This is a genomic window from Cuneatibacter sp. NSJ-177, assembly GCF_022867805.1.
Classification (GTDB): domain Bacteria; phylum Bacillota; class Clostridia; order Lachnospirales; family Lachnospiraceae; genus Pseudolachnospira.
The window spans coordinates 1-230,686 of sequence record NZ_JALIFO010000006.1; the positions used below are offsets into that span (position 1 = coordinate 1).

Sequence of the window (230,686 nt, forward strand, 5' to 3'; positions counted from 1 at the left end):
TGGCTTTAACTGTACCATGTAGGTAAAATATTATCCGAGGAAATCTTCTTGAAAGCCTTTACGGATGGTGCTTTTTAAGAATTTCCTCGGATAATTGAATATCTGGGATAATGCGCCCTATCCCAGAACTCGGATAGGGCGCACTTCTATACATAGTCCATAGACCATGTATCGTGCGTCCTGCGGAGCCGCCCCCTGACCGCCGATAGAATCCGCTGTCCGGGAGCCTGCGTCGCTTTGCTCCGTACAAGGGGGCTACACCCCCTTGCGCCGCTTAAGCGGCTATCCCCTGTGTCCTTTGTGTCTGCGACAACCCGTTACCGGCCTGTCACATCCGCAAAGGCTGATAGATGAATACCGACACTTGACCGTTATCCATACGGTCTTTTCTTATCCCATAGCAAAGGAGGGATTGTCACATGAATAAATCACTGGAAGAATTACAAAAGGAATACGAGGAAAACACCGCCAAGCTGGAACAGGAACGTCGTAAGCTGCGCCGTCTGGAAAACCGAAAATCTTACTTTGAAAGCGGCTCCCGCAAGCAGCGCAGCCACCGGCTCATTACCCGTGGGGCGGCGATAGAGAGCGTCATGCCGGAAGTGAAGATACTGACCGAGCAGGAATTTTATTCCCTGATGGAACGCATATCCCAATGGCAGCCAGTTCAGAACATGGTGCGGTTGACCGTTGAGAAGTACAATCAGCCGCCAGTCAGCCCAAAGGACGGTGACTGACAATGGCGCTGTATCATTTGACGGTCAATCAGATCAAACGCAGCGCCGGACAGAGCGCCATTGCCGCCGCAGCCTACCGAGCCGGGGAACGGCTTTACAGTGATTACTACGGCGAGTACAGCGACTACACCCACAAGGGCGGCGTGATCTGTTCCGAGATTATTTTGCCGCCCCATGCCCCGCCGGAGTACCAAGATCGGGCAACCTTGTGGAATACGGTGGAACAGGTGGAGAAGCACCCAAAAGCGCAGCTTGCATATAGCTTTGATGTTGCTTTGCAGAATGAGCTGTCAATGGAGGAAAATATCGGGCTGGCGAGGGAGTTTGTACGGCGCTGTTTGGTAGATCGAGGCATGATTGCCGATCTTGCCATTCACGCCCCAGACAAGGAGGACGGCGGCATCCCCAACCCACATTTCCATGTCATGACGATCATGCGCCCCCTCAATCCAGACGGTACATGGGGACAGAAGCAGCGCCGGGAATATGTCCTTGACAATGCGGGCAACAGGGTACTGGATGAAGCCGGAAAACCAATATTCAACGCCGTACCTACCACCGACTGGGGCAGCCCGGAAACATTGGAAGAATGGCGGGAAACATGGTGCCGGATGGTGAATGAGAAGTTTGCGGAAAAGGGGCTGGACGTCCGCATCGACCACCGCTCCTATGTGCGGCAAGGGCTTGACCTGATCCCCACCGTCCATGAGGGGCCGACGGTTCGGCAGATGGAAGCAAAGGGCATCCGCACTGACAAAGGCGAGCTGAACCGCTGGATCAAAGCAACTAACCGGCTCATGCTGGATGTAAAGAGGAAAATCAAATCCCTGTTCGGCTGGATTGCGGAGGTCAAAGAGGAACTTTCCAAGCCTAAGACGCCGAGCCTTGCCGACCTGCTGATCTTCTATTATGAGGACAGGAACGCCGGGGCATGGAGCCAGAGAGCTAAGGGGAAGAACCTGAAAGAGTTTTCGGAAGCGGTCAATTACCTGATGGAAAATAAACTGCTGTCACTGGAAGCATTGGAAGCCCGTCTTTCGTCCGTCAGCACAGAGTTTGACGCATTGAGCGGCGCTATGAAGTCTAAATCAGCCCGGATGAAAGAATTGCAGGAGCTGATACGGCAGGGCGAGAACTACAAACGGTTGAAGCCGATATATGACGAGCTGAACGGCATCAAGTGGAAAAAGCAGCGGGAGAAATTTGAAACAGCCCACGATGCAGACCTGCGGCTGTTCTACACCGCCCGCCGCATTTTGAAAGAGAAGCTGGACGGCAAGCTGGTGACGTTACCCGCATGGAAGCTGGAATATAACCGGCTGCAAGCGGAGTACGCCGAGCTGTCCCCGCAGTATAAGCTTCTCCGGGAGGATTTGCTGAAAATGCGCCGGGTACAGCATTGTATTGACCGGGCATTGGAGCAGCGGCAGACACAGGAGCCGTCGAGAAAGAAACACGATATGGAACTTTGACACAACCGGCAGTTTTCAGGCTACCGGCATTTTTATGGGAGGAAGCATTTGAATGTATTTGAAGCGGTGAAGCAGTCCGTCACCACCCGGCAGGCTGCTTCTTTCTATGGAATACGGGTGGGCAGAAACGGTATGGCCTGCTGTCCGTTCCACAATGACCGGACGCCGAGCATGAAAGTGGACAGCCGCTATTACTGCTTCGGCTGCGGCGCTTCCGGGGATGTGATCGACTTTGCCGCTTCGCTGCATGGTTTGGGAAAGCGGGAAGCCGCCGTCAGACTTGCGGAGGATTTTTCAATTCCCTATGACGATATAAAACTCACCGACAGGAAGCGGCGCAGACCACCGCCCCGCCAAAAGACAGCCGATCAAAGATTTAGGGAAGCTGAACAGCATTGTTTCCGGGTATTGTGCGATTATCTGCACCTGTTGGAACGCTGGAAAACCGAATACGCCCCACAGCCGCAGGATGCCGTCTGGCATCCTCTTTTTGTGGAAGCATTGCAGAGAATTGATTATGTAGAATATCTGCTGGATATTTTGCTGTTTGGAGAATTGGAAGAAAAAGCGGCGCTGCTCGCCGAACAGGGAAAGAGGGTGATTGAGATTGAACGACGAATTTCAGAGCTTGCCGCCGGCGGCGCAGGAAGCGGTCAGGCGGACAATGGATTTAATGGAATCGGCGCAGACTACGGAGGAAATCAAAGAAATGCTGGAGGGAACGCAGAAAGGCGGCGTGAAGAACAGCATCAAAAACTGTCTGACGGTGTTCCAGCGTGACCCGCTGCTGCGTGGGGCCATCAGCTATAATATTCTCTCCGAGCGGGTAGATATTGTGAAACCGTTGGGATGGGAGCGAACCGGTTCCGCGCTGACCGATATGGATATGAAATATCTGCTTCTGTATCTGGAAGAACACTACGGGCTTACCAGTGAGAAGAAAGTGGAAAACGCTATCCAGATCGTAGCCAACGAGAACCGCTACCATCCTGTCAGGGATTATCTGAACGGCCTGCAATGGGATGGAACAGAGCGCATCCGTTATGCCCTGCTCCACTTTCTGGGAGCCGATACAGACGATTATACCTTTGAAGCCCTGAAGCTGTTTATGATGGGAGCAATCCGGCGGGTATTTCAGCCGGGGAGCAAGTTTGAGGTCATGCTCTGTCTGGTAGGTGGTCAGGGAGCCGGGAAATCCACCTTTTTCCGACTGCTGGCAGTCAAGGACGATTGGTTTTCCGATGATTTGAAGAAGCTGGACGATGAAAACGTATATCGGAAGTTGCAAGGGCATTGGATCATGGAAATGTCGGAGATGATTGCCACCGCCAACGCCAGAAGCATTGAGGAAATCAAGTCGTTTCTAAGCCGCCAGAAAGAAACCTACAAAGTGCCGTATGAAACCCACCCGGCAGACCGGCTCCGTCAATGCGTGTTTGGAGGAACCACCAACCGGCAGGACTTTCTGCCCCGTGACCGTGTACCCGGAACGGGCGGAGGTTCACATACTGGACGATGAAGCAACTTCAAGAGCGTATATCGACCAGATGTGGGCGGAAGCCATGACGATCTATCGCGGCGGCAGATACAAGCTGTCTTTCAGTGCGGAGATGAACGCTTACCTGAAAGCTCACCAGCAGGATTTTATGCAGGAGGACACGCAGGCCGGTATGATCTACGCCTATTTGGAGGACAACACCGGCGAGCGGGTATGCTCCAAGCAGCTTTATGAGGAAGCGTTAGGGAACTGCAATCCCCCGGCAGAATGGGAAACACGGGCGATCTGCGAGATCATGAACACCGGCATTGCAAACGGCAGCATACGGGGCTGGACGGCTTACAAAAGCCCCAAGCGGTATAAGAAGTACGGTTCCCAAAAAGGTTGGGAGCGTGTCAACCAGCCCCCAGCGGACGAGGATGGTTTTCGGGAGATCACGGAGGAAGAAGCCCGGCAGATGGAGCTTCCCTTTTGAAAAAGCTCCCGGTTGACAGTTTGGTTGACGCTTCGGTTGACTGCCGGTTGACAGGAAAAAGCCTGATATTTGGGGCATTTCTCTCCTTTGTCAACCATGTCAACCAAGAAATCAAAGAAAAGTTAAAATAGAAAAATAGAGAGCCTGCGGATTGTTTTCAAAGTCTTTTATGCCGGTTGACACGGTTTGGTTGACATTGGGATATTCCGCATCACACCAGCCTGACATTTCCTTGTCGGGCATATTTCATTTGCGTGGGCAACGAGCCAAGCGGATATGCTTGCATATCCATTTGGCGACTGCCGCGACAACGTCAGTTTATGGAGGTAAATGCCTATGAAAGAAATCCCTATTTGGGAAAAGAGTAATCTTAGTCTGGAAGAAGCGGCAGCCTATTCCGGGATTGGAGTAAATAAACTGCGGGACATAACTAACGATGAAAATTGTCGGTTTGTTTTGTGGGTAGGAAATAAGCGATTGATAAAGCGACGCCTGTTTGACCAGTATATCGAACAGGCGTATTCCATCTAACACTATCTTTTGCAAATAAGTGATGTAAAATGCGGCTTTGATATGATACAATGAATGTGTCATATCAAGGCTCTTTCCATCACGGAAAGGAGTTTGACAATGTCCGAGAAACGCAAAGACCATAAAGGAAGAATCCTGCGGACAGGAGAGAGCCAGAGAAAAGACCTGATTTATCAATATCGGTACACAGATATTCGCGGAAAGCGGCAGACCGTTTATTCCTCTGATTTGAAAGAACTGCGGGAAAAGGAAAAAGCAATTCAGAAGCAGCTTGATGAGGGGATTGACTATGCCGCCGGAGCAATTACCGTGATTGCCCTTTTGGAGCGGTATATCAGTTTGAAACAGGGCGTGCGCTACAACACGAAAGTCGGTTACAATTTTGTGCTGAATCTGATTAAGAAAGAAGATTTCGGCTATCGGCAGATAAGGGATATTAAGGTATCAGACGCACAGCAATGGATTATGAAGCTGCACAATGACGGCAAGGGATATAGCACAATTACCAGTGTCCGGGGCGTTGTCAAGCCAGCCTTTCAAATGGCATACAATGAGGACATTATCCACAGAAATCCCTTTGACTTCAAATTGGTAGACGTTGTACCCAACGATTCGCAGAAACGGATTGCCATGACAGAGGAACAGCAGAAAATCTGGATGAGCTATATCCGGGAGGATAAGACCTATGCCAAGTATTATGACGAATTTGTCGTATTGTTGGGAACGGGTATGCGTGTCAGCGAGTTTTGCGGCTTGACTAAAAGCGATTTGGATTTTGAAAATCGGAAAATCCGGGTAGACCACCAGCTTGTCCGGGAACGGGGCGGAAAATATTACGTTGAGAAAACCAAGACGGAATGTGGCTGCCGTTTTATCCCCATGACAGAGGAAGTCTATCAAAGTCTGAAAAATATTCTTGCCAATCGCCGGAAAATGAAAACGGAGATCATCGTGGACGGATATAGCGGCTTTATTCTGATTGATAAAGACTGTCACCCGAAAGTAGCCTTGCATATCGAGAATGAAATGCGGTGGGCTATGAAAAAGTACAGAAAGCTGTACCCGGATAAGCCATTGCCAAACATCACGCCCCATGTGTTCCGGCATACGTTCTGCACGAATATGGCAAACAAAGGCATGGATATTAAAACCTTGCAGTATGTCATGGGACATTCTGATGTGGGAGTGACGCTGAATGTTTATACCCATGCAAGCTATGACCGGGCAGCGGAGCAGATGACAAAAATCATCGACTTGAGCGAACAACGAGGAAAACACCTTGCTTGCAAGTGTGTTTGACGACTGCCGGACAACGCAGGCAAAGCCTGCGTGTAAGGGAAGCGGTACGCAAGCTAAGCAGAGAAAATCAGGCTGAAATTGAACAGAGTTACTACACCATTTACTACACCATTTGCCCGTGAATTTGCGTAGAATTACATAGAAAAGCGTAGGTTTGGGGCAAAAAGCAAAATTGAAGAAAAGTGCCAAAAAGCTTGAAATATCAAGGTTTGTAGGCTTATGAAAGGATATATTCAAGATGATAAAAATACTTTTTATCTGCCACGGCAACATCTGCCGCTCCCCCATGGCAGAGTTCGTATTCCTCAATCTAGTAAAAAAGGCCGGTTGCGAATCCGAGTTTGAAATCGATTCCGCCGCCACCAGCCGGGAGGAGATCGGAAATCCCGTACACCCCGGAACCCTCCGGAAGCTGGCAGAGCAGGGTGTCCCGGTCCGGGAACACCGCGCCCGCCAGATGACACGCCAGGATTATCAGAAATACGATTATCTGATCGGCATGGACGCTCAGAATCTTCGCAATATGCTGCGAATTTTGGGCGGAGATCCGGAGGGAAAGGTGAAGCTCTTGCTGGATTTCACCGGGAATCCCAGGGACATTGCGGATCCTTGGTATACCGGGAATTTTGACGCGACCTATGAGGATATCCGGGAGGGATGCGAAGCGCTTTTGAGGAAAATGGAAAAAAGTTTTTTGACGGAACATTGACAGGAAACGGGAAAACCGATACTATGAAAGAGAGTAAAAAATTAACAAAAGGACATACAGGAGGATACGATGAAACAAGACATGATTGTGATCTTGGACTTGGGAAGTACGGAAAATACAGTCCTTGCACGGGCGATCCGGGCATTGGGCGTGTACAGTGAAATTTATCCCCATGATATCACAGCGAAAGAATTGGCGGCCCTGCCCAATGTAAAGGGAATCGTGATCAACGGCGGCCCCAACCATATAGTAGACGGCGTTCGGATCGACGTTTGGCCGGAAATTTATGAAATGGGAATCCCGGTTATGGCCGCTGCCCATGAGCTGGCCAAGTGTGAGCGACAGATTGCCGCATGGCCCGAATCGGAGGAGGCGTGTAAGGAGGCTCTGAGGCCTTTTGTCTTCGATGTATGCAAAGCTGAGGCAAATTGGAACATGAAAAATTTTGTTGCCGATCAGGTGGAGTTGGTCCGGCAGCAGGTTGGGGATAAAAAGGTTCTGCTGGCTCTGTCCGGCGGCGTGGACAGCTCCGTGGTGGCCGCCCTCTTGGTCAAAGCCATCGGCAAACAGCTGACCTGCGTCCATGTCAATCATGGTCTGATGCGGAAAGGTGAGTCGGAGAGCGTTGTCAATGTCTTCCGGAATCAGTTGGACGCGAATCTCGTTTATGTGGACGCTGTGGAGCGGTTTTTAGGAAAACTCGAAGGAGTGGCCGATCCGGAGCAGAAGCGGAAGATTATCGGCGCGGAGTTTATCCGTGTGTTTGAGGAAGAAGCCAGAAAGCTGGACGGCATCGATTTCCTGGCTCAGGGGACGATTTATCCGGATATCGTAGAGAGCGGCACCAAGACGGCAAAGACCGTAAAATCCCACCACAACGTCGGTGGACTGCCCGAAGATCTGGATTTCCAGCTGGTGGAGCCTTTGCGCCAGCTGTTCAAGGATGAAGTGCGGGCTTGCGGCGTGGAGCTGGGCCTGCCCTACGAGATGGTATACCGCCAGCCTTTCCCCGGACCGGGTTTAGGCGTGCGCTGCCTGGGAGCGATTACGAGAGAGCGGCTGGAGGCGGTTCGGGAGTCCGACGCGATTCTCCGTGAGGAGTTTGCCAAAGCCGGACTGGACAAAAAGGTATGGCAGTATTTCACCATTGTACCGGATTTTAAATCCGTGGGTGTGAAGGACAATGCCAGATCCTTTGAGTACCCGGTCATCCTGCGGGCGGTCAACACCATCGATGCCATGACAGCCAGCATTGAGGAAGTGCCGTGGCCAATCCTCCAGACGATTACGAAGAGGATTCTCAGTGAAGTGAAGAACGTGAACCGTGTCTGCTATGACCTGTCGCCGAAGCCCTGCGCTACGATCGAGTGGGAATGAAGCAATAAGGAAATCTGCCGGGAGCCGGCCGGTTCCCCACCGGGGATGATTCCAGCTGCAATTCCGAACCTGGAAATAGCAATGGGAAAAAGTTTTCACAGCAATAATCAATACGGCCCTGCTGGTATTTTGAATCAGCAGGGCTGATTCGTTTTGAAATGCCTGGACGGAACAGAATAGCTAACCACCGCAAAAACTTATTATAGGAGGAGGCCAAAAGTTGCAGATCACAATGTTGGGAACCGGACATGCCATGGTAACGGAATGCTACAATACATGTTTTGCTCTGGAAGAAAGCAACCATTATTTTTTAGTGGACGGCGGAGGGGGAAGCACGATTTTAAGGCAGTTGAAGCATGCAGGAATCAACGGGAAAGACATCAAGCATATTTTTGTCACGCACAAACATATCGATCACCTGACGGGAATCATCTGGATGATCCGCACGATCTGCCAATCGATGAACCAAGGCGAATACGAGGGGGAGGTTCTGATCTATGCGCATGCAGAGCTGACTGAGATGATATATGAGATTTCAAACATGCTGCTGCAAAAAAAGGAAACCCGCTTATTGGGGGAAAGGGTCCATCTGATCCCTGTCTCGGACGGCGATGAGGTTGAGATTCTGGGGCGCAGAACCACTTTTTTTGACATCCAATCGACCAAAGCAAAACAATACGGGTTTTGTATGTACTTGGAAAACGATGAAAAGCTGACCTGCTGCGGAGACGAGCCTTACAAGGAGTGTGAACGCAAGTATGTCCAGGGCAGTAAATGGCTGATGCACGAAGCATTTTGTCTGTATCGAGAGGCAGATTTATTCCGGCCATATGAGAAGCAGCATTCGACGGTCCGGGAAGCATGCCAGACGGCGGAGCGGCTTGGCGTAAAAAATCTCTTGCTCTATCATACGGAGGACCATCATATAAAGGAACGCAAGAAGCTATACCATGCGGAAGGGTCCCAATATTTTCACGGCCGCTTATACATCCCCGATGATTTGGAACGCCTCGTCCTTTAAATTCCCGCCGGAAACGATTTTGTCCCAACCGTGTTAATTTCCTGAAAAACCGGGCATGCTGGTAGAAAAAGAAGCCGCAGCCTATTCGATCCGGCTGTGGAAGGGAAAGAAGCATGATGGCGCAAGGGACATTGACGATGGAATGGGTCGCGCTGACCCTCTTGGTAATTATAATATTCTTTTATTGGGGGAGCATCCGCACGCTTACGCATCCGGTTAAGATGTACTGGGCGTGCCTTTTTCTTTCCGCTATGGCTATTCTAGGGAGGATCCTTCTCATTGCTCTGCCGGAGGCAGGGCTGAGATTTTCTTCACCCTGGAATCAGGCGCTTCCCAGTCTGTATTATCTCTTTGCTTTTCTGGCAGTCACGGCGATTGCCCTGGACCTTTCAAATCACGTTTTAAGACACGCGGAGAATCGGAACTGCCGGGCCGGTTCACGGCGTCTGATAAAAGTCTTGTTCCTCTTTTTTGTTCTCCTTTTGCTGCTAAATTTTCGGTCCGGAATCATTTTTAACGTGGATGCAAACGGGGTGCCGGGTCCTCTGCAAAATATCGTGATCATCTATTTGCTGGCCCAATGCCTGCTGGTGTACCTGATCTCTCTGTGTTGTTCTTCCTGGGACGGCAGAAGGCAGCGCGGTATCATTTTTGCTTTTCTTTTGGCGTTGCTGGGCCTGATCGTAGGAAAAGCGCTGAATCCTCTGAGTTCTTTGGACGGATTCGGGCTGGCGTTTGCCAATTTGATTTTGTTTCTCCGCGTGCAAAGTCAGAGGCTTGAGCTGGACCCTGTGACCGGACTTCGCAATCGCAGCGGTTTCTTCTTTGAAATGCAGAACCGGATCTCGGAAAAGAGAGATTTTTGCGCCGCGGTCGTTGCCCTCGAAAATTTCAATCAAGTCTATGAGCGGTACGGTCAGGGATCTGCCGACGAGTTTTTGTATCAGATGGGGAATTGGATGGCGAAAACTTTAAAGGGCGGAGAATCGGAGGTATTCCGCTACGTGGGCGCTTCCTTTGCCCTGTTGATGTCCGGAGATTGGCGCGAGTCCGAAGAAAAATTGGGAGCGGTGGAGGAGCGGTTCCGAAAAAAATGGTATCTGGGGGAAGCGCCGTCGGAGCTGCTTTCTGTTACGGTCTGCGATTTTTTATACGAGGGCGGAAATCAGACCGCGGAACAGATCGCCTCGGATCTGGATGAGATGCTGTTTCTGGCAAGGAGGAGCGGAAAAGACCGGATATCATTGAACCTGGAAACGGCACAGCTCCTCCATCGCCGGAAGAAATATACGCTGTGGCTGAAAAAGGCGCTGCGGGAAAAACGGTTTCAGGTCTGGTATCAGCCGGTTTACCGCCGGGACAGCGGGAAATTTGTGTCGGCCGAGGCTTTGATCCGTTTGCAGGATGAGGCGGGAACTTTTCTCTCTCCCGCGGAGTTTATGAAGCTGGCCGAGGAAACCGGGCTGGAGAATGATGTCTTTTGGCAGGTTTTAGAGCAGGTCTGCTCTTTTTTGCAGAAGAATCCGGAGCTTCCCTTGGAGTCGATTTCCGTCAATCTGTCCGCGGCTCAGATGGAGATTCCCCATTTCGCGGAGCGGGTTTTGGTCTTGCTGGAGCGGTACGAAATTACGCCCGAACGGATTTGCTTTGAAATTACGGAACGCATAGAAGGAAAACAGGGCGGTATGGCGTGGGATACGGCCGCGCGGATGGGAGAAAAAAAGTTTCGGTTTTACCTGGATGATTTCGGGACCGGGTATTCCAATCTGAACCTGCTGCTTCGCGCACCGTTTTCCTGCGTCAAGCTGGATAAAAGCCTGTTGGAGGAAAGCGCGGGATCGGAAAAAGGGGAGCAGCTTCTTCAAAATTTAGTGCAGCTTCTCCATGGGCTGGGCTTGGAAGTCATCGCCGAAGGGGCGGAGGAGGAGAGTCAGGCAGAATATTTATGGGAGGCGGGAGCCGACCGGATTCAGGGATATTTTTACGCCAGGCCCATGCCGGAGGAGATACTATGTCCTTTTCTGGAACCGGAGGCCGGCAGCATTATAAAAAAAGAGGAGGGATAAAATCGGCTCCCATTCACGGCCGCTAAAATTCATTTCACACCGTTTCCGCACTATTGACAATCTGGATTATTGCGCATACAATAGTTGTATATGCAATGAAACAAATCAAGGCAGAGAAAGGGAACGTCTGATGCTGAAACGAATCTTCTCTTATTTTCACAGCTATAAAAAGTATGGCTTTCTCACCGTATTCTGTGTGGTTTCCGAGTCCGTATTTGAATTGATCATCCCGCTTTTGATGGCGGATATCGTGGACATCGGTGTGGCGGGCGGTGATAAAGCCTATATTTTTCGAAAGGGATTGCAGATGGTGTTTTGTGCTCTGCTCGCCCTGATCTTGGGAATCGGGAGCGCGCGGTTTGCCGCTGTCTGCGGACAGGGCCTTGGGGCGGAGCTGAGGAAGGCGGAATACGAAAAGCTCCAGTCTTTTTCTTTCTCTAATATTGACCACTTCCGCGTCTCCTCCCTGGTGACGCGTCTGACCAGCGATGTGACCAACATTCAAAATACGGTTTCCTCCGGAATCCGTCCGGTGTGCCGGTCGCCGGTCATGCTGCTGGTGGCCACGGGAATGGCTTTTTCTATCAATAAAAATCTGGCGCTGGTGTTTTTTGTCGCCTTGCCGGTGCTGGGCTTTCTCTTGTTCCAGATTATTTTACATGTGCGCCCGCTCTACACAAAAATGCAGGTGGCGATTGACGCGGTAAACCGGATCGTCCAGGAAAATTTAACCGCGGTCCGGGTGGTAAAATCCTATGTCCGGGGAGATTATGAGATTGAAAAATTTGATAAGGTGAATGCAGACCTGAAAAATACGTCGGAACGAGCGTTCCGCCTGACGGCCATGAATATGCCGGCTATGCAGTTCGTCATGTATGGCACGATCCTCAGTATCCTCAGGTTTGGCGGAAACATGGTACATGTGGGGACCATGAAAGTCGGAGAGCTGACCGGCTTTTTGAGCTATGTCATGCAGATATTAAATTCTTTGATGATGATGTCTGCGGTTTTCATGATGCTGACCCGTTCCCTGGCATCGGCCAAACGGATCACCGAGGTTTTGGTCGAAGTTCCGGAAATTACCGATGCGGACTCAGAAGAGATCGCGGTAGAGCGGGGGGAAATTGAATTCGACCACGTCTATTTTAAATATAAAAAAGAGGCGCCGGAGTATGTTTTATCCGATATCAGTTTTCATATCGAAAGCGGACAGACCATCGGCATCGTCGGGCAGACCGGATCCGCAAAGTCAACGCTGGTACAGCTGATCCCCCGTCTCTATGAAGCCACGGAGGGCTGTATCCGCGTGGACGGCCGTCCGGTCCGGCAGTATCCCGTGGAGCATCTCCGGGACGCCATTGCGATGGTGCTGCAAAAGAATACGCTGTTTTCCGGCACGCTCCGGGAAAACCTGCGCTGGGGAAAGGCGGACGCCACGGATGCGGAGCTGGAGGAAGCCTGCCGGATTGCCTGCGCCGATGAATTCATCGACCGGCTGGAGAGCGGTTTTGACACGGAGATGGGACAGGGCGGCGTCAATGTGTCCGGCGGCCAGAAACAGCGGCTCTGTATTGCCCGCGCACTTTTAAAAAATCCCAAAGTCCTGATTTTGGATGACTCCACCAGTGCTGTGGATACGGCCACCGAGGCCAAAATCCGGAGCCAGCTGGCGGAAAAGCTTCCGAACATGACTAAGATTATCATCGCGCAGCGGATCTCCTCGGTACGCCACGCAGACCAGATCCTGATCTTAGAGGACGGCAGGCTCTGCGGCATGGGCACCCATGAGGAACTCCTTGCATCCAATGGGATCTATCAGGAGATCTACGAGTCTCAAAAGGAAGGAGCGGAGCTGTAATGCCGAGATATGTGGGATATAAGAGACCGAAAAACACGAAAAAGACGTTAAAAAGCCTGCTTCATTATTTTGGCTATTACAAATGGATGCTGGCATTGGTGGCCCTGCTGGTTTTGATCAGTACGTCGGCCAACCTGCTGGGAACCTACCTTTTGAAGCCGGTGATCAACCAGTATATTCTTCCGGGGGATATAGGGGGCCTGATTGCCGCGCTCTTTGGAATGGGAGTGATGTATCTGTGCGGCGCTGCGGCCACCTTTGGCTATAACCAACTGATGGTAAAGACCGCCCAGAAGGTAATTAAAAAAATCCGGGAGGATCTTTTCGCCCACGTACAGAAATTGCCGCTTCCTTATTTTGACGCCCATACCCATGGCGACTTGATGAGCCGGTTTACCAACGATGTGGATACGGTTCAAGAAGCGCTGAACAACAGCTTTACTTTGCTGATTCAAAGTTTTTTGATGCTGTCCGGAACCATTACCATGCTGTTGGTGCTGAGCGTCCGGCTGTCTCTGATCGTCATCGTTTTTCTCATGGTCATGTTCGCTTCCATTAAATTCAATGGAAAGCGCAGCCGCCGCTATTTCCAGAGACAGCAGGCGGAGCTTGCCAGAATCAATGGGTTTGTGGAGGAGATGGTGGCGGGCCAAAAGGTGGAGAAGGTGTTTAACCACGAAAAGGCCGATCTGGAGGAATTCTGCCGCCGCAATGAAAATCTGCGGAAGGCATCCACCGGCGCCTTGTCCTATTCCGGTATGATGATCCCGACGATTGTCTGCCTCTCTTATGTCAACTATGCAGTCTCTGCCTGCGTCGGCGGTCTCTTTACCCTGGCCGGCCTCTTTGACCTGGGCAGCCTGGCTTCCTATTTGGTCTATGTTAGACAGAGCGCCCAGCCGTTAAACCAGTTTACCCAGCAGGTTAATTTCATTTTGGCAGCCCTCTCCGGCGCAGAGCGGATTTTTGAGATGATGGAAGAAGAGCCGGAAGTTGACGAGGGGGACGTTACGATCAGCCGGGTCCGGAAAAGGGAGGATGGAAGCATCCAGGAGTGTCCGGAGTATACCGGGCAGTTTGCCTGGAAGAAGCCGGACGGAACCCTCGTCCCTCTGCAAGGGCAGGTGCAGTTTGAGGACGTCGTCTTCGGCTATGTGCCGGAAAAGCCGGTGCTCAATCGAATCAGTTTGGAAGCGGAGCCTGGGCAGAAATTGGCTTTTGTCGGCTCCACCGGCGCGGGAAAGACGACGATCATCAACCTGATCAACCGCTTCTACGAGATTTCCGGGGGGCGGATTACCTATGACGGCATTGACATCCGGGACATCCGGAAACGGGACCTGCGCCTTTCTCTGTCAATGGTAATCCAGGACACCCACCTGTTTACGGGAACCATCGCGGAAAATATCCGCTACGGAAAGCTGGATGCCACCGAAGAGGAGATCCGCCGTGCGGCAAAGATCGCCAATGCGGATTCTTTTATCCGCCGTCTTCCCCAGGGCTATGATACCATGCTCTACGGCGACGGCAGCAACCTGTCCCAGGGGCAGCGGCAGCTTTTGGCCATTGCCAGGGCCGCGGTTTCCCGGCCGCCGGTGCTGATTTTGGATGAAGCGACCAGCTCCATCGATACCCGGACGGAACGCTTGATTGAAAAAGGAATGGATGCTATTATGGAGGGGTGTACGGTGTTTGTGATTGCGCACCGGCTGTCCACAGTACGGAATTCGGAGAAGATCCTGGTGCTGGAAAAGGGCGTCGTCATTGAGCAGGGAAATCACGAGGAGCTGGTGTCTAAGAAAGGCAGATATTATCAGCTTTATACCGGCCAGTTTGAAATGGAGTAGACCATGCAGAAAAGCGAAGTAAGAGAAATTCTTTGGGAGCTGGATTCGGCGAGACGCCGTCTGCTGCGACCGTATTTTTTGGAGATTGGATTGACATTGGGGGAGGGGCAGCCCCGGATTTTGAGATGGCTGGCGGAGCACGGCCCCATGAGCCAGCGGGAATTGGCGGATGCCTGCCGGCTGGATGTGACTACGATGTCCAGAACCCTGGACCGACTGGCGGAAGCCGGGTACCTGGAACGGGAGAGAAACCCGGAGTGCCGCCGTTCCCACCTGATTTCTTTAACGCCCGCCGGCCGGGAAAAAGCACAGCAGGTCATAGACGGTTTTCGGATCGTGGATGAACGGCTTTTGGCTGGCTTCCGGGAAAACGAGGCGAAAGAGATCTTGGCGGGACTGAGACGGATGTTAAAAAATTTGGAGAGCGCTCCCGCAATAGAGGCGGACAGCGGAAGCGGTACCGACGGGAAAGATTTTGCTCTGTAAAAAAATAACGAGTAAAAGAACCGGGGCCGGAACTTGACAAAAGGCCCCGGTCCGTGATATTCTGTATAACAGTCTAAAATATATCTTGGGGAGGTGTCTGTTTGGAGTCGGTTCGATAGGGAACACAGACTGCATAGCGATAAGGAAGAGGAACGGCGGTCATAGGATCGCTTGATTTGCTGTGCAAGAAGGGTTTCATATGGAGCTGTGACCGGCAGACATGCTCATTCTGTCTTGTTGGACATGGTCTTGTGCTATGTCTTTTTTTGGTTCCTCCGCGCACACACCTTGTTCTGTCTGATCTGTGTTTCCACTTTCAAAAAGGTTATGTAAGCTGATAAAATCAGCAGGGATCGAGCAATATAAAATTTTAGAGGTCTTCCGGATTTTTTTGCTTCTTCTACGGAGGAGCAAAGGGAGAGACCTGGGCCGCCCGGCCGCCGGCTGGGCTGGTTTGCTGTGGAAACCGTCCGGATGGATCAAGAAAGAGAGAAAATTAAATGAATACCCATTGGAGAGCATTAGAATTTGACAAAATCATAGAGCAATTACAGGAAGTATCGGTATCGGAACAAGTCAAAGAACGTTTTCAGGATTTAGCGCCCTATCCCAAGGAGGATACCTGCATACGGGCCATGACGGAGACCACCCAGGCCCGCCGGATTTTGGACGCCTGCGGCACGCCGCCGCTGCCCTTGATGAAAGGGATGGAAGAATTGCTGATTCAAAGCGAAGCTGGAGGGATGCTGTTGCCGGAGCAGCTGACGGAGACCGCGTGTTTTGCCTCTTCCTGCAGACGGATGGCCGCTTATCTGGCCCGCGGGGAATCGATGAACCAGGCGGTTGCCGCTTACGGCCGCGGGCTGGGGGACCTGACAGCCTTGCAGGAGGAGATTGTCCGCTGCACCGGAGAGGACCGGGTTTATGATGAGGCAAGCCCGTATCTCCGGGAGATCCGCCGTCAGAGGGAACATCTGGAGGAACAGGTAAAGGAGAAGCTGGCCCAAGTGCTCCGCAGTCAAAAACAGATTTTGGCGGACGGCTATATTTCAAAGCGGGGCGGCCGCTATGTATTGCCAGTTCAGCGCCGCTTTCAGCATCAGTTTTCCGGTTCCGTGGTTGAGGTGTCGGGCAGAGGCTCCACCGTATTTATGGAACCGGCCGCCGTCTCAAAGCTTCAAGCGGAGATGGACCGTCTGGCCGTGGAGGAAGACGGGGAAGTGCGAAGGATCCTGTACCTCCTGACCGGTATGGTGGCGGAGGCTGCGCAGGTGATCCGGCGGAATATGGAAATCATGCAAGAGCTGGACTTTTTATTTGCCAAAGCCAAGCTGAGCGCGGCCATGAAAGCGCGGGCCGTGGAGATCGGCGGTGAACGCCGCCTTGCCATTTGCCAGGGGCGCCATCCGCTGCTGAAGCCGGAAAGCTGCGTTCCGCTGGATTTTTATATGGAGGAGGGAACCTTCGGCGTGGTCATCACCGGCCCTAATACCGGAGGGAAAACCGTTGCGGTGAAGACGGTTGGGCTCCTGTCTATGATGGCCCAGTGCGGACTGCATATTCCCTGCGGGGAAGGCACCTATATCGCGATGCAGGATGGATACTGGTGTGACATCGGGGACAGCCAGAACATCGCCCAGAACCTCTCCACTTTTTCCGGCCATATCACCAATGTGGTCCGGATCCTGGAATCGGCCAGCCGCGACAGCCTTGTGCTCTTGGACGAACTGGGAAGCGGGACAGACCCCGCGGAAGGAATGGGGATCGCTGTGGCGGTTCTGGAAGAGCTCCGAAGGCGGGGATGCCAGTTCCTGGTGACGACCCATTATGCCCAGGTAAAGACCTATGCCTGTGAGACCGAAGGGATTTTAAGCGCCCGGATGGCTTTTGACCAGGAAACCCTGCGCCCCCTCTACCGCCTGGAGCTCGGAAAGACCGGGGAAAGCTGCGCCCTCCAGATTGCGGAGCGCCTGGGGATGGCCCCGCAGCTTCTGGACCGCGCCTACCGGGAAGTTTACGGAGAATCGAGGACAAAAGCCAAAGTTCCAGAACCCATGCCTGTACCGGAAAGCCGTCTGATCCGCATTGCGCCGAAAAAAGAAGTCCACGATCCTGGGAATAAGTTTCAGATGGGCGACAGCGTAGCGGTCCTGCCGGAGGAAGAACTGGGGATCGTATACCGGCCGGCCGATAAAAACGGCGATGTGATCGTCCAGGTAAAGGGCCGGAAACGAAAAATACGCCACACCAGGCTGCAGTTAAAGGTGCCGGCCAGCGAGCTGTATCCGCCGGACTATGATTTTTCCATCATTTTTGACACGGTGGAAGATCGAAAGGCCCGCAAACAGATGAGCAAACATCACCGGCCGGATCTGATGATAACCCACGAGAAGGAAGAGTGGGAGCAGCCATAAGAACAGGGGGCGCTTATCCGAAATAGAAAGTTGGAAAAAGTCTTGACAACCCAAACATTCCGGCATATGATGGATACAACTTCATTCCCCAAAACAGCGATGACGGAACGAGTACCCATTCCTCCATTGGACAGAGAGAGGAGACGTTTGCTGAAAGCCTCCTTGCAATGAAATGGCGAAAACCACTCCCGAGCTGCGGCAGGACGAACTGCCGCCGTATGCCTGCGTTAAAGGATCCGGTTTGTCAGAACCAAAGTGAAAAATCAAGGTGGGACCGTGCTGCGAGAGGAGCACCCTTGGATGGCGAGAGCTGTCCGAGGGTGTTTTTGCGTGAAGAGTTTTTTCGCTACTCTGCCCTTTTTCGGCCGGAGTAGCGGAAATCGTGATAAAACAGATTGGAGCAATATAGATAGAACAGGAGGAAAACAAAATGAAAGTTACGCTAAAGAACGGAGAAATCCGGGAATTTGACTGCCCGATGACCGTGATCTCGATTGCCGGGGCGATCAGCGAAGGGCTGGCGCGCAATGTCTGCGCCGGTCTGCAAAACGGCGAGGTGGTGGATCTTCGCACAGTGATTGCAGAAGACTGTGAGCTGACGCTATTAACCTTTGACGATGAGGAGGGCCGCAGCGCATTCCGCCATACGGCGGCTCATATTCTGGCGCAGGCGGTGAAACGCCTGTATCCGGAGACCAAGCTTGCCATCGGCCCGTCCATCGCAGACGGCTTTTACTACGATTTCGACCGGCCGGAGCCTTTTACCCCGGAGGATCTGGAAGCCCTGGAAGCGGAGATGAAAAAGATTGTCAAAGAGAATTTAAAGCTGGAGCGCTTTACCCTGCCCAGGGCTGAAGCGATTGCTCTGATGAAAGAGAAGGATGAACCTTATAAGGTGGAACTGATCGAAGATCTTCCGGAGGATTCGGAGCTGAGCTTTTACCGCCAGGGCGAGTATGTAGATCTGTGCGCGGGACCGCATCTGATGACCACAAAGATGGTCAAGGCCTTTAAACTGACTTCCATCGCCGGGGCGTACTGGCGCGGAAATGAAAAGAATAAGATGCTGACCCGGATTTACGGCACCGCGTTCACCAAGGCTGCGGATCTGGAAGCTTATCTGACCCGGATGGAAGAAGCGAAAAAGAGGGATCACCGAAAATTGGGGAAAGAACTGGGGCTCTTTACTCTGATGGAGGAAGGGCCGGGATTTCCGTTCTTTCTGCCGAAGGGCATGGTTTTAAAAAATACGCTGATCGATTACTGGCGAGAAATTCACACGCGGGAGAACTATGTGGAGATTTCAACGCCCATCATGTTGAACCGGACGCTCTGGGAGACCTCCGGCCACTGGGATCATTATAAGGAGAATATGTACACGACGGTGATTGATGAGACTGACTTTGCCATCAAGCCGATGAACTGCCCCGGCGGGGTGCTGGTATATAAGTCTCAGCCTCACTCCTACCGGGATCTGCCGCTCCGGATGGGGGAACTGGGCCTGGTGCACCGCCACGAGAAATCCGGCGCGCTCCACGGACTGATGCGGGTGCGCTGCTTCACGCAGGATGACGCTCATATTTTTATGACCCAGGAGCAGATCACGGATGAGATCAAGGGAATTGTCCGGCTGATCGATGAAGTCTACAGCCTGTTTGGGTTTAAGTATCATGTGGAGCTTTCCACCCGCCCGGAGAACAGCATGGGAAGCGATGAGGACTGGGAGATGGCCACCGACGGACTGCGGAAAGCCTTGGATGAGCTGAATCTGGACTATGCGGTCAACGAAGGGGACGGCGCGTTCTACGGTCCGAAGATTGACTTCCATCTGGAAGATTCCATCGGGAGAACCTGGCAGTGCGGCACGATCCAGCTGGATTTCCAGCTGCCGCTGCGGTTTGAGGTGGAATATACCGGGGCCGACGGGGAGAAGCACCGCCCGATCATGATTCACCGGGTGGTCTTCGGTTCGATCGAACGGTTTATCGGGATTCTGATCGAGCACTATGCCGGAAAATTCCCGGTATGGCTGTCTCCGGTACAGGCCAAGGTGCTGCCGATCTCAGAAAAATGCAGCGAGTACGCGAAGTCGGTCTACCAGACGATGCGAGGGCATGGCATCCGCTGCGAATATGACGACCGCCCGGAAAAGATCGGTTATAAAATCCGCGAGGCACAGATGGAAAAGGTGCCTTATATGGTGATTACCGGCGCAAAGGAGGCTGAGGAAGGCACCGTTGCGATCCGCTACCGCGATTCCGGCGAAAATGTGACCATGTCCCTGGACGCCTTCATTGCCAAGGTGCAGAAAGAGACGAGGAACAGGGAGTAAAGAAACCGCGAGGAATACGTTCCAGCCAGCCGGGCCGGTTCGCCGCCGGCTCCGGAAACTTGGCGGGACGCAGGAAAAAGAGGATAGATTTGGAAAAACCGGAAACACTAGGGACAAATCCAACGTCCGAAATCCGCCGCGATTTTGGATAACGGCGAAATCTATATCAATGATGAGGGAGATTGTATGAACAGCAAAACATTTTTTCATATGTCCTACGGCGTCTATGTGGTGACGGCCATGGATGGGGAGCGGCCCGCCGGCTGCGTGGCCAACAGCATTATGCAGATTACATCCTCACCGGCGACGGTGGCTGTCAGCATGAATCACGACAACTATACGAATTCTTGCATTGCCGGGAGCGGCAAATTTGCCTTCTCGATCCTGGCGGAAAATACGGACCCGGCCGTGATCGGAACATTCGGGTTTCATTCCGGCAAAGATATGGATAAGTTCGCCGGAAAAGAGTATGAGATCGTGGAGGGGGTTCCGGTGCTGAAAGAAGGCTGCGGCTATGTGGTGTGCCGGGTTATCGACCGGATGGAAACGGAAACCCATACCGTATTTTTGGGCCAGGTCGAGGCGGCCGAGAATCTGCCCTGTGATTCGCCGGCGATGACGTATTCCTACTACCACAATGTGGTGAAGGGAAAGAGCCCGAAGAATGCCCCGACCTATGTGGCGGAGGAACCGGAAAAAAAGACCAAGAGCCGCTGGGTCTGCCAGGTCTGCGGCTATGTGTACGAAGGGGATGAGCTGCCGGAAGGCTACCAGTGCCCGGTATGCGGAGTGGGCCCGGAGCACTTTGAAAAAGAAGGGGCAGTCCCGGAGAAGAACCCGGCCAAATGGGTCTGCCAGGTCTGCGGCTATGTGTACGAAGGGGACGAGCTGCCGGAAGGCTACCAATGCCCGGTATGCGGGGTAGGCCCGGAGCACTTTGAGAAGCAGTAGATTTCGGGAATCCGGACGTTGAGGCTGCAAAATCTTTGCCCATCCGACAAATATCGCAAATCCGGCCGGGAAATATCGAAAAAGGACTGGCGGAAACGAGAGAAATAGGTTAGAATAAGGAACAGGTGGTTTCTCAAGGGAATCCGCCTGTTTTTACTGTCCAAACGACTCTGAGTGGCATCGTTTTTCCTTCGGAAGACCGAACAATCCGGCGATACTGATGCCGGACCCGGATAAAACACTGTAATTCGCTGTCGCCTGGCGGCTCAGCTTCGCTGGGTTTTTCGTAAAAGCAAGGGGGAGAGATTGTTTTGGCAAAGAAAAGTTATGAAATTGACATGTGCAGCGGACCACTGTTTGGGAAGATTCTGCGGTTTACCCTGCCTTTGATGCTGTCCGGCGTGCTCCAGCTTTTATTTAACGCGGCGGATATCGTGGTGGTGGGACAGTATGCAGGCAAACAGGCGCTGGCGGCGGTGGGTTCCACCAGTTCTCTGATCAATCTGCTGATCAACATTTTTATTGGTCTCTCGGTGGGGGCCTGCGTGCAGGTCGCGCGGTATTACGGGGCGAAATCAGACCGGGATATCAGCGAAACCGTGCACACGGCGATTACTTTGAGCCTGATATGCGGCGTGTTCCTGGTGTTTTTCGGCTTCTTCCTGTCAAAGCCCCTGCTTTCCCTGATGGGAACGCCCGATGATGTGCTGGACATGGCCACACTTTATATGCGGATTTATTTTGCCGGAATGCCGGTCATCATGCTTTACAATTTCGGCAGCGCGGTGCTCCGGGCGGTCGGCGACACCAAGCGGCCCCTGTATTTCCTGATGACCGCCGGTGTGGTCAACGTGGTATTGAATCTGTTTTTTGTAATCGTCTGCAAGATGGATGTGGACGGCGTGGCGCTGGCGACGGTTCTGGCGCAGTGCATCTCCGCCGGTTTGATTTTGCACAGCCTGATTCACACGGACAGCAGTTATCAGCTTCATCTGAAGGAGCTTAGGATCCATAAGACAAAATTTCTGGGAATCCTGCGCACCGGGCTTCCGGCAGGCGTCCAGGGAGCTTTGTTTGCCATCTCGAACGTGCTGATTCAGTCCTCGATCAATTCCTTTGGCTCTGTGGTGATGGCGGGGAATACCGCGGCTTCCAATATTGAAAGCTTTGTCTACACGGCAATGAATTCTTATCACCATGCGGCCCTAAGTTTTACCAGCCAGAATATGGGCGCAAAAAAGTATGACCGGATGGGCCGGTCGCTTCTCATCTGCCTGGCCTCGGTGACAGTATTGGGTTTTGTGGCCGGAAATCTGGTTCTTTTAGGCGGAAATTTTCTGGTGGGAATCTATTCGCCTGATCCGGAGGTAATCTCTTACGGCGTCCTCCGGCTCCATGCTCTGATCCGCGTTTATTTTATCTGCGGACTGATGGACACGATGGTCGGGTCGATCCGAGGCATGGGATTTTCCGTAATGCCCATGATTGTATCCACAATCGGAGCCTGCGGCCTGCGGATCCTGTGGATTTATACGATCTTTGCGGCATATCCGACGCTGGAGATTTTGTATCTGTCGTACCCGGTATCCTGGATCGCGACAACATTGGTACACATGCTCTGCTATTTCTATGTGAGAAAAAAAGTGCTGCCGGCAAAAGCAGCATTGGGAGAGTGACAAGATGAAACGAAGGCTTAATCGAGAATTTCGGCAGGGACTCCGGGACGGCCTGCCGATCTGCCTGGGGTATCTATCGGTATCCTTTGCCTATGGAATGAAAGCAGTTCTGGCCGGGCTTCCGGTCTGGATCGTGACGGTAATCTCGCTGTCCAATTTGACCAGCGCCGGGCAGTTTGCCGGAACCAATTTGATTTTATCCGGGGGCTCGTATTTAGAAATCGGCCTGACGACCCTGATCATCAACCTGCGCTACCTTTTGATGTCTTTGTCCATGTCGCAGAAAGTGGAAGAAAAAATGACCTTTCGGCAGCGTCTGGCCGTCTCCTATGGGGTGACGGATGAGATCTTTGCCGTCTCCATGCAGCGGCCGCGGGAGCTCTCTGCCTGGTATATGGCGGGGCTGATCCTGACGCCGGTCATCGGCTGGACCAGCGGCACTTTCCTGGGAGGCGTTGCAACGTCGCTGCTTCCGGACACGCTTTCCAGCGCTCTTGGCATTGCGCTCTATGGGATGTTCATCGCGGTGATCGTGCCGCCGGCCAAAAAGAGCAAACCCGTGCTGTTTACGGTGCTTTTGGCTGTGTTTTTCAGCGTTTTGTTCCACTATGTGCCGTTTTTTGAAGTCCTGTCCGGGGGATGGGGGATCATTGTGATCACAATCGTGGTCAGCGGAATTGCGGCGTTTTTGTTCCCGATTCAAGACGAGAAGAAGGAGGAAGCGTGATGGAAGGCGAGATGCTTCGGGTGATTGCAAGCGTCGGTGTGATGGCTGGGGTTACCTATCTGATCCGGATGCTTCCGATGGCAATCTTCCGGAAACGGATCGATAATGTGTATGTCAAATCCTTTTTAGCGTATGTTCCCTATGCGGTATTGGCGGCGATGACCTTCCCGGAAATTTTTGGCTCAACCGCATCCGCGGCCTCTGCAGTGGTCGGGACAGCGGCGGCCGTACTTTTGGCTTATTTTGGAAGAGGTCTGCTGACCGTGGCGCTGGGAGCCTCGGCAGCGGTTTTTCTTGTGCAAATCTTGGGTTTTTGACAAAAATTGCTTGATTTTCCCCACAAATTCGGATATAGTATGGATGGCGTTTTTTGCAGTTTCATGCAAACTGTGTAGGGAAATCGTAAGATTGGAGGATTATAAATGGTAAGAGCGATTGTAGGTGCCAACTGGGGCGACGAAGGAAAGGGAAAAATTACGGATATGCTGGCGAAGGAATCCGATATCGTAATTCGTTTCCAAGGTGGAAGCAATGCCGGGCATACGATTATCAATGATTATGGACGATTTGCTCTTCACCTGCTGCCCTCCGGCGTTTTTTATGGACATATCACCAATGTGATTGGAAATGGCGTGGCGTTGAATATCCCGTACTTTGTCAATGAGATCTCCGAGCTGACCGCAAAAGGGGTTCCGGAGCCGAAGATTCTGGTTTCGGACCGGGCGCAGATCTTAATGCCCTACCATGTGCTGCTGGACCAGTACGAGGAGGAGCGTCTGGGGGGAAGATCCTTTGGCTCCACCAAGTCGGGGATTGCGCCGTTTTATTCTGATAAATATGCAAAGATCGGCATCCAGGTCAGCGAGCTTTTCAACACGAAGACGCTGCGGGAACGGGTGGAAAAGGTGTGTGAGCTGAAAAACGTGCTGTTTGAGCACCTGTATCACAAGCCGCCGATGGAATCGGACGCCCTGATGCAGACTCTTTTGGAATACCGGGATATGATTGCTCCGTATGTGTGCGACACCTCCGCGTATCTGCACCAGGCGTTAAAAGAAGGGAAGAATATCCTGCTGGAAGGACAGCTGGGATCTTTAAAGGATCCGGACCATGGAATCTATCCGATGGTGACATCCTCCTCCACTCTGGCGGCGTACGGCGCCATCGGAGCCGGGATTCCTCCCTATGAGATCACGAATATCACAACAGTTGTCAAAGCGTATTCCAGCGCGGTGGGCGGCGGCGCTTTTGTCAGCGAAATCTTCGGCGATGAGGCGGAGGAGCTGAGACGGCGCGGCGGCGACAAGGGAGAGTACGGCGCAACCACCGGAAGACCCCGCCGGGTTGGCTGGTTTGACTGTGTGGCGAGCCGCTATGGCTGCCGGATCCAGGGCACCACGGAAGCGGTTTTGACCATCGTGGATGCACTGGGATATCTGGATGAAATTCCAATCTGCGTCGGCTATGAGATCGACGGCCAGAGCGTGCAGGATTTCCCGGCCAGCGAGAAGCTGGACCGCGCGAAACCGGTCTGGAGAAAGCTTCCCGGCTGGAAAACGGATATCCGCGGGATCCGGAAATACGAAGATCTTCCGGAAGCCTGCCGGAACTATGTGGAGACCATCGAAAAAGAAATCGGCGTTCGGATCAGTATGGTATCCAACGGTCCGGGACGGGATGATATTATTATGCGCTAAGGCATTTGGGTCAACCGGCGCGGCAGGTTTTTCTGCTGCGCCGGTTTTTTGCTGTCAAATTTCGATCACAGCAATTTCATTTTTTGTTTCGACTTTGTTTCGGATTTCACCTCAGCTTATTGACAAATGCCTGGTAGGATAGAGCCAAGTTTAAGTTTGAAATGGAGGCGGAACAATGGGAATTCCAGGAAGGAAGAAAACAGACGGTACCGTGCAAAAGCAGGCGTGCCCGGCGGGAAAAAGAAAGAGAAAAAGAAAAGCAGCGGCGGTTACGGCCGGGTTGGCGGTTTTAGTGGCGGCAGGCATTTATATTTTAGGCCGGACGGACTCAAAACCGGCGATGGCGTCGTCCGCCTTGACGATGTCGGCGAATGTGGAGACCGGGTCAATCTCCACCACGATCGAGGGCTCCGGCTCGCTTTCCAATCTGGAAAGTACGGACATTAAAATCCCGGCCGGGCTTAAAGTGGATCAGGTTTTGGTCTCAGAGGGAGACCAGGTGAAGGCAGGAGACATCCTGGCCACGCTGAATGAAAATTCCGTGAAAGCACAGCTTTATGCAGCAAAGGAAGCCATTGAGGACGTGGAGGATGATCTGGAGGATGCCGATGACGACACGGCGGAATATTATGAATTGCTCCAGGAAAAAGAAGAGCTAGAAGAGAAATATGAACGTTTGTCCCAGCTGTCCGAGACCAATACCATTCCGGCAGATTCCGATGGGATCATCACCGGCGTCCATGTATCGGACGGCAGTTCTTTATCCGCGTCGTCGGCTGCCGGCGTCGGGACGGCATCCGCAGGCGGGGCAGGCCTCACCCTTCTGACAAGTATGGGCGGAAACGCACAGGGGGCGGTTTTTTTGACCGCATCTCTGGAAGGGCAGCCGGAATCCGGCGCTTCACAGGAAGGGGAGGGAAAGGATCCGTCCGTTCCCCAGGATGGCGGAGAGAGTTCGGAAGAGTCACCGGCGGCCGTGCAGGTCTTAACGGAGCTGGAACCGATTCCGATTGCCAGCCCGGTCACCGGCGCTGTGCCGGAAACCCTTCTGGCCGAGACGGAAACTTATCGGGCCGAGATCGTCTGGGCTCCTGCTCAGGAACAGTTCCAGGCGGATATCGCTTATTCGGCCGTGGTTCGCCTGACGGCAAAAGAGGGATACGCCTTTGACCCGGCGATAGTTCCGGTGGTCGAGAATGCGGTGGTTTCCGGATGTATTGTGACTGGGGAGGGGCAAGGAAACCAGCTGACCTTTACCGCCACGTTCCCGAAGACAGAGGCAGCGCCTGTCGGGGAGGTTCCTCAAAATGGAGAATCCCAGAGCGATTTACAAAACCAGGAATCCAGTGTATCCGCCGGTTCGGTTTTAACCGCCGGGAACGGGAGCAGCGGAACCTCTGTCACGGCGGGAAGCGGAGTGACCACGTCCGGAGGAACTGCACAGTCTTCCGAGAGTACGGATCAGGTGGCGGCATTTAGCATTGCGTCTCAGGATCAAATGAAAGTTTCTGTCAACGTGGATGAACTGGATATTCTTTCCGTAGCCGAGGGTCAGAAGGTGAGCCTGACCTTGGACGCCATCCCGGAGGAGACCTTTGAGGGAGAGATCACCGGAATCGGAACGACAGGGACCTCAAGCGGCGGTGTGACCAAGTACCAGGTGGAAATCACCCTGCCGAAAAGCGAATCCATGATGGCGGGTATGAATGCCTCGGCGTCCATCATCTTGGAAGAAAAGAACGATATTTTATTGATTCCTTCGGCGGCGGTACAAGAACAGGGGGGAAGAACTTTTGTCTATACTGAAAAAGATGAGGAGACCGGGGCGCTCGGCGGCGAAGTGGAGGTGGAAACCGGCCTCTCCGACGGCGCTAACACGGAAATCACATCTGGGCTCTCGAACGGTGATACCGTGTATTACAGCTCGATTTCCAGCGGTGGATCCAGCGAAGAATTCTCTTTCGGCGGCATAGATATGGGAGGCATGCAGATGGATATCCCTGGCGGAGGCGGCCGGGAGGGGGGAGCCCCAAGCGGTGATTTCTCCGGAGGCCCGATGGGAGGTGGAACCCCATGATCTGTCTGAAAGATGTATGTAAAACCTACTGGATGGGGGCGGAGGCCGTCCACGCCTTGGACCACGCCAGTATGGAGATCAGCCAGGGCGAATATGTCAGTATCGTGGGCCCTTCCGGCAGCGGGAAATCGACGATGATGAATATCATCGGTTGTCTGGATTTACCGGATGAGGGGGAATATCTGTTGGATGGCCAGCCGATTCAAGGCTACACGGAAAAGGAACTGGCCCGGATCCGGAATCAAAAAATCGGATTTGTTTTTCAAAGCTTTTTTCTGATCCCCAAAATGACCGCGGAGGAGAACGTGGAGCTTCCATTAATTTACCGGAGACTTCCCGCCTCTGAGCGGAAACGATTGGTAAAAGAAGCCATGGAGCAGGTCGGGCTGGACGGCAGAATGCAGCATAAGCCAAATGAATTGTCGGGCGGCCAGCAGCAGCGGGTGGCGATCGCCAGGGCGCTGGTGACTTCCCCCTCCTTGTTCCTGGCCGATGAGCCCACAGGAGCGCTGGATTCCCACACCAGCGAGGAAATCATGGATTTATTTCACGAGCTCCACGAGAGAGGGAATACGATCGTGGTGATCACCCATGACGAATCGGTGGCCAATCTGGCGGAACGAAAAATCCGGATCAAGGACGGGCAGGTGAGTGAGGTGGCGATATGATTTTTCAGTCGTTCAAGATGGCTTGGAAATCCATTGCCTCCAGTAAAATGCGTTCATTTCTCACGATGCTGGGCATTATCATCGGCGTGTTTTCCCTTGTGGTTCTGGTGTCCCTGGTGAACGGCGCGACCAGCTCCATCACGGACACGATTTCCAGCATCGGCACGAATCTGCTGACCGTGACGATCAGCGACGATAAGGACCGCCCTTTCCGCTGGGATGAAGTGACGGCCCTGGCCGATTCCGAGGAGTTTGCCGAAGCGGCTCCCTCGGCAAACGCCAATGTAACGGCAAAGAATAAAACGGCCAGCGGAAGCCTCAGCGTCACGGGCACGACGCCCGGCTATGCCTCGATTCAAGGACTGGAGCTGGGAAGCGGGCGATTCCTAAAAAAAGCGGATGTGGAAAATCACACGTATGTTGCGGTCATCAATGCCTATACGGCGGAAGAACTGTTCGGGACCGCCAATGTAACCGGAGAAACGATATCACTGAATGGGATCCGCTTCCAGATCGTAGGGGTTTTGGCTGAGGAGGAGAGCACCTCCGGATTCAATATGGAACGGATGGAGGCGTACATCCCATATACGACCTTGATGCGTCTCTCCGACAGTGTCAAGGACGTGACCAGCTTTTTTGTCTCCTCCGAAGATGAGAACAGCATGGACACAGCGGAGAACCGCCTGACCCAGCTTCTCCTGGAACGGCTGGACAGCGATTCCGACGCGTTCAGCATCCAGAACCAATCGGAGATTATGGAAACCATGACCAGCGTAACGGATACTTTGTCCATCCTTTTGGGAGGAATCGCCGCGATCTCACTGATTGTCGGCGGAATTGGAATTATGAATATCATGCTAGTTTCAGTGACGGAGAGAACCAGGGAGATTGGGATCCGAAAAGCGATCGGGGCGTCCTATGGGACGATTTTGACGCAGTTTTTAATCGAGGCGTTGGTGATCAGCCTGATCGGCTGTCTAATCGGCATCGGGATCTCCTGGCTCGCGATCCTGGTGGTGGCCCAGTTGCTGCCGGACTACTCGTTTTCCCTCTCCATGGGAGCAGTGTGGGTGGCAGTTGGATTCTCGGCTTTGATCGGGGTCGGCTTTGGAAGCTATCCCGCAAGCAAGGCGGCGAGAAAGAAACCCATCGATGCACTGCAATTTACCTGACCGGCAATTCATTTGGTTGCGGAAAGGAGGGAGGGTATGGTACAATAGCAACACAGAAATGAAATCGTTAGGCCCGCCGCAGAAAAATGCGGCGGGTTCCTTGGATTTTGAGGAGGACGGCCGGTGAAACTAAAACAAAAGATACTATTATCCGTCAGCCTGTTGGTTTTTATTTCCCTGATCACCCTGTTTCTGACCGGAAACCTGGTCATCCGTCTGTTTTCCAGTCAGTTTGATCCCAAAGAACTGGTAGTGGCGGAGCCCTATGTATTTGAGGCGGGAGAGATTTTAAAAGAGGCTTTAAACGGGGAGAAAAACTGGGAGGCTGCAGGCCGTAAGCTGGAAGCCCTTGGCTACCGGATGGCGGTTGGCACCGATGACACCATCATCTGGACATCAGGAGAGACAAAGACAAATGTCTTTTCGTCTGCCCTGCCCTTTTCTTGGAAGGAAGAGGAACTCTTGCTGTATCGCCAGAAGGGGTGGTCTATTTTGGGGATTCGAAACGGCGAGTATACGCTATTGGCGGCCGGTATGCCGGAAGGACCGGGAACTCTTCTGGAGGATCAGTCGGAGCCTTTTACTTCCATGCGATTGACTTATTTTGTCGTAGGAATTTTGTCGATCTTGATTATTCTGCTGGTCAGCATGATCTATACCAGGTTTCAGGCAAAAGCTATTCTAAAGCCGGTCAAAGCCCTGGAGGAAGGTGCCCGCAGAGTAGAGCAGGGGGATCTTCTCGTTCCCGTCCTCTATGAAGGGAAAGATGAATTCTCCACGGTCTGCGGCGCATTCAACCGGATGCAGGATGCCCTACGCAGGGAACAGGAAAAAAATAGGGCCTACGAAAAGGCGAGATTCGATATGGTAAATGGCATTTCCCATGATCTGCGAACCCCGCTGACTTTTATCAAAGGATCAATCAAGGGGATTCTGGACGGTGTCGCCGCCACGCCGCAGAAGCAGGAGCAGTACCTGACCATTGCGTACCGGAAGACCTGCGAGATGGACGGGCTGCTGCAAAAGCTGCTTTCTGTATCCCGCATGGAAGCCGGGAGCATTCCCCTTCTTATAAAAGAAAGAGATCTGGGAGAATTCGTCCGGAATTTTGCAGAAGAATCGGAGGCGGAGTGGAAAAACAGCGGGATTATAAGCCGGATTCAAGTGGCTGCAGGTCCTCATCCCGTAAATATGGATGAGGAACAACTGCGCCGGGTTTTGTGGAACCTCTCCGACAATGCGGTGAAATATGCCGCCTCCGATCCGCTTACTTTTACGATTCAGGTTTATTCCGGGACGGAGGGGGAGCATCTGGTCTTTTCCGACAATGGAGCGGGGGTGCGGGAGGAAGATTTGCCCCAGCTGTTTGAGCAGTTTTGGAGAGGGGACGTTTCGCGGAGCCCAAAAAACGGAGAGGGAAACGGCCTGGGCCTTGCGATTGCAAAGCAGATCGTAGAGGCGCATGGCGGACAGATTACGGCGTACAACCGCGAAGGCCTTGCGGTCGAAATGATTTTTCCCTCCGGAAAGGAGAGCCATGCGTAAAATACTGATTGTGGAGGATGACGCCGAGATCGCCATGTTGGAAAAAGACTACCTGAATATGAGCGGTTACAGCTCAGAGGTGATCGGTGACGGACTCGAAGCCCTTGAGGCCCTGCGCAACGGCGAATATGAGCTGGTCTTGCTGGATTTGATGCTGCCGGGCTGCGATGGTTATGAGATCTGCCGTTTGATTCGGGATGAGATCGATATTCCGATCCTGATGGTGACGGCCAGAGTGGAACTGCCAGACCGCCTCCATGGGCTGCAGCTTGGCGCGGACGATTACATTCTGAAACCATTTGATCCTGCGGAACTGGTGGCCCGTGTCATTTCTCACCTGAGACGGTATGAGCGGCTGACTGAGTGGAAGGCGGAAGAAGAATCGGAAGAACCGCTGACGGCCGGGGATATTCGGATCGATCCCCGGCAAAGGTCCGTCTATGTCGGGGACCGGGAGGTCCGTTTTCCCAAACGGGAATTTGACCTGTTAAAATATTTCGTCTCGAATCCCAATGTAGTCCATTCAAAAAAGCAGCTTTTTGAGACGATCTGGGGGTATGATTCAAGCGGGGATCTCGCAACCGTGACCGTACATGTCAACCGCATCCGTGATAAGATAGAGAAAGATCCCTCCAACCCCAAGAGAATTGAAACGGTCTGGGGAATTGGATACCGTTTCCATTGTCCTTAAGTTAATAGAAAAGATTTTGTAAATTCCTGGAAAGAGAAACCAGTTTTTTGCTTTTCCGGGGATTTTTACGTAGAAAAAAACACGGTTGTGCGTTATAATGATAAAAATGGCTCCGGAACCAAAGAACGATTGGTTTTTCGCTCATAGGAAGCGATGGGGAGTGAGGACTGCCCGGCTGGTTGCTCAGTGCGGCGCAGAAAACAGAGGATAGGGGAGGAGCATTCCATGGATCTTTTTGAAGAGAGAAGAAGTATTCGGAAATATACCAGCCAGCCGGTAACGGACGAGGTGCTGCATCAACTGATCGAGGCCGCCCGTGTGGCTCCGTCGGGGAATCACACGCAGCCTTGGTATTTTATTGCAGTCCGGTCCGAAGAGACAAAGCGCAAGATCGTAAAGGCGGACCATGACCAGGAGTGGATGATGGGGGCGCCGCTCTTTCTGGTCTGCGTGGCGGACGGCTATGTGCGTTTAAAGGACGAGACCATCGAGCTCAACGAGGAGACACCTTATAAAGGGCAGAAGCTGGTTCTGCGGGATACGGCCATCGCCACCGAGCATATTGCCCTGAAGGCCGTGGAACTGGGACTTGGCACCTGCTGGACCGGTTATTTTGTCCAGAAGGAGATGAAGGAGATCCTCGGCATCCCGAAGGACAAGCATGTGGTCGCTGTCTTGACGGTGGGATATCCGGCGGAGGAGCCGAAACCCAAGGAACGAAAAACTGTGGAAGAAATTTTGATGTATGAGCGCTGGGGATAAAAAAGAGAAGGCGCCGGGAGGCAATATGCAGGAGAATGATTGGAGATCCCTGGGACGGGATATCCGCGATATTGTGCAGGACGCAGTGGACACCAAAAATTTTCATACCTTGAATCAGACATTGCGGACCGTACTGGAACAGACGGCCGGGGCCGTGGGCGACGGGATCCGGAACGCCGGAGAGGCGATTGAAAAAAATGTCAATCAGCGCAGGAGTACGGGCCCTGCCAATCCGAAGCGGATGGGCGGAAACCAAACGTTTCAGACTTCCCGCGAGAATGCGCAGCCCCCATCGCGGCTATTCGCCAGTACCTACGGATACCGGGCCGGGGGAATGGCCATGAAGGTCATCGGAATTATTTTCGGCCTGACATGCGGCATCGCGGTTGCGGTGCTTTTACTGATCGCCTTGGCGAGCGGCGTGTTTTCCTTTGGACTCCGCCTGGCGGTTTACATTTTGGCGCCGTGTCTGCTGGCCTTTCTTGTTCTGGGCGGAAAAGGAAGCTCCATGCGAAGGATGGCGATGCGGTTTCAAGAGTATGTCCGCTGCCTGCACGGCAGAACCTATTGCCAGCTGGAAGAGCTGGCTGCCGCGGTGGATCAATCCGTCCGTTTTGTCCGGAAGGATTTGAAAAAGATGATTGAAAAGCGCTGGTTCCCTCAAGGGCACCTGGACCGTCAGGAAACCTGTCTGATTGTGGATGAGCCTACGTACCGACAGTATTTGACGATGATGAAGGAGCAGGAGCGGAAAGCGAAACAAAAACCGGAGATCACGGTGGAAAAACAAGAACCGGATTCCAAACTTCCGCCTGAGGTCCGGGAAATCATGGAGGAGGGCCGGGCTTACCTGGCGGAGATCCGCCGCTGTAACCAGGCGATTCCCGGAGAGATTATATCCGCGAAGATTTCCCGTATGGAGGTTTTGGTGGAGCGGATTCTGGTTCAGGTGGAAAAAAATCCGGAGGATGTGGCGGATATCCGCAAACTGATGGAATACTATCTTCCGACCACGGTCAAGCTGCTGCAGGCTTATGAGGAGTTGAGCGCTCAGCCGGTGCAGGGGGAGAACATTCTTTCCTCGAAAAAGGAAATTGAAGGTACGCTGGACACTTTGAATGCTGCCTTTTTAAAGCTGCTGGACAGCCTGTTTCAGGATACGGCCTGGGATGTGTCCACAGATATCACGGTGTTGAAGACGATGTTGGCGCAGGAGGGATTGACAGAAGACGTGTTCTCGAAAAAGACAGCGCCGGAGGAGAAAGGAACAACGACATGAGCGACAATCAGATGTTTGATGGATTGGGAGCGTCACCGACGCTGACTTTGGATCCCTTTGCCAAGGAAGAAAGCAAGCCCGCTCCGGCGAAAGAGCAGCCCCTCTGGGATGACAGTGTTTTAAGCCCGGAGGAACAGCAGATGGTAGAGGCGTTTTCCCGTCAGATCAACCTGGAGGATTCCACCATGATTCTCCAATATGGAGCGGGAGCCCAGAAAAAGATGGCGGATTTCACGGAGACTGCTCTGGACAACGCCAGAACCAAGGATTTGGGGGAGATCGGGAGCCTGCTGACGGATGTGGTCGGAGAGCTGAAAGGGTTCGATGAGGAGGAGGAAAAAGGTTTCCTCGGATTTTTTAAGAAGTCTTCCAACAAGCTGACGGCCATGAAAGCCCGCTATGCCAAGGCGGAGTCCAATGTCAATCAGATTTGCAGAGCGCTGGAGTCCCATCAGGTACAGTTGATCAAAGACATCGCTGTACTGGACAAGATGTATGAGGTCAACCTTAACTATTTCAAAGAGCTGACCATGTATATTCTGGCAGGAAAGAAAAAACTGGCCGAAGTGCGGAACGCGCAGCTGAACGAGCTGATTGCAAAAGCGGAGCGGACCGGCCAGCCGGAGGACGCTCAGGCAGCCAGAGACTTGGACGCCCAATGCCTTCGTTTTGAGAAAAAACTCCATGATTTGGAGCTGACCCGGATGGTTTGCCTGCAAACAGCGCCTCAGATCCGGCTGATCCAGGGAAACGATACGCTGATGACAGAGAAAATCCAGTCCACCTTGGTGAACACCATTCCTCTTTGGAAAAGCCAGATGGTGCTGGCCCTCGGCGTCACCCACTCGGCCCAGGCGGCGGAAGCACAGAAAACCGTGACGGACATGACGAATCAGCTTCTGAGAAAGAATGCCGAGACCTTAAAAATGGCTACGGTGGAGGCGGCCAAAGAATCGGAGCGCGGCATTGTGGAGCTGGATACGCTGAAAGCCACTAATGAGTCCTTGATTTCCACTTTGGATGAGGTACTCCAGATCCAGCAGGAAGGCCGGCAGAAACGCAGGGAGGCGGAAGTGGAAATGCAGCGCCTGGAAGGGGAGCTGAAAGCGAAGCTGTTAGAAATCAGAAGATAGTGTTTTTCGGAAAATACCGGGATTGATCCGGTGAGTTGGGAAACCGTTCTGTCTTTCCGAGGATTTTTTTGGAGAGTAGAACGGTTTTTTGGTTTATTCTTTCTTTTGTTTTCCAAAATTTACATAATCTTTATTGACATTGGGGGATAAACGCGGTATAATCACCGAAACTAATACATATCAGGGACAAAGGGAGTAGTTGAAAGTTCTGCTGTCAACAGCACGGTGGAGACACCTGGCGGCAGGCGCCGGTAAACGGTAACGAGACTTTTAGAAAGTTCTTTTTAGGGGAAAGATATCCTAAAGGGCTTTCTAATGGCCTCGTTCTTTTTTTACCAAACCGCTGGACGAGGCCGGTTCCCTGGGAAAGGAGTCAAGCATGACGGAAAAGAAGTATTATCAGCAGACAGTGGAGGAAACCTTTCGAGAACAGGAGACGGAGGCTTCGGGATTGACGTCCCAGGCTGCCGCAGACCGGCTGAAACAGACCGGTCCCAATGCACTGGCCGAAGGCAAGAAAAAACCGGTATTCCTGGTATTTTTGGAACAATTTAAGGATTTGCTGGTTGTGATATTGCTGCTGGCGGCCGGGATTTCCTTTGCATCCGGCCAGAAAGAAAGCACCATTGTGATTACCGCGGTTTTAATCTTGAATGCAGTGCTGGGGACTGTGCAGCATGTCAAGGCGGAAAAGTCGCTGGAAAGTTTGAAGGCCATGTCCTCCCCGACAGCGAAAGTGCGGCGGGACGGACAGGTTGTGGAGATTCCTTCAGCGGAAGTGGTGCCGGGAGATATCATCAGCCTGGAGACCGGAGATTTGATCGTGGCAGACGGCCGGCTTTGTGAAAATTTTTCTCTGAAAGTCAATGAAAGCTCGCTGACCGGCGAGTCGGAGAGTGTAGAGAAAACGACAGAGGCGCTGGGAGACCAGGAAGTGTCTCTGGGAGATCAGAAAAACATGGTATTTTCCGGATCCTTGGTGACCTACGGCCGCGGGACCATGGTCGTGACCGGAACGGGCATGAGTACGGAGATCGGCAAGATCGCTTCCCTGATGAACCAGACCGAGCAGAGAAAAACGCCCTTGCAGGTCAGCATGGATCAATTCAGCCGGAAGCTGGCCGTTGCAGTTCTCGCTATCTGCGCGCTGGTGTTTGCCCTCTCCGTATACCGGAAAATGCCGACGCTGGATGCCATGATGTTTGCGGTTGCCTTGGCGGTTGCTGCGATTCCGGAGGCGTTGAGCTCGATCGTGACGATTGTGCTTGCCATGGGAACCCAAAAGATGGCAAAGCAAAATGCAATCATGAAAGAATTAAAAGCGGTGGAAAGCTTGGGCGCGGTATCGGTGATCTGTTCGGATAAAACCGGCACACTGACCCAAAACCGGATGACAGTACAGGAAGTGTACACCGCCGGGGCAGTTTTACCCGGCACAAAGATGGATCTGCAAAACCCGGTACATCAAGAGCTGCTCACCGCCGCTGTCCTTGACAATGATGCAACGGAGAATGATGGAACCGGTGTCGGAGATCCCACGGAGATCGCCCTCGTAGTATTGGGGGAGAAGCTTGGAGTGGAGGAAACGATCTACCGGAACGATTATCCCCGGTCTGGCGAGCTGGCTTTTGACTCGGAGCGGAAACTGATGAGCACGCTGCATGTGATGGATCAGACACCGGTCATGTTCACCAAAGGCGCGGTGGATGAAATGCTGGAGCGCACGGTTTCCCTTTTGACGCCGGAGGGGGAAAAGCCGATTACAGAGGAGGAAAAGCAGGAGATTCTTAGGGTAAACCAAGAGTTTTCCGAACAAGGCCTTCGAGTGCTGGCTTTTGCGAAGAAAGACCTGGATCAGAGCAGAGAATTGGTTTTTGAGGACGAGAGCGGCCTTACTTTCCTCGGATTGATCTCCATGATTGATCCGCCGAGGGAGGAGGCCATCCAAGCGGTTGCCGATGCGAAAAAGGGTGGGATCCGCACGGTGATGATTACCGGAGACCATAAAGTGACGGCGGCGGCCATCGCTAAGAAGATCGGGATTTTCCAGGAAGGCGACATCTGCCTGAATGGCCGGGAGCTGGATGCGATCAGCGACGAGGAGCTGGATCAGAAGCTATCGCAGATTTCCGTGTACGCCAGAGTTTCCCCGGAACACAAGATCCGTATTGTTTCCGCCTGGCAGCGGCGGGGCGCGATTGTTTCTATGACAGGAGACGGAGTCAATGATGCTCCGGCGCTGAAAGCCGCGGATATTGGCGTGGCCATGGGAATCACCGGAACCGAGGTCAGCAAGGATGCCGCGGATATGATCCTGGCCGACGACAATTTCGCGACAATCGTGAAAGCCGTAGTCAATGGCCGGAATGTTTACGGCAATATCCTGAATGCCATCAATTTCTTGCTATCCGGAAATATGGCCGGTATCCTCTGCGTGCTGTTCGCCTCCCTGGCCGGGCTGCCGGTGCCGTTTGCGGCTGTGCATCTGCTGTTTATCAACCTTTTGACCGACAGCCTGCCGGCGATCGCCATCGGCATGGAGCCTGCGCGGGCGGACCTGCTGAATCAAAAGCCGCGGAATCCGAAAGAAGGGATTTTGAACAAAGCATTGGCAATGAAGATTTTTGGCCAAGGCGCTTTGATTGCGGCTGCTACGATGGGAGCATTCTTTATCGGGCTGTCCAGGGGCGGAGCAGGACTTGCCAGCACCATGGCCTTTGCAACCTTGACCCTGTCCCGGCTGTTTCATGGGTTTAACTGCCGCGGAAAGGCTTCCATCTTCCGGCTAGGCCTGGGATCCAATCCCTATTCCCTAGGAGCATTCGGCCTGGGTGTGCTGCTGCTGGCGGCGGTGCTGTTTGTGCCGGGCGTGAAGAGTTTGTTCCTGGTACAGAATCTGAGTTTGAGCCTGATCGGTTGGATTGCGCTTTTGGCGGTGGCTCCTACGGTGGTGATACAGGGGGTGAAGATGGCACGAGGGAAGCAGTGACAGCGATAATTGGTGGAATCGAGTGATTTGAGGGAGAGGAACCGGCCGGACCGGGTGGTGAACGGCGGGCGGGGAATGAGACCCGGAAGGATTTTCTAATGAAGATTCTTCCGGGTTTTATATTTGTACCGTGGGAAATGTGACGGTTGAGATGTATGGATCTGGCGGTCTTCCTTTGCCCTCTTACTGCTAAAGAAAATATAAAAAAAGTTGAAACAAACAGCGGTAGTTTTCCGGAACTGTTTTACAATGTGTGACATAATGTTGTGAAAAAATGATATATGTTGAGAAAAATGTCGAAATGGTGTATAATTCAAGAAAAATAAAAAAAAGAAGAGGAATTCAGATAAATGTATTACATCAAAGACGGAGACCGATATTTAGCTCATATCAGTGAAGACGGGCGGGAACAGACGGTGGCGGAACACCAATGGGGGGTGGCGAAGAGAGCGGCAGAGTTTGCTGCGGCTTTTCAATCAAAGGAAATGGGATGGCGATGCGGAAGTATCCACGATTTGGGAAAATTTACCTTGGAATTTCTGGACAGGCTGCACGGCGGCAAAAAAATTGATCATTCTACGGCTGGTGCTCAGGAAGCTTTCCGCGCCAAGGATATTTTTTCTGCCATGTGCATCGCAGGTCATCACGGTGGCTTACCGGACAGCGGAACTCGTTTTGATGACTGCAGCGGAAATACCCTTTATGCAAAACTAAAGCGAGAACCTGGAAAACAAATTCCAGATTACAAAAAAGTAGTAGGAGAGATCTCGATTCCTGAAGCAACTCCCCCGGACTTTTGCCGGAAAGAAAAGTTTTCCTTCGCATTTTATACGCGGATGCTCTTTTCCTGTCTGGTTGATGCGGATTTTTTGGACACGGAATGCTTCATGAACGGAGAGCAGCCTCGCGGCAGGTATGAGGATATTTCAACTCTTTTAGAGCGCCTGAAAGATAAAGTTGAACCTTGGTGGGAGGCAAAGAACGACCTGAATGCGAAACGATGTGAAATTCTCCGCAGATGCTTTGATTTTGGAAATCAGATCAGGGATCTCTATTCCTTAACTGTCCCGACCGGAGGCGGCAAAACAGTTGCCACCCTTGCGTTTGCCCTGACCCATGCAGCATTCCATCAAATGCCCCGGATCATCTATGTAGTTCCCTACGTCAGCATCATCGAGCAGACCGCCGGAGTCTTCCGGGGGATTCTTGGAAAAGAGAATGTGGTAGAGCATCATTCCAACGTATCATTTCAAAGAGAAGGAAAGACTGACGATTTTGATCATGAGGAAGGAGAATGGGCACGGCGGCAGGCGCTGGCTACGGAAAATTGGGACGCACCTGTCATTGTAACCACTGCTGTCCAGTTTTTTGAATCCCTCTATTCCAATAAAGTGTCAAAATGCCGAAAACTCCATAATATTGCCAACAGTGTGATCATTTTCGATGAAGCTCAGATGATTCCCTTGACCAGCTTGAAACCCTGTGTTTCTGCGATTGCCGAATTGGTAAAGAATTATAATTGTACGGCAGTTCTTTGTACCGCTACACAGCCATCGCTTCAGGAATATTTTGCGCCGATGCCGATTCGAGAGATCTGTCCGGATGTAGGTGGTTTATTTGATTTTTTTCAGCGTGTCACTTATCAGAATTTAGGAAAAATCAACAATTCCGAGTTGTCAGACCGGTTAAAAAAACAAAAACAAGTTTTGTGTGTGGTGAACACGAAAGCTCAGGCACAGAAATTGTACCGCGAATTTGCCGGAGAAGGAGGGTTCCATTTATCCACACTGATGACACCCAATCATCGGAGAGACAAACTTAAGTTAATACGGTTAAGATTGAAAGATGGCTCGGACTGCCGTGTGGTATCGACCAGTCTAATTGAGGCTGGGGTTGATCTGGATTTTCCCACAGTCTATCGGGAACTGGCTGGATTGGACTCTATTTTACAGGCGGGCGGCCGGTGTAATCGGGAGGGGATCCGGACTAGAAGCGAAAGTCTGGTCTATGTGTTTCAGGCGGAGGGGAAAATCCCCCCGATGTTTATGCCGAATGTAAAAGCCACGGAATATGTGATGGAAAAGTACGAAGAGATTTATTTGCCGGATGCAATTCAGACCTATTTTAACTTTTTACATAAAATCCGAGAGACAGAACTGGACTCAGCGCATATCTTAGACATGCTGGAAAACGGCGCGAATGGAAGCGTACTGCCTCTTCGTACTGTCGCCGAACGATTTCGGATGATTGATTCTGAGACAAAGACCGTCTACATTCCAAATGAAGAAAATAAGGAAGAGATCGAAAAACTAAGGCTGGGGCTTTGGTCCAAGGATCTTTTGCGTGAAATCGGTCAGGATTCGGTCAATGTCTATCCCAATCATTGGAAAAGGCTTGATCAGATGGGAGCCTTGGAAATGTTAAATGAAAATGCAGCAATTTTATGCCGGTCAGATTTGTATCGGGAAGATATAGGGTTGGATATGGAAGGCGAAGAAGGAATCGGATGGTTTTTGTAGATAACAAAATAAAATAATATTGTTGATAAGATATTTAAATTGTAGTAAGATTTAAATAAAGAAAAATAGTGACATCTACAAATTGTTGATTTTATCTATCTTTCATATAACAGGCGAAAGTATAAATTGCGGAGACAAAAGAAAGGGAGTGAAACGATGAGCGTAAGGGTAGAGGTATGGGGGGATTATGCCTGTTACTCGAGACCAGAAATGAAGGCGGAACGGGTCAGTTATGACTGCATGACGCCGAGCGCGGCCAGAGGGATTTTGGAAGCAGTCTACTGGCACCCGGGAATGGTGTGGAGAATAGACAAAATCTATGTCCTCAGCCCGATTCAGTTCACTAACATACGACGGAATGAGGTAAAGTCTAAAATATCCGCCCGGAATGTTCAAACTGTGATGAACAGAGGGACCGGCCCACTGTATTTAGTGACTTCGGATGATATCCAGCAGAGGGCATCGTTGGTGTTAAAAGATGTCCGCTACGTGATTGAGGCACATTTTGATATGACAGACAAGGCCAATGCCAGTGACAATCCAGGAAAGTTTCAGGATATTATCAAACGGCGTTTGGCCCGCGGACAATGTTATCACACCCCCTATTTTGGCTGCAGGGAATTCCCGGTCCATTTCCGTTTATACGAGGAAGAAGAAATTTCTACAGCCTACCCGGACACGGATCGAGAATTAGGCTATATGTTGTATGATCTTGACTACAGTAATCCAGAGGATATCCGGCCGATGTTTTTCCGGGCAACTTTGATAAAGGGAGTTTTGGATTTGCGGGATTGTGAGGTGGTTCGATGATTCTGCAAGCATTGGTCAGTTACTACGAGTCTTTAGTGGAAAAAGGAAAATTGGCGCGTCCGGGATGGAATTTAGTCAAGGTTTCTTACGCTCTTCGAATCGGTGAGGATGGCTCCTTACTTCAGGTCGTACCTTTAAAGCAGGAGGTGACTCGTGGAAAGAAGCAGGTTTTTATTCCAAGAGAGATGAATCTTCCGGCGCCCTTTAAACGGTCGGTAGGGATCAATCCCAATTTTCTTTGTGATAATTCCAGTTATATTTTGGGAATTGATAAAAAGGGAAAACCAGAGCGGACAAGGGAATGTTTTGAAGCATGCAGGGCCTTTCACGAAAAACTTTTGTCAGGAACCGACAGTCCGTTTGCTAAAGGAATTCTGGCGTTCTTCCAGAACTGGAATCCTGACCAGGCAGCGGAGCATCCGGAGTTGTCAGAAGTTTGGGAGGATATTCAGGACAATGCCAATCTGACTTTTCAGATGGATCTGACTTTGGCCAGTGAAGATCAGGAGATCCGAGATGCCTGGCAAACGTATTACGATAAAGCAGAAGAGGATTCGCAGCAAATGCCATGCCTGGTCACCGGAAGAAAAGCTCCTGCCGCCAGATTGCACCCAAACCTGAAAGGCGTACGCGGAGCTCAGTCTTCGGGGGCATCCTTGGTCTCCTTCAATGCAGCATCCTATGAGTCCTATGGCAAGGAACAGGGATTGAACGCGCCTGTCAGCGAATACGCCGCATTTGCCTATGGGGCTGCCTTAAATTATTTGCTTTCCCATCCAGGACGGGTCCAGATGATTGGAGACACCACAGTGGTGTCCTGGGCGGAAGATGGGGATGAAGTAAAACAAGATTTATTTATGGATTTCTTTGCGGGCGCTGGAGAAGATACTCCGATGACGGAAAATGAATTGACGAGTCTTTTGTCAAAATTAGCAGAGGGAAAACCAATTGACTGGAAGGGAATCGAGGTGGAACCGTTCAATCGATACTATATTCTGGGGCTGGCTCCAAATGCAGCACGCGTATCCGTGCGTTTCTTCCTGCAAAAAGATTTTCAGACTTTGGCTAAAAACTTGAAAGAACATTACGAACGGATCAGAATCGTACGTCCCGCTTGGGACCGGTGGGACGATATTCCTTTGGATCGTCTGCTTTTTGAAACAGTAAATCCAAATGCCAGAGACAAGACGCCCTCCCCGGAGATGTCGGGCGAGGTGCTGCGGGCAATTCTGAATGGTTCCAATTATCCGGCCACATTTTATTCGAGCACGATGCTGCGGATCCGCGCAGAACGCCAGATTACCCGTGGAAAAGCCGCGATAATAAAAGCTTATCTGTTGAAAAACTATGAGGAAAAATATCGGGAGGTGAACATGGTGGGATTAAATCCAGATAGGATGGATGTAGCGTATGTACTGGGAAGACTGTTTTCTGTGCTGGAAGCGTTGCAGCAGAATGCGAATCCAACCATCAATGCAACAATTCGGGACAAATATTTTAGCTCAGCCTGTGAAACTCCGGCAATGATTTATCCGGTGTTGATAAAATTATCCGAAAACCATCTGAAAAAGATTCGGGGGAATGTAAGTGCAAATGTATATTTCGAAAAACAGATAACGGATTTGATGGGGAGAATCGGAACTTTTCCGACGCATTTGAACTTAGAAGATCAAGGGAATTTTCTTTTAGGCTATTATCATCAGACACAGGATCGGTATACGAAAAAGGAGGATAAGTAAAATGGCAGAAGCGATTAAAAACCGGTATGAGTTTGTAATTCTTTTCGATGTGGAGAACGGGAATCCAAATGGTGATCCGGATGCGGGAAATATGCCTCGATTTGACCCGGCGACAGGCGTTGGATTGATTACAGATGTATGCTTGAAAAGAAAAATCCGCAATTATGTGGAAACGGTAAAAGAAGATGCAAGGGGTTACCGGATTTATATTAAGGACGGTGTTCCGTTAAACCGGAGTGATGCGGAAGCATATCAGGCTCTTGATGTGGATGATAAAACAATCAAAGATCGAAAAAAGAAAGATCCGGATGTGGACCAGAAAATTCGGGACTTCATGTGCAGCAATTTTTACGACATTCGGACCTTCGGAGCAGTGATGACTACTTTTGTAAAAGCAGCCTTAAATTGCGGACAAGTTCGCGGCCCTGTCCAATTGGGTTTTGCTCATTCCGTAGAGCCGGTGATGCCACAGGAAATAACCATAACTCGTGTGGCAATTACGACGGAAGCGGATGCAGAGAAAAAAGGAACTGAGATGGGACGAAAATATATTATTCCTTATGGCCTGTACCGGGCAGAGGGATATGTGTCGGCAAATTTGGCAAGAAAAGTCACTGGCTTTTCGGAAGAAGATCTGGAACTTTTATGGGAAGCTATTTTAAATATGTTTGAGCATGACCATTCAGCAGCCCGCGGAAAAATGGCGGTTCGGGAACTGATCATCTTTAAGCATGACAGTGAGATGGGGAATGCCCCGGCCTATAAGTTGTTTGAGACGGTCACTGTAGAGCGGAAAAACCCGGAAACACCGGCGCGTAGCTATGGAGATTATCGAGTGGAGGTAAAGGCGGAATTAATTCCGGAAGGAGTTACTTGTCTCCGCAGATCGTAAAGAAATGGAGATGCCAGGATGGAGGAAGAGGACTATTTAATGATTTCGGGGCTGCAGCATTTCTCCTTTTGCCGGCGTCAGTGGGCACTGATCCATGTTGAAAACCAATGGGAAGAAAATCTACGAACTGTGGAGGGGGAGCTGTTCCACAAACGCGCTCATGAGGAAGAACTGACAGAAAAGCGGGGGGACCTTTTAGTCACTCATGGTATGAAGGTTGCCTCTCGGACAATGGGAGTTACGGGCGTTTGTGATGTGGTGGAATTTCATCAAGATCCGGATGGTATTGCTTTGCGTGGCTGGGATGGGTTTTGGAAGCCCTATCCGGTAGAGTATAAAAAAGGCCTTCCCAAAGCCGTGGATGCCGACCGCCTGCAGCTTTGTGCTCAAGCGATGTGTCTGGAAGAAATGTTGGTGTGTTCGATTCCGGAAGGAAGCCTGTTTTACGGAGAAAGCCGCCGTCGGGAAGAGGTAGAGTTTTCCACGTGTTTAAGAAGTCAGGTGGAGGAAATGTTCCGGGAAATGCACGATTATTTTCAAAGAGGGTATACCCCTAAGAGCAAAAGGACCAAAAGCTGCAACGCCTGTTCTTTGAAGGAAGTCTGTTTACCGCAGCTTGGTAAAACATTATCGGTCCAGGAATATCTGAACAACGCCATGAAGGAGGAGTGAAAATGAAAACTTTACTGAATACGTTGTTCGTGATGACCGAAGATGCGTACCTTACTTTGGACGGAGAAAATGTGGTTGTCCGTAAAGGGGAAGATGTGATGGGACGTTTCCCGTTACATACACTGCAGGGAATCTATTCTTTTTCCTATGCGGGAGCAAGCCCTGCCTTCATGGGAGCATGTGGGAAGCGGGGGATTAACCTCTGCTTCCTGAGTCCCGGCGGACGTTTTTGGGCGAGAGTCAACGGGCCAAGCCAAGGCAATGTTCTGCTGCGCCGCAAACAGTACCGTTTGGCAGATCAGGAAGATGAATGCTGTAAAATTGCGCGTTTCTTTATTTTTGGAAAGGTGTATAATTGTCGGTGGAGTATTGAACGGACTCTTCGGGATCACGCGCTGCGAGTGGAGGAAGAACGGCTGCGGCAGGTATCCGGTCAGTTGGCAGAATCTCTTCCTGAGATTTTAGCGGCTAAAAACTTGGAAAGTCTCCGCGGGATAGAAGGGAAGACGGCGGAACAATATTTTAGCGTATTTGACGAAATGATTTTGAATCAGAAAAAAGATTTCTATTTCCAGAACAGAAACCGTCGGCCGCCGAGGGATCCGATCAATGCAATGCTGTCGTTTGCCTACACCTTATTGGCATCCGATTGCGCGTCGGCCTTGGAAGCGGTGGGATTGGACTCTTATGTTGGTTTCCTACACTGTGACAGGCCAGGGCGAACTTCTTTGGCACTGGACCTGATGGAAGAACTCAGAGGCGCTTTTGCTGATCGTTTTGTTTTGACACAGGTGAATAACCGCGCGGTTAAGAAGGCACATTTTACATGGCAGGAAAACGGAAGTGTTCTTTTAAATGAGGAGGGCCGGAAGCTGTTCCTAGGAGCTTGGCAAGAACGTAAGCGAGAAACAATTACGCACCCTTATCTAAAGGAAAAAATTCCCTGGGGATTAGTCCCCTATGTACAGGCCCTGTTGTTGGCACGTTATTTAAGAGAGGATTTGGACGGATACCCCCCGTTCTTGTGGAAATAAGATGCTGGTATTGATTACGTATGATGTGAATACAGAAGATGCAGCCGGAAAGAGCCGCCTGAGGAAGATTGCAAAGCAGTGTGTTAATTATGGACAGCGGGTTCAAAATTCTGTTTTCGAATGTCTCGTCGATGCGGCCCAGTGCAAGGTATTGCAGAGTAAGTTGCTGGATATTATGGATAAAGATAAGGACAGCTTGAGGTTTTACTATCTTGGAAAACAGTATGAGACAAAGATAGAGCATTTTGGGACGAAAGAGGGTTATAAACCAGAAGGAACATTGATGATTTGAATTGATTGATAATAGAAATAATGGCTGGTGCGAAGGGGAAGCTATCATAAAATCCTGGGAGGTTCGCACCGGAAATAGAGAGAAATGCGAAAGGAAAGGTCTGAAAATTGCTGGGGATATGGTGAAGAATTAGTTTGGATGTAATTGGATGTATTGTTTTATGGCTTGTTGTTTGTATTTTTGCGGTCGCTCCCGCTTGGGAGCGTGGATTGAAACAAATGAGTAGTGACCGATGGCAATGACTATTTACGGTCGCTCCCGCTTGGGAGCGTGGATTGAAACCTTGTTTCTCATTTCTGCGAACGATGCCCTCATCGTCGCTCCCGCTTGGGAGCGTGGATTGAAACATACTTGTACTCGTTTTCCTGCCGGATTTGATGGTCGCTCCCGCTTGGGAGCGTGGATTGAAACCCGTGGCCGTGACTTCTTCCTCCGGCGCTGCAACGGTCGCTCCCGCTTGGGAGCGTGGATTGAAACTTTTATTGCTTCTGACCTTGTGGGAGCAAAAGGCGTCGCTCCCGCTTGGGAGCGTGGATTGAAACTGCATCAGTAGGGAGAGAGGCAAAGACCTCGTCCATGTCGCTCCCGCTTGGGAGCGTGGATTGAAACTGGCTGTCCGATGCGCCCGTAGTGGTCGGGTCCGGTCGCTCCCGCTTGGGAGCGTGGATTGAAACATACGGCAAATGTGGTTAATATTGCGTTCCAGTTGTCGCTCCCGCTTGGGAGCGTGGATTGAAACCGGATATCGAGGCAAGTGGGATCTGGGGGATATCGTCGCTCCCGCTTGGGAGCGTGGATTGAAACGTAGCTGTCGTGACCCCTACAATTCCTGTAGCCACGTCGCTCCCGCTTGGGAGCGTGGATTGAAACCTTTATGGCTGAAATCGCAGATGAAAGCACCTCGGTCGCTCCCGCTTGGGAGCGTGGATTGAAACGGAGGATTTTATGAGCCTTGGAATAAAGGGAGAAAGTCGCTCCCGCTTGGGAGCGTGGATTGAAACGGATCGGATGTTGCACGAGGATGGACGTCTGATGGTCGCTCCCGCTTGGGAGCGTGGATTGAAACATAACTACCTGGAAGCAATCAATAGGTATTCGAGTCGCTCCCGCTTGGGAGCGTGGATTGAAACCAGATTGACACAAAGAAATTCGAGGAGTGGCGGGAGTCGCTCCCGCTTGGGAGCGTGGATTGAAACTCCGTTAAAAACTTAATTATCCAAATATCTGCATCGTCGCTCCCGCTTGGGAGCGTGGATTGAAACGTTTATTGTCACGTGATCACCTCCTAAAGGATAGTCGCTCCCGCTTGGGAGCGTGGATTGAAACGTAAGGTATGACAAAAGAAACCGAGGTCAAATCGTCGCTCCCGCTTGGGAGCGTGGATTGAAACCCTTGATTTTCTGATTAATACGCGATTTGGTAATTGTCGCTCCCGCTTGGGAGCGTGGATTGAAACTGCAAAAACATTACGCCGACGTGACCACCAACGAGTCGCTCCCGCTTGGGAGCGTGGATTGAAACGCAATGGTGACAAAATGTCTCAATAAACCGGATGTCGCTCCCGCTTGGGAGCGTGGATTGAAACGGCCCAATAGACATGCTGCACGGTATCCGTTGTCGTCGCTCCCGCTTGGGAGCGTGGATTGAAACTTGCGGAAAAATAACGATGAATCCGTATGAGTGCGTCGCTCCCGCTTGGGAGCGTGGATTGAAACGTTTTACCATGTTCCTTGTTGTGGCACTCGTGACGTCGCTCCCGCTTGGGAGCGTGGATTGAAACCCCAGCTGCCTCAAAGTGATACACCTTATCTGTAAGTCGCTCCCGCTTGGGAGCGTGGATTGAAACGCGCCGACGCCTGGTTGATTATCGCTTCGGCCTGTCGCTCCCGCTTGGGAGCGTGGATTGAAACTCGTACCACTTCCACTCCAGTTGCGGTTTTATAAGTCGCTCCCGCTTGGGAGCGTGGATTGAAACATCGATGTCCGCTTGTTTCATCCGACCAGAAACGTCGCTCCCGCTTGGGAGCGTGGATTGAAACCGCGCGATAAAAATCACTGTCATAACATGAATTAGTCGCTCCCGCTTGGGAGCGTGGATTGAAACCCCGAAGCGACTCAATTAGCTCCAGGAAAGCCTCGTCGCTCCCGCTTGGGAGCGTGGATTGAAACCTGCGGCGCGTGCTGATAATAATGAAAACGCACTTGTCGCTCCCGCTTGGGAGCGTGGATTGAAACGCCAGTCGGCGGCGCTCGATTGCATCCACCCCCGGTCGCTCCCGCTTGGGAGCGTGGATTGAAACTTTTCCGGATTAAGATCATCATAAATAATTTCTGGTCGCTCCCGCTTGGGAGCGTGGATTGAAACCATTGCCCGATGGCGCTCTTGGTTCAGGTACTTCTGTCGCTCCCGCTTGGGAGCGTGGATTGAAACTGTCATTTTGATCTCTGTTCTATCATCTTTTCGTCGCTCCCGCTTGGGAGCGTGGATTGAAACCAGGTTATCCCAGGATAGAGTCACCGCTGGATTGGTCGCTCCCGCTTGGGAGCGTGGATTGAAACCGTAGACCACACACCGGCCCTGGCGGATGTCCAGGTCGCTCCCGCTTGGGAGCGTGGATTGAAACACGGCTCCGGATGCTGCCGGGGCTTTTTTTGTCGTCGCTCCCGCTTGGGAGCGTGGATTGAAACACCGCTTCTTTCTACATAATCCATTTCTTTACCGTCGCTCCCGCTTGGGAGCGTGGATTGAAACGTGGTCATACTGCATGATCACATCGGTCATATCGCGTCGCTCCCGCTTGGGAGCGTGGATTGAAACGTTTTACCCGATATACATCCGGCACCTTTGTAAGGTCGCTCCCGCTTGGGAGCGTGGATTGAAACAGCTCCCTTCCACTAAAACAAGCCCCCAGGATCAGTCGCTCCCGCTTGGGAGCGTGGATTGAAACAGTTAATTGATAATTTTATTCAGGGTCTTACCGAGTCGCTCCCGCTTGGGAGCGTGGATTGAAACTGTAGCGGCTGTCCAAGTTACGGGATAGTAACTCGTCGCTCCCGCTTGGGAGCGTGGATTGAAACGAAGCGGGTCTTGTAAACGAAATAGCCAGACGTGTCGCTCCCGCTTGGGAGCGTGGATTGAAACATCATTTCGGTGTTTTCGTGCATGACATAGGCTTGTCGCTCCCGCTTGGGAGCGTGGATTGAAACATCATACAACCTCCCTTCTTTTTTGTATATCAAGTATCGCTCCTGCCTAGGAGCAATATTAAAACATAACCCCATACCAAAGTTTATAAGCTTTTGCCAAATTCCCCAAAACTCAAAGTACATACAACCTCCGCCCCTTATTTCCCCACATTTTTCCTGCCCCCTCTTGACAAAATCCTTCAACTCCACTATATTAGATAAGAAATCCCCCATCTACGGGGGCATAATAGTTTGAACAGCTAAGACGAAGAGGAGTACGTTCGCAGCGCTGACAGAGAGGATGGCTCACCGGCTGAAAGGCTATCCAAGTATGCGCGAATGGAAGGTAGCTTCCGAGCTGGACCGCTGAACGAGCGAAAGCAGTAGGCGGCCCCGTCTTGCCGGCGTTAAAGGCCCAGAGAACCAAAAAAGGTGGTACCGCGGTTATCATCGCCCTTTGCATAAGCAAGGGGCTTTTTTCTTTCCACTGACCAGTAAATCCAAACCACCGAAAAGAAACAAATATCATCGCTGGTTTCACTGAACCGCTGTTCGTTGCCGTCCCTGATGCCTACCCGGAATTTTGATTCAGTGAAACAGAACGAAACTTAACAGCAGTACCAGGAAAATACCCGCAAAAGGAGAAAAACCATGTCCAAGGAACTCAGCAAAACTTATAATCCAGGGGAGATCGAATCCCGTCTCTATGAGAAGTGGCTGAACAAAAAATATTTTGCAGCCAAAGTCAATAAAGCGAAAAAGCCGTTCACGATTGTGATGCCTCCGCCCAACATCACAGGACAGCTTCACATGGGTCATGCTCTGGACAACACACTCCAGGACATCCTGATCCGCTATAAGCGTATGCAGGGATATGAGGCTCTCTGGCAGCCGGGCACAGACCACGCCAGCATTGCCACCGAAGTGAAAATCATTGACAAGCTGAAATCGGAAGGCATTGATAAAAATGATTTGGGCCGGGATGGATTCTTGAAAAAAGCTTGGGAATGGAGAGAAGAGTACGGCGGCCGTATCGTTTCCCAGCTAAAAAAAATGGGCTCTTCCGCCGACTGGGACAGAGAGCGCTTTACCATGGATGAGGGATGTTCCAAGGCTGTTCAGGAAGTGTTCATTAAACTCTATGAAAAGGGTTATATTTATAAAGGATCCCGGATTATTAACTGGTGTCCGATCTGCCAGACCTCGATCTCAGATGCTGAGGTGGAACACGTGGAACAGGCTGGTCATTTCTGGCACATCAAATATCCGATTGTCGGAGAAGATGGCTATGTCGAAATCGCGACGACCCGTCCGGAGACTCTGCTTGGCGATACGGCCGTGGCGGTAAATCCTGATGACGAGCGTTACACCCATCTGGTCGGTAAAATGCTGAAACTGCCGTTGACTGACCGGGAAATTCCAGTGATTGCCGACCCTTATGTAGATAAGGAATTTGGAACCGGTTGCGTGAAGATTACGCCGGCCCACGACCCCAACGATTTTGAGGTGGGAAAACGTCATAACCTGCCGGAGATCAATATTTTAAACGACGACGCCACGATCAATGAAAACGGCGGAAAATATGCCGGCCTGGATCGTTATGAAGCCAGAAAGCAGATGGTGGAGGAACTGGAGCAGCAGGGCCTGCTGGTCAAGGTGGTGGATCATGTCCACAACGTCGGCACCCACGATCGCTGTAAGACAACGGTGGAGCCGATGATCAAGCAGCAATGGTTCGTCCGCATGGAAGAATTGGCAAAGCCCGCCATTGGGGCCCTGAAAACCGGAGAATTAAAATTTGTACCGGAGCGTTTTGATAAAATTTATCTGCACTGGCTGGAGAATATCCGCGATTGGTGTATTTCCCGTCAGCTGTGGTGGGGTCACCGGATCCCGGCGTATTACTGCGACGAATGCGGGGAGGTGGTCGTCTCCCGTGAGGCGCCGGAGGTCTGCCCGAAGTGCGGATGCCGCCATCTGACGCAGGATCCGGATACCTTGGATACCTGGTTCAGCTCGGCTCTGTGGCCGTTTTCCACGCTGGGGTGGCCGGACAAAACCGAGGATCTGGAGTATTTTTACCCCACAGATGTGCTGGTGACCGGCTATGATATCATCTTTTTCTGGGTAATCCGGATGGTCTTCTCCGGTTATGAGCAGACAGGAAAGAGCCCATTCCATACCGTCCTGATTCACGGCCTGATCCGCGATTCCCAGGGACGCAAGATGAGCAAATCCCTCGGGAACGGAATTGATCCTCTGGAGGTGATTGATAAATACGGCGCCGACGCATTGCGCATGACGCTGGTGACCGGCAATGCGCCCGGCAATGATATGCGCTTTTACTGGGAGCGTGTGGAATCCAGCCGGAACTTTGCGAACAAGGTCTGGAATGCGTCCCGCTTTATCATGATGAACATGGACGGCGTGGATACGTCGAAAGTTGCCTTGAGCGACCTGGAAGACGCCGACAAGTGGATCCTCTCCAAGGTAAATCGTCTGACCGGCGAAGTGACCGAGAACATGGATAAATATGAGCTTGGAATCGCCATGCAGAAAGTTTATGACTTTATCTGGGAGGAATTCTGTGATTGGTATATCGAGATGGTGAAGCCTCGTTTTTACAGCGAGGGCGGGGACAGCAGTAAAGCGGCGGCCTGCTGGACGCTTAAAACCGTTCTGATCACGGCCTTGAAGCTGCTGCATCCGTATATGCCGTTCATCACAGAAGAAGTTTTCTGTAATTTGCAGGACGAAGAAGAGACCATCATGCTGTCGGCCTGGCCGGCTCCCAAGGAGGAGTGGAATTTTGCCGAGACCGAGGAACGGGTGGGGATGGTGAAGGAGGCCGTCCGCGCGATCCGAAACGTTCGAATTTCGATGAACGTACCGCCGAGCAAAAAGGCTGCCGTTTACGTTGTTTCAGAAAAAGAACATGTCCGGGAAAGTTTTGAGAGCAGCAAGGCCTTCTTTGCGGCCCTGGGTTCGGCCAGCGAGGTGACGATTCAGGCCGATAAGGAAGGGATCGCCGACGATGCGGTTTCGGCCGTGACTCCTGACGCTGTGATCTATCTGCCTCTGGAAGATCTGGTGGACATTGCCAAGGAGATCGAGCGCCTGGAGAAGGAAGAAAAGCGCCTGACCGGCGAACTGGCCCGCGTGAATGGGATGCTTTCCAATGAAAAGTTCTTAAGCAAAGCCCCGGAATCCAAGATTCAGGAAGAGAAGGAAAAACTGGCGAAATATGCCCAGATGATGGATCAGGTGAAAGCCCGTCTTTCCCAGCTGAAATAAGGAGAGATGAGAAGCAGGGGAGCGGAGACATTCGTTAATTCCGCTCCCTGCACCGATTTGAAACCAGAAGTCCGAGCCCCGGAGGGAGCAATATGAAAAAATTTATATCCTGGAATGTCAATGGCCTGCGGGCCTGCGTAACCAAAGGCTTTTTGGACTATTTTAAGGAAGCAGATGCAGATGCGTTCTGCATTCAGGAAAGTAAGCTGCAGGAGGGACAGTTATCGCTGGATATACCCGGCTATCATCAGTATTGGAATTATGCCCAGAAAAAGGGGTATTCCGGAACCGCGATTTTCACTAAGGAAGAGCCACTGTCGGTCTCATATGGAATCGGGATTCCGGAGCATGATCAGGAAGGCCGTGTGATTACCCTGGAGTTTCCGGGATATTTTCTAGTGACTTGCTACACACCGAATTCCCAGGAAGGCCTGGCCCGTCTTTCTTACCGGATGGAATGGGAGGATGCCTTCCGCAGCTATCTGAAGAATCTGGAGGAGACAAAACCGGTGGTTTTCTGCGGCGATCTGAACGTGGCTCACAAGGAGATCGACCTGAAAAATCCCAAGACCAACCGAAAAAACGCAGGCTTTACCGATGAAGAGCGGGGGAAATTCACCAAGCTCCTGGACAGCGGTTTTCTCGATACGTTCCGGTATTTTTATCCGGACGCAGAGGGAATTTATTCCTGGTGGTCTTACCGGTTTAAAGCGCGGGAAAAGAACGCCGGATGGCGGATCGACTATTTTTGCGTTTCTCAGTGCCTGAAAGAGAATCTGATCTCTGCCTCCATCCACACGGATGTGTTTGGTTCCGACCATTGTCCGGTGGAGCTTTGTTTTGAGGAGTCCAAATGACTTTTGCCGAATGGAAGCAAAAATATGGCCTCAACGGCTTCTGCCTAAAAGTAATTGCAATGGTGACGATGCTGATCGATCACGCGGCGATTGTGTTTTTGATACCGGGAGAAACCTATATTAATCTGCGGATTATCGGAAGGATCGCCTTTCCGATTTTCTGCTTTTTATTGGCGGAAGGCGCAATTTATACTCATAGTTTAAAAAAATATACCGCACGGCTGGCTGTGTTTGCCTTGCTTTCCGAGATTCCGTTCAATGTGGCAATCTACGGCTCCATCTGGTATCCGGATTCCCAAAATGTGTTTTTTACTTTAGCACTGTCGGTTCTGGTGCTTTGGTTTTATCAGTGGGCGTATCAGAGGCAGCAGGTTGTCCTGGCGGTTCCGGTGGCAGCGGCAGCTATGGCGCTGGCGGAGTGGATCCACAGCGATTACGGCGCCATGGGAATCTGTATGGTTCTCTTGTTTTATTTTCTTCGGGATCTTCCCTGGTGGAAGTATCTGCTGATCGGCGGATTCTTTGGCCTGACTTGGTGGGGGTCTCTGCAAATCTACGCATTGCTGGCTTTTCCCTTGTTTTTTCTTTATAACCGTGACCGGGGACCAGCCTTTAACAAATATGTATTTTATGGATTTTATCCGGTCCATCTGTTGCTTTTATGGGGAATTTCCTGTATTCTGTAAGGGAGAAGATTTTGCGGGCAATATTCCCGCACGGAGGATTCCGTAATTTCGGGAGGAAGATTTATGTTAGACGGAAAAAAGTCGCTGTTCAGCGGAATGCAGGCGACGGGAAACATTACAATTGGAAACTACATGGGAGCTTTAAGAAACTGGGTTTCCTTAAACGAAGAATATGAATGCTTTTTCTGCGTGGTGGATGAGCACTCGATCACGATCCGTCAGGATCCGGCAGAGCTTCGGAAACGCGCTAGAAATTTGCTGATGCTTTACATTGCGGCCGGTTTGGACCCGAAGAAAAACTGTATTTATTATCAGTCCCATGTGTCGGCTCATGCGGAACTGGCTTGGATTTTAAACTGTTTTACCTACATGGGTGAGCTGAGCCGTATGACCCAATTCAAGGATAAATCGCAGAAACATGCGGATAATATCAATGCAGGTTTGTTCGATTACCCAGTATTGATGGCGGCCGATATTCTGTTATTCCAGAGCGATGTGGTGCCGGTCGGCGTGGATCAGATGCAGCATCTGGAACTGACCAGAGATGTGGCTCAGCGCTTTAACGGAATCTACGGCGACGTATTCACGATCCCGGAAGCTTATATCGGCAAGGTTGGCGCCAAGATCATGAGTCTTCAGGATCCTGGTAAGAAGATGAGCAAATCTGATGAGAATCCCAATGCCAGCATATATCTGATGGATGATCCGGATGCGGTGATGCGGAAATGCAAACGGGCGGTTACAGATTCCGAGGGAATCATTCTTTACCGCGACGAGCAGCCTGGAGTGAAAAACTTGATCGATATCTATTCGGCCTGTACCGGCAAGAAGCCGGAGGAAGTTGTAAAGGAATTTGACGGAAGAGGCTATGGCGATTTTAAGATTGCGGTAGGGGAAGCATTGATTTCTATCATGAAACCGATTCAGGAAGAGCATGCCCGCTTGTCGAAAGATAAAGCCTATGTGGACGGTATCATCAAGGAAAACGCGGAGAAGGCTGCCTATTATGCCAACAAAACCCTGCGTAAAGTGCAGAAAAAGGTTGGTTTCCCGGAGCGGATCCGCTAACTTTTCGGAACATTTCCAAAAGAGAAGGCAGGTCGCCGCAGGGCGGGGTGCCTTAGAGGAGGTACAATATGGATAATTACAACAGCCGTGCGCGGGAACTCCGCCGCAGAAGGCGCCGGAGGCGTGTAATCCGGAACCGTATTATTTTTGCCTGTGTGGTGATTTTGCTGGTAGTCGGAATCGTTTTTCTGGTGAAATGGCTGAGCAGCGGCTCTTCTGAGACGCCAAAGGATACCAGCGCTCCGGCGGCAAATGCGACGGAAGCGACAGGGACAAGCGCCGAGGCGGGAACTACACAAGCGGCTGCCGGTGCTGACTGGCAGGCGGTGCTGGCCGAAGCGGATATTCATTGTAAGCAGTATAACTATGATAAAGCGATTGAATTGGTGAAGGGAGTTAACGGCTACGAGGGCATTCCGGAGCTGTCTGATGCGATCTCCCGCTATGAGGCGGAGAAAGCAAAAGCAGTGCCTTATGATAAAATGTCCGAGATCACCCATGTCTTTTATCATACGCTGGTCATTGACGGAAGCGTGACTTTCCATCTCAGCGACGCTAAAAAAGTCAAAGATTACAACCAGGTCATGACCACGATTGACGAATTTAATAAGATTACCCAAGAAATGTACGACCGGGGTTATGTATTGGTCGATATTCACGATATCGCTCACCTGGAGACCCAGCCGGACGGCACCCAGAAAATGGTCTGGGGAACGATATATCTTCCGGAGGGAAAGACTCCCTTTGTCCTGTCCCAGGACGATGTCAGCTACTATGAGTATATGGAGGGCGACGGCTTTGCCAATCGTCTGGTGATCGATGAGAACGGCAGTATCACCAACGAGATCGATCAGGCGGACGGCAGTGTGGTGACTGGCTCCTATGACATGGTGCCTCTGGTGGAAGACTTTATTCGGGAGCATCCAGACTTCTCCTATCGGGGGGCCAGAGGAATCATTGCGCTGACCGGGTATAACGGAATTCTTGGCTATCGGACCGCGCCGAAATACGGGGATCCCAGCGATTCCAGCTATAAACCGGAATATGCCAAGTACAATGTAGACGAGGAGCGCCAGAAAGCGACGGCGGTTGCAGCCCGGATGCAGGAACTGGGGTGGCGTTTTGCCAGCCATAGCTGGGGGCATAAAGACTACGGTGCACTGAGCTTTGAGAAACTCCAGACTGACGCTCAGAAATGGGAGGATCAGGTGGAGCCCCTGCTGGGCGGGAATATCGACACGATTATTTTCCCATTTGGAGCGGATTTGGGCGAAGGAAGCTGGAGAGGATACGACCATTCGGATTCGATTCAGCAGAAATACAAGTACCTGGACGGCTTGGGCTTTGACTACTATTGCCCGGTGGATGGTTCCCAGTATTGGACCCAGATGAAGGACGGGTATTTCCGTCAGGGCCGGAGAAACTTGGACGGCATTCGGATGTGGTGGGCTGTTTCCGGCTATAAGGATACGCTCTCAGATCTGTTTGATGCAAACAAAGTGTTTGACAAGACACGGCCGACGCCGGTAGAAAATTTGTAACGGAATCGGCTTGACAAAAAGACTGCGCTTGAGAGGCTGGTAGAACAGACCGGCATTTCAGGCGCAGTATTTTTTATATCACGGAAATTTCCTGTGATATAAAAAACACTTCGCAAAGGATCCTCTCTCTTCACGTGTGGTGAACCTAGGGGACGCAAATGCAATGGAACATGTCGCTGACGAGACGCATTTGCGGTCCAGAATTTCGCAGAAAGCCGTAAATTTGTTTTTTTGCCCGAACATAGGAAAAGGAAGAAGATTCCGTGGATTATCTAAAGTTAGGAATTTGAATTAAAAAGAATGCGCTTCATAGGTACCAAAGGAAAAGAGAGAAATGCTTAAGACCAGCAGAAATGCGGAACGTCAATATAAGGCGAAGCGGCGTTACATTTATAAATGTGAAAAAATATCATAAATAAAAGATATAATATGAATAAAATCGATTGATAGCAAGAAAAACTTCTATTGGAATTTTGTCTCTCTCTATAGTATGATGAACCTAGAAAGAGAAGAAACGAAATCGACAACCGAAAATATAAAATAAAGGAGTAGACGAGCATGAACCAGAATGTGAAGCCTGTAGTGATTGGCACGGTGGGAGCGGGGTATGCCGCTTATCTGCATGGAAATGGATACGAGAAAGTCTGTGGTGTCCCGGTCCGTCTGAAGACGATCTGCGATGTCAAGCTGGAGCTGGCCGAAAAGGTCAAAGAGCGCTATGGCTATGAGCAGGCCATGACCGACTATGCCGAGATGCTGAAGGATCCGGAGATCGATGTGATCGATATTGTGACGCCTCCTTTTCTGCACTGCCAGATGGCAATCCAGGCCCTGAAAGCGGGAAAGCATGTCATCTGTGAGAAACCTCTGACCGGATATTTTGGAAAGAGAGGGGAAGAGAACGTCGGAAAGACCACCCCTAAGTCCAAGATGTTTGAGGAAGTCATGCGGACCATGGACGAGCTGAAAGAAGCGGTGGACACCTGCGGAAAGAAATTCCTCTATGCCGAGAATTTTGTCTATGCGACTCCCGTACAGAAAGCAGCGGAAATCATCCGTGCAAAGAAGAGTAAGATTTTGTTCCTGAAAGGCGAGGAGAGCCTGAAGGGTTCCAGCTCCCCGCTGGCTGGCAAGTGGAACGGCACCGGCGGCGGTACGCTGATCCGGACCGGCTGCCATCCTTTGTCCGGTATGCTTTGGCTGAAACAGCAGGAAGCTAAGGCGCGCGGCGAGGAGATCACGGTGAAGAGCGTGATTGCGGACACCGGCGTGGCGACGGCCTGCCTGAATGAGTACGAGCACCGTCATATCAAGGCGCGTCCGGAGGATGTGGAAGATTTCGGCACGATCACAGTTACCTTCTCGGATGGAACCAAGTGCATGACGATTGCCACCGACACGGTGCTGGGCGGAACCAAGAACTACATCGAAGTTTACAGCAATGATAATGCGCTGATGTGCAACATTACTCCCACGGATATCCTGAATACGTATTTCCTGGACGAAGATGGTCTGGAAAACGTAGAGATTTCTGAAATGCTTCCGGCAAAGCTGGGTTGGAACAAGGCTTTCGTGTCGGATGAGATTATCCGCGGCTACATGGGAGAACTCCAGGATTTTGTGGAAACGATTGCTTTTGATAAAACACCGTCTTCCGATTTTGCGCTGGCCTATGAGAGTATGAAAGTGATGTATGCGGCTTATCAGTCCGCCGAAGAGGGACGCAGAATCGATTTTTGATTGTTTCTTGTTTGAAATCTGATCTTTTTATTCCATCGATTGCTACTCCTGGATTGGGGGCTATTTTGGGAAACCGAAATGGCTCCCATCTTTTTAATTTCCTTGCTTGTAATTTTGTCTGGGATTTTGATCTATTTTGAATCAGAAGGCGAAAAGAAAATAGATTCTGAACTATTGCATTTTAAAAAGAAGTGTGCTATGATGCAGTTGTGGTCAACATTGGTTGACCAGAAAGGAGGATGGTTTAGTGGAATATGACGTGAAGAAGCTGAGAGAGGATCTTGTAATCACAAGATCCTGGGAACCAATGGAGTACACCGGGTGGCAGGATGAGAATTTGTCCTGGAAAGAAGACTGCTATATCGGTGACTGGAGCCAAATGGTGGAGTTTCACGTGACTGGACCGGATGCTCTCCGGTTGTTTTCCGATTATGCCGGGAACAGTTTGGAAAAGTTTGAGCTGCGCCAGGCAAAGCATGTGATCTTTTGCAATCAGGAAGGAAAGATCATCGGAGAGGGGATACTGATCCGTTATGGGGAGGAAGAATTTGAGTTTCAGTCGGGCGGTCCGGTCTGGAGCTGGCTGGAATATCATTGCCGGAATGGAAAATACCGCCTGACCGCAGAAAAAAGAGACTGCAAATTTAAATATCAGGTATCCGGGCCCAAATCCATTTTCCTGATGGAAAAGCTGACGGGAAAAAGCCTGAGAGATATCCGGTTCATGCACTTGGGCGAAGGCGAGATCAAAGGAGTAAAAGTTGATTTGCTCCGCCAGGGCATGGCGGGTGAGATCGGTTTTGAAATTCAGGGGCCCAAGGAATACGGAAAAATGATTTATGATGCGGTCTATCAGGCCGGAAAGGAATTTAAGATTCGGCGGATCGGGGCGCGGACGGCAATGGTAAACCATATGGAGGCCTGCTTTCCGACAGTGGTCCATGATTATCTTCCTGCCCTGACCGGTGATGCGGAAGCCGATTATTGGAAAAGCTACCAGGAGCAGTTCGGCGGTTTCTCCCGGTTCCTGAAAGTATCCGGCAGCTTTGAAGCGGACCGTATCTCCGGGTGGTTCCGAAGTCCTTATGAACTCGGCTGGGGAAACCGGATTAAGTTTAATCATGAATTTTACGGCCGCGAAGCACTGGAGCGGGAAGCGGCCGCGCCGAAACGGAAAATCATGTCGCTGGTTTGGAATCTGGAAGATGTGATGGATGTGGTTTCCTCCATGTTCCGGGACGAAGTTCCTTATGATTTCATGGAACTGCCCAGAACGCAGTGGTATTGCTGTCATGCAGACCGGGTCATGGATCAGGACCGGCTGATCGGCGTTGCAACCAACCGCTGCTTTAGCTACTATTTCCGGCAGATGATTCCCCATTGTGTGATGGATCAGGAGTATGCTGAAATTGGCCGGGAAGTGACCGTGATCTGGGGAAATCCGGGATCCAGACAAAAGACAATCCGTGCCGTTGTGGCGCCTTCTCCTTTTAAAGAAGATCATCGGTACACGGATTTACATGCTCTTCCCAAGTAAATGAAGGGAATTGGCAACAGAACTTGACAAAGGCAGCTGAATTTGCTGCCTATTTTCTCAAATAAACTGGTTGATGTTGGTCGACCAATAACAAGGAGGAAAACATGAAACTGGGTTTTATTGGTTTAGGAACCATGGGAAAGTATATGGCGCTTAATCTGTCCCGCAGCGGGGAACTGGCTATTGTAAATGATGTCAGAGAAAACGCTTTTCCGAAATTTACCGAAAAAGGCATCCAGGCGACCACCTGTCTGGCGGAAGTAGCGTCTGCGGATGTAATCTTTTTGAGCCTGCCCAATACAGAGATTGTGGAACAGGTGATCCTGGGTGAGCATGGTCTGATGCCTCATTTACACGAAGGGCAGACCGTCGTGGATTTAAGCACCATTAAATATCGAAACACAGTGGAACTTGCGAAAGCTTTGGCGGAAAAATCCGTCCGGTTTTTAGAGGCGCCGGTATCCGGAATGGAGTCCAGGGCAAAAGATGGGACTTTGACCGTGATGTGCGGGGGCGAGGAAGCGGTGTTTCAGGAGATTGCTCCCTATTTTGAATGGATTGGCAATAAGATTCTTTTCATGGGGCCTCACGGAAGCGGCCAGCTGACTAAGCTGATCAACCAATTACTCTTTGATATCAATGCGGCCGGATTGGCGGAGATTTTACCGATGGCAGTGAAGATGGGCTTGGACTGCGAAAAAATCGGCCAGGTGGTGAACAGCGGGACCGGACGCAGCTATGCCTCGGAATTTTTTATTCCGCGGATTCAAAAAGGTGTGTTTCATGAGGGCTATCTCATGAAAAATGCCTATAAGGATTTGGTCAGCGCCGCGGAACTGGGAGCTGAGCTTGAAATTCCGATGCCGGTTTTGGCAAGCGCCACGGTGACGTATCAGATGGCCCTGCGCCGGGGGTACCGGGACTATGATAAGGGAGGAATGATCCGGGTGTATGAGGAGCTGCTCGGCGTCGAATTCCGCACAAAGGAGTGAACCATGTATCGAAGAGGAAATGAAACAGACATGACGGAAGCCTATTTCACCGGGCTGATGGGCTCCGTCGGATATCGAAGAAAAGATATTGCCAGGAAGCCGGTCATTGGGATTGTAAATTCCTGGAACGATGTTAATCCCGGCCACCGTCCCCTAAAGGAGCTGGCCGAACATGTAAAAGCCGGCGTCTGGGCCGGCGGCGGGACTCCGGCGGAATTTACCGTGCCCGCGCCCTGTGACGGGATGGCCCAGGGGGAGGGGATGCACTATGTTCTGCCTCAGCGGGACCTGATCGCGGCGTCGATCGAAACAATGGTGGAAGCCCATGGTTTCGACGGAGTGGTATTTCTTTGTTCCTGCGATAAAATCGTGCCTGGGATGCTGATGGCGGCGGCCCATCTGAATCTGCCGTCTTTGTTTTTGACGGCGGGGTCTATGCTGACCTATGAAGAGGGCGGAAAGACATATTGTACTTCGGATTTAAAAGAAGCCATTGGAAAATTCAGAGACGGATTGATTGACCGGAAAACCTTTGACCGCTGGCAGGACAATATGTGTGCATCCGGTGGAACCTGCTCGATGTACGGCACAGCCAACACAATGGGAGCATTTTTAGAAGCAATCGGGATGGCGCCGTTCGGCTCCTCCACCATGCTTTTTTGTGAAGGAGGAAAGATCCGGCAGGCCAGAGACGTGGGCGAACGGATCGTAGCCCTGACGAAAGAAGGACGGAGATTCCGGGATTTTGTAACTTTCGAAATGCTGGTGAATGGGATTCGCTATGTTTCGGCGACCGGGGGATCCACCAATGCGGTGCTTCATCTGCCTGCCCTGGCCAAGGTCCTCGAAATTCCCATGACACTGAAGGATTTTGATGCAATCCAATCGGCGGTTCCGGTGGTTACAAAGTTTAAGCCATCTTCCCCGTATACGATCTATGACTTCCACCGCGCGGGGGGCGTTCCCGCGGTATTGTACAGCATCCGGAACTATTTGGATCCCGATGTAATCCTCGCTTCGGAGGGGTGCAGCCTATCTGAATATTGGAACCGATTTGACGGAATCGTTGACCGCGAGGTTATCAAAACCGCGGAAGAACCTTTGGCCCCGGATGGCTGCTATGGAATTCTGACCGGAAATCTGGCGCCCTTGGGAGCAGTTGTAAAGAAGACGGGCGTAGAGCCATCCATGTATTATCACAAAGGACGAGCGGTGGTTTTTGACTCAGAGGAGGAAGTGCGGGATTATTTTGTCCATAGTACCATTGAACCGGGTTCTGTCCTGGTGGTCCGCTATGAAGGACCGAAGGGCGGGCCAGGAATGCGGGAGCTTTCGATTCCTGCGGCCATGCTGGTTGGAATGGGGCTCCACACGTCGGTGGCTATGGTGACGGACGGCCGTTTTTCCGGAGCAACCAGAGGACCGTGTATCGGCCATGTATCACCGGAAGCCTGGGAGGGAGGGCCTCTGGCATTGGTAGAAAATGGGGACTGGATTGAAATTGATATCAATCAGAAATCCATTCGGTTGTGTGTGGACGACGAAGAGCTGAAACGGCGTCAGGCATGTGTCAAACGGCCGAACCGCCCGTTAAAAGGTGTGATGGCTGCCTACCGAAAAGGTGTGGCAGGCGCAGAAGAAGGCGCAGTCTGGCTTTATCGGGACGATTTAGAAGAGCAGAAATAGGAGAGGACGAATACATGGACAGCAGAAAGAAAGCAAAAGAGATGGTAACCGGCAGTATTGATTTTCATATTCATTCCGGCCCGGATATTTTTCCTCGCCTGCTCAATGATATGGAGGTAGCCGCCCAGGCGAAGGAGGCAGGCATGGCGGCGGTTCTGTTAAAGAGCCACTCGGAGTGCACGGCGGCCCGCGCAGCCATGGCCGGATATGTCAATGATTTTCCGGTTTTTGGTGGAATGGCATTGAATTACAGTGTGGGAGGGCTGAATCCGGAGGCTGTGAAAACGGCAGTTCGGATGGGAGCAAAAGAGATTTGGATGCCGACGATCCACGCGGCCCATTATCTGAAAGAGGTGGACAGTGTTCCGATGTTTGCAGCTTTGCTGAAAAGCGGTATGAAGGGAATCTACCTTTTGGATGATTCCGGCAGACTGAAAGAATCTGTGATCGAGATCATCGAGATCATTGCGGAAGCGGATATTGTTCTGGCCACCGGCCATATCTCGTCGAAAGAGGCAATGGTATTGGTGGAGGAAGCGAACAAGCGGGGCGTGAAAAAAATTGTGGTGACACACCCAACCTCGCCGATGGAGGCTTACACCGTGGAGGAAATGCAGGAGATTGTTGAAAGAGGGGCTACGATGCTGGAGCATGTGGTCAACGACACCACTCATCAGATGAAAAATCCGATTGCTCCGTCCGTAATAGCGGAAGCGATCCGGGCAGTCGGCGCAGAGCATACGATGATGAGCACCGACAGCGGACAGGTTATTAACCCCGCGCCAACTATTTCCATGGAGAACTTCATTTATCTGATGCTGGAAGAAGGAATTCCGGAGGAGGAAATCCGAGTGATGACCAGGGATAATCCGGCCAGGATGCTGGGGCTTTCCCTTTGATTTTCGCGGGGACGGAGTAAAATTTATTTTAAGAGGGTCTTCTTTGAGTTTGAATAGAGAAGGGAACTGGGAGAAAATTTGCCTTGGCTGCCGGCCTGAGTGCAGGAATTGCATTCGGGCCGGTTTGCGTAGAGGCACAGGTGAAATGGAGTGGATTTCTTCCCATTCAATCTAGGAAGGAGCAGGCGGGAAGGTTGGATGGAGCAAATCGGACAAAAAACGGAAAAGTAGGACAAAGCGACTTCCAGCTTGACAAATACTATTTTTGTAAGATACAATAAGTAAAAATGTGGTTAGAAAACCAGGGAATCAGCGGAATGTGGCTGGAAATTTGAAGGGAGCCGCCGGTCTGTTTCTGAATGAAAACAAACTATGATATGGACCGTGATTGGCCAGGGGATCATAGAAGAAGGCCGGCAGCCGAATGGCTGTGGATGTCATGGGAAGATAGGAGAAACGTATGAACAGGCAGAGGACAGAGCTGATCAAGGAAATTTATGACAGTCTGAAAAAGGGAGAGATTGTCCGGGACGACCAGATCTTTTCGGAGCGGGAACTGTGTGAAAAATTTAATGTGAAGCGCAGTGTGCTCCGGGAAGCGCTGATTTCCTTGGAAACGCTGGGGATCATTGAGATCCGGGAGCGCCAGGGGATGTTTGTCGGAGAGGGAACTTCCAAAGGGCTGGACAGCGGTCTGGATTTTCTGTCCGGATATTCTCCGATGATCATTCACAATCAATCCATGGAAGTTCGTTTGATGGTGGAGCCCAAGGCGGCCGGGCTGGCTGCGCTGCACCGGACAGAGCGACATTGCACCGCACTCCGGGAAGAGCTGGACTTTGTGGATCAACTGCAGTCGAGAGAGGACAGCGAGGCAAAATACAGTCTGGATTACCAGCACAATATTATTATTCACAATATCATCGTGGACGCAGCTGACAATATGGTCTTGACGGAAATTTATAAATATCTGTCCACTCTGTCCAGAAATGTATTTTCCGTTTTGGGGAACGGGACCTTGAATTTTCACCCATATGCCCTCTGGCCGGATACGCTGCACAGCGAGCACCGGGAGATCATCCAGGCAATTTTGGGCCAGGACAGCGCGAAAGCCGAAGAGCAGATGCGGATTCATCTGGAGAATTCTTTGGAGAGAAACAAAGGCATGATGGAGTGGAAAACCAGCGGTTCCCGATTTGTTTGACAATTCATGGAAAAATCCGCAGTGACCGGTGCGAAGGGGAAGCAAACATGAAAACAGGGGAGGTTCGCACTGGAATATGAGGCGGGGATGTCGCGGATGGAGGAATATTGTGTGGTAACTTGGGGTGATTCCTGGGAGTTGAGAGGGAATTTACTGGGATATGAGGGTAATGTGGGGATTTGTATTTATATTTGCGGTGTCGCCCCTTTGTGGGGCGTGGATTGAAACGCGCGTAAAGCATATGAGCGGATATACCGCAGATGTGTCGCCCCTTTGTGGGGCGTGGATTGAAACAAATGCAGCCTGATATGCCTGAAATGTGGATTTTGTGTCGCCCCTTTGTGGGGCGTGGATTGAAACGTAATCTGCTCCATCCCTGCATAATGTTGGGTCAGTGTCGCCCCTTTGTGGGGCGTGGATTGAAACCGCGTCCGCCTTGTCAGTAATGGTCGAGGCGCGTTGTGTCGCCCCTTTGTGGGGCGTGGATTGAAACGGGAACGAGTGTCGGCAGAGAAAAAGGTAGCCGAGTGTCGCCCCTTTGTGGGGCGTGGATTGAAACGGAAATACAGTGCCCTACAGATCGCCGGAGCTTTCGGTGTCGCCCCTTTGTGGGGCGTGGATTGAAACGACTATTGAGTGGAACGATATCTCCGGGAATATGGCCGCCCCTGTGTGGGGCGTAGATTGAAACGCCTTATTTAGCTTTGCAGCCAATACCTTAGTAGGTCGCCCCTGTGTGAAACGTGGGTCGAAACAATACATAGTCATATTCAACCAATACATTCTCTGGCTCCACCCCTATGCGAGGGATGGATCGAAAATATCAGCGCTTATACAGATCTCGCTGGTTATTTTTCGTACTTCAAAAGAGTGTCCCCAAATACTAATATCAAATTTTTATAATAAAATCAAAAATATTTTTTAAAATATTCGATAAGATTCTGTTTGAAGATATATAAGGATGTAAGAGCCTAAATAATAAAAAACCATCAACGAAATTATAAAAATACAATAAGGCATAATCTTGACATCTTCTTTCAGACATGATACAATTTTTATATCTGGTTGACCATGGTAGACCAGCGTAAGGAGGTAACTTTGGACTACAGAAGTACAGCAGCTCATTTGCTTCAGGGGGCCTATGACCTGCATGTTCATGCTTCCCCTTCCCATGATGCAAGGAGTGTGACCGACTGGGATGTCTTGATGGATGCGGAAAAGGCCGGAATGGCGGGGGTACTGATCAAAAATCACTATGAGCCAACCGGAGGCCGCGCAGAAAGCGTGAATCATATTTTTAACGGAACGGCGCGTCTTTACGGCGGAATTGCTCTCAATCTTCCTGTCGGCGGAATCAATCCTTATGCTGTGGAAAGCGCAGTCCGTCTGGGGGCAAGGATGATTTGGATGCCGACGTGGGATGCAAAAAACAGCATAGAACGAGCTGGGCGAGGCGTTTTCCGTCCTCATCCGGGAATTTCTGTTTTGGATGAATCAGGAAATTTGATTCCTTCGGTATATGAAGTCCTGGAGATTGCGAAGCAGTACCAGGTCTGCGTCTCCACCGGACACCTGTCCTTTCGTGAATCTTGGAAGGTTTGCCGGGCGGGAAAAGAGGTTGGAGCTCAGATGATTCTGACACATCCCGAATATGATCACACAAGGATATCGGTGGAAGATCAACTGCTTTTTGTCAGAGAGGGCGTGATGATTGAAAAGGATTGGGTGGACATCGCCCTTCGCATGGCGTCTGTGGAGGATGTTGCCGGAAGTATTCGGAAGATTGGCGCCACTCATATCTATTTGGCGACTGACCGGGGCCAGGCGTCGGGTGAAAAGCCGGTGGAGGGAATGCTTCTCTTTCTGGAAGGTCTACTGAGATGCGGTGTCACGGAAGAAGAACTCGTCGTAATGATTCAGGAAAATCCTCGAAACGTGCTGCAAGGCGGCTGTATGAAGCGATAGGAAGATAGGAGAACCAAAGTTATGCTAAGGCGAAATAGAATTGAGTGTTAGCGATAGGATTTTGCAGTCTTTTGACTTTTGGAATCACTGGTAGTTCAGCGGAGACAGGATCCATTGCGGCGGGATCCGAACACCGGACAGCGATCTCCATAGAAACGGAAACTCCGGAATCTCAAAAAGAGGGGCGAAGAGCTGTATCGGCGTGGCGGCTGCGATGGCCAGTGTTCCCTGACCAACTGCATCACGGCAACGGGCCTTGCCAATTGCCTGGCCGGCATGATTTCAAGCTTGGGGCGGAACAGGCAGGTATTCAGCTTAATTATCACAATGTTTTGGACGCTGCTGTTTGGAATGGGAGCGCCAAGATTTCAAATCTGACGTGGCCGGTGGCGCCTGCAACGATTATTGCCGGGAAGATGACAAACGTCAATTACGTGAAGGTTTGCGGGCACACAATGAAAATGTCGCTTAGTGCTCTTATTCTGCCATATCTTTTTGTATTTCTGCCTGCGCTTTTGATAAACGGATCCCCTCTGGAAAATTTGAACGTGGTGGGAACTACTATAGCTGGTTTGATTCTGCCTTCTTTCTTTGCGGAGCAGTTTCTGTTGACAAAACCGACTTGGATTCAGCAGCGTTTTCTTCTGGCTTCCAGTATATCGCTGATCTTGCAGTTTCCCTTCTCCAGCCGATAGCAGGGGTACTTTGTGGGATCTTCGTGATTTTCTGGCAGCAGCTTCTGGTAAAAAGGAGAAGATTGCCGGAAATAGCGTATAAATCAGATCGCTATATTTACAGGGAGGAAACATTGCGGTATACTAAGGAGGCGCGGCAGTCTGCCGCGCTTTTATCAATATGCCGGTGGTGTTTGCAGGGGAAGGTCAGGATGAAAAGATGGATTTAGCGTTAATTTCACTGGAAAAAATTGTTGAGATGTTTTTGATTTTGGTTCTGGGGGTCGTATTATACCGCTGTGGATTGATTACCTCCGAGATGAACCGAGGGCTTTCCAATCTGCTGCTGATGTTCGTGGCTCCTTTTTTAGTATTCGTGTCCTATCAGATGGATTTTACCACTCAGTTGATGAGCGGCTGGATCCAAACATTTCTCCTGTCGGTCCTGTCCTTCCTTTTGACCATCTTTATGACCCGGTTTGTGATCCGGAAAAGCGGAAATTATGACCGGGAAATTGAACGAATCTGCGTGATCTATTCGAATTGCGGCTACATCGGACTCCCCTTATTGAATGCGCTGTTTGGACAGCAGGGAGTTTTTTACATGACGGTTTACATGACGGTTTTTAATCTATTTACGTGGACCCAGGGAGTCAGCCTGGTCAGCGGGAATAAGAATTTCCGGCAGGCAGTCCGGAATCTGTTCAGCCCGATGGTAATCGGCGTTCTGCTGGGAGTGATCTGCTTTTTCGGCAGGATCCATCTGCCGGACATTTTGCTGAACCCGATGTGCGCGATCGGAGATATGAATACGCCGCTGGCCATGCTGGTAGCCGGCGCATCCCTGGCGGAAACTGATATTAAAAAAATGTTGATTAAGGTTAGAATTTATTGGATCAGCTTGATCAAGCTGATTCTCTGCCCGCTTTTGTTTTTCCTGGCCGCATTCTGGTTTCGATTTGAGGAGCTGCCTCTCATGACGGTGTTTTTGGGCGCAGCTTGTCCGGCCGGAACCACGGGAACTCTGTTTGCGCTCCGATACCACCGGGATAATGTCTATGCAACGGAATTGTTGGCTGTGTCGACCATCCTGTCGATCCTGACCATCCCAATGATGATTTTAGTCAAAAATTTTCTGCAAGGTTTTCTATGAGAAAGAATTTCTCTTTGCGAAATACTGTGCCGCAAATGCGTCGTGTCAGCGACATCTTGCTTGGCATTTGCGCACCCTAGGGGCAGATTCTGCACTTCCATAGTGAAGCCCTTGTTTCGATGAAATTCCAAGGGAATTCTAATAAAATGAAAAATGCGTTCCCTCTACCGTGATGTTGGTATCATCCGGATGGGGATCGCATTTTTCGATTGTCACAGGATCTCGGCCGTGTTTGGCAGACAGAGGAAAAGAAAAGGGAACTTTATTTCTTTTCTTCTTGGGCGGTCCGTCTTTTTTGCGGAAGCTGAGCCAATACAATTGCGGCAAACATAACGGCGCATCCGAAAATCTCCCTGCTGCTCAATTTTTGGCCCAGCAGGATCCAACCCGCCAGTACGGAGATACAAGATTCCAGACTTAAGATCAGCGAGGCCACAGTTGGATTCATTCCTCTTTGCCCGACGATCTGGAGCGTATACGCGACGCCGCAGGACAGTACGCCCGCATAAAGTAGCGGCACCCAGGCGTCGAAGAGAGCGGAGACCTCCAGGCTCTCCGTAAAAAGGGCTGCGATTCCGGACAAAATCCCGCAGATGAAAAATTGGATACAGGACATTTTTACTCCGTCGGCCAGCGGGGAAAAATGGTCGATGACTAAAATATGAAAAGAGAACAGCAAAGCACAGACCAGGACTAAGAGATCCCCAAGACCGATGGAAAATCCATCGGTGATGCAGAGGAGATACAATCCGGTCAGCGCCAGAAAGACCGCGGCCCAAAGAAATGGGCTGCATTTTTTACCGAGAAATAAGCCGAGGACCGGTACGATTACAATGTAGCAGGCGGTGATAAATCCGGCTTTTCCGACAGTGGTGTACTGAATACCAAACTGCTGGAAATTGCTGGCGAGAAAGAGAAGAAGACCGCAGCAGATTCCTCCGCTCACCAGATTCTTTTTTCGAATTCGTTTTTGCTCCGCTGTGTCGGAGGCCTGAATCCAGACTGCTTTTTTCTCACGGACCCAGATCAGCGGCAGCAGCACTGCTCCGCCGATCAGGCAGCGGACACTGTTAAAGGTAAACGGGCCGAGATATTCCATTCCGACACTCTGCGCCACAAAAGCAATGCCCCAGATCGTTGCCGTAAACAGAAGATACAGGGAGTTTTTAAGCGGGATTTCTTTTGTTTTCATATCAAACGCTCCTGATCGGAAAAATTTACACCGATTCATTATAGAACAAATTTCAGAAAGAGAAAAGAGGAAAATAAAAAATAGCTGCGAAGCAGATATTTTTGTCCAAACGGAGCAAAGCGGAGTTCGGACTTCCCGTCCTTTTTATGGAGCGGCATAAAAATACCGGCCTCCAATCGTTAGATTTACAGGTCTAACTTTTGGGGGCCGGTACATCCGGATCCGAGACGGTGAATTTTTTATTCCACGCTTTTCAGCGATTCAATCATATCAATCTTCCGAAGTTTGAAGAATACAAGCAAATTGACCAGCACAGAAAAGACCACGGTCAAAAGACTGCTGTACAGGTAGCTGGGAGGCTGGATGGTTTGCCCGAACATCAGCATATCAATCTCCACAGTCCGAATCAGGAATTTGTGAAGCCCAACGCCAAGCAGCATCCCGGCGCCGATTCCCAGGATGGTCAGCAGAATGTTTTCCCGGTACACATAGCTGGCCACTTCCCCGTCGTAAAAGCCAAGGACTTTCAACGTGGCAAGTTCTCTGCGTCGTTCCGAGATGTTGATATTGTTCAGGTTGTAGAGCACCACAAAGGCAAGCAGTCCGGCGGATATGATCAAAACCCAGATTACCAAATCAAGGCTTCTCATCATATCGTCGACCGTAGCCTGAAGGCTGCGGATGAAAGAGACCGACAGGATCTCATCGTGGGAGATCAGTTTGGCGGCGAGATCATTCTCCTGCGGGGATTCCATGGTTTCCGTCGTCATCAGCAGCGTGTTGTACTCCGGCGTCTTTCCATATAGTTTTTCATAGAGGGCCGGGGTCATATAGACATAATGATGCAGGTAATTTTCCACGATTGCCGTTACCGTCACGTCCACAGTGCTGGTTTCCTCCTCGGCAAGGGAGATGGTGTCGCCAACAGAGACATCCAGCATCCGCGCCAGCTTTTCTGTTATGATAACGCCATCATCGCTGAGCGTGTAGTGCTCTTTGGAAACCCGGTTCTTCAAATTCACGAAATCGCCGAGGGAGTCCAATCTTTCCGGTACAAAAAGAGTGGCTTCCTTTGTCGTTGATCCATATCCCGCATCCTTGGCAATCTGATAAATCGGCAGAGTTTCATGGATTTGAGAATACTGCTTCACCATCTCCTCCGTGGATTCCGGATCAAAATCGGAGTCGATGTTCAATGTGGCGTCGTAGGTGAAAACCGTTGAGTATTGGTTGTCAGCGATTTTGGCAATGGAATCCCGCAGCCCAAAGCCGACCATCAGGAGAGCCATGCAGCCTCCGATGCCGAACACGGTCATAAAGAAACGCTTCTTATAACGGATCAGGTTCCGGACCGTGGATTTGCTGGTAAAACCGAGGCGCTTCCAGATAAAAGGAATATATTCCAGGAGTACCCGCCGTCCTTCCTTCGGCGCCACCGGGCGCATCAGCTGGGCCGGAGTGGACGTCAATTCCCGGTAGCAGGCCGCCACCGTGGCCGCCACGGTGCACAAAACGGCCAGGGCCGTGCTCATCAGGGCATAGTTGGTCTGAATGGGGACCACATACTCCTTCAGGTTCACATATAAGATTCCGTAGGCCGACATGATCACCCGCGGAAGGATCTGGCTGCCGGCCACGACGCCGAGGAGGCTCCCCAGCAAGGTGGCGGAAAGCGCGTACAGAATGTATTTAGCCGCAATCGAGTTTTTGGAGTATCCAAGCGCCTTCATCGTACCAATCTGAGTCCGGTCGTCTTCCACCATACGAGTCATGGTGGTCAGGCTGACCAGGGCAGCCACCAGGAAGAAGATGGCCGGAAATACTTTGCCGATGGCGCCGATCCGCTGCGCGTCCAAATCATATTCCACATAAGTCTGAACGGAATTCCGGTCTAAAACGTACCATTCCGGATATTTGATATCGGAGATCTCGTCCTCCGCGTCCTTTAATTTCTGTTCCGCATCGGCGATTTTTTCGTCCGCCTCTTTCTGTCCGTCTTCATAGTCCTTCCAGCCATCTTCCAGTTCTTTTTCCGCGTCGGCAATCTCTGTCTTCGCGTCCTCGATTTGCTGCTCGCCGTCTTCGATCTTGGCTTTGGCTTCCTCTAAAGCGTTTTTCCCATCCTGGTACTGATCCTCGCCGTCCTGAAGCTTCGCATAGGAAGCGTCCAGTTCTTCTTTTCCAGCGGTGAGCTGGGCTTCCCCCTCCGCAATCTGCGCCTTGGCGGCGTCCATTTGATCCTGGGAATCCGAGAGGGTGGAATAGGTTTCATCCAGTTGTTTTTTTGCTCCGGCCAGCGCCGGTTCCATCTGGGCGATGGTTCCCGCCAGGGTCAGATAGTCGGCACTTTGTGAGGGATCGATCCCCTGTGCGGTCAAAGCCACCTCCAGCTGATCTTTCTGCCCCTTTAAAGATTCCAGTTGAGCGGCATTGGTGTCATATTCGGATTTACCGGTTTGATAAGCCTCCCAGCCCGCAGCCAACTCTTGCTCCTTGGGCTCCAACTGTTCCTTGGCCTGGGTCAGATCGCGCTCACTGTCCGCCAGGGCCTCCTTGCCGGTATTGTATTGTTTCCAGCCGTTGTCCAGCTCTTCTCTGGATTTTTTCAGCTTTTTCTTGGCATCGGCAATCTCCTGCCTGCCGTCCTCCAGTTCCTGCTCCTTTTCTGCCAGAGTGGTTTTGGCGTCCTCCAGCTCGGCTTCCCCATCCTGCAGGTCTTTTAGCGCGTCCCCCAGTTCCGTTTCCGCTTCTTCCTTGGCGTCCGCCAATTCTTTTTTTCCGTCCTCCAGCTTTTCATTGGCTTCGTCCAGAATGGATTGATAGCGGATTTCACAGCGCGCATCGGCAATTTTTTCGATTTCGTCGGTGACGCTTTGAATCTGGTTGTCATAGGTTTCGCTCATCGCCGTAAGGGCCGCAGCCCCTTCCACCGTCGCGTAGATCACCGTATGGTAATCCTCGGTAAACGTTTCCGGCAGCACAAAAAGCAGACCGTCGATGTGACCGTCCCCGATGGAGGCGGTGCCGCGGTCAAAGGTGAGGTAGTAGGAGCTGGTCATGTGTCCGACTACGGTGAATTCCGTCTTCTCAAGCGTATCGGCCAGGCTGCCTTCCCCGGAGTCCTCGTCTTCTTTTTTCTTGTCATCATAGAGAGCAATGGTGCTGCCGATCGGGTATACATCGGAAAGTGTGGTGTCGATCAGACATTCCGATGTGGTTTCCGGCAGCCGTCCGTCCAGTAAAGTGGGAAGATTTACCCGTTCAGTCAAAGAGGAGACTTGGAGAACCAGCTCTTCTTCCCCGTCGTCGGCCAACGCTTCCAGAGAAGATGCGGCCTCTGCATCTTTGACGCCGGGAATTTCCCGGATGGCTTTCAGATCATCGTCCGTGACGCCCAAGGTCCCCAGGATACGGATATCCATAAAATTCGTTTGGTCATACAGCCGGTCGGCGGAAAGCCGCATGTCCGGCTCAGAGGAGCGGACGCCGGAAAAAAAGGCTACTCCCAGCGCTACAATAAAAAGAAGAGAGAGCCAGCGGTTCCAGCTTTTCCTGATTTCGCGAAAAAAATCTTTTCTTTGTGCCTGCTTCATAGAATCACCACTCGATTTCTTCTACTGGCCTGGGATTTTCGTTTTGGCGAATCCGGCTTACCAGCCCGTTTTTAATCTCAATAATCCGGTCGGCCATGGGAGCAATGGCAGAATTGTGTGTGATTACAATGACGGTCATATTCATGTTGTGGCAGGTATCCTGCAATAGTTTCAAGATGGATTTTCCGGTCTGATAATCCAGGGCTCCGGTAGGTTCGTCGCATAGAAGGAGTTTGGGATTCTTGGCCAGGGCGCGGGCGATGGCGACGCGCTGCTGCTCGCCGCCGGAAAGCTGCGCTGGGAAATTTTTCAGACGTCCTTCCAGCCCTACCTCGGATAAAACATCGGCGGCGTTAAGAGGATTCTTGCAGATTTGCAGCGCCAGCTCAACATTTTCCAGGGCGGTCAGATTTTGGATCAAATTGTAAAATTGAAACACAAATCCGATATCCTCCCGGCGGTAACCGATCAGCTGCCTGCTGCTCAGGGTGGCCACATTGACTCCATCCACCCAGATTTCTCCGCTGGTGGCGCGGTCCATGCCGCCGAGAATATTTAAAACCGTCGTCTTGCCTGCGCCGCTTGGCCCGACAATCACGACAAACTCTCCCTTTTCAATGGAAAAGTCGATCCCGTCCACGGCGGAAATCTGGACTTCCCCCATCTGATAGATTTTTTTCACCTGCTTTAATTCCACAAAAGCGGCCATAACCGAACCCCTCTCTAAAACCTTTTATCGTATGTTTATTATAGCATTTTTCATTTTTGGTAGCTGTAAAGTTTTTCTAAAATAGTATAAAGGAAAAAATCGATATTATAAAAAATGGAATTTATCTGACACGGACGCCGGAAAAAGCCTAGATATACGTTATCCTGGAAATCATTCGCGGATTTCCAGGATAATCAGGTGTTAGGCAAAATAAGGAGAGGATGCCTCTATCGAAAGAGGAGATGCCGGGAAAAAAACGCTTGTGCCTTTTCCGGGAGCCGGGTCTTTCCGACCGCCCAGTAAAAGAGCTCGGCCAGGGCGACGCCTGCAATCATGTCCGGCAGATAATGCTGCTTGATGGTCTGCGTACAGATACAGATGATGATGGCAAAGATTAAGGCGAACCTCCGGTACCAGAGGGGAATATCCTTCTGGCCCCGGACACTGATCCAAAGCATCCAACTGGCATAGCAGTGCATGGACGGAAAAAGGTTGGTGGGCTGATCCATTGTGTAAATCAGCGTGGTCAGCCAGCCGCAGAGTGTATCGGCGGTCACCTCCGGCCTCACTACGGTGGTGGGGAAAAACAGAAAAATAAAAAAGGTGGTGACATGCAGCAGCTCGATCGCAACAAAAATATGGAAAAAATGTTTGTTTTCCAGGGTCCCTGCCAGCAGAAAGCCGAAGTACCAGTATGGGTAGGTCAGCACGTAAGGGATGATGGAAATGGTTAGAAACGGGATCGCCCGGTCCAGAGCCGTCGTCAGATCATAATGGTAGTAGCCCGCGGTCAATACCATGGGAATATAATAAGTTGCCGTGTGGGTGATCAGGATGATCAGCAGCGGCAGCCAGGCGTTTTTCGGTATTCTTCTTTTTGGCGTGAAGCGCATGGAACAATCCTTCTTTCAGAAATTGGTTAGGCAGCGGCACTCTCAGATAAATTTTGTCTTTTGCGCATGACCTGTTTCACTATAGCATAAAATTTCCATGGCTACAATCCATTTTCCCGCTTAACCGGCGAAAATTTTGACTTCTTTGTTTTTTTGGGGAACTCAGATTGCGTTTCGTATCCAAGTCCGTTATACTAAGATAGGAAGAGAAGGAGACGAACATGAAGGTACAATTGATCGCAACTGATTTGGATGGAACCCTGATCCCTTACGGGAAGGCAATTCCGGAGCCGGTGCTGGACGCCTTACAGGAAGCGCTGGATCAGGGGATTTTTGTAGTGCCGGTGACCGGGCGTTCTTATGCCGCCATTCCGCCGGAAATTCTTTCCCTTTCCGGACTTCGGTATGTCATATCGTCCAATGGAGCAGTGATTTTGGACCTGTATCGGGATCAGATCCTAAACCGCACGCTGATTCCTGCGGGGGAGGCGGCCGGTATCTTGCGGAAGCTGAAAGACCAGGGGATTTACAGCTGCGTTTACTCCGACAACAGAATCTATAACTGGAGCCGGCTCCCTTCCTACCTCGAACAGTATTACCGGCCGCGGATGACGATTTTCCGCCAGAATCCCAGAAACGATCTGGCAGATTTCTTGGAGAGAAACGGCCTGGATGTGGAAAAAATATTTATTGCGGTTCACGAGGAGGGGATGAGGGAAACGCTGCGGCGGGACCTGCAAAGGCACTCCAACATTTTATTGACTTCGTCCTCTCCTTGGAATTTGGAAGTGAATCACCGGAATGCGGACAAAGGAACGGCGCTTCGTTGGCTGGCCCACCATCTTTTGCTGTCATCATCGGAAATTTTAGCCATGGGGGATAATGAAAACGATATCACCATGCTCCAGTTCGCCGGTATCTCGGCGGCGATGGAAAATGGGACAAAAGAGGCGAAAACCGCTGCAAGGCTGGTGATTCCGGACTGTGAGCAGGCGGGCGCCGCGGAGTTTCTCAGAAAAAATATTCTTGACAGATAGCAGAAAAGTCTTTATAATGATAATTATTCTTATTATTATAAAGAAAGGATGCTTGGTAGGATGAAGTATAGTAGGCAACGGGAGGCGATCAAAGATTTTTTGATGACCCGGACCGATCACCCCACAGCAGAAGCAGTTTACTTAAGCGTCCGGGAGAGCAATCCGAAAATCAGCCTGGGAACCGTTTACCGGAATCTTTCTCTCTTGACTTCTCTGGGAGAGATTCAAAAGATTTGCTGCGGGGACGGTGTGGAGCGGTATGATGCGAATGTAGCGCCCCATTATCACTATCACTGTACGGCCTGCGGCTGTGTCATGGATGTGCCGATGGACCAGGTTCCCACTTCCAAAGTGCTGATCGGAGCGGATTTTCCGGAAGAGGTGGACGGTTACACGGTGTTGTTTCATGGGACCTGCCGGGAATGCAGGAAAAAAATGGAAAAAAGTAGTTGACAAAGCAGAGGTTCTGTGATAGATTAAAAACAGAAATGATAATTATTACTAATTATAAAATGAAAAGGAGATCATCAGAATGAAAAAGTTTGTATGTGAAGTTTGTGGATATGTTTACGAAGGCGAAGCTGCTCCGGAGAAATGTCCTCAGTGCGGCGCACCGGCCAGCAAGTTTAAAGAGCAGAGTGGTGAGATGACTTGGGCGGCTGAGCATGTAGTTGGCGTAGCACAGGGCGTCAGCGAAGATATTCTGGCTGATCTGAGAGCGAACTTCCAGGGTGAGTGCAGCGAAGTTGGCATGTATCTGGCGATGGCTCGCGTTGCTCACAGAGAGGGCTATCCGGAGATCGGCCTGTACTGGGAGAAAGCCGCTTATGAAGAGGCGGAGCACGCTGCAAAGTTTGCCGAGCTGCTGGGTGAAGTTGTCACCGACAGCACCAAGAAGAACCTGGAGATGAGAGTGGAAGCCGAGAACGGCGCGACCGCAGGCAAGTTTGACCTGGCAAAGAGAGCGAAAGCGGCTAATCTGGATGCGATCCATGACACGGTACATGAGATGGCCAGAGACGAAGCACGCCACGGAAAAGCATTTGCCGGCCTGCTGAAGAGATACTTTGGCTAATCGAATCCTTATTTCGAAAAGAATGCGATAGAAGCAGAAAGAGTTCCGTTATTCGGGACTCTTTCTGCTTCTATCGGTTGATGTTATAAAGCGTGGACTTTCTACGGCAGCATACTCTGGATGCGATCCTGGTACCAGGGCTGTCCGCGGCAGATCAGAACGTTCATCCCAGAGAATCGATGGCCGGATACTTGAGCGGAAGAATCGGCCGCCGGGCATGGGAAAAGGGAGCACGGATGACTGCCGCACTCCCTTACAACGAACAATCTGTTATTCTCTTGCGCTTTACACTTCATCGGCGTCCGCCGTGATGGAAAACGGTAGTGAAAAAGCTGTTTTACCTTCTGTAATGAAAGGTACAGGCCTTTACACGGATTATAACTTCGTTACGTTGGTAGCCTGGGGTCCCTTTGCACCATTTACTACGTCGAACTCGACTTCCGCGCCCTCATCCAGGGACTTGAAGCCTTCCATGTTCAGACCAGAGTAATGCACAAATACGTCATTGCCCTCGGCGTCGGAAATAAATCCGTAACCCTTTTGGTTGTTAAACCATTTTACTGTACCTCTCATGCGATACCTCCAAAAATAATAGAAAATAGATAGTAGGTCCAGTTGCTTCTTGCAACTATCCTTACAATATCATGGTTTTCATATAAAGTCAAACAAATTATGAAGAAAATATGAATTCCTTTTAAAATACTATAAAATACAAGGGGAATAGAGGAAAACGGCATAGAAAAGTGTCGAAAACAGGTGGATTTTAGGTCTAAATTGGTAAATAAAATGTTTACAATTATTTTATTGACTTTTATAAAAGTTTGTACTATATTTTATAAGGAAACGTAGCAAGGCAGAGCAGGCGGGCCATGACGGAGTCGGAAGATCTCCATGGCGGCGGCGCGGGATGAAAAAATGCGCCGGGGCCGGTTCTGAGTATGGTATCCATGCTGAGTTTGAAGAGAGAAGAAAGAAAAGGAGATGTTTTTTTATGTGCAAAAAACAGGGAAGTCTTTCAATCAACAGTGAAAACATTTTTCCAATCATTAAAAAATGGCTGTATTCCGACCATGATATTTTTTTCCGTGAACTGATCTCGAACGGATGCGACGCCGTGACCAAGCTGAAAAAGCTGGAGGGGATGGGAGAATACACCTTCCCGGAGGGCGCGAAGCAGAAAGTCGACGTGATTCTGGATGAAGAGGCAAAGACGATCCGTTTCCTCGACACCGGTTTAGGAATGACCGCAGATGAGGTGGAGAAGTACATTAACCAAATTGCTTTCTCCGGGGCGACTGCTTTTTTGGAGCAGTACAAGGATAAAACTAACGAGGATCAGATCATCGGCCATTTTGGGCTGGGATTTTATTCCGCATTTATGGTGGCCGACCGGGTGACCATTGACACCTTGTCCTATCAGGAGGGCGCCGAGCCGGTATTTTGGGAGTGCACCGGCGGCACCGAGTATACGATGAGCGAAGGAACCCGGCGGGAAGTCGGGACCGAGATCACCTTATATCTGAATTCCGACAGCGCAGAATTTGCAAAAGAGTACCGGGCCAGAGAGATCATCAACAAATATTGTTCTTTCATGCCCGTAGAAATCTACCTCTACACCAACGCGGAGTGGGAGAAAGCCCAGGAAGAAGCGTCGGTGGAGACCGTGGAGACGGAACCGGCAGAAGAGACGGAGGAGAAGGAAGAGGAAGATAAAAAAGAGGAAAAGAAAATCCCTCAGTCCCTCAGCGATACGAATCCGCTCTGGACGAAGCATCCCAACGACTGCACCGAGGAAGAGTACCGGGAGTTCTACCGCAAGGTTTTCCTGGATTTCAAGGAGCCTCTGTTCTGGATTCACCTGAATATGGATTATCCTTTCAATCTGAAAGGAATTTTGTACTTCCCGAAGATCAACACGGAGTACGATTCTCTGGAAGGTACGATTAAGCTTTATAACAACCGCGTTTTCATCGCTGATAATATTAAGGAAGTGATTCCGGAATTTTTGATGCTCCTGAAGGGCGTCATCGATTGTCCGGATCTGCCGCTGAACGTATCCCGCAGCGCTTTGCAGAACGATGGGTTTGTCCGTAAGGTATCCGATTACATCACGAAGAAGGTGGCGGATAAGCTGACCGGCATGTGCAATACGGACCGGGAGAACTATGAAAAATACTGGGACGACATCCATCCGTTCATCAAGTTCGGCTGCCTGAAGGATGACAAGTTCTACGATAAGATGAAGAGCAGCATCCTGTTCAAGAATCTGGATGGGAAGTATCAGACCTTTGCGGACTTGACTGAGGGCGACAACAAGAATATCGTCTATGTAACCGACGAGCTGCAGCAGGGGCAGTACGTGAAAATGTACAAGGAAGCAGGCCTTAACGCTGTGATTCTGCCGTCCAACATTGATTCCCCGTTCATCACCATGTTGGAGCAGAAGAACGAAGGAGTCAAGTTCCGCCGGATCGACGCGGAGGTGACTGATTCCTTCAAGGCGGAGGGAGAAGAAAAGACGGAAGAGGAGCAAAAAGCGGAAACCGAAGAGCTGACCAAGATTTTCCAGGATGCGCTGGGCAAGGAAAAGCTTTCTGTGAAAGTGGAAAATCTGAAAGATGAGAAACTTTCCGCCATGATCACTCTTTCCGAAGAAGGCCGCCGGATGCAGGAAATGATGAAAATGTACGGGATGGCCGATATGGCCTCCGGAGCGGATGAGACCTTGGTGCTGAACGCAAACAACGCCCTGGTGAAGTTTGTACGTGAGCAGAAGGAGTCCGGGCATGTGCCGATGATCTGCAAACAGCTTTATGACCTGGCCCGGATCAGCCATGCGCCCCTGACCGCGGAGGAGATGTCCGAGTTTGTAGCCAGAAGCAATGAAATCCTGATGCTCCTGACAAAATAAAAAAATAGCTGCGAAGCAGATATTTTTGTCCAAACGGAGCGAAACGGAGTTCAGACTTCCCGTCCTTTTTATGGAGCGACGGAGGAGCGCAATAAAAAAAGATAAGAGCTGCCGCCAAAACAGAGGTTCCCTCTGTAAGAGTGGCAGCTCTGCTTTTGTCTTAGGGAAGCGCCGGTGTCTTATCCGCAGAAGAAGCTGATTCCTTTGCCGGAAGCGCCGGATCTCCGGTTGCGGCTGCGGAGTCCATCCCGTCCGCCGTGGAAAGCTTGGAATCCGTATCGGAAGTATCCAGAGCCGCAGAGATAGGTTCGGTCAGCGCGGAGGCGGCCGCGTCTGCGGCATCCGCCAGGACAGATCCTGGGCTTTCTTCGTTTTGCGAGGGCTTTTTCACCTGCACTCCAAGGATCTTCGCCAGATTACTCATTGCCTTCCCCATGTAGAGGAAGATGGCGGAGTGCATAAAGATACAGGGGTTGACGCCCAGGGACGATAAATCCACCCGGTCGAAACAAAAGGCCATTCCAATAAATACAATGCCGATGATACCGGCTTTGATTACTCCGTTGAGAAGGATCTTCAAGTCAAAGCTTAACCGGTTGATCCCAATTTTATAATAAAGCCCCAGCAGGATATTCATCCCGATGCTGACGAGCAAAACCGGCAGATAATGTAAAATATCGCTCATATATCCTCCGTAAAGTTTCTTTCCTTATTTTATTCCCGGCACGGGAGTTCGGTTCCAGGACAGAAATATTTGCGCAATTTTTACTGGAATCCGTGCAGGGCTTTACACAGATTTTACAAAAGGGTGCTATAATAAAATCGTTGAAAAGAGAAAAGATAGGAAAAAGATAAGGGGAAAGAAGATGACGATTTCGGATGTAGGCATGCTGTTTCAATTCGTCGGTGGATTGGGCATGTTCCTCTATGGAATGAATACGATGGCGGAAGGACTCCAGCAGTCCGCCGGAGGAAAGATGAAACGGTGGCTGGAGATTTTGACCAATAACCGTCTGATGGGCGTACTGGCAGGCGCCCTGATCACAGCGGTGATCCAGAGTTCTTCGGCGACCACTGTCATGGTGGTAGGCTTTGTCAATGCCGGCCTGATGAATCTGAACCAGGCGATTGGCGTGATCATGGGCGCCAACATCGGTACGACGGTCACCAGCTGGCTGGTATCGATGAGCGAGTGGGGAAGCGTGATGAAGCCGGAATTTTTTGCCCCGCTCTTGATCGGAATCGGCGCTTTGATGCTGATGTTTTGTAAAAAATCCGGGAAAAAGCTGACCGGTGAAATTTTGTTGGGTTTTGGTATCCTGTTTGTCGGACTCAGTTTTATGTCCGGCGCCATTGAGCCATATCGGGACGCGCCGATCTTTGCCTCGGCGTTTACCTTTTTAGGAAAAAATCCGATTTTGGGAATTTTAGCTGGTATGTTGGTGACCGCGGTCATCCAGAGTTCCTCCGCCTCCGTCGGTATTTTGCAGACCTTGGCGAAAAACGGCGTGGTTACCTGGAACTCTGCTGTCTATATCACGCTGGGTCAGAATATCGGTACCTGTGTGACCGCCCTGCTGGCCAGCGCCGGAGGTCATAAGACGGCTAAGCGGGCCGCTGTGATGCACTTGATGTTTAACGTGATCGGAGCCGTGATCTTTGGAATCATCGGTTTCACGGTATTTTCCTTGCTGCCGGATTTTGGACCCAGGACCATCAACAGCGTCCAGATTTCCGTCTTCCATACGGTGTTTAACATTACCAACACGTTGATTTTGTTCCCGTTTGCAGGTAAGCTGGTCAAATTGTCCGAAAAACTTCTCCCGGAAAAGCCGGAAGAAAAGGCCGATCCGATTCAGGATGTGAAGCAGAGACTGGCCGAATACCGTTCCGATACCCCGGCGTTCGCCCTGGAGGCGGCCACCCATGAAGTTTTGGCCATGGGCGCGGTATGTCTGGACAACGTGCAGACGGCGATTCACGCTTTGCAGACTTCCGATGAAGAAGCAATCAAAGTTGTGCTGAAAAAAGAGGAGGAGATTGATCAGCTGGAAACCATTCTCACGGAATACATGGTAAAGCTGAACAATCTATCCTTAAACGACAGTCAGTCTATGCAGCTGAGGAACCTGCTGTACACCATCAACGACCTGGAACGGATCGGAGACCATGCGGAAAATCTGGCCGAGCTGGCTCAGACCCGGATCCGCAACGGTTTAGAGTTTTCCCCGATGGCTCTCAAGGAATTGAAGGTGATGGGAGACAGCGTGATGGAGGCCCTGGAGCATGCGTTCCTGGCCCGCGCCCAGTTCCGGATGTGCAATGTGGAAACCGTGGAAGAATTGGAGGAAAAGGTGGACGCCTACGAAGAACAGTTCCGCGCCGAGCACATCAACCGGTTGTCCACCGGGGATTGTAAGGCCCATGCGGGAGTGATCTTCCTGGACTCCATCAGTAATCTGGAGCGAATCTGTGACCATGCTGAAAATATCGCAGGTTATGTGGCTGCGGAGCTGAAAAAGAAAAAATAATTTAAGAAAGCCGCAGGCGGGAGGAAGGTCCGCTGCGGCTTTTATTTTTCGTCCTTTTTCGGAAAGGTGAGGAGGAATTCCGTTGGCATCCGTGGATTTTTCATCCACGTACTATATTATATAGAAGCCGGCCGGATTTGTGACGTTTGGAAGAAAAATTATTCCAGGTCCTCCGGTTCCATGGGCGTCAGCCCGTCTTTTGTCAGGCAGTACAGCCTGGTGCAGACCTCTTTCAGGTATTTCCGGTCATGGGACACACTGATTATCGCTCCGGGAAAGGCGGACAGCATCCGGCGGATAACCGGGTTGGACAGGGGAGAAAAATTGCGGGTCGGTTCGTCTAAAAGCAGCACTTCGCAGCCGGAAAGAGAGAGGGAGAGCAGCAAAATTTTGGCTTTCTGCCCTCCGGACAGGTCCCGGATCGGATGACTCCGCTCTTCCTCCGTATACTTCAAGCTTCCCAGATACGTGCAGATCCGGCTGATTTCTTCCTTTTCTCCGGTCAAGGATAAAGCTTCCACCGGAGTCTGGTCGAGATTCAATACTTCCTCATAATTCTGCGGCATATACGCTGCTTTCAGATCGGTTCGGCCGGTGAAGGTGGCTGCGATTTGCCGGAGCAGCGTGGTTTTCCCCACGCCGTTTTCTCCGAAAATACCGACCTTTTCCGGCCCGGTAATCCGCAGGCGGATTTCTCTGGCGAGAAGCCGTCCGCCGTTACGAAGCTCCGGCACTTCCAGGTCCAATACCCGTTTGCCGTTTGGTACACGGATCTGGTCAGAGAAGCGAAAGAAAATGGCTTCCTCGGCATCGGGCCGCTCGGTCAGATTTTCCTGCTCTTTTTCAAAACGCTTCTCCATGGATTTTACCGAGTGCATTTTTCGTTTTAAGATAGCGGCCCCAAAGGGATCCTGGCGGGAAATCTGATTTTGCTGGTGTTCGACTTTCTGCTCGATCCGCTGCAGACGTTCCTGCTTCTTGGCAAATTCGCTGTGCTCTTTTTTGGCAGTCTGCTCCTGGCGTGCCAAGAGGTGCTCCCGTTCTGCGATGTACTTCTCGTAGCAAGTCCGTGCGATGGTGTGGCGCGGAACGGTTTTCTTCCGGATCTGCTCCAGATGGATGATCACGTTGGCCGTCCGCTCCAGCAGGACTTCATCATGGGAGATGTAGAGAACCGGGCAGCGGCATCCGAGGATGAATTGCTCCAGCCAGGCCAGCGTCTTCATATCAATGTCGTTGGAGGGTTCATCCAGCAGCAAAACGTCCGGATCCGTCAGAAGCAGGCTGGCCAGTTGGAGCTTGGTCCGCTCCCCGCCGGACAGTGTTCCGATTACTTGATCGGAATAAAATTGGTCTAAAGAGAGCCGGAGTTTTGAGGCCAGCGCGGACAATTCCTTGGGGGTCCGGCCGTCGAAGCCGGGCCGAGAGGAGAACCACGGATAGATAGGCATTTTCTTTTCTTCTTCGGTCCATTCCTGGGCCAGATAGCCGATCCGGGCCTGATTCCGAAGGATTTCGCCGGTGAATTCTATATATCGCTCCACCTGGGGATCGCCTGCGATCAGCTTTAACAAGGTGGATTTTCCATTTCCCTCCTCCCCGATCACGGCTGCCTTATCTCCGGGCCGCAGGACAAAGGAAAAGTCCGTCAAGATGGGCCGAAGATCTTTTTTATGGGTAATGGTTAAGTTTTTAATCTGTAACATAAAAAGCCTCCTTTTGCGTCTGCCGTCCGGGCTGCCTGCCGAAACCAATGACACAAAAAGAGACCTGATCCTTGCGCATCAAGACACCATGTATCAAAGCCACTGTTTCGGAATACAGAAAAAGATCTGCGGGGCAGACCGGTCATACCATTCTGTTTTTCGCGAAATCATAGCTTACTGAAACATGCTGTCTCCTTTCTTTCTTTGCTGATGCGAATTATATCATAGGGAAACCGGCCTGTCAAGCCAGCCGTCCCGGACGCGCTGTAAAAGCACAGGGAGAAGCCGGTCCCGGTTATCCGGTGTGACAAGAATCCGTTCCACTTCCGGGTGGGAGGAGATCTGATCCAGCCAGGAAGGACGTCCCGTCTGCTTCAGCACGCCCAGGACCGGCGTCTTTTGATCCAGGGCGGTGATAATTGCTTTTTGGAAAGCGGGTGCGCTTTGCTCCAGAAATCCGCATTCGTCAAAGATCTTGAGGGGCCAAGGCCGGGAGGCATCTTCGATGTAGGAAACGCCGCGGGTTTCAAATTGCCGGTCAAACGCCTGTGGAGGAACGCCTGGCTGAAAAAAGGCCAGACGGTGGGCGACGTCAAAGACAGGCATTTCCCAGGCTGGGCACAGATAGAGATAGTGTTCTGGTTCCAGGCGGTCCGGTCCGAAATAGGTCTGGAAACCGCCGGGGATCAGGCCCAAGGTGCAAAGAAATTTTTGGATAAGTGTGGTTTTACCAACCTGGATCTCACCGGTCAGGAAAAGGTGCTGTTTCATGGATGGCTCCTTTTGATTTTGCATGCAATCGCCTGTCATTCGGCTAATTGTTTCAGCGTTTCACCGGCAACCCGAAAGACGGTCCATTCATCCATCGGCACGGCCCCAAGAGAACGGTAGAAGTTGATACTGGGCTGATTCCAGTCGAGACACCACCATTCCAGCCGGCCGCAGCCTCGGTTTACGGCAATCCGAGCCAGCTCCCTGATCAAAGCTTTCCCATAACCTTTGCCCCGGTGTTCCGGATAGACGAACAAGTCTTCCAGATAAAGACCAGCCCGGCCGAGAAACGTTGAAAAATTGTGAAAGAAAAGAGCAAAGCCGACCTCGGCGCCCTCTTCCAGAACAAACAGCACCTCTGCTTTTTGCTTTTCAAAAATCCATTCCCGCAGAAGCTCTTCGGTGGCGACGACTTCCACTTCCATTTTTTCATAAGCGGCCAGCTCTTGGATAAAGTGCAGGATCAGCGGCGTATCTTCCGGCATTCCCAGACGAAATTGTGGCGTGTTTTCCATGGTATGATCTCCTTTCCGGCTTATTCGGGCTTTTACGCTAGGAATAGGGCTGCCAGCGCAGCCGCGTTCCGGCGCAAGTTTGCGCAAAACGCACATTTTAAACTAGCATATCATAAACAGGGACAAGATTCCAGAAAAAGTGAAAAAAACATCCCCCAGGGGGGCTTGTGGAGGGGTACCCTGCCTGTTACAATAAACTCAATAAAGGGGATGAAGGATTAAAGTTTTAGAGAAAGGAACTGGGAAAATGAAGAAAAAAATGCTGCATACCTTCGGAGCGGTGGCTGCGGCCGTCATAATGCTGGCAAGCTGCGGGAATCCTTCCACGGAGACTCAGGCCACCTCTGCGGCGGGAACCGCGGGGGCAGGGACCACAGCCGTTCAGACAGAGGCGGCGGGAACCGCGGAGGGAAAGGACTCGGTCATTGTGACCATGCCTACCACCTCGGAGCCGGAGTCCGGCTTTGATCCGGCCTATGGCTGGGGGGCAGGGGAACATGTTCACGAACCTTTGATTCAGAGCACATTGACCGTCACGACCAAGGATCTAAAAATAGAAAAAGATCTGGCCACGGACTATCAGATGAGCGAGGACGGCCTGACCTGGACGGTGAAAATCCGGGATGGCGTTATGTTCACGGACGGTGAGAAATTGACGGCCTCCGATGTGGCGTTTACCTATAATAACGTAAAAGAGAAGAGTACGGTCAACGATTTTACGATGTTGAAGGAAGCAGTGGCTGTCGACGATACCACCGTGGAATTTCATATGGAAAAACCTTACTCCATCTGGCCCTATACCATGGCGATTGTGGGAATCGTGCCGGAGCATGCCTATGACGAAAGCTACGGCCAGCACCCGATCGGATCCGGCCGCTATATCATGAAGCAGTGGGATAAGGGCCAGCAGGTGATCTTTGAGGCAAACCCGGATTACTACGGGGAGCAGCCGAAGATGAAAAAAGTGACGGTCCTGTTTATGGAAGAGGAAGCCGCTCTTGCGGCCGCCCAGGCTGGACAGGTGGATGTGGCCCACACAGCGGCGTCTTATTCGGATCTTTCCCTGGATGGATACTCGCTTTTCAGCGTGGCCAGCGTAGATAACCGTGGATTTAACCTGCCTGCCACAAAGGCGGAGGAGAAGGACGGTCTTCTTGTGGGGAATGATTTCACATCGGACCCTGCGGTGCGGAAAGCCATCAACATCGGGATCAACCGGGAGGAAATGATCCAGAACGTGTTGAACGGCCACGGGACGCCTGCCTACAGCATCTGCGATAAGATGCCCTGGTACAATCCGGATTCCGAGGTGAGTTATGACCCGGAGGCAGCCGTAAAATTGCTGGAGGAGGCGGGATGGACCGCAGGATCCGACGGAATCCGGGAAAAAGACGGAGTCCGGGCGGAGATGACGCTGATGTTCAGCAGCGGAGATTCGGTCCGCCAGGCCCTTGCTGAGGACACGGCCAATCAGCTGAAGGCGCTGGGAATCTCGGTGAAGACCGAAGGCGTGGGCTGGGACGTGGCCTATGACAGGGCGCAGAGCGAGCCGCTTGTCTGGGGCTGGGGCGCTCATACGCCGATGGAGCTCTACAATATTTACCACTCTAAGGCGGAGACCGGCCTGGCAGAGTATTCACCTTATGCCAATGAGACCGTGGACCGCTACATGGATCAGGCTCTGGAGACAGATCTGGAAGGATCCTATGGGCTGTGGCAGAAGGCGCAGTGGGATGGGGCCACAGGCGTCACTCAGGACGGCGATATCCCCTGGATCTGGCTCTGCAACGTGGATCACCTGTACTTCGTCCGGGACGGGCTGACGGTGGCGGATCAGAAAATCCACCCTCACGGCCATGGATGGTCGATTGTAAACAATGTCGATGAATGGGATTGGAAATAGACGACTTTGAAGAATCTGAATTTCGTGTTAAAAAAACTAATCCGGATGCTTTTGCTCCTGGCGGCTGTCAGCGTGGCCGCCTTTGGGCTGGTCAGTCTGTCCCCGATTGACCCGCTGCAGGCCAATGTGGGTCAGGCGGCGCTGGGCTCGATGAGCGAGGAGCAGAAGGATAAGCTGAAATCCTACTGGGGGGTGGATACCCCCCCGGTGGAACGGTATCTTAACTGGGCCAAGGATTTTGTGCGGGGAGATATGGGAGTTTCTCTTTTGTACCGTCAGAACGTTTCCGACGTGATTGCGGTCAAATTGGTGAACTCCCTCTTTTTGCTGTTATTCGCCTGGGTGATTTCCGGCGTGCTGGGGCTTGCCCTTGGGATTTTAGCAGGGGTGAACCGGGGCAGATGGCCGGATAAGGCAGTCAAAGTGTATTCCCTGACCATCGCCAGCACACCCGCTTTTTGGCTGGCGCTGCTTCTTTTGATGATCTTTGCGGTTTGGCTCAAGGTGCTGCCGGTGGGGCTCAGCGTACCGATCGGAATGGAGGCGGAGAGCGTGACGTTTTTGGACCGGGTCCGCCATGCGATTCTGCCTGCCGTGACTTTGAGCATCACAGGCGTGGCCAATATCGCGCTGCACACCAGGCAAAAAGTAATTGATGTCATGGAGAGCGAATACGTGCTGTTTGCCCAGGCCCGCGGGGAGAGCACCTGGCAGATCATCCGCCATCATTGTCTGAGAAATATTCTGCTGCCGGCCATGACCTTGCAGTTTGCTTCGATCAGTGAGATCATCGGCGGTTCCGTGCTGGTGGAACAGGTCTTCTCCTATCCGGGACTCGGCCAGGCGGCTGTGACCGCGGGAACTGGCAGCGATGTGCCCCTTCTTTTGGGAATTACAATGATCACGGCGCTGATCGTCTTTGCAGGAAATTTCCTGGCCAATGTCCTCTACGGCGTAGTGGATCCGAGAATCCGGCGGGGAGGTGAGCGCGGATGAAGAAACGGTTATGCTGGAACCAGAGGACCAAGACCCTGATTTTATTGGCGGTAGCCGTCTTCTATCTTGCGGGCGTGGCTGTCTGGGGGCTGGTGGGACGGGAGTCGGCGCTCGTTACCGATTTCTCCCGGAAAAACCTGACGCCCAGCCTTTCCTACCTGTTTGGGACCGACTGGCTGGGGCGGGATATGCTGGCCAGGACCGTGACCGGTCTTTCCATCAGTATTATCATTGGCGTCTGCGCAGCGGCGGTCAGCGCCGTGATTGCCGGGCTGCTGGGCGTTGCTGCGGCCACGCTTGGAAAAAAGGTGGATGCCGTCATTACCTGGCTGATTGACCTGATTATGGGGATTCCTCACATTTTGCTGCTGATTTTGATCTCCTTTGCCGCCGGAAAAGGCTTAACCGGCGTGATTTTGGGCGTTTCTCTGACCCACTGGACGTCCCTTGCGCGGGTGATACGGGCGGAGGTGCTGCAGCTCAAGGAGAGCACTTATATCCGGACCGCGGAAAAGTTGGGGCACAGCAAATGGAGAATTGCCAAAAAACATATGCTGCCGCACCTGATTCCTCAGTTTCTGGTGGGTCTGGTGCTTCTGTTTCCCCATGCGATTCTCCATGAGGCCAGTATCACTTTCCTGGGATTCGGACTTTCCACGGAGCAGCCTGCCATCGGCGTGATTTTATCGGAGAGCATGAAATATCTGGTCACCGGAAAATGGTGGCTGGCCCTGTTTCCCGGATTGATGCTGGTGCTGACCGTAATGCTTTTTGACTTGCTGGGAGAGTGTCTGCGGAAGCTGACGGATCCGGGCAGCGTTCACCGCTAGGAGGCCGTATGGAAGAAAAAATCTTATTGGAAATCCGGAATTTTTCGATTTCTTTTACCCAATATGAGCGCGGCCTGCGCCAGAAAGAATTGACCGTAATTCGGGATTTAAATGTCCGGGTTCGGGCCGGGGAGCTGGTGGCTGTGGTGGGTTCCAGCGGGTCGGGGAAAAGCCTTCTGGCCCACGGAATCTTGGGAATTCTCCCGTACAACAGCCGCTGCGAAGGGGAGATTTTATACCGGGGAGAGCCGCTGACCAGGCGGAGATTAAAGAAACTGCGGGGCCGGGAGATCGTTTTGGTGCCCCAGAGCGTCGCCTATCTGGACCCTTTGATGAAGGTAGGAAGGCAGGTTCGCTCATCCCGCAAGGATGCGGAAAGTAAGAACAGGGTGAAAGCCTTATTCCGCCAGGCAAATCTGCCGGAGAACACGGAAGATAAGTACCCTTTTGAACTTTCCGGAGGAATGGCGAGAAGAGTGCTGGTATCAACGGCACGGATGGGACAGCCAAACCTCGTGATTGCCGATGAGCCGACGCCTGGCATGCACTTGGACGCGGCGAAACAGACCATGCAGGCATTCCGCGAGATGGCGGACGGCGGAGCCGGCGTACTTTTGATCACCCATGACCTGGAATTGGCGGTGGAGACGGCAGACCGGATTGTAGTTTTTTATGCAGGGGAAACCCTGGAAGAGGAACCTGCCTCCGCTTTTATGCAGGAAGAGACGCTCCGCCACCCTTATTCCAAGGCGCTCTGGCGAGCCATGCCGGCCCACGGGTTTGCTTCGGCGCCAGGTAGCCAGCCCTACGGGGCGGACCGGCCGGAAGGCTGTATCTATGGGCCCAGATGTCCGGAGTATACCTGCGCCTGCGGTGCTGAAATCCCGTTTGTTCCGGCGGGAGAAGGCTGGGTCCGCTGCCTGCGGTGCGTAGAACAGGGAGAGGGAGGAGAGGAAACGTGAAATTAGAAGCCAGAAAAATTTCCTTTCGTTACTCTGAGAAGGAGAGAGAGATTTGGAAGGACTTTTCCCTGGAGATTGACAGCGGAGAACGGGTGGGACTGTCTGCACCCAGCGGTTTTGGCAAAACAACGCTGTGTAAGATTCTAGCGGGATATGAAAAACCGGAGAGCGGAGTGATTCTGCTGGATGGAAAACCCCTCTCCGAGTATCGAGGTTACTGTCCGGTCCAGATGATCTGGCAGCATCCGGAGTATGCGGTCAATCCAAGACTTCGGATGGAAGAGGTCCTTCGGGACGGAGATCAGGTGGAGGAGCGGGTGATCCGCGGTCTCGGCATCGAGGACGGATGGCGGAAGCGGTTTCCGGCGGAACTTTCCGGAGGGGAGTTGCAGCGATTTTGTATCGCAAGGGCGCTGGGAAGACGGACGAAATTTCTGTTGGCCGATGAGATCAGCACTATGCTGGATTTGATTACCCAAAGCCAGATCTGGGAGTTTTTAATCCATGAGACAAAGGAGCGTGGGATCGGACTGCTCTGCGTCAGCCACAGTGAAGGGCTGCTGGAGCGGGTAAGCACCAGGCGGATTTCCCTGGAGAACAAAGAACAAGAAGCAATCCCGGCCGATATGTAAGACGGCGGGATTGCTTCTGAACCAGCGAAGCGTATCTTGGTTGGCTGAAAGATTCGTCCCATCATATCAATGAAAATATTTTTAAAATTTATTGAAAATCATGCTTGACTTTTCGGGCATCGTATTGTATACTAACTAATGTATTCCAAATATAGACATTGATTCTGCGCCGACCGTACTATCAAGATCTTATTGATAATGCACTCGGTGCCTTTTGTTTTATTATGGGTACAAAAAAAAGATGGAGGTACCCAGATGAATAAAGGTACAGTAAAATGGTTTAATTCGGAAAAAGGCTACGGTTTTATCACCGACGAGAATAACGGAAACGATCTGTTCGTTCATTTCTCCGCAATCATGGGAGACGGATTCAAATCCCTGAACGAAGGACAGCAGGTTTCCTTTGATGTTGAGCAGGACCCGAAGAACAAAAACAAATTTAGAGCTGTAAATGTAGCAGCAATCTAAAAACAAAAAATGCCGTTCTCAGCCCAAGGTGGCTGGGAACGGCATTTTTTTATTTTATGACTATAAAGTTGTCAGCTTTCTGGCAGAACAAAAATCCCTTCGGGCAGGAAGTACTTTGTCTGTCCGAAGGGATTGCCGTCCCAGGCTGATGGGCAGTCTGGGACAAGGAGAAAGAAAACGGTTATTTGCAATCTTCCTTCGGCGGGGTGTCGAAGTCCGGATTGTATGCGTAAAAGTTTTTGGTCTCAATGTTATCTACCGCATTGCGGAGCGTTTCGCCGAACCGCTGGAAATGGACGATTTCACGTTCTCTTAAGAAACGGATCGGGTCGCAGATTTCCGGGTCGCTGATCGTACGGAGAATATTGTCATAAGTAACGCGAGCTTTTTGTTCGGCAGCCATGTCTTCCACCAGGTCGGCAATCGCGTCGCCCTTACTCTGGAATTCACAGGCATTGAAGGGGACTCCGCCTGCGGCCTGCGGCCAGATCCCGGTGGTGTGATCAATATAATAAGGGCCGAAGCCGGAGGCTTTAATCTCCTCCATCGTCAGGTTCCGGGTCAGCTGATGGATGATGGCGGCTACGATTTCCATGTGGGCCAGTTCTTCGGTTCCGATATCTGTCAGCGTACCTTTTGCCATCTTAAACGGCATCGCATAGCGCTGGGAGAGATAGCGCATGGAAGCCCCGATTTCTCCATCTGGCCCTCCAAGTGGCAGATTGAGAGAAAAATGGAAAAAGCATGATACAAATATAACTTTTAAAAAAGTGTTTATTGTAATGGATGGATGTCATAGGAAAAAGCAGGATGGGAAAAACTCGGAAATCCATTCCTTGCCCGGCAAAATGTATACAATCGTGTCAGAAATGTGCAGAAAAGGTTGAATCTTAGAAATTTAAAAAATGACGTACTTGACAGAGGAGCGGATATTCTTTACACTAATACACAAAGCGTTTTTGCTCATTCCTATTCCTGTTCCAAAAAGGAGGCTTGGCTCCTCGGAAAGCCGGGCTGCAGAGACGCTGATATGAAAGAGGCTACTCTTTCCATATCCTCCCAAAGGATGACGCCTTGCGAAAGTCGGTCGCAGGGCGTCTTACTTTTTTTGCACGGCGGGAATATGTTTTTGGCGAAGCGCTGCCCGCTTTGCCAGAAGCTTTTTTTTATCTTCCGGATAACTATTCAATTTTTGGGGCGGGCCGTAGACGCAGGAAATCTGGGAAGGGCGGGCGGAAAGTGTTTTTTTCATGAAATCATCCTTTTGGGGGCTCATTTTGTTCTATGCGGAAAAAGGTCCGATTAGAAATCCTTCACTCATAGAGAAGTGAAATTTGCAATAGGATAAAAGAAAAAGGCGGTGCAGGTTTGACAGCGGCAGCCTATATCCGGGTATCCACGGAAGAGCAGATTGAGTATTCACCGGCAAGCCAGAGAAAAAAGATTGAGGAATACGTGAAAGGAAGAGGAATTCTTCTACCGGAAGAATATATTTTTATCGATGAAGGGATCAGCGGCAGAAAGGCGGAAAAACGGCCTGCCTTCATGCGGATGGTAGGGATGGCAAAACAAAAACCCCGCCCCTTCGATCTTATATTGGTCTGGAAGTTTTCACGTTTTGCGAGAAACCGTCAGGACAGTATTCTTTATAAATCCATGCTCCGGAAGGATTGCGGGATTGAAGTGGTGTCCATCACAGAACCTTTGGGCCATGACCCTTCGGCTATGCTGATGGAAGCGCTCCTGGAGGCGATGGACGAATATTATTCGATCAATCTGGCGCAGGAAGTGCGCCGGGGGATGAATGAGAAATTTTCGCGGGGAGGCGTGGTCTCGCCGCCTCCCTATGGTTACCGGATCGGCCCGGATGGGGTTGTTGCCGAGGCGCGGGAAGTGAGAGTGGTCCGCGGCATGTTTCAGGCTAACCGGCGCGGCATGAGCTGCCGGGAGATTGCGGAAGCGCTGAATCAAAAAGAAATTTTGACGGCCCGCGGAAAACCGTGGGAAAGCCGAAGCGTGCGGTATGTGCTGGGCAATCCCTACTATATCGGATGGCAACGGCGGAGCCTAGAAGGCCGGAGGGAAGAGGACCGGTACCGCCGGGGCAAAGAATTCGCTGTGGTGCCGGGCGCCCATGAGGCGGCGGTGGAGGAGGACCTGTTCTGGGAGGTACAGGAGCAGCTTTTCCGGGAGGGGAACCAGGAATTAAAAAAAACAGAACCCTATCTCCTGCGCGGTCTGGTGCGCTGCGGCAGCTGCGGACGGATTTTGACCAGGGCAGCCGGAGGCGAGGCTCTGCAATGTCCAGGGTATGGGAGAAAAAAATGTAAAAAATCTCATTTTGTTCGTATGGAAGAAATCGAATACGCTGTATGGAATCAGGTAAAACTGGATTGGGGAGATCAATTTCCCCAATGGAATAAAAAAGCGATGGATGAAAGCAATGCTGTTTTGCGGTCATGGATCGGGGAGATCCTTTATTTTGCAGAAGACCGGAGCATTGAAATCCGTTACCGGAGGTAGGAGAAGGCAGCAAACTCTCTTATTCTGCCACCCGCTCCTCCATACTGCGACATGATATACGAGGCTATCTTAGGGTTGGGCTGGGAGATTTTTACAGGGTACTGCAAACGTTTCTCATATCTCCACATTAGCACATCCCTCCTTCCCAGGGCCACGGATCATCCAGCCAAGTCCAGCCGTCCGCCGTGTTGACATCGGTGATCTGCAAGGGTCTTACGGACATTACGTATTCTTGATAAACTAGATTGTAGGCGGCCCGCATTTGCTGGTAGTAGGCAAGCGCTTCGGCATTATCCGGATGGGTATCCAAGAACAGGATGACGTCATCTACGGCAAAACCGTATTCATAGACTTTTTGCAATAATGGATTCATCTGCATTTTGTGCCGCAACCTCCTCCCACCAACCAGGGATAATCAAGATCCTGGAAGATTGTGCCGATCATCAGCGCCTCTTCGGTGTTATAGATATTTTGCCATCTCTGCCAAGGCACATAGGTCATGCCGACCGGGAAGCTGTCGATACATTCCGGAAGAAACGGCATCTCCGGAGTAGCTGGCATGGTCCTTTCACAATCGGGCACAGCCATCTGCGGCTCTCGTCTGCATCCGCAGGTTTCCTGGGGCTGACGGTTCCGGTTGCAGTTATTCATCGCCGGGCCCTGTGCCTGATTGCGCCGGCAGCCGCAGTCTTGATTGCGCCGGCGCATGGAATAGTCAGGGGAATAGCTCAAAATTCATTCTCCTTTCAGTTTCCTACTTGTTTTAGAATAGCTTATGGCAGGGACTGGCAGGAGGTTCCGGTCTACGGCTGGCGGATCGTGTCTTCTTTCTCATCGTAAGGCGGTACGAAAGAATAAATCTCCCGGTAGGATTCGTATTCCGCCATGTTGATGGGGGCGGAGGGAATCAGGCCGGTACAGTCTGTGTTGCTGGCAGCCTGCAGGGTTTCCTGGCTGATGTGGTATTTTTTGTCAGAATCTAATTTGTTTTTCATGGGATCAGCTCCTTTGTATTCAATTAAAAGCGACGTGTGCTTCCTCTATTAGCTTGATCCGATGCAGGGGAAATAAACGTGGACAGCAATGGGAATCCTGTGCTATAATGCCTAAAGTGTGTAAATTTTGTGAACTGATATGACAACCAGGAAGAAGGTTTGGTTGAAAATGGATAAAAAAACGCGTGTGGAAAGAATCACCCCGCTTCTGACCGGATGGTACCGGGAGAATGCCAGAGCGCTGCCCTGGCGGGAGAACCCCTCCCCTTACCGGATCTGGATTTCGGAGATTATGCTTCAGCAAACCCGGATTGAAGCGGTGAAGCCATATTTCGACCGCTTTTTAACTGCCCTGCCGGATGTTCGAGCCTTGGCGGAGGCTTCGGAAGAAACGGTGTTGAAGCTCTGGGAAGGGCTTGGCTACTACAGCCGCGCAAGGAATCTGCAAAAAGCAGCCCGCCTGTGTATGGAACAATACGGCGGCGAGCTGCCCCGGTCCTACCGGGAACTTTTGGAACTTCCGGGAATCGGGAATTATACAGCCGGCGCGATCGCATCCATTGCCTGGGGGGAGAGGGTTCCGGCTGTGGATGGAAATGTACTCCGCGTCCTCGCCCGTCTCTGCGCCAACGGAGAGGATATCACAAAGCAGCCGGTCAAGCGGGCCGCCGAACAACTGCTTCTGGAGACTCTGCCGGAGGAAAAGCCAGGGGACTTTAACGAAGGGATCATGGAGCTGGGGGAGACCGTATGTCTGCCGAACGGCGCGCCGCTTTGCATGCTCTGCCCTCTGCGGGAATATTGCCTGGCTTTTGAACAGGGAAATACGGAGGAGTATCCGGTGAAAGCGGCGAAGAAGCCGCGGAGAATTGAGGAGAGGACTGTTTTTCTGATCGAGATTGGACGGCGCGTTGCGATTCGGAAACGGCCGGATACCGGGCTTTTAGCCGGTCTGTACGAGCTCCCGGCGATGGAGGGGCATCTGTCGGCCGAAGAAGTGGATCACTGGCTGCAATCGCAGCAGGCCTCCGCTTTATCCGTGGAGCCGCTGAAAAAGGCAAAACATATATTTTCTCATGTGGAATGGCATATGGTGGGATACCGGGTTCGCTTGGAGAAAGAACTGGCCGGAGACTGGATTTACGTACCGCGGGAAGAGGTACGGGAGGTTTATCCTCTCCCCACGGCTCTCAAGGCTTATGCAGAATACTGGAATTCATGAGGGGGAACGGATGAGAAAGAAGCTTTTGTTTGTTTACAATCCCCATGCGGGAAAGTCAAAAATACGGGGGAAAGTGTCGGATATTTTAAGCTGTTTTATCCGCGCCGGTTATACGGTTGAGGTCTACGTGACCCAGGCCGCCGCGGAGGCCACCGAGGTGGTGAAAAAAAGAGCTCCCCAGTTTCAGCGGGTGGTCTGCAGCGGCGGGGACGGCACGCTGAATGAGGTGATCAGCGGTTTGATGGAGCTTCCTCCGGAAAAACGTCCGGTGCTCGGCTACATTCCGGCGGGAACCACCAATGATTTTGCCCATAGTCTAAAGCTGCCCACCGATATGGTGAAAGCTGCCATGGTTGCGGTAAAGGGAGAGCCGTTCCCCATTGATATTGGATACGCGAACGATTCCTATTTTACATACGTCTATGGATTTGGCGCTTTTACCGAGGTTTCCTATGAAACTCCCCAGGAAATGAAAAAAGTGCTGGGACATCAGGCGTACATTTTGGAGGGAGCGAAGAGTCTGATGACTCTAAAGCCTCACCACATGACAGTGACCTGGGAGGATCAAACGATCGAAGGCGATTTTCTGTTCGGGAGCGTCAGCAATTCTTTCAGTGTGGCTGGCATGAAGGGGCTCTGGGGCAAGGATATCCAACTGGACGACGGGAAATTCGAAGTCACTCTGGTCAAACAGCCGCAGAATGTATTGGAGTGGCCGGAGCTGATGGCAGCTTTGATCACGAAAGGGGGAAAATCCCCCTCACTTCTCCAATTCAAGGCGAAGAAGGTTCATTTTTCGGGACCGGAAGACATTCGCTGGGTAAAAGATGGGGAATTTGCCGGTTCCTGGCAGGAGGCCACCATCGAAAATCTGCATTTGCCCCTGACAATTGTCAAAAATACCTGACTTTAGAAAAAATTTAGGGAAAACCCACGTTTTTTGTATTTACTTTTTTCACGTTCTCTTGTATAATCTAAGTTCAGAGTATATAGCCCGGAGTAGGAGCTTCGATCGAATGACAAGAGAAGCGCTTGCGGCCGAGCTGTTTGGTGCTTGTGGAAAGGATGCGCACAGTGGAAAAAGACAATTTCATTGAGAAACTGAAAAAATTAGTAGAGCTGGGGAAATCCAAGAACAACACGTTGGATATCAACGATATCAATGATTTCTTCACCGGCGTGACATTGTCAGAAGAACAGCTGGAAAACATCTACAATTATCTGGAAAACCAGAACATCGACGTGCTGCGCGTGATGACGGATGAGCCGACCCCGATGGAAACCATCCTGGAAGAAGAGGATGATTTTATCATAGGGGAAGAGGAAGAAGAGGAAATCGACCTGGATGCGATTGATCTTCTGGACGGCATCGGCACAGAAGATCCGGTCCGGATGTATTTAAAGGAGATCGGTACCGTGCCCCTTTTGACGGCCGAGGAAGAGCTGGAGCTTGCGAAGCGGAAAGCGGAAGGCGATGTGGAGGCCAAGGAGCGCTTGATTGAGGCGAACCTGCGTCTTGTAGTCAGCATTGCGAAGCGCTACACTGGCCGCGGCATGAGTTTTCTGGATTTGGTACAGGAAGGAAACCTGGGGCTGATCAAGGGCGTTGAAAAGTTTGACTATACAAAAGGATATAAATTGAGTACCTATGCGACCTGGTGGATCCGTCAGTCTGTGACCAGAGCTTTGGCTGATCAGGCCAGGACGATCCGCGTTCCGGTACATATGGTGGAGACCATCAATAAAATGTCGAAGATGCAGAGGAAGCTGACGCTGGAGCTGGGTTATGAGCCTTCGGTGGCGGAGCTTGCCGCTGCTTTGGATATGTCCGAGGAAAAGGTCATGGAGATCATGCAGATCGCCCGTGAACCCGCCTCCCTGGAGACTCCCATCGGCGAGGAGGATGATTCCAACCTCGGCGACTTTGTCGCGGACAGCAACGCCGTGACCCCGGAGGGGAATGTGGAGTCGGTTATGCTGAGAGAGCATATCGATGTGCTTTTGGATGATCTGAAAGATCGGGAAAAGCAGGTGGTGATCCTGCGGTTCGGTCTGGAGGACGGACATCCCCGGACTCTGGAGGAGGTCGGAAAGGAATTCAACGTGACCAGAGAGCGGATTCGCCAGATCGAGGCGAAAGCGCTGCGGAAGCTGAGAAATCCAGTACGCAGCAAGAGGATTCGGGATTTCCTGTAGAATAAGAATAAATGTGCATTCCTTATGGAGCTTTTTTCTTCGACAGGCAATTTTGAAGAATTTTTCTATCGAAGAAGCAAAAAGGACATCTGCCTGGCGGCGGGTGTCCTTTTTGCTTCTCTTAGAATTAGTTGTCTCCCTCTTCCATCTGGGCCGTGTACACTTGACGCTTCATCGCCATCTCGTCACTGGCCAGGTATTCGTCATAGGTGGTGATCTTGTCGATCAGCTTGCCGCCGACCAGTTCCATGATCCGGTTGGCCGTGGTCTGGACAATCTGGTGGTCTCTGGACGAGAAGAGCATAACGCCGGGAAACTTGATCATGCCGTTGTTCAGGGCGGTGATGGACTCCATGTCCAGATGGTTGGTGGGCTCGTCGAAGAGCAGCACATTGGCGCCGGAGATCATCATCTTGGAGAACATGCAGCGGACCCTCTCGCCTCCGGAAAGCACGTTGATCTTCTTGACGCCGTCCTCACCGGCGAACAGCATCCGGCCCAGGAAACCGCGGACATAGGTAACATCCTTGATCGGAGAATAGCCGGTCAGCCATTCGGTGATGGTCAGCTCTTGCTTGAACTCCTCGGAGCTGTCCTTCGGGAAATAGGCCTGAGTGGTCGTGACGCCCCACTTGTAGCTTCCCTCGTCGGGCTCCAGTTCTCCCATCAAAATCTGGAACAGCGTGGTCTTCGCCAATTCATCGGAGCCGACCAGAGCTACCTTGTCCTCACGGCCGAGAATAAAGGAAACGTCGTCCAGTACCTTCACACCTTCAATGGTTTTGCTCAGGTGGCTGACCTCCAATACCTCGTTGCCGATGGCGCGCTCCGGGCGGAAGTCAATGTAAGGGTATTTCCGGCTGGAGGGTTTGATCTCATCCAGCTCGATTTTTTCCAGAGCCTTTTTCCTTGAAGTGGCCTGTTTGGATTTGGAAGCATTGGCGGAGAACCGCTGAATGAATTCCTGCAGCTCTTTGATCTTTTCTTCCTTCTTCTTGTTGGCCTCTTTCATCTGGCGGACCATCAGCTGGCTGGATTCGTACCAGAAATCATAGTTGCCGGCATAGAGCTGAATCTTGCCGTAGTCGATGTCCGCGATCTGGGTGCAGACTTTATTCAGGAAATAGCGGTCATGGGAGACCACGATCACCGTGTTTTCAAAGTTGATCAGGAATTCCTCCAGCCAGGCGATGGCGGCCAAATCCAGATGGTTGGTCGGCTCATCTAAGAGCAGGATGTCCGGATTGCCGAACAGGGCCTGGGCCAGGAGAACTTTCACCTTTTCACTGCCGTTTAATTCCTTCATCAGTTTGTAGTGGAGATCCGAGTCGATGCCAAGACCGTTTAATAAGGTGGCGGCGTCGGATTCGGCCTCCCAGCCGTTCATTCCGGCAAACTCCGCCTCCAGTTCGCTGGCGCGGATTCCGTCTTCATCGGAGAAATCTTCCTTTGCGTAGAGGGCGTCCTTTTCCCTCATAATCTCGACCAAGCGGGGATTTCCCAGCATGACCACATCCAGGACCGTCTGATCGTCAAATTGGAAATGGTCCTGCTTTAAGAAGGAGAGGCGTTCGCCGGGGGTGATGATTACTTCCCCTTTGGTGGGCTCCAGTTCGCCGGTCAGGATCCGGAGAAATGTGGATTTGCCCGCGCCGTTGGCGCCGATCAGGCCGTAGCAGTGGCCTGGAACAAATTTCACGTTGACGTCTTCAAACAGTGCGGATTTTCCGAACCGAAGAGTCACATTGCTGGCTTGTATCATGATATCATATCCTTTCTATACGACAGATCTCAAAAGTTTTCCGGATAAAGGCCGGCGGCTTTCATTTGGGCGATGGCCGCCTCCACCAGCGGTTTATCCTCTTTATAGGTGACGCCGTACCACTTGTCGGCGGTTTTCAGCACTTGTACGGTGGCTTTTTTTTCCTCCAGCAGCTCGTGAACCACCGTTGGAATATAGTATTCACCCTTTAACGGGTTTTCCTTCAAACTATTTTCCAGAAATTCGGAAAAACGCTCCTCGGTCTCCCGCAGGAAATTCCGGGAAAAGCCCCACATGTTCATGGACACCGTGGCATCCGGGGAGAGCTCAGTCCAGGTGGCGCCATCGTCTTCGGTGAAAGCGGGAACCCCGTTTCTCCAGGCGATATGGGTGCGCTCTGCGATATCCGTCAGATACCCATCAGCGTTGATGGAGCAGACGCCGCGGGCCACATGCCCATTCTCTGTCAGGGTATTTTTCAGGTGATAGCCGCCCATTGCAAAATGATATTGGATATCATCCTCATACTCGGTCAGATAGCGGTACAGGTCAAGGAACGCCTGTTTCCCATAGTAATCGTCGGCGTTGATCGCCACAAAAGGGCCTTTCACCACATGGCGGCAGCTTAAGAGCGCGTGGGCAGTTCCCCAGGGTTTGACACGGCCCTCCGGAACCGAAAAGCCTTCCGGCAGATCTTCCAGTTTCTGAAAGACATACTCCACTTCCATGGTCTGAGCCACCCGGTCTCCGATGATCCGGCGGAAATCTTCCTGAAACGCTTCTTTGATAATAAAAACAACTTTTTCAAATCCGGCTTCCCTGGCGTCGAACACCGAGAAATCCATGATGATGTGTCCCTGCGGGTCCACCGGGTCAATCTGCTTCAGGCCGCCATAACGGCTTCCCATTCCGGCGGCCATAACGACCAGACACGGCTTTTCCATAAATGTATCCTCCTCAATTAAACTGCGTACAGTATCCTTACAGAGTTTAGCATTTTCTGCAAGAAATGTCAAAATGAAATCCTGCCATTCTTTGGTTTCTGCCCATAAAAATTTCTCCTTGCGCATTTTTCCAAAAAATTCGGTCATACTAGAGCTCAGGAAGCGTTTTCAAAAGGCTTACTACCGATTTGCGCGGGTCGGAAAACAAACCGGAGTGCGCATATCATGTAAGGCAGATGGATCCGCATGCGGCAAGAAGGTAGGAAGTGGAAAGAAAGGAAGCGAACGACATGATGCAGGGAAAAGCTAGCATTCGGTTTCAAAACCCTCCTCATATCCTGGGAACCGGTTCGGTGGCCGGGGAGAAGGAAGGACAGGGACCGCTGGGCGAATTGTTTGATGAGATTGAAACCGATCCGATGTGCGGACAAGAGAACTGGGAGGCGGCGGAAAGCCATCTGCAGTCCAAAGCGGCGGAGATTGCCATGCGGCATGCAGGCTGTGTCAGCGCGGATATCCGGTATCTCTTCGCCGGGGATCTTTTAGGGCAGTTGATCGCCACTTCTTTTGGATTGAAGAATCTGGAAATTCCAATGTTTGGCCTTTACGGGGCCTGCTCCACCATGGGCGAGGCGTTAAGCTTGGCGGCCATGGCGGTGGACGGCGGATATGCGGATAAGACCCTGGCCCTCGCGTCCAGTCATTTTGCTTCCGCGGAGAAGCAGTTTCGCTTTCCCTTGGCCTATGGGAATCAGCGTCCCTATTCAGCTACCTGGACGGTCACCGGCTGTGGAGCTGTGGTGCTGGGAAAGGACGGAGGAAAAGTCCGGATCGCCGGTATCACCACCGGTAAAATCGTAGACCTTGGCGTAAAAGACTCCATGAACATGGGCGCGGCCATGGCGCCTGCCGCCGCGGACCTGGTGATGCAGAACCTGATTGATTTTGACGTGACGCCGGAATACTATGATAAAGTAATCACCGGGGATCTGGGGACCATCGGACAGCGAGCCATGCTGGACCTCTTAAAGGAAGAGGGGGTCAATATGGAAGGCTATCACATGGACTGCGGAATTGAAATTTTTGATCCGGACAGCCAGGATACCCACGCCGGCGGAAGCGGCTGCGGCTGTTCCGCGCTGACGCTCTGCGGCAAAATTATCCGGGAAATTTCCTCCGGGCATTGGAGAAGAGTGCTCTTCATCCCCACAGGCGCGCTGCTGTCTCAGACCAGCTTTAACGAGGGGCAGACGATACCGGGCATCGCCCACGGAGTGATTTTGGAAAGGGTGTAAAAAATGGATTATTTAAAAGCATTTTTGATTGGCGGACTCATCTGTGGTCTCGTACAGATTTTAATGGATAAGACGAAACTGATGCCGGGGCGTATCATGGTGCTGCTAGTGGTTACCGGCGCTATTCTCGGAGCCGTGGGAGTGTACCAGCCATTCCTGGAATGGGCCGGATCCGGCGCGGGCGTACCGCTTTTGGGATTTGGAAATACGCTGTGGAAAGGCGTGAAGGAAGGGATTGGAGAGAAGGGGCTGCTGGGCCTTTTTACCGGCGGCTTAACCGCAAGTGCGGCCGGAATCTGCGCCGCCTTGGTCTTTGGATTCCTCGGCGCTTTGATTTTCAAGCCGAAAATGAAGAAATAATCGGGTATATTTCAAGTAAGCGTCCGCAGGTCGGGCCTTGCTTTTAATATAAATGAAGGCTGCCTCCGGCGAATCAAACTGTTTGCCGGAATGGGCAGCCTTTTTTGCGTTTAGAGAAGCTTTTTCTTTTTAAAAAACCAGAAACAAAAGATGACCACAGCCACGCTTAAGAGAATGACGGCTAAGTAACCGTATTTCCAAGTCAGTTCCGGCATGTTGGTGAAATTCATGCCATACCAGCCGACAATCAAAGAGAGCGGCAAAAACACGGTGGTGACTACCGTGAAGATCTTCATCGTGTTGTTCAGGTTATAATCCAATGCGGCCTGATAGGTTTCCCGGACGTGGATCAGGCTTTCGCAGAGAATCTGGGTATTTCCGATCAAACGGTCCACCCTGCCGTCGAAAATGTGCAGGTAGCGGAACGTATCGTCCGAAAACAGGTCGTTTTCATCTTCCTGCAAGGCCTCGCTGAAGGACAGCAGATCCTGGAAATAGTTTTTCCGGATGGTCAGATCGTTTCTCATGCCGAAGATCGTCCGGTTGATTTCCCGGTCGAATTCGCTGTCGAGGATCTTTTTTTCCATCTCCAGGATTCGCTGTTCATATTCTTCCAAGATATCGTTGCTCCTGCCGAGAAGGCGGATTAAAATTCCGCAGAGAATTCGCTCAATGGTAAACTGACTGGCGGCATGTTCCGCCACAGTGGAGAGCATATCTTCCCATTCCCGGCCCGGTTCCTCTAAGCCGACCAGAAGCATAAAATTCTTGCGGAAAAAGATCGCCAGCTTTTTCCTGGGCTCCTGTACTTGCTCTATATTCAGAAGGTGAAGGATTACAAAGCTAAAGCAGTCGTAGACTTCCAGAGTGCTGTGGGAACGATGATGGGCAAAGCGGCAGGCTTCGTAGCTTTCCTCTGAGAAGCCAAGATCCTGATAGCACTCGGCGAATTGATCCAGCGTCAGATAACCGATGGTAACCGTGTCCTCATTGTGCTTCCCAAGGGTTGGAAATTTTTCCAGTACGCCGTCATGGCAGGTATAATACATGAGCGGACTCCTTTCCGGTTATATCAATAGTATAACGCGGATTTGGGAAAATGGAAAGCGCCGGCGGGCTAAGATTTTGGCTCTTTGGCGGCTCTTAAGAACCGTCCCGCCTGGGACAAGATACTTTGGGCCCGGTCAAATTCATACCAGTAGAGCAAAAAGCCGTGCATCATGCCGGGAGCGCGAATCTGCGTCACCTCATTTCCCGCCTCGGAAAGTTTTTGGGCAAATGTTTCCCCGTCGTCCCGCAGCGGATCGTACTCCCCTGTCACGGAAAATGTAGGAGGAAGGCCGGAGAGATCCGCCGCTCTTCCAGGATAGCGGTAAGGATCCTTGTGATCCATGCCGAGGGGCGTATAAAGGCCCTCGCAGAGAAGAAGCATGGGGGTTGGCAGGACATAGTCTCCGCCGCCAAAAAGACGGACGGATTTCGACTCTTCCGTGGACACACAGCCGTAAGTGCCGTAAAACAGCAGCTGTCCCCGAATGGAGGGGCCTTTCCGGTCTCTGGCCATGAGGCAGAGGGCCGCGGTTATATTGGCGCCTGCACTGTCCCCGCCTACGTAGAGATACTGGGCGTCACCGCCGATGATCGAGGCATTCTGGGAGGCCCACTGCAGCGCGGCATAGGCGTCGTTAACCGCGGCAGGATAAGGAAATTCCGGGGCCAGGCGATAGCCGACAGAAACCACCAGGCAGCGCCCTTTTTTCGCTAACATCCGGCAAAGAGAGTCATGGCTTGCAAGATTGTGCATGATGAAACCGCCGCCGTGAAAATAAAGCAGAATCGGAAGATAGTCCCTGTCCTCCGGCCAGTAAAGGCGGACCGGAATCGGTCCTTCCGGCGTGGGAATCCGGCGCTCCTCCGTCTGGTAGATATCGGTGCGTTCGATTCTGTCGTGGAACGCGGCATCCGCCTGCTGCCGCATCTGTTCGATGGTGAGCGGGCAGGAGCCGCGGTTTTCCAAGGTCTTTTTCCGCGCGTAGAAGGCTGCTACTTGGGGATCCAAAGGCATGAGGAACCTCCTTTCAAAAAGGGCTTAAAAGCAGTTGCGGAGCGTCTCTTCGTCCAGCTTCTTTTTGGACAGCAGACCGGTGACAAAGTAAGCGATTCCGCCTGCCGCCAGGCCAAACACAATTTCATGGATATGGAACGGGGCAATCTTTACCTGATTAAAGAAGATAAAGACGGCAAGTCCGACCACAATCGAAACGATACAGCAGGTGCTGTTTCCTTTTTTCCAATAAAGGCCGCCGATCAGAGGCCAGAAAAACGTGGTTTCCAGGCCGCCCATCGCAAACAGATTGATCCAGACAATGATATCCGGGGGATTCAGGGAAATCAGGAACACGATCAATCCTAGAACCGCGGTCAGTAGAAAGCTGTAGCGCGGAAGTTTCCTTTCTGCTTTTTGGCGGCGTTCCGGCTCTTTGCCGACGATGTAGTTCAGGTACAAATCTTTTAAAATCGTGGCGGAGGCCAGGATCAGCAAGGAGGAAACCGTGGACATAACAGCAGCCAGCGGTGCGGCTAAGAACAGTCCGGCCGCCCAGGCAGGCATGTAATTCAGCACCACGTATGGAATCACCTGGTCCGTGCTGGCAATGCCGCCCTCCGGGAGAAGCGGAAGCGTCAAAGCTCCGGCAAAGTGCATGCCGATCATCAAGATTCCCACGACAATGGTGCCGTAGATCATGGCCCGGTGCATGGAATGGGTATCTTTAAAGCCCATGCCGCGGACAGCGGTCTGGGGCAGGCCCAATACGCCGGCGCCGACCAAAACCCAGAAGGAGATCATATAGCCGGGGGACAGCGCTGTGGTATCGGCCCCGTAAGGACCTTTGCCGATCAGATTCCAGCCGGGATTCATGGCGTCCAGCTGAGTCGTCAGATTTTCCATGCCGCCGCCTGCCCGGATCACGAAGAACAGCAGCAGGAAGGTGCCGAAGGTCATAATGATGCCTTGGAGCGTGTCTGTGATGACAACCGCTTTAAAGCCCCCGATCGAAGTGTAGAGGATTACGATCAGCCCGAAGAGAGCCAAACCGGCCCAGTAGGGGAGGCCGGTCACCGACTGCACCAGCGTGGCCCCGCCGATGAACTGGGCCACCATCTGCGTGATGAAGAAGACAACCAGGCAGAGGCCGCAGAGGATGACGACGGCGGAAGAGCGGTAGCGGGCCCGGAAATAGTCTGTGACCGTGACGGCGTGGATCTTCCGGGAAATGATCGCGAAGCGTTTTCCAATCACGCCGAGGGTCAGGAAGGCCGTGCCGATCTGAATCGCAGCCACCCAGGACTGAGACAGCCCCCAGGAAGCGGCAAGGCCGGGGCCTCCGAGGAACGAGCTGGCGCTGGTATAGGTAGCCACCAGGGTCATCGCCAGCACCAGGCCTCCCATGGAGCGTCCGCCCACGAAGTAATTTTGGAGAAAGCCGTGGGAGGCATGCTCCTTGGCGGAACGGCGGCTCATGACAAGGCCGAGAATCACATTGGCCGCCATATAGACCAGCAGGATGATGAGAATAATAATCTGATTAGTGGACATCTCCGGTTTCCTCCGTTTCTTCTTGCTCAAAATCAAAGTTGACGAACACCTTTTTCAGCAGGAAAAGGACGCCAGCTACAGCGACCACAAAAACGCCGGGCGTGCTGATCAGCCACCACAGGGGCAGGTGGAATACGGTGATGTCGCAGCCCGACAGGCCGTAGCCGAAGCCGACGTGCCAGGCGCAGCAGAGCAGAAACAAAAGAACGGTTGCCAGGGCTTCTTTTCGGATCTGCCGGTTTTTTTCCTCATGAGTCATGGGTTTCATGGGATCCCTCCTTATACCAGTTGGTAGAGATTTAATGTTGTCTGCCGAAGAGACAACAAAAAACATCCGCCTTCCGGTTCGGACCCGGAAAAGCGGATGGATAGAATTCCAAAACGAGAACCGTACCATTCCCGTGTCCGATATGGCCGTCCCGTTCCATTTGGATACAGGCGGATTTTGCGGAAGGAATGCTCCGGCTTACCAGAAATAGATGAAATTTCCGGGTATAGTTTCAAATTGAATACTATCCACAAGGTGAATATACCACGGGGAGGGGGATTTGTAAAGGGAAAATGCCAGCAAAATGATGTTGTCCGGGGAATCCTGGGACAGTCTAATAAAAAAGCTATACCGGGCAGAGAAAAGACTCTGTGCGGTATAGCTTTTGTTCTAAGGCGTTGTCGTTGTGGTATCTACGCCGTGGTTTCCGGAGCCGCCGGTACTGTTCCCGTGGTTTCCGGTGTTGTCGCCGGGGGTGGTTTCGGGAGTAGTGCCGGGAGTGGTTCCGTCTCCGGGAACTGTGGGAATCTCTACGACAGGGGAGGTGTGGAGATCGCACTTCTGCCTGGAGTATCCGGCAAGTTCGCTGTCCTGGGTAGTGCCGGTTGTCTCCTCCGGCAATCTCAGGCGGGCGACGGACGTTGTCTTCGGGCAATACGGGCCGGCTTTCATATGAGATTCGCTGCAGACGGTGACATAGTAGTGCAGGTCGCATTCTTCGGTCGGTTCCGTACCCTTTGCAAAGTATTCCGTATAAACCACAGAGTCACGGCTGCGGGCGTCGCTTCTGCAGGCATCTGTGGCCAGTTTGCCCGACTTACTGCAAATCTCCACCTGTACGATATCATCCGGCATATCAAACCCAATGTCCGCTTTCCCCGCCGTGATCTGTTCCATAATCTTTTTCCAGATGATCTTGTGATAATCCCGGTCGGTTTCCTTCGGAATGTTGGAGTTGTCGTCAAAGCCGCTCCAGATCGCCATGGTGTAGTATGGGGTGTATCCGACGAACCAGAGGTCGTTGACATCACTGGTCGTACCACTCTTACCGGCCGCTGACATGTTTTCCAGGTGTGCGGCAGAACTGCTGGAGCTAAACAGTCCGTTTAATTTCTTATCCTCCATGGATTCCTGCATGGCACTGGTTAACAGGAAGGCGGACGATTCCTTGATTACGCGGTGGGTTTCCGGCTCGTTGTCGATCAGGATTTTACCGTCGCTGTCCAGAATCTTCGTGTACAGAATCGGCTGATTATAGACGCCGCCGTTGGCAATGGAAGCGTATGCCGCGGTCAGCTGCATGTTGGTAACACCCTGAGAGACACCGCCGAGGGCCAGGGAAGGGTACATGTCTTTCTCCTTGACCAAGGTGTTGATCCCGAAATTCTCCGCATATTCAAAGCCGAGATTCGGGGTGACGGTTTCCATCAGGCACTTCAAAGCAACGATATTCATCGAGTAGACAATACCCTGGCGGATGTTGGCATACCCGGCAAATTTACTGGAGCTGTACCAGTTCTTAAACGTCTTCCCGCCGTAGGTATACGGTTCATCATAGTAGGTGCTGGCCAGTGTCTGTCCCATCGCATCGATCGCCGGGGCAAAAGAGGTCAGAACCTTGAAGGTGGAACCAGGCTGTCTTCTGGTGTTGGTGGCGCGGTTCAGGGAAAGGCTGGTGGTCTTCTCACCGCGTCCGCCGGTGATTGCCAGCACGTGGCCGTTGGTCTGGTCGATGACCACAGCCGAAGTCTGGGGCTGAAGCGTGATGTCTGGCGCGTCGCTTAAAACTTGATCGCCTTCCTCCATGACGCTGTCCTCAAACTCCTGAATCAGAGCATAAATTTCATCCTGGGTTTTAAAATCCAGTTTTTTCTCGTAATATTTTTTAATGTCATTTTCCGTGTAGGTGCTGGTGGTTTCGTCCGGGTGCTTGATTGTAATTTTCACCGTAAACGAGTATTGGGTGACCGACTCTTCATAGTTGTCCGGGTTGGAGACCTCGTTGTCCACCACCGCCTGAATGTCCGGATCCTGCGTGGTATAAATTTGCAGGCCGCCGCTGTAGAGCAGGCTGTAAGCCTGATCCTCCGTGTAGCCCAGCTTTTCCTGCAGGTCCTGCGCCACTTCATAGGTCAGACGGTCCACAAAATAGCTGTAGGGACTCTGATTGGTCTTGTAGGTGGCGTTTACCTTCTGAATCCGGTCATACACGTCGTCGGCCAAAGCCTCCTGGCGCTGCTCCTTGGAAATATAGCCCTGTTCTTCCATATACTCTAAAACCGTATTCCGGCGCTTGACATTTTCTTCCGGATGGGTAATCGGGTTATATTTATAGGGGTTTTGCGTAATCGCGGCGATTGTCGCGCATTCGGAGAGGGTCAGGTCGCTGACATCCTTACCGAAATACCGCTTAGCCGCTGTCTGAACGCCGAGACTGTTGGCGCCAAGGTTGATCGTATTCAGGTAGTTCTCCATAATCTTTTCCTTGGACATCGACTTTTCCAGCTCGATGGCAAGGTACTGCTCCTGGATTTTCCGTACAAAACGAGCGCCGAGCGTTTTTTCCGCGCCGCCCTCAAAGACATTGTTTTTGATCAGCTGCTGGGTGATGGTGCTGGCTCCCTGAGTCTTTTCTCCGCCGCTGGAAAACAGGAGATAACTGGCGCGGAGCACGCCGCGCACATCCACCCCTTCGTGGGTCCAGAAACGCGAGTCCTCAATGGCGACAAAGGCGTTGACCAAGTTTTTCGGAATCTGATCATAAGTCACCGGGCTTCGGTTGGCTCCGGACGCAATCAAGGTTTCGATTTCGTTCCCCTTTGCGTCATAGACCTTGGTGGCCAATCCCTTCGGAGACACATCGATATCCCCCATATCCGGGGAGTCGTGAAGCACGCCGTTTACCATACCGTAAAGCAGGCAGCCTCCGACGGTTCCGACAAATAAAATAGCAACCAGAAACAGTTTGAAAACACTGATTGCAGACTTTGTCTGCAGCTTCTTTCGTTTGGACTGAAGCTGTTTCAACTGCTTCTGGGTTCCTTTCCTGCCAAAATCCATGGAAATTCCTCCTTATAACTTAATATTATATCAGAATGTCGCAAATAAATAAAGTGAAATCTTTCGTAAGCTGTGGTAGACTAGGAGAAGCAAAAAAGAGGAGGAGGAACGGAGGATGGCGGTAAAAATCCTGTATGCAGGCGGAGTCGGAGAAATTGTCGAAAAAAAATCCCGTTTTATCGCGGAGACGGCTCCGGTCCGTTCGGAAGACGAAGCCATGGCATTTCTGGAGGCCATACGCAAAAAGTATTGGGACACGAGACACCATTGTTCGGCCTTTGTGATCGGGGAGAAAAATCCGGTGACCCGCTGCAGCGACGACGGCGAACCTTCCGGGACGGCGGGCCGGCCGATCCTGGATGTGCTCTTGGGCGAGGGGATCTGCAATGCCTGCGTGGTGGTGACCAGGTATTTCGGCGGAACGCTTTTGGGGACCGGCGGACTGGTGCGTGCGTACGGGCAGGCGGCGAAGGCTGGGCTTGCCGAGAGCATTGTTTTGGAAAAACATCCGGGCGTGGAGATGAAATTTGTCTGTGATTATAGTGGAATTGGAAAAATCCAGTATATTGCCGGGAGTATGGGGCTGACGGAGACCGGGAGCGAGTACACGGATGTGGCGGAGCTTTCTTATATGGTTCCTGCGGAGCAGGCCGGCGAGCTGCGGGCCAAGGTGACGGAAGCCACGGCAGGACGCACCAGGATTGAGGAGCTGCGGAAAGCGGATTTTGCATTTTATGAGAAAGAACTTCTCATTTTATAAAGACGGGGGAATCAGATGAAACAGGAAGACTTTGCGTCCTGCCTGCGGGAAGCCGCGGCGGAGGAAACACCGATCATCGGCAAGGTGTTTCGGGGGGAATCAGTGGCCGGGCTGCTGGGGGGAAAAGTGGATTTTCGCTCCGTGCGGCTGGAAAAATGCCGCTTTTGGGAATGTGATTTTGAAGGCTCTTCTTTCCAGGAGGTCGTGTGGACGGACTGCGATTTCTCAAATTGCTCCTTTGCGCGGAGTTATTGGAAGAAAGTGCTAATGGAAAACTGTAAAGGGCAGGGAGCTGATTTTCGCGAAGCCTCGATTCATGACGTTTTGATGAAGACGGTAAATCTGGACTATGCCAATGGGAGCCGCTCCGTCTGGGAACATGTGGAGATTACAGGATCCAGCTTTGTCAGCGCTTCTCTGTCCGAGGTGAAACTGAAAAAGATCAAAATGAAGGACAACCGGTTTGAGAGCACCGATTTTTTCCAGACCATACTGAAAGGCATGGATTTTTCCGAGTGCGAGGTGGGAGGCCTTTTGCTGTCAGATACCTGGAAGGAAGTGGAAGGGGCGAAATTCAGCGCATGGCAGGCAGTCGAGCTGGCAAAGCGCCTGGGAATCGTGGTTGTTTAAAACACAGAGAGAAGAAAGAAAAACAGCACAGGTAAACCTGTGCTGCTTCCATAAAAACTCCCTTTTGGGAGCAGTCCGGACGAATTAGACGGTCTCTTTTTCGCCTAACTTACTTTCAATATAGGTCTGAACTTCCTCGTAGGTGATGTCGAGCACCACGGCGAATTCCCCGTAAATCAGCTTTTCGGCCCGCTTACGGTAATCCATATCCAGCTGGCCCGGCTTGCGGCCGCTCCGAATGGATTCCTGATTCCGGCGGTAGGTGCTCTTCATCAAACGCAGCAGCGTTTCACTCTGGTGCGTCTGCATCGCGGCCTGGTACTGGTCGGAGAGCAGCTTTAAATTGTGGGAGTCATAAGAGGTGGCTTCCAGCTCCGGAAGCAAATCGATCAGCCGGTCGACTTCCTTTCGGGTCAAAACAGGACGCATAAAAATTTTGGTATTCACAGGTGTATAGATGACGCCTCCGCCATAATAGGGGAGCAGACGGTAATAAATAGTATCTTTTTTTGCGGCGGAAATGGAAAGAGGCCCTACTTCTTCCACCCGGCACACGCCGGTGTTGCCATAAACGATAATATCACCTTTTGAAAACATGTTCGATTAACCTCCGAATCTATGAATGGCAGGTGAATGAGAAACGAAAGCAGCGTGCTCCTACAACTGGCTAGTCAATTGGGAACAGCACGCTGCTATTTTATTTTAACATAGATTTCGAAGAAATGTAAGGGCAAATGCCAAAGTTTTTTATTTCGTTCCTCTGCCGCTTCATAAAATACGGCGGGAAGCCTAAACTCAGCGAAGTAGAGGCAGGCTTCCGGTCAGGCGGCTGACTTGTTTTTTATTCCCGCACAGGGCGAGGCCAAGGTAATGAAGGCTTTCGCTTTCCGCCTTGGCCATTTTTTCGATAAACTCATCATAAGTTTTGCAGCCCTGGGCCAGATCGGAGAAATCGACGGCTTCCATATCCTGAAATTCTGGCTGATTAAGCTTGCAGAGGATATCCTGGATTTGTTCCGGGGTCGCTTTCAGCACAGGGATCGGGATCTGAACGATGCCGGCATGGCGGTATCCGCTCCGGTCCGTCACTGAAGGACCCACGGCCTCCGGCCATTCTTTTCCAAGAGACATGCCGAGGATGGCCGCCGTGTTGGCGGCGACGCCGGAGGGAAGAGAAGCGTCCAGCAGGACCACACATTTCTTTTCATTACTGCTCATATTTTTTGATTCCTTTCTTTCCTGCATTCCGTTTCCGGGAGCTTATCCAAAAAAATTTCCCGGTAAGCGCCGGGGGTGATCCCGGTGCACCGGCTAAAAAAGTTGGTAAAGTGGCTTTGGTCAGAGAAACCGGCGGCCAAAGCCGCTTCAGCCGGACGTGCTCCCTGTTCCAGCGCTTTTTTTGCCTGATTCATCCGGACCCCTTCCAGGTATCGGTAGGGCGTCGTTCCCTTCCACTTTGTGAAAGAGCGGAGGAGCGTCGATTTGCTGAGGCCGGTGATCTTCTCCAACTGATGGAGGGAGAGCGGTTCGGCGTAGTGGGCCCGGAGAAAACGGCAGGCTTTCTCCACCTCTTTCCTGCATTCGGGGAGAGGCGCCTGGGGAGGCTGGCTGTGACGGCGGAACAGCTCGGAAAAGGTCAGAAGAAAAAGTTCTTCTTTTTCCCATGCCGGCGCGCCCCCGGTTACAAGCAGGTGAAGCCGCCGCAGGCCGGAAAGGATTTCTTCGTCCTGCAAAACTGTCTGGGAAAAACGGGGCAGATAGCCGGAGCCTGTCAGGTCTAAAGCCAGCTCGCGCATGGTTTTCTCGGATAGATTCAGACCCCGGTAATCCAGCGGCTCTTCGCCCTCCGGCTGGCAGGAGTGGGTGTCGTCCGGGTGAAAGATCAGGATATCTCCCTTCTTTACCAACTGGGAACATCCGCCGCAGGTCAGGCGTCTTGCTCCATTTTCCATATAGCCGATCACATAATGGTCGTGAAAATGACTGGGAAACGGGCGGACAATGCCTTCCAGGCAGTAAGCTTCTACGTGCAAATCTTCATCGTAACAGATCGTTCGGATTTCTTTTTTGGCAGGCATCGTTGCCTCCTTTCTGGGGAAATTATACGGGATGAAAGATAAAAAATCTTGTAAAATAGCGTCATCTGAAAGACATTCAGCGGTTCGCTGCTTCTGAAGAGGTGAGAAGCAGAATAAAGTGTGCTTTTTTAACGGAGCGCAATAAAAAGGCCGCGGAGATACCGCGGTCTTTTAAGTCAGAAAGGAATTACTTCTCCGTGCCGGGGTCTTGGCGGAGCCTTGTCATCAGCTCGCCGGGAGCGCCCAGAGTCATGCGTTTTTCCACACAGGTCTTTAAGGAGATGGCATCGTAGATATCCTCCTGAAAGACCGGACTGATCTTTCGGTATTCGGAAAGCGGAAGATCGTCCAGGCCGATTCCCTTTTCAATGCAGAGCAGAACCAGCTGCCCGATGATCCCGTGGGCATCCCGGAAAGGCACTCCGTTTTTCACCAGATAGTCGGCGGCGTCGGTGGCGTTGGTAAAGCCGTTGACCGCGCTCTTTTTCATGTTTTCTTTGCGGAAGCGAAGAGTCTTTACCATGCCGGTAAACAGGGTCAGGCAGGTCAGGACCGTGTCGATCGCGTCGAAGACGCCTTCCTTGTCTTCCTGCATGTCCTTGTTGTAAGCCAGCGGCAATCCTTTCATGGTAGTCAGCAGGGCCATCAGGTGGCCGTAGACACGGCCGGTTTTGCCGCGGACCAATTCTGCGATATCCGGATTCTTTTTCTGCGGCATAATGCTGCTGCCGGTGCTGTAGCCGTCGTCGATTTCCACAAACTGATACTCATTGGAATTCCAGAGAATAATCTCCTCGGAAAAACGGCTTAAGTGCATCATGATCGTGGACAAATCCGAAAGAAGCTCGATCAGATAGTCCCGGTCGGAGACAGAATCCATACTGTTGGCGGTCGGCCCGTCAAAACCTAAAAGCTCCGCCGTGTATTCCCGGTCCAGAGGATAGGTGGTGCCTGCCAGGGCTCCTGCGCCGAGAGGGCACTCATTCAGCCGGTTGTGGGTGTCGGCCAGGCGAGAGAGATCCCGCCGGAACATTTCGTAGTAAGCACCCAGATGGTGAGCCAGCGTGGTAGGCTGGGCCTTTTGCAGATGCGTGAATCCCGGCATGTAGGTTTCCGCGTGCTCGTTCATCAGAGCTTCCAGGACATCCAGCAAATCCATCAGATGGCTGTTCAGCTCGGAAATCTCATCCCGGACATAGAGTTTCATATCCAGGGCGACCTGATCGTTGCGGCTGCGGCCCGTGTGAAGCTTTTTGCCGGCGTCCCCGATACGGGCGATCAGGTTGGATTCGATAAAACTGTGAATGTCTTCGTATTGGGTCTCGTCCGGAACCAGCGTACCGGCCTCTACATCGGCCAGGATCCCGGAAAGGCCGTCCAGGATCACATCCCGCTCCGCTTCGGTCAGAATTCCCTGTTTGGCCAGCATTTTTACGTGGGCCATGCTGCCGGTGATGTCCTGATGGTACAGGCGTTTGTCAAAGGACAGGGACGCGTTGAACGCATACGCTAATTGATCGGTCTCTTTGGTAAATCTTCCTCCCCAAAGTTTCATTTCTTTCCTCCATTTTCCAGCTTCGCTAGAATTTCTTCCAGTTCCCTTTTTGTTTTTAACAGTTCCGGGTCCAGCTGTTCTTTTTTCTCCTCCGGCTCTTCCTCTTCGTCCAGATCCGTGACGGAGAGATTTGCCGCTGATCTTCTGTGATGTTCTTCCATTTCCCGGTCGGCGGCTAGTTCGGCGGCCAAATCTTCATCCCATTCAGCTTCTTCGTCAGGAAGGAGCGTAGCGGAAAGTTCTTCCGATGCGAAGGGATCCAGGAAGGCGGAGCGGCGCTTCTGGTTTCCTCTTTGAGCGTCGGATGAGGCTTGTGGATCCGAAATCTCTTTCACTTCCTCGCCGGGAGCCGGAGAGGATCCGGGCAATATATCCGCGGTTTCTGCGCCGGGAGCCGGAGAGGATCCGGGCAATATATCCGCGGTTTCTGCGTCGGGAGCCGGAGAGGATCCGGGCAATATACCCGCGGTTTCTTTATCTGGCGCCGGTGCGGGTGCGGACAATACACCAACATTTTCTCTTTCGGGCGCCAGTGCGGGTTCCGGTGAAACCTTAGCCGGTTCCGAATCTGGGGCCGGATTTTTTTCCACTGCCGGTGCTGACGTATCGGCCGGCAGAACAATGACCTGAACGTCTTTCTCCTCGGCAGGCTCAGCCTGTGCCGTCTCCAAGGGCAACGGTTTTCTCCCGGAGTCCGGCAAGCCGTCTTTTGGACCTTCCGGAGCAGGACTCTCATCCGCCGGGATTCCTGCTCCGGCTTTTTTCATCCGGGAGCGCTTCTGCATGAAGGCCAGGAGTGCTAAGAGCAGGAGCGCGCCAAGGCTGGCCGCAGAGATCAGGGCTCCGGTGGCAAGGCCTTCCGGCAGATATGTCATCTCAATCGTGTGTGTACCGGCGGTAAGCGGGACCGTCAGGAAAGACTCGGCGAATTCTTCGGCTTCTACCACGGCTCCGTCCACCAGTACGGTCCAGCCCTTTTCATAGGGGATGGAGGTAAAAAGCATGCAGTCAGAGGCAGCGGTCACCGTACCGGAAACCTTGGTTTGGGTCAAGGTGTTGGTAAATTCGGTCAAGGCCAGCGGCTCGCTGTTTAGTTTCTCGTAAGCTTGAATGAAGTTGGCTTCGTTGAACGCGTAGACCGAGGCGGCCAGGGAGGTGACTTCCTCGTCGGTGGATTTCAACGTTACGACTTCATCGGCTTCACAGTATCCCAAATCCAACAGGTAGCCGCGCTTGACGTTGTCATAGGTTTTGGTGGAGCCGCCCACGGTGGCGGTGATCTTGTCCGCTTTATTGGTTTCGATATAGGCGAACAGATGAGCCCGCTCGCTGGGAGTCGCCGTGTAAGTGCTTCCGGTGGCGCTTCCCTCTATCTTGGTCAGCACGTCGCCGGCTCCGGTGGTGATGTTCACAAAACTGTTCTGCACCTTGGCCGGATTGGATCCGGTGAAGCTCCAAAGATCCGCCGTATCCGCCGGGATCGTGAAGCCCAGCGGCAGCGTATACAAGTTTTCATAGAGATACGTGGTGTCTTCCCAGGTCCGATAGCGGTAAAGCTGGGATTCCGGGAGCTGATCTGTGGTCAGCGTATATTTGACTCCGAGGAGCGAGGCCATCAGAGGCGTTGCCCCGGTGAAACTGTAGGCATTGGTATTTCCCTCCAAACCCAGCTTTTTATAGATATCACTGATACCGGCATGGGTGGTGGAGGAGAAGATGGACGCCGACGGATAGCCGATCCAGGCGCCGTCGTTTTTCGTTCTTCTGGTATCTTTTTCCACCCGGTAGAACAGAGACTCGTCGCCGGTGTCCGCCAGCAGCTTTCTATAATTTTCCGTGTTCTTCCAATATTCGGTGCGGCTGGTGATGGTCACGCTGGTCACCGCCGTGTTGAGCCCCATCTCAATGACCAGAATGCCGATGATCAGCACAAAGGCAGTGGAAGAGAGGAGGCGCTTGGTTTTTTGCAGGTACAGCATCAGCGTGTATAACCCTAAGAAAATCAGGCTGACGTAGAATACATGGTAGGCGAATTCTTCCGCCGTCACCAATTTCTCCAGGATCAAAATGAGCCCTGCCGCGCCCCAAAAACATCCGACCAGACGGCCCTTGGACAGGGAGGAAAATCCCTGAAATCCTTCAAAGCACATCACCAGCAGAATGATGGTGTAGAGGAAGGACTGGCGGGCCGGCAGGCTGTTCGGGAAGTGGAAACCATGCCAGATATAGTTTGGTATATTTAAGGAAAAGCTCAAAAGAAGAACGAACAGCAAAATTGTCTTGACAATCTTTTCCTTATAAGATACCTTTGAATTCATATAATACATCGGCAAAAATAGAAAAACTAAAATGCCGCTGTATAGGTTAGGCCAATGGTCCAGACCGATTTCGACCTCTACATCCACGAGATGACGGGCTAACATCTCGACGATGGAGAAGTAGGAGGTCATAGCAGAGGGGAACGTCGTATCGGCGGAAGCCGTCGTCATCAGCGCATAGGCCGCAGGCACCAGCAAAACGGCCGCGAGCCCACCGGCAATCAGGGAAAACAGGGCGAAATTCCCGATCTTGATCAGATATTGCCGCAGGCTCTGCTTCGGAAGCAGAATCACCAGACAAATAAAATACAGGACCAGGAAAAGGCACAGCATGATGGAAATATAGTAGTTGGTCAAAATCGCCAGCCCCAGCGTTACACAGTAGAGGAAGGGCTTATTTTCTTTGACCAGCCGTTCCAGGCCGAGGAGGATCAGCGGCGCGAGCCACAGGCAGTCCAGCCACATAATATTCCAGCTGTAGGCCGCCATGTAGCCGGATAGCGCATAGCAGATGCCGAAGATTGCCATGCCGGGATTGTTGGTCCGGAACTTTTTCCGCAGATACCAGGTCATCGTAAAACCGCAAAGACCGATTTTCAGCACGATCAGGTAGGTCATGAACTCGATGATCAGGCTCTGGGGGAGGAAAAACAGCAGCCAGTTGAACGGACTGGAGAGGTAATAGGCAAACAGCGCGATGTAGTTGCTGCCAAGGCCGATATCCCAGGCGTAGGTCAGGCTCCCGCCTTCCTTCAGGCGTACCAGAAAATCATTGAAGAAGGGCGCGTATTGATGGTACATGTCGGTGCGCAGAAAGCTCTTTTCCCCAAAGGGATAGATGGATTTTCCGGCGAATACGCCGATCATAATCAAAATCGGTATCACGAAGGCAAGAATCAGAGGAAGCCGTTCCTCCATCGTGTGCTTTTTCTTTAAGGTCATACTACTTCTCCTTCTTGAAAATGAACAGTTTGCTGAACACATAATTGATCACGACCACGAAGACGGCGGCAATCAGCTTCATAATCCCGTCGCTGAAATGCAGCGCTTCCACCGTAAAGACCAGAAAGCCGGTCTCGCAGACCAGAGAAAAGATTCTGGCTCCGGCGAAGAGGACGATTTCCTTGATCAGGACTTTGGAATCAAAGGATTTGCTCTTGAATACAATCAGCTTGTTGGTGACAAAAGCAAAAGCTACGGCAAAGATCCAGGCGATCACATTGGCGATCCAATAGGGAATCCCAATGTACCGGCAGGGATAGTAAACGGCATAGTTGACCACCGTGGTCAGTACGCCGAAGACCAGATAGGAGACAGTCTCCGGATTCAGCAGCTTACGGATTTTTTCTATCAAGATTGGTCTCCTTTACAATAAAAATTGGGCGGTCCTTTGCTTCCATATAAATATGGGCAATATATTCGCCTAAAATACCGATCGAAAGCTCAATGATACCGCCGAGGAACAAAACGGCGCTAAGCAGCGTCACATAGCCGGGAACATCGATGCCGGTGATCATGGTTTTGACCAGGGTAATCACGATGTACAAAAATGCGAACAGGGAGATGAAGCAACCCATTCCCGTCACCAGGCGGAGCGGCGAGATGGAAAAGGAGGTGATTCCTCCGATCGCATATTTGAACAGTCCCCAAAAGCTCCACTTGGTTGTTCCGATGGCCCGCTCAATATTCTCATAAGGATACCATTTGGTGTTGAAACCGACCCAGGCGAAAATTCCTTTGGAGAACCGTTCTACCTCGGAAAGTTTCAGGATCGAGTCCACCACTTGCCTGGTCATGATCCGAAAATCCACGGCCCCCTGGGCCATCCGCACATCGGTCATCCGATTGCTGAGCTTATAGAACAGATTGGAAAATGCGCTGCGGATCTTGCTTTCCCCTTCCCGGTTGGAGCGGCGGGCCGCACAGCAGTCGTAGCCTTCCTCGATTCCCCCCAGCATGTCCGGAATCATGGCAGGCGGGTGCTGGAGATCGGCGTCCATGATGATGACCAGGTCCCCGACGGAGTAGGTAAGTCCGGCGTACATCGCGGCTTCCTTCCCAAAATTCCGGGAAAAGGAGAGAAACTTCACATTGGCGTGTTCGGCTGCCAGCGTCTTCATGACGTCCAGCGTGCCGTCGCGGCTGCCGTCGTTGATCAGCAAAAATGTAAATTGGTAATTGGGAATCGTATCCAGCACTTTTTGCGTTTCCTGATAAAAAACAGAAAGTCCCTCTTCCTCGTTGTAACATGGGACTATGATATCGACTGTGTTCATAAATATCCTTTCCGGTCTGACGTAACCCGACACTCTTGTCCATTTTAATATAAAGAAGTGAAAATGTAAAGAACCCAGTTATACAGTCCTGCATTACGATTTGCAGCCGTGATTTTGCGAAATGCAATTTTGTATAGTTTCATTTAAATTTTGCAGGGGTGGAGGATTCTGTCGGATTTACTCGACCGGTTTTTGGTATAGCGGGGAATTCCTGGGAATATATATGCTAATAGACTCCCCGCAGGGAGGAAACCATCGTTTAGGAGGAAATGTACCAATGTCAGAGAAAATTCTGGAGAACAATCGAGTGAGCGTTGTCGGAGAGGTGGCGTCGGAATTTACGTTCAGCCATGAAGTGTTCGGTGAAGGCTTCTATCTTACGACAATCCTGGTAAACCGGCTTAGCGACCAGACCGATGAAATTCCGCTGATGGTCTCGGAGAGGCTGATGGATGTGAACAGAGATTACCGGGGAGGCATCATCGAAGCTACCGGTCAGTTCCGTTCTTTCAACCGCCACGAGGGCAACCGGAACCGCCTGGTGCTGTCTGTCTTTGCCAGAGAAATTAACTTCCCGGAGGATTATTCCGACAGTACAAAAACGAATCAGATTTATCTGGACGGCTTTTTGTGCAAGGCGCCGATTTACCGGAAGACGCCGCTGGGACGGGAGATCGCCGATCTTTTGATCGCAGTGAACCGCCCGTATGGAAAATCAGACTACATACCCTGCATTGCCTGGGGCAGAAATGCCCGCTACGCGTCAAGTTTTGAGGTGGGGAGCCGGATCCGCGTCTGGGGCCGGGTGCAAAGCCGGGAGTACACGAAGAAAATCAGCGAGGAGGAAGTGGAGAAGAGGATTGCCTATGAGGTGTCCGTCAGCAAGTTGGAATATGTCGAATAATCGAATGGGACCATTCCGGCCTAGTTGACAACGGGTCAAAAGAATGGTAAAATTTTTCCTTAAGCAAGACGCTAGAGGAGGAGTTTAGCATGGCAATTTTTAAAGGAGCAGGCGTAGCAATCGTAACCCCTTTTAAGGATAATTATGAGGTCAATTTTGAGAAACTGGGAGAGCTGATCGATTTCCAGATTAACAATCAGACCGACGCGATTATCATCTGTGGAACTACCGGTGAGAGTGCGACACTTTCCATTGAGGAACATAAGGAAGTGATCCGCTACTGCATTAAACGCGTGGCCGGCCGGGTACCGGTCATCGCCGGTACCGGTTCCAACTGCACCGAGACCGCCATTGAGCTGTCGAGGGATGCGGAGAAGGACGGAGCGGACGGCCTGCTCGTAGTCACTCCTTATTATAATAAAGCGACCCAGAAGGGTCTGGTGGAGCATTACACCATGATTGCAGAGTCGGTGGAGCTCCCCATCATCATGTACAATGTTCCGAGCCGGACCGGCTGCAATATCCTGCCGGCAACCGCTGCGGAGATTGCGAAGAAAAACAAAAATATCGTGGCGATCAAGGATGCCGTGGGCAATCTGGCCCAGACCGCCCAGACGGCGAACCTGGCCGGGACGGATCTGGATATCTATTCCGGAAACGATGACGAAGTGCTGCCGAGCCTTTCTTTGGGCGGACTGGGAGTCATCTCGGTGCTCTCCAACATCATGCCGAAAGAGACCCACGATATGGTGATGAATTACATGAGCGGAAATGTGGAAGCCGCCAGAGAGTTCCAGCTCAAGGCGATCCCGCTGATCAACGCGCTGTTCTGCGAGGTGAATCCGATCCCCGTAAAGACCGCCCTGAACCTGATGGGCATGAATGTGGGACCGCTGCGCCGGCCGATGAGTCCGATGGAGCCGCAGAATGTAGAACGACTGAAAAAAGCCATGGCCGATATGGGCCTGTTGAATTGATAGGAGAAAAAAATGGTACGTGCGATCATGAGCGGATGCAACGGCGCAATGGGACAGGTGATTACCCAGATGGCCGCCGAGGATCCGGATATCGAGATTGTGGCAGGGATTGATATCAATACGGAGCAGAGAAACGGATATCCGGTGTTTTCTTCCCTTTCGGAGTGTACGGTAAAAGCTGATGTGGTGATTGATTTTTCTTCCGCGAAGGCTACGGATTCCCTGTTAGCCGGGATGGCGGAGAAGAAGCTGCCGGGCGTGCTTTGCAGCACCGGCCTTTCCGAAGAGCAGATCCAGACCGTGAAGAAAACCAGCGAGCAGGTGGCGGTTCTGAAATCCGCCAATATGTCCGTCGGAGTCAATCTGATTTTTAAGCTGCTGGAGACCATTACGCCGGTCCTCGCAAAAGAGGGGTACGACATGGAGATTGTCGAGAAGCATCATCACCGCAAGGTGGACGCGCCGAGCGGCACAGCTTTGGCCATGGCCGATGTGATGAACGCTTCGGTGGGGAATGCCTACCACTACAAATTTGACCGCACCCAGGAGAGGCAGAAAAGGGATCCGATGGAGATCGGCATCCAGTCCGTGCGCGGCGGCACCATTGTCGGGGATCACGACGTAATTTTTGCCGGGACCGACGAGGTGATTACCATATCCCACACGGCCTACTCCCGTGCGATCTTTGGAAAGGGTGCCCTGGCGGCGGCTAAGTTCCTGGCAGGGAAGCCGGCTGGCTTCTATGATATGAGAGATGTGATCGGCTGACCGTTCACGAAATAAACACAGATTTACCAGAAAATTATCACAATTAGAGCGTATCCTATGACACTAGGATGCGCTTTTTTGTTTCATAGGGAATTCCTTTGGAATTCCCTATGAAACAAAACGCTCCGCTATGGATGCACACGCAAATGCAAAGGAAGATGTCGCTGACGCGACGCATTTGCGGCGCAGAATTTCGCGGAGCGAAATTCTATCTTATTTGATACAAAAAACGCTCCGCAAAGCAATTCATCGGGAATGGAAATTTATTAGGGAGGAAATGAGATGATTGAAGTCAAAAATCTCACGAAGCGGTTTGGCGACCATCTGGCGGTGGATAACCTGAGCTTTACCGTGGAGAAAGGCCAGATCTATGGCTTTCTGGGGCCCAACGGCGCTGGAAAATCGACGACGATGAACATCATGACCGGATATCTGGGGGCTACCTCAGGCCAAGTGATCATCGACGGCCATGATATTCTGGAGGAGCCGGAGGAGGCCAAGGCCTGCATCGGTTTTCTGCCGGAACTGCCGCCGCTGTACGTGGATATGACTGTGCTGGAATACATGAAGTTTGCAGCGGAACTGAAAAAACTGCCGAAGGAGAAACGGTGGGACGATATCGAGGAGGCCATGGAGACAGCCGGCATCCTAGATGTGGCGGACCGATTGATCAAAAACCTGTCCAAGGGCTACCGGCAGAGGGTCGGCTTAGCCCAGGCGCTCCTTGGCATGCCTCCGATTATCATTTTGGATGAGCCGACGGTCGGTCTGGATCCCAAGCAGATCATCGAAATCCGGGATGTGATCAAGAACCTGGGGAGAGAGCACACGGTGATTCTAAGCTCCCATATTTTGTCGGAGATCAGCGCGGTCTGCGACCACATCCTGATCATTTCCCACGGCAAGCTGGTGGCCAGCGATACGGCCGAAAATCTGGCGAACCGGGCCAAGCACACCAACTCTCTGGAACTTTTGGTAAAGGGAACGCCGGAGGAGGTCCGGGCGCTGGTGGAAAAAGACAGCGAGCTGGAGGTGGTTGAGCTGAAGCCGGGCGAGGAAGAAGGCACTGCGGGGCTTTTGCTGGCATCGAAACACGAGGAGGATATCCGGGAGCGGGTCTTTTACTTCTTTGCGGAGCACCGGCTTCCGATTCTGGGGATGAGCCAGGATAAGGTTTCCTTGGAGGAGTTGTTCCTGGAGCTGACCGGTGAAAAGGAGGGAGAATAATGCTTGCCGTCTATAAAAGAGAATTCAAGAGCTATTTTACATCGCTGACCGGATATTTGTTCATGGCATTTATCTTGTTTTTCATCGGGCTGTATTTTACCGCCTATAATCTCAGCAATTACTATGTGGCGAGCTTTACCTACCCGCTTTACAGCGTGAATTTTGTGTTCATGATCGCCATTCCGATTTTGACCATGCGGACGCTGGCGGATGACCGGAAGAGCAAGACCGACCAGCTTCTTTTGACTTCGCCGGTCAGTGTGACGAAGATCGTGCTTGGAAAGTACCTGGCCATGGTGTCGGTCTATTTCTTGGTCTGCGTTGTCTGCGCCCTTGGGCCTTTGGTAATCTCTCAGTACGGAACCCCGAATTTCCGGACCGATTACGCCATGCTTCTGGCATTTTTCCTGAGCGGCTGCGCGTATCTTGCCATCGGGCTTTATATCTCTTCTCTGACGGAAAGCCCGGTTTTGGCCTGTATCGGTACCTTCGGCGCGCTTTTGATTTTATATCTGCTGTCCGATATCGGAGGATTAATTCCGATCGATGCGGTGGGGAGCCTGTTCACCAGTCTGTCGATCCAGGAACGGCTGATGAATTTTGCCAATAACCTGCTGGATCTCCCCTCTTTGATCTATTTCCTTTCGGTTGCCGGCTTTTTTGTCTTTATGAGCATTCAGTCGGTCAATAAGCGCAGATGGCATTAAGGAGGTCCGGTATGAGCCAGAGTAAAGAAAAAAAAGAAAAGAAGACGATGAAGGAGCGGCTGGGAACCACCAAGGTCCGGTACGGTTCCTACAGCGCGGCGATTTCCGTGGTGGTGCTGGCGATCTTGGTGGTGGTGAATCTGATTGCCTCCAGCCTGCCGGGCAAATATACCAAGATCGACACCAGCGATTCCAGCTATTATTCCATCGGAGACCTGACCAAGAATATCGTGGGCTCCCTGGAAACGGATGTATCGGTCTCGGTCATGGCTTCCGAGGAAGATGCCAGATCGGATGCGATTCTCAGCATCCTGATGGAAATGCTGGACCGGTATCAGGCATTGTCGGATCATTTAAAAGTTTCCTATGTGGATCCGGCCCTGAACCCAACGTTTGCCTCAGACAATGATGCAGACAGCGCATCGAAGGGAAGCCTGATCGTCAAGAGCGACAAACGTTCCACCGTGGTTTCCTACAGTGATTTGTATCAGGTGGACTATGACTATTCCAGCTATTATACGACCGGTTCCACCTCTTCGACCCAATCCTACGACGGGGAGTCCGCGGTCACCAGCGCCATCGACTATGTGGTTTCTGACACGCTGCCGGTCCTCTACAGCCTGACCGGGCACGGGGAGGGAAGTCTTCCTGCCTCAGTGGAGAAACAGGTCAGCCGGATGAATATCGAAATGAAAGAATTGAACCTGCTGACGGCCGGGGAGATTCCGGAAGACGCCAACTGCCTCCTGATCTACTGCCCGACGAAAGATCTGTCGGAGGAGGAAGCGGAGAAAATTCTCGCGTATTTAAAGGATGGGGGATCCGCGCTGATCATTCCGGCCTTGACCGGCGAGGCACATCCAAATTTTGATCAGATTTACAATGAGTACGGTATGAGTCTGACCAACAGCCTGGTGCTGGAGGGGAGCACAGAGCACTATTACCAGTCCCCGATCTACCTGGTGCCTGAGGTGGAAAGCCATACGATCACTTCCCCGATCACGGAACAAAACATCAGCGTTCTTTTGGGCGGAGCCCAGGGACTGACGATTTCCAGCGATATTCGGTCGTCTCTGACAGTATCTCCGCTGCTGTCCACCTCGGATGAGGCATACGCCAAGGCTCTGTCCGGAGGGAAGGTTTCCACCACGGAGCGGGAAGAAGCGGATGCGGCTGGGCCTTTCTATCTGGGGGCAGCGGCAACGGAGACGGTCGGAGAAAAGACCTCTCATCTGGTGGTGATTTCTTCGGAAGCACTCCTCAGCGAAGACATCATTGAACGCTTTACGGTCTCCAATGCGGATCTTTTCCTGAATTCTCTCAGCTGGATGTGCGAGCATGAAAGCACCATTTCCATCTCCCCGAAGAGCATGGATATCAACACACTGACGATGACTGAATCCCAGAGCCGTTTCTGGATGATCCTGACCATGGGTGTGATTCCGGTAGCGTTGATCGGCTGCGGCATCGGCGTTTGGGTATGGAGGCGGAAGAAATAATGAAGAAAAAGAAAAAATCCAGAAACCTGATCCTTCTCCTGGCCCTGCTGCTTGCAGCCTGCGCAGGTTATTATGCGCTGACCAAGTACAATGCGGCTCAGGAAGCGAAGGAGACGGAAAGCGGGGAAGAGGCGGAAAAGCTGCTGGGTTTGACCGGTACGATCAATCGGATCTCCTATGAGGCAGGCGGGGAGACGGTCTCTCTAATTCAGACTGATTCTACCTGGCGCCGGGAGGGCGACGAAAACTATCCGGTCAACCAGGGCAGCGTCAGCTCTATGCTGAGCACGTTAAAGGCGGCGGAAAAACAAAAAGAGATCCCGGACGCGGCTTCCAAACCGGCGGACTATGGCCTGGATGACCCAGCGGTGAAAGTGACGGTCGGCGATGACACCGGCGCCAGCGAAGTCCTATGGATCGGAGACGTGAATACCACGGCGGGCGGCTGTTACGGGATGATCGAAGGCAGCGGCCAGGTCTACCTGACGGACTCCGCGCTGGCTTCCACCTTTGACAAGGGGTGGCTGGAACTGCTGGCGGTGGACGACGGCCCGGAGATCAGCTCCACAAAGATCAAGGATATTACCATTGAAAAGGGCGGACAGACGCAGTATTTAAAGTATGAGGCGGCTGGGTTGCCGGAGAACGACTATACGGAGAAGGCCAATCTGTTCTATCAGAAGGAAGATGGGAGCCTTATTCCCTTTGGAACCACGGCGCAGAGTTCGGTTTTAAACAAAATCAGCGCCTTCTCTTACAACACGGCGACGGCTTACCAGCCGGCCGAGGAGGAGAAAGCGGCGGCGGGGCTCTCCGAGCCCGCGGCGGTGATCACGATCCGCTACACCGAGGAGGAGACCGTGACCAAGAAGGCGGAAACGGAAGGGGAGGAGGATACCACCGAGACTGTGGAGACAGAGAAACAGTTTGTCCTCTATGTCGGAAACTACGATGAAGAGAACGACCAGTATTTCGTCTCCTATGAAGGTGGTTCCACGATCCTGACCATGGACGGCGACAATCTCAGCGCGCTCTTAGATCTCAGCGAACGCACGATTGCGAATTTGAATCCGAATGAAATCGCGGATACTTCCATCGATGGCATTGAGCTGACCTACGGCGGAGTGACCAAGACCCTGACTGTGGAGAGAAAAGAAGCGGCGGAAGAGACCACCGCTGCGGAATCAGAGTCTGCGGGCGATGGAAGCACGGAGGAAACGACGGCGGAGGCCGCGACCAAAACCGAGGTGACCTATTACCTTGATGGGGAGGAAATCACAGCGGAGGCCTTCCAGAAATATCAGAAAGCCCTGAAAATGGAAGGGCAGCGGGTTTTGGAGGAAGGAGAAGCCCTTCCGGTGTCCTCTGATTCCTTTACTGTGACTTATCATCGGAATGTGGAAGCGTTCCCCACGGTAACCATCACCTACATCCCGTACAACGAGAATTATTATCAGGTATCCGTCAATGGCGCGGAGCCTTCGATCGTGGTAAACATCCGCGATGTGGAGAGCCTGATCCAGATATTCCAAAACGGGGTGACGGAAGAGTAAAGAGGAGAAGGATCCAATGAGTCTGCAATACAGAAGATCCCAGATTTACCAGGGCGGCCCTTGCGGCCGCCCTTTGCATGTGGTAAACTAAATGGACAACGAGTTTTTGCCGGGCGAAGGTCCGGCTGATCTCAGACTGGAGGAGACGCCATGAAGATTGTGTTGATTACGGGAAGTCCCCATAAAAAGGGAACTTCCGCGCTGCTGGCGGAGGAGTTTATCCGTGGGGCGGAGGAAGCAGGGCATACGGTGGCCCGGTTTGACGCAGCATTTCAGGAGGTTGGCAATTGCCGCGCCTGCAATTACTGCCGGAACCATGATGGCGAATGTATTCAAAAGGACGGGATGGAGCAGCTGCTTCCTATTTTAATGGAGGCGGAATTGGTTGTCTTTGCGATGCCGCTTTACTACTTTGGCATGCCCGCCCAGATTAAGAGTGTGATCGACCGGTTCTATGCAAAGAATTCAAAATTGCTGGGATCCGGAAAGAAAGCAGCGCTTCTCGCCACCTGCGCGGACACGGCGCCCTGGGCGCTGGATGTGCTGACTGCCCACTACCAGACGATCTGCCGGTATTTGCAATGGGAGGACGCCGGAATGGTGCTGGCTCCCGGTGTTGGGGTAAGGAAAGACATCGAGGAGACGGATTACCCGGAGAAAGCCTGGGAGTTTGGTAAAAGCTTATAACTTAGAATGATACATAGAAATACGCCGCCTTTGGGAGCAATCCGGAAGGCGGCTCTTATTTTTTAGAGAGCAGCTATTTTTTGATATATACAAATTCCACCGGCCGAGGTATAATGAAAAAGTTAGAAGGTGCTAACAACTGGAGCGCCAATACACAGGAGAAAGAGGGAAGTTCTATGTGGAATCTGATTTTCATCACCACATTGGCAGGGGTGGCGGGCACCGGCCTGGGAGGTGTGGCCGGTGCCTTGTTTCGGAGGGATTCGAATCGGACCGTCAGTTTGCTGTTAAGCTTTGCCGGAGGTGTGATGATCAGCGTGGTCTGTTTTGATTTGATTCAGGAGGCCATTGGGACCGGAGTCGGCGTGTTACCTGTTTTGGCCGGGGTCTGTCTTGGGATCGGAATTGTTTACCTGCTGAATGCGGCGATCGATAAAAAGACGGATCCGGAAGTGGCTCATATTGATCAAAAGCACCCGAAGACGGCGGATGATCTGGATGAGCTGACGCATGCCAATCATTTGAATGAACACCGCAGAAAAGGAGATTCCAGCGCCTCTTTATTTGTGGCCGGTATCGTGATGGCCTGTGCCATTGCCCTCCACAACGTGCCGGAGGGGATGACCATCGGAGCATCCTATGTCAGTACGGACAATGCCCTAACCGGGGCTTCGTTAATTTTGGCGGTCCTGATCGGACTGCACAATATTCCGGAAGGCATGGCCGTGGTGGTGCCCCTGGTCAGCGGCGGCATGCACCGGGGCATGGCGGTCTTGATTACAGCGCTCAGCGGCGCGCCTACGGTGCTGGGGGCAATCCTTGGCTATTGGATTGGAGATATCGGACCGTTCGGTCTGGCGGTCAGCTTAAGCTTTGCCAGCGGAGCGATGCTCTACGTGGTGTTCGGCGAGATCCTTCCGCAGTCGATTTTGATGTACCGGAGTAAACTGCCGACCTTTGCCGTCACGTTCGGCATGATGGTCGGAATCGTGATGATCTATGGATGAAACGGCGGCGGTCCGCCGGGAGGAGCAAACAATGACGAAAGAAAAATTGGCTTTGGAAATCGTGGAACGCCTCAAACAGGAATATCCGGACGTCGGCTGTACACTTGATTATGATCAGGCGTGGAAACTGCTGGTCAGCGTGCGTCTGGCGGCCCAGTGCACGGATGCGCGGGTCAATGTGGTGGTGCAGGATCTGTATGAAAAATTTCCCGATGTGAACGCCCTGGCGGACGCCGAGGTGGGGGAAATCGAACCAATCGTCCGGCCCTGCGGCCTCGGCCGCAGCAAAGCGCGGGACATCAGCGCCTGCATGAAAATTTTGAGGGATCAGTACGGCGGTAAGGTACCGGATGACTTCGACGCGCTGCTGAAGCTCCCAGGGGTCGGGCGAAAAAGCGCCAACCTGGTGATGGGAGACGTATTTGGCAAGCCTGCCATTGTGACGGATACCCACTGCATCCGCCTGGTCAACCGGATGGGGCTGGTGGACGGCGTGAAAGAGCCGAAGAAAGTGGAGATGGCTCTCTGGGAGCTGATTCCCCCGGAGGAGGGCAGCGATTTCTGCCATCGTCTGGTCTTTCACGGCCGGGATATCTGCACAGCCAGAACAAAGCCCCACTGCGAAAGATGCTGCCTGAACGATATCTGCGCAAAAAACGGGGTGGAAGAAAAGTAGAAAACTGCTTCACACAAAAGAGGGGCTGTCGCAGCGACTGCCCCTTTTTTGTGTGAAGCAAAACCCATCAGCCGGTCAGCTTTTCTTAACGGTAATCATAGAAAATTCATTCCACCGTTTTACTTCGATTCCCCAGGCCCCGTTCAGCGCCATCAGATTTACATGATTTTTTCTTCCGATTTTTCGGAGGGAGCCTGCCGGAAGATGGCTTTCCTGAGATTTCAAATCGATCTCCAGAACCCGTTCTACCGTTCCTGTGTCGACCCAGACCGCATCCCTTTCCCAGACCGGAAGACTGGGAAGCGTATGGATCCGGTAATTTTCCACGGCTTCCAGTGACCCCTCCCGCAGCGCCAGTTTCTTCTCCGGCGGATTTTCCTTGAGATAGCGGTTCAGGAAGGTCAGCACAGCCTGGATGATTTCCGGTTTTTGACCGTATTCGCCCTGGGTATTGCAGAACAGGAAGGAGGTCACATCGGCCAAATTCAGCTGCCAGAAGGTGCGCAGGCTCTGATTATTGGCGATGTCCACGTGTTTCATGCCGTAGCCGCCGAATAAGGCCACCGGGGGCGAGGACGGCGTGATATGGGAAATCGGGGAGGCGTCCTTGGCTTCCGCTAGTTTCTGATCCCACGCAGGGTCGGATCCGGCCTGGCCTTTTTCCATGTATTCTCTCAGCGCGCCAATGCCTTTTCCCTTTCCGGTAAAGCCGATCACCTCGGAGCAGGGAGAGAATTCGCCGTCGGTGCGGGCGTACTTTTGGGGCAGGAGTTCCGGCTCGTTTTGGTATTCGTCCAGGATATCTTTTCCCATATTCAAAAGATCGCTCCAGGCAAAGCCAGCCACCGCCGCCTGGACGCGGCTGGATACGCCGGAATTGCCGCCCACGGTTCCTTCCAGATTTTCGTCCTCCGCGCTGATCGCCACCATCAGAGCGGTATTGCCGCCGAGGGATTGGCCGTAGCATCCGATCCGGTCCGGGTCGATCCCGTAACGCTCCGCACTGGCGCGAAGAAAACGGATGGCTCCTTTGACGTCGTGGATGTAATCCGGATAGTAGTTGGAAGGATAGTTCCTCAGATCCACATTGGCAATGGCATAGCCTGCCTCATAGAAGGCTTTTATCGGCTTGCTGAACAGCGAGATAGTCTGTCCGTATCCGTGGATATTGACGATGCAGGGAGCTTTTCCCGCCTTCCTGTCCGGATGGAACAGGTTGATCCACAAGGTTTTGACTGCGGGGGCGAACAGCGTCTCCGCCCGCGGCTGCACCGGCACAGTATCCAGATAGAGGTGCCGGCAGGCCGGGAGCGGCTGCGGTTCCTGCCCTCCGCCGGTGTAATCCTGAATCACGCCGTTCTTTTTCGGCTTTTCTTCCCCGACAAAGGTAAAACCTGCCGAAGAGAAGCGGGCCTCCATTCCCTGCACCGTATATTCCGCCTCCGGCGTACCGGCCTTCAGCCGTTTCCAAGAGCCATCGGCATAGAGATAGATATGTTTCTCAAAAAAGTATAGGGTACCGCTTCCATCGTAAGAATCCGTGCGGACGTGGCCGTTATATACGTTATCCGTGGCTTCCACAAAGGGAATCCGGATCAAAGAGGCATGCTCGCCCCCGGTGAGGAGGCGTACGGTCGGAAGATTTCCCTCCTTAACCATTGCGTGTTGGTAAGTATGGTTGTCGGCGCAGGTAATGGTTAGGCGGATGCGGCTCCCTTTTTCAAACTGGTAGGCAATGGGCTCGATGGCAAACTGCAGGTGCACCGGCTTTTCCATGCCTTCGGCAAGACAGGCATTCACGTCGGCCTCGCTGCTGGTGTGCCAGGTGGCTCCCATGCTCTCCCAGGCTTCATTGGGGGCGGAGATCCGGTGGGAAGCGCGGATAACGCCGTCTTTGATGAAATGGGAGGTTCCGTCCTTCTTAACTTCTTCCAGATAGGCGAGGAAGTCGCCGTCCGGCGCGGTGGAGGTAACCCAGAGGTCGACGGAGACGCAGCCTGCCATCTGATTTTCGTAGACCGGAAACAGCGGCGCAGTGGTGAAGGTCAGCCCTTTGGCATCCACATCCGGCTCCATATCCCCGTTCCAGCACATGGTCATCCGGTTGTAGGTGGCTCCTTTCCCGTCGTGATTGTCGAAGACGGAAATCGAAGGATCCACCAGATAGGAAACTGCTTCCTCTTTATCTGGGCAGAACGGGGAGAGCACGCCGTCGTTTTTTGAGGCGCTGGTGCCGGATTTTTCCGTGGTCAGATAGAGCGTGGTATAACGCACGTTTTCCAGAGGCCAGGAATCGGCGTACCGCCAATGTTCCCCGTCCCCTGCTCCGAACACATAGTAACAGACCGGCGGCGCGTCAAAAAATCCATTGTCGATGCCTTTCAGGCTGGCGTCGAACCAGCGCTGGTATTCGGCGGAAAAATCAAGCATCCCCTCCGGCACGTCCGGATTCCCGATGCGGGACTGAAAGTGGGTCCAGGGGCCAAGGACCACGCTTCCTCCGCCGGTTTTATATTGCGCCAGCTGTCCAAGCGCGCCGGATTCCAGCTGTCCGATAAACTGGTGCTGTCTGGTTTTATGATCCCGGAAATCCCGCAGCCGGAACAGAGGCGGAATCGTTAAATTGGTGGGATCGCCGTGGAAATCCGGGTTCGGGGTATCCCGCAGCATATTGGGGTGAAGAAGGGATTCCACAAACATCCGGTTTTTTCCATAGTGGCCGGTCAAATAGGCGTCGTAGGCCAGATCTCCGGCCGGATCTTCATCCACCGGGCGGACGGACGCCAGCAATTCTTCCTTGGTCTGACGCTGCTCCTTGCAGCCGGCGGCGTAGTGGGAAGTCAGATGGCTCACCGGAACAGCGGAAACCCCATTGGGATAATTTTGATAATAGAAATCCGAAATCGCCACGGTCGGCGTGATGGCGTCCAGCTCATCCGGAAAATGGGACACGGTGCAAAGCTGAATATAGGCGCGGTTGGAGATGCCGGACATTCCGACTTTCCCGCTGCACCAAGGCTGTTGTTTCAGCCAGCGCACGGCGGCAATGGTGTCCCGGCAGTGCTCTAGATTTCCAAAACTGTTGTTGGTTCCGTAGGACGCCCCGCAGCCTCGAAGCTCCACTACCGCCAGAATATAACCGTGGGAGAGAAAACGGAAGGGGATGGCGTCTCCGTTGCCCGATGTCCCGTCGAAACGGCCTCCGCGGGAGGCCACCAGGATGACAGGGAGCGGATGATCCGGCAGTTCCTTCGGTGGATTGACCGGAAAGACCAGATCCATGGCAAGTTTTGTGCCATCATAACTTTCTATATATTGAGAAAGGATGCGGGTACTCGTGTAGCAAGGGGCTGAAAAACCGGAATACCGGCCGGGCAGCGACTGCTTCCTGTTCATAGAATAATTCCTCCTTTTATCAGCTCTTCCCCTGGGGAAGTTTCGTTCGGTCTTTATAGACAGCAAATTCGGTGCCAAAATGAAAGCGAGGCGGATTTTCCCTGCGTTTCTCTAGGGAGCAGGGAGATTGGAAAACAGGAAGAGGAGAAAATGGTTCATTTGAAAGGATCCGTTCATTTCAAATGGAATGAAGGATTGCAGAATTGGAATTGTGCTTTCAAAGGAGATTTCATCTGATTTCCTTCTTGCCATATCTAGGGAAAGCCGCTATAATATTTAGATAGTTTATCATACATGGATTCGGCAGAGACGGAACTTTGCATGGATGTTTCGCCTGGAGGGCCGGGAAAGGGCGCTTCGGGCGCCTTCTGCTGTCTTCCCAGTAGTTATTTATAGAACAAAGGAGCAAAGATATGGCATTGACGAAAAAGCCGGTGAACGGCATGAAGGATATCCTTCCTCAGGAAATGCAGATCCGGGATTATGTGATCGGCCTGATCAAGGAGACTTATAAGAGCTTTGGATTCACCCCGATTGAGACGCCGGTGGTGGAGAGCCTGCCGAATTTGACCAGCAAACAGGGCGGCGACAATGAAAAATTGATATTTAAGATTATGAAGCGCGGCGAAAAGCTGAACCTTGAGACCGCGACCTGCGAGGAGGACCTGGCGGACAGCGGGCTGCGCTATGACCTGACCGTGCCGCTGGTGCGCTATTATACGAATCACGTCAATGATCTGCCGAAGCCTTTTAAGGCTCTGCAGATCGGACCGGTGTTCCGGGCCGACCGGCCCCAGAAAGGGCGGTTCCGCCAGTTTTACCAGTGTGATATCGATATTCTCGGAGAGGCCGGAAATATCGCTGAGATCGAACTGATCCTGGCCACCACGACGCTTCTCGGAAAGCTGGGCTTTTCCGGCTTTACCGTGCGGATCAATGACCGCCGGATGTTAAAAGCCATGGCGGCTGCCAGCGGATTCCCGGCGGACTCCTATGACAGAGTCTTCATTATTTTAGATAAGATGGACAAGATCGGCATGGAAGGCGTGGCGAAGGAACTTGCCGAGAGCGGGTTCGATCAGGCGGCCATCGACAAGTATCTGGCCATGTTCGAAGCGCTGTCAAAAGAAGAAGACGGAATCTCTTACCTGGGGAAAGTCCTGGGCGGCCACCTGGAAGAAGGTGCGGCCGAAGGGCTCAAGGAGATTGTGGACAGCGTAGAAGCCACGGCTTCTGCGGATTTCAAGCTGGCCTTTGATCCGACCCTGGTGAGGGGAATGTCTTATTACACCGGAACGATTTTCGAGATTGAGATTGCAGGCCTTGGCTGCTCGGCAGGCGGCGGCGGCCGGTATGACGAGATGGTAGGAAAATTCACAAACCTGCAGGTCCCGGCCTGCGGCTTTTCCATCGGTTTCGAGCGGATCATCACGATCTTGATGGATCAAAACTTCCAGGTGCCCGGAGCGGCCGGTAAGAAAGCTTACCTGATCGAGAAAAACATGCCGAAAGACCGCCTCTGCGAGATTTTAAAGGAAGCTCAGGCGGAGCGGGAGCAGGGCGCGCAGGTCCTGACCGCGGTGATGATTAAAAATAAAAAATTCCAGAAAGAACAGCTTGCGGCGGAAGGCTATACGGAATTCCGAGAGTTCTTTTGTGACTCTCAGAGAAACTGAGCGAGAAAGAGAAAGCAAGCGGGCGAGATCCGCATAAGGCGGACAGAGGGAAGAAAGCGGGCAAGGCCCGTTGATATAGGAGGAGTTGTCATGGCAGAATCCATGCAGGGCATGCGCCGGACCCACCGGTGTACCGAGGTGACCGAACAGAACATCGGAGAGATTGTGACGGTCATGGGCTGGGTGCAGAAGAGAAGAAATTTAGGCAGTCTGATTTTTATCGACCTGAGGGACCGTACCGGTCTGCTTCAGTTGATTTTTGATGAAAATGACATTGGCACGGAGGGCTTTGCGAAGGCAGGGACGCTTCGGAGCGAATTCGTGATTGGTGCCACCGGCCGTGTGGAAACCCGTTCCGGCGCGTTTAACGAGAATCTTGCCACCGGCCGCCTGGAAATCCGGGTGACGGATCTTCGCATTCTGTCTGAGTCGGAAACCCCGCCGTTCCCGATTGAAGATGAGATTAACACCAGGGAGGAGCTTCGCCTCCAGTACCGTTATCTGGACCTGCGGCGGCCTTCTTTGCAGAGAAACCTGATTCTCCGCAGCAAGGTGGCCACCTTATCCCGCCAGTTTATGGCGGAGCAGGGCTTTTTAGAGATTGAGACGCCGATGCTGACCAAGAGCACGCCGGAGGGCGCGCGGGACTATCTGGTTCCGAGCCGTCTGCATCCGGGGGCGTTTTACGCGCTGCCCCAGTCTCCGCAGCTGTTTAAGCAGCTTTTGATGTGCGCCGGGTATGACCGCTATTTCCAGATCGCCCGCTGTTTCCGGGATGAGGATCTGCGCGCGGACCGTCAGCCTGATTTTACCCAGATGGATATGGAGCTCTCCTTCGTGACCGAAGAGGACGTGATGAATGTCAATGAAAAGCTCCTTCAGTTTTTGTTCCGCGAGGTCCTGGGCGTGGAGGTTTCGATTCCATTCCTGCGGATGCCTTACCGGGAGGCGATGGACCGTTTCGGTTCCGACAAACCGGATATCCGGTTCGGCATGGAGCTGAAAAATGTTTCGGAGCTGGTGAAGGGCTGCGGATTCGGCGTATTTACAGGAGCCCTTGCCGCCGGCGGTTCGGTCCGGGCCATCAACGTAAAGGGACAGGGCCACATGCCAAGAAAGAAGATCGACGCCCTGGTGGACGTGGCGAAAGGCATGGGAGCCAAGGGATTGGCATACATTGCCGTAGGCTGTGGGGAGAACGGCGCGCATAAGTGCTCCTTCTCGAAATTCATGACTCCGGAGGAGCTGGAGGCATTGATCTCGGCTCTGGATGGAGAAACCGGGGATCTGCTGCTGTTTGCGGCGGACAAGGACGGCGTTGTCTTCAATGTATTGGGCAGCCTGCGCCTTATGATGGCAAAGCAGCTGGATCTCCTGAAGAAAGATGATTTCCGCTTCCTGTGGATCACCGAATTCCCGCTCTTAGAGTATTCGGAGGAGGAAGACCGTTATGTGGCCATGCACCACCCCTTTACCATGCCGATGGAGGAAGATCTCCCTCTGCTGGATACGGATCCCGGCAAAGTGCGGGCAAAGGCGTACGACATTGTGCTGAATGGCAATGAAATCGGCGGCGGCAGCATCCGTATTCATCAGGCCGACGTACAGGAAAGAATGTTTGAGGCGCTTGGCTTTACAAAGGAAGCGGCGAATGAGCGGTTCGGCTTCCTGCTGAACGCATTTAAATATGGAGTGCCGCCCCACGGCGGACTGGCTTACGGCCTCGATCGTCTGGCCATGCTGATGGCCGGAGCAGACAGCATCCGCGAGGTGATTGCCTTCCCGAAGGCAAAGGACGCCTCCTGCCTGATGACCAGCGCGCCGGATATGGTGGACAAGAAGCAGCTTGATGAACTTCACATACGCTGCGAGACGGAAGAATAAAAGGCCGGCGACGGCTGGGGGAGAGGCTATGATATGAAGATCATTATCATGGGAAGTGGAAAAGTAGGTCATAAGCTGGTGGAACAGCTGGCCCAGGAAGGCCACGATATTGTGGTCATCGACAGCAATCCGGCGGCGCTGCAGGCATTGGTGGATACCGAGGATGTCATGTGCGTCGAGGGAAATGCGGTGGATTATCAAGTCCAGCTGGAAGCCGGAATTTCGGAGGCCGATCTGGTGATCGCCTGCACGGACGGGGACGAGCTCAACATGCTTTGCTGTCTATTGGCGAGAAAACACGGGGCGGCCCGCACCATTGCACGGGTGCGGAAACCCGAATACTACGATCAGCTTCCCTTTATCCGTGAAGAGATGGGGCTGAGTTTTGCAATCAATCCGGAGAGAGCGTCCGCAAACGTGATTTCCCGCGTGCTGATTTTCCCGGCGGCCACCAGTATCGAACCCTTTGCAAAGGGGCGCGTGGAGCTGATGGAGTTCGCCTTGGACGCGGGAAACGCGCTGATTGGGAAATCCCTGGTGGAAATCAACAAGAGATTCAGCTTTCGGGTCTTAATCTGTGCGGTACAGCGCGGACAGGAGGTTTTCATCCCCGGCGGCAGCGACGTGCTGGAGGCGGGGGACCGGATTTATCTGGTTTCTTCCCATGATGAACTGCAGTCCTTTTTCAAAGAGATCGATCTGTTCCGCAGCAGCGTGAAAAACGTGATGATTGTGGGCGGCGGCAAGATATCTTATTATCTGGCCAAGCGCCTTTTGTTCCAGGGCATGCATGTTAAAATCATCGAGCAGAATATGGAACGCTGCCGTGAGCTCTGCGAGCAGCTGCCCGCGGCCACGGTTGTCTGCGGAGACGGAAGCCACGAAGAACTGCTGCTGGAGGAGGGGATCCAGGAGGTCGACGCGTTTGTGGCGATGACCGGAATGGACGAGATCAATGCGATTCTTTCCCTGTACGCAAAGACGCGCAATGTTTCCAAGATTATAACAAAGGTGACGCAGCTGTCCTTCACCGAAATGTTGGAAAAGATCGGAATACAGACCATCATTTCTCCCAAGGAGGTTACGGCGAATCAGATCGTCCGGTATGTGCGCGCCGTATCCGCGTCGGTGGCGGACAACAGCGTGGAGTCTTTGAGCCGCCTGATCGGAGGACGGCTGGAAGCGTTGGAATTTTTGGTGGAAAAGAAAGCGCCGTTTACCGGAATTCCGCTGAAGGATCTCTCGATTCAGCCGGGCTTTCTCGTGGCCTGTATTGTAAGGGACAGAGAACTGATTATTCCTGGCGGCAATGATACCATAGAGGAAGATGATACGGTGATCCTGGTGACAACGAGGCCCCACGTGAAGTCCCTCCATGAGATGCTGGCGTAGAGGAGAAGGTTATGAATGGTAAAATGATTAGCCACATCCTCTATAAGCTGATGGGGGTGGAAGGCGTTTTGCTGCTGATCCCGATGGGGGTGGCAATCCTCTATGGGGAGGAGTCTTACCTTTCCTTTTTGATTGTAGCAGCGGCGTTGATTGTGCTGAGCCTGGTGCTAGGGGCAAAAAAACCGAAAAATCCAGTGATCTACGCCAAAGAGGGGCTGTTTATCGTCGGGCTGACCTGGCTGGTCTGGTCGATCTTTGGGGCGCTGCCCTTTGTGATCAGCGGAACCATACCGAACTTCCTGGATGCCTTTTTTGAGACGGTATCCGGCTTTACCACCACCGGATCCACGATCCTGACCGATATCGAGGTGCTTCCGCGGGGCATTTTGTTCTGGCGGAGCTTTACCCACTGGATCGGCGGCATGGGGGTGCTGGTCTTTGTATTAGCTATCATACCTTTGGCGGATAAGCGCTCCATGTATCTGATGCGAGCCGAGGTTCCGGGGCCTACGGTCGGCAAGCTGGTGCCGAGGACCATGGGAACCGCGAAGATTCTCTATGCGATCTACATCGGACTGACGGCCTTACAGGTGATTTTACTGATGTTCGGCGGACTTTCGCTGTACGATGCGCTGGTACATGCCTTTGGAACGGCCGGAACCGGTGGATTCAGCGTGTACAATGCCAGCATTGCCGCATACAACAGCGCCTATGTGGATGGGGTCATCACGGTATTTATGATTCTGTTCGGCATCAACTTTAACTTGTTTTACCTGATGATTGCGAGAAAATTCGCCCAGGCGTTTAAGAGCGAGGAACTTTGGACTTACCTGGGGATCATCGCCTCGTCGGTCCTGGTGATTACGATCAATATTTATTCCTTATACGGGAACGTGATGACATCGATCCGTTATGCTTCCTTCCAGGTGGCTTCTATCATCACGACCACTGGATATGCGACCGCGGACTTTGCGCAGTGGCCTTATCTATCCCAGATGATCCTGCTTTTGCTGATGATTCTGGGCGCCTGTGCCGGATCCACCGGCGGCGGTATCAAGACCGCCCGTGTTGTGATCTTGGTGAAATCCGTCCGCCGGGAGATGAAACGGCTGGTTCACCCCCGCTCGGTCAGCGTTGTGCGCATGGAAGGAAAAGTGGTGGAAGAAGAGACGGTACAGGGAGTACATACTTATCTGCTGTTTTACACAGCGATCCTGTTCGTGTCTGTCCTGCTGATTGCACTGAACGGTTTTGACGTGACGACCACGGTCTCCTCGGTGCTGGCCTGCCTGAATAACGTGGGTCCGGGCCTTGGCGAAGTGGTGGGGCCGACCGGGAACTTTTCGACGCTGTCCTACTTTTCCAAGGTTGTCCTCAGCCTGGATATGCTGATCGGACGGTTGGAGATTTTCCCGATTCTGCTGCTGGTGATCCCTTCCCTTTGGAAGAAAAAATAATCTTTGATGGAAATACCAATATTGTGAAAATACCGCTTTCACCCATGTTTTGGGAGGAAGCGGTATTTTAGTTTTATACGAGGAAAAACGATATCAAAAGTGTAATGGATAAAACAAAATCCAACTATTGTTTCTCACTATTGGAATTTCTATAATTTGTATACCTGTTATTCCGATAAAAAATCAGAGGAGATTTCATCAAAAGGAGGAAAACATGCACACAGAACAAGAAATCTTGTTCCAGAGATGCCGGATCGGCGGAATGGAACTGAAAAATCGGATCGTTATGGCTCCGATGGGAAATTTGGCGGATTTAGACGGAGGTTTTTCAGAAAGGCAAAAGGCTTACTATGCCGCGCGGGCGAAGGGAGGCGCCGCTCTGATTGCTTCCGGTTCCTTGTTTTTTACTGACCGGTTCGGATTTTCTGCTGCCGGAATGTTCTGTAAACCAAGCCATGTCGGGCGTTTGAACGAGGTGGCGGATGCGGTTCACCGCTACGATTCCAAGCTGGCGCTGCAGTTCAATCTGGGAGGCGGACGCTGCGGAGGAACCCTGTCGGCCAGTGAGGTGCCGTCAGTGGCGGATCCCAATGTATTGTGCCGGGCCATGACCAAGGAGGAAATTCAGCACTGTGTGGAACAGATCGGGGTTTCTGCGGCTCTGGCAAAAAAGGGCGAGGCAGACGCCATTCTACTGCATGCGTATGCCGGTTATCTGCTGGATCAATTCCAATCTTCCCAGTGGAACCACCGGACCGACGAGTATGGGGGATCGCTGGAAAACCGGATGCGGTTTACCGTGGAGCTGATCCAGTCCGTCAAGGCAGCCTGCGGCAGCCGTTTTCCTGTGATTGTGAAATTTTCCGTCACCCATGGGACCAAAGAAGGCCGTCAAATCGAAGAAGGACTTGCCATGTGCCGGATTCTGGAAAAAGCCGGAGCGGACGCGATTCAGGTGGATACGGGATCTTTTGAGACCCAGTGGAACCGCTGTATTCCCACGGTCTATGAGCCGGAGGGATATTCTCTGCCTGCGGCAAAGCGGGTGAAGGAAACAGTAAAAATTCCCGTGCTGGGACAAAATAAACTTCTGCGGCCGGAGATGGCGGTCCAGGCGGTTACTTCCGGATCTTGCGATCTTGTGGCCCTGGGCCATGGGCTTCTGGCCGAGCCGGAGTGGCCAAACCTGGTGAGACAGGGCAGATGGGAGGAGATCCGCCCTTGTATCGGCTGCAATCAGTGCCTTTTCTCCATCAATAACGGCAAATATTTTCATTGTTCCGTGAACCCTTGGCTTTCCCACGAGGAAGATCCGTCGTATCAGCTGAAAAAAGCCGGTACGCCCCGGAACGTGTTGGTCGTGGGAGGAGGGCCGGCCGGCATGGAGGCCGCAGCCGCTGCGGCAAAGGCGGGCCATATCGTGGAGCTTTGGGATCGGGAGGAAAAGCTGGGAGGAAATATGACGGCCGCGGCCGCGCCGTCCTTTAAGCAGGATATCGCGAGGCTGATCCATTATCAGGAAAAGCAGTGTGAACTGGCCGGAGTCAAGATTCAAAAAGGGAAGGAAGCCACAGTGTCCGCCGTTTTGGCTGCGGGAGCCGACCGGGTTATCGTGGCCACCGGCGCGTCGGCCAAATTGCTGCCGGTGGAAGGAAGGGAGAAGTCCCATGTAAAAACGGCGCTGGATCTCCTGCACGGCAGGGCGGAAGCCGGAGACCGGGTGGCGGTGATCGGCGGCGGCCTGGTGGGCTGCGAACTTGCCTTGAGCCTGGCGGAGCAGGGAAAACAGGTGACAATCTTGGAGTTCCTTCCGGATATTCTTTCCAATGGGGCGGAAGCACGGAACAACCAGCTGGCCGTGCGCAGCCTGCTGCGGGAACGCAAAATCACGGTCATCTGCGGGGCAAGGCTGGACCGGATCTGCGACGATCATGTGGAATATCTTTATCAGGGAAAAGAAGAAAGCCTGAGCTGTGATTCCGTCGTTTTTGCCGTGGGCTTTGAACCGGTCCAAGGGCTGGTAGAGGAACTGAGACAGGCAGGGCTTGACCCGGTGGCGGCCGGCGATGCGCGGGCGGCGAGAAATATCGGCACATCCATCCGGGAAGGGCTGTTTGCCGCGCTGGATTTAGAGTCTGATTAAAGGAGAAACACACATGAAGATACAGTTTTCCCTGGCTCAGCACACGGTCCCTTTTTGGTCTCCGCCGGAAATGATCTATAACGCAGCCTCCATCGGCTATGACATGGTGGGAATCCGGATCATCCGGCAGGGAATCGCCGAGGAGGGAGACTTTGATCTGGTCAACGACAGCCGCCTGATGGAGCTGACCAAGGAAGCCCTGAAAGCGACTGGAATCCAAATTCACGATATTGATCTTGCCATGATTGATCGAAAGCGAGACGTCTCGGATTATGAACCGGCCCTTGCGGCGGCGAAAGAGCTGGGAGTAAGGGGCGTCATCGCCAGTATCTGGACGAATCAAATGGAAGTCTACCTGGATCAGTTTTCAAGGCTTTGTGATCTGGCGGCCCGCTATCATCTGGCTGTTTATCTGGAGTACGTGACCTGGGCCAGCATCTCAAATTTACAGGCCGCCAAAGCGGTGCTGGAGCTGGTAAAAAAACCAAACGCCAAGCTGTTGGTGGATGTGCTTCATCATTTCCGTTCTCAGGTGACGGTGGAGGAGCTGGAACAATGTCCGGAAGAATGGTTTGAGCTCCTACATCTTTGCGATGCCCCGATGCGGATTCCGGATACCCAGGAGGAATTGATCGAGACGGGCAGATCAAAACGCCTCTATGTAGGGGAAGGGGCGGCTGACATCGCCGGGATCGTGCGGCGCATGGGAAGAGACGCCGTATTTGCAATCGAAATTCCTCACCGCAGGAGAATGCAGGAGCTGGGTGCCTATGAACACGCCAAACGATGCCTGGATACGTCAAAGGCATATTTGCGGGAGCATTCGATTTTATAATACGGATCTATTTTAGCGATCGGAAGCGGAATCAGGGAGCGCGGTTAAACACCGGACTCCCTGATTTCTTTGAGAAGAAAATTCAGAAAAGCTTTTACCGCAGGGGAAAACCAACGATTTTTCATGTAGGCGACATTCACGGAAAAAGGGATCTGCTCCAGTTCCGGGATACGGAGCGCTTTTACTGGTTTATTGGATAGATCTACTGCTTCGTCGACGATCGAGATTCCGTAGTTGACGGAGACCAGGCCGACAATGGTGCATTCTCCCTGGACCTGGGAAAGAATGGTAGGATACAGTCCCTTTTGATGGAAAATCCGCAAAAGAGCGGGAGCCCGCTCGCTGTTCATAATAAAAGGATATTTTGCCAGCTCTTCTAATGTCACTTTTGTTTTAGGCGCCAGAGGATGCCGGTCTGGGACAACGGCGATCAGATGGCTGAAAAAAAGAGGTGTAAACTGAATTTCCGGTTCATCCGGCAGGGAAGAACAAAGGACGAGGTCACAGAGATTGTTTTTGATCAGCCCGATCAACTCCGGGGTGGAATTCTGGAACAAGCGGATGGAAAAGCCTCGATTTTCTTTTCCGGCGCTGAAACGCTGCAGGATGTTCGGAACAATCTCGGAGCCCAACGGAAACGTCAATCCGATGTTGATTTCGCCTATGGTCGGATCCGCCATAGATTTTACTTTTTTGGTTCCAAGCTCCAAGCTGGTCAGAGAAGCCTTTACATACTCGTAATAGGAAGCTCCGTACTTGGTTAGCTGTACATTCCGGCCTCTTTTTTCGAAAAGATTGACGCCCAGCTCATCCTCAAGGGCATTGATGGAACGGCTCAGCGAGGACTGAGCGATCCCCAGCTCTTCCGCTGTCAGGGAATAATGTTGTTTCTCCGCCAAAACCTTGAAATATTGTAGCTGTGTCATGTTCATATTGCATTCTCCTTTGCATTGTTGCTCCTTCTATTCTAAAAGAATTGTTCGAAAAAATCAATTAAAAATATTTGAAATTCCAATGATATTTATTAATTATGATAATAACGTTAAAATGACAAAATATACCAAAAATGTTATGAATTCAAGAAAAAAATGTTATGGATTGATTGCAGCCCAAAGTTTCCCTGAGGTTAAAACAAAAAGAGGTTTGTAAGAAGGAGATGGATAACAATTATGTAATAAATCCGAAAGCCTGCCACCGTTGATTCTTTCACCGGTTCCTTTATAATAAAAAAGAAGAGGAGGGGTGGTTTCCCGAATCGCCGTTTTCTTGTGTTAGGACAAGAAGAACAAAATAGGAGATTGCTCTCATTTCATCAACAGGAGAGCGGATCAGGAGGGACAATGAAAAGAGAGATTGCTGTCGGAACCATTGGCGCAGGATATGCAGCCAGGCTTCACGGGGAGGCCTACCGGAGAGTGAGCGGCTGCGATATCCGATTAAAAACGATTGTGGATCTTGACCGGGAGAAAGCAGAGGAATTGCAAAAAACTTATGGTTATGAGGAATGTCTGACGGATTATCATTTGATGCTGGAGGATCCAAAGATCGATGTTGTGGATATCTGTGCGCCCCCAAATCTGCACGTAAAGATGGCCAGGGAGGCATTCCAGGCGGGGAAACATGTCATCTGTGAAAAGCCGCTGACCGGATATTTCGGAGAGCCGGGGGATCCAGAACCGATCGGACTGCAGGTTCCCAAAAAGAAAATGCTTGAAAAAGTCCTGGCAGATATGGATCAGCTGCGGGAGGTCTGGCTTGCCTCCGGAAAGAAGTTTTGTTATGCGGAAAACTATGTTTACGCTTCCGGCGTACAGAAAGCCATGGAGATTGTGGAAAAAAAGAAAAGCAAAATTCTTTTCTTAAAAGGAGAAGAAAGCCTCAAAGGATCCGGTTCCATGAACACAGGAGAGTGGAAACAGATTGGAGGCGGCGCGCTGATCCGCGCAGGCTGCCACCCCCTGTCCAGCTTGCTGGCGCTCAAACAAACAGAGGCGGTGGCCAGGGGAGAGGAGATATCCGTCGCGTCGGTTTCGGCGGATATGGGGATGGCAAGCAAATGCCTGACGACCGATTACGAGCACCGGCATATAGCGGCCCGGCCTCATGACGTGGAGGACTACGCCAATCTCAGCATCACTTTCAGCGATGGGACCAAAGCTTCGGTTCTGGCCTCAGATCTGGTTCTGGGCGGGACAAAAGGCTATGTGGAAGTGTACACCAACGACAGTGCGATTCATTGCCGGGTATCTCCGGTGGATGTGGTCAGCAGCTATTTTCTGGATGAGGACCGCCTGGAGGACGTGGCTGTATCCGAGATGCTGCCCAGCAAAACAGGATGGAACCATCCTTTTGTCGCGGATGAAACGCTTCGGGGTTTTCTAGGGGAGGCGCAGGACTTTGTAGGCAGCATCCGGACAGGCCGGGAGCCGTTTTCCGGTTTCCCGCTTGCCTATGAGACGATGAAGGTGATCTATGCGGCTTACCAGTCGGCGGAGGAGGGAAGGAGAATCTTTTTATAGGCGAAGGAGGGACATTGATTTCGGGGGAAGCCGGGAGCAAGAAGCGGCGGCGCGGACGCGTTCTGGTTGACTTTACCAAATAAATACCATATAATTCCATCGTGGCGGCAGACGGTTTTGCCTCTGGCTACGCCGGGATTTCCATCCCAGGGCGAGAAAGCCAAAGAGGGAACGCGGCCTATCATGAAAAACGAGGGAAGACCAAGAGGATTGTGACCGCGGGATCGTTCTGCGGAAAGGAAAACATCACGCGATCTGTTTGGAAAGGACAAAAGTTATGGTAAAAAGAGTAAGGATCTGCTTCACCGCCGGAATTGCAATGGGAATGATTCTGTTATCCGGATGTTCCAATTCGGGAGAGGAGACGGTTTCCTCCCCCGCCGCCGCTGTTTCTTCTACGGCGTCGGAAACTTCTCTGCCGGAAACAACGGCGCACACGGAGATCGTCATTCCGAAATCAGGGACAGAAGCTCCGGCGGCTCCGGCAGCCAGCGCAGCGGAGACGAAAACACCTACGAAGGAGATGGCTTCGGCAGGCCCGGAACAGACGACGGCTGCGGAGCGGGAGAAAAAGACAGTCAAAGCTTACATTCTGGAAACCGGGGAGGATACGATCTATGTGGATCTGGAGAACCCGGCTGAGCGGGCTTACGACGGGGAGGGCGAGGACCGGAAAGTAGCCTTTGACGTCGGAACCGCGGCCTTTATCGATCCGGCTCACGGATCCGTAGGAGAGTCAGTGGAGATCACCTATTACGAGGAAGAGGGAAAGAAAATCGCCACGAAGGTGACCGGAGACGGAGTGAAGCGGGAAGCTCCCAAAGCTTCCTCCGAGGAAAAACATACGGTTTATGGGACTTTCCAGGGGTATGAGGGAGATAAGATGATTCTGGAAGGCGACGATGGGGAAACCTATTTCTTTGTGACGGAAGAGTTGGAACTGCCCGCGGATCTCGCGGCGGATGACTACGTGGAGGCGGTTTATCGGAAGGATTCGCCGGAGCGGTATGTGCTGGGCGCTTTGGAAATATTAGAGAAAGCGTCTTAAGGTAATAATAAAAAAGCGGTATCCAGTTGTGAGTGCTGGATACCGCTTTTTTATGGCAGGAAAATGGTTTCCCAATCATTCATTGACACGTATCTCGGCCGTATCCATATCACAGATAATCAAAGAGTAATTCCCAGGCTCTACCCGGCCCAGTTGAGCGCGGATGGAAATAAATAAATTATTGTCATAGGGAGTGCGGTATTCTTCGGTGATCTCTCCGGTCAGGACGTTGCGGATCTGGTAGACCAGAGTGTCCTTCGGATAAAAATGGTTCAGCATCTCCGGGCCTAAAACCGGGATGAAAAGCCCCCCTTCGTTGATGCGGACTAATACCCGGTCGTGAAACAGAATCTGACGCGCCTTCCCTTTTACAAAATATAAAAAAGATGGGAGTCCCAATCCCGCCCTATCTCACCCGCCTTTTACAGCAGTAAAAAAATCTCGTGAATGTAAAAACAAAAAATGGGAAAAAATGAGAGGGGGCCTATGACTGCAATTAAAAAAATGAGGGCAGGCTGTCTGTGAAAGGCATACCAATCACACCGCCCAGAAACTTATAAAATGAAGAAAGTTAAGCCCGCATACGACAAAAACGTTAAAATGTCGTTAAAAAGATGTCAAAAAAACCATTGATAAAATGGGAGAAATAGTGTAGAATTGATGGTATATTTTTGGTTCCTCTCAGAATTTTCAATCGTATGCCGAAGGGAAATTGGAGCAGGGCCAATAATGATTCGGCAATTTGGACATAATCTGACAACAATTTGTCTGAATTGCCAGAAAATAATAGGTAGGGAGGGAAATGCATGTCGATTGAGAATATGAAGCGGATTTCTGACAGCGAGGAAGAAGCCGTTTCCATTCGCAAGCAGGCACAAGCGGATTCCAAAAAGCTGCTGGAGCAGGGGAAAAAACAAGCTGCCGAATTGGTCGAAACTGCGCGTAAGCAAGCGGATGACGCCTATCGGAACACCCTGCGGCAGGCGGAAGCCGAGGCGGAAAAGGCTTATCAGGCCCGGATGGCCGAAGTCGCCGCCGAATGTGACGCCATGAAGGCGCAGGCAGAGAAACGCTTGGCGAAAGCAGCTCAAATCATTGCCGGAAAGGTTGTGAAGTCCAGTGGCAATCGTTAAAATGAAAAAGCTGTCCGTCATTGGCCTGGAGACGGAAAAAGCCGGTCTGCTGAACCGGCTGATGGATCTGGGTGCGGTGGAACTCAACGACCAGAGCGAAAAGCTTTTGGATTCCGAATGGTCGTCCATCGTCACGAAAGACGGGGATGAGGACCAGGTTTCCGAGCTGGACGGCCGCCTTGCCAAGGTAGAGACAGCGCTGGAAGCCATCGCCCGCTATGACACAGCGAAAAAGCCATTGTTCCGGACAAGGAAGCCGATGAGCCAGAAGGCATACGACGAAGCTCTCGGAGACGGCGTGGCGGTCAGCCAGGAGATTTTGGAAGTGCTGAATCTCTATGACAAGTGGAGTGAGAGCAAATCGGAAGAAAATACGATTGTTTCCACCCAGGCGTCACTGACTCCATGGCTTGGCTATGAACTTCCTCTGGATATGGCGGGAACCCGCTCGGTCCGTGTGATGCTGGGAATTGTTCCGGCTGTTGCGGATGTGGAAGGAATGAAGAAACAAGTGTCCGCAGCCAGCCCCGACACGGTGGTCACCGTGATCGGTCAGGACGCAGAACAGCAGTATCTGAATGTGATCTGCCTGAGAGCCGAAGAAGAGGCGGTTTTGGATGTCCTCAAAAGCTACGGCTTCGCTTTTGCCCTGTTCAAGGAATTGACCGGGACGGCGAAAGAGAACATCACCCGTCTGAACGAAAAGCTGGCGCAGGTGAAGAACGATCAGGAAGAGCTGGAACAAAAGATCGCGTCTTTTGCCGGACACAAAGAAGAAATTCAGTATTATTACGACAGTTTATTAATGAAGCGGGACGAAGCCAAGGCGGCGGAAAACCTGCTGAAGACGAAAAAGGCATTCTATTTTGACGGATGGGTGCCGGACGGCGCCTGCGACCAGGTGAAAAAAGTGCTGGAAGACGCCGGATGCAGCTACGAGATTGTGGAACCGGAAAAGGGAGAGGAGACACCGGTGCTCCTTGACAACAAGGGGCTGGTCGTTCCCTTCGAAGCCATCACCAGCATGTATGCCCTGCCGAAATCCTACGAGGTGGACCCGACGCCGATCTTTGCGATTTTCTATTTCATTTTCTATGGAATGATGTTCGCGGATATGGGCTACGGCCTGATTCTCGCCGGGGCCTGCTTCCTGCTTTTAAAGAAGTTCCCGTTGGAGAATACGGCGTACCGCCTGGTGAAGTGTCTGGGCTTCTGCGGAATCTCGACCTTTATCTGGGGCGCATTGTTTGGCGGCTTTCTCGGAGATATCGTCACGGTTGTCGCCAGCACGTTCTTCGGCGCGACGGTGGAGATCACGCCGCTGTGGTTTAATCCCTTAAGCGACCCGATGAAGCTTTTGATTTTCTCCTGCGTACTGGGTACGGTTCATCTGTTCATCGGTATGGGAGTAAAAGCCTACATGTACCTGAAAGACGGAAAAGTGGCGGAAGCGATTATCGAAGTCTTTGCCTGGTATCTGTTCCTGATCGGCCTGGCGCTCCTGCTCTTCGGCGGAAGCCTGTTTGACGGCGCGGCAGGCATTGGAAAATGGCTGGCGATTGCCGGTGCGGTGATTATCGTCGGCGGGCCTCTGATCCGCGGCAAAGGCGTTGGGAAGCTCCTTGGCCTCTGGGATCTGTACGGAACCACCAGCTATCTGGCGGATATCTTGTCCTACTCCCGTCTGCTGGCTCTGGGACTCGCTTCTGCGGTTATCGCCCAGGTGTTCAATGCGCTGGGGTCCCTGTTCGGCGGCGGAGTGGTTGGCGCGATTCTCTTTATCATCATTGCAATTTTCGGCCATGCGCTGAACTTTGCGCTGAATGCGCTGGGCTCTTATGTTCATGCGAGCCGGCTGCAGTACGTAGAATTCTTTGGCAAATTTTATGAAGGCGGCGGAGATCAGTTCCAGCCTTTTGAAAAGAAAACGAAATATGTGAAGCTTGTGAAGGAGGAAAAGTGACATGACTTTAGGATTAGCATTGGCGATTGGCGGTGCTGCGATTGCAGCAAGTGCGGGTGTAGGTAGTGCTCTTGGCGTAGGTGTGGCTGGTGAGGCGGCTGCCGGCGTAGTGGCGGAAGACCCTAAGAAATTTGGTCAGACCCTGGTTTTGCAGGCTCTGCCCGGCACACAGGGTATCTATGGTCTGCTGATTGCATTCTTGATCTTGGTAAAGACCGGCGTGATGGGCGGAAATCCTGCGGATCTGACGACGCAGCAGGGGATTTATTTCCTGTTTGCCGGTATGCCGATCGGTGTGGTTGGCATCTGGTCTGGATGGGCGCAGGGCAAAGCTTCCGCAGCCGGCATTATGCTGATTGCAAAGAGACCCAGCGAGCTGGCAAAAGGTATTATCTACGCGGCCATGGTTGAGACCTACGCCATTCTGGCTCTGCTGATTTCTTTCCTGATGTGGATGTTCATTACGGTTTGATTTCAGAAACCTAACGAGAACAAATCGGGAAAGGGATTGGTGACCTATGAGCATTGAAAGTATTACGGCCCGGATTTTGCAGGAAGCAAAGGACGAGGCGGAACATTTAAAAAAGCAGGCGGAAGCCGAAAAAGATACTCTGCTCGCGAAGGCGGCGGAGGAAGCCGAGGCGGTGAAGAAAGAGACCGCCGCCAAGGCGGTAGAAGATGCCAAGGTCTTAGGCGAGAGGAGAAATTCTGTGGCGGAGCTGGAGGCGCGCAAGCTGCGTCTTTCCGCAAAGCAGGAGATGATCGACCGCAGTTTCGAGGAAGCGGCGGCCCAGCTGGCCGGTATGCCAGCTGCCGAGTATCAGGCGTTTCTGCTCGGTTTGGTGGAGCCGTATCGGGCGGAACCGGGCGAGATCCTCTTGAATGAGAAAGACCACAAGGCTTACGGCAAGGCGCTGGAGGAAGCGTTAAAAGACAGTCCTCTGGCTGTTGCGGAAGAGACCGTCCCGATTCAGGGCGGCATGATTCTGCGCCAGGGCTGCGTCTCCCTGAATGCGTCTCTGGAAAAGTTGATGGAAACCCAGAAAAAGCAGATTACCGCGGAGATCGCAGGGGTTCTGTTCTCATAATATGGGAGGCGGTGTTCCCCAGGAAGGAACTCTTTGTCTGGGGGATTACCGAAAAATAGAAGAAAGGAGGAATCCCTATGGGAGCAGATTATACCTTTGCCTGTGCCCAGGTTCGCAGCGCGGAAAAGAATTTGCTGAACAAAGAGCGCCTCGGCGTTATGGTGGAAGCAAAGACCATGGAAGACGCGCTGAAAGTGCTGCAGGATTTTCAGTACGGTGCGGAAGGCGAGACGATTCTGCCCGCGGCCTACGAGCGGACGCTGGTGCAGGAGACCTCGAAGCTTTACCGTTTTCTGACCTCGATTGCGCCGGATGAAAAAGAGTTCCGTATTTTTTCCTATCCCTTTGACTACCACAACATTAAGACTCTGCTGAAAGCGGAGTTTTTGGGGGTGGATGGAAAAGCGGTTCTGATGGAAGGCGGGACCATCGACGCGGCGACGATGGCGGTTTTGGTCAAGGAGCGAAACTTTATTCCAATGACCAACCACATGAAGGCCGCGATTGAAGAATCCGTGGATACCCATGCCAGAACCAGGGATCCCCAATGTGTGGATCTGATCTGTGACAGAGAATGCTACGCAGATGTGTTGGAGGCAGCAAAAGGAACCGGAAATGCGTTTGTGATCGGCTATGTCCGTCTTTTAATTGATACGATTAACCTGAAAACTTTCGTGCGCTGCCAGAAAATGGGGCAGCCCTGGAGCTTCTTTGGAACCGTATTTTTGCCGGGCGGCAATATCGACGAAAAAGTGTTTGTGGCCGGTTATGACGAGCCGTTTCATCAGTTTGCGGCGCGTCTGGTGCCATATGCGCTGATGGGAGCCGCCGAGGAAGGCGGAGCCTCCATGAAGGAGACCGGCAGTTTTACCGCTCTGGAAAAGCTTTGCGACGATGCGCTGATCCAATATGCGAAACAGGCGAAATATATCTCCTTTGGGTTGGAGCCGCTGATTGCGTATGCGGTGGCAAAGCAGATGGAGATCAAGAGCGTGCGGATCATTCTGGCGGGGAAGGCGGCAGGCCTGGAACCGGCGCTGATCCGGGAAAGATTGAGGGAGACTTATGGGTAAGATTGGCGTAATCGGCGATGCCCAGAGTGTCCTGGGGTTCAAGGCTTTTGGCCTGGACGTGTTCGCCTGCGAGGTGGTGGAGGACGCGGTGCACACTCTGCACAAGATTGCAGGGGAGGGCTACGGCATCATCTATATCACCGAGCGGTTTTACAAGGATATGGAAGAAGACATCGCCAAGTATTTTGATATGAGAGTTCCGGCTATCATTCCGATTCCCGGAGTGGACGGAAGTTTCGGCATCGGCATTGCGAATGTGAAGAAGTCCGTGGAGCGGGCCGTTGGTGCTGATATCCTATTCGGAGGTGACAATTAATGAGTCTAGGAAAGATCGTAAAGGTATCCGGTCCTCTGGTCGTAGCGGAAGGCATGCAGGAAGCGGATATGTTCGACGTGGTTCGCGTAGGCGACCAGAACCTGATCGGCGAGATCATTGAGATGCGCGACGGCATGGCGTCGATTCAGGTATATGAGGAGACAGCAGGCTTAAAGCCCGGCGCTCCGGTCAGCACCACCGGTGCTCCGCTGTCGGTGGAACTCGGCCCCGGCCTGATTGAGACCATCTATGACGGAATCCAGCGTCCGCTGGAGGGCATGGTAAAAATGTCCGGCACCAACATCAGCCGTGGTATTTCGATTCCGGCCCTGGACCGCACGAAAAAATGGGAGTTCGTCCCGACCGCAAAGGTTGGCGACGAGGTGGAAGCCGGAGATATCATCGGAACCGTACAGGAGACTGTGGTAGTGGAGCAGAAGATCATGGTTCCGAACCGGGTCAAAGGTACGATTAAGAGCATTACCGGCGGCTCCTTTACCATTGAAGAAACCGTCTGCGTTGTGACAACGCCGGATGGCAAGGACGTGGAGCTGACCATGATGCAGAAGTGGCCGGTCCGTGTCGGCCGTCCTTATAAAACCAAACTGGTTCCGGATATGCCGCTGATCACCGGCCAGCGTGTCATTGACACCATGTTCCCGATCGCAAAAGGCGGCGTTGCCGCCGTACCGGGCCCGTTCGGTTCCGGAAAGACCGTTGTGCAGCATCAGCTGGCAAAATGGGCGGATGCCGATATCGTGGTTTACATCGGCTGCGGCGAGCGTGGAAATGAGATGACCGACGTTCTGATGGAGTTCCCGGAACTGAAGGATCCGAAGACCGGCGAGAGTTTGATGAAACGTACCGTATTGATTGCCAATACGTCCGATATGCCGGTGGCGGCCCGTGAGGCTTCCATCTACACCGGTATCACGATCGCCGAGTATTTCCGCGACATGGGTTACTCGGTGGCCCTGATGGCCGATTCGACTTCCCGTTGGGCTGAGGCGCTCCGTGAGATGTCTGGCCGTCTGGAAGAGATGCCCGGTGAGGAAGGTTACCCGGCTTACCTGGGTTCCCGTCTGGCTCAGTTCTATGAGCGCGCCGGAAGAGTGATCAGCCTTGGGAGAGAAGGTCGCGAGGGCGCCCTGTCTGCGATCGGAGCCGTATCCCCGCCCGGCGGCGATATTTCCGAGCCGGTATCCCAGGCGACGCTGCGTATCGTAAAAGTGTTCTGGAGCCTGGATTCCGATCTGGCTTACAAGCGCCATTTCCCGGCGATCAACTGGCTGAACAGCTATTCCCTGTACGCCAGCCGTCTGGATCAGTGGTTTGCGGACAATGTCAATAAAGAATTCCCGGAGCTTCGCGCCAATGCCCTGCATTTGCTGCAGGAAGAGGCGGAGCTGAATGAAATTGTTCAGTTGGTCGGCGTGGACGGACTGTCCGCCACGGACCGTCTGAAGCTGGAAACCTGTAAGATGATCCGTGAGGACTATCTGCATCAGAACGCATTCCATGAGATTGATACGTATGCGTCCATGAACAAACAGTATCATATGTTGAAGCTGATTCTGCTGTTCCACGAAGAGTCTTTAGCCGCGCTGGGACAGGGAGCAGATTTCCAGAAGCTTTCCGCAATGCCGGTCCGTGAGGAAATCGGCCGTTTCAAATATGTGGAAGAAGCGCAGGTTGACGCGGAATTTGAAAAGGTGAAACATACCTTGGAGGAGGAAGTACACGCAATCATCGGTAAGGAGGCGGAAGCAGAATGATTAAAGAGTATAAGACAATCACCGAAGTCGCCGGCCCTCTGATGCTGGTAAAAGGCGTGGAAGGCGTCGGCTACGATGAGTTGGGCGAGATCGAATTGCCCAACGGCGATATCCGGAACTGCCGTGTGCTGGAAATCAACGGTTCCAACGCGATGGTGCAGTTGTTTGAGAGTTCCGCCGGATTGAACCTGAATGAGAGTAAGGTCCGGTTCCTGGGCCATGGCATCGAACTTGCGGTTTCCGGCGATATGCTGGGACGCGTATTCGACGGTATGGGACGCCCCATCGACGACGGCCCGGAGATTATTCCGGAGGAGACCAAGGATATCAACGGCCTGCCCATGAATCCGGCGGCCAGAGATTACCCGTCCGAGTTTATTCAGACCGGCGTTTCCGCCATCGATGGTCTGAATACCCTGGTCCGTGGACAGAAGCTGCCGATTTTCTCCGGCTCCGGTCTGCCCCACGCCGACCTGGCGGCACAGATTGCCCGTCAGGCCAAGGTGCTGAACACCGACAGTAATTTCGCCGTTGTGTTCGCCGCCATCGGTATCACCTACGAGGAAGCGGATTTCTTCATCTCCGACTTTAAGCGCACCGGCGCCATCGACCGGACGGTCATGTTCATGAACCTGGCCAACGATCCGGCCGTAGAGCGTATCGCCACCCCTCGTATGGCGCTGACCGCCGCCGAGTACCTGGCTTTTGAGAAAAACATGCACGTACTGGTCATTTTGACCGATATCACCAACTATGCCGAGGCTCTTCGTGAGATCTCCGCCGCCCGGAAAGAGGTGCCGGGACGCCGCGGCTATCCCGGCTACCTGTACACGGACCTTGCTACCATGTACGAGCGCGCAGGAAAGAAGAAAGGCGTGGACGGTTCCATCACCATGATCCCGATTCTGACCATGCCGGAGGATGACAAAACTCACCCGATCCCTGACCTGACCGGTTACATTACCGAGGGCCAGATCATTCTGTCCCGTGAGCTCTACCGCAAAGGCGTAAAACCGCCCATCGACGTACTGCCGTCTCTGTCCCGTTTGAAGGATAAAGGGATCGGCAAGGGCAAGACCCGTGAGGATCATGCCGACACGATGAACCAGCTGTTTGCCGCCTATGCCCGTGGTAAGGAGTGCAAAGAACTGATGGCCATCCTGGGCGAAGCCGCCCTGACCGACGTGGATAAGCTGTACGCGAAATTTGCGGACAATTTTGAGCGGGAATATGTGTCCCAGGGCTACGAGGCTAACCGCCCCATCGAGGAAACTCTGGAGATCGGCTGGAAACTGCTTCGCCAGATGCCGAAGGGCGAGCTGAAGCGTATCCGTGATTCCTTCCTGGAGAAATATTACGACCAGAAGCAGGAGACCGAAAACTAATTTCAGAGAGGTGATGACATGGCACGATTAAACGTAAATCCAACACGAATGGTGCTCTCCAATCTGAAAAAGCAGTTAAAGGTTGCGGTCCGCGGTCACAAGCTGATGAAGGATAAACGGGATGAGCTGATGAAGCGCTTCCTGGAGCTGGCCCGCGAGAACAAGCGTCTGCGGGAAGAGGTGGAAAAGGAACTGATGGAGGTATATTCGAGCTTTTCGATTGCCAGCGCCGTGATGACGCCGAGCATGATGGAAGAGGCCCTGATGTACCCGAAGCAGGGCGTTTCGCTGAACATCGGCAGCAAAAACATCATGAGTGTGGATGTTCCGGTATTCGATTTTGAGACGACCTCCACCGAAGCGGCCAATATCTTTCCCTACGGCTTTGCCAATACGTCCGGGGAACTGGATACCGCGATTGAAAAGCTGTCCGAGGTATTCCCGGTCATGCTGAAGCTGGCGGCCATGGAAAAAGAGGCCAGCATGCTCTCCGACGAGATCGAAAAGACCCGCCGCCGGGTGAACGCGCTGGAATATGTAAAGATTCCTCAGTATCAGGAGACCATCCGCTACATCACGATGAAGCTGGATGAGGATGAGAGAGGAAACCAGACCCGCCTGATGAAGGTGAAGGATATGATGGTGAAGGAAGCCATCGAAGAGCGCCGGGAGCAGGATCAAGAGGCGTATGTAGAATTCGCTGCGAGCAAGCAGCCATAAGTGATTTCAGGAAGCGGCGGCCAGCCGGAAAAGTTGGCCGCCGTTTTTATATTGATGAGGTATTGGAAACCCCTCTTTACAACGGCGTGATTAACTTTCCCGGCAGAATTCTACCAAAGGCAGGATGGCATCCTTTGAGGCACAGTCGAAGGAGCGCTGGACCATCCGGTAGGCCTCGCTGTCGCCTTCCGTTTTCTTCAGCATGGCGCGGAAGGCAGACATCATTAAACGGTCCGGCAACCCCATCCGCTCATAGGAAAGGCCGCTTTGAAAATAAAAGGTCTTGATTTTGGCCCGTTCTTCCTCGGTGAGGTTTTGTTCCCACGCTTTTGAGATGCCTGGAGATCCGGCGGGCGCTGCCCCGGTGGCAAAAATGGCAAGCTTTTTCCCCTCCAGCTTGGGGGCTTGGCTGAGAAACCATTTAACCCCTTGGATTCTTCCGGCGTGGATCCAGCCGCCAAAAAGGATCGTGTCGTAAGAATCGAAAGATTGTTGTTTTCTGTCTCCATAGGCGGCCAAATCGCAGGAAAGCGCTTCGCTGATCCAGCGGGCGTACCGCTCGGTAAAACCGGTTTTACTGCGGTAGATGACAAGGGTCTTGTTCATGGAAGCTCCTTTCTTACTGCTCCCGAGCCTGACGGAGAAAGGCCTGGTAAGCTAGTTCCAGTTGGCTGGTTATCTCTTCCTCCGGGATTCCGGAATCAGTGGTTGCCAGAATCGTTCCGATCCCCACCGTATAGATCAGCATGTGGAGATGAAGCGCCTTGGCCTGAGAAAGTGAAATTTGTAGCGTTTCAGCGATCGTGACAGCGGCCTCCGGATTGGTTTCAGTCTGATACAAATCCGTGAGAGCTCTAATATGTTCCCTCTTTTTCAGCACAAACAGTTGAAACAGATGAGGCTCCTCCTTGGCAAGCTGGATATAAGCATGGCCGGTGCTCCGAAAAAAATCAGACGGATCGATGTGGGAGGCAATATACTCCTGAATAAAGCGAGAGGCACGGCCCACGACATCCTTGCGCAGTCCCTCCATGCTTTGGCAATAGCTGTAAATCGGCTGGACCGAGCAGTCCAGCTTTTGCGCAATGTTCTTCACGATCACCTGTTCCATTCCGCCGGTTCTCGCCAGCTCGAATGCGGCTTCAACTACCATTTCTTTTGTAATTCGCTGCTTCGGCATAAAAAACCTCCAATATAATCATATTATATAAATGATTTATATAATATGATTATAACTTTTTATAACGGATTGTCAAGAAGAGAATTTGCGGCGGCTTTAAAAATCAATCTAAGAGCAGGAGGGAACAAAAAAGCTGGATGGGTGCTTTTAATTGCACCACATCCAGCGGCACTGCTTGAGATCGACACAGCCGTTGGCCTTGATCGGCACCCCTTCATTTAGCAGAAGGCGGCGCTGATCAGTCCAACCGGGAACCAGCCGTCCCACACTGTTGACAACCCGGTGACAAGGGAGTTCATCCGGCGCATAGTGCATCGCCTGTCCAACCATCCGGGAGCGGTTGGGGGCGCCGATCATCCAGGCAATCTGCCCATAGGTGGCTACCTTGCCTTTGGGGATTGCGGCCACGACTTCAAAAACCTGCGAAAAAAATTCCATACGGTCCATGGGATCTGATTCCTTTCACAAAATGGTGACTGTAAAGAGGCCCTACAGCCTCCTTTTCGGAAATACTTTGCCGCTGAGAGGCTTTATAGGACGGTGGATTCCCTAGAGGGCGGTCCCTTTTTTGGGAACAAACAGGTGATCCATCGATACGCCTTCCAGTTTCAGCAGATGAATTTTTTTATCAATCCCTCCCGCATATCCGGTCAGGCTTCCGGTTGATCCGACTACCCGGTGGCAGGGAATGACAATGCTGATGGGATTGTGACCGACCGCTCCGCCCACCGCTTGGGCGGATACGTGTTTTCCTTCGGACTGGGCTTCCATCTGTTTGGCGATCGCGCCGTAGGTAGTTAGTTCTCCGTAGGGAATGGACAGGAGAATCTGCCAGACCGATTGACGGAATGCGCTGCCCTGGGGGGCCAGAGGCGGTAGGAAATCCGGGTTGGATCCGGAAAAGTAGATGTTCAGCCAATCCTTTAGTTGTTGGAATACCGGAAGCTCTTTTGCTTCGGTCTCTTCAGAAAGATTCGATTCAAAGTATTTCTGGCCTTCGATCCAAAGGCCAACGATGTTTTCCCCGTCACTTGCCGCATAGAGCTGTCCGACAGGAGAAGGGATTTGGCACAGATAGGTCATGGGGTACCTCCTTAGGGCGAAATCCGTCCGGTTCTTTTCATTCGTTCCGTTGTCCGATCCAGGCGATCGCTTCTTGTCAAATTTTGTCTTTCGTATTTTTATTATACAATACCCGGCAGGCAATTACAACCAGCGGCTGAGAATGGTATTGACGGCGGCGGGAGGAAACGGTAAGATGAAAGCATTGGAAGAAATGACCGCCCCGTTTCATCAGAAGAACGCTCGAATTGAAGTAGGGATGAAACCATAGGCAGGACAGACGGAAACACCGCCGCCATCAGTTCTTGGGGCTGGATACATAGACAGAAGATCCGCCGAAATGAAGGATCAGCTGGAATTGGATAAGGAGAACGGATATTCTATGAAAGAGTCAGAGACGAACCGGGAAAGAGAGAAAGGACGGCGCGGCAAAAAGAAAAAAAGCCTTTGGTTTTTGAATCTGCTGATTGTGATATTAATTGCGGTGATGGTTTTTTGTGCCTACCAAATTATCAGCCAGCTTCTGGAAGACAAAAAGGGAAAGGATGTCTATGGGGATGTCGTTTCCGAGGCGGTAATGGAGGAGACGGAAACGGCAATCGTAGAATCCGGAGGCGTGGAAGAGACGGTCACACTGCGGAAGATTAACTTTCAGACGCTGTGGGGTATCAACAAGGATGTAATCGGCTGGCTGGAATGTGAAAATACGATTGTAAATTACCCGGTAGTCCAGGGAAAGGACAATGAATATTATCTGAAACATTTGCTGGACGGAACGTATCACCGTTTTGGCACTCTATTTGCCGACTGCGCAAATGCAGCGGATTTTACAGATCAGAACACGGTGATCTACGGGCACCACATCAAGGCCGGAACCATGTTTCAAATGCTGGATAATTATAAGGAGCCGGACTATTATCAGGAACATCCTTATTTTATGCTGTATCTTCCGGATCGGACATATCGGATCGAGCTGTTTGCCGGCTGCCTGGTAGATGGAGCGGACGGGGTTCCGCTGAATTTTTCAGATGCACAGGAATATCAGGACTATATTGACTCTCTGCGCGCCAAGTCTACTTTTACCAGTCCAGTAGAAATGACGGCGGAGGACCGCATGGTGACGCTGTATACCTGCGCTTATGATTTTGAGACGGCTCGGTATGTGGTCTGCGGGAAACTGGTCGAAGTGACCTCATAACAGGCCGGTTGCATGTATATGGGGAGGTAAAATCTATCTTTGTGACATATGCGTACTTTGGGAATATGTGGGAATTATTCTTGCGCATGTCCGAGGATCACGTAGAGTGTAGGTGGTTATATATGCAAAGAATCTGCATAAGATTCGAAAGTATTTTAGTTGAGAAATAACTCGACAGAACAAAAAAACCATGATATGCTTCTAAATGTAACAAACTGTGTCGAAAACTAGGAAAATAGTTGCATGAGACAAGAATGTGTGGTAACATTAACTACACAGGTAATCGTGGAGGAAAAAGTTGTGAAAGCATTGACTGAATGCGAAGTTGTAGTGATGAAATGTATCTGGGAAACCGATCATGACATGGCTCTGCCGGAAATCATGGAGATGGTGAATCGCCGGTTCCAGAAGAGCTGGAAGCCACAGACAGTATCAACGTTTCTGACCCGCTTGGTGAAAAAGGATTTTCTGAATATGTATCGCCAAGGCCGCAGCTTTCTCTATCATCCCTTGGTAGCTGAGCTGGATTACGGAGAAGGGCAGATCAACAAATGTGCAGATCTGTGGTGCAACAACGACGCCGACCTGTTCATAAGCGCTTTAAATAAGCAGCGCAAGCTGAAGAAAGATGAAGTTCAGAGAATTCGTGCTTTGATCGATGACTTGGATTAATCATTTATTCTTCGCTGCCTGTCTTTGTTCCGTCTCCGGCACGCTTGCTCTGCTCGAGTGGAAGCTTTTGCTTCCAATTCTCGAGCGGTGGCGGCCAAATCTGAACGCTGTGATGCTGAAATTAGTTGTAATCCAATACCTTTGTCCGATTGTATATATCGTTATGAGGTGGAGTCGGATGAGCTTTCAGCACGAGCAAAGGTTTGGTATGCTTTTCATAACTACAAATCTAATTGGCGCAGTTATGAAGGTTTTAGGAGTGGTGTGGCTGATCGCCATTATTCTCCAGCTGCCAAAACAGGTACGGATGTTTCTTCGGGATCGCGAGATCCTCCAGGGCAACGTACCGGTGGAGATGGAAGGCGCGGAAGAACTGTTTCGGGAAGTTTGCAAGGAACTGGGGATTCGCAGAAAAATTCGTTTGTTTGCCAATGATGCGTGCTATTCTCCGGTAAGGATCCGGATTGTCCGGCCGGCGGTTCTGTTACCTTACGGGATGGAGTGCGATGAACAAGAACTTCGGATGATATTCATTCATGAGCTGACACATTACCTTCACCATGATTTAGCGTATAAAGTTGCCTGTTTCCTAATTTGTATCATCCACTGGTTCAATCCATGTGTAAGGAATTTGGTGGAACACTACGAGGAATGGGCGGAAACAGCCTGTGATGTAAGTACCTGTGAAAAGGGCAAGCGGTATTTTACGAAAACCGAATATGCCCTGATGCTGCTCCGTCATGCGGAGGAAGACAACGGCGATGATCCGGAAGGACACGTCTTGTCACTTTACAGCAATGATAATGAAATCGAGAGGAGAATTAACAGATTAAAGACAGTAAGAAATATTAAGAAGCCGTTACCTAAAGCAATGCTAGCCATCTTGACTGCAGTATTATTTGTTGGAAATAGTATACCAGCATTTGCGGTTGGTGATATGTTGGCAAATGGCTACGAAGAAGTTTACGAAAGTACGTCGGAATTTTTGGCGGAGTCCCAAAAAGTAAAGATGACAATCAGTGCGGAAGGATTCAAAGTCAATGAAGCGGGAGAAATTGAGATTCCTGCAGATGAAGTAAATCCAGAGGGGTTGCCTGAAATTGTTATGGAAGGGGATAATAAGGCCGAAGCTACTAAGTTCTATAACTGGGATATTCCAGCCAATACATATGGCCGGTCTTTTGAATTTACCTGTAAATCTGGTAGCCGGATAGCAATAATGGGTAAATTCGATCAAACAATTCAAGCTGGTATAATTGAGCCAAATGGAAACAGGCGGTGTGTCATCGATTCAAGCGTAATAAGTCATACGTTTACCTTGGATCAGGCTGGAACTTACAACTTCTATGTAAAGAACACGAATGACTTTGAAATCCATGTGGAAGTGTCCGTAGCATATTAGAAGGACAACGATCCGAAGTAATATGTCGTGTTCCTTTACAATAGCAACAACGAAATCGAGAGGAGAATAAGTAAATTGAAGACAATGAGAAATTTAAGGGCAATGTTATCAAAAGTTATGCTGACTACCGTTGCTGCCGTGGTATTTGTTGGGAACAGTATTCCTGCATTTGCGGCTAGTGATGTTTTGGCAAATGGTTATGAAGATGTTTACGAAGGCACGTCGGATTTATCGTCAGAGGCCCAAGAAATAAGAATTACGTTCAATGCGGAAGGTTACGAAGTGAATGAAGCAGGTGAAATTGAGATTCCAGCAGATCAAGTGAATCCAGAGGGCTTGCCGGAGATCGTGATGGGAGGAGATGAAAGGCTTAGGACACTAAAATTTTATGAATGGGATGTACCGGCCAATACCTACAGTCGTTCATTCGATTTTACCTGTCAATCCGGTGGACGTATTGGGATATCAGTTGTTTGTGATCATACGATTCAAGCCGGTATTATTGAACCGAATGGTGATAGACGGTGTGTTATTGATTCAGGTGTATTCAGCCATACGTTTACATTGGATCAGACAGGAACTTATAACTTTTATGTGAAAAATACCAATAATTTTGAAATTCATCTAGAGGCATCCGTAGCATATTAAAATGGTAGCTCCTGCTAATACATACGGACGCTCTTTTGATTTCACATGTAAATCCGGTGGGAAAATTGCTATAGCAGTTACTTGTGATAGCACAATCCAAGCAGGCATTATTGAACCTAATGGTGATAGACGTTGTGTAATTGATTCGGGGGTATTCAGCCATACGTTTACGCTAGATCAGACTGGAACGTACAATTTTTACGTAAAGAACACGAACAACTATGAAATACATGTAGACGCATCGGTAGTTTATTAACAACAAATTTACCACTCAAAACCAACAACTACAAAGGAGGCACATAGATATGCTGCTTAATCTTCCTTTCACAAGGGATCTTCAGGAAATTCAGCGCAATTTGGAAAAGCTGATTATGAGTTACTTGAAAATTAGCTTTAATCCTTATCTTGATATTATCCATGATTACGAGCATTACCACATTCATATGGATAAAATCGTTTATCTGGAGAAGTGCCAGAGAGTGACCGAGATTCACACAACGGATGGAAAGATATTCCGGACTTATCAACCCATGTACAAGTATGAAGAATTACTGCCGGAATCCATGTTCTTCCGAATTAGCCAGGGCGCGATTGTTAACTGGAGATTCATGCACCATGTGAAGGGGTACCGGGCGATCGTTCGCTGGGGAAAAGATAAGTCGGTGGATCTACCCGTGTCCCCGAAAGTGTATAAGTTTGTGAAAAACGAACTGTCATTCAAGACAAGCGATCGGGCTTGATCCGCACCGGTCCGGCGTGGTATTCATCGGGCAGGAGGATTCGGTGACGGTTCCAGACCGCCAGGCGGTATAAGTCGGCGGCCCGGCGCTCCGGCGTAAGGGAACCTTCAGGAGCGTTGGCTGCCTTGACTAAAATCGGAAGTTCCGAGCAACGCTTGATTGCCTTCAAGGCTTCGGTGCCATATCGGAAGCCGAGAAGACGGATGAAAGGGAGAGGAGACTCTCCCTTTTTCGTGCCCAAAAGCAGATGGAGCAGGGCCCTTTGGACGCGGGTCAGGGTATAAATCGGAGATTTCACGGCGCTTGCCAACTCCGTAAAACTCCGTTCCGGGGCAGCGAACCGGATGATCCGGGCCGCCAGCTCCGGCGTTACGTCGGCATATTCGATTAGTTCTTCCGGATCCAGCATCTGCAAACGGCAGGCCAGCATAACGGAAAAATCATCGGCGTCCATGGTATAGGGAAGCAGGCCTGGCACGAAATCCGGCACCTGACCGGCCAGCATGGAAGCATCTCCCATGGACAGGGCACTGCGGATGGAAGAAGCGCTTTCGTGATAGCCGCTGCCTTGGCGGAGCAGAGCATGGGGCGTGATCGGGGAGTTAAGGCGGGTCAGCGCCTTGTGGTATTCAACGGCTAAAATGTTGTTGGGGGAATTCAGCAGATGGGCACATTCCGGCAGGAAACGTTTCAGGGCCTGGGTTCTTGCCGCAGGAAAACTAAGGCCTTTTTTCAGGCCGTTCCGAAGCTCTAAACAATAGTCCTCCGGCTCTTTCAGCAAAAACTCCGCGGTCTGTTGAATCAAAGAGACATCCGCTGTTTCACTGCCATACACCAGGTCGGTGACTGCTCCAAGGCGGTGAAGCAGCGTCACGGCCCCCCCTGCAAATCCTTCGGCGCTGGCCGTGGCATCTGCGGTCGGAAGCTCAAACACGGCGTCGGCCCCAGCTAAGAGAGCCATCTCGGCGCGGCGGTATTTGTCCACCAGGGCCGGAAGGCCGCGCTGCACAAAATATCCGCTCATCAGTACAATGACGGCGTCGGCCCCGGTCAGAGCCCGTGCTTGGCGGAGATGGTAGAGATGTCCGTTGTGGAACGGGTTGTATTCCGTGATGACAGCAGTGATTTTCATGGGGAAGCCTTTCTATAGTAAAGATGCAGATCGTCTGCGGTTTGTTCTATCGTGCGTTGCGATGCGCCAGGTCAAAGAAAAACTCTAGCCAGGCGTTCTCATCATACCATAAAAGGAGAGCAGATGCCAAGGGGCTTCCTCCGCCTCTTTTGGTATCAGAGAATAGACCCATTCTGTACCTGGCGGTTAAAATTTGGCGGCCTTTTCAGGATTCCAATTAGAAAAACGCAGAATTGAAGCCGGCAGATACAACAGGAAAAATAGAATTAATAATCTCCTTAAGATTTCTTTATCGCTTTTTAGGGAAATCATAAAGACCCTATGTAAAATTTTCTTTATAATAAGAATGAAAAAGGAGGGAAATCACCGTGCATAGAATAGAAGCTTATGTAAGACTAGCGTTGATTTTCATAGTCATATCGACAATTTTATATTTGCCTGTTTTGTTTTTCTTTAAAAAGCGAGGGAGAAGTATTCCCCGGCAAATTAGTTATCTTGGGTTGTTTTGTTCGTCGTTCCTCATTATTTTCGCAACGATTTTATTCACCCCAATTACGTTTCATCCGGAAACACATACTCTAAATATCATCCCCTTTGCATGGGTAGGAACGGTAGATGACTTCAATCAGTTTGTCGTCGAAAAAATTCCTAATGTATTACTTTTTATTCCATTTGGATTTTTTCTCCCCATCGTATTCCCAAGATTGAGAAACCTTTTCAAAACAACTTTGTTCTCTTTTTTCGTGACCTTTTCAGTAGAGTTGATCCAGTTTTTTATAGGACGATCTTCAGATATCGACGATATTATCACGAATTTATTGGGTTCTATTATCGGCTATTTGGTTTTCAAGCTGTTTCATAGAATATTTCATAACAGAAAATGCTGGAAGATGTTAATCAAATGCGAGTAAAGGAATAAGAGAAAAATATTTATTTTATGTAAAACATTCGAAACGTTTGAAAAACGGAGTTGTGCGGCACGGAGAGATCCGTGCCGCGCTGCATTTTCATTCAGTTCCAACGATTCCGTGCAGCCTCAGCGGGCAGAATTCAGAAACACTGTTTGATATCCTGGGTTTCGGCACGAAATAGAGATTGACAATCGGCCGGTTTTGCGGTAAGCTGAAACTGCCACTAATTAAAAATGATTAGTGATGGCGAAATTAAGATTAGTGAATCTCAGTCGAACAGAAAGCCTGTCTGGCTGCCGGGTCGTCCGACACCTGTTTGAAATGAGGAGGAGGGGAAGCCAATGAATCTTGCGCTATCTGTGTTTGCCGTGGACGCCCATACAACCGGTTCGCCAATCCGGGTAATCACCGGAGGAATTCCTACCCTGAGAGGAAAAAATATATCAGAGAAGATGGAGGACATGAAAAAAAATTACGACCATCTTCGGACCTGCATTTTGCAGCCGCCCAGAGGATGTCCTTCCCTGATGTGCGCGGTTTTGACGGAACCCACGGAACCGGACGCCCACTACGGACTCTTTTATATGGACGCGGGAGGCTATCAGCCGATGTGCGGAGCCGGAACCATGGCGGTGGCCAAGGTTTTGGTGGAGAATGGAATGGTCCCCCGGACCGGAACACGGACGAGGGTGCTGTTTGAGACCGGTCCTGGAAGGGTCGCGGTGGACGTGGTGGATTTAGAAGGAGGAGGCACCAGGATTGAACTGGAAAATGCGCCTGCCTTTTTATATGCCATGGATCAAAAAGTCTCCGTCCCGCAGATCGGGGAAATCCAGTTTGACCTGGTGTTCGGCGGAAATTTCTTTGCCCTGGTGGACACTGCTCAACTAGGGTTTTCCATCTGCCCGGAGACCATTCCCCGGATGACTTCCTATATGCCGCAGATCGTGGAGGCCATCAGCCGGAATTTCGAGGTGGTCCACCCGGAAAATCCAGCGATCAATTATCTGAATGAAATGCTCTTTATCCAGGAAACCCAGGATCCGGACGGCGGTTATCTGGGCCAGGCGATTTTTGGAAATGCCCAGGTGGATCTTTCTCCCTGTGGAACGGGAACCTCCGGGCGCATGGCTCAGCGGTATTTTCGGGGACGGATGGGCCTGGGAGAAACCTTTATCCATAAGCAAGCGTACGGAGGTGTCTTTACCGGCACGTTGCTCCGGGAGACGGCGGTCGGCGGTAAGCCTGCGGTGATTCCCCGGATTTCCTGCCGGGACGTACAGATCACCGGCTACAATCATTTGATTGCGGAAGCCGGGGACCGGTTGAAATATGGATTTTCCTATTAATAAGACATTTCGGAGGCAAAGCCACCATGAGATGACAATCGAAAAAAGGAGGCAGAAGGCATGAGTAATCCATTTTGGGACGGAGACGGCGCGGCGCACCGGCGCGTGATCTACAAGGGAGCAGGATATTCCGATTGCGATATCCGAAATAAGCCCCATATTGGGATCGGGAATACTTACAATGAAGGGAGCCCGGCCCACGGACAGATGCGTTCCCTGGCGGAAGCAATCAAGCAGGGGATCTGGGAGGCCGGCGGCGTTCCGGTGGAGTTCGGCGTACCTGCGACCTGCGGAAATGTTGCGATTGGCACCGAGTTTATGCGCTATGAGATGGCAGGACGGGATGCGGTTGCCATGGCAATCGAGTTTGTCGCCTCGGTCCATCAGTTTGACGGAATGGTGCTGACAGCCTGCTGTGACAATATTATTCCTGGGACCATCATGGCGGCGATCCGGACTAAAATTCCCAGCATCGTTTTGACCGGAGGCCCGATGTATCCTGGAAATTATAAAGGAAGGCAGCTGATCACGCCGGACATCAATGTGGGGACTTTTTCCGACCGTGTGCCGGAGGATTTTTGCGCCATGGAGGATGCCTGCTGCCCCGGCGCAGGCGCATGCGCGGTGATGGGCACGGCAAATACGATGCAGATTTTGACCGAAGTATTGGGCATGTCCCTGCCGGGCAGCGCCACAATTCCGGCCCCTACGGCCGACCGGATCCGGGCGGCACGGGAGTCGGGCCGCCGGGCGGTGGAGCTTGCCAGGAAAAAGATCCGTCCGCAGGATATTATCACGAAAGAAGCCCTGGACAACGCTACGGCGGTGGATCTTGGGATCGGCGGCTCCAGCAACGCAGTGCTGCACATCCTGGCGATCGCCAATGAGCTGGGAATTCCCTATTCCCTGGATGAATTTGACAAGAGGGAGAAGATTCCCTGCATCTGCGGCGTACGGTCCGCCGGGCCGTATTCCGTGGTAGATCTCCACGATGCGGGGGGCGTGCCTGCTGTGGAGAAGATTCTCTCCCCTTATCTGAATCTGGAAGCAAAAAATGTGGCGGGAACGACGCTGGCGGAGGTGATTGAAAGTGTGGAGCCAGTGCTTGGCGGAGTGCTGAAGCCGCTGGACGCTCCCTGGCACAGCTGTTCCGGCCTGACGGTTTTGAGGGGGAATCTGGCGGAGAACGGCGCGGTGATCCGCACCACGGGGGTAAAGGAGCACATGCGCCGTTTCCGGGGACCGGCCCGTGTATTTGATCAGGAAGCCGATTGCGCAGCCGCGATTCTGGAAGGCAGGATTCATCCCGGAGATGTGATCGTGCTCCGGTATGAGGGCGTAAAGGGCTCGCCGGGGATGAATGAACTGATGCAGGCGACGGATGCGCTGGTGGCCCGCAAATTGGACGACAGCGTGGGATTGATCACGGACGGGCGTTTCTCCGGATTTAATTACGGCCCTATCGTAGGCCATATTTCGCCGGAGGCCATGGAAGGGGGAAATCTGGCCCTGGTGGAGGAAGGCGACGGGATTGTCGTGGACTGCTGCGAAAAACTGGTCTACGTGGAAGTCGGGGAAGAGGTCCTGGCGGAGCGGAGAAAGCACTGGAAAGCGCCGAAGCCGAAAGTGACTCACGGAATGCTTTCTCTCTACGCAGCCACTGCAAGACCTTCCCATGAAGGCGGCGCAATGCAAAACTGGGATGTGGTGCCGAAATAGCAAAAACCCCCGAATTTCCTTCTTGTTTTCGGGAAAGAACGCGAAAAAAGCGGTTGACAAACATTGGAATTGTTTGTATAATCGAAAAGTACGGTTTGAAAGAGTACGGGAAATTCAAGAAGATAGGAGGTCGAATCACATGTCTATTTGTCCCAAAAATAAATCCTCTAAGGCAAGAAGAGACAGCCGCAGAGCAAATTGGAAAATGAGCAAACCTACCTTGGTGAAATGCAGCAAATGCGGTGCATTGATGGTACCTCATAGAGTTTGCAAAGCTTGTGGCTCTTATAATAAGAGAGAAATTATTGCTCAGGAAGACTAAGTGAAGCGAAGGGCTTTCCGCGGTGGCGGAGGGCTCTTTTTTCTTTCCCCGTCCGGAACGCGAAAGCCAGTCCGGCGGTCAGGGCGGATTTTGCCTTTCTAAGGGGTCCCCCACAAGGGAAAGGGGAGAGAATATAGATGATGCGGCCCATGACCGAACGGTAAATCTTAAAGAATTGTGATCTTCCGGAGGAGGCCTTGCATTTCAGGAAAAATCTTGTTAAACTAAAAATACGATTGTTTTAAAAATGGAAGGAAATTCCGTACGGCCGTTTAAAACGTGGCGGGACTGCGGCGTTTTCTGGAATGAAGCATGTTTGTTTTTAATAGAATACATCAGATGATAGGGGGGTTTTATGAGCAAAGAAAAGCGGACAATCGTTCGGGGAAATCTGAATGGGCGAAAATTTACGCCTCAGATGACGATTGATGATTGGGATCAGACAGGGGATTTGCCGGAAATCCGGCTGGAAGAGCTGGAGGAGGACCGTCCGGCGGAAAACGCGGGAGGCTTGGATCCGATACTGGGAACTTCCGATGTGAATGTGGAAGATCTGGATCAGACGCGGAGCATTCCCAGAGTGAATGTGGAAGATCTGGATCAGACGCAGAGCATTCCCAGAGTGGATGTGGAAGATCTGGATCAGACACAGAGCATTCCTAGAGTGAATGTGGAAGATCTGGATCAGACGCGGAGCATACCTAGAGTGGATGTGGAAGATCTGGATCAGACGCGGAGCATACCTAGAGTGAATGTGGAGGACTTGGACCAAACAAGAAGCATTCCCAGAGTGAATGTGGAGGACTTGGATCAGACAAGAAGCCTGCCGAAAGTAAGTGTGGAAGACCTGGATCAGACGAGGGGCCTGCCGCGGAGTATTCCGAAAATGCCCGGCGGAAATTCGGATCAGCCGCAGGAACTGCCGGAGATCCGTGTGGACGATCTGGATCAGACCATGGGGATATTCCGGCTCGGCGAGGAAAAAGCAGATGCAAAAAAGGGTATGCCGGAATTCGGGATGGAGGATTTAGGACGGACTTCGAGCATGTCGCGGGTATTGGAAGGCTTTTTGGATTCGGAGGAAGAGAAGCCGGAGCGGACGGCTCCATCCGGCCGCAAACCGGCGGAAGAGGATCCGGACGCCACCAGAGCCCTTCCTCGGTTGAATGAAGACGGGAGAAGGCGGGCGGCGGCCTCTCACGGAGTAGAGATTGAAGATTTGGATGAAACACGGGTGATTCCGTCTATTTCTCTGGAGAAAGTGGAGACGGATAAAGAGCCGGAACCGGGAGAGATCGGGGAAGCTTTGCTTCAAGCTGGCCAGGAGGCTTCGGCCGCCGAAGCGGTCTTTCCCGGCTGGAGCCCAGAGAGACCAGAGCAGAGGGTTCCGGAACCGGAGAGTGACATTCCCCTCTCGCCCAGGGAGCAGGATCCGGTGGGAGCGCCGCCCAGAAAGCGGCCTCCGAGAAAACCTCCGAGGGAGGAAATGCCGGAGGAAGAGCTTCCCGTGGAGGCGGATGCCGGGCGGAGCCGGAAACGGCTTGTGATCATTGCGGTGTCGGTTGCCGTTGTCCTGGTTCTCGCGCTGGGAGGATTCGGAATTTACCGGGTGATGGAAAACAAGAAAATGATGGCGTATTATGAAAGCCATTTCCTGCCTGCCACAATGATCAATGGCAACGATTGCTCCGGTATGACGGTGGAAGAGGTAAAGGAATTATTTTCTCAGGAAGTGAAAAACTATGCCCTGACCATCCGCGGCATCGACGGTTCGGAGGATAAAATCTCAGCGGCTGAGATCGGCCTTGTCATGAAATTTGATGTGGATTTCCATGGGCTTCTGGATTCTCAGGATAAATCGGGCTGGAGGAAAGCGGAAGAGAATCCTTCCTCCTATACCTTCACCAGCGGCTGGGAGTACGACGCCAAGCTGCTGAAGGACCGGATCGGTATGAGCTCCTTGTTCCAAAATATGACGGAATCCAAGGATGCGGAGATTGTCTACGACGAGGCTGCGGCTCAGTTTGTTCTGAACCCGGAAGTGATCGGCACCAAGGTGGACCTGGAACAGGTTTTCGGCCTGGCGGAGAGTTCGGTCGGAACCTTGCAGAATACCTTGTCCCTGGAGGAAGCGGGCTGCTACCCTACGGTGGTTAAGGCCGATGAGGCGATGGCCAAAGCCGTGGAGACCATGAATGTCTATTTGAAATCGAAGGTGGCCTATTCCTTTGGCGACACAACGGAAACCTTGACGCCGGAAATGATCAAAAGCGCTATTTCCTACGACACTGCTTTTCAGGTGACGCTTGACAATACGGTGTTTGAGACGTGGGTAAAAGGACTGGCGGAGAAGTACAATACGGTTGGAAAATCCCGCTCTTTCCGCAGCACAAAAAGCGGAACCGTCACGGTCAGCGGCGGAAATTACGGATGGAAGATGAACCAGGAAAAGACGCTGGCCCAGATTTTGGAAGCGGTGCAGACCGGAGGGACCGTGACCGGCGACCCGGTTTACTCCCAGGAGGGCAAATCCCGCGGCAGCAACGACATCGGCGACACCTATATCGAGGTGGATCTGACGAACCAGGTCGTCTATTACTACGAGAACGGTTCCCGGAAACTGAGTTCCGATGTGGTCACCGGGCGCGTGATCCGGAATACTAAGACCGTGAAAGGCGTTTACTACATCTATGATAAGGAACGGAACCGGACGCTGAAAGGGGCGGATTATTCCAACGACGTCAGCTACTGGATGCCGTTTTACGGAGGATATGGCCTTCATGATGCTCCGTGGAGAAGCTCTTTCGGCGGCAGCCTGTATCTGACTAACGGATCCCACGGATGTGTCAACATGCCGGTCAGCAAGGCAAAAAGCCTGTACAATATGATTTCCGAGGGTACGCCGGTGATTGTGTTCGGCGGGGTGGATTCTTATGCGGGAGATCCGGAGGATACGACGACGAAAGCGCCGGAGACTACCACGACTGTGCCGGAAACCACCACGAAAACACCAGAGACCACAACGACTGCGCCGGAGACCACAACGACTGCGCCGGAAACCACCACAACAGCGCCGGAAACCACGACAACAGTGCCGGAGACCACCACAACTGAGCCGGAGACCACCACGACGGTTCCGGAGACTTCCCCGCAGGAGCAGCAGGATGATTCCAGCGGAAGTTGATACAACTGGAAAAATAAGCAAGGAAAAAGGGATGCCCGTAAGAGCACCCCTTTTTCGTGGGAGAAATTTTTTATTTTACCATCGTACCATATACTTCGCCCGGAGCGGGTGCCAGAGCATTGGCCTCGTCCGTGTCGATATGTACGGCAGTAGCATAGGAAGCGCTGACGCGGACCACCACGTCGCCGAAGATCAAAGAGCGATCCGGAGAATCGATCTTCAGGCTGATAATATCCTTGTCCTTCAGACCCATCTCAGCGGCATCTTCCGGAGTGATATGCAGATGACGCTTGGCTGCGATCACACCTTCGGTCAGCTCCACTTCACCAGCGGGGCCTACCAGCTTACATGCGCCGGAGCCTGCGATATCGCCGGATTCACGGATCGGCGCGGCGACGCCGAGAGAGCGGGCATCGGTCAGGGATACCTCGATCTGGGTTTCCTTGCGGACCGGGCCCAGTACGGACATCTTCAGTGTGCCCTTCGGTCCAACCACCTGTACTTTTTCTTCAGCGGCGAACTGGCCGGGCTGGCTCAGCATTTTCTTTACGGTCAGCTCGTGACCTTTGCCAAACAGGATTTCCAGGTGCTCCTGTGATAAATGTAAATGTCTTGCGGAAGTTTCTACTAACAATTTGCGGTCCATGGTATGGTTCCTCCATCTGTGAGTTGTTGATTATCATGATTATCATAGCGCGGACAGGCGGGGATGTCAAGAAAAAAGCAGGGGAAACTTGCGCGTTCTCTCCCTTAATTGATACGGAAAAAGATTCTGAAGATGTCCCTGGAAATCCGCAGGGAACTTAGATAAGCACCCCGGCATAGGTTAATAGTAAATCTCGTGACGGGGTGCCCGCTGTGAAAACATTTCCAAAACCCTTATCTGCGCAGGAAGAGAAATATTATGTCGAACTTCTGGAGAAGGGAGATCGTGCGGCACGGGACATCCTGATCGAGCGCAACCTTCGATTGGTGGCCCATTTGGTCAAGAAATACAGCCAGAGCGAAAGGGATGTGGAAGACTTTATTTCTATTGGAACTGTCGGACTGATCAAGGCAGTCGATACGTTCCGGGCCGGGAAGGGAAACCGGCTTTCCACCTATGCGGCAAAATGTATTGAAAATGAAATTCTCATGACGCTTCGCGCCGAGCGCAAGTACCGGCGTGAGGTCTCCTTATTCGAGCCCATCGGCACGGATAAGGAAGGCAATGAGATCCATCTGATGGATATCATGGAGGGCGAGACCAAAGATATTGTCGGCGAGCTGTACCAGGAGGGGATGCTGAAACGGCTGCAGTCCTCTGCATCCGTGACTTTGACGCCCCGCGAGCTGAAAATCCTCTCCCTGCGCTATGGCCTGGGAAACGGAGGGGAAGAGAAGACGCAGCGGGAGGTGGCCGCTGTGATGGGGATTAGCCGCAGCTATGTGTCGCGGATCGAGAAAAAGGCGCTTCAGAAGCTGAAACAGCAGCTGGAGAGCTAAAAAGAGCCCCCTTCCTTCCCGTGCGGTCCAGAGAAAAGCAGAGCCAAGGAATCACCGTTTTCCTTCTGGCGCTGCTTTTTTGCTGCCGGAAAGCAACAGAATTCTCCGCCTTTTCCTTCGGAAATATGACTTCCTTATTTGAAAACCTTGTGATATAATATTTTGGTATACACAAAATTTCCGACAATTTGGAGGGGAACATGGACTACAAGACTTATTTGAGAAATTATCCGGATAAGGATGGAAGATACGGCCCTTACGGCGGCGCTTACCTGCCGGAGGAGCTGGTGCTTGCTTTTCAGGAGGTGGACGAGGCCTATCAGACCATCTGCCACTCTTCTCAGTTTATCAATGAGCTGCGGCGCATCCGCCGGGAATTCCAGGGACGCCCGACGCCGGTTTATCACTGCGAGCGCCTGTCGAAGATGATGGGCGGAGCCCAGATCTATCTGAAAAGAGAGGATCTGAATCATACCGGCGCCCACAAATTAAATCACTGCATGGGAGAAGGGCTTCTCGCCAAATTCATGGGGAAAAAGCGCCTGATCGCGGAGACCGGAGCCGGGCAGCACGGCGTGGCGCTGGCCACGGCGGCCGCGTTTTTCGGCCTGGAATGCGAGATCCATATGGGAGAGGTGGACATTGCCAAACAGGCGCCCAATGTGACGCGGATGAAGATTCTGGGCGCTGAGGTGGTTCCGGTCACCCACGGTTTAAAAACGTTGAAGGAAGCGGTGGATTCCGCCTTTGAATCCTACGCCAAAAATTATAAAGATTCGATCTACTGCATCGGCTCCGCCGTGGGTCCTCATCCGTTCCCTCAGATCGTCCGGGATTTCCAGGCGGTGGTCGGATACGAGGCTAAGGACCAGTTTAAGGAGATGACCGGACTGAATCCGGATGTAGTCTGCGCCTGCGTCGGCGGCGGCAGCAACTCGATCGGCATGTTTATCCCGTTCTTGGAGGAGCCGGTGGATATCGTCGGCATAGAGCCTCTGGGCCGCGGTTCCGAGCTGGGCGATCACGCCGCTTCGATGAAATACGGGGAGAAGGGTGTGATGCACGGATTTGAGAGCATCATGCTGAAAGACGGGAACGGGGAACCGGCGCCGGTTTATTCCATTGCCAGCGGTCTGGACTATCCGTCGGTGGGACCGGAGCATGCGTTCCTGCACGACCTGGGCCGCGTCCAGTATGAGACGATCAGCGACGAGGAGGCCATGGACGCGTTCTTCAAGCTGTCCCGCTATGAGGGGATTATTCCGGCCATTGAGAGCTCACACGCGGTGGCATGGGCCATGAAGGCGGCGAAGGAGATGCGCCGCGGATCCATTCTGGTGAACTTAAGCGGCCGTGGCGACAAAGATATCGACTATGTCGTCGAGCATTATGGCTACGGAGAGAAATTTTTATAATCATCTTGACTGGTTTCGGGCAATAATAAGTAAAGGAGGGCCTGATCATGGCCCGGCTTTTGGAAAATGTGATACCGCTGCTGCTGCTGATTGCATTCGGCTATTTTCTGCGGCGGAAAAATTACTTTGAAGAGACGGCGATCAAGGGGCTGACTGGTTTTGTGGCAAACTTGCTGATCCCCTGTGTGCTGTTCAACACCTTTATGAATCTGGATTTCCGGACAGAGCACCTGTGGATTGCCGTCAGCTTTTTTATCCTGATGCTGATTCTGATGGGCTGCGGGTTTGCTCTGTACCGGATCCTTCCGGGGCAGCGCCGCTTTTTTCCATTCTTTCACTGTGCGTTTGCCTTTGGCTTTATGGGAATCCCGCTGTTCTCCACGGTATTCGGCGAGGACAAGATGGAGTATCTGGTGGCGATGGGAGTGGGACACGAGCTGTTTATCGGCCTGATCTTCATGACCGCCTCCCAGCTCTATCTGAAAAATAAGAAGGTGGAAAAAAAGGCTCTGGGAAAATCGCTTCTTTCTCCGCTTTTTATTATGATCACTCTTGCGCTGCTGATCCGTGCCCTTGGCTTAAAGGAAATCATCGAGGCGAATTTCCTCGGAAAAGGAATTTTGGACGCGATCTCACGGCTCGGCGGGGTCACCACGGTTTTGATTATGATCATTGTCGGCTACCGTATCCGCTTTGACAACCGGACGAGGCTGATGGAGAGTATCCGCCTGGTGGGAATCCGGTATCTCTTGACCTTTTCCGTCGGCTACCTCTATAAGTTTTTGGTGATGGACCGGCTGAGCGGCGGGAGTATTTATTTTGATTATGCGTTTTTTACCTTGCTTTCCCAGCATGGATCGGTTGTTTTGACCGCTTATATCGGAGAGTATGGGAGTACGGAGGACCTGGAGGTGGCCAGCAATGCGCTGGTGATCAATGAGCTGGCCGGAATCGCCCTCTATTTGATTTTTGTTTTTATGATTTCTAAAGGAGGCGCTGTATGAAAAAGGAATTTTCTTTTCTTTCCGCAAATGATAAAACGCAGATCCACGGGATTTTATGGATTCCGGACGGAGAGGTCCGGGGCGTCGTGCAGTTGGTCCACGGCATGGTGGAACATATCGGACGGTATGAGGAGTTTGCTGGGTTCCTGAATCAACAGGGGTTTGCCGTGATCGGGCACGATCATTTGGGCCATGGACTCTCCATCTGTTCGGAAGAGGATTATGGCTTTTTCAGCGATAAAATGGGACAGGTGGCTTTGCTGAAAGATATCCACCGGGTGACGAAGATGGCGAAGGCCCGCTACCCCAAACTGCCGCTTTTTGTGCTGGGACACAGTATGGGATCCTTCCTTCTCCGCCGGTATCTGACCATTTACGGAAGCGAGATCGACGGGGCTATTATCATGGCTACCGGGTATGAACCCTTATGGGCAGTGCGCTTCGGGAAAGTGCTGGCAAAGATTTTGATGCTGGCCCGCGGGGGGCATTACCGCAGCAAGCTGGTCAATGGGCTGTCGCTCGGCGGCTATGTGGCGAAGTTCGGTAACCATCGGCGTCCCGGATCCTGGCTCAGCAAGAATGAAGAAAATGTAAAAGCCTACAAGGCGGATCCCCACTGTCATTTTGTTTTTTCCGTATCGGCATACTATGATTTCTTCTGTATCTTGGAAGACTTGGCGCGCAGGAAGAATTTTGAACGGATTCCCAGGAATCTGCCGCTCTTTTTGGTTTCCGGTATGGATGATGCTCTGGGCGGATTCACAAAACACGTGCTGCATGTGTACAATGAATACCGGGAAATCGGAATGGAGGATGTGGAGATTCAGCTTTATAAAGATGACCGCCATGAGATTTTGAATGAGCTGGACCGGAACAACGTCTATGAGGATATCCGGGCCTGGCTGGAAAACCATATGGAAGCGAAGAGGGGCCGCTAGAGCTGCGCTCACGCAAAAATGAATCGGCAGGAGAACAAATTTGGTGTACCATCAAAGAACGGATCAGAAACCGGGGAATGGGCAAGTCGGAATGCGAGCCGCCGGAGCCAGATGGGCGGCTTTGTTTTTCTGCATCCTTTTGCTGGCGCACACGTCTTTGGCCTGGGCGGCCGCCGGAGGCGGGAAGACGGTACGCGTCGGCTATTATGATATTTCCGGTTTTATCGAGAAGGATGAATCCGGAAATTTCAGCGGTTATGGGGTGGATTATCTGAACCGGATTGCGGAGAAAACCGGATGGAACTATGAGTATGTCTACGGGACCCTTCCGGAGTTGTTTCAGATGCTGGATGCGGGAGAGATCGACCTGATCGGCCGGATCCAGTCGGATTCAGAGCTGCGGAAGCAATACGTGTACACCGGTTATTACAACGGGCTGGAGTACAGCCTGCTCTATGTGAACGCCGGCCGGGAGGACGTGTACTATGACGATTATTCTGCGATCCAGGGAATGCGGATCGGGACGGTCGAAGGCTGGGAAGCTCAGGATATTCTAAAGGATACAGTTCGGGAAAAAGGGATTGCCTGCACGATGCTCCTGTATCAGATCGAGAAGGAGACGGCGGAAGCTTTGCGAAGCGGGGAGATCGACGCGGCTCTTCTGGCGACTGAGAATTATGAAGAGGAATTCCGGCTGGTCGGGCGGTGGTCTGCGGATCCGGTTTTCTTTGTCAGCAGTCAGGCCAACCGGGAGCTGGTGGATCAGATGGACTGGGCGGTCATGCACATCTTGACCGAGGATCCCAATTTTCAGAGCGACTTGTACCAAATGTACTACGCTGCCCCGGACAACAAAATTTGGCCGGAATTCACCAGGCAGGAAGCAACGTTTATTCAGGAGGCGGATCCGATTACGGTGGCGGTCGCCACCGGGCGTTTCGCCTGGGCGATGGAGGAAGAGGAAGGGGACACTTCCGGCATTACGGCCGAGGTGTTCCGGCAGCTGGAAATCATCAGCGGATTGCAGTTTGAATTTATCAAAGGACAAAACCAAGAGACTCCCCTGGAACTGATGCAGCAGGGAACCGCCCGTTTGGCCGGGGGCGTGATGCGGCCGGAAGGGGAAGTGGTACTGGATCGATGTATCCTATCGGAGTCTTATATGTCCGGTTCTATCGTGGCGGTCAGCCAGAAAGGTTTTAGCCGTCCCTTTACAGAAGCCCTGCGCGTGGCGGTGCCAATGCGGTTTGACCCGCTGCCGATGCAGATTTCCTACTATCACCCCCAGTTTGAGCTGGTGGAATATGAGGACGTCACCGCCTGTATGGAAGCGGTGAAAAACGGCGAGGTGGATCTGCTGATGGAAGATTCCCTGGTCGTAGACCGGTGCCTGCAAAGACCAATCTTTTCTGATTTGCAGGTGATTCCAAATTTCTCCGAGACGGAGGATCTGTGTATCGCCGGTCAGCCCGGCCGGGACGATGTTCTGATTTCTATTCTCAATAAAAGCATCGATCTGTTGGATGAAAACGAGCTGAGCAATTTTACGATTCAGCATACGGTGGGAGCCCCATACCAGCTGAACGCGTTGGATTTTCTCTATCAGTACCGTTTCCATATCGGCGCGGCTGCTGCAGCGATCCTTTTGCTGGCGTTTCTCTTGATCCTGTATTATCATCAGCAGCACGTCCACAACCGTGTGCTGGAACGCAAGAACACCGAGCTGCAGCAGGCGCTTCATCAGGCGGAGGCGGCCACCCAGGCGAAGAGCGAATTCTTGTCCCGGATGAGCCATGAAATCCGGACGCCCTTAAATGCGATCATGGGTTTTTCCCAACTGACGGACAAAAAGCGGGATGACCCGGATCAGGTGCACCGGTACCATGAAAAAATTAAAGTGGCCTCGGATTTACTGCTTCATATTATCAATGATGTGTTGGATATGTCCGCCATTGAGCGGGGGAAGATGAAGCTGGCGAGCGAACCGTTTTCCATACAGGAAGTGCTGGATTCCCTCGACGCCGTGTATCAGGAGCAGTGCAAGGAAAAGCAGATCGGCTATGAGATGAAGCGGGAGGGGCTTTTGGAGGCTTCTCTGGTTGGAGACTCCCTGCGGGTTTCTCAGATTTTAATGAACCTGCTGTCCAACGCGCTGAAATTCACAGAAGCGGAGGGGAACATCTGGGTTTCTGCCAGAGAAGAGATAAAGGACGAAGAAAGTTTGATTTTGAAACTCCAGGTTCAGGATACTGGCGCTGGAATGTCCGAGGAGATGCAGCGGCACTTGTTCCAGCCCTTTGAGCAGGAGAATGGATCCGTGGCGCGGAAATACGGAGGGTCCGGGCTGGGGCTTTCCATTGTCAAACGTCTTGTGGATCAGATGAACGGAGAGATCCGGGTGAGCAGCAAAAAAGGGGAAGGGACAAAATTCCTGGTGGAACTTCCGTTTGCCTATGCGAAGAACGCTGATTGCCGGAAGAAGGACGAAACGGTTTCCGCTCTGGACCTTACCGGGCGGAAACTCTTGCTGGCGGAAGACAATGAGATGAACGCCGAGATTGCCAGGGCGCTTTTAGGAGAGTATGGATGCCAGGTGGATTGGGTGAAAGACGGGGCCGAGGCAATCGAGGCCTACCGGCGGGCGCCGGAGGGATTTTATCATCTGATTCTGATGGATATCCACATGCCGGGAACCGACGGCTATACGGCGGCCGAAGAGATTCGAAAAACCGAAAGGCCCGAAGCGCGGAAGATCCCCATTGTCGCTATGACCGCCGACGCGTTTCAAGAGGATGTGCTCCGCGCCAAGACGGCCGGGATGAACGACCATATTGCCAAGCCGGTCGACGTGAAAGAGCTCCAGAGGGTGCTGGGCCGCTGGCTGCGGGATCCTGGCCGGCCGGAGGAGGAAACGTCAGAGCGGACGGAGGATTAAGGTGCTCAAAGCATTCAGCAGCGATGCGATTTCCTCCGGCGTCTCGCGGTTTTCTTTGTTCAGCCATTGCCGGATGATGGCGTAGCCGCCCTGGCAGACAAACAGTTTGATGTATTCCTGCTGCTTTTCTGTATAATGGTCCGGCATGTGGTTTTGGAGCAGGGCATGGATGGCGGGAAGGCGGAACAGTTTTTCCGAAAACTCCTGATCCGGCACGGTGTTGATCAGGACGCAGCATTTTTCCTGTTCAGCGTCCAGATAGCGGAGGACCTGGACCAGGCAATCCAACTCCGCCTGCATGCCTGTGGCAAGAAGTTTTTCCAATTCGCGGAAGAGATCATTTTCAATATCGTCCAGCAGGCCGTAGGGGCTGCCGTAATATTTGTAGAACGTGGTTCGATTAATCTGGGCCTGCTGGCAAAGTTCATATACGGTGATTTTCTCAATCGCCTTTGTCTTTAACAGGCAGATCAATGCTTGTTTCAACATGGATTTACTCAAACGAATCCTCTGATTTTCCATTTTGCCCCCTTACTGACTCAACAAAAACAATAGAAAATGTCGATTTCAAACCAAAAAAGTTGGAATCGTTTCTGTCACGACATCTCAAAAACAACAGTTGGTTGATCTTAAATCGTTTTGTGTATTATAATGCAGGGAGAGAGAAAAGTCAATCAAAGAACTTGAGGGGTTGGGATTAGAATGAAAAGAGCGGCGGGTTTTCTTGTTAAAAAGAGATATTGGATACTGGCCTTCATGACTGTCCTCTTGGCAGTCAGCGCATTCCTTGTGCCGCAGGTGACGGTCAACTATGATATGACCAAATACCTGCCCGCCGATTCTTCGATGAAGTCAGGCATCGATTGGATGGAACAGGAATTTCCGGAGACAGAGATGATGCAGACGATCCAGGTAATGTTCCAGGATCTGGACGCCGGGGAACGGGAAGAAGTCTGCGCGAGGCTGGAAGCGATTCCCTATGTGGACAGCGTTGATTTTGAGCCGGACAGCGAGGATTACCAAAAGGATCCTTACACTTTGTATGTGGTCAATACGGCTTATGATTATGAAACCGAGGAAGAGAGTTCCATCGAGAAGGCAATCCAGGATGAATTTGCTTCGTATCAGATGATATTCCGAAACGGGGATACTGCCGCCAGCAGCATCCCGGCCTGGATCATCGCGGTGGCGATTGTGATTTTGATGGTGATCTTGTTCGTCATGTGCAGTTCCTGGGTCGAACCGGTCCTCTTTTTGATCACCATTGGTTTTGCCGTCGTGATCAATCTTGGGACCAACCGGTTTCTGGACAGCGTCTCCAACATTACTTTTTCCATTGCAGCCATTTTGCAGTTGGTGCTTTCCATGGACTATTCCATCATTCTGATGAACCGTTACCGTCAGGAGTTAAAGCAAAACGACAGCCGGACAGAAGCCATGAAACTGGCCTTAGCCAACGCCTTTTCTTCCATCGCCAGTAGTTCCGTGACCACGATCGTGGGCCTTTTGGCCCTGGTGTTTATGCGGTTTCGAATTGGCACGGACTTGGGCGTGGTTCTGGCGAAAGGCGTTCTGATCAGTATGCTCTGTATTTTTACCGTGCTGCCGGGGCTGATTTTGGGCTGTGACAAGCTGATCCAAAAGACGGAAAAACGGGAACTTCCCATCCGCATGAACTGGCTGGCGGCGTTCAGCTATCGGTTCCGCCGCGTACTGGCGGTCAGCTTTGTCTTTTTGTTTGTCGGAGCCTATTTCTTACAGGGAAATACGAAGATTGCCTATACGCTGGAAGAGGAAAACCCAATCGCAGAGATCTTTCCCGCCTCCAATGCGATTGTGCTGCTCTATGAGAACGGCGACGATGACTCGGTCACCAAGATCGCAGAAGAGCTGGAACAAAAGCCTTTTGTAAAGAGCGCGCTCAGCTTCTCGACGACCTTGGGGAAGCCCTACCGGGCGGAGGAGCTGGCCGATGCGATTCGGGATATGACAGACGAGATGGAAGTGGATCCATCGCTTTTAACAATTCTTTATTATAACTACTATACCGGCGGGGAGCTGCCGTCCATTCCTCTGGGGGAGTTTCTCCATTTTATTGCCAAAGACGTTGTGGAAAACCAGGCGTTTTCGGAGTATCTGGAGGGAGGGATCCGGGAGGAAATCCATCGGATGGAGACTTTTGCGGACGCCGGTACTCTGACCCGGCCGATGAACGCGGCGGAACTGGCGGATTTCCTGGATATAGGGGAGGATGAGATCCGTCAGCTGCTTCTCTATTATGTCATACAAAACGGCGGGGCCGAAACGGGGACGATGACACTTCCGGTTTTTGCTGATTTTGTCGGAAATGAGATCGCTTCCGATGAGGAGTATTCGTCTCTGCTTAATGAAACGTCGCTGTCCCAGATGCAGATGCTCTCGGACTATACGGACGCCGAAAATATGACCAAACGCCGCAGCCCTGGTAAGATCTCCGAACTTTTAGGCGTGGATCCGGAGATGGGGAAGCTCTTGTTTGTCTATTACTATGCTTCTTCGGACAATTATGACCCAGGAGAGATGACGGTCCCGGCCTTTGTCTGGCTGATCCAGGAAAAAGTGGCGCAGAATCCAATGTTTTCCGCCTATTTTGACGGGGCGTCCCTGACTCAGGTGAAGATGCTTGCCCAGTACACGGACCGGGACTTTATCGAGAGGCAGCAGACCGGCGCAGAGCTGGCCGCGGCGATTGGGATGGAAGAAAGCCTGGTCAATCAGATTTTTTATCTTTATTACGGCGGGGCTGGGGAGACCCAAGGGATGCCTCTGCCAGAGTTCACCGGCTTTTTGGTGAACCATGTTCTGGGGAATGATGCCTATGCCGGTTATTTGGATGAGTCTTTAAAAGCGCAGCTGACCAGCCTCAATCAGCTTGTGGCCGCGGCTGCTTCCGGCCAGGAGTTTTCTGCGTCCCAGCTGTCTGAGCTGACCGGGCTTGACGCTGTCATGATCGAGAATTTATTTGCTTACCGGGCGGCTGCCTCCGGCCAGGAAGTATCCGCCATGACTCTTCCTGGGGTCTTGGGGTTTGTGACCGAGGAGGTGGCGGCGGACCCTCAGTTTTCTGCTTTCTTTGACGAACAAACGCTCGCCCGGCTCGGCTGGACAAAGGCCTTGGCCGCGGCAGCCGCTTCCGGCCAGGAATGGACGGCGGAAGAGCTCTCCCGGTATCTTGGGATCGAGGAGGCCTTCATCCGGCAAGTATTTCAGATGAAAGACGCTTCCCAGATGGAGGGAAAGACGTTGTCTCTGGAGCAGATGGTGGACTTTCTCCTGTCGGATGTGGTCACGCAGGAGGCCTTTGCGCCGTATTTCGACGAACCGGCGGTGCAGCAGCTTGCTTTTCTGCAAACCATCATGAAAGCTTCCCTTTCCGGAAAAACCTTTGATTGCGCCGGGATGGCGCAATTGACCGGCATGGAAGAAAGCTTGATGAAAATGCTTTACACCTATGGGGCGTCCCTGGGGGAGACCGGTTCCTGGCGCCTTTCCATGCAGACGGTGGTCAATTTCCTGGCGGACAACAAGGAGGCATTCCGCACCCTGATGGGGAGCAAGGAGCTGGATCAAGTGGAGACGGCAAAAAACATCATCAATGGTTCGATGGACAATACCCGGTATTCCTGTAAAGAAATGGCGGATCTTTTAGGAATGGAGAAAGACCAGCTGAATGCTCTGTACTTGCTCTATATCAGTGAACATGGGGACACCAGCGGATGGAAACTTTCCGTTCAAACATTTGTGGAATTTATTGTTTGCGATCTTTTGCCCGACGAGACGTTTTCCGGCAGGATGGACGGGGATTCGGCGGAAGAACTGAAACAGGCGAAGACGGTGATCGACGCTGTTGTTTCCGGAAAAGCCTATACGGCGGAGGAATGTGAAGATTTGCTGGCGGGATTTGAGGAAACCTTGAGCGGCAGCACCATGGAACTGCTGTACCTGTACTATGCCAGCGAAGAGAACATCGACCCGGACTGGACGCTGTCGATCCGAACGCTGTTTGATTATCTGTCCGGCGATATTCTAACGGACCCGCGTTTTTCCGATTTGCTGGATGATAAGTTCCGAAAGGAGATCGAAGACCGGAAAGAAGAGATGGATACCGGGGCCGCCAGCCTGAGAGGGCCGGAGCACTCGCTTTTGATGCTGAACACCACGCTGCCGGAGGAATCGGCGGAGACCACGACATTTTTTGATGAATTGACCGGGCGGCTGGGGGAGCTTTCCGGGGAATACCACTTGATCGGAAACTCCGCGATGAACTATGAGATGGAAAAAAGTTTTGACCGGGAGATGACCACGATCACGCTGCTGACCGCTGCAGCCATCTTCCTTGTGGTGGCGCTGACGTTCCGTTCCCTGATTATTCCGGCCATTCTGGTCTGCATTGTCCAGTGCGGGGTTTATCTGACCATCACGGTGATCGGCTTGCAGGGATACAGCATTTACTATCTGGCGCTTTTGATCGTACAGTGTATCTTGATGGGAGCCACGATTGATTATGGAATCCTGTTTACCAATTACTACCGGGAAAAACGACAGAGTATGGGGCGGGAGGAAGTCCTGGCGGCCGCTTACAACGGATCCATCCATACCATTTTAACATCCGGGCTAATCATGATTTTGGTGACAGGGATTGTGGGATATTGCTTTTCCAACCCGACGATCGGGCAGATCTGCCGGACCATTTCCATCGGAGCCCTTTGCGCTACCTTGCTGATCCTTTTCCTTCTGCCGGGGCTGCTTTCGACCTTTGACCGGATTGTGTCCAAAAAATAAGTCTTATTTTGCGGAAAGCTTTTCTTCCGCGTCTTTCAGGGAGGCGTAGCCATAGGCCTGAACCGTGGAGGTCATGATACGGTAGGTCAGGTTTTCCCCTCTTTCCTGAAGGCCGTGCAGAAAGTCCAGGTAGAGCATCAGCGTCCGTTCGGAATAGGTTTTCAGCTCCCCGCGCAGATAGGTCTCAAAGGAGGTCTCTTCCGGGGTATCCTCCGAAGCGTACAAGGCGCGGTTCCCGGAAGCCAGAACCGGATAGGCTTTCCGATATTCGGCCATCCAGGCGGTTTGGAGGGCCGCGGCTTCCTCGATCAGCCGGAGAAAACCGGAGGAGAGCAGAGGCAGAGAGGGGCGCAATTCCTGAAAGCGTTCCGGGCAGGTGGATTCCATCATCCAGGCGTATTTTTCCGCCAGGGGGTTCCGCCCGGCCGCGGCTGCTTCGGTCAGGTCGGCTTCGTAGCTGTTAAGAAGCTCCTCCGGCCACGCGCAGAATTGGCTCCGCCGCATGATAAAGAAGGTTTCCGGGTCTTCCTGGCAGGAGGCCCGGCCGCCCTCGTTTTCCACCTGCTGAAAAAAGTTCCATTCTTTTTTTATGATTCGCTCTTTCTTTTCTTCGATTGTCATGAGTTCCTCCGTGACTTAGCCTTCCATCACATGACACCGGCGCAGTTCCGGGTCTTTGATGCGGGCCATGATATCATCGACGTGCGCTTCCAAAAAATCATCGTTGGCCGTCGTCAAGTCCTGGCCGTGAAGCTCCCGGATGACTTTGCCGCAAATGCTCTCGATCAGTTGAACCTTCCGGTCGGCCCGGTTGACATAAGGGTTGAACCGGGGGGAGCCGGTGTCCTCCCAGGCCCGGTTCTGGACGCCGAGTTCCGCCAGCTCTTGCAGCATGGGGGCCACGGCAGGGGCCAGGACGGGCAGTTCCTTCATCCCATGGAACATCCATTTATAAAAGGGCGTATACCGTTTATTCAGAAGGTAAACCATGGAGACGGCTGCCCGCACAAATTCCGCGGCGGAAAGCAAGGCGGCCACGGTTTCTCCGCGCCGCATGCAGCGGGAATAGTTGTACTGGCCGGATTGGGCCATGACCGCGGCGCGGGCCGCGATTTTTTTGATCCGGACGTCTTCCGGATAGTAGGCCAGGAGCGATTCCCGGATCGAGGAAAATTCTCCCAGGGGATCCTCGAACACCCTGCCGCTGGTGGCAGCCGCCAGTTGGTGCTCCGGCAGGTACAGCCAGCGCATCAGGGATTTCGGTGGCTGCTCGGAGCCGATAAACTGCCGGTAAAATCCTTGAATCGTGAATACTCCGACCCGTCCGCCGCCGCGGGCGCTTGCGATCCGGCCGGCTGCTCCCAGGTAATCCTTGGGGAGCCGGTCATAGGCGTCCTGTAAGTCATTTCCGATCTCTTTCGCATCTTCTTCGGTCAGCCAGAGGCAGAAGGAAGGGCCAAAGTCGTGATCCGTGGAAATGGCGTCGTCAAACCCCAGGCATTCGGAGCCCTGACCTGCGAGGCCTGCGGCGATCCGCCCTGCGTATTCAGGGAAGAGTTCCTGTATCATCGGCTTGCCGCAGGCAAAATAGTAGGACTCGGCCAATTCTAATCCTTTCATTTCTTCTGGTTCTCCTCCCATGCCTTTTTTGCCAGTTCCAAATTTTTTTCCGTGATGCGGTAATCGTTGTTTTCTCCGAAGCTTTCCCGGATCTCAGCCAATGCGCGTTCGTAGAAATCCACGGCCCCTGAAAAATCACCGGTCCGGTAGGAGAGTTCGGCCAGGGCCGCCAGGGCGGCGCCGTAGTGGGCGTCTCTTGGGCCAGGCTGGGACTCAAAGAGCGCAATGGCCTGTTCCAGGTGCTTTTTGGCTTCCTCCGCCTGCCCCATGGAAAGGAGAGAAAGAGCCAGGTTGGAGTGGGTGGTGGCGATTTCCACCTCGGCGTCCGAGAGCGCGGTCAGGATTTCCATGGCTTGATTCAGGCAGAAAATCGCGTCGTTGTGGCGGTTCAGCGTTTGGTAGACCTGGCTCATGTTGTTGAGCAGGCCGGCCATCGGGTATTCCTTTTCAACTCCCAGGGAGCGGAAAATCTGAAATGCTTCTTGATAAAGGGAAAGCGCGCGGGTCAGGTCTCCGGCCGCCCGGTACGCGGTGGCGGCGTTTAAGAGCGTGGTTGCATGGGGCGCTGTTCCGGAAAGTTTCATCAGGCTGACGGCGCTTAAAGCCTGCTCCGCCGCCTCCAGGGATTTTTCCGGCTGGCTGACGCTGCGGTAAAATCCGGCCAGCTCATTCATTAAAGTCAAGGCGGAGCCTGCGTCTCCCTCCTCCAAAGCCACCTGCAGGCGGCCGGTCAGGAAAGGCTCGACTTCCGCCAATTTTTTCTGCACGAATAATTGATCCAGCTGATCGAGAACCGATTGGATTTCCATAGAAACCTCCTTTTCTTTCCCTTAGAATATCACAGCCGGGGCGGAGAAGCAAACGGATTTCCGCATTCGGCCGCTTCCGGTCGAATCTTCCCGAAAACTTTTTGCCCCTGCGGCGGATAAGCTCTCCAATTTTCTTGTTCCTGCCGGAATTTTATGCTATGATAATTACGATATGTAAAGTCTATCAGATACCAGCTCGCCGGATTTCAATCGATCCGACAGGAAACCAAAGAGAACGGAGGGATGCGTATGACGATACGGGAGCAGACAGAACAGCTGGAATTAAAGTTTCTTAGCCCGTATGCCGCGTTTAGCAAGGACAGCCAGGGCCGGGAGAGGCCGGAGGCGCCCTGTGATATCCGCACGGACTATCAGAGGGACCGGGACCGGATCATCCACTGTAAAGCATTCCGCCGCATGAAGCATAAAACCCAGGTATTTCTGGCTCCGGCCGGAGACCACTACCGGACCCGCCTGACCCATACGCTGGAGGTCGCTCAGATTGCCCGGACCATCGCCAAGGCCTTGCGCATGAACGAGGATCTGACCGAGGCGATCGCGCTGGGGCATGATCTGGGCCATACGCCGTTCGGACATGCAGGCGAGCGGATTTTAAATGAAATCTGCGAGGGCGGTTTTACCCACTATGAGCAGAGCGTCCGAATTGTCGAGCGGATTGAAAAGGACGGGGCAGGACTCAACCTGACAAGGGAGGTCAAGGACGGAATCAAAAATCACCGGACCAGTGGGCGTCCGTCGACCATGGAGGGGAAGATCGTCCGCCTTTCGGACAAGATTGCCTACATCAACCACGATATCGACGATGCGATCCGGGCCGGCATTTTGAATGAGGAAATGCTGCCGGAAGAGTTTACCTCCGTGTTGGGCCATTCGGTGCGGGAGCGGCTGAATACGTTGATCCACAACGTGATTGCAAACAGCAAGGATAAGCCGGATATCCGGATGGACGAAGAAATTGAAGCCGCCATGAGCGGACTCAGACATTACATGTTTGACAACGTCTATACCAACAGCGTCGCCAAGCAGGAGGATAAAAAAGCCCAGGCGCTTTTAAAAAGCCTTTATGAGTATTATCTGGAACACACAGAAGAGCTTCCGGAGGAATATTTTAATATGATCTGGATCAGCCGGGAGCCGGTCTCGCGGGTCGTCTGCGACTATGTGGCCGGAATGACCGACGGCTATGCCATCGACACCTACCAAAGATTGTTTGTGCCGGTTTCCTGGAAATATTAGGAACCGGATAGAAGGAGGAAGCTTTGTTTTACCCGGAGGAAATCGTGGAGGAGGTCCGGTCGCGCAACGACATTGTGGCGGTGATCTCCCAATACGTCAAACTCATCAAACGCGGCGGAAACTATTTCGGCGTCTGCCCGTTTCACAATGAGAAGACACCATCTTTCTCCGTCTCTCCGGCCAAGCAGATGTACTATTGTTTTGGCTGCGGCGCCGGCGGGAACGTAATCACTTTTGTGATGGAGTATGAAAACTACACGTTTCCGGAGGCTTTGAAATATCTGGCGGACCGGGCGGGCATCTCCCTGCCCCAGGTGGAAGAGACGGAAGAACAAAAAAGACAAGCAGATCTCAGAGGAAAGCTTCTGGCGGTCAACAAAGAGGCGGCCAGATTTTACTTTTACCAGCTGCGGAACCGCGGAGGCGAGAAAGGTCTTTCTTACCTGACAAACCGGGGACTGACCCACGAGACCATGCAGAAATTTGGTCTCGGCTATTCCCCGATGACGAGTAATGCGCTGTATCAGTACCTTCGGAAAAAGGGCTGGCACGACGAAATTCTAAAGGACAGCGGCCTGGTAAAGATCGATGAGAGGGGGGCCAGGGACCGTTTTTGGAACCGGGTCATGTTCCCCATCATGGATATCAATAACCGGGTGATCGGGTTTGGCGGCCGTGTGATGGGAGACGGGGAGCCCAAATATTTGAATTCCCCGGAGACCCGGCTGTTTGACAAGAGCCGGAATCTGTACGGGCTGAATCTGGCCCGGCTGTCCCGAAAGCCGTATCTGCTTCTGTGTGAAGGCTATATGGACGTGATCGCCTTGCACCAGGCCGGTTTTGACTGTGCGGTGGCATCTTTAGGGACTGCGTTTACGCCGGGACATGCCCTGCTGATCAAGCGGTATGTATCGGAGGTGGTTATCACCTATGACAGCGACGGCGCCGGTCAGAAAGCGGCCCTCCGGGCGATACCGATTCTGAAAAGGGCCGGGCTTTCGGTCCGGGTGCTCAGTATGAAGCCCTACAAAGATCCGGACGAATTTATCGTCCATCTGGGGCCGGAGGAATATCAAAAGCGGATCGGCGAGGCGATCAATTCCTTCCTGTTCGAGACCGACACGCTGCGGGATCAGTACGACCTGAACAATCCGGAGAAAAAAACGGATTTCCATAAGGCAGTGGCCGCGAAGCTGACGGAATTTTCCGATGAGCTGGAGAGGAACAATTACCTGGAAGCGGTGGCCGCAAGGCATCAGATCCCACCGGCGGCGCTCCGGGACATGGTAAACCGGTACGGAGGCCGCATGGTGGCCGCGGAGCCGGAGGAACGGGAGGAAGAAGGAAGACCGAAGAAGAAAAAAGAAAAGGATGAAGGACTTTTAGAAGCCCAGCGCCTGCTTTTAAACCTGCTGGCTACGGAGCCGGAGGCTTACCGGCGCATCCGGGATATTTTGGGGCCGGAGGACTTTACCGGAGAAGTGTACCGCGCGGTGGCAGACCATATTTTCGGCGCTCTGATGAAAGGGGAGCCAGTCAATCCCGCCGGTATTCTAAACCGGTTTTTGGAGGAAGAAGACAAAAGAAACCAGGTGGCAGCCGTGTTTAATACCGCCCTGTCGGAAGAACTTTCAAAAGAGGAGCGGGAGAAAATATGGACGGAAACGGTGCGCCGGGTGAAACGGAACCGGTTGGACGCGCAGGTTCGGGAGGAAACCGACCCGCGGCGTCTGCAGGAATTAATTTTACAGAAGGCGCGCCTGGAAACTCTGCATATTTCCCTCGATTAAGGTAAAACTAGGATCGATGGAAGGTTGGATCATATGGGAGTGAGTGCGGAAGGCCTGGAGCTTCGGTTGGAAAAGTTGCTTGCAGTAGCGGCGAAAAAAGGAAACACGCTGGACTACGACGAGCTAATGCAGATTTTAGGCGACGAGGATCTGGATGCGGACCAGTACGAAAAAGTGCTGGAGGTTTTGGACGAGAAAAAGGTTACTCTGGTGGAGAACGTGGAGGAACCAGCGGACGAGGGGGAGCTTTTGCCCAGCGACCCGGTGAAGATGTACCTGAAGGAGATCGGAAATGTGATCCTTCTGACACCGGAGGAGGAGACGGAGCTTGCGATCCGCATTGCCGAAGGCGATGAGGAGGCAAAGCGCAGACTGGCGGAGGCAAACCTGCGTCTGGTGGTCAGCGTCGCCAAGCGGTACGTCGGCCGCGGGATGCAGCTGTTGGATTTGATCCAGGAGGGCAATCTGGGGCTGATGCGGGCCGTGGAAAAGTTCGACTATCAAAAAGGCTACAAATTCAGCACGTATGCGACCTGGTGGATCCGTCAGGCGATCACCAGATCCATTGCCGATCAGGGCAGGACAATCCGGATTCCGGTTCACATGGTGGAGACGATGAACCGCTTGCTGCGGCTGTCCCGTCAAATGGTGCAGGAATTGGGAAGAGAGCCGAGGCCGGAAGAGCTGGCGGAAAAAAGCGGCATTCCGGTGGACAAGATCGGCGAGATTTTAAAGATGACCCAGGAGCCGGTGTCCCTCAACACGCCGATCGGCGAGGAGGATGACAGCCGTCTGGGGGATTTTATTGAAGACGAACACGTAGAGGTACCGCTGGACGCGGCCACCTATTCCCTGCTGCAAGAGCAGTTGGGTGAGGTGATGTCGACGCTGACGGAGCGGGAACAAAAAGTACTGGAGATGAGATTCGGCCTCCTGGACGGCCACAGCCGGACACTGGAGGAGGTTGGGAAAGAGTTTCAGGTGACGAGGGAGCGGATCCGACAGATTGAATCCAAGGCGCTCCGAAAGCTTCGCCATCCCAGCCGGAGCCGGAAACTCAGAGATTTCTTGGAGTAAAAATGGAATTATCAAAACGATTAAGCGTGATTGCCGGGTTGGTGACGCCAGGAGGCCGGGTTGCCGACGTGGGCAGTGATCATGGGTATCTGCCGATTGATCTGGTGCGCCGGGGCATTTGTCCCGGCGCTATTGCGATTGACGTGGGAAAAGGACCTCTCGCGCGGGCCAAAGCGCATATCCAGGAGCAGGGGCTGACGGATCGGATTGAAGTCCGTCTGGGAGACGGTCTGACGCCACTTTTGCCGGGGGAGGCGGACACAATCGTGATCGCCGGTATGGGCGGGCCTTTGATGCAGAGAATCCTTGCGGACGGTGAGAAGACGGCGAAGGCTGCAAAGGAGCTGGTGCTCTCCCCCCAGTCCGATGTCCGCGAGTTCCGCCGGTTTTTAAAGACGGAAGGGTATACGGTGACGGGGGAGCAGATGCTTCAGGAGGACGGAAAGTATTACGCCGCTATGCGCGTCATTCCCCAGCCGGATCCGGATGAGTGGACCGAGGCGGAATATGCCTATGGGAAATGGCTGATCCGGGAGCGGCCTCCGGTTTTGATGGCGTTTTTGCAGAAGAAGCTGGCTTCCTGTGAGGAAATCCTCGGCCGGTTGGACCAGGCGGATCCGGGAAAGGCGGCGGCCCGAAGGCGGGAGGTCGAGGCGAAAATCCGGGAAATCCAAGATATCTTGAATCTTTCCGGGGAAGAGGGAGAAAAAAGTCTTTCCGCCATGGAAAAGGATGGGAAGGGATGAGATGAGGGATTGAGAAGGATCATAGTCTGTTACATAGGAGGAATCGAATGAAGGTACGGGAATTGATGGGACTCTTGGAGGAGCTCTGTCCGCTCTCTTATGCCTGCGACTGGGATAATTCCGGTCTTCAGGTGGGGCGGCTGGATGCGGAAGTGTCCCGGATCATGATTGCGCTGGATTTGACTGATGAGGTGATCACGGCGGCGGTAAATTCCGGATGCGGGCTGATTTTGACCCACCACCCGCTGCTTTTTTCCCCGCTGCGGCAGGTGTCCGGGGAAAATATACCGGGCCGGTATGTGCTGCGCCTTGCAGAGTCCGGCATGGCCTGCGTGTCCATGCACACCAATTTCGATGTTGCGCCGGGCTGCATGGCGGATCTGGCGGCGAAGCGGCTGGGACTGCGGGATACCGTGCCGGTGGAGCCGGTCGGTGACGGCGGAATCGGAAAAGTGGGAAATCTGCCGGAGGCCATGACGCTTCGGGCATTCTGCGATCGGGTGAAGGAGGCGTTTTGCCTGCCTTCGATTATCCTTTATGACAAGGGAGAGATAAACCGCCCCATCTCACGGGTCGGGATTCTGCCCGGAAGCGGGAAAGGGGAGATCGGCCTTGCCCGCGCTCTCGGCGCCGAGGTCTATGTGACCGGCGATATGGGCCATCATCCGGCTTTGGACGCCATGGCCGAAGGTCTTGCGGTGTTGGATGCGGGGCATTACGGCCTGGAGTGGATTTTTATGGAATTTATGGAGAACTATTTGCGGGAACGCCTTCCCCAGGAGATGGAAATCCGGACGGCGCCGTTTCAAATACCAGGCCGCGTGATCTGACGGCAGAAGGAGGAGCAATGATCGAGATTCAGGTAGCAGGGAAAAATGTGGAGGCGGCCCAGGGGGTGACCTACGGCGAGCTGGCAAAACAGTTTCAGCCCCAGTATGAGAACGATATTGTGCTGGCCACGGTCAACGGGAAGCTTCAGGAATTACATAAAAAGCTGCAGCGGCCCTGCAGCATCGAGTTTGTGACCACGGCCCATACGGCGGGAATCCGGTCTTATGAGAGAAGCCTGGTGCTTCTGATGAATAAGGCCATCTACGATGTGGTCCCGCTTCCGGATATCCGGAAAGTCACGGTGAAATTTTCCGTGACCCATGGACTTTACGTGGAGGCGGAAGGCGCCTTTTCGGTGGATGAAGAATTTCTCCAAAAGGTCAAATCCAGAATGGATGAACTGGTCCAGGCGGACCTTCCCATTAAAAAAACCAGTATGCACGTGGACGACGCGGTGGCCTTTTTTCGGAAGGTGAAGATGTACGACAAGGAACGGCTCTTCCGGTACCGCCGGAGCTCCCATGTGAATATTTACAGCATCGACGGCTTTGCCGATTACCATTATGGCTATATGGTGCCGTCCACCGGTTATCTCAAGTATTACGAACTGAAACTCTACCAGGATGGCTTTGTTTTGCTGTTCCCGACCTGGAAAGAGCCGAAAACGGTGCCTCCCTTTGAGCCCCAGGAGAAACTGTTCGGCACGCTTCAAAAGGCGTCCCGCTGGAGCGAGCAGCTCCATGTGGATACGGTGGGAGCGGTGAACGATATGATTTCCAGCGGGAGGATCCAGGATCTGGTGCTGATCGCCGAGGCGCGGCAGGAGAGGGAGATCTCCGGGATCGCGTCGATGGTGGCATCACGGCCCCATGTGAAATTCGTGATGATTGCCGGGCCTTCTTCTTCGGGGAAGACCAGCTTTTCCCACCGGCTGTCGATTCAGCTCCGCTCCCAGGGACTGACGCCGCACCCGATCGGCCTGGACGATTATTTCGTCGACCGGGACCGGACGCCGCGGGACGAAACCGGGGACTTTGATTTTGAAGCTCTGGAATGTGTGGATATCGAGCAGTTCAACCAGGATATGACGGCGCTTTTGGCCGGGGAGAAGGTGGAGATGCCCACCTTTAATTTCAAGCAGGGGCGCCGGGAATATAAAGGGAATTATTTGCAGCTGGGAAGCCATGACATTCTGGTAATCGAGGGGATTCATGGCCTGAACGATGCCTTGTCCTATTCTCTGCCGAAGGAGAGTAAATTTAAAGTTTACATCAGTGCGCTGACTCAGCTCAACATTGACGAGCACAACCGGATCCCGACCACAGACGGCCGCCTGATCCGCCGGATGATCCGGGATGCCCGGACCCGCGGCAACACGGCGGAGGACACGATCGCCCGCTGGCCCTCGGTGCGGCGCGGGGAAGAAAAAAATATTTTCCCGTACCAGGAAACCGCGGATGTGATGTTCAACTCCGCTTTGATCTATGAGTTTTCCGTGTTGAAATCCTACGCGGAGCCGCTTTTGTTCGGCATCCCGTCGGATTCGCCCCAGTATCAGGAGGCGAAACGGCTGCTCAAGTTTTTCGATTATTTTCTGGGCGTTGACAGCACGGCGATTCCGAACAATTCTCTGCTGAAAGAATTCATAGGGGGAAGCTGCTTTAATGTATAAGGCTTGCTTTTTCAAGGGGAAGTGTGATACAATGAGCAAGGCGTAAAAAGGTTCCCTCCTTTCCGGGCGGGAACGGCGAAAACGCGTGATCGGAGTAGAACAGGTAATCGCGGCTGCCTTCGGGCAGGTGAGGAAAGTCCGGGCTTCACAGGGCAGGATGCCGGATAACGTCCGGTGGAGGCGACTCCAAGGCCAGTGCAACAGAAATATACCGCCGGGGATCTCCCCGGTAAGGGTGGAAGGGCAGTGTAAGAGACTACCGCCCTCCCGGTAACGGGAGGGGCACATGTAAACCCCATCCGAAGCAAGACCAACAGGAAGCATAAGGCGGCCCGTCTGCTTCCGGGTAGGTCGCTTGAGCCTGGCGGCGACGCCAGGCCTAGATAGATGATTACCCAACGACAGAACCCGGCTTATCGTTCTGCTCTTATCACAAAGCAAAAGCAGGTTTTCTTTTCGGAGAAAACCTGCTTTTGCTTTTGAATGCTGGGGAACCCGGCGGGAATTTTGAAACGCGGTCTTTGGCCGCCGGGGTATCGCTGTAGAGGCAGTCCGCGTTGTCTATCCCTTGCTCTGCACGACATTTCTCTTCTCAATGAGATAAGTCGCCGTAAAATAGAGCAGGTAGATCAATAAGATTGCCGCTGCGATCAGCCCTGCATTGCGGTAGATTTCCCAAGCCTGCCCCGCAAAGCCGGCGATGGTCATGATTTCCGCAGAGACCATGGAGGTGGGAATGCTGAGCAGCAGCGGCAGGGCAAAGGGCAGGAAAAAGAATCCGAAGGTCTGACGGAATAAGGTTTGGCACTGCTCCCGTTCTCCTGCGCCCAGACGGTACAGGACGGCATAGCGTTTCCGATCCTCTGTGATACCGGACAGGGTTTTCAGGGCGAGGATCGCCATGGCCATGAAAATGAAAACCACTGCGATATAAAGCGCGCCTATGACGAAAATGGCGGTGGTGCTGTTTTTCTGGAGCCTGCCGTACTCTTTGAGTTTATAATCGCAGCGCTCATACGTATGATCCTCATATTTGCTCGTGTAGGAGTAGGAAAGGGCGGAGCGCAGCTCCTGGGGATCGTAGTCTGCATCTTTCAGCCGGAAAGCCACACAGTTGGATTCCACCGTCAGGCCGTGGACCGCCTCGTCCGGCACAACGGCAAAGAAATAGGTGTAGTAGAACATCGGCAGATCAGAGATCATGCCCTGATACCGGTACGTTTTTCCTCCCAGCGACAAGGCTGCGTCCTGAAAGTTGGAGTGGGCAGCCTGGGGAACATTGCTGTTGGCGCAGATGAGAAAACTGCCGTCCAGGCGGACCGGCTCCCTTCCCAGCCGGTTCAGCAGGAGGTTGAAATCGCTCTCCGCCATCAAAGAATCGTGGAGCCCTTCATAAGACGCTCCGCTCCATCGGGTATACTGGTGGAGTTCACTGGCGCCTGTGGTATAGAAGGTGTAGGGGATGACCTCTTCGATCCCGGCATACTGGGAAATGATTTCTTCCGCCTGATCGGGTCCGACGGACGTCTCGACGGATGCGTCCAGGTTGGCGTTAATGTCAAAGGGATATTCCCGGTCCAGGGCCAGCCGTTCGCTTACTTTCATGACAAAAGAGACGTTGGATCCAATCACGGCAAAGGCGATCAGAAAGGACAAAATACCGACGATGACCGAGTTGGAGCGAAGCTTTCCGGAGAGCTGGCGCAGCGTAAAGGTGTTGGTTCCCGAAGAGCAGAAACGCCTGTTTTTCAGTAAAAGATTGACGATGCTCCGGGCAAGGCTGATGTGGAACAAAATCAGTGCCGCGGCAAAAACCATCAGAGAGACAAACAAGCCGCTTCCAGGAGTAACGTCTCTCAAAAGAGAAGCACGGATCTGCTCCTGAAAGAAGAGAAAACTGACGGTCAGAGTGACGAAAGAAGCCACTGTCAGAATCATCCATATCCCTGGACGGCGGACATTTCTTTCCACCATGCGGTCTCCGTGAAGCAGGTGAAAGATGCTGACTTTCTTTAAATAGCGGGCCGATACGGCGGAGGAGATCAGGAAAACGGCAGTTACCAGCACGATGGTCAGGATCAGACCTTGTGCGGAGTAGGCGGCAAAAGCAAAGTCCATATCCAACAGGTGAGTCATGATCAACATCAGGCCCTGATAGAAGAAAAGGCCTAAGAGCAGGCCGAGTCCCAGGGCGGCTGCTCCCATGATCAGGGTTTCCAGGTTGAAGAGAAGAAGGATATTCTTTCGTGTCATGCCGAGGGTCAGATACATTCCAAATTCCCGTTTCCGAAGCCTCAGCATGAAGGAGGTGGCATAGCTTAGGACAAAAGCCACGATCAGCGAGAGAAAGACAGAGATGCCGATCATTCCGGATTTCAGCTCTTTCATCGTCTCAGCGTAGGCCAGGATCTGCTCGTTGAAGATGATATTGTTGACCGCAAACATCAAGGACACAGTCAAAGCCACTGTGATAAAATAGATCAGGTAATTCCCGATCTGGCGGCGGACATTCCGAACGGCAAGCTCAGTGAACATCCGTATCACCTCCCAGCGCAGCCATCACGGACAAAATTTCCTGGTACATGGCTTTCCGGCTGCGTTCTCCCCGGACGACTTCGCTCCAGATCTTCCCGTCTTTCAGAAAGAGGACACGTCCGGTGTAGGAGCCGACCACGGCGTCGTGGGTCACCGTCAGGATGGTGGATCCCAGCGTTTGATTCATCCGGACAAACGTTTCCATCAGGATCCGGGAGTTGGTGGAATCCAGGGCGCCGGTGGGCTCATCGGCCAGCACCAGAGCTGGGGAAGTGATGAGCGCCCTGGCGCAGGCAGCCCGCTGGCGCTGGCCGCCGGAGAGTTCATAAGGGAATTTTGAAAGCTGGTCCAAGACGCCAAGGGCTTCGGCTACCCGGTGCAGCTCTCTTTTTGTTTTCTGGTGATCCAATTTTTTCAGATTCAGGGGGAGCGTGATGTTTTCGCCCACGGTCAGCGTATCCAGCAGGTTGTATTCTTGGAAGATAAAACCCAGCTTATCCCGCCGGAAGGCGGAGAGCCGGTTTTCCTTCTGACCGGAAAGAGGGATCCCTTCAACGAAAATCTCCCCAGAGCTGACCCGGTCGATGGTGGAGATGACGTTGAGCAGCGTACTTTTTCCGGAGCCGGATGCGCCCATGATGGCGGTGAACTCTCCTTGACCGACGGAAAAAGAGATGTCGTTTAACGCTTTGGTGACGACGCTGCCAGTCCCGTAATATTTTGTGACATGTTTGACTTGTAAAATTTCTTTCATATTTTTTTACCTCCGTTTCGTTTGTCCCGTACGGGTATGATAACACGAAACCTCGGTTTTTGTTCTAACGCTGGCATGCGTTCTTCCTTACAGTTTCGTAAGAGAATCAAAGGCTAAAGAAATCCGGGTGTACCGGCCTTCCTCGGATTCGATGGTCAAAGTGACGCCCAGATTCTTACAAAGCTCTGCGGCAATATAAAGTCCCATGCCGGTGCTGTCTCCCCGTTTCCTTCCGGCTGTGCCGGAAAAACCTCGCTCGGTTACGCGGGGAAGCTCATGGGAAGGGATGCCGGTGCCGTCGTCCCAGACGGTGATCACGCCGGATCCGGCGGTCATGGTCACCTGGCAGCCGGGGCAGTATTTGGCACAGTTGATCAGGAGCTGTTTCAGGATGAAAAGAATGGATTTTCCGTCGGTGCAGACGGAAAAGTCTCCCTCCACCGTCACCCGGATCCGGGCGGCGATCAGAAGTTCCATCTGGCTTTTTACCGCTTCGTCCATCAAAGCGGCCGCGTGGGTCTCATGGATTTGCAGATCCTTCTCAGCCGTGCGCATCCGGGCAAAATAGAGGATGCTTTCTGTCAGGTTATCGGCACGTTTGATTTCCTGCTTGAGTTTTCGGATGTCCCCCTCATTGGATAGGATCAAAGAACAGGCGGTCAGAGGGGTTTTGATCTCGTGGATCCAGCTTTCCACATAGTTACAGTATTCTTCCTTCTCGCGCCGCGCCGTATCGGCGATGCCGATGGCAGAACGGGAGACGGTTTTCATAATCATAAAATACTGCTTCTCCAAAAGGTTCGCGGGAGGCGGCAGAAGTTCGCCCAGGAGATATTTCTCCGGCAGCTCCTTTAAAATCTGATTCAGACGGTCCAGCCGCCGTCGCGAGAGCAGATATCCGCAGAAAAACCAGGCGGAAAACAGGAGCAGAAAAAAGAGGCAGAAGATCCAAAGAAACGAAAGCTCTACACCGGCGAAGGCCAGAATGCAGAGGAACGTCACACATCCGATCCCAGCGAAGCACAAGGTTACGGCTTGATGGCGCAGATATTCCCAAAGCGTCATAACCGGTACCCCACGCCGCGCACGGTCCGGATAAAATCCAAAGCGCCCATTCGTTTCAGCTTCTCCCTCAGACGGTTGACATTGACATAGAGGGTGTTTTCATCGATGTAGAGGCTGTTGCTCCAGAGATCCTCGACGATTTCCTCCCGCGTACAGAGATCTTTTTTCATCAGGCAGGCCAGAATGCGGGTTTCATTTTTGGTCAGCTCTTCCGTCCGGCCCTCATAGCTTACGGTCAGATCGGACAGATGAAGCGTCAAGCCGCGGACCGATAGGACCGGGTTGCTTTTCCGCATCAAAAGCCGGGAGATCCGCGCCAGGAGGACGGAAGAGTGGTAGGGTTTTCGAATGTAATCGTCCGCACCGACGCCAAAGCCGAGAAGCTCGTCCTCGGCAGTATCGCGGGCGGTCAGAAAGATCACCGGAACGTCCGAGTGAACTCGAAGTTTCCGGCAGATCTCATAGCCGCTCATCTCCGGCAGATTGATGTCCAGGAGGGCCAGATCGCAGGGAAGCGCCTCCACCGGATGGTAGCCGTTGTTTTGGAGGAGCAGGATCAGTTCACTTTTTATGCTGGGGTCGTCTTCAACCACCAAAATTCGGTTCATAACAGAGAGTCTCCTTTTCAGGCGGAATCAAAGGTGTCAGGCGTTGGAAAGGCCTCGCTTCAGCCAGTTTCCTCGCAGGTAATAGATCAGGAAAATGACCGAGGTGATTCCCCAGCTGACCGGATAACAGATGGCTATCATGCCGATGGTATGGTGAAGCGGCAGGATAAACAGCATCCAGACCACACGGAACAGGCAGACACCAAAAATCGAAACGAGCATGGGATACAGGGCCTCTCCGACGCCGCGGATCGCTCCGGAAAAAATTTCAATACAGGCAAAAAGCGCGTAAAAGGGTGTCAGCAAATGAATCAGCTGCATACCGCAGGCCAAGACATCCGCATCGTTTGTAAAGATTTTTAGGAGGTACGGCCCGGCGGCAAGAAAGAGAAGACTGCTGAAAGCAGCAGCGGCAAATTCCATACTAAGACTGATCCGTACGCTTTTTCGGATGCGGTCAAAATTTTTGGCGCCGAAATTTTGGCCCACAAATGTGGTGACTGCGATGCCGAAGGCGCCGCTGATCATCCAGAATATGGAATCCATCTTGGAAAAGGCAGACCAGGCCGCCACCATATCTGTTCCGAAGGAGTTGACCCCGCTTTGAACCACCACGTTGGAAATCGAGTAGGTAGCAGACTGAAGACCTGTCGGAAAACCGATCAGAAGGATACGCCCCAGCATGTTCGGCGTAAAGTTCAGCTTACGGAAGCGGAAGGTAAACATACTTTTTTTCCGGATCAGGCTGATTGCCACTAGGACTGCGCTCAGCAGCTGAGAGAGGATTGTGGCCAAAGCTGCGCCGAAAATACCAAGCTTCATCACGGGAACCAGGAGCAGATCCAGCAAAATATTGACGATGCAGCAGGCGATCAAAATATACATCGGGGATTTGGAATCCCCCAGAGCTCGAAGAATGCCTGTTCCCATGTTATAGAGAAAAGTCGGTATCATGCCAAGAAAATAAATGCGGATATAGAGCAGAGCGCTTTCAAAGCAGTCGGCAGGCGTGTTCATTACGCGCAGAATCGGATCGGACAGCGCCAGACCGATCAGCATGAAAAGAAGACCGCCGGCTAAGGAGAGGGCAACGGAAGTATGAATGGCCTTTTCTATATCCTGCGTCCTTTTCGCTCCGAAAAATTGGGAGATGATAACGGTGGAGCCGGAGGAAATTCCGACGAAAAAACCCACCAGAAGCTGGATCGGCTGCCCGGTGGCCCCTACGGCCGCCAGTGCTTCCTTTCCTACAAATTGGCCTACAATGACGGTGTCCGCCGTATTGTACAACTGCTGGAAAAAAGACCCCAGCATGATCGGAAAAAAGAAGAGCAATAACTGCTTCCAGATGACCCCTTCGGTCAGCTCATAATTTGCTGTGTGTTCCTTCTTCATAGCCATTTCCTCCTGTCTGTTCAGTATATACAAAGTCCGTAAGAAATGCAATGAATTCTATAGATGTTCTTGGGGAAAAAGAATGCCTGCGGCCAAGCAAAACAGGTGGATTTACGGGACAAAATATGTTACAATAATACCAATTATTTCTGGTTATCCAAGAAGGGAAAAAACAGATGGCAGAACATAAAAACAGCTGTGTTGACTGCGGGCTGGTCAACTGTAACCGTCATGAATCCCATTACCCGGAGTTTTGCGTATCTCAGCATGTATCGCCGGAGTTGGCTGAGGAAGCAAAAGCGCTTTATCATGCGGAAGAGATCAATGAAAAGATTGCCTACGCTTCGGCCTCGATTGAGTCGGACTTTTACTGTGAAAAGACCCGGCTGGAGGAGGTGGCTCTTTTTGCGGAGCGGATCGGAGCGAAAAAGCTGGGGATCGCCACTTGTGTGGGATTGATCCGCGAGAGCCGGATTGTAGCCCGCTATCTGCGGGAAAAAGGTTTTCTGGTGTTTGGCACCGGATGCAAAGTAGGCGAGGTGGACAAAGCATATATTGGTCTTACCCAGGTGAACCCTTGTCTCGGCACCAATATGTGTAATCCTATCTTGCAGGCAAAGGTGCTGAACCGCGAGCAGACGGACCTGAATATTATCATTGGTCTCTGTGTGGGACACGACAGCCTTTTTACCAAATATGCCGAAGCGCCCTGCACAACTTTGGTCGTCAAGGACCGGGTCCTTGCCCATAACCCAGTGGGGGCGATCTATCAGGCGGACAGCTATTATAAGAGAAAACTTTTTGGAGAATAAGAAAGCGTTTTTTCTGCGTTGTCTGCACGGACGACGCACGGCTTCATTGACTGAAAATAGGAGAATCTGAGAGTGAAATAATTGATTTGTTACGATCGTTGTGCTATAGTTAAACGTAGTGCTTCAGGAAGCCTCAGGAAAGACTTGGGGCTTATTTTCCATTAGGAGATTAAATGGGTAAAGATACGAAAAGAATGCAGGGTGTACGGGGGATTTTAGTGGGAATGGCGGTGGCGCTGACTGTGACCGGCGCGGTTCCGGTTTTTGCGGAAAACGGGTCTCCGGACGGAGAGGAAGCCGGCTCCTCCAGCGCAAATTACAATAGCCAGAGTTCTTCGGATGAGAAGGAACCGGAGCAGTCCTCGGAAGCGTCATCCGAGTCTTCTCAGACGCCGGAAAGCTCCGAAAGCGGGGAAGGGACTTCGCCGGAAGAGAGTAAAGAAGAGTCCGGGGAAAGTCAAACCTCGGCGAGCGAGAGCGGCGGGAAAGAGACCACCGGCAGTTCCTCGGAGACTGCGCCGGTGAATCCTTCGGAAAAAGAGACCACCAAAGTTTCACCGACCGAGACGCTGCCGGCGGAGACCACGGTACCGGCGGTTACCACGCCGGCCGAATCCTCCCCGGCGGAAAGTTCTTCCTCCGAGACGGAGTCTTCCAGCGAGGAAACCTTGCCGGAGGAGACGATCCCGGTTAAGATTTTTACGCCGGGGGAAGGCGTGGATCTGGCCAAGGCGGAGGCCGAGCTTCCGGTCAATCTGTCCCCGATCCGAAAAAAGATTGCCATGGAAGCCTATTCCCTGGTGGGCCAGGTGGGATATTTCTGGGGCGGCAAGTCCCTGGCCTATAACTGGGACGGACGCTGGGGAGACGTGCAGATGGTGACCATCGAGGGAAGCAAGTCCACGGGGACGCTTCGGTCGTTCGGTTTGGATTGCAGCGGCTTTGTGGCCTGGGTTTATGTCAATGCCTTCGGCAGCACCGGGATTTTTGACGAGGTCGGGGAGACGACCGCCTCCCAGTGGGCGAAGTCCTATGAGATCGGCTGGGATCAGGTGCTTCCGGGCGATTTGGTTTTTAAAAAGCAGCCGTCCGACGGCGGGACCAATCATGTCGGCGTTGTGGTGAAAGCCGAGAACGGCGAGATCTGGGTGGCTCACTGCGCCAGTAGCAAGAACAACGTGGTGATCACGGATGCCAGCCGTTTTTCGTATGCGCGCCGCCCCTATCTGCTGCAAAACGAATGTGCCTGCACACGGATGGCGGGAAAGATTGTGATTCACGAAGCGTCCTGTAAAGAATATACCGGATTGAATACGAACCCGGATGCGGCGGATCCCAAGGTTTGGGGATCCGTTGAGCAGCTGACGGTGGATCTTCAGTCCTTGTTCCCGGACGCGACTTTTGCCGGGGCAGTGGCGGATGCCCTTTGGGAGCAGTATGCGGCGGTGCCGAGAGAGACGGCCGGCCGGATCGCCCAGGAAGTTGCGGCGGAGTGCGATGATATTTTTGAGCTTGCCAGAGAGATTGAGACGCGGATGGCGGCGGAGCCGAAACAGTTGAATCTGGGAGAATCGGGTGCGGAAACGCTGCCGGAATTTGTGATGGAGGCGGAGCTTTCTGTCAAGGCGAACGGACAGGTTTACCAGGAGGAGCGCCGGCAGGCGGAAGAGACCGGGGCGCCTTTATCTCCGGAGGCCGAGGCATGGGTTCCGATCCGGGATATCGAGGGCATCCAGTATTTAAAGTCGGCCAGGGAGATTGACCTGGCTTACAATGAAATTACGAGCCTGACGGCTCTGGATTACAGCCGGACGGACGCAGAGGGAAAGCAGATTTATGCGTACTCCGGATATGTGCAGAATCCTTTGACCGGACTTTGGATCGAAGCCCCTGAGGGAAAGGAGCAGCCGGACGGAATTTTGCGGCTGTATTTCGGCGGCGGGCTGCCGGGAAGCCTGAACACCTATGAGACGGTGCTGCGTCTAGCTGGAAACGAGATCACCGAGGCGCCGGAAGAGTATCCCGGCCGGTTGGTGTTTGACGGATTTCCGGCGGAGCCGGAGAGTTCGGGGCCGGAAACAACCGGAGCGGACACAGAACAATAAAAAGGAGTCAATCGATGCCGGATCAACTGAGGCAGACTTTTGCCGGAAGCGGAACTTATATTGTATCGGAGCCTCTGATGGAGGCGGTAAATATTGCGATTGCCCTTAAAAAGCCTCTCCTGCTAAAAGGGGAGCCTGGCACCGGAAAGACGATGCTGGCCCAGGCGATCGCGGAGGCGCTGGGATTGCGCCTCCTTATCTGGAATATTAAATCCACAACCAAGGCTCAGGAAGCGCTGTACCGTTACGATACGGTACAGCGTCTTTATGACAGCCAGTTCGGGGAGGCGGGCGTGGATGAGATCGCGCGCTATATTCATCCCGGAAAGCTGGGGGAGGCTTTTTTGTCCGAAGAGCAGGTGGTGCTTTTGATCGACGAGATCGACAAGGCGGATCTGGAATTCCCCAATGATCTGCTCTGGGAACTGGATCAGATGGAATTTTTCATCCCGGAGACCAAAGAGACGGTGCGGGCCAAACACCGGCCCATCGTGATCATCACGTCCAACGGGGAGAAAGATTTGCCGGATGCTTTTCTCCGCCGCTGCATTTTTCACTATATTGAATTTCCGGATCCGGAGCTGATGGAAGAGATCGTGAAAGTTCATTTCCCTCAGATCGAAGAACATCTGCTCTGTGCGTCTTTGGAAGCTTTTTACCGGGTGAGGGATAGCAAAGGGCTGCAAAAAAAGCCGGGCACCTCGGAGCTCATCGACTGGGTGCGCGCCCTGTCACTCGGAGGAATCCCGGCTGAGCGGCTGGCTGAGGCGATTCCCTTTGCCGGCGTGCTGTTAAAGAAAAAAGAGGATTTGGCTGTCTTTCAGGAGAAACGCTGATGTTTACCGGTTTCTTTTATTACCTGCGGGCCGGTGGGTTTTCGGTGGGGCCGGTGGAATGGATGACGCTGATGGAGGCGCTGGATCAGGATCTCATCGGATCCAGCCTGGATCGTTTCTACTGGATCAGCCGGGCGGCGCTGGTCAAGTCCGAGGTGGAATACGACCGGTATGACCAATTATTTTTTTCCTATTTCCGGGAGGTAGAGGAATACGCCGCACTTTCCGGGGAGATGAAGAACTGGCTGGAGAATCCCCGGATGAGGAAAACGTCGGAGGAAGTGGAGGCGCTGCCTCTGCCGGAAAAGAGGAATTTAAAAGAACTGATGGATCGGCTTTCCTGGATGAAAAAGCTGCAAGAAGGGGAGCACAATCAGGGAAATTTTTGGATTGGCGCAGGCGGAAAGTCCAATCTTGGCCATTCGGCTCAGGAGGGAACCGGACTTCGGCTGGCCGGTTCCTCGAAAAACCGGCGGGCTCTGGGAACCTGCGGAGAGCGGAAGTTCCAGGATTTCCGGAAGAACGCGGTGATCACCAGCCGTCAATTCCAGCTGGCCCTTCGCCGTCTGCGCCAGCTCTCGGAGCAGTCGAACCAGGAAAAAAGCGAGCTGGACGTGGAGGAGACAATCCGTCAGACCGGGGATCACGGCGGCCTTTTGACATTGGCCTACCGGAGGCCCAGGAAAAATCAGATCGCGCTGCTTCTTTTGATGGACTGCGGAGGTTCCATGCGCAGACACAGTATGCTTTGCAGCCAGTTGTTCCAGGCGGTGGACCAGTCGACTCATTTTCGGGACGTGAAGGTCTACTATTTTCACAACTGTGTGTATGATGAACTGTTCATGGATCCCAAGTGTGAGGCGGATTCTGCGGTCTCCACCCAGTGGGTTTTGAATCAGTACGGGGCGGACTACCGCGTGGCTGTGGTGGGAGACGGGACCATGTCGCCGGAGGAACTGTTTGATGTGGGCGGAAGCTATCAGGGGAAATTCAACCAGGTGGCGGGCATCGAGTGGCTGCGGCGCTTCCAGAAAAAATATACGCATATGGTTTGGATCAATCCTTCTCTGCGGGAGCGGATGGGAAGGGGCTTTTTGGTGGAAACTTTGTATTATTTAAAAGAGATGTTTCCGACTTACCCTTTGACGCTGGAGGGATTGGAGGGAGCGATGAAAAAATTGCTGAGAGGGCAGAGCAAAGAATAGCCGAAGAAACCGGACGCCGGCTGTCAGGCGGAAGACGAAAGGAGAAGGTGTCGGCTGTTTGTGATGGCGGAACCAAAGACGCGCTGTCCCGGCATGAGAGAAAGATACTTTCATGCCGGGGCAGCGCTTTTTTTGACCTTCCGCCGCAAAAAGTCCACATCCGAAAGGCAGTGCGGGTTACAGCCACGCCCCACGAGCTTTCTGTCTCCGGGATTTAGGGAAGGATAAAGTGGGAGCTGGACTGCTCCTGCTCGATGACCTCCTGAACGTACTCGGTACAGGTCCGGATGGTCTCCTGAAGCGCCGGATAAATAAACTTATTTTTGTGATAAACAAGGAAAAATTCTCTGGTCATGTGGACATCCTTAATAGGGATGGAGTAGAATTCTCCGGATTTCAATTCATTCGCCACCAGGATCGAGGACACCAGGGTGACGCCGTGGCCGCTGCGGACCGCAGACAGGATGGCTTCATTGCCGGAGCAGCGCCAGGTTTCCCGGTAGGTCACCCGGAATTTCTGAGCGAGTTCATGGAGGTAATTGCGCAGATAACTGAAATCCTCCCGGGAGATCACGGACTCCCCTTGAAGATCTTCCATGGAGATGGATTGTCCGTAAAATTTGTGATTCTTACTGCAGATCAGGCATAGCTGGTCGGTCAGCAGATGGGTGCGGATGATATTGGGATCGGAGGTGGAGCCTTCCACGACTCCGATATCCAACTCACTGTTTAAGAGCATTTCTTCCACCGCCTTGGTGTTGACGACCGTGATATCCGGCTGGATCTGCATCGGGCCGTCCCGCAGGCGCTTGGCGATCTCCGGAAGAAAACAGGTGCTGAAGACGATGGTGGCCCCCAGGCGTACGGTGGGCCGCGCCGATGAGTTTTTCATTTCCAGCTCCATGCTGTCAAAGGTGGAGACAATATAGCGGGCGTAGGGGAGGAGACGCCGTCCATTGTCCGTCAGATATAAACGCTTGGAGAGCCGGTCGAAGAGTTTCACTTCATAATAATCCTCCATCTCTGCGATGGCCTGGCTGATGGAGGGCTGCGAGATGTGCAGCGCCTTGCTGGCGGCGTTCATGGTCTGGTAATCCACCACGGAGATAAAAATGCGTAGATAGCGAATGGTCATGGGAACCTCCCAACTTCTATAATAAAATCATTATTAAAAATATCAAAGTTACGTATTATACATATATTATCAAGTATGTTATGCTATTGTCAAGAATTTTGAGAAAGTGATTTCATATTGCTCAAGGAGGTCGTAAGGACAATGGCAGAGTGCGGTTGTAAAAAGAAGGTAAGGCTTCGGAATGTAGTTCTGGGGTCTGGCCATTTGGCGCTGATCATGCCGGTTGCGGCAAAAGACAAGGACGAGGTTGTTGCCTTGACCAAAGAGTTCGCGCCTCATGATCCGGATATTCTGGAGTGGAGAGTGGACTATTTTGAAGAGGTGGAAAACCTGCCGGTTTTACTGGAAACGGCAAAGCTACTGAGGAAAACAGTGGGAGACAAGGCGGTGATGGTGACGCCAAGGCACAAGGAAGAAAACGGGGTCCGGGACATCAAGCCGGAGAAAAAGAAAGAGATTCTGTTTGCCTTGATTCAGAGCGGAACCATTGACATGGTGGATGTGGAGATGCGTTACGGAAAGATGTACATCCAAAGTATCCGCGAGGAATGTCAGAAATACGGAGTGGCTCTGATGATTTCGTATCACGATTTGGTACATACGCCGGAAAGCCCGGAGATCATTTCTCTTTTAAAGAAAGAAGTGGAACTGGGCGCCGATGTCTGTAAAGTATCCTTTGTGGCGGAGACCTACGGGGATAATGACCGGCTGGGCAAAGCCATTGCCGAAGCCAGAAAAGACGGTGTGGAAATCCCGATTGTGTCCATCTCGGCGGGGCCCAAGGGAACCCTGTCCCGGATCTGCGGCGATGTGTTCGGTTCCGATGGAACGTTTGTGTCAACGGGAAAGACCCACCAGATTCATATTGACGATGTAAGAACTTTACGAAAAAGCTTAAAATTAGACCGATAAAAGGAAAAAGGAAAAAAGAATAAGGAGGAAAGTAGTAATGAACGGAAAAGTGAAAAAAGCAATGGCCTTCCTGATGGCCGGAATCCTGGCAGCGGGATCTTTGGCCGGATGTTCTTCCACCGGAGGGGAATCCACCACAGCCGGCACGCAGGCCGCAGGCTCAGCTTCGGAAGGCACGGCGGGCGGAGAGGCAGGCGATTATCCGAATCAGGCGATCACCGGCGTCAGCACCTTTAGCACCTCGTCGGGTACGTTCAGCGACGCCGTGAAGATCTGCGGGATTGCGGAGCAGTATCTGGGCGGCAGCATCACGGTTACTGACCACGCGGGCGGTTCCGGAGCGGTCGGAACGGATTTTGTGTACAACTCAAAACCGGATGGTTACACGCTTCTGTGCGGCACCGACAGTGTGTCCCTGTTTGGCGTGATGGAGCTGTCCGACATCACTTACGATGATTTTATGCCGATTATCCTGGCCTATGGAAAAGTGTTTTACCTGGTAGGCAACAAGGACAGCAAATATAACTGTATGCAGGATCTGATCGATGATGCGAAGGCAAATCCCGGCCGCGTGACGGTGGCGATCACCGGAGCCGGCAGCGTGCCCGCCGTTTGGTTCTCCCTGCTTTCCAAGCATTTTGACGTGCAGTTCAATATCGTTCAGTACGAAGGAAACGGGGATGCGATGACGGCTTTGATGGGCGGCCATGTGGATGCGTTTATCACCAATACGCAGCAGAGCCTGTCCTACGTAGAATCCGGCGATATCAAGCCGATCACGCTGCTCTTCGATAATGAAATACCGCAGCTTAAGGGCACGGAAAAATTGTCGGAAGCGTATCCAGAGCTGGCACAGTACAGCGGATTCGGAAATTTCTTCCAGATTTCCGTCCATAAGGATACCCCTCAGGCGGTTATCGATAAGCTGACCGACGCATTTATGCAGGCCTATAACACTCCGGAATTCCAGCAGTACATTAAGGATAACGGCCATTCCGCCCTGGGCCTTACCGGCGCAGAGGCAATTACGTATGAAAAGCGGCACCAGTCCATTGCTTCCTATATTATGTACGATGTAGGGGCCACGGAAGTCAATCCGGCTGATTTGGGCATCGAGCGGATTTCTGAGTAAGCATACACCTGCTGACGCAGGCATCATCAGGAAAAATGCCTGCGGACAGGGGAAATGGATCCGCTGTCCGCAGGTATTTTGTTTCCTGTTCTATTGATCGGAGGATTGAGATGAATAAAAAAACAGATCGTACCCGGTCCTATCTGATGATCTTTTTTATGCTGATCATCAGCGCGGCGGCTTTGATCGGCTCGATCAAGATCTATGTGAAGCGGCCCGGACTGGCGGATGCGGGGATGTATCCCCTTTTGATGTCGATTTTGATGGTGATTTCCATGATCGGCGCGCTGTTTCAGACCCGGCGTCTGTCGAAAGAGGCGAAAAAGGAAGCGAAAGAGGAAGAAAAAAGTGAGGGGAATTCCATTCTGGCGGCTCTGAAAGCGGAGTTTCCGGCACGAACGGTTTTTCTGGGAGCCTGCATGCTGGGCTATGGGGTTTTATTTCACTTTATCGGATTCTACCTTTCCACGGGACTATTTATGTTGGTATCCATGCTGGGGCTGTACCGCGGGAAAAAAGTAAAGATGATCGTGTGTGTGACGGCAATTACGCTGGCGTGCATCTACTTGATTATTGAGAAGGTTTTCAACATTCCGCTGCCGTAGCCTGTGAGGGTTTCATAAATAAGTGAGGAGAGCATAGATGATTGAACATTTAATGATATTGTTTTTTGAGCCGTCCCTGCTTTTATATCTGACGGGCGGTATGATTTTTGGCATGTATGCCGGGGCGATTCCGGGAATTTCCGTTACCATGGCCGCCTCGCTGATTATTTCTTTTACGTTTTCCTGGTCGCCGATGCCGGCGATCGCGGCGATCCTGGGGACTCATATCGGCGGCGTGTACGGCGGCTCCCGGTCGGCTATCCTGCTGAACGTACCGGGTACGCCGGCTTCCATCGCAACCACCTTTGACGGCTATCCTTTGGCGAGGAGAGGGGAGGCGGCACACGCGCTGACCACCACGGCGGTCCAGTCCGTGGTCGGCGGCATCATTGGCGCCCTGCTGCTGCTTTTAGCGGCCCCTCTTTTGACAAAGTTTGCCCTGCTGTTCGCGGCCAGGGATTATTTCTTCCTGTCCCTGCTCGGTATTTTCCTGCTCAGCGGCATGACGGGAAAATCCTACAGCAAGGGAATGTTCTGCGGTTTCCTAGGCATGTTTCTCGGATCCGTCGGCATGGACCAGATGACGGCTGTGAAACGTTTCACCTTTGGCTCCATTGAGCTGACCTCCGGTTTGGCCGCGGTGGCGGTCTGCTTCGGAATGTTCGGTATCGCTGAATCCCTGAATCAGGTCAGTGATCCGGAGAATGTAAAAGTAAGAAAGCAAAAGCTGGACCGCATGAAGGTAAACTGGAAGGAGACGGCAAAGCATCTTCCTCTGACGATCCGCTGCTCGCTAATCGGTGGAATCATCGGCGCATTGCCGGGTACCGGCGGCAATATCGCCTCGATCGTGGCCTACAACTATGCAAAAAAGAACGTAAAAAACCCGGAGGTTCCCTTTGGCGAAGGCGCCATCGAGGGGCTGGTGGCTCCGGAGAGCTCGAACAACGCAGCGGTGGGCGGCGCTTACGTGCCCATGCTTGCCCTGGGGATTCCGGGTGACAACACCAGCGCTATTTTGATTTCCGCTCTCTATATCCATGGCGTGACTCCCGGCACCACGCTTTTGACCAATTCCCCGGATATGTATTACCTGATTATCGCCTGTATTTTGATCGGAAATATCATTCTCCTGCCGGTCTCCCTGTCCGGCATCAAGATTTTCGCCAAAATTGCGGAGGTCCCCAAGGAGGTATTGCTGCCTCTGATCGTGGTGCTCTGCGTGGTCGGCGGCTATGCCATCAATAAATCCGAATTTGATGTGTTTGTGGTTCTAATCGCCGGTTTCTTCGGTTATCTGTTCAAACGGCATGATTTTCCGGTGGGCTCCATCATTCTGGGATTGATTTTGTCTTCTCTGATCGAGCTGAATCTGAGAAGGGCGCTGAACGCTGCTTTCCTCAGCATCCCGGAGTTATTCCTTCAGATTTTGACCAGCCCTCTGTCCCTGATTTTGTTCTTGGCGATCGTTTTGCTGACCGTCTACCAGATTCCGGCGGTGAAGAGAGGAATGGCAAATAGAAAAGCAAAGAAAGCAAGAGATTGAAAAAGATTGAAAGAGAGGAAATAGCAATGCAGATCATTGACATGTATCTCCGTCCTCCGATCGAGGGATTTTTAAGAGGTTCGTTATACAACGATCCGGAGCGGGCGGCCGATTATTGCCGCCGTTGGGATGTGTCTCTTCCGGAGTCCGTGAAGCAGCAATCCATGGAGCTTCTTTTGGAGGAGATGGACGAGTACAATATTATCGGCGTGGTTCCAGCCCGCAAGCGGAAACCGTATTACATGAGCAACGATGAGATTGTAAAGCTGCTGGAGGATTATCCGGGGCGCTTTATCGGCATGGCAGCCATTGATGGAAATGCCTCACGAAAAGAGACCATGTATGAGATTGACAAGTACGCCGTGTCCGGCCCCTGCCAGGGCATGACTTTTGAGCCCGGCTATTTTGATCCGGAAACACCTCTGGACGACGCCCGGTTCGAACCAATCTTTGAAAAATGCCAGAAGGAGAATATTCCGCTGCTGCTTCCTTACGGCGGCAACTGCAACCGGACGATACGCTGCTACCAGCCGGTGATGATCGACAATGTCTGCCTGAAATATCCGGATCTGCATCTGATCCTGACCCACGGCGGCTGGCCTTATGTGGCGGAGATGTGCTACATTGCCTTTAAACGGCCGAATCTATATATTTCTCCCGATGTCTACGGCGTACATACTCCTAGCTCGGAGGGTTATTACGAAGCGGCCAATTATTACCTTCATGATAAAATGATCTTCGGGTCTTGCTATCCCAGCAATTCCATCAAAGATCTGATCGACTATAATCAGGCGCGGGTGGAAGAACGCTGCTGGCAGGAATACTTCCACGATAATGCCGCGCGGGCATTGAATCTGCGATAAGATGTCTGCTTTCTACATTCTTTTTTGGCAAACAGGCGCGCGGGAAGGGCGAAAGCAATGAGAAAAGGGCTTTTGCCCTTTTTCCGGAAAAACGGGAAGGGGTGGACAATCGGCGTGGAATATGGTTTAATTTTCATGGCGGCAGTTCTGGGCGGCGCGGTGAATGTACTGACCGGATTCGGCTGCGGTATTGTGGTGATGGTATTTTTGCCGTATCTCTTTTCGGTTACCCAGGCAGCGGCCATCTCGAATATGATCAGCCTGTGCCTGATCACGTCCTTTGCCATTCAATACCGAAAGGAGGTCCGGTTTTCTTCCTTTCCGGTGCCGTTGCTGTGCTATGCGGCGACCTCCGGGGCGGCGATCACGCTGGCCGCCCGGATCAATGCAGCGGTGTTAAAACCTTACTTCGGCCTGTTTTTGATTGCGGTGGCGGCGTATTTTGCCTTTGCCGCGCCCCGGATTAAGTTAAAGGCAAACATAAGAACCTCCGCGGCCTGCGCGCTTTTGTCCGGAGTGTCCCAAGGATTTTTTGGAATATCCGGGCCGCCGATGGCGCTGTATTTCCTGCTGATTTCCGAAACGAAAGAACAGTATATTGGAAATCTGCAGGTGTTTTCCCTGTTTACCAGTGTGTACGCTCTCGCGATGCGGATGGTGAACGGTACCGTACAGCTCTTTATGCTTCCTCTGGCTGCCGCTGGAGTGGCGGGAGTCTTTGCCGGGAAACGGGTTGGGATGCGAATCTCCGCGCGTTTTGATATGGAACAGATGAAAAGGATGGTTTATCTGTTTTTGGGAATATCCGGTTTTTGGACCTTTATCAGCAATCTTTGAACTTTAGAAGGGAAATCTGCGATGAAGCTTTCATTTTCTGTTTCGCGGGAGGATTATCTGTCCGCGCTTTTGTTTCTGCTTCGGAGAAAAAGCAGGAAGCCCTGGGGGATGTTTACCGCTTTTATGTTAACCATCGGGCAGTTTGCCGCTGTGTCAAGCTTTTGTATCGCTGGTTTGGTCACCGGCGCGAGGGCCGTTTTCCTGCTGATTCTTTCCGGAATTGTCCTTGTCATGAACGGATTCCTCTATCTCCCCACGCCTTTCAGGGCCAAGCTTATGATGATTCGGATGAAGAGGGGCGGCCAGTGGGATCCGGAATATGAAAAGCGGCATACGCTGACCTTTGAAGGGGATAAGCTGGTTCTGCAATACGGGAAAGTGCGGAGAAAACTGGCGGTGGAGTCGATTTCCCAGGCGGCGGAGTGGCGGCATTCCTTGCTGATATTGACCGGGGATGTTCTTTTCGGTGTGATCCCCGCATCTGCCTGGAAAGAGGGCGGACAGAGAGCAAAAGAAGACTGGATCCGGGAACTTCGGGAACGGAAATTCGCAGCGTCCATAGAAGCGATCCGAAAAAAGCGAGAAGAACTTTCTGCCGGGGGCAGAAAGCCTTACCGGTATTCTTACCGGAAGAAAAAGTATCTGGAAGATCTAAGAGAGGCCCACCGAAAGGCCTATACGATGGGATTGGCCTGGGGCTTGCAGGCCCTGCTTCGGGTGGGAGGATCCCTGATCCTGCTGTATATCCTGATCCAGCCGGTGGAGTGGGGCTTTAAGATCCTGGCACTGCTAGCCGCTTTCATCCTGCTTTATCCTTATATCCGTACCTTTAGTTTTCTGCTGAACGGTTTTTTGGAGCGGGGGCTGACGGAAATTTTGTCTTTTGCTCCCGGCACGGACGTGGATTTTTTTGTGTCGGAGCAGGAGTTGGTGTTTCTGGGAGAGATCCACTACTTTGTGATTCCCTGGGGGGAAGTGCTGGCCGTGAAAAAGCTGCGGAATGGAATTGCCTTTTACTTGAAAAATCAGATGATCCTTCCCCTGCCGGGAGACGGGGAGAAGCTCTGGGCATTGGTGCAGCAAAGGGGAAGGGACTCTTAGAGAAAAACAGAATAAAAAGGGAAGGAAAAACCGGTCAAGGGGGATTTTCCTTCCTTTTTTATTTTCACAATATCAGCGGCAGAAGGAGCGCAAAGGCCCGTTAAAATGAGTTCTCCCAAGAGGACGGTTCTTCCCCGTGGGTTTGATGGGTGAAATAGTCCTGAACAAAATCCCAGAAATCGAGGGCTGCCTCGGACATCAGGGATTCCTTGCGGCGCATCAGAGAGACCTGGCGTGAGGTATTATAATTTTTAATAGAAAACGTTCGGATATCCGGCGACAGGCGGCGGGCAACCCGAAGGCAGCATTCCGGCAGGATGCAGATGGCTTTTCCCGCGTCGACAAAGCGCATTTTTGTGATAAAGTCCTCCGTGCTGCAGAAAATCTTGGGGGAGAATCCGGCCGCCCGGCAGATCTTATAAGTAATGTCGGAGTAAAAGACGGTCACATCCGGCATTTCAATAAAAAAATCATCCTTTAGATCTTCCATGGCAAGTTCCGAAGTCTCTTCCGGATAACGGCGGTACCTCGGCGAAATGAAGAGACAGTGCTGTTCTTCAAACAGAGGATGGATAAACCAGGCCTGCTCCTTTTTGCTCAGCATGATCGCTTCATTTTGCGTGCCCAGGACAAAATCGGTCTGATCGGCCAGTTCTTCATCTTTATCCCTGGATTGCCCCAGCGTGATCTTGATTTTGGGATTTAGTTCCGTGTAAGCCAGAACGCAGTCGGTGATACAGTCGGCGAAGGCATGGCAGACAATGCGGATTTCCCCGCAGGTATCATACCGGGCCTGTTTGACAATCCGCAGTCCATTTTGAAGGTTGTCCAATGCTTTTTTGGCGTAGATGGCAAAGTTCCTTCCGTAATCATTCAGTTTGATTGCGTTTCCGCGGCGGTCAAAAAGCCGGGTCCCCACCTCTCTTTCCAGATTGGAGATACTTTTGCTGAGGGCAGGCTGGGAGATGCCGATAAAGGCAGCGCTGCTCGACATATGTTCCTGCTCACAGAGAACCAGAAAATATTCCAACTGTTTCATATCCATATCCACTGCTCCTCCCTTTCCACTATTTCTTTTTGTTATACTACCATAAAAGACGGTCCATTGCCAGATAAAATAATTCTGGATATAATTTACTAGGAAGGATCCGGACGTCGGACATAAATAAGCCATGCTTGCATGAGCGAATTTATGGACATCGGACGGGCAAGAAAGTATGAGCAAGGAGCCTGATACGGCGGAATGCGAATACTTTTGGCAGCTGCGAGGGCGCAGGGCGAAATTCTTTTTTTAAAAAAGGGAGAGGGTGGTATAAACAATGAACTTTTATTATAACCGGGAAACACTGCATTTTACGGCAGACTGGAATATTGCTTTGACGGATCGGTATCAGTACCGGATGGCGGGAGCCGCTTTGGCTACGGGTCATGATTTGCTGGTTCCGGCCAAGGATTTGCAGCGTCTTTATTCTCCTGAAATGAAAATCCAGCTTTCGGAGGAAGAGGCGGTTTTTGTGATGAATGGCAGAACCGTGCGAGTAGAGGCAGGCAGCAATCGTATGTTTTTAAATGGAAATCCGGTGCATTTATCAGCAGAGTGCCGCATGGAGAATGGGCTTTTGTACGTACCAGTGGGACAACTGATGAGCCTGGGCTTTGAAAAGAACGTTCGGTCGACAGGAGAACTGACGCCTACCTATATTAGTCCGGAGGCTAAGGGGATTAATAATCCGGGAGGGATCCTCCCGGACGAAGAGATGATTGTGGCTGTCAGCGAACACGGTGATTGTCCGATTGACGGCGCTTTGCTCCGCTATATCGACCTAATCCGCCGGGGGAAACGTTACGGGGAGCAGTACTGTACCTATTGGATGGACGGACCTCAGAAGGTGGTACCCTATATTACGTATATACCAACTTCTTATCAGCCGGGCGAGCCGTCAAAAATGGTGGTGTTTTTGCATGGAGGAAGCTATGATTTGGGAGAAAAGTATGCATTTCGCTTTGCCGGACATAAGCTGCAGATGGCCTGCGAAAAGTATCATTACATTCTTTTATGCGCCAATGCTTGTACGCTGCTTAGCAGTTATGGAAATATGCCGCCGCATATCCAAGCATGCGGTACGGAAGAAGAAAAGAAATATTATCAATGGGGCGACGATTCTGTAATGCAGGCGATAGCAGAGGTAAAGAAAGCGTATGCCATTGATGAAAAACATATTTATCTGATGGGAAATTCCATGGGAGCGGGAGGAACCTTTTATCTGCCGACAGTACACCCCGGCATGTTCCGGGCTTTGGCTCCTGGAGCTGGAAGCTTAAAGGTGATGTGTCCGGAGCATCTAGAAGCCTTAGACGGCATGCCTATCATTTATCCGGCAGGCACGGAGGATGACTTTGGTTTTGACCATATTTTGGAATCCAGAGATATGCTGACGGCGGCTGGAGCAGAGGTGGAGATGGCGATCGTGGGCGGCGGCCATCACCTAGACGCTTGGGTCGATGTGATCGACGATATTTTCAGGTTCTTTGAAAAACACGCATAGGTAGAGACAGATGAAGGGAACAGAAAAAGAAAATGGGATTTCCGCACAGGAGCGGCTTTGGAGCCAGGACTTTATTCTGTTGTGTCTGGTGGCTGTAGTGGCTAGATTAGCTTTTACCTGTCAGTATACGGCTATCCCGCTTTTTGTGCAGGAGATCGGGAACGGAAAAGCGCAGGCAGGAATGGCTGCCGCAGTGTATTCTTTGACAGCCTTAGCTTTTCGGCCATTTATGGGGACCATGGTGGATTGCTGCAGCCGACGGTTTACGATGGGATTGGGAGTGGTGGTTTTTACTGCGGCAATGGGGATTTATTTGTTTTTGGGTTCTTCTGTAACCTTAGGGGTCGTGTATCTTTTACAAGGGGTAAATGGAATTGCGTTTTCTGCTTTGACGGTCGGGATGACCACTGCCTGCACGGATGTGGTTCCGCTTTCCCGTTTGACAAAGGGAATTGGGATTTTCGGTTTATCCTCCACCATTGCCAATGCATTTGCGCCTGCATTAGCTCTGCATATGATCGGCAGCAGCGGCGGATATCGTACTTATTTTACCGCGGCCGGTATCATTTCCTTCGCGGGTTTTGTCGGAATCTTGCTGATTCGTTACGAGAAGCGCCTGAAAGGGGGAAAAATCAGCGCTCCGGCTAGAGGCGCGGAAGAAAAGGAAAGCCGGGTATTCTGGGAAAAATTTGTGGAGAGAAGCGCTGTTTTTGGTTCTCTCATGGTGATTTTGGTTATGTTTGCCGCTTCTTCGCTCAATAATTTTCTGCCTACTCTGGCGGAGGAATACTCCATCTTGAACATCAGCCTGTTTTTTACGCTTCAGGCAGTGGGAACCGCTGTCTCTCGTCTAGGAGCAGATGGAGTTTCTCGGAAAATTGGATATATGCCGGCGTTAATTGTAGGATATGCTTGCTATATCTTGGGATTTATAGGGATTTTTATCATGTTTAGCGACGGCTTGGTTATTGCCATGGGATTTTTCTGTGGAATTGGACAGGGGCTGACGCAGACCATTTTGAATATGGCCGCGGTTATTCGGGCTCCGCAAAACCGCCGCGGTTCGGCCAACGCTACTTTCTACATGGCGATGGATATTGCAATCGGTCTGGGGGGCTATTTCTGGGGAATTATTGCGGATGTGGCCGGCACTCGTATGGTTTATCTGGGGACGGCGTTGGTGGTGGGAGCTGTTACTGCTTATACCAGCCTGTTTCATAAAAAATTGGATAAAAAAATATTTCATTGACAGGAGGTTGGAGAGATGGCTTTATTAAAGGCAAAGACAGAATCCGGCTGGGTGGAGGGAATGCCCGCCGCCAATCAGCTTTTTTCTGTGTTCCGGGGCGTTCCTTTTGCAGCTCCGCCGGTGGGGGCGCTGCGTTGGAAGGAACCGCAGCCGTTAGAGCCTTGGGAAGGGGTTCGCCCCTGCTACCGTTTTGCGCCTAGAGCGATGCAGGAGCGAATGGCATCGGAAGGCGGAGGGATTGTAGCCAAGGAATTTTATGTAGGCGACTATGACTACAGTGAGGACTGTCTATATCTAAATATCTGGACGCCGGCCAAAAGTGCGGAAGAACGGCTTCCCGTGGCGGTTTATGTGCATGGCGGCGGCCATCAGACCGGCTACAGCTATCTGAACTGCTATGACGGAGAAGGATTTTGTAAGCGCGGTGTGATCATGGTGTCCATCGCGTATCGTTTGAATGTTTTTGGATATCTGGCGCATCCGGAGCTGACGGCGGAGCAGGGCGGAACTTCCGGCAACTATGGGATGAAGGACCAGCTGGCGGCGCTTTTGTGGGTACGGCGCAACATTGCCGCCTTTGGAGGAGATCCCAGCCGGGTGACGCTGTTTGGCCAGAGCGGAGGGGCTTCCAGCGTAGCGAATCTCTGCGCGCTGCCTGCCGCAGAGGGTTTATTTCAACGGGCTATCATGCAGAGCGGCGGAGGAATCCGTAAGGTATATTCCTATTGGTCGTCTTCCCTCTCCCATGCGGAGGAAGCCGGCGAGAAGTTTTTCGAGATGCTCGGCGTATCCGGGCTTGAGGAGGCCAGACGGCTTTCCGCCGAGGAATTACTGGACGGATATACAAAATTTAAAATGGTAAACATCGGTGAAATGGACACGCCTTCTCTGATCGGAGGCTATATGCGGTTTGCGCCTGTGGACGACGGGATTTTCTTCCCGGAACCGGTGACAAAGCTTTATCAGGAGGGCAAATATCCGGAACTGGACTATATGCTGACTTCTACCAACGGTGAACACAAGGAAACCACCTTCCAGAATCTTGCTTTCGCGGAAGTAAATGCGCGTCTGGGACGTAAGCCTTGCTATCTCGCTTACTTTACCTATGTTCCGCCCGGCGCGGATTGCGCGCATCATTCGGTAGAACATCATTATGTTTTTCAGACTTTAAGTCGTTCTTTCCGCCCGTATAGCGGACGGGATTGGGAACTGTCCAATGAGCTGGCCGACTACTGGGCCAACTTTATGAAATACGGAAATCCCAACGGTATGGGAGCGGAAACTTGGGAGTCTTACGAGGCGGGTCAGTACAATGTTTTGGAGATCGCCGGCGATGAAAGAAGGATGATTTCTCTGGACAAAGAAATGTGCGATTCGGAAATCCGTAGCGTTCTGGAGTAAAGGAGAATTTATGGCAATACCAAAAGCGCCCCTGGGGCAAGAATTTGGATACGATTTTCAATATGCCGTCTTTTTAAAGGCGTCGGAGAGGGTTTCTCTGTTTCTTGATTCCTATCTCTATGAGCCGGCTTTTCCTCCAACTGTGATTCACGGGGAGGTCTATCTGGCGGCGTCGGAGCTGTGCCGAATCTATGCGCCTTACCTGCAGATAAAATGGCAGGACGAGACGGCTGCGTTTACTTACCGGCATCCGCTGGAAGAAGAACGGGTGGGAGAGCTAAAGAAGGATGAAATCTGTTTCATCGAGAATCAGCCCTATGTGAAGGCGGCTGGCGTCGTAGGGCGCTGTCTGGGCAAATCCGTTCAGGAAGAGGAGGGGTTTGCTATCCTTGCAGTGGAAGGAAAACAGCCTGTCTGTGAAGCTTTTTCCTCGCCTTTTGCCCGGAAGAGCTTGGAAAATCGACTGCACAATAAGGTATATGGGGAGCAGAATTTTTCTGTGTGGATGGAAGAGGCCGAGAGGATTATTCCCTACCGGATGTATATCCCTTGCAGCTATCGTCCTGGTACGCCCCAGAAGACAATCGTCTGTTTCCACGGCGGGGACGCCAATGCGGACTATGTATTTCAGCATACAGACAATGAGATTTGCCTGTATGCTGAAAAATACGGCTATTTGATTTTAGCCCTTTGCAGCTATCGGAAATATACGTTTTTCGGCGCGTCCAAGGTACCGACCGGCGGGGAGAAGGCAGTGCCTAATTCCACCAATCCCTGCGGTCTTACGAAAGAACAGATGACTCACTGCAATACGGCGGAGGCGTCCGTGCTTTTTCAGATCGAGGACGCCAAGAAAAGATTTACGCTGGATTCGGCTCATCTGTACGCGATGGGAAATTCCGGAGGCTGTCTTGGGATTTTCCAGCAGATAAAAATTCTTCCCAAAGGCTATTTTAAGAGAGTGGTCTGTTCGGGCGGAATGCCCTCCATTGATTTTTTAGATACGGAGCTGCTAAAGGAAAAGAGAACACGGATCCTTCTTTTGATGGCGACGGAGGATATATTTGACGGACAGTATACCTGCCAGGTGGGGTATCCATTTTTGAGAGAGCGAGACGTTGCGGTGGATTTTCATCCGGTGGGAGGCGGCAGCCATCTGCTTGGCTGGACGCGCGCGTTGGATGTCATCTTTGCGTATTTTGAACAAGACTATTCCAAATAGTTATACTACCATGAGACCTGCATTATTGCCTTTTTCTTATGGGAAATATATAATCTGATACAGTAACCAGTGATTTGAAGCGGATCGCGCATTGCCGGCAGCAGCGGACAGCTTCCCAAAACACAAAACTTATGAGAAGTAGTAAAGGAGAGAGAAGATGAATACAGGATTAATACTGACATTAATCGCATTTGTATTTGTTGCAGTTGCCCTGTTATCCGGGAAAATTGCTCCTTCCGTGGCCTGCGGCGTAGCCGTTGTATTTTTGTGGCTGGCCGGCGTTATTGATATGACGGAAGTGTTTGCCAACTTTGTAAGCAGCAATATCGTTGTTATGGTGGGCATGATGATCGTGATTGCCGCCCTTTTGAAAACAAGCATTCTGGCCAACATCGCTGGATTGGTAAAGAAATCAAAAGGAAATAGCATTCGGCTTCTGCTTGTAATCGGTATGATTATTCCCTTTATTTTGTGCCAGTTTATCGGCGGCGTTACCGCTATGATTACGGTGCTGCCTCTGCTGATCGCCCTGGCCGCTGAGATTGGCATATCCCCGACTTTACTGGTGCTTCCCGCATCTGTCGGCGCTCAGGCAGGCTTGATGGCGTTGCCCATCGGCGGCGCGGCAGCCATGTACTTAATGAAAAACCAGATGGCCGCCAATGTGGGCAGTACGGAAGCTCTGGGGTTCTGGGATCTGTGCTTGACCCGTCTGCCTGGAACGATTGTACTTATGGTATTTGTCGTATTGGTTGGGTATAAGCTGCTTCCGAAGAGAGCCTTGGGAGATGCGGAGGCCCTGGACCACAAGCCGGACGTGCTGAAAAAATCCCAGCTTCCCAAGTGGAAGGAGACGGCTGCTTACATTATTTTCTTCGGCTCTCTGGCCGCGATGATTTTCAGCGCTCAGCTGGGAATTTCCAACGCGCAGATTTCTACGATTGCTGCTTTCCTGTGCGTGCTGCTTGGTATTTTGAATGAACGTGAAATGTATCAGGCGGTAAACTGGTCTTTGATCTTTATGATGTCCTTTATGCTGGCTATCGTAACCGCTCTGTCCAACAGCGGCGCGGGAGACTTGATTGCCAGCGCCCTGTCCGGAGTTTTCGGTTTGGGCAACATGGTTTTGATCGTGGCCATTGTCTTTATCGTATGCGTGGTTTTGACTCAGTTTATGGACAATATGTCCCTGATCAATATTTTGACGCCGATCTGCATTATGGCCTGTATGCAGAACAACATCAGTGCGCTGCCGATCATCTGCGCCATTGATTGTTCCTGCCTGGCGTCCTTCAGCACGCCGCTGGCTTCCCCCAGTTCCCTGATGGCATACAAGCTGGGCGGTTACAGCATGAAGGAGATGCTGAAATTCAGCGTTCCGCTGATTGCGCTGTCCGCAATCGTTTCCATTATCTGGGTGCCGCTGTATTTCAGCTTCCGATAAAGCACAAAGAACGACATATCTCCTCCTTCCGGAGTGACGCGGGGGAGGAGATTTTCATTGAATGGAGGTAACTGATGTCTCAGGACAAGAAAAATAATACAAACCATGACTTTGATCCAATGATGTTCCAGCCGCTGGAGCCGGTAAAGCTGTTTGACGACTATTATTTCATCGGAAACAAGTTGGTTGGATTCCATGTATTAAAGACCAGCGAGGGACTGGTTCTCTTTGAGGCCATGGATAAATATGACGTGGACGATGAATTTTTGCTCCCCGGCTTAAAGAAATTGGGCCTTGAGAAAGAAAAAATTCTCATGCTGTTTTTAACTCACGGCCATTTCGATCACTATATGGGGGCGGAAAAGATTCGCCTGCGTACCGGCTGTGAGGTAGCTTTAAGCGCGGAGGATGCCGTTTTTATGGTAAACGGGCCGGATAACTACTTAGATATCGACGATTTGCGTGTTCCTCGCATTACCCGGATTTTGAAGGATGGCGAGGATTTGACGTTCGGCAGCCATACGGTTCATGTAATTTTTGCTCCGGGGCACACGCCTGGCTGCCTGAATTATTCCTTTGAGGTTCATGACAAAGGAACGCCCCATCGGGTGATCATGGTAGGCGGTTACGGCGTCTTCGGCCCCGGCGTCTATCCCGGCGGCCATGAGTACCCCCACAGCGTGACCTATGCGGTCGAACAGGCTCTGGACTTTGCCGTCTCCTGTGTGAAGACATGGGAATATGTGAAAGAGACCGGCTGTGATGTGTATCTGAACCCGCATCCGCATCTTTGTGATCTCTTTGCTCTGGCGGAACAGAATCAGTCTCGGAAAGAAGGGGAAGAGAACGCCTTTGTGACCGGCAGGGACGGCGTCAGGAAATGGATCCAGGAGCGCTTTGACGTGTGCCTTGATTGCGCGCAGAAATTTACGGATATCCGTGGGAATTGAAAATATCCTATTCAGAAATATGCCGCCGGCGCCTGGCTTATCCCAGGTGCCGGCGGCATATTTTAATGAATAAGGGAGGGCAGCAGCTCTAAAATATCGCTGTCCTCGTATGCCTTCACGGTCTCGATGAACTGTTCCATATCCGGGGAGAGATATTTATATTTATGGCGGACCAGGCTGAAACTCCGGTTCCAGACGCCTCCTTTGACCGGCACCACCCGGATCGCTCCGGCGCGGATTTCTTCCTCCACGAGGCGGATCGAGATCACGGAAAGCCCCAAATGGTTCATCACCGCGCGCTTGATGGTTCCCGCGTTTGTGCATTCCCAGCGGATGTCCAGCGTATACCCTCTCTCGGACATGAAATTTTCAAACAGAGAGCGGGTGCCGCTGCCCTGCTCCCGAAGGATAAAGGGCTCGGCCGCAATCTCACCCAGAGAGACTTCCTGACGCTTGGAAAAGGGATGATCCTTGCCGCACACCAGCACCAGGAAATCTCGTATGACCGGTTCCGAAATCAAGTCGGAACTTTGAACATTTCCTTCCACCAGCGCAATATCCAGCTCGGCGTTCAGGAGTTTTTCCTCGATGGCGTGGGTATTATTGACATAGATACGGAGATCTGCACTGGGATAAGACTCCCGAAACTGGCGGAGGATTTTGTGAATCACACAGTCGCCGATGGTGACCGTGGCCCCGACATGGACTGGGAGAGTCTGCATGGACGAAAGCATGGTATCATTCAGCTTGTGATAGGCGGCCAGCACGTCCTTAGCGTTCTGGAGCAATAATTTCCCAGCCTCGGTCAGATAAAGGCCTCTGGGATAGCGTTCAAACAGCTTGGTCTGGTAGTATTTCTCCAGCTCTGCGATGGACTGGCTGACAGTCGGCTGGGAGATAAAAAGATGAGAAGCCGCCAGGCTCATTTTCCCGCAGACGGCAACTTCCACAAATATTTGCAGATGACGAAGGGTCATATTGTCTCCTTAAATCCATATGATGGGATGTATTAGTGTTTACTTATAGACACGATTCGATAATACTATTTTACGGACCAAAAAGCAAGTATTATAATTATAATGAAAACTTAGAACGAAAGAGCTTTTCCCTATGGCGGCTAAAAGAGAGAAAAGTTCCAAAAGAAATGAGGAGGAGCAACATGAAAGTATTGATCATCGGCGGAGTGGCGGCCGGAACCAAGACTGCTGCGAAGCTGAAACGCGAACATCGGGAATATGAGGTAACCATCCTGACCAAGGGAGAGGATATCTCTTACGCGGGCTGCGGGCTGCCTTACTATGTCGGCGACGTGATTCATGAGAAAAGCGAGCTGATTGTAAATACGCCGGAATCCTTTGCGGGCCTGACTGGTGTGGACGTGAAAACCCGTACGGAAGTAACCAAGCTGAACCGGGAGGCAAAGACCGTTCTGGCCAAGGACCTTGCGACCGGCGAGGAGAAAGAATACGCCTATGATAAGCTGGTCATTGCCGTCGGCGCGGATCCGGTCAAGCCGCCGTTGCCGGGCCTGGATCTGGAAGGCGTGTATTTCATGAGGACTCCCACGGATGCGATTGTTCTCAGAGAGGCCATTGAAGCCGGGAAGGTAAAGCGCGTGGTGATTGTAGGCGGCGGCTTCATCGGACTGGAAGTGGCGGAGAACCTGCAGGCCCAGGGCGCCAAAGTTTCGATCATCGACATGGCTCCTCAGGTGCTGCCCGGTTTTGATCCGGAAGTGGCCGAGTATGTGGAAAATTATCTGGCCGACCGCGGGATTATGGCGTTTACGAATACCAAGCTGGCCGGTGTGGAAGGTGAGAACGGCCATGTAACCAAGGTGCTTACCGAAAAACGCGGCATGAAGGCCGATACGGTGATCCTTTCCATGGGGATTCGCCCGAACACAGCATTCCTTGCCGACAGCGGCCTGGAAATGTTTAAAGGCACCCTGGCGGTGGATGAGCATCTTCAGACCAATGATCCGGATATCTACGCCGTAGGCGACTGTGCCTTTACCTGTAACCGCCAGACCGGAAAGAAGGCCTGGTCCCCGCTGGGATCCTCGGCCAATATGGAAGGCCGTGTGGCCGCCCGTGTGATTTCCGGAGATGACGTTTCCTATACCGGCGTGTTCGGCACCAGCGTCGCTCAGCTGCCCGGCTTAAATGTTGGACGGACCGGCCTGACCGAGACAGCGGCGAAGGAGATGGGGATCGAGGCGGAGAGCGCGGTTTTGATCACCGACGATAAGGCGCATTATTTCCCCGGCGCCAGCACTTTTATCATTAAGCTGATTGCCGAGAAGGGTACGAAGAAACTGCTGGGCGTTCAGGTCGTAGGCGCAGGCGCTGTGGATAAGGTGGTCGATATCTGTGTGATGGCGATTGCCATGAAGGCAACCTTGCAGGATATGGAAAATCTGGACTTTGCTTACGCGCCGCCTTTCTCCACGGCGATTCATCCGCTGGTCAATGCGGTGAATGTGCTGCTGAATAAGATGGAAGGCCGCCTTGTATCCATCACTCCGGCGCAGTATAAAGCCGGCGCGGCGGAAGGTTATAAAGTGATGGACGTCTCCCTGAGCCCGTCGGTCGACGGCGCTCCGTACGTGGATCTGACGAAGATCGAAGGCGAGGTTCCTGGTTTTGCCAAGGACGATAAGATCCTGGTGGTATGCAACAAGGGAAAACGGGCTTATCTGACCCAGAACCGCCTGAAATTCTACGGCTATACCAATACGGTGGTGCTGGAAGGCGGAACGATCTTTACGGAAGTAAAAGCATAATTTTCATTCCTTTTGCTGAGGAAGTGCTTTTTGGAGGCATTTCCTCAGCATAGTATCCATTAAAAAACGAGTAAAAAAGGCGAAGCATTGGGTTTTCTGATCCATGTGATTGGATAATCCAACTTTACCAATGGGTAAACTTCGGCTATAATAGTCAAAGAATTAACAATACCTGCCGCCTCCGGCAGGAAAGAAATAAGAAAAAATAACAAAGACAAGGAAGGAAGCAGACATGGCAATAAGCGCAGAAGATATCAAAAGAGTCAAAGGAATGGGATTTCTGAACAACAAGGGGACCGACAATTTTTCCGGCCGGATTATCACGGTAAACGGAAAGATTACGGCGGAGCAGAACCAGTGTATCGCGGAGGCAGCCGCGAAATACGGAAATGGTACGGTAGCTCTGACGACGCGTCTGACTATTGAAGTACCAGGAATTCCCTACGAGAAGATTGAGGAATTCCAGCAATACATAGCTAAAACCGGCCTGGTAACCGGCGGAACCGGATCAAAGGTCCGCCCGGTCGTATCCTGTAAGGGAACCACCTGCCAGTATGGCCTGATCGACACCTTTGCTTTGTCGGAGGAGATTCATCATCGCTTTTATGAGGGGTACCGCGGCGTCCTGCTCCCTCATAAGTTCAAAATCGCAGTGGGCGGATGTCCGAACAACTGTGTGAAGCCGGATCTGAATGATCTGGGGGTGATCGGACAGCTGATCCCGAACTATGATGAAGATTCCTGCAATGGCTGCCGGAAATGTTCCGTTGAAGAGATTTGTCCGATCGGCGCAGCCAAAATGGAGGACGGCCTGCTTCAGATCGATCGGGATGCCTGTAACAACTGCGGGCGCTGCGTAGGAAAATGCAACTTTGATGCGATCGAGGACGGTGTGCTCGGCTATAAGATTTATCTGGGCGGACGTTGGGGGAAACGCGTCACGGTTGGCCGGGCGATGTCCAAAATATTTGCGGATAAGGAAGAAGTGATGAGCATCATCGAAAAAACGCTGCTGCTGTTCCGCGAGCAGGGAAAGACCGGGGAGCGTTTTGGAGACACGGTTGCGCGTCTTGGCTTTGAAAATGTGGAGGCGCAGCTGCTGAGCGATGAGATTCTCGGCAGAAAGCAGGAGATCCTGGATGCGAAGCTGCATTTGGTGGGAGGCGCTACCTGCTGATTGGAACGATTTTTTTACGCCGCCGCAGAGAGATCTGCGGCGGTTTTCCTTTTCCGGGCAAAACCTTGGGCCGGAGAGGAGCGGAGTAAGAATTTCGACTGGTTTTCTATGGAATTTGTAAGGGATTTCTGTATTTATTAAGATTTCCTCCCTTGATTCTCCTATCCCGCAATGTTAGAATGATAGAAATGGAAAACCAGTTAGAGAAATACAAGGGGGATTTCAAATGGAAGATTATAGGGGAAGAAATCGAGATACCCGGCGTAGGGCGAGACACCGCCGGGCGATTCGAAACAGAATTATTCTGACGGTTCTGCTGCTGATTTTATTGGTAGTTGCAGTGGTCCTTGGAAAAAAGTTTTTAGACGGTGATTTTAATAAGAAGGAAAACACGACCTTCCCGGCCGGTACGACCGCGCCTGCGGAAGGCGGGGACAATACCGGGGAGAGTTCTCAGCCGGAGACCACTGCCGGAGCCGTGACCGATCAGGGAACCGCATTGACACAAGCGGCTGCGCTGGCGGCGTCCTACGACTATGACGGCGCGATCGACCTGTTAAAATCGGTTTCCGGCTATGAATCCAACTCGGAGATCACGGCGGCAATCAGCGGCTATGAGGAGACGAAGAAATCCCTGGTGGCTGCCGATATCACACAGATTCCGCATATCTTTTTCCACTCCTTGATCGTGGACACAGACAAGGCCTTTGGATCGGAAAAGGCAGACGCCTACAATCAGGTGATGACAACCGTGGACGAGTTTGACCAGATCATGCAGCAGATGTATGAAAAGGGATATGTGCTGGTGAAGATCCATGACATGGCCTCCAAGCAGGACGGAGAGATGAAGAAGGGAACGATTCTTCTCCCGGCCGGCAAGAAGCCGTTTGTGCTGTCCGTGGATGATGTTTCTTATTATGAGTATATGAAGGGGCATGGCTTTGCCAACCGGATTGTGATCGGCGAGGACGGCTATCCGACCTGTGAGATGGATATGGATGACGGCAGCGTTCAGACCGGAGCCTTTGACGTGGTTCCCCGGTTGGAGGAATTCATCAAGGCTCATCCCGATTTTTCCTACAAGGGAGCCCGCGGCATTGTGGCCCTGACCGGTTATGACGGAATTCTCGGCTATCGGACCGCGCCGAAATACGGAGATCCCAGCAGCGACAGCTACAAGGCGGAATACGCCAGCATCGACGTGGATTCCGAGCGGGAGAAGGCAAAAGCCGTGGCCGCCCGGATGGAAGAGCTCGGCTGGGAATTCGCCTCCCACAGTTGGGGACACAAGGACATGGGGCAGGCCACCATGGAGCACATGAAGACCGATATGCAGAAATGGCTGGACCAGGTGAATCCGCTGCTCGGCGGCGATACAGATATCCTGATCTTCCCGAAGGGAACGGATATTGGAAGCTGGCGGGGGTATGATGACAATGAAAAGTATGATTATCTTGCCAGCGTTGGTTTTGACTATTACTGTAACGTAGACAGCAACCAGCCTTGGGTTCAGTGTACCTCCAAGTACCTGCGCCAGGGACGGATCAATGCCGATGGATTTGAAATGTACTACCATGCGGATAAGCTGAGCCAGTTCTTTGACGCAGCCACCGTCTTTGATAAAGCAAGACCGACACCGGTCAAACAAATGGGCTGATCCGGCCAAACGTTCGGATAGACAAAAAGCCTCCGCATGGAATATGCCATGCGGAGGTCTTTTTATTTGATAGGAAATTCTTTTTTACTATAAATTTGCTGGGATGCCTTTTTGCGCGGCCAAAAATGTTGTTATTTTTTTAACTTGAACGCAAACCGTCGGTTTATTGTGCGCTCCCAGTTCTATCCAAAAAGAACTTATTTTTTTCTCTCAATCGCTTTCTCCACCCTGATTTCCTCTTCAAAATGAACATTTTTTAATAGAACGAACAAAAATTAATGGATTCTTATGATTTGTTCATCATGTGAAAAGTTTCCTCTTTGGCTTTTTGTTAAAATGTGTTATGTTATGACCATCCTGATACCGCGGATGAATGCGCATATATAAATATCAAATATTTCTTTTTGATATTTGTGAAAGCACAGTGCGGTGGATTCCGATAGGAGAAAGAATAAGGAGGAGAAAGATGAAAGTATTCAAATGGATCGAAGAAAATCTGGAAGAATTCATTATGTGTATTCTTCTGATTGCCATGGCCTGTATCATGATGATTCAGGTTATCGCACGATTCGTATTCAGCAACTCGCTGGGCTGGTCGGAGGAGTTGACCCGTTATCTGTTCGTATGGTCGACCTTCCTGTCTATCAGCTACTGTGTCCGGAAGAATTTGACAATCCGGATCGATATGATTGTGGAGGCATTGCCCAAAGCTGTCAAGAAAATCTTCTATGTTGTAGTGGATTTGATTCAGTTGGTGATGTTCGCTTACCTGGTACAGCCTTCCTTTACTTATTTACAAAGAACGATCGAGAACAACCAGGTCAGCACGGCTATGGGAATTCCGATGCAAGTGATTTATGTAGCTCCTTTAATCGGATTTATTTTGGCGGTGATCCGCTGCATCCAGGACGTTTACTTCCAGTTTACCGGCAAGGGTTCCCAGAAGCCGGCTCCGGAAGAAGCCTAAGAGAGAAAGGAGATAGATAAATGTCACCAGCAATTGTATTTATTGTCTTTGTAATTTGTCTGTTTGGGGCCATCCCGATTTCCTCGTCCATTACCATCGCTTCGATTCTTCCGGGATTTGAAAACGCAAAGCTGTTTTCCCTGACGAACCTGATCCGTGGTATGGTGGAAGGCGTCGACAGTTTCACCTTGTTGGCCATCCCGATGTTCATCCTTTCCGGTATTCTGATGGCGCGGGGCGGCGTTTCCAAAAAGCTGTTTGAAGTTTTTTCCTTCTTCTTAGGAAAGGTTCCCGGCGGAATGCCTTGTGCGGTTATTGTTACCTGCTTGTTCTACGGCGCTATTTCCGGTTCTGCTCCGGCTACCGTGGCTGCCGTAGGAAGCATGACGATCCCGGTTCTGGTAAACCTGGGTTATAAGAAAGACTTTTCCGTGGCTACCGTGGCGGTTGCCGGCAGCTTGGGCGTTATTATCCCGCCCAGTATCCCGATGGTTCTGTACGGCATGGCCAACCAGGAAGCTTCGGTCGGCGATATGTTTACCGCAGGTATTGTACCTGGTTTCCTGATCGCCGGATGTTTGATGCTGTACGCCGTGTTCTATTGCGTAAAGTTTGGTGAGGACAAGGAGAAGATCAACCAGGAAGTTGGCGCATTACATAAGAGAGGCTTCATTAAGATTTTCTGGGGCAGCTTCCCGGCCATCCTTTCCCCGGTTATCATCCTGGGAAGTATCTACGGCGGCATTGCCTCCCCTACCGAGGCGGCTACGATTTCCGTGTTCTATGCTTTGATCGTTGCCATGTTCATTTACCGGACCCTGAAGCCGAAGGATCTGTGGCCGATTTTTGTTGAGACGGTCCGCACCTATGGTCCTCTGCTGTTTATCCTGAGTTCCGCCAGCGCGTTTGCCAAGGTTTTGGCTCTGCTGAAAGTGCCGGCAATCGTAAATGACTTCTTTACGAGCACGTTCTCCAGCTCCTTCGTGATTATCCTGGTTGTCAACATCTTCCTGCTGTTTGTCGGCATGGTGATGGACGGCGGCCCGGCGATCCTGCTGCTGACCCCGATTCTGTGGCCGATCATGAAGAACTGCGGTATGAACCCGATCCACTTTGGTATCAACATGGTAGTAAACCTGGCAATCGGATTTGTTACCCCCCCGATCGGTATCAACCTATTTGTCGCGAGCCGGTTGGTCGATATGCCGGTTATGACAATAGCAAAGAACGCATTGCCATATATTATCCTGTTCCTGATTGCACTGGTACTGATCGTGGCGATCCCTCAGATCTCCCTGTGCCTGCTGTAAGGAAAACTGTTCTGGTATGATCCGGGCCGGTTTCGGCCGGTCCGGTACATATAAAAAATCATTTTTTCAAGGAGGAAGAAAAAAAATGAAAAAGATTGTAGCAATGGCTATGGCTGCTATGATGGCTGTTTCCATGACGGCCTGCGGCAGCGGCAATGACACGACGACTACGGCTGCACCGGGAACCACCGCTGCAGAGGCCACGACCGCTGCGGAAGGAACCACTGCGGCAGAAGCTACCACCGCTGCCGGAGCCACGACTGCCGCTGCCGGAACGACTGCTGCCGGCGGAGCTGCCGCGACTGATTATACGTTTGACCTTGCAAATGTCAACGAGCAGGCTTGGACGCTGGGTACCGACAGTGTAGAAGACGCTGTAACCCACCTGTTTGCAAAAGAGTTCGAGAGACTGCTGGAAGAGTACAGCGAAGGCAAAATTGACCTGGAAGTATATCCGAACGCTCAGATCGGAAATGATAAGTCCCTGCTGGAGTCCGTAAAGGCTCAGGACGGCGGCGCAAACTTCCTGGTACAGACCACTGCTCCGGAAGTTGCTTTCATGCCCAAGCTGGCTGTATTTGATATCCCTTGTGCATTTGCCACCATCGACGAGTTCCGTGCTGCCATTGATAACCAGGCATTCATGGATCAGGTTGACGCCGTTTACAACGAAGGCGGCTACAAGCTGCTGGGCTTTGCGGATCAGGGCTTCCGTGTTATGACCGCAAACAAAGAGATCAAGACCATCGATGATTTCTCCGGTATCAAGATTCGTACCATGGACAACAAGTACCATATGGCATTCTGGACCGCCATCGGTGCAAACCCGACTCCGATGACCTTCTCTGAGGTTTACACCAGCCTGCAGACCAAGGCTCTGGATGCTCAGGAGAACCCTTATGAGGTAGTTGCCGGTTCCAAGTTCTACGAAGTGCAGAGCCACGTAATCAACACCAACCATGTGCCTCACACCCTGGCTCTGATCACTGGTACCGCTCTGTGGGATACCCTGAATGAGGATGAGCAGAATTTGGTTATGAAGGCTGCCAGCGAAGCAAAGGTATATGCTCGTCAGCAGGCTGATGACCGTGTAGATCAGCGTGTGGAAGTAATCACCGGCGGCGGCGCTACGATCGTTGACCTGTCCGAGGATCTTCGTCAGCAGATGATCGAGAAGTCTCAGGGCGTTTACGAGGAGATCAAGGGTGTTGTCGGCGACGACCTGTACAATGCTTACCTTGGCAAATAATTGACTCGGATTTAAAACTGTGATATTCTTTGGGGAGGGCAGAAGCATCTGCCCTCCCTATTTCAATAGGAACGTGCTGATTACACAAGAAAGGAATTTCTCATCCCATGGGTAAGGAAACAAAGACGGTATTTCCGATTGAAGATCGGTACCAAAGAAAACTGGTCAAAGATATTTATTTAAATATCATCATCATACTTGTTTTTTACGCCACCTTTAATCTCTTATTTAAAGATCATCCGCGTTATCAGAATTTGATTAAGTATCTGCTGATTGTTATTTTTATTTTGGCAGGCGTGCTGATCATCTTCTCCGATATGCTGCGGATCCGTAAATTCCAGGCGATTTGCTACCGGATTAAAGCGGACGGGCTGGAGTACTGTGATGGGAAGAGAACGAAAAAGTACCGCTGGGATTCTTTTCAGAAGGTCATGTACGATCCCAACAAGATTTCTCTGACTTATCCCTGCTGTTTTTATACCAAGGAGGGAAACTTCTTTCTTCACAGGCGTATCGCAGATCCGGATCTTTTGATTCCCGCCATTATCGCACACGTTAAAGACTATGCGAAAATTGACCCGGAAATCCCGAAGACGCTCCTGCCGAAGTAAGGGGTGCGGGAAATGGAAATATTGACAAAAATGCTGTCCCTTTTGGGACCGCTTGCTCTCGGCTATTTTTTGAAAAAGGTTCACTTCTTCGGTGAGACGGACTACCGCCTGTTGGGAAAAATTGCTCTGAATATCACATTGCCGGCCGCGGTGATCTGTTCTTTTGCCAATTTCGAGTTGGACTACTCGCTGCTGAGTATTGTTCTGATCGCTTTTTTGTCCAACTGGGCCGGCCTGCTGTTTACTTATTTTACGACCGGGAAAGACCGGAACGACCGAAAACTCCGGTCTTTAAAAATGATCTGTGCTTCCAGTTTCAATATGGGAAATTTCTTGATTCCCTTTGTCCAGCAGTTATTGGGCGGAAGCGGCGTGGCGCTGACCGCGCTGTTTGACTCCGGGAACACCGTGATGGCTACCGGAGGCGTCTATATTTTTACCACCAGCGTGAT

General features: G+C 52.0%; 189 protein-coding genes, 1 other RNA gene, 5 pseudogenes and 2 CRISPR repeat arrays (1 of these 197 cut by a window edge). Of the genes and pseudogenes, 145 read left to right on the top strand and 50 right to left on the bottom strand.

Translation table 11 applies throughout. The features are described from left to right. Positions 1 to 419 precede the first annotated feature (419 nt). From MUB23_RS08040 to MUB23_RS08285, 51 genes and pseudogenes are all read left to right on the top strand, one after another. Complete coding sequence (locus tag MUB23_RS08040; RefSeq protein WP_244799867.1) at positions 420 to 737, top strand: DUF3847 domain-containing protein; 318 nt, start codon at positions 420 to 422, stop codon at positions 735 to 737. 2 nt (positions 738 to 739) lie between these two features. Beyond that, entirely contained in the window at positions 740 to 2,209 is a 1,470-nt protein-coding gene (gene mobQ, locus MUB23_RS08045) for a MobQ family relaxase (protein ID WP_244799868.1), read from the top strand. Between the two features lie 48 nt (positions 2,210 to 2,257). Further along, entirely contained in the window at positions 2,258 to 2,989 is a 732-nt protein-coding gene (locus MUB23_RS08050; RefSeq protein WP_244799869.1) for a CHC2 zinc finger domain-containing protein, read from the top strand. Continuing rightward, positions 2,874 to 4,182 (top strand): annotated as a pseudogene (locus tag MUB23_RS08055) (VapE domain-containing protein). Before MUB23_RS08050 ends, MUB23_RS08055 begins: the two are co-directional and overlap by 116 nt. A gap of 336 nt (positions 4,183 to 4,518) precedes the next feature. After that, positions 4,519 to 4,713: an excisionase gene (locus tag MUB23_RS08060; protein ID WP_244799870.1), complete on the top strand. Its 195-nt coding sequence runs from the start codon at positions 4,519 to 4,521 to the stop codon at positions 4,711 to 4,713. 99 nt (positions 4,714 to 4,812) lie between these two features. Continuing rightward, entirely contained in the window at positions 4,813 to 6,012 is a 1,200-nt protein-coding gene (locus MUB23_RS08065; RefSeq protein ID WP_244799871.1) for a site-specific integrase, read from the top strand. Between the two features lie 238 nt (positions 6,013 to 6,250). Beyond that, a complete protein-coding gene (locus MUB23_RS08070) occupies positions 6,251 to 6,721 on the top strand; it encodes a low molecular weight protein-tyrosine-phosphatase (protein WP_244799872.1) in 471 nt (156 codons plus the stop codon). Between the two features lie 69 nt (positions 6,722 to 6,790). Next, positions 6,791 to 8,098, top strand: a complete 1,308-nt coding sequence (guaA, locus tag MUB23_RS08075) for a glutamine-hydrolyzing GMP synthase (RefSeq protein ID WP_244799873.1) — start codon at positions 6,791 to 6,793, stop codon at positions 8,096 to 8,098. Between the two features lie 220 nt (positions 8,099 to 8,318). After that, positions 8,319 to 9,119: an MBL fold metallo-hydrolase gene (locus MUB23_RS08080; RefSeq protein ID WP_244799874.1), complete on the top strand. Its 801-nt coding sequence runs from the start codon at positions 8,319 to 8,321 to the stop codon at positions 9,117 to 9,119. A gap of 113 nt (positions 9,120 to 9,232) precedes the next feature. Next, complete coding sequence (locus tag MUB23_RS08085) at positions 9,233 to 11,185, top strand: EAL domain-containing protein (protein WP_244799875.1); 1,953 nt, start codon at positions 9,233 to 9,235, stop codon at positions 11,183 to 11,185. A gap of 133 nt (positions 11,186 to 11,318) precedes the next feature. Further along, positions 11,319 to 13,043: an ABC transporter ATP-binding protein gene (locus MUB23_RS08090; RefSeq protein WP_442874110.1), complete on the top strand. Its 1,725-nt coding sequence runs from the start codon at positions 11,319 to 11,321 to the stop codon at positions 13,041 to 13,043. Further along, positions 13,043 to 14,890 carry an ABC transporter ATP-binding protein gene (locus tag MUB23_RS08095; protein ID WP_244799877.1) on the top strand — a complete coding sequence of 616 codons (1,848 nt, stop codon included), beginning with the start codon at positions 13,043 to 13,045 and terminating at the stop codon, positions 14,888 to 14,890. Before MUB23_RS08090 ends, MUB23_RS08095 begins: the two co-directional genes overlap by 1 nt. 3 nt (positions 14,891 to 14,893) lie before the next feature. Then, entirely contained in the window at positions 14,894 to 15,376 is a 483-nt protein-coding gene (locus MUB23_RS08100) for a MarR family winged helix-turn-helix transcriptional regulator (protein ID WP_244799878.1), read from the top strand. Between the two features lie 500 nt (positions 15,377 to 15,876). Beyond that, complete coding sequence (locus MUB23_RS08105) at positions 15,877 to 17,790, top strand: endonuclease MutS2 (protein WP_244799879.1); 1,914 nt, start codon at positions 15,877 to 15,879, stop codon at positions 17,788 to 17,790. Between the two features lie 430 nt (positions 17,791 to 18,220). Next, on the top strand, positions 18,221 to 20,122 hold the full coding sequence (gene thrS / locus MUB23_RS08110) for a threonine--tRNA ligase (RefSeq protein ID WP_244799880.1): 1,902 nt from the start codon (positions 18,221 to 18,223) through the stop codon (positions 20,120 to 20,122). 210 nt (positions 20,123 to 20,332) lie between these two features. Beyond that, a pseudogene (locus MUB23_RS19990) lies at positions 20,333 to 20,920 on the top strand (flavin reductase); the annotation flags it as partial. After that, positions 20,912 to 21,070, top strand: a pseudogene (locus MUB23_RS20000) (rubredoxin-like domain-containing protein); the annotation flags it as partial. The pseudogenes MUB23_RS19990 and MUB23_RS20000, both read left to right, overlap by 9 nt. 341 nt (positions 21,071 to 21,411) lie before the next feature. Further along, a complete protein-coding gene (locus MUB23_RS08120; protein WP_244801167.1) occupies positions 21,412 to 22,749 on the top strand; it encodes an MATE family efflux transporter in 1,338 nt (445 codons plus the stop codon). Between the two features lie 4 nt (positions 22,750 to 22,753). After that, complete coding sequence (locus MUB23_RS08125) at positions 22,754 to 23,476, top strand: AzlC family ABC transporter permease (protein WP_244799881.1); 723 nt, start codon at positions 22,754 to 22,756, stop codon at positions 23,474 to 23,476. Next, on the top strand, positions 23,476 to 23,793 hold the full coding sequence (locus MUB23_RS08130; RefSeq protein WP_244799882.1) for an AzlD domain-containing protein: 318 nt from the start codon (positions 23,476 to 23,478) through the stop codon (positions 23,791 to 23,793). Before MUB23_RS08125 ends, MUB23_RS08130 begins: the two co-directional genes overlap by 1 nt. Positions 23,794 to 23,898: 105 nt before the next feature. Further along, positions 23,899 to 25,173, top strand: coding sequence for an adenylosuccinate synthase (locus MUB23_RS08135; protein ID WP_244799883.1), 1,275 nt, complete (start codon positions 23,899 to 23,901; stop codon positions 25,171 to 25,173). Between the two features lie 175 nt (positions 25,174 to 25,348). Next, positions 25,349 to 27,250, top strand: a complete 1,902-nt coding sequence (locus MUB23_RS08140) for an HlyD family efflux transporter periplasmic adaptor subunit (RefSeq protein ID WP_244799884.1) — start codon at positions 25,349 to 25,351, stop codon at positions 27,248 to 27,250. Continuing rightward, positions 27,247 to 27,918: an ABC transporter ATP-binding protein gene (locus MUB23_RS08145; protein WP_244799885.1), complete on the top strand. Its 672-nt coding sequence runs from the start codon at positions 27,247 to 27,249 to the stop codon at positions 27,916 to 27,918. The genes MUB23_RS08140 and MUB23_RS08145 overlap by 4 nt, the downstream gene beginning before the upstream one ends. Continuing rightward, the gene (locus MUB23_RS08150) at positions 27,915 to 29,090 is read left to right on the top strand and encodes an ABC transporter permease (protein WP_244799886.1); all 1,176 of its coding nucleotides are present in this window, start codon (positions 27,915 to 27,917) and stop codon (positions 29,088 to 29,090) included. The genes MUB23_RS08145 and MUB23_RS08150 overlap by 4 nt, the downstream gene beginning before the upstream one ends. Positions 29,091 to 29,738: 648 nt before the next feature. Beyond that, positions 29,739 to 30,635 carry a HAMP domain-containing sensor histidine kinase gene (locus tag MUB23_RS20095; RefSeq protein ID WP_280515744.1) on the top strand — a complete coding sequence of 299 codons (897 nt, stop codon included), beginning with the start codon at positions 29,739 to 29,741 and terminating at the stop codon, positions 30,633 to 30,635. Beyond that, positions 30,628 to 31,326, top strand: a complete 699-nt coding sequence (locus MUB23_RS08160) for a response regulator transcription factor (RefSeq protein ID WP_244799888.1) — start codon at positions 30,628 to 30,630, stop codon at positions 31,324 to 31,326. The genes MUB23_RS20095 and MUB23_RS08160 overlap by 8 nt, the downstream gene beginning before the upstream one ends. 225 nt (positions 31,327 to 31,551) lie before the next feature. Next, the gene (locus tag MUB23_RS08165; RefSeq protein WP_244799889.1) at positions 31,552 to 32,088 is read left to right on the top strand and encodes a nitroreductase family protein; all 537 of its coding nucleotides are present in this window, start codon (positions 31,552 to 31,554) and stop codon (positions 32,086 to 32,088) included. A gap of 25 nt (positions 32,089 to 32,113) precedes the next feature. Continuing rightward, on the top strand, positions 32,114 to 33,367 hold the full coding sequence (locus tag MUB23_RS08170; RefSeq protein WP_244799890.1) for a 5-bromo-4-chloroindolyl phosphate hydrolysis family protein: 1,254 nt from the start codon (positions 32,114 to 32,116) through the stop codon (positions 33,365 to 33,367). Then, positions 33,364 to 34,500, top strand: a complete 1,137-nt coding sequence (locus MUB23_RS08175) for a toxic anion resistance protein (RefSeq protein ID WP_244799891.1) — start codon at positions 33,364 to 33,366, stop codon at positions 34,498 to 34,500. Before MUB23_RS08170 ends, MUB23_RS08175 begins: the two co-directional genes overlap by 4 nt. 379 nt (positions 34,501 to 34,879) lie before the next feature. After that, positions 34,880 to 37,489 (top strand): cation-translocating P-type ATPase, encoded by a 2,610-nt coding sequence (locus tag MUB23_RS08180; RefSeq protein WP_244799893.1) that lies wholly within the window; start codon positions 34,880 to 34,882, stop codon positions 37,487 to 37,489. A 350-nt stretch (positions 37,490 to 37,839) separates the two neighbouring features. Next, on the top strand, positions 37,840 to 40,008 hold the full coding sequence (gene cas3 / locus MUB23_RS08185; protein ID WP_244799894.1) for a CRISPR-associated helicase Cas3': 2,169 nt from the start codon (positions 37,840 to 37,842) through the stop codon (positions 40,006 to 40,008). Positions 40,009 to 40,164: 156 nt separating this feature from the next. Then, complete coding sequence (cas5c, locus tag MUB23_RS08190; protein WP_244799896.1) at positions 40,165 to 40,818, top strand: type I-C CRISPR-associated protein Cas5c; 654 nt, start codon at positions 40,165 to 40,167, stop codon at positions 40,816 to 40,818. After that, complete coding sequence (gene cas8c, locus MUB23_RS08195; RefSeq protein ID WP_244799898.1) at positions 40,815 to 42,557, top strand: type I-C CRISPR-associated protein Cas8c/Csd1; 1,743 nt, start codon at positions 40,815 to 40,817, stop codon at positions 42,555 to 42,557. Before cas5c ends, cas8c begins: the two co-directional genes overlap by 4 nt. A gap of 1 nt (position 42,558) precedes the next feature. Then, a complete protein-coding gene (cas7c, locus tag MUB23_RS08200) occupies positions 42,559 to 43,449 on the top strand; it encodes a type I-C CRISPR-associated protein Cas7/Csd2 (protein WP_244799900.1) in 891 nt (296 codons plus the stop codon). Positions 43,450 to 43,467: 18 nt separating this feature from the next. Further along, on the top strand, positions 43,468 to 44,121 hold the full coding sequence (gene cas4, locus MUB23_RS08205) for a CRISPR-associated protein Cas4 (protein WP_244799903.1): 654 nt from the start codon (positions 43,468 to 43,470) through the stop codon (positions 44,119 to 44,121). A gap of 2 nt (positions 44,122 to 44,123) precedes the next feature. Then, positions 44,124 to 45,155, top strand: coding sequence for a type I-C CRISPR-associated endonuclease Cas1c (gene cas1c, locus MUB23_RS08210; RefSeq protein WP_244799905.1), 1,032 nt, complete (start codon positions 44,124 to 44,126; stop codon positions 45,153 to 45,155). Position 45,156: 1 nt separating this feature from the next. Next, complete coding sequence (gene cas2 / locus MUB23_RS08215) at positions 45,157 to 45,447, top strand: CRISPR-associated endonuclease Cas2 (RefSeq protein WP_244799906.1); 291 nt, start codon at positions 45,157 to 45,159, stop codon at positions 45,445 to 45,447. A 185-nt stretch (positions 45,448 to 45,632) separates the two neighbouring features. Then, positions 45,633 to 48,654: direct repeats of the CRISPR family, unit length 31 nt; unit sequence GTCGCTCCCGCTTGGGAGCGTGGATTGAAAC. Between the two features lie 630 nt (positions 48,655 to 49,284). Beyond that, on the top strand, positions 49,285 to 51,927 hold the full coding sequence (locus MUB23_RS08220; RefSeq protein ID WP_244799908.1) for a valine--tRNA ligase: 2,643 nt from the start codon (positions 49,285 to 49,287) through the stop codon (positions 51,925 to 51,927). Positions 51,928 to 52,019: 92 nt separating this feature from the next. Then, a complete protein-coding gene (locus tag MUB23_RS08225; RefSeq protein WP_244799910.1) occupies positions 52,020 to 52,784 on the top strand; it encodes an exodeoxyribonuclease III in 765 nt (254 codons plus the stop codon). Continuing rightward, positions 52,781 to 53,470 carry a TraX family protein gene (locus MUB23_RS08230; RefSeq protein ID WP_244799912.1) on the top strand — a complete coding sequence of 230 codons (690 nt, stop codon included), beginning with the start codon at positions 52,781 to 52,783 and terminating at the stop codon, positions 53,468 to 53,470. Before MUB23_RS08225 ends, MUB23_RS08230 begins: the two co-directional genes overlap by 4 nt. 63 nt (positions 53,471 to 53,533) lie before the next feature. Further along, positions 53,534 to 54,538 (top strand): tryptophan--tRNA ligase, encoded by a 1,005-nt coding sequence (gene trpS, locus MUB23_RS08235; protein WP_244799913.1) that lies wholly within the window; start codon positions 53,534 to 53,536, stop codon positions 54,536 to 54,538. A 68-nt stretch (positions 54,539 to 54,606) separates the two neighbouring features. Beyond that, complete coding sequence (locus MUB23_RS08240) at positions 54,607 to 56,079, top strand: polysaccharide deacetylase family protein (protein WP_244799915.1); 1,473 nt, start codon at positions 54,607 to 54,609, stop codon at positions 56,077 to 56,079. 558 nt (positions 56,080 to 56,637) lie between these two features. Next, positions 56,638 to 57,819, top strand: a complete 1,182-nt coding sequence (locus MUB23_RS08245; protein ID WP_244799917.1) for a Gfo/Idh/MocA family protein — start codon at positions 56,638 to 56,640, stop codon at positions 57,817 to 57,819. Positions 57,820 to 58,066: 247 nt separating this feature from the next. Continuing rightward, positions 58,067 to 59,356, top strand: a complete 1,290-nt coding sequence (locus MUB23_RS08250) for a hypothetical protein (RefSeq protein ID WP_244799919.1) — start codon at positions 58,067 to 58,069, stop codon at positions 59,354 to 59,356. Positions 59,357 to 59,460: 104 nt separating this feature from the next. Further along, the gene (locus MUB23_RS08255; protein ID WP_244799920.1) at positions 59,461 to 60,348 is read left to right on the top strand and encodes an NAD(P)-dependent oxidoreductase; all 888 of its coding nucleotides are present in this window, start codon (positions 59,461 to 59,463) and stop codon (positions 60,346 to 60,348) included. A gap of 3 nt (positions 60,349 to 60,351) precedes the next feature. After that, positions 60,352 to 62,034: a dihydroxy-acid dehydratase gene (gene ilvD / locus MUB23_RS08260; protein WP_244799922.1), complete on the top strand. Its 1,683-nt coding sequence runs from the start codon at positions 60,352 to 60,354 to the stop codon at positions 62,032 to 62,034. A gap of 14 nt (positions 62,035 to 62,048) precedes the next feature. Further along, the gene (locus MUB23_RS08265; protein ID WP_244799924.1) at positions 62,049 to 62,933 is read left to right on the top strand and encodes a DUF6282 family protein; all 885 of its coding nucleotides are present in this window, start codon (positions 62,049 to 62,051) and stop codon (positions 62,931 to 62,933) included. Between the two features lie 460 nt (positions 62,934 to 63,393). Continuing rightward, the gene (locus tag MUB23_RS08270) at positions 63,394 to 64,137 is read left to right on the top strand and encodes a FadR/GntR family transcriptional regulator (protein ID WP_244799925.1); all 744 of its coding nucleotides are present in this window, start codon (positions 63,394 to 63,396) and stop codon (positions 64,135 to 64,137) included. 196 nt (positions 64,138 to 64,333) lie between these two features. Beyond that, positions 64,334 to 64,828: direct repeats of the CRISPR family, unit length 32 nt; unit sequence GTGTCGCCCCTTTGTGGGGCGTGGATTGAAAC. Positions 64,829 to 65,235: 407 nt separating this feature from the next. Next, positions 65,236 to 66,102: a DUF6282 family protein gene (locus MUB23_RS08275; RefSeq protein WP_244799927.1), complete on the top strand. Its 867-nt coding sequence runs from the start codon at positions 65,236 to 65,238 to the stop codon at positions 66,100 to 66,102. Between the two features lie 44 nt (positions 66,103 to 66,146). Next, entirely contained in the window at positions 66,147 to 66,797 is a 651-nt protein-coding gene (locus MUB23_RS08280; protein ID WP_244799929.1) for a hypothetical protein, read from the top strand. Positions 66,798 to 66,996: 199 nt separating this feature from the next. Then, complete coding sequence (locus MUB23_RS08285; RefSeq protein ID WP_244799931.1) at positions 66,997 to 67,929, top strand: AEC family transporter; 933 nt, start codon at positions 66,997 to 66,999, stop codon at positions 67,927 to 67,929. A 262-nt stretch (positions 67,930 to 68,191) separates the two neighbouring features. Here the strand turns inward: MUB23_RS08285 and MUB23_RS08290 are convergent, their stop codons facing one another. The 4 genes from MUB23_RS08290 to MUB23_RS08305 all read right to left on the bottom strand — a co-directional run bounded on the left by MUB23_RS08290 (position 68,192) and on the right by MUB23_RS08305 (position 74,316). Next, on the bottom strand, positions 68,192 to 69,106 hold the full coding sequence (locus MUB23_RS08290; RefSeq protein ID WP_244801168.1) for a DMT family transporter: 915 nt from the start codon (positions 69,104 to 69,106) through the stop codon (positions 68,192 to 68,194). Positions 69,107 to 69,360: 254 nt separating this feature from the next. Continuing rightward, on the bottom strand, positions 69,361 to 72,714 hold the full coding sequence (locus MUB23_RS08295) for an ABC transporter permease (RefSeq protein ID WP_244799933.1): 3,354 nt from the start codon (positions 72,712 to 72,714) through the stop codon (positions 69,361 to 69,363). A 4-nt stretch (positions 72,715 to 72,718) separates the two neighbouring features. After that, positions 72,719 to 73,423, bottom strand: coding sequence for an ABC transporter ATP-binding protein (locus tag MUB23_RS08300; protein ID WP_244799935.1), 705 nt, complete (start codon positions 73,421 to 73,423; stop codon positions 72,719 to 72,721). Positions 73,424 to 73,650: 227 nt separating this feature from the next. After that, positions 73,651 to 74,316 carry a phosphatase PAP2 family protein gene (locus tag MUB23_RS08305; RefSeq protein WP_244799936.1) on the bottom strand — a complete coding sequence of 222 codons (666 nt, stop codon included), beginning with the start codon at positions 74,314 to 74,316 and terminating at the stop codon, positions 73,651 to 73,653. A 221-nt stretch (positions 74,317 to 74,537) separates the two neighbouring features. Between MUB23_RS08305 and MUB23_RS08310 the strand changes: the two genes are divergently transcribed. The 3 genes from MUB23_RS08310 to MUB23_RS08320 all read left to right on the top strand — a co-directional run bounded on the left by MUB23_RS08310 (position 74,538) and on the right by MUB23_RS08320 (position 76,428). Continuing rightward, positions 74,538 to 75,353, top strand: a complete 816-nt coding sequence (locus MUB23_RS08310) for an HAD family hydrolase (RefSeq protein WP_244799937.1) — start codon at positions 74,538 to 74,540, stop codon at positions 75,351 to 75,353. Positions 75,354 to 75,413: 60 nt separating this feature from the next. Beyond that, the gene (locus MUB23_RS08315) at positions 75,414 to 75,806 is read left to right on the top strand and encodes a Fur family transcriptional regulator (protein ID WP_244799938.1); all 393 of its coding nucleotides are present in this window, start codon (positions 75,414 to 75,416) and stop codon (positions 75,804 to 75,806) included. A gap of 79 nt (positions 75,807 to 75,885) precedes the next feature. Further along, entirely contained in the window at positions 75,886 to 76,428 is a 543-nt protein-coding gene (locus MUB23_RS08320; protein WP_244799939.1) for an NADH peroxidase, read from the top strand. 375 nt (positions 76,429 to 76,803) lie between these two features. Here the strand turns inward: MUB23_RS08320 and MUB23_RS08325 are convergent, their stop codons facing one another. Continuing rightward, positions 76,804 to 77,001, bottom strand: a complete 198-nt coding sequence (locus MUB23_RS08325; protein WP_244799940.1) for a cold shock domain-containing protein — start codon at positions 76,999 to 77,001, stop codon at positions 76,804 to 76,806. Between the two features lie 418 nt (positions 77,002 to 77,419). Between MUB23_RS08325 and htpG the strand changes: the two genes are divergently transcribed. Beyond that, entirely contained in the window at positions 77,420 to 79,339 is a 1,920-nt protein-coding gene (gene htpG / locus MUB23_RS08330; protein ID WP_244799941.1) for a molecular chaperone HtpG, read from the top strand. Between the two features lie 160 nt (positions 79,340 to 79,499). Here the strand turns inward: htpG and MUB23_RS08335 are convergent, their stop codons facing one another. Beyond that, on the bottom strand, positions 79,500 to 80,024 hold the full coding sequence (locus MUB23_RS08335; RefSeq protein WP_244799942.1) for a hypothetical protein: 525 nt from the start codon (positions 80,022 to 80,024) through the stop codon (positions 79,500 to 79,502). A 181-nt stretch (positions 80,025 to 80,205) separates the two neighbouring features. Here MUB23_RS08335 and MUB23_RS08340 point away from each other — a divergent pair, with 181 nt between their 5' ends. Continuing rightward, on the top strand, positions 80,206 to 81,870 hold the full coding sequence (locus MUB23_RS08340; protein WP_244799943.1) for a Na/Pi cotransporter family protein: 1,665 nt from the start codon (positions 80,206 to 80,208) through the stop codon (positions 81,868 to 81,870). A gap of 158 nt (positions 81,871 to 82,028) precedes the next feature. Here the strand turns inward: MUB23_RS08340 and MUB23_RS08345 are convergent, their stop codons facing one another. The 3 genes from MUB23_RS08345 to MUB23_RS08355 all read right to left on the bottom strand — a co-directional run bounded on the left by MUB23_RS08345 (position 82,029) and on the right by MUB23_RS08355 (position 84,862). Beyond that, positions 82,029 to 83,576: an ATP-binding cassette domain-containing protein gene (locus MUB23_RS08345; protein WP_244799944.1), complete on the bottom strand. Its 1,548-nt coding sequence runs from the start codon at positions 83,574 to 83,576 to the stop codon at positions 82,029 to 82,031. Positions 83,577 to 83,798: 222 nt separating this feature from the next. Beyond that, on the bottom strand, positions 83,799 to 84,347 hold the full coding sequence (locus tag MUB23_RS08350) for a nucleoside-triphosphatase (protein WP_244799946.1): 549 nt from the start codon (positions 84,345 to 84,347) through the stop codon (positions 83,799 to 83,801). A gap of 35 nt (positions 84,348 to 84,382) precedes the next feature. Then, the gene (locus MUB23_RS08355) at positions 84,383 to 84,862 is read right to left on the bottom strand and encodes a GNAT family N-acetyltransferase (RefSeq protein WP_244799948.1); all 480 of its coding nucleotides are present in this window, start codon (positions 84,860 to 84,862) and stop codon (positions 84,383 to 84,385) included. Positions 84,863 to 85,109: 247 nt separating this feature from the next. Here MUB23_RS08355 and MUB23_RS08360 point away from each other — a divergent pair, with 247 nt between their 5' ends. The 6 genes from MUB23_RS08360 to MUB23_RS08385 all read left to right on the top strand — a co-directional run bounded on the left by MUB23_RS08360 (position 85,110) and on the right by MUB23_RS08385 (position 90,653). After that, positions 85,110 to 86,765, top strand: coding sequence for an ABC transporter substrate-binding protein (locus MUB23_RS08360; protein ID WP_330641834.1), 1,656 nt, complete (start codon positions 85,110 to 85,112; stop codon positions 86,763 to 86,765). A 45-nt stretch (positions 86,766 to 86,810) separates the two neighbouring features. Beyond that, positions 86,811 to 87,761 (top strand): ABC transporter permease, encoded by a 951-nt coding sequence (locus MUB23_RS08365; RefSeq protein ID WP_244801170.1) that lies wholly within the window; start codon positions 86,811 to 86,813, stop codon positions 87,759 to 87,761. Further along, on the top strand, positions 87,758 to 88,591 hold the full coding sequence (locus tag MUB23_RS08370) for an ABC transporter permease (RefSeq protein ID WP_244799950.1): 834 nt from the start codon (positions 87,758 to 87,760) through the stop codon (positions 88,589 to 88,591). The genes MUB23_RS08365 and MUB23_RS08370 overlap by 4 nt, the downstream gene beginning before the upstream one ends. Before the next feature lie 8 nt (positions 88,592 to 88,599). After that, a complete protein-coding gene (locus MUB23_RS08375) occupies positions 88,600 to 89,553 on the top strand; it encodes an ATP-binding cassette domain-containing protein (RefSeq protein WP_244799951.1) in 954 nt (317 codons plus the stop codon). After that, positions 89,550 to 90,185 carry an ABC transporter ATP-binding protein gene (locus MUB23_RS08380; protein WP_244799953.1) on the top strand — a complete coding sequence of 212 codons (636 nt, stop codon included), beginning with the start codon at positions 89,550 to 89,552 and terminating at the stop codon, positions 90,183 to 90,185. The genes MUB23_RS08375 and MUB23_RS08380 overlap by 4 nt, the downstream gene beginning before the upstream one ends. A 255-nt stretch (positions 90,186 to 90,440) precedes the next feature. Beyond that, positions 90,441 to 90,653, top strand: a complete 213-nt coding sequence (locus MUB23_RS08385; protein ID WP_244799955.1) for a cold-shock protein — start codon at positions 90,441 to 90,443, stop codon at positions 90,651 to 90,653. 181 nt (positions 90,654 to 90,834) lie between these two features. On the opposite strand, the pseudogene MUB23_RS08390 reads toward MUB23_RS08385, so the two are convergent. Together MUB23_RS08390 and MUB23_RS08395 are read right to left on the bottom strand one after the other, a co-directional pair. After that, positions 90,835 to 91,365: pseudogene (locus MUB23_RS08390) on the bottom strand (manganese catalase family protein); the annotation flags it as partial. 387 nt (positions 91,366 to 91,752) lie between these two features. Further along, complete coding sequence (locus tag MUB23_RS08395; protein WP_244799956.1) at positions 91,753 to 91,905, bottom strand: hypothetical protein; 153 nt, start codon at positions 91,903 to 91,905, stop codon at positions 91,753 to 91,755. Between the two features lie 116 nt (positions 91,906 to 92,021). On the opposite strand from MUB23_RS08395, the gene MUB23_RS08400 reads away from it, so the two are divergent. After that, on the top strand, positions 92,022 to 93,176 hold the full coding sequence (locus MUB23_RS08400) for a recombinase family protein (protein ID WP_244799958.1): 1,155 nt from the start codon (positions 92,022 to 92,024) through the stop codon (positions 93,174 to 93,176). Here the strand turns inward: MUB23_RS08400 and MUB23_RS20005 are convergent. The 4 genes and pseudogenes from MUB23_RS20005 to MUB23_RS08420 all read right to left on the bottom strand — a co-directional run. After that, positions 93,170 to 93,304: pseudogene (locus MUB23_RS20005) on the bottom strand (manganese catalase family protein); the annotation flags it as partial. The gene MUB23_RS08400 and the pseudogene MUB23_RS20005 sit on opposite strands and share 7 nt — an antisense overlap. Further along, positions 93,304 to 93,555: a spore coat protein CotJB gene (locus MUB23_RS08410; RefSeq protein ID WP_244799960.1), complete on the bottom strand. Its 252-nt coding sequence runs from the start codon at positions 93,553 to 93,555 to the stop codon at positions 93,304 to 93,306. The pseudogene MUB23_RS20005 and the gene MUB23_RS08410, both read right to left, overlap by 1 nt. Continuing rightward, on the bottom strand, positions 93,546 to 93,908 hold the full coding sequence (locus tag MUB23_RS08415) for a spore coat associated protein CotJA (RefSeq protein ID WP_244799962.1): 363 nt from the start codon (positions 93,906 to 93,908) through the stop codon (positions 93,546 to 93,548). The genes MUB23_RS08410 and MUB23_RS08415 overlap by 10 nt, the downstream gene beginning before the upstream one ends. A 71-nt stretch (positions 93,909 to 93,979) precedes the next feature. Continuing rightward, on the bottom strand, positions 93,980 to 94,171 hold the full coding sequence (locus tag MUB23_RS08420) for a hypothetical protein (protein ID WP_244799964.1): 192 nt from the start codon (positions 94,169 to 94,171) through the stop codon (positions 93,980 to 93,982). A 169-nt stretch (positions 94,172 to 94,340) separates the two neighbouring features. On the opposite strand from MUB23_RS08420, the gene mutY reads away from it, so the two are divergent. The 3 genes from mutY to rpoD (MUB23_RS08435) all read left to right on the top strand — a co-directional run bounded on the left by mutY (position 94,341) and on the right by rpoD (MUB23_RS08435) (position 97,589). After that, positions 94,341 to 95,393: an A/G-specific adenine glycosylase gene (gene mutY / locus MUB23_RS08425; protein ID WP_244799965.1), complete on the top strand. Its 1,053-nt coding sequence runs from the start codon at positions 94,341 to 94,343 to the stop codon at positions 95,391 to 95,393. 10 nt (positions 95,394 to 95,403) lie between these two features. Then, positions 95,404 to 96,300 carry a diacylglycerol/lipid kinase family protein gene (locus MUB23_RS08430; protein WP_244799967.1) on the top strand — a complete coding sequence of 299 codons (897 nt, stop codon included), beginning with the start codon at positions 95,404 to 95,406 and terminating at the stop codon, positions 96,298 to 96,300. A gap of 167 nt (positions 96,301 to 96,467) precedes the next feature. Next, positions 96,468 to 97,589: an RNA polymerase sigma factor RpoD gene (gene rpoD, locus MUB23_RS08435; protein WP_244799969.1), complete on the top strand. Its 1,122-nt coding sequence runs from the start codon at positions 96,468 to 96,470 to the stop codon at positions 97,587 to 97,589. 127 nt (positions 97,590 to 97,716) lie between these two features. Here rpoD (MUB23_RS08435) and MUB23_RS08440 read toward each other — a convergent pair whose 3' ends face one another. Together MUB23_RS08440 and MUB23_RS08445 are read right to left on the bottom strand one after the other, a co-directional pair. Next, a complete protein-coding gene (locus MUB23_RS08440) occupies positions 97,717 to 99,351 on the bottom strand; it encodes an ABC-F family ATP-binding cassette domain-containing protein (RefSeq protein WP_244799971.1) in 1,635 nt (544 codons plus the stop codon). 29 nt (positions 99,352 to 99,380) lie between these two features. Continuing rightward, a complete protein-coding gene (locus MUB23_RS08445; protein WP_244799972.1) occupies positions 99,381 to 100,295 on the bottom strand; it encodes a nucleotidyltransferase family protein in 915 nt (304 codons plus the stop codon). A 290-nt stretch (positions 100,296 to 100,585) separates the two neighbouring features. Here MUB23_RS08445 and spoVAD point away from each other — a divergent pair, with 290 nt between their 5' ends. Further along, the gene (spoVAD, locus tag MUB23_RS08450) at positions 100,586 to 101,590 is read left to right on the top strand and encodes a stage V sporulation protein AD (RefSeq protein WP_244801171.1); all 1,005 of its coding nucleotides are present in this window, start codon (positions 100,586 to 100,588) and stop codon (positions 101,588 to 101,590) included. 3 nt (positions 101,591 to 101,593) lie between these two features. Continuing rightward, positions 101,594 to 101,950, top strand: a complete 357-nt coding sequence (locus tag MUB23_RS08455; protein WP_244799973.1) for a SpoVA/SpoVAEb family sporulation membrane protein — start codon at positions 101,594 to 101,596, stop codon at positions 101,948 to 101,950. Between the two features lie 110 nt (positions 101,951 to 102,060). On the opposite strand, the gene MUB23_RS08460 is transcribed toward MUB23_RS08455, so the two are convergent. The 5 genes from MUB23_RS08460 to MUB23_RS08480 form a co-directional block, all read right to left on the bottom strand. Next, on the bottom strand, positions 102,061 to 102,999 hold the full coding sequence (locus MUB23_RS08460) for a magnesium transporter CorA family protein (protein WP_244799974.1): 939 nt from the start codon (positions 102,997 to 102,999) through the stop codon (positions 102,061 to 102,063). 68 nt (positions 103,000 to 103,067) lie between these two features. Continuing rightward, entirely contained in the window at positions 103,068 to 104,015 is a 948-nt protein-coding gene (locus MUB23_RS08465; protein ID WP_244799975.1) for an alpha/beta hydrolase, read from the bottom strand. A 24-nt stretch (positions 104,016 to 104,039) separates the two neighbouring features. After that, on the bottom strand, positions 104,040 to 105,548 hold the full coding sequence (panF, locus tag MUB23_RS08470) for a sodium/pantothenate symporter (RefSeq protein WP_244799976.1): 1,509 nt from the start codon (positions 105,546 to 105,548) through the stop codon (positions 104,040 to 104,042). After that, a complete protein-coding gene (locus tag MUB23_RS08475) occupies positions 105,538 to 105,816 on the bottom strand; it encodes a YhdT family protein (protein WP_244799977.1) in 279 nt (92 codons plus the stop codon). Before MUB23_RS08475 ends, panF begins: the two co-directional genes overlap by 11 nt. Positions 105,817 to 106,206: 390 nt before the next feature. After that, complete coding sequence (locus MUB23_RS08480) at positions 106,207 to 108,876, bottom strand: transglycosylase domain-containing protein (RefSeq protein WP_244799979.1); 2,670 nt, start codon at positions 108,874 to 108,876, stop codon at positions 106,207 to 106,209. A gap of 115 nt (positions 108,877 to 108,991) precedes the next feature. Between MUB23_RS08480 and MUB23_RS08485 the strand changes: the two genes are divergently transcribed. Further along, on the top strand, positions 108,992 to 109,636 hold the full coding sequence (locus MUB23_RS08485) for a YigZ family protein (protein ID WP_244799981.1): 645 nt from the start codon (positions 108,992 to 108,994) through the stop codon (positions 109,634 to 109,636). 15 nt (positions 109,637 to 109,651) lie between these two features. Then, a complete protein-coding gene (locus tag MUB23_RS08490) occupies positions 109,652 to 110,266 on the top strand; it encodes a pentapeptide repeat-containing protein (RefSeq protein ID WP_244799982.1) in 615 nt (204 codons plus the stop codon). A gap of 84 nt (positions 110,267 to 110,350) precedes the next feature. Here MUB23_RS08490 and MUB23_RS08495 read toward each other — a convergent pair whose 3' ends face one another. The 7 genes from MUB23_RS08495 to MUB23_RS08525 form a co-directional block, all read right to left on the bottom strand. Next, the gene (locus MUB23_RS08495; protein ID WP_244799984.1) at positions 110,351 to 110,863 is read right to left on the bottom strand and encodes a CarD family transcriptional regulator; all 513 of its coding nucleotides are present in this window, start codon (positions 110,861 to 110,863) and stop codon (positions 110,351 to 110,353) included. Positions 110,864 to 111,061: 198 nt separating this feature from the next. After that, positions 111,062 to 111,484 (bottom strand): DUF2000 domain-containing protein, encoded by a 423-nt coding sequence (locus tag MUB23_RS08500; RefSeq protein ID WP_244799985.1) that lies wholly within the window; start codon positions 111,482 to 111,484, stop codon positions 111,062 to 111,064. After that, complete coding sequence (locus tag MUB23_RS08505) at positions 111,481 to 112,344, bottom strand: AraC family transcriptional regulator (RefSeq protein WP_244799987.1); 864 nt, start codon at positions 112,342 to 112,344, stop codon at positions 111,481 to 111,483. Before MUB23_RS08505 ends, MUB23_RS08500 begins: the two co-directional genes overlap by 4 nt. 187 nt (positions 112,345 to 112,531) lie before the next feature. Next, positions 112,532 to 113,899 (bottom strand): argininosuccinate lyase, encoded by a 1,368-nt coding sequence (gene argH, locus MUB23_RS08510; protein WP_244799989.1) that lies wholly within the window; start codon positions 113,897 to 113,899, stop codon positions 112,532 to 112,534. Next, positions 113,896 to 117,159, bottom strand: a complete 3,264-nt coding sequence (locus MUB23_RS08515) for a YfhO family protein (RefSeq protein WP_244799990.1) — start codon at positions 117,157 to 117,159, stop codon at positions 113,896 to 113,898. Before MUB23_RS08515 ends, argH begins: the two co-directional genes overlap by 4 nt. Before the next feature lies 1 nt (position 117,160). Further along, on the bottom strand, positions 117,161 to 117,571 hold the full coding sequence (locus MUB23_RS08520) for a GtrA family protein (protein WP_244799992.1): 411 nt from the start codon (positions 117,569 to 117,571) through the stop codon (positions 117,161 to 117,163). Beyond that, entirely contained in the window at positions 117,552 to 118,493 is a 942-nt protein-coding gene (locus MUB23_RS08525; RefSeq protein WP_244799994.1) for a glycosyltransferase family 2 protein, read from the bottom strand. The genes MUB23_RS08520 and MUB23_RS08525 overlap by 20 nt, the downstream gene beginning before the upstream one ends. A 277-nt stretch (positions 118,494 to 118,770) precedes the next feature. On the opposite strand from MUB23_RS08525, the gene MUB23_RS08530 reads away from it, so the two are divergent. The 10 genes from MUB23_RS08530 (at position 118,771) to MUB23_RS08575 (ending at position 128,498) form a co-directional block, all read left to right on the top strand. Continuing rightward, positions 118,771 to 119,397, top strand: coding sequence for a single-stranded DNA-binding protein (locus MUB23_RS08530; RefSeq protein WP_244799996.1), 627 nt, complete (start codon positions 118,771 to 118,773; stop codon positions 119,395 to 119,397). A gap of 89 nt (positions 119,398 to 119,486) precedes the next feature. Further along, positions 119,487 to 120,374 (top strand): 4-hydroxy-tetrahydrodipicolinate synthase, encoded by an 888-nt coding sequence (gene dapA, locus MUB23_RS08535; RefSeq protein WP_244799997.1) that lies wholly within the window; start codon positions 119,487 to 119,489, stop codon positions 120,372 to 120,374. Positions 120,375 to 120,386: 12 nt separating this feature from the next. Beyond that, a complete protein-coding gene (gene dapB, locus MUB23_RS08540; protein ID WP_244799998.1) occupies positions 120,387 to 121,142 on the top strand; it encodes a 4-hydroxy-tetrahydrodipicolinate reductase in 756 nt (251 codons plus the stop codon). A 282-nt stretch (positions 121,143 to 121,424) separates the two neighbouring features. Next, the gene (locus MUB23_RS08545; RefSeq protein WP_244799999.1) at positions 121,425 to 122,369 is read left to right on the top strand and encodes an ABC transporter ATP-binding protein; all 945 of its coding nucleotides are present in this window, start codon (positions 121,425 to 121,427) and stop codon (positions 122,367 to 122,369) included. Then, positions 122,369 to 123,076, top strand: a complete 708-nt coding sequence (locus tag MUB23_RS08550; protein ID WP_244800000.1) for an ABC transporter permease — start codon at positions 122,369 to 122,371, stop codon at positions 123,074 to 123,076. The genes MUB23_RS08545 and MUB23_RS08550 overlap by 1 nt, the downstream gene beginning before the upstream one ends. Positions 123,077 to 123,087: 11 nt before the next feature. Further along, entirely contained in the window at positions 123,088 to 124,575 is a 1,488-nt protein-coding gene (locus MUB23_RS08555; RefSeq protein WP_244800002.1) for a Gldg family protein, read from the top strand. Further along, positions 124,575 to 126,128, top strand: coding sequence for a DUF4340 domain-containing protein (locus MUB23_RS08560; RefSeq protein ID WP_244800004.1), 1,554 nt, complete (start codon positions 124,575 to 124,577; stop codon positions 126,126 to 126,128). Before MUB23_RS08555 ends, MUB23_RS08560 begins: the two co-directional genes overlap by 1 nt. 150 nt (positions 126,129 to 126,278) lie before the next feature. Further along, on the top strand, positions 126,279 to 126,815 hold the full coding sequence (locus MUB23_RS08565) for a flavodoxin family protein (RefSeq protein WP_244800005.1): 537 nt from the start codon (positions 126,279 to 126,281) through the stop codon (positions 126,813 to 126,815). A 176-nt stretch (positions 126,816 to 126,991) separates the two neighbouring features. Next, positions 126,992 to 127,822, top strand: coding sequence for a ZIP family metal transporter (locus tag MUB23_RS08570; RefSeq protein WP_244800007.1), 831 nt, complete (start codon positions 126,992 to 126,994; stop codon positions 127,820 to 127,822). Positions 127,823 to 127,853: 31 nt separating this feature from the next. Further along, a complete protein-coding gene (locus MUB23_RS08575) occupies positions 127,854 to 128,498 on the top strand; it encodes an endonuclease III domain-containing protein (RefSeq protein ID WP_244800009.1) in 645 nt (214 codons plus the stop codon). Between the two features lie 75 nt (positions 128,499 to 128,573). Here MUB23_RS08575 and MUB23_RS08580 read toward each other — a convergent pair whose 3' ends face one another. Continuing rightward, positions 128,574 to 131,894, bottom strand: a complete 3,321-nt coding sequence (locus tag MUB23_RS08580) for a CocE/NonD family hydrolase (RefSeq protein WP_244800011.1) — start codon at positions 131,892 to 131,894, stop codon at positions 128,574 to 128,576. Positions 131,895 to 132,307: 413 nt separating this feature from the next. Here MUB23_RS08580 and hisS point away from each other — a divergent pair, with 413 nt between their 5' ends. The 6 genes from hisS to MUB23_RS08610 all read left to right on the top strand — a co-directional run bounded on the left by hisS (position 132,308) and on the right by MUB23_RS08610 (position 141,281). Further along, complete coding sequence (hisS, locus tag MUB23_RS08585) at positions 132,308 to 133,570, top strand: histidine--tRNA ligase (protein WP_244800012.1); 1,263 nt, start codon at positions 132,308 to 132,310, stop codon at positions 133,568 to 133,570. Positions 133,571 to 133,660: 90 nt separating this feature from the next. Then, positions 133,661 to 135,454, top strand: coding sequence for an aspartate--tRNA ligase (gene aspS, locus MUB23_RS08590; protein WP_244800013.1), 1,794 nt, complete (start codon positions 133,661 to 133,663; stop codon positions 135,452 to 135,454). 33 nt (positions 135,455 to 135,487) lie between these two features. After that, positions 135,488 to 136,846: a Trk system potassium transporter TrkA gene (gene trkA, locus MUB23_RS08595; RefSeq protein WP_244800014.1), complete on the top strand. Its 1,359-nt coding sequence runs from the start codon at positions 135,488 to 135,490 to the stop codon at positions 136,844 to 136,846. An 11-nt stretch (positions 136,847 to 136,857) separates the two neighbouring features. Continuing rightward, positions 136,858 to 138,303 carry a TrkH family potassium uptake protein gene (locus tag MUB23_RS08600; protein WP_244800016.1) on the top strand — a complete coding sequence of 482 codons (1,446 nt, stop codon included), beginning with the start codon at positions 136,858 to 136,860 and terminating at the stop codon, positions 138,301 to 138,303. A 214-nt stretch (positions 138,304 to 138,517) separates the two neighbouring features. Further along, complete coding sequence (locus MUB23_RS08605) at positions 138,518 to 140,446, top strand: oxidoreductase (RefSeq protein ID WP_244800018.1); 1,929 nt, start codon at positions 138,518 to 138,520, stop codon at positions 140,444 to 140,446. Between the two features lie 13 nt (positions 140,447 to 140,459). Further along, a complete protein-coding gene (locus tag MUB23_RS08610) occupies positions 140,460 to 141,281 on the top strand; it encodes a sugar phosphate isomerase/epimerase family protein (RefSeq protein WP_244800021.1) in 822 nt (273 codons plus the stop codon). Between the two features lie 44 nt (positions 141,282 to 141,325). On the opposite strand, the gene MUB23_RS08615 is transcribed toward MUB23_RS08610, so the two are convergent. Then, positions 141,326 to 142,213 carry a LysR family transcriptional regulator gene (locus tag MUB23_RS08615; RefSeq protein ID WP_244800023.1) on the bottom strand — a complete coding sequence of 296 codons (888 nt, stop codon included), beginning with the start codon at positions 142,211 to 142,213 and terminating at the stop codon, positions 141,326 to 141,328. 408 nt (positions 142,214 to 142,621) lie between these two features. Here MUB23_RS08615 and MUB23_RS08620 point away from each other — a divergent pair, with 408 nt between their 5' ends. Together MUB23_RS08620 and MUB23_RS08625 are read left to right on the top strand one after the other, a co-directional pair. Continuing rightward, complete coding sequence (locus MUB23_RS08620) at positions 142,622 to 143,800, top strand: Gfo/Idh/MocA family protein (protein ID WP_244800025.1); 1,179 nt, start codon at positions 142,622 to 142,624, stop codon at positions 143,798 to 143,800. A 277-nt stretch (positions 143,801 to 144,077) separates the two neighbouring features. Continuing rightward, a complete protein-coding gene (locus MUB23_RS08625; protein WP_244800027.1) occupies positions 144,078 to 144,848 on the top strand; it encodes a hypothetical protein in 771 nt (256 codons plus the stop codon). A 75-nt stretch (positions 144,849 to 144,923) separates the two neighbouring features. On the opposite strand, the gene MUB23_RS08630 is transcribed toward MUB23_RS08625, so the two are convergent. Then, positions 144,924 to 145,247 (bottom strand): hypothetical protein, encoded by a 324-nt coding sequence (locus MUB23_RS08630; protein WP_244800029.1) that lies wholly within the window; start codon positions 145,245 to 145,247, stop codon positions 144,924 to 144,926. Between the two features lie 407 nt (positions 145,248 to 145,654). Here MUB23_RS08630 and MUB23_RS08635 point away from each other — a divergent pair, with 407 nt between their 5' ends. The 9 genes from MUB23_RS08635 to MUB23_RS08675 all read left to right on the top strand — a co-directional run bounded on the left by MUB23_RS08635 (position 145,655) and on the right by MUB23_RS08675 (position 154,301). After that, the gene (locus MUB23_RS08635; RefSeq protein WP_244800031.1) at positions 145,655 to 145,981 is read left to right on the top strand and encodes a hypothetical protein; all 327 of its coding nucleotides are present in this window, start codon (positions 145,655 to 145,657) and stop codon (positions 145,979 to 145,981) included. After that, positions 145,968 to 147,944 carry a V-type ATP synthase subunit I gene (locus MUB23_RS08640; protein ID WP_244800032.1) on the top strand — a complete coding sequence of 659 codons (1,977 nt, stop codon included), beginning with the start codon at positions 145,968 to 145,970 and terminating at the stop codon, positions 147,942 to 147,944. The genes MUB23_RS08635 and MUB23_RS08640 overlap by 14 nt, the downstream gene beginning before the upstream one ends. 1 nt (position 147,945) lies before the next feature. After that, complete coding sequence (locus MUB23_RS08645) at positions 147,946 to 148,416, top strand: V-type ATP synthase subunit K (protein ID WP_244800034.1); 471 nt, start codon at positions 147,946 to 147,948, stop codon at positions 148,414 to 148,416. Positions 148,417 to 148,462: 46 nt separating this feature from the next. Then, the gene (locus MUB23_RS08650) at positions 148,463 to 149,032 is read left to right on the top strand and encodes a V-type ATP synthase subunit E (RefSeq protein ID WP_244800036.1); all 570 of its coding nucleotides are present in this window, start codon (positions 148,463 to 148,465) and stop codon (positions 149,030 to 149,032) included. Positions 149,033 to 149,109: 77 nt separating this feature from the next. Beyond that, entirely contained in the window at positions 149,110 to 150,105 is a 996-nt protein-coding gene (locus MUB23_RS08655) for a V-type ATP synthase subunit C (RefSeq protein WP_244800037.1), read from the top strand. Continuing rightward, complete coding sequence (locus MUB23_RS08660; RefSeq protein WP_244800038.1) at positions 150,098 to 150,421, top strand: V-type ATP synthase subunit F; 324 nt, start codon at positions 150,098 to 150,100, stop codon at positions 150,419 to 150,421. The genes MUB23_RS08655 and MUB23_RS08660 overlap by 8 nt, the downstream gene beginning before the upstream one ends. Then, positions 150,421 to 152,196, top strand: a complete 1,776-nt coding sequence (locus MUB23_RS08665) for a V-type ATP synthase subunit A (protein ID WP_244800039.1) — start codon at positions 150,421 to 150,423, stop codon at positions 152,194 to 152,196. Before MUB23_RS08660 ends, MUB23_RS08665 begins: the two co-directional genes overlap by 1 nt. After that, positions 152,193 to 153,581 (top strand): V-type ATP synthase subunit B, encoded by a 1,389-nt coding sequence (locus MUB23_RS08670; RefSeq protein ID WP_244800040.1) that lies wholly within the window; start codon positions 152,193 to 152,195, stop codon positions 153,579 to 153,581. The genes MUB23_RS08665 and MUB23_RS08670 overlap by 4 nt, the downstream gene beginning before the upstream one ends. Positions 153,582 to 153,599: 18 nt before the next feature. Next, entirely contained in the window at positions 153,600 to 154,301 is a 702-nt protein-coding gene (locus MUB23_RS08675; protein ID WP_244800042.1) for a V-type ATP synthase subunit D, read from the top strand. 90 nt (positions 154,302 to 154,391) lie between these two features. On the opposite strand, the gene MUB23_RS08680 is transcribed toward MUB23_RS08675, so the two are convergent. The 4 genes from MUB23_RS08680 to MUB23_RS08695 form a co-directional block, all read right to left on the bottom strand. Continuing rightward, positions 154,392 to 154,907, bottom strand: coding sequence for a flavodoxin domain-containing protein (locus MUB23_RS08680; RefSeq protein ID WP_244800044.1), 516 nt, complete (start codon positions 154,905 to 154,907; stop codon positions 154,392 to 154,394). 13 nt (positions 154,908 to 154,920) lie between these two features. Beyond that, a complete protein-coding gene (locus MUB23_RS08685; RefSeq protein WP_244800046.1) occupies positions 154,921 to 155,481 on the bottom strand; it encodes a TetR/AcrR family transcriptional regulator in 561 nt (186 codons plus the stop codon). 147 nt (positions 155,482 to 155,628) lie between these two features. Then, positions 155,629 to 155,928: an MGMT family protein gene (locus tag MUB23_RS08690; protein ID WP_244800048.1), complete on the bottom strand. Its 300-nt coding sequence runs from the start codon at positions 155,926 to 155,928 to the stop codon at positions 155,629 to 155,631. 102 nt (positions 155,929 to 156,030) lie between these two features. Beyond that, entirely contained in the window at positions 156,031 to 156,564 is a 534-nt protein-coding gene (locus MUB23_RS08695; protein WP_244800050.1) for a methylated-DNA--[protein]-cysteine S-methyltransferase, read from the bottom strand. Between the two features lie 319 nt (positions 156,565 to 156,883). On the opposite strand from MUB23_RS08695, the gene srtB reads away from it, so the two are divergent. From srtB to MUB23_RS08720, 5 genes are all read left to right on the top strand, one after another. Further along, positions 156,884 to 157,741, top strand: a complete 858-nt coding sequence (gene srtB, locus MUB23_RS08700) for a class B sortase (protein WP_244800052.1) — start codon at positions 156,884 to 156,886, stop codon at positions 157,739 to 157,741. 243 nt (positions 157,742 to 157,984) lie between these two features. Further along, positions 157,985 to 158,413, top strand: a complete 429-nt coding sequence (locus tag MUB23_RS08705) for a BlaI/MecI/CopY family transcriptional regulator (RefSeq protein WP_244800054.1) — start codon at positions 157,985 to 157,987, stop codon at positions 158,411 to 158,413. Positions 158,414 to 158,591: 178 nt separating this feature from the next. Further along, entirely contained in the window at positions 158,592 to 159,815 is a 1,224-nt protein-coding gene (locus tag MUB23_RS08710; RefSeq protein ID WP_244800056.1) for a M56 family metallopeptidase, read from the top strand. Positions 159,816 to 159,890: 75 nt separating this feature from the next. Next, positions 159,891 to 160,463, top strand: coding sequence for a hypothetical protein (locus tag MUB23_RS08715; protein WP_244800058.1), 573 nt, complete (start codon positions 159,891 to 159,893; stop codon positions 160,461 to 160,463). Between the two features lie 305 nt (positions 160,464 to 160,768). Next, positions 160,769 to 161,203, top strand: a complete 435-nt coding sequence (locus MUB23_RS08720) for a LytTR family DNA-binding domain-containing protein (protein WP_244800060.1) — start codon at positions 160,769 to 160,771, stop codon at positions 161,201 to 161,203. Here MUB23_RS08720 and MUB23_RS08725 read toward each other — a convergent pair. Beyond that, a complete protein-coding gene (locus tag MUB23_RS08725; protein WP_244800062.1) occupies positions 161,181 to 162,335 on the bottom strand; it encodes a tRNA(Met) cytidine acetate ligase in 1,155 nt (384 codons plus the stop codon). The two genes, MUB23_RS08720 and MUB23_RS08725, sit on opposite strands and share 23 nt — an antisense overlap. 368 nt (positions 162,336 to 162,703) lie before the next feature. On the opposite strand from MUB23_RS08725, the gene MUB23_RS20100 reads away from it, so the two are divergent. The 5 genes from MUB23_RS20100 (at position 162,704) to MUB23_RS08745 (ending at position 169,820) form a co-directional block, all read left to right on the top strand. Further along, a complete protein-coding gene (locus tag MUB23_RS20100) occupies positions 162,704 to 163,246 on the top strand; it encodes a VanZ family protein (RefSeq protein WP_442874108.1) in 543 nt (180 codons plus the stop codon). A gap of 341 nt (positions 163,247 to 163,587) precedes the next feature. Further along, positions 163,588 to 164,595 (top strand): proline racemase family protein, encoded by a 1,008-nt coding sequence (locus MUB23_RS08730; RefSeq protein WP_244800063.1) that lies wholly within the window; start codon positions 163,588 to 163,590, stop codon positions 164,593 to 164,595. A gap of 60 nt (positions 164,596 to 164,655) precedes the next feature. Further along, positions 164,656 to 166,314, top strand: a complete 1,659-nt coding sequence (gene ilvD, locus MUB23_RS08735) for a dihydroxy-acid dehydratase (protein ID WP_244800065.1) — start codon at positions 164,656 to 164,658, stop codon at positions 166,312 to 166,314. A gap of 139 nt (positions 166,315 to 166,453) precedes the next feature. After that, entirely contained in the window at positions 166,454 to 166,636 is a 183-nt protein-coding gene (gene rpmF, locus MUB23_RS08740) for a 50S ribosomal protein L32 (RefSeq protein ID WP_244800067.1), read from the top strand. Positions 166,637 to 166,991: 355 nt separating this feature from the next. Next, the gene (locus tag MUB23_RS08745; RefSeq protein WP_244800068.1) at positions 166,992 to 169,820 is read left to right on the top strand and encodes a L,D-transpeptidase family protein; all 2,829 of its coding nucleotides are present in this window, start codon (positions 166,992 to 166,994) and stop codon (positions 169,818 to 169,820) included. A gap of 70 nt (positions 169,821 to 169,890) precedes the next feature. Here the strand turns inward: MUB23_RS08745 and MUB23_RS08750 are convergent, their stop codons facing one another. After that, complete coding sequence (locus MUB23_RS08750; protein ID WP_244800070.1) at positions 169,891 to 170,466, bottom strand: PduL/EutD family phosphate acyltransferase; 576 nt, start codon at positions 170,464 to 170,466, stop codon at positions 169,891 to 169,893. Positions 170,467 to 170,678: 212 nt separating this feature from the next. Here MUB23_RS08750 and sigK point away from each other — a divergent pair, with 212 nt between their 5' ends. The 5 genes from sigK (at position 170,679) to MUB23_RS08775 (ending at position 177,597) form a co-directional block, all read left to right on the top strand. Continuing rightward, positions 170,679 to 171,305 carry an RNA polymerase sporulation sigma factor SigK gene (gene sigK / locus MUB23_RS08755; RefSeq protein WP_244800072.1) on the top strand — a complete coding sequence of 209 codons (627 nt, stop codon included), beginning with the start codon at positions 170,679 to 170,681 and terminating at the stop codon, positions 171,303 to 171,305. A 200-nt stretch (positions 171,306 to 171,505) separates the two neighbouring features. Continuing rightward, complete coding sequence (gene trpB / locus MUB23_RS08760; protein WP_244800074.1) at positions 171,506 to 172,720, top strand: tryptophan synthase subunit beta; 1,215 nt, start codon at positions 171,506 to 171,508, stop codon at positions 172,718 to 172,720. Between the two features lie 47 nt (positions 172,721 to 172,767). After that, entirely contained in the window at positions 172,768 to 173,724 is a 957-nt protein-coding gene (locus MUB23_RS08765) for an AEC family transporter (RefSeq protein WP_244800076.1), read from the top strand. After that, positions 173,721 to 174,662 carry an alpha/beta fold hydrolase gene (locus MUB23_RS08770; RefSeq protein ID WP_244800077.1) on the top strand — a complete coding sequence of 314 codons (942 nt, stop codon included), beginning with the start codon at positions 173,721 to 173,723 and terminating at the stop codon, positions 174,660 to 174,662. Before MUB23_RS08765 ends, MUB23_RS08770 begins: the two co-directional genes overlap by 4 nt. Before the next feature lie 43 nt (positions 174,663 to 174,705). Beyond that, positions 174,706 to 177,597, top strand: coding sequence for an ATP-binding protein (locus MUB23_RS08775; protein WP_244800078.1), 2,892 nt, complete (start codon positions 174,706 to 174,708; stop codon positions 177,595 to 177,597). Here MUB23_RS08775 and MUB23_RS08780 read toward each other — a convergent pair. Beyond that, on the bottom strand, positions 177,577 to 178,119 hold the full coding sequence (locus tag MUB23_RS08780) for a TetR/AcrR family transcriptional regulator (protein ID WP_244800079.1): 543 nt from the start codon (positions 178,117 to 178,119) through the stop codon (positions 177,577 to 177,579). The two genes, MUB23_RS08775 and MUB23_RS08780, sit on opposite strands and share 21 nt — an antisense overlap. Positions 178,120 to 178,299: 180 nt before the next feature. Here MUB23_RS08780 and MUB23_RS08785 point away from each other — a divergent pair, with 180 nt between their 5' ends. Then, on the top strand, positions 178,300 to 182,418 hold the full coding sequence (locus tag MUB23_RS08785) for an MMPL family transporter (RefSeq protein WP_244800080.1): 4,119 nt from the start codon (positions 178,300 to 178,302) through the stop codon (positions 182,416 to 182,418). Between the two features lie 3 nt (positions 182,419 to 182,421). On the opposite strand, the gene MUB23_RS08790 is transcribed toward MUB23_RS08785, so the two are convergent. From MUB23_RS08790 to MUB23_RS08800, 3 genes are read right to left on the bottom strand one after another with little or no spacing between them, the layout of a single operon-like run. Further along, positions 182,422 to 183,039: a DUF4125 family protein gene (locus MUB23_RS08790; RefSeq protein WP_244800082.1), complete on the bottom strand. Its 618-nt coding sequence runs from the start codon at positions 183,037 to 183,039 to the stop codon at positions 182,422 to 182,424. Between the two features lie 15 nt (positions 183,040 to 183,054). Continuing rightward, positions 183,055 to 184,038 (bottom strand): DUF4037 domain-containing protein, encoded by a 984-nt coding sequence (locus tag MUB23_RS08795; protein ID WP_244800083.1) that lies wholly within the window; start codon positions 184,036 to 184,038, stop codon positions 183,055 to 183,057. Further along, positions 184,035 to 184,847 carry a tetratricopeptide repeat protein gene (locus tag MUB23_RS08800; RefSeq protein ID WP_244800084.1) on the bottom strand — a complete coding sequence of 271 codons (813 nt, stop codon included), beginning with the start codon at positions 184,845 to 184,847 and terminating at the stop codon, positions 184,035 to 184,037. The genes MUB23_RS08795 and MUB23_RS08800 overlap by 4 nt, the downstream gene beginning before the upstream one ends. A gap of 249 nt (positions 184,848 to 185,096) precedes the next feature. On the opposite strand from MUB23_RS08800, the gene MUB23_RS08805 reads away from it, so the two are divergent. The 7 genes from MUB23_RS08805 (at position 185,097) to rnpB (ending at position 192,652) form a co-directional block, all read left to right on the top strand. Further along, positions 185,097 to 186,104 (top strand): deoxyguanosinetriphosphate triphosphohydrolase, encoded by a 1,008-nt coding sequence (locus MUB23_RS08805; protein ID WP_244800086.1) that lies wholly within the window; start codon positions 185,097 to 185,099, stop codon positions 186,102 to 186,104. Between the two features lie 23 nt (positions 186,105 to 186,127). Continuing rightward, a complete protein-coding gene (gene dnaG, locus MUB23_RS08810) occupies positions 186,128 to 187,894 on the top strand; it encodes a DNA primase (protein WP_244800087.1) in 1,767 nt (588 codons plus the stop codon). A 33-nt stretch (positions 187,895 to 187,927) separates the two neighbouring features. Next, the gene (gene rpoD / locus MUB23_RS08815) at positions 187,928 to 188,971 is read left to right on the top strand and encodes an RNA polymerase sigma factor RpoD (RefSeq protein ID WP_244800088.1); all 1,044 of its coding nucleotides are present in this window, start codon (positions 187,928 to 187,930) and stop codon (positions 188,969 to 188,971) included. A 2-nt stretch (positions 188,972 to 188,973) separates the two neighbouring features. Next, a complete protein-coding gene (locus tag MUB23_RS08820) occupies positions 188,974 to 189,717 on the top strand; it encodes a tRNA (adenine(22)-N(1))-methyltransferase (RefSeq protein WP_244800090.1) in 744 nt (247 codons plus the stop codon). Between the two features lie 47 nt (positions 189,718 to 189,764). Continuing rightward, positions 189,765 to 190,547 carry a Nif3-like dinuclear metal center hexameric protein gene (locus tag MUB23_RS08825; protein WP_244800091.1) on the top strand — a complete coding sequence of 261 codons (783 nt, stop codon included), beginning with the start codon at positions 189,765 to 189,767 and terminating at the stop codon, positions 190,545 to 190,547. Between the two features lie 17 nt (positions 190,548 to 190,564). Beyond that, a complete protein-coding gene (locus MUB23_RS08830; RefSeq protein WP_244800093.1) occupies positions 190,565 to 192,220 on the top strand; it encodes a nucleoside kinase in 1,656 nt (551 codons plus the stop codon). 91 nt (positions 192,221 to 192,311) lie between these two features. After that, an RNA gene (gene rnpB, locus MUB23_RS08835) (RNase P RNA component class A) lies at positions 192,312 to 192,652 on the top strand. Between the two features lie 129 nt (positions 192,653 to 192,781). Here the strand turns inward: rnpB and MUB23_RS08840 are convergent. The 5 genes from MUB23_RS08840 to MUB23_RS08860 form a co-directional block, all read right to left on the bottom strand. After that, positions 192,782 to 194,755 (bottom strand): ABC transporter permease, encoded by a 1,974-nt coding sequence (locus tag MUB23_RS08840; protein ID WP_244800095.1) that lies wholly within the window; start codon positions 194,753 to 194,755, stop codon positions 192,782 to 192,784. Next, positions 194,745 to 195,509, bottom strand: a complete 765-nt coding sequence (locus tag MUB23_RS08845; protein ID WP_244800097.1) for an ABC transporter ATP-binding protein — start codon at positions 195,507 to 195,509, stop codon at positions 194,745 to 194,747. The genes MUB23_RS08840 and MUB23_RS08845 overlap by 11 nt, the downstream gene beginning before the upstream one ends. Positions 195,510 to 195,596: 87 nt before the next feature. Continuing rightward, positions 195,597 to 196,574, bottom strand: coding sequence for a sensor histidine kinase (locus tag MUB23_RS08850; RefSeq protein WP_244800099.1), 978 nt, complete (start codon positions 196,572 to 196,574; stop codon positions 195,597 to 195,599). Beyond that, positions 196,571 to 197,182 carry a response regulator transcription factor gene (locus MUB23_RS08855; protein WP_244800101.1) on the bottom strand — a complete coding sequence of 204 codons (612 nt, stop codon included), beginning with the start codon at positions 197,180 to 197,182 and terminating at the stop codon, positions 196,571 to 196,573. The genes MUB23_RS08850 and MUB23_RS08855 overlap by 4 nt, the downstream gene beginning before the upstream one ends. Before the next feature lie 36 nt (positions 197,183 to 197,218). After that, on the bottom strand, positions 197,219 to 198,577 hold the full coding sequence (locus MUB23_RS08860; RefSeq protein WP_244800103.1) for an MATE family efflux transporter: 1,359 nt from the start codon (positions 198,575 to 198,577) through the stop codon (positions 197,219 to 197,221). A gap of 176 nt (positions 198,578 to 198,753) precedes the next feature. On the opposite strand from MUB23_RS08860, the gene MUB23_RS08865 reads away from it, so the two are divergent. From MUB23_RS08865 to MUB23_RS08880, 4 genes are all read left to right on the top strand, one after another. Beyond that, entirely contained in the window at positions 198,754 to 199,389 is a 636-nt protein-coding gene (locus MUB23_RS08865) for a DUF1847 domain-containing protein (protein WP_244800104.1), read from the top strand. Positions 199,390 to 199,562: 173 nt separating this feature from the next. Then, entirely contained in the window at positions 199,563 to 201,494 is a 1,932-nt protein-coding gene (locus MUB23_RS08870; protein ID WP_244800105.1) for a C40 family peptidase, read from the top strand. Positions 201,495 to 201,508: 14 nt separating this feature from the next. After that, complete coding sequence (locus tag MUB23_RS08875) at positions 201,509 to 202,330, top strand: AAA family ATPase (protein WP_244800107.1); 822 nt, start codon at positions 201,509 to 201,511, stop codon at positions 202,328 to 202,330. Further along, positions 202,330 to 203,535 (top strand): VWA domain-containing protein, encoded by a 1,206-nt coding sequence (locus MUB23_RS08880; protein WP_244800109.1) that lies wholly within the window; start codon positions 202,330 to 202,332, stop codon positions 203,533 to 203,535. Before MUB23_RS08875 ends, MUB23_RS08880 begins: the two co-directional genes overlap by 1 nt. A 214-nt stretch (positions 203,536 to 203,749) precedes the next feature. Here the strand turns inward: MUB23_RS08880 and MUB23_RS08885 are convergent, their stop codons facing one another. Beyond that, entirely contained in the window at positions 203,750 to 204,670 is a 921-nt protein-coding gene (locus tag MUB23_RS08885) for a LysR family transcriptional regulator (RefSeq protein ID WP_244800111.1), read from the bottom strand. A gap of 141 nt (positions 204,671 to 204,811) precedes the next feature. Here MUB23_RS08885 and MUB23_RS08890 point away from each other — a divergent pair, with 141 nt between their 5' ends. The 7 genes from MUB23_RS08890 (at position 204,812) to MUB23_RS08920 (ending at position 211,666) form a co-directional block, all read left to right on the top strand. Then, entirely contained in the window at positions 204,812 to 205,582 is a 771-nt protein-coding gene (locus MUB23_RS08890; protein ID WP_244800112.1) for a type I 3-dehydroquinate dehydratase, read from the top strand. Between the two features lie 37 nt (positions 205,583 to 205,619). Next, positions 205,620 to 206,714, top strand: a complete 1,095-nt coding sequence (locus MUB23_RS08895) for a Bug family tripartite tricarboxylate transporter substrate binding protein (protein WP_244800113.1) — start codon at positions 205,620 to 205,622, stop codon at positions 206,712 to 206,714. A 110-nt stretch (positions 206,715 to 206,824) separates the two neighbouring features. Continuing rightward, entirely contained in the window at positions 206,825 to 207,319 is a 495-nt protein-coding gene (locus tag MUB23_RS08900) for a tripartite tricarboxylate transporter TctB family protein (RefSeq protein WP_244800114.1), read from the top strand. A 37-nt stretch (positions 207,320 to 207,356) separates the two neighbouring features. Next, positions 207,357 to 208,865, top strand: a complete 1,509-nt coding sequence (locus MUB23_RS08905) for a tripartite tricarboxylate transporter permease (protein ID WP_244800116.1) — start codon at positions 207,357 to 207,359, stop codon at positions 208,863 to 208,865. Next, complete coding sequence (locus MUB23_RS08910) at positions 208,862 to 209,728, top strand: amidohydrolase family protein (protein WP_244800118.1); 867 nt, start codon at positions 208,862 to 208,864, stop codon at positions 209,726 to 209,728. Before MUB23_RS08905 ends, MUB23_RS08910 begins: the two co-directional genes overlap by 4 nt. A gap of 57 nt (positions 209,729 to 209,785) precedes the next feature. Further along, positions 209,786 to 210,565 (top strand): sulfite exporter TauE/SafE family protein, encoded by a 780-nt coding sequence (locus MUB23_RS08915; RefSeq protein ID WP_244800120.1) that lies wholly within the window; start codon positions 209,786 to 209,788, stop codon positions 210,563 to 210,565. Positions 210,566 to 210,586: 21 nt separating this feature from the next. Next, positions 210,587 to 211,666, top strand: a complete 1,080-nt coding sequence (locus MUB23_RS08920) for a hypothetical protein (protein WP_244800122.1) — start codon at positions 210,587 to 210,589, stop codon at positions 211,664 to 211,666. Positions 211,667 to 211,766: 100 nt separating this feature from the next. On the opposite strand, the gene MUB23_RS08925 is transcribed toward MUB23_RS08920, so the two are convergent. Next, the gene (locus tag MUB23_RS08925; protein WP_244800124.1) at positions 211,767 to 212,711 is read right to left on the bottom strand and encodes a LysR family transcriptional regulator; all 945 of its coding nucleotides are present in this window, start codon (positions 212,709 to 212,711) and stop codon (positions 211,767 to 211,769) included. A gap of 274 nt (positions 212,712 to 212,985) precedes the next feature. Here MUB23_RS08925 and MUB23_RS08930 point away from each other — a divergent pair, with 274 nt between their 5' ends. From MUB23_RS08930 to MUB23_RS08955, 6 genes are all read left to right on the top strand, one after another. Next, complete coding sequence (locus MUB23_RS08930; protein WP_244800125.1) at positions 212,986 to 214,212, top strand: stalk domain-containing protein; 1,227 nt, start codon at positions 212,986 to 212,988, stop codon at positions 214,210 to 214,212. 10 nt (positions 214,213 to 214,222) lie between these two features. Beyond that, positions 214,223 to 215,461 (top strand): MFS transporter, encoded by a 1,239-nt coding sequence (locus MUB23_RS08935; protein WP_244800127.1) that lies wholly within the window; start codon positions 214,223 to 214,225, stop codon positions 215,459 to 215,461. Positions 215,462 to 215,476: 15 nt separating this feature from the next. Then, complete coding sequence (locus MUB23_RS08940; protein ID WP_244800129.1) at positions 215,477 to 216,862, top strand: carboxylesterase/lipase family protein; 1,386 nt, start codon at positions 215,477 to 215,479, stop codon at positions 216,860 to 216,862. 10 nt (positions 216,863 to 216,872) lie between these two features. Then, positions 216,873 to 218,084 carry a hypothetical protein gene (locus MUB23_RS08945; protein WP_244800131.1) on the top strand — a complete coding sequence of 404 codons (1,212 nt, stop codon included), beginning with the start codon at positions 216,873 to 216,875 and terminating at the stop codon, positions 218,082 to 218,084. 157 nt (positions 218,085 to 218,241) lie between these two features. Then, the gene (locus MUB23_RS08950; RefSeq protein ID WP_244800132.1) at positions 218,242 to 219,528 is read left to right on the top strand and encodes an SLC13 family permease; all 1,287 of its coding nucleotides are present in this window, start codon (positions 218,242 to 218,244) and stop codon (positions 219,526 to 219,528) included. A 74-nt stretch (positions 219,529 to 219,602) separates the two neighbouring features. After that, positions 219,603 to 220,478 carry an MBL fold metallo-hydrolase gene (locus tag MUB23_RS08955; protein WP_244800134.1) on the top strand — a complete coding sequence of 292 codons (876 nt, stop codon included), beginning with the start codon at positions 219,603 to 219,605 and terminating at the stop codon, positions 220,476 to 220,478. A 62-nt stretch (positions 220,479 to 220,540) separates the two neighbouring features. Here MUB23_RS08955 and MUB23_RS08960 read toward each other — a convergent pair whose 3' ends face one another. Beyond that, complete coding sequence (locus tag MUB23_RS08960) at positions 220,541 to 221,455, bottom strand: LysR family transcriptional regulator (RefSeq protein ID WP_244800136.1); 915 nt, start codon at positions 221,453 to 221,455, stop codon at positions 220,541 to 220,543. Positions 221,456 to 221,637: 182 nt separating this feature from the next. Between MUB23_RS08960 and MUB23_RS08965 the strand changes: the two genes are divergently transcribed. From MUB23_RS08965 to MUB23_RS09000, 8 genes are all read left to right on the top strand, one after another. Beyond that, complete coding sequence (locus MUB23_RS08965) at positions 221,638 to 223,263, top strand: FAD-dependent oxidoreductase (protein ID WP_244800138.1); 1,626 nt, start codon at positions 221,638 to 221,640, stop codon at positions 223,261 to 223,263. Between the two features lie 232 nt (positions 223,264 to 223,495). Continuing rightward, a complete protein-coding gene (locus tag MUB23_RS08970) occupies positions 223,496 to 224,440 on the top strand; it encodes a 4Fe-4S binding protein (protein WP_244800139.1) in 945 nt (314 codons plus the stop codon). Between the two features lie 226 nt (positions 224,441 to 224,666). Continuing rightward, a complete protein-coding gene (locus MUB23_RS08975) occupies positions 224,667 to 226,097 on the top strand; it encodes a polysaccharide deacetylase family protein (protein WP_244800141.1) in 1,431 nt (476 codons plus the stop codon). A gap of 466 nt (positions 226,098 to 226,563) precedes the next feature. Next, a complete protein-coding gene (locus MUB23_RS08980) occupies positions 226,564 to 227,064 on the top strand; it encodes a TRAP transporter small permease (protein ID WP_244800143.1) in 501 nt (166 codons plus the stop codon). A 20-nt stretch (positions 227,065 to 227,084) separates the two neighbouring features. After that, entirely contained in the window at positions 227,085 to 228,374 is a 1,290-nt protein-coding gene (locus tag MUB23_RS08985; RefSeq protein ID WP_244800144.1) for a TRAP transporter large permease, read from the top strand. An 85-nt stretch (positions 228,375 to 228,459) separates the two neighbouring features. Beyond that, positions 228,460 to 229,623, top strand: coding sequence for a TRAP transporter substrate-binding protein (locus MUB23_RS08990; RefSeq protein WP_244800145.1), 1,164 nt, complete (start codon positions 228,460 to 228,462; stop codon positions 229,621 to 229,623). A 107-nt stretch (positions 229,624 to 229,730) separates the two neighbouring features. Next, positions 229,731 to 230,234: a hypothetical protein gene (locus MUB23_RS08995; protein WP_244800147.1), complete on the top strand. Its 504-nt coding sequence runs from the start codon at positions 229,731 to 229,733 to the stop codon at positions 230,232 to 230,234. Positions 230,235 to 230,246: 12 nt separating this feature from the next. Further along, a protein-coding gene (locus MUB23_RS09000; RefSeq protein ID WP_244800149.1) for an AEC family transporter crosses the window boundary here: on the top strand, positions 230,247 to 230,686 show its 5' end (the start). It continues 475 nt past the right edge of the window; only the first 440 of its 915 coding nucleotides appear in the window; its start codon is at positions 230,247 to 230,249; its stop codon lies beyond the right edge, outside the window.

What these genes read in the sequence shown, in the direction of transcription:
- MUB23_RS08865 (WP_244800104.1), top strand. Translation starts at nt 198,754, where the DNA reads ATGGCAGAACATAAAAACAGCTGTGTTGACTGCGGGCTGGTCAACTGT.
- MUB23_RS08135 (WP_244799883.1), top strand. Translation starts at nt 23,899, where the DNA reads ATGGTAAGAGCGATTGTAGGTGCCAACTGGGGCGACGAAGGAAAGGGA.
- ilvD (WP_244800065.1), top strand. Translation starts at nt 164,656, where the DNA reads ATGAGTAATCCATTTTGGGACGGAGACGGCGCGGCGCACCGGCGCGTG.
- MUB23_RS08530 (WP_244799996.1), top strand. Translation starts at nt 118,771, where the DNA reads ATGTCAGAGAAAATTCTGGAGAACAATCGAGTGAGCGTTGTCGGAGAG.
- MUB23_RS08170 (WP_244799890.1), top strand. Translation starts at nt 32,114, where the DNA reads ATGCAGGAGAATGATTGGAGATCCCTGGGACGGGATATCCGCGATATT.
- MUB23_RS08965 (WP_244800138.1), top strand. Translation starts at nt 221,638, where the DNA reads ATGAAAGTATTGATCATCGGCGGAGTGGCGGCCGGAACCAAGACTGCT.
- guaA (WP_244799873.1), top strand. Translation starts at nt 6,791, where the DNA reads ATGAAACAAGACATGATTGTGATCTTGGACTTGGGAAGTACGGAAAAT.
- MUB23_RS08875 (WP_244800107.1), top strand. Translation starts at nt 201,509, where the DNA reads ATGCCGGATCAACTGAGGCAGACTTTTGCCGGAAGCGGAACTTATATT.
- MUB23_RS08140 (WP_244799884.1), top strand. Translation starts at nt 25,349, where the DNA reads ATGGGAATTCCAGGAAGGAAGAAAACAGACGGTACCGTGCAAAAGCAG.
- MUB23_RS08085 (WP_244799875.1), top strand. Translation starts at nt 9,233, where the DNA reads ATGATGGCGCAAGGGACATTGACGATGGAATGGGTCGCGCTGACCCTC.
- MUB23_RS08680 (WP_244800044.1), bottom strand. Translation starts at nt 154,907, where the DNA reads ATGAACAAGACCCTTGTCATCTACCGCAGTAAAACCGGTTTTACCGAG.
- MUB23_RS08465 (WP_244799975.1), bottom strand. Translation starts at nt 104,015, where the DNA reads ATGCCTTTGGATCCCCAAGTAGCAGCCTTCTACGCGCGGAAAAAGACC.
- MUB23_RS08935 (WP_244800127.1), top strand. Translation starts at nt 214,223, where the DNA reads ATGAAGGGAACAGAAAAAGAAAATGGGATTTCCGCACAGGAGCGGCTT.
- MUB23_RS08990 (WP_244800145.1), top strand. Translation starts at nt 228,460, where the DNA reads ATGAAAAAGATTGTAGCAATGGCTATGGCTGCTATGATGGCTGTTTCC.
- MUB23_RS08220 (WP_244799908.1), top strand. Translation starts at nt 49,285, where the DNA reads ATGTCCAAGGAACTCAGCAAAACTTATAATCCAGGGGAGATCGAATCC.
- MUB23_RS08605 (WP_244800018.1), top strand. Translation starts at nt 138,518, where the DNA reads ATGCACACAGAACAAGAAATCTTGTTCCAGAGATGCCGGATCGGCGGA.
- MUB23_RS08490 (WP_244799982.1), top strand. Translation starts at nt 109,652, where the DNA reads ATGAAACAGGAAGACTTTGCGTCCTGCCTGCGGGAAGCCGCGGCGGAG.
- MUB23_RS08820 (WP_244800090.1), top strand. Translation starts at nt 188,974, where the DNA reads ATGGAATTATCAAAACGATTAAGCGTGATTGCCGGGTTGGTGACGCCA.
- MUB23_RS08615 (WP_244800023.1), bottom strand. Translation starts at nt 142,213, where the DNA reads ATGAACATGACACAGCTACAATATTTCAAGGTTTTGGCGGAGAAACAA.
- hisS (WP_244800012.1), top strand. Translation starts at nt 132,308, where the DNA reads ATGGCATTGACGAAAAAGCCGGTGAACGGCATGAAGGATATCCTTCCT.
- rpoD (WP_244800088.1), top strand. Translation starts at nt 187,928, where the DNA reads ATGGGAGTGAGTGCGGAAGGCCTGGAGCTTCGGTTGGAAAAGTTGCTT.
- MUB23_RS08925 (WP_244800124.1), bottom strand. Translation starts at nt 212,711, where the DNA reads ATGGATATGAAACAGTTGGAATATTTTCTGGTTCTCTGTGAGCAGGAA.
- MUB23_RS08675 (WP_244800042.1), top strand. Translation starts at nt 153,600, where the DNA reads ATGGCACGATTAAACGTAAATCCAACACGAATGGTGCTCTCCAATCTG.
- MUB23_RS08580 (WP_244800011.1), bottom strand. Translation starts at nt 131,894, where the DNA reads ATGAACAGGAAGCAGTCGCTGCCCGGCCGGTATTCCGGTTTTTCAGCC.
- cas4 (WP_244799903.1), top strand. Translation starts at nt 43,468, where the DNA reads ATGGAGGAAGAGGACTATTTAATGATTTCGGGGCTGCAGCATTTCTCC.
- MUB23_RS08745 (WP_244800068.1), top strand. Translation starts at nt 166,992, where the DNA reads ATGAGCAAAGAAAAGCGGACAATCGTTCGGGGAAATCTGAATGGGCGA.
- MUB23_RS08845 (WP_244800097.1), bottom strand. Translation starts at nt 195,509, where the DNA reads ATGAAAGAAATTTTACAAGTCAAACATGTCACAAAATATTACGGGACT.
- MUB23_RS08885 (WP_244800111.1), bottom strand. Translation starts at nt 204,670, where the DNA reads ATGACCATTCGCTATCTACGCATTTTTATCTCCGTGGTGGATTACCAG.
- MUB23_RS08710 (WP_244800056.1), top strand. Translation starts at nt 158,592, where the DNA reads ATGAGCTTTCAGCACGAGCAAAGGTTTGGTATGCTTTTCATAACTACA.
- MUB23_RS08705 (WP_244800054.1), top strand. Translation starts at nt 157,985, where the DNA reads ATGAGACAAGAATGTGTGGTAACATTAACTACACAGGTAATCGTGGAG.
- MUB23_RS08610 (WP_244800021.1), top strand. Translation starts at nt 140,460, where the DNA reads ATGAAGATACAGTTTTCCCTGGCTCAGCACACGGTCCCTTTTTGGTCT.
- MUB23_RS08900 (WP_244800114.1), top strand. Translation starts at nt 206,825, where the DNA reads ATGAATAAAAAAACAGATCGTACCCGGTCCTATCTGATGATCTTTTTT.
- MUB23_RS08300 (WP_244799935.1), bottom strand. Translation starts at nt 73,423, where the DNA reads ATGGCCGCTTTTGTGGAATTAAAGCAGGTGAAAAAAATCTATCAGATG.
- MUB23_RS08565 (WP_244800005.1), top strand. Translation starts at nt 126,279, where the DNA reads ATGAAGATTGTGTTGATTACGGGAAGTCCCCATAAAAAGGGAACTTCC.
- MUB23_RS08915 (WP_244800120.1), top strand. Translation starts at nt 209,786, where the DNA reads ATGAGAAAAGGGCTTTTGCCCTTTTTCCGGAAAAACGGGAAGGGGTGG.
- MUB23_RS08720 (WP_244800060.1), top strand. Translation starts at nt 160,769, where the DNA reads ATGCTGCTTAATCTTCCTTTCACAAGGGATCTTCAGGAAATTCAGCGC.
- MUB23_RS08575 (WP_244800009.1), top strand. Translation starts at nt 127,854, where the DNA reads ATGACGAAAGAAAAATTGGCTTTGGAAATCGTGGAACGCCTCAAACAG.
- MUB23_RS08245 (WP_244799917.1), top strand. Translation starts at nt 56,638, where the DNA reads ATGAACCAGAATGTGAAGCCTGTAGTGATTGGCACGGTGGGAGCGGGG.
- MUB23_RS08650 (WP_244800036.1), top strand. Translation starts at nt 148,463, where the DNA reads ATGAGCATTGAAAGTATTACGGCCCGGATTTTGCAGGAAGCAAAGGAC.
- MUB23_RS08175 (WP_244799891.1), top strand. Translation starts at nt 33,364, where the DNA reads ATGAGCGACAATCAGATGTTTGATGGATTGGGAGCGTCACCGACGCTG.
- MUB23_RS08360 (WP_330641834.1), top strand. Translation starts at nt 85,110, where the DNA reads ATGAAGAAAAAAATGCTGCATACCTTCGGAGCGGTGGCTGCGGCCGTC.
- MUB23_RS08850 (WP_244800099.1), bottom strand. Translation starts at nt 196,574, where the DNA reads ATGACGCTTTGGGAATATCTGCGCCATCAAGCCGTAACCTTGTGCTTC.
- trpB (WP_244800074.1), top strand. Translation starts at nt 171,506, where the DNA reads ATGGACTACAAGACTTATTTGAGAAATTATCCGGATAAGGATGGAAGA.
- MUB23_RS08500 (WP_244799985.1), bottom strand. Translation starts at nt 111,484, where the DNA reads ATGAGCAGTAATGAAAAGAAATGTGTGGTCCTGCTGGACGCTTCTCTT.
- MUB23_RS08395 (WP_244799956.1), bottom strand. Translation starts at nt 91,905, where the DNA reads ATGAAAAAAACACTTTCCGCCCGCCCTTCCCAGATTTCCTGCGTCTAC.
- MUB23_RS08440 (WP_244799971.1), bottom strand. Translation starts at nt 99,351, where the DNA reads ATGATACAAGCCAGCAATGTGACTCTTCGGTTCGGAAAATCCGCACTG.
- MUB23_RS08655 (WP_244800037.1), top strand. Translation starts at nt 149,110, where the DNA reads ATGGGAGCAGATTATACCTTTGCCTGTGCCCAGGTTCGCAGCGCGGAA.
- MUB23_RS08905 (WP_244800116.1), top strand. Translation starts at nt 207,357, where the DNA reads ATGATTGAACATTTAATGATATTGTTTTTTGAGCCGTCCCTGCTTTTA.
- MUB23_RS08120 (WP_244801167.1), top strand. Translation starts at nt 21,412, where the DNA reads ATGTGCAGCGGACCACTGTTTGGGAAGATTCTGCGGTTTACCCTGCCT.
- MUB23_RS08955 (WP_244800134.1), top strand. Translation starts at nt 219,603, where the DNA reads ATGTCTCAGGACAAGAAAAATAATACAAACCATGACTTTGATCCAATG.
- MUB23_RS08070 (WP_244799872.1), top strand. Translation starts at nt 6,251, where the DNA reads ATGATAAAAATACTTTTTATCTGCCACGGCAACATCTGCCGCTCCCCC.
- cas5c (WP_244799896.1), top strand. Translation starts at nt 40,165, where the DNA reads ATGAGCGTAAGGGTAGAGGTATGGGGGGATTATGCCTGTTACTCGAGA.
- MUB23_RS08295 (WP_244799933.1), bottom strand. Translation starts at nt 72,714, where the DNA reads ATGAAGCAGGCACAAAGAAAAGATTTTTTTCGCGAAATCAGGAAAAGC.
- trpS (WP_244799913.1), top strand. Translation starts at nt 53,534, where the DNA reads ATGTTAGACGGAAAAAAGTCGCTGTTCAGCGGAATGCAGGCGACGGGA.
- MUB23_RS08685 (WP_244800046.1), bottom strand. Translation starts at nt 155,481, where the DNA reads ATGCCGAAGCAGCGAATTACAAAAGAAATGGTAGTTGAAGCCGCATTC.
- MUB23_RS08495 (WP_244799984.1), bottom strand. Translation starts at nt 110,863, where the DNA reads ATGTTTTCAAAAGGTGATATTATCGTTTATGGCAACACCGGCGTGTGC.
- MUB23_RS08980 (WP_244800143.1), top strand. Translation starts at nt 226,564, where the DNA reads ATGAAAGTATTCAAATGGATCGAAGAAAATCTGGAAGAATTCATTATG.
- ilvD (WP_244799922.1), top strand. Translation starts at nt 60,352, where the DNA reads ATGTATCGAAGAGGAAATGAAACAGACATGACGGAAGCCTATTTCACC.
- MUB23_RS08945 (WP_244800131.1), top strand. Translation starts at nt 216,873, where the DNA reads ATGGCAATACCAAAAGCGCCCCTGGGGCAAGAATTTGGATACGATTTT.
- trkA (WP_244800014.1), top strand. Translation starts at nt 135,488, where the DNA reads ATGAAGATCATTATCATGGGAAGTGGAAAAGTAGGTCATAAGCTGGTG.
- MUB23_RS08550 (WP_244800000.1), top strand. Translation starts at nt 122,369, where the DNA reads ATGCTTGCCGTCTATAAAAGAGAATTCAAGAGCTATTTTACATCGCTG.
- MUB23_RS08265 (WP_244799924.1), top strand. Translation starts at nt 62,049, where the DNA reads ATGGACAGCAGAAAGAAAGCAAAAGAGATGGTAACCGGCAGTATTGAT.
- MUB23_RS08855 (WP_244800101.1), bottom strand. Translation starts at nt 197,182, where the DNA reads ATGAACCGAATTTTGGTGGTTGAAGACGACCCCAGCATAAAAAGTGAA.
- MUB23_RS08950 (WP_244800132.1), top strand. Translation starts at nt 218,242, where the DNA reads ATGAATACAGGATTAATACTGACATTAATCGCATTTGTATTTGTTGCA.
- srtB (WP_244800052.1), top strand. Translation starts at nt 156,884, where the DNA reads ATGAAGGATCAGCTGGAATTGGATAAGGAGAACGGATATTCTATGAAA.
- MUB23_RS08570 (WP_244800007.1), top strand. Translation starts at nt 126,992, where the DNA reads ATGTGGAATCTGATTTTCATCACCACATTGGCAGGGGTGGCGGGCACC.
- MUB23_RS08785 (WP_244800080.1), top strand. Translation starts at nt 178,300, where the DNA reads ATGAAAAGAGCGGCGGGTTTTCTTGTTAAAAAGAGATATTGGATACTG.
- MUB23_RS08545 (WP_244799999.1), top strand. Translation starts at nt 121,425, where the DNA reads ATGATTGAAGTCAAAAATCTCACGAAGCGGTTTGGCGACCATCTGGCG.
- MUB23_RS08890 (WP_244800112.1), top strand. Translation starts at nt 204,812, where the DNA reads ATGGCAGAGTGCGGTTGTAAAAAGAAGGTAAGGCTTCGGAATGTAGTT.
- MUB23_RS08270 (WP_244799925.1), top strand. Translation starts at nt 63,394, where the DNA reads ATGAACAGGCAGAGGACAGAGCTGATCAAGGAAATTTATGACAGTCTG.
- MUB23_RS08065 (WP_244799871.1), top strand. Translation starts at nt 4,813, where the DNA reads ATGTCCGAGAAACGCAAAGACCATAAAGGAAGAATCCTGCGGACAGGA.
- MUB23_RS08765 (WP_244800076.1), top strand. Translation starts at nt 172,768, where the DNA reads ATGGCCCGGCTTTTGGAAAATGTGATACCGCTGCTGCTGCTGATTGCA.
- MUB23_RS08880 (WP_244800109.1), top strand. Translation starts at nt 202,330, where the DNA reads ATGTTTACCGGTTTCTTTTATTACCTGCGGGCCGGTGGGTTTTCGGTG.
- MUB23_RS08860 (WP_244800103.1), bottom strand. Translation starts at nt 198,577, where the DNA reads ATGAAGAAGGAACACACAGCAAATTATGAGCTGACCGAAGGGGTCATC.
- cas3 (WP_244799894.1), top strand. Translation starts at nt 37,840, where the DNA reads ATGTATTACATCAAAGACGGAGACCGATATTTAGCTCATATCAGTGAA.
- MUB23_RS08060 (WP_244799870.1), top strand. Translation starts at nt 4,519, where the DNA reads ATGAAAGAAATCCCTATTTGGGAAAAGAGTAATCTTAGTCTGGAAGAA.
- MUB23_RS08480 (WP_244799979.1), bottom strand. Translation starts at nt 108,876, where the DNA reads ATGGATTTTGGCAGGAAAGGAACCCAGAAGCAGTTGAAACAGCTTCAG.
- MUB23_RS08515 (WP_244799990.1), bottom strand. Translation starts at nt 117,159, where the DNA reads ATGACCTTAAAGAAAAAGCACACGATGGAGGAACGGCTTCCTCTGATT.
- MUB23_RS08225 (WP_244799910.1), top strand. Translation starts at nt 52,020, where the DNA reads ATGAAAAAATTTATATCCTGGAATGTCAATGGCCTGCGGGCCTGCGTA.
- MUB23_RS08645 (WP_244800034.1), top strand. Translation starts at nt 147,946, where the DNA reads ATGACTTTAGGATTAGCATTGGCGATTGGCGGTGCTGCGATTGCAGCA.
- MUB23_RS08420 (WP_244799964.1), bottom strand. Translation starts at nt 94,171, where the DNA reads ATGAAAAACAAATTAGATTCTGACAAAAAATACCACATCAGCCAGGAA.
- MUB23_RS20095 (WP_280515744.1), top strand. Translation starts at nt 29,739, where the DNA reads ATGATCTATACCAGGTTTCAGGCAAAAGCTATTCTAAAGCCGGTCAAA.
- MUB23_RS08600 (WP_244800016.1), top strand. Translation starts at nt 136,858, where the DNA reads ATGAATGGTAAAATGATTAGCCACATCCTCTATAAGCTGATGGGGGTG.
- MUB23_RS08780 (WP_244800079.1), bottom strand. Translation starts at nt 178,119, where the DNA reads ATGGAAAATCAGAGGATTCGTTTGAGTAAATCCATGTTGAAACAAGCA.
- MUB23_RS08160 (WP_244799888.1), top strand. Translation starts at nt 30,628, where the DNA reads ATGCGTAAAATACTGATTGTGGAGGATGACGCCGAGATCGCCATGTTG.
- MUB23_RS08370 (WP_244799950.1), top strand. Translation starts at nt 87,758, where the DNA reads ATGAAGAAACGGTTATGCTGGAACCAGAGGACCAAGACCCTGATTTTA.
- MUB23_RS08870 (WP_244800105.1), top strand. Translation starts at nt 199,563, where the DNA reads ATGGGTAAAGATACGAAAAGAATGCAGGGTGTACGGGGGATTTTAGTG.
- MUB23_RS08840 (WP_244800095.1), bottom strand. Translation starts at nt 194,755, where the DNA reads ATGTTCACTGAGCTTGCCGTTCGGAATGTCCGCCGCCAGATCGGGAAT.
- MUB23_RS08475 (WP_244799977.1), bottom strand. Translation starts at nt 105,816, where the DNA reads ATGAAACCCATGACTCATGAGGAAAAAAACCGGCAGATCCGAAAAGAA.
- MUB23_RS08095 (WP_244799877.1), top strand. Translation starts at nt 13,043, where the DNA reads ATGCCGAGATATGTGGGATATAAGAGACCGAAAAACACGAAAAAGACG.
- htpG (WP_244799941.1), top strand. Translation starts at nt 77,420, where the DNA reads ATGTGCAAAAAACAGGGAAGTCTTTCAATCAACAGTGAAAACATTTTT.
- MUB23_RS08555 (WP_244800002.1), top strand. Translation starts at nt 123,088, where the DNA reads ATGAGCCAGAGTAAAGAAAAAAAAGAAAAGAAGACGATGAAGGAGCGG.
- MUB23_RS08560 (WP_244800004.1), top strand. Translation starts at nt 124,575, where the DNA reads ATGAAGAAAAAGAAAAAATCCAGAAACCTGATCCTTCTCCTGGCCCTG.
- MUB23_RS08305 (WP_244799936.1), bottom strand. Translation starts at nt 74,316, where the DNA reads ATGCGCTTCACGCCAAAAAGAAGAATACCGAAAAACGCCTGGCTGCCG.
- MUB23_RS08125 (WP_244799881.1), top strand. Translation starts at nt 22,754, where the DNA reads ATGAAACGAAGGCTTAATCGAGAATTTCGGCAGGGACTCCGGGACGGC.
- argH (WP_244799989.1), bottom strand. Translation starts at nt 113,899, where the DNA reads ATGAAACTTTGGGGAGGAAGATTTACCAAAGAGACCGATCAATTAGCG.
- MUB23_RS08730 (WP_244800063.1), top strand. Translation starts at nt 163,588, where the DNA reads ATGAATCTTGCGCTATCTGTGTTTGCCGTGGACGCCCATACAACCGGT.
- MUB23_RS08790 (WP_244800082.1), bottom strand. Translation starts at nt 183,039, where the DNA reads ATGACAATCGAAGAAAAGAAAGAGCGAATCATAAAAAAAGAATGGAAC.
- MUB23_RS08325 (WP_244799940.1), bottom strand. Translation starts at nt 77,001, where the DNA reads ATGAGAGGTACAGTAAAATGGTTTAACAACCAAAAGGGTTACGGATTT.
- MUB23_RS08355 (WP_244799948.1), bottom strand. Translation starts at nt 84,862, where the DNA reads ATGGAAAACACGCCACAATTTCGTCTGGGAATGCCGGAAGATACGCCG.
- MUB23_RS08315 (WP_244799938.1), top strand. Translation starts at nt 75,414, where the DNA reads ATGAAGTATAGTAGGCAACGGGAGGCGATCAAAGATTTTTTGATGACC.
- MUB23_RS08970 (WP_244800139.1), top strand. Translation starts at nt 223,496, where the DNA reads ATGGCAATAAGCGCAGAAGATATCAAAAGAGTCAAAGGAATGGGATTT.
- thrS (WP_244799880.1), top strand. Translation starts at nt 18,221, where the DNA reads ATGAAAGTTACGCTAAAGAACGGAGAAATCCGGGAATTTGACTGCCCG.
- MUB23_RS08165 (WP_244799889.1), top strand. Translation starts at nt 31,552, where the DNA reads ATGGATCTTTTTGAAGAGAGAAGAAGTATTCGGAAATATACCAGCCAG.
- cas8c (WP_244799898.1), top strand. Translation starts at nt 40,815, where the DNA reads ATGATTCTGCAAGCATTGGTCAGTTACTACGAGTCTTTAGTGGAAAAA.
- MUB23_RS08660 (WP_244800038.1), top strand. Translation starts at nt 150,098, where the DNA reads ATGGGTAAGATTGGCGTAATCGGCGATGCCCAGAGTGTCCTGGGGTTC.
- MUB23_RS08145 (WP_244799885.1), top strand. Translation starts at nt 27,247, where the DNA reads ATGATCTGTCTGAAAGATGTATGTAAAACCTACTGGATGGGGGCGGAG.
- MUB23_RS08445 (WP_244799972.1), bottom strand. Translation starts at nt 100,295, where the DNA reads ATGGAAAAGCCGTGTCTGGTCGTTATGGCCGCCGGAATGGGAAGCCGT.
- MUB23_RS08350 (WP_244799946.1), bottom strand. Translation starts at nt 84,347, where the DNA reads ATGAAACAGCACCTTTTCCTGACCGGTGAGATCCAGGTTGGTAAAACC.
- dapB (WP_244799998.1), top strand. Translation starts at nt 120,387, where the DNA reads ATGGTACGTGCGATCATGAGCGGATGCAACGGCGCAATGGGACAGGTG.
- MUB23_RS08625 (WP_244800027.1), top strand. Translation starts at nt 144,078, where the DNA reads ATGGTAAAAAGAGTAAGGATCTGCTTCACCGCCGGAATTGCAATGGGA.
- cas2 (WP_244799906.1), top strand. Translation starts at nt 45,157, where the DNA reads ATGCTGGTATTGATTACGTATGATGTGAATACAGAAGATGCAGCCGGA.
- MUB23_RS08335 (WP_244799942.1), bottom strand. Translation starts at nt 80,024, where the DNA reads ATGAGCGATATTTTACATTATCTGCCGGTTTTGCTCGTCAGCATCGGG.
- MUB23_RS08455 (WP_244799973.1), top strand. Translation starts at nt 101,594, where the DNA reads ATGGATTATTTAAAAGCATTTTTGATTGGCGGACTCATCTGTGGTCTC.
- MUB23_RS08320 (WP_244799939.1), top strand. Translation starts at nt 75,886, where the DNA reads ATGAAAAAGTTTGTATGTGAAGTTTGTGGATATGTTTACGAAGGCGAA.
- MUB23_RS08975 (WP_244800141.1), top strand. Translation starts at nt 224,667, where the DNA reads ATGGAAGATTATAGGGGAAGAAATCGAGATACCCGGCGTAGGGCGAGA.
- MUB23_RS08690 (WP_244800048.1), bottom strand. Translation starts at nt 155,928, where the DNA reads ATGGACCGTATGGAATTTTTTTCGCAGGTTTTTGAAGTCGTGGCCGCA.
- MUB23_RS08345 (WP_244799944.1), bottom strand. Translation starts at nt 83,576, where the DNA reads ATGTTACAGATTAAAAACTTAACCATTACCCATAAAAAAGATCTTCGG.
- MUB23_RS08040 (WP_244799867.1), top strand. Translation starts at nt 420, where the DNA reads ATGAATAAATCACTGGAAGAATTACAAAAGGAATACGAGGAAAACACC.
- MUB23_RS08795 (WP_244800083.1), bottom strand. Translation starts at nt 184,038, where the DNA reads ATGAAAGGATTAGAATTGGCCGAGTCCTACTATTTTGCCTGCGGCAAG.
- MUB23_RS08100 (WP_244799878.1), top strand. Translation starts at nt 14,894, where the DNA reads ATGCAGAAAAGCGAAGTAAGAGAAATTCTTTGGGAGCTGGATTCGGCG.
- MUB23_RS08695 (WP_244800050.1), bottom strand. Translation starts at nt 156,564, where the DNA reads ATGACCTATCTGTGCCAAATCCCTTCTCCTGTCGGACAGCTCTATGCG.
- MUB23_RS08960 (WP_244800136.1), bottom strand. Translation starts at nt 221,455, where the DNA reads ATGACCCTTCGTCATCTGCAAATATTTGTGGAAGTTGCCGTCTGCGGG.
- MUB23_RS08525 (WP_244799994.1), bottom strand. Translation starts at nt 118,493, where the DNA reads ATGAACACAGTCGATATCATAGTCCCATGTTACAACGAGGAAGAGGGA.
- MUB23_RS08150 (WP_244799886.1), top strand. Translation starts at nt 27,915, where the DNA reads ATGATTTTTCAGTCGTTCAAGATGGCTTGGAAATCCATTGCCTCCAGT.
- cas1c (WP_244799905.1), top strand. Translation starts at nt 44,124, where the DNA reads ATGAAAACTTTACTGAATACGTTGTTCGTGATGACCGAAGATGCGTAC.
- MUB23_RS08750 (WP_244800070.1), bottom strand. Translation starts at nt 170,466, where the DNA reads ATGGACCGCAAATTGTTAGTAGAAACTTCCGCAAGACATTTACATTTA.
- MUB23_RS08375 (WP_244799951.1), top strand. Translation starts at nt 88,600, where the DNA reads ATGGAAGAAAAAATCTTATTGGAAATCCGGAATTTTTCGATTTCTTTT.
- MUB23_RS08825 (WP_244800091.1), top strand. Translation starts at nt 189,765, where the DNA reads ATGAAGGTACGGGAATTGATGGGACTCTTGGAGGAGCTCTGTCCGCTC.
- MUB23_RS08770 (WP_244800077.1), top strand. Translation starts at nt 173,721, where the DNA reads ATGAAAAAGGAATTTTCTTTTCTTTCCGCAAATGATAAAACGCAGATC.
- MUB23_RS08105 (WP_244799879.1), top strand. Translation starts at nt 15,877, where the DNA reads ATGAATACCCATTGGAGAGCATTAGAATTTGACAAAATCATAGAGCAA.
- MUB23_RS08230 (WP_244799912.1), top strand. Translation starts at nt 52,781, where the DNA reads ATGACTTTTGCCGAATGGAAGCAAAAATATGGCCTCAACGGCTTCTGC.
- MUB23_RS08310 (WP_244799937.1), top strand. Translation starts at nt 74,538, where the DNA reads ATGAAGGTACAATTGATCGCAACTGATTTGGATGGAACCCTGATCCCT.
- MUB23_RS08995 (WP_244800147.1), top strand. Translation starts at nt 229,731, where the DNA reads ATGGGTAAGGAAACAAAGACGGTATTTCCGATTGAAGATCGGTACCAA.
- dapA (WP_244799997.1), top strand. Translation starts at nt 119,487, where the DNA reads ATGGCAATTTTTAAAGGAGCAGGCGTAGCAATCGTAACCCCTTTTAAG.
- MUB23_RS08385 (WP_244799955.1), top strand. Translation starts at nt 90,441, where the DNA reads ATGAATAAAGGTACAGTAAAATGGTTTAATTCGGAAAAAGGCTACGGT.
- MUB23_RS08930 (WP_244800125.1), top strand. Translation starts at nt 212,986, where the DNA reads ATGAACTTTTATTATAACCGGGAAACACTGCATTTTACGGCAGACTGG.
- MUB23_RS08940 (WP_244800129.1), top strand. Translation starts at nt 215,477, where the DNA reads ATGGCTTTATTAAAGGCAAAGACAGAATCCGGCTGGGTGGAGGGAATG.
- MUB23_RS08670 (WP_244800040.1), top strand. Translation starts at nt 152,193, where the DNA reads ATGATTAAAGAGTATAAGACAATCACCGAAGTCGCCGGCCCTCTGATG.
- MUB23_RS08255 (WP_244799920.1), top strand. Translation starts at nt 59,461, where the DNA reads ATGAAACTGGGTTTTATTGGTTTAGGAACCATGGGAAAGTATATGGCG.
- mobQ (WP_244799868.1), top strand. Translation starts at nt 740, where the DNA reads ATGGCGCTGTATCATTTGACGGTCAATCAGATCAAACGCAGCGCCGGA.
- MUB23_RS08895 (WP_244800113.1), top strand. Translation starts at nt 205,620, where the DNA reads ATGAACGGAAAAGTGAAAAAAGCAATGGCCTTCCTGATGGCCGGAATC.
- MUB23_RS08800 (WP_244800084.1), bottom strand. Translation starts at nt 184,847, where the DNA reads ATGGAAATCCAATCGGTTCTCGATCAGCTGGATCAATTATTCGTGCAG.
- spoVAD (WP_244801171.1), top strand. Translation starts at nt 100,586, where the DNA reads ATGATGCAGGGAAAAGCTAGCATTCGGTTTCAAAACCCTCCTCATATC.
- MUB23_RS08725 (WP_244800062.1), bottom strand. Translation starts at nt 162,335, where the DNA reads ATGAAAATCACTGCTGTCATCACGGAATACAACCCGTTCCACAACGGA.
- MUB23_RS08180 (WP_244799893.1), top strand. Translation starts at nt 34,880, where the DNA reads ATGACGGAAAAGAAGTATTATCAGCAGACAGTGGAGGAAACCTTTCGA.
- cas7c (WP_244799900.1), top strand. Translation starts at nt 42,559, where the DNA reads ATGGCAGAAGCGATTAAAAACCGGTATGAGTTTGTAATTCTTTTCGAT.
- MUB23_RS08830 (WP_244800093.1), top strand. Translation starts at nt 190,565, where the DNA reads ATGATCGAGATTCAGGTAGCAGGGAAAAATGTGGAGGCGGCCCAGGGG.
- MUB23_RS08410 (WP_244799960.1), bottom strand. Translation starts at nt 93,555, where the DNA reads ATGCAGATGAATCCATTATTGCAAAAAGTCTATGAATACGGTTTTGCC.
- MUB23_RS08130 (WP_244799882.1), top strand. Translation starts at nt 23,476, where the DNA reads ATGGAAGGCGAGATGCTTCGGGTGATTGCAAGCGTCGGTGTGATGGCT.
- MUB23_RS08365 (WP_244801170.1), top strand. Translation starts at nt 86,811, where the DNA reads ATGCTTTTGCTCCTGGCGGCTGTCAGCGTGGCCGCCTTTGGGCTGGTC.
- aspS (WP_244800013.1), top strand. Translation starts at nt 133,661, where the DNA reads ATGGCAGAATCCATGCAGGGCATGCGCCGGACCCACCGGTGTACCGAG.
- rpmF (WP_244800067.1), top strand. Translation starts at nt 166,454, where the DNA reads ATGTCTATTTGTCCCAAAAATAAATCCTCTAAGGCAAGAAGAGACAGC.
- MUB23_RS08240 (WP_244799915.1), top strand. Translation starts at nt 54,607, where the DNA reads ATGGATAATTACAACAGCCGTGCGCGGGAACTCCGCCGCAGAAGGCGC.
- MUB23_RS08635 (WP_244800031.1), top strand. Translation starts at nt 145,655, where the DNA reads ATGTCGATTGAGAATATGAAGCGGATTTCTGACAGCGAGGAAGAAGCC.
- MUB23_RS08485 (WP_244799981.1), top strand. Translation starts at nt 108,992, where the DNA reads ATGGCGGTAAAAATCCTGTATGCAGGCGGAGTCGGAGAAATTGTCGAA.
- MUB23_RS08285 (WP_244799931.1), top strand. Translation starts at nt 66,997, where the DNA reads ATGGATTTAGCGTTAATTTCACTGGAAAAAATTGTTGAGATGTTTTTG.
- MUB23_RS08920 (WP_244800122.1), top strand. Translation starts at nt 210,587, where the DNA reads ATGAAGCTTTCATTTTCTGTTTCGCGGGAGGATTATCTGTCCGCGCTT.
- MUB23_RS08430 (WP_244799967.1), top strand. Translation starts at nt 95,404, where the DNA reads ATGAGAAAGAAGCTTTTGTTTGTTTACAATCCCCATGCGGGAAAGTCA.
- mutY (WP_244799965.1), top strand. Translation starts at nt 94,341, where the DNA reads ATGGATAAAAAAACGCGTGTGGAAAGAATCACCCCGCTTCTGACCGGA.
- MUB23_RS08665 (WP_244800039.1), top strand. Translation starts at nt 150,421, where the DNA reads ATGAGTCTAGGAAAGATCGTAAAGGTATCCGGTCCTCTGGTCGTAGCG.
- MUB23_RS08985 (WP_244800144.1), top strand. Translation starts at nt 227,085, where the DNA reads ATGTCACCAGCAATTGTATTTATTGTCTTTGTAATTTGTCTGTTTGGG.
- MUB23_RS08805 (WP_244800086.1), top strand. Translation starts at nt 185,097, where the DNA reads ATGACGATACGGGAGCAGACAGAACAGCTGGAATTAAAGTTTCTTAGC.
- MUB23_RS08340 (WP_244799943.1), top strand. Translation starts at nt 80,206, where the DNA reads ATGACGATTTCGGATGTAGGCATGCTGTTTCAATTCGTCGGTGGATTG.
- MUB23_RS08505 (WP_244799987.1), bottom strand. Translation starts at nt 112,344, where the DNA reads ATGCCTGCCAAAAAAGAAATCCGAACGATCTGTTACGATGAAGATTTG.
- MUB23_RS08620 (WP_244800025.1), top strand. Translation starts at nt 142,622, where the DNA reads ATGAAAAGAGAGATTGCTGTCGGAACCATTGGCGCAGGATATGCAGCC.
- MUB23_RS08460 (WP_244799974.1), bottom strand. Translation starts at nt 102,999, where the DNA reads ATGTATTATACCTGCCATGACGGCGTACTGGAAAAATTTCCAACCCTT.
- panF (WP_244799976.1), bottom strand. Translation starts at nt 105,548, where the DNA reads ATGTCCACTAATCAGATTATTATTCTCATCATCCTGCTGGTCTATATG.